This is a genomic window from Paenibacillus sp. XP01, assembly GCF_057364885.1.
Genome location: NZ_CP139481.1, coordinates 5,233,782 through 5,464,467 on the forward strand (window position 1 = coordinate 5,233,782; position 230,686 = coordinate 5,464,467).

Below are 230,686 nucleotides of genomic sequence, written 5' to 3' on the forward strand. Positions count from 1 at the left end.
CGCGGACTGGCCTGGATTCAGCTTCTGGCCGCGTTGTCCGGCAACATTTTCATCGCTGCGTCCGCATTCCATCTGATCCGGAAGCAGAAGAGCATCGAATATACGTTTGCGGTGTATATGCTGCTCACCCAACTATTCGTGATCGGCGTATCCGCATTGAACGTGTTCAAACCGTACGTGTCCGATACATTCCTGCCTTCGATGGGAGCACTGCTGGGGCTGCTTGCAGCCGAGTTGGGCGTGCTCATTTGCATATCCCGTTATCCTGTTCAACGCCATCTTCCGCGTTGGATGACATGGCTGGGTATTCTGCTGATCCTGATCACCGTCACGGGCAATCTGTTCGCGCTGCTGCTCGGCATTTCGATCATCGGCCGCATCCGTCGGCAGGGAAAACAGAAATCGAACTTCTGGAACGACCTGTGGACCAGGCTCGCTTCCAATATCACGGCAATGTCCGGCCTGTTCTTCATCGTCTTCCTGTTCGCGATGTCGATCTGCAGCCTGTATACCTTTGACTATGGCATGGCCGTGGAAAATGACTACTCGGCGCTCTTGCAGCCGCCTTCCCTGGCTTATCCGCTCGGGACCGACGATTTCGGGCGCGACCTGTTCTCCCGCATCGTATTCGGAGCCAGAATCTCGCTCATCGTGGGCTGCTTGTCAACGCTTATTCCCGTCGTGATCGGCGGCGTATTGGGCGCTGTCTCGGGATTCTACGGCAGGCATACGGATAACATCATCATGCGGCTGCTCGACATTCTTTATGCCATTCCGGGCATTCTGCTGGCGATCGCCATCATTGCCGCCTTCGGCGCCAATACAGTGAACCTGATTCTCGCGCTCAGTCTAGGGGCCATACCAACGTATGCCCGTACGATGAGAGCCAGCGTACTGTACGTCTCCACGTTTGAATTCGTGGAAGCCGCTCGTGCGCTCGGTTATAACAACCGTACCCTTATTTTCAAACACATCATTCCGAACTCGCTCGCCCCGATGATCGTCAAATCGACCCTGACCATCGGCGGCGCCGTCATCGCAACCAGCAGCTTGAGTTATCTCGGACTCGGCGTGGAGCCGCACATTCCGGAATGGGGCAACATTCTCAAATTGGGCAGCACGTATCTGGAAACCCATTCGTACCTGGCGATCTATCCGGGGCTCGCCATCATTCTGCTGGTGCTCTCATTCAATTTCCTGGGTGACGGATTGCGCGATGCCCTGGATCCAAAGCTGGAAAAGGCGTAAAACCAAACGACCCGCTTAGCCAAAAATGAGCAATATCCTTTGTTTCGATATTTGCGGAATCAAGCATAGGCATGAATCATCTTTCTTTTATCTGACATTATCGTGGAGGTTATGACATGAAATTAAACAAACGTACGCTATTCTCGCTGCTGCTCGTGCTGGTCATCGTGATTTCCGGCTGCAGCGTCAAAACCAAATCGGATGCCCAAACAACGGAGACGCCTTCCAATACGGCGGAAACGACGGATCAAACGCCGGTTGACATCGAATTGCTGGCCCAAAGCTCAAGCGAAAACGACGTAAACATCATTCGCGATCAGCTGACCAAAAATGGTTTCAACGTCAAGTTGAACCTGCAGCCCGACTATGGCAGCTACAAGTCCCAGCAGGACGCCGGAAACTATGACATCGCCTTGTCCAGCTGGACGACGGTAACCGGCAACCCGGATTACGCGGTTCGTTCCCTTTTCAAAACCGGCGGGGATTACAGCATTCTGGCCGACGAGGAAGTTGACAAACTGATCGACCAAGCCGCTACCCAAACGCCGGATCAATACAAAGAAACGTATAAACAATTGGAGCAGCGTCTGGTGACGGACCAAGCCTATATCGTACCGCTGTACAATTCGTTGAAAAGCCAAGCCTTGAATCAAGAGGTCCTGAACGCGGATACGGTACGTTTATCCAAATCCCGGGCCATGGCCTGGGAACCGATTGAGTTCAAAGACAGCTCTTTGAACGCCAAACAGCCTTTGATTCTGACGCAAAGCGCGTCCGTCCTGACTTCCCTTGACCCGATCAAAGGCAACGACGGTTCCATCAACCAGTTGAACACCAACATGTATGTGCGTCTGGTGAACTTGACGGACGATGACCAAATCACGCCGGAAGCCTCCCTTTCCCATAATTACAGCATTGCGGACGGCAATTCCGAATACTATTTCATCCTGCGCGACGACATCAACTTCGCGAAGATCGAAAACAAAAAAGCGGTGGACACCGGCGAACGCGTAGGCGCGGACGATGTCATCTTCTCCCTGGATCGCGCCAAAAATAAAGATTCCGTGCCGGATCACCGGACATACAGCCTGCATGAGCATATCAAAACGGTAGAACTGGTCACCGATCTGGCCGCGCTCGAATCGACGCAGCAATCCGGCGGCGGCGGCTCCGTCAAAGACGCACTGGAGAAAGGATTGGACAGCAAAATCTCCGAACTGGTATCCGACAAAACCAAGGCCGACAACAAAGCCGGAAAATATCAAGTGGTCAAATTAACAACCACCGAACCTTTCCCGCAAGTATTGAACTACCTGGCTCACCAATCGGCAGGCATCGTGTCCAAGAAACAGGTCGAAAGCATCAATACGTATGATGTGGCATCGTTTGACGTGAACAAGGACATTCCTTACGGAGACCAAAATACGGTAACCGAAGGCGCGGCTTACAACAATACGCTGTACACGAGCGGTCCTTACATCCTGTCTTACAAAAACGACTACGAAGGCGTGTTCCTGAAAAATCCCGGCTATCGCCCAGGCTCTGAATATGCGCCTAAAATTTCTCAAGTCAACGTTCGCTTCATCGCCGATGCGGACAGCGCCCTTTCCGCCCTGCGCAGCGGCGAGATCCACGTTTACTACGGCGTCCCTGAAACGAAGTACGACATTATCGAAGGCGACAGCAAATTGAAGCTGCAAAGCATGCAAAGCAATGCCGTGAGCTACCTGTTGTTCAACACGGCCAACCGCGACGTAGCCAAAAGCAGCGATCTGAGAAAAGCGGTCCTGTATTCCATCAACCAGGATGACATTCTGCAATTTTACAAAAACAACAAAATCAAAGCTTACTCCACCGTTAGCCCGCTCGTTCAAACCGGAAACGAATTGAAGGCCGACCCGGCAAAAGTGAAAGAGTTCCTGGCCGCATACAAAGCTTCAAAGTAAGCCTCATGCAGGGCGGTTTGATCAAAGCCGATCTCTGGCGCTGCCGAACCCGGACTAATCCCCGTCTGATCCTTTGGACATCAAACAGCCTCTCCCGCACGCCATGTCGGCTCGCAGGAGAGGCTGTTTTTCACATTTACATCGTTTGATCCAATCGGTCTTCATTACATATCGGCACTTCCCGGAAATATTGTGTCATAAACACCCCACTCTTCCTGTGCTCTATTTCACGAAAACTTCCCCGGGCAGAAAGATTACCATGGAAAAACTTGATAACGGAACATATGTTCGCTATAATATAAATACTATCCTGTACATACGCGAGGCATAACATGGACGAAAATTTTATCAAGGAACTGCGGGAAACGAGCCGCGAGGACAGAAGAAGGTCCGAACTGATTATTTTGGGCATGAAAGAAACGTTAAAGGTCAGGAAGGAACAAGGGCGTTTAAAGCGATGGCTTGGATTCAAGAGAGCGGAGAAGAGAATACTGCGACGATTCAACGACTCCCATTTTACCGATTCCAAATAATCGAAAAGGCAAGCACATTAGCGCGAACGATATGTAAGGCATTCCATGCCAAAGAACGTTTCGACATTGGTTCAATAAGAAAAACAACGATTCGCAATTTTTCTTTTGCGGTCATAGCCTTGTTCAACTTTAACTTTGCCAAAAACGGGTACCATTCCATAGGTTAAATTCAAAACAGGAGGCCGGGGCGGCCTCCTGTTCTTCATTCCGTGTTAATGTAATGGAGTTATGGCAAGATTGCGAAGGAGCGAACCGGGAAGCCGGATGCCTTTTCGGCCTTGGGCACGATATTAAAGATGACGGCTCCCTTGGCAGGCACTTGGTCCAAATTCTTCAGCAGCTCCACCTGGTATGTATCTTGAGCAAGCACGTAATACTCTGCCAGCAGCGATCCGTTTTTCTGATAATCGACCGCCGCATCCGTATCAAACGTTTCGTGGCCGATCGCCTGAATGCGGCGCTCCTGGAACAAAAACTCCAATGCCCCGACAGACCAGCCCGGTGCATGGCTGTTGCCTTCGGCATCCTTGTTGTCGAACTGCTCATGGCTTGGCCAGCGTTTGCTCCAATCGGTGCGCAGCGCCACGAAACTGCCCGGCTCGATCGTCCCGTGCTCCTCCTCGAATGCGAGAATGTGCTCCACATTCAGCGTAAAATCGGGGTTCGACGCAACCGCTTCGGATTGGTCAATAACAACGAGCGGCAGCACAAGCTCCTTCAAATCCAGCTCTTCCAGATATCGAGTATCCCGAACGAAATGGATTGGCGCGTCCAGATGTGTGCCGTATTGCCCAGGAAATGTGAAGCTTTGCGCGAAAAAGCCCTGGTCATGATTGAACAACGTATCAAATCGCGCAGCATCAAAGGCGGAGAAATGCGGTGATTCCGGACCGAAGGTATGGGTCAGGTCAACCCATTTTTTCTGTTTCAATAGCTGCAAGGCTTGCAAAAGTTCGTTCGACATTTGAAATCACCTCATGCGTATATTGGAATAAATTTCTCCTATTATATCCCATCCCCTCGGATTTGTGGAGTATCCCCATGTGGAATATATGAAATAAAAAATTCCAATAATGTTCGGTCATAATGTCCCCACAAGCGAAAAAGCCGTGCCTAGGGCACGACTTTCCCAACAATATGATGTCTTTCCGTTGTCTTTGGGGTCTGTACACATCTTCCCCGTATCCAAGCAAGACTCAGGGTATTTCATCTGCCACCTTATTTCTAATACGCTTCTTTATTTTGTTTCTTTACTGAGATTTCTCACTGAGCTTCCTCACTTTGCTTCTTGCTGCCCCTTTTCCGAAAACGCTCGTATTGCTTGTAAACCCATGGCGACTCCTTCGTCAGAATTGGGCCAAGCACGGCCAGAATCAACACGTACAGCACGGCAAACGACTGAATGGAGGCCATTAGGCCTCCCGCTTTGCCGATGTTGGCCATGATGATCGAGAACTCTCCCCGCGACACCAGCGTAAATCCTACGTTCAGCGAAGCTTTGGGCGACATGCCGGACAGCCTGCCCGCAATCATGCCGGCACCGTAGTTGCATACGATGGTCAGCACAACGGCGAGCACCGTCATGCCCACCGCTCCCCCAAGCGAGGCAGGTTCGATCGTCAAGCCAAACCCGAAGAAAAAAATCGCGCCGAAAAAATCTTTGAACGGCATCACCTGATGCTCGATCCGGGAAGCATGCCTGGACTCACCCAGCACAAGCCCCATCATCAGCGCACCGATGGCTTCGGCAACATGCAGCGTTTCGGAGAATCCAGCCACGAGAAACAGCAAGGTCATGACCGTTAACAGAAACAGCTCCGATGATTTGATGTTCAGCGCTTTGTCGATGTACTTGATGCATTTCCGTCCAACGACGAGGAACACCACGATAAACAGCAGTGCCGACAAACACACCAGCAGCACGCTTAAGAACGAAGTCGCTCCGCTAAGCACAAGACCTGTCAAAATGGAAATATGAATGGCAATGAACAGATCATCGAACATGATCATGCCCATGATGATTTCCGTTTCCGGATTTGCGGTGCGCTTCAGATCGACCAGTACCTTGGCCACGATGGCGGTAGAGGAACTGGTCATGATGCCGCATACCACCAGCGTTTCTTTCAGCGGCAGATCCGCCAGCCAGCCCAGGAGCAGACCTGAAGCAAAATTCAAGCCCACATAGAACATGCCCCCGGTCAGAATGGCTTTGCCCGACTTCATGAGCCGGGACACCGAAAATTCCAGTCCAAGATAAAACAGCAAAAACAGTATGCCCAACCTGCCCATGAATTCGATAAAGGTTGAGCTTTCAATAAAACGCAAATCCACGATGCCCCACTGGGGGGCATGCGGACCGACAGCCATGCCGATCAGAATATAGAACGGAATGACCGAAAAACGCAATCGTGCGGATATAAGCCCCGTAAGTGTAATCAGCGCAACGGCAATTCCCACTTCGAATATGAGCTTATCCATGGGCTACAGCCCTCCGGTGGCGAGCAATTGCTTCAGTTGCCTGATCTGATCCCGCTCTCCTGCAACAACGACGGTTGCTCCGGCCGCAAATACATACTCGGGTCCCGGATTAAATTGTTTGGTGCGGCTTCGCTCTACTACGGCGAGCACGACGGCACCCGTCTCCTGCCGGATATTCAGTTCTCCGATCGTTCTGCCTATGCTTGCCGAGTGCGGCTCGATTCGCAGCCATTCGATGAGCAGGCCCTCCAGCATGACTTCACGTTCATTCTGGAACTGAGGTTTGTAGGTCATGCCGCCAATAATGGCCGCGACGGCGCGTGCTTCATCATCATCCAACGTTACGAGCGAAAGCATGTCGCCCAGCTCCTCCGGATGGTCCCCTGCTTCCATATGAAAGAGATCCCGCCGCTCGTCGTTATGCACGACGATGACCAAATGTTCGCCGCTGCGGGTATGAAGCCAATATTTCCTGCCGATGCCCGGCAGGTCCGTTTCCTTAAAGTGCATGGTCGACACCTCCAGCCGCCGGTGTATCCGGCACTGGGTCAGACATGCTGATCTGCGTGATCCGTATGCGCATGGAGCCCGATGGCGTGCTGACGGCCCTCACTTCTCCTTTCCGCCCCAGCAGCAATTGGTGGCCTACCGGGGACAAGAAGGAGATGCGCCCTTGGTCCGGATCGGCTTCATCCGGCATCGTAATCATGAAAGAGTCCGAAGTGTGAAAATCGATGTACTCAAAGCCCACGCTGCTGCCGATGAGAACCATCGAATCCAGCTCGCCATCCGGCTCCTGCAACAATTTCTCAACGCACTGCGTATACGCCTTCAACAGCCGCTCCATGTGGGCACGTTCCGGTTCGCGCACGTCAAAATAGGCGTCAAGAAACGCTCGTTTCTCTTCCCCCAGCGTAATCAGCTGCGCAACCAGCTTCTCTCTGCAATTTTGCACTTGAGACCTACGGTTCATAATAGATCTCACCTCCAATCCACGCCTTTCTCTCCACGTTGCTGCCCGAATGTTGATTTTTCATGCTGCTTTTCCTCCCTTTTTAGCATTAATGACCCCGGAATCCGTGGTCGTAATACCATCTTACCAAATTGAATTTTTTAATCCAGCCTATTTCATTTAACTTCGCGTTATCAACACAAAGTCACTTGCAATCATGAGGTACATCACATGTATCCTTGACATCGCATGACAGTTTCATAGAAGTTTTTAATTGCGTCATAAAAAACATTTTATGGGTTTTCATCTCGTATTTTTATGATCTTTACTGTATATTTAACTACAAACTTTTATGCGATTTATGCAAAGAGGGATTCGTATACTTTAACACCACAAAGGAGTGCTTCGAAAAAGTGTCTACGATTACTACTGCTTCAAACCAGTCCACTGCCGCCCAGTATGTTCAATCCGTATATGAATCGGTCATTGCCCGTAACCCGAATGAACCGGAATTCCATCAGGCCGTCAAGGAGATTCTGGACTCCCTTATTCCTGTCATTGAAGCTCATCCAAAATATATGAACCAGGCGCTGCTCGAGCAGCTCGTTGAGCCGGAACGCGTCATCACTTTCCGCGTACCTTGGGTCGATGACCAAGGCAAGGTACAGGTTAACCGCGGTTTCCGCGTGCAATTCAACAGCGCTATCGGACCTTACAAAGGCGGCCTTCGCTTCCATCCGTCGGTATATGCCGGCATCGTGAAGTTCCTCGGCTTTGAGCAAATTTTCAAAAATGCACTGACCGGCCTGCCGATCGGCGGCGGTAAAGGCGGCTCCGACTTCGATCCAAAAGGAAAATCGGATCAGGAAGTCATGCGCTTCACCCAAAGCTTCATGACCGAGCTGTACAAATACATCGGCTCCGATGCCGACGTTCCTGCAGGCGATATCGGCGTAGGCGCGAGAGAAATCGGATACATGTTCGGACAATACAAACGTATCCGCAGCGCTCATGAAGCCGGCGTTCTGACAGGCAAAGGCCTGTTGTACGGCGGAAGCCTTGCACGCAAAGAAGCAACGGGATACGGATGCGTATACTTCGTCAACGAAATGCTGCAATCCAAAGGCCTTAGCTTCAAAGACAGCACCGTGGTCGTTTCCGGTTCCGGTAACGTATCGATCTATGCGATCGAAAAAGCGCAAGAGCTGGGCGCCAAAGTTGTGGCATGCAGCGACTCGGGCGGTTACATCTATGATCCGGAAGGCATTAACCTCGATACGGTTAAACAGCTCAAAGAAGTGGATCGCCTGCGGATCAGCGAATACGTCAAAGCTCATCCACATGCAACGTATACGCCAGGATGCGAAGGCATCTGGTCCATTGCTTGCGACATCGCACTGCCTTGCGCAACGCAAAACGAGATTGATGAGCAAGCGGCAGAACAGCTCGTCAAAGGTGGCGTAAAAGCGATCGGCGAGGGCGCAAACATGCCTTCCACGCTGGCAGCCATCGACGTATTCCTGAAAGAAGGCGTTCTGTTCGGACCTGCAAAAGCAGCCAACGCAGGCGGCGTTGCCGTATCCGCGCTGGAAATGTCGCAGAACAGCATGCGTCTCTCCTGGTCCTTTGAAGAAGTGGATGCAAAGCTGCATGACATCATGCGCAACATCTATGCAAGCTGCGTAGACGCTGCGGATCGTTACGGCTGTCCAGGCAATCTTGTAGCCGGTGCCAACATCGCAGGCTTCCTCAAAGTCGCTGACGCCATGATCGCTCAAGGTATCGTGTAATCCGGACCGGACAACGGGGTGTACCGGGTTCATTTACAGCATAAGCCGTCTTTGCGGCCTGGGTCCATTAAGTGGCGGCCCTTAACCGACCGGCTCTGGTAACTCCCTCTGATCATACAAGAGGAGTATCCCTTATTGTCATGAAAATGGCATGGGATACTCCTTTTTGTGTGCTTAACCGCACGTGCGATGACTCGAGTGACACGGAGGAAGAACAATCTGCCGAAGACATCCACTGCACCGAATACTTCTCGTTCTTTCGCGACCCTCTGGCACATGTATGTAATGCCCCGTGCATACTTATAAAGTCTGTAACGAACCTGAGAGAGCCTTATTTCCCCCTATCTACGCTTGACCAAATTCTAACGAATCTCACGCACGTTATTTCAATGATTTCGGGGCATCATTCCTCTTTTCACGTTTCTAAGGGTTTCTAATGTTCGTTAGCATTCCTAAGCCTCCAAAATCACCCTAATAAGGTGTTTAAGATTCGTTAGCGCTCGAGCGGGTGAAGCTCAGGATTATCGTTGGCACTGCGGCATGAACATCGAGCACCTGCAACATTGAGCTCTGGTATGAGCATCCGGCATCATCAGCATTCGTATAGAACACCGAAGTGAGATTTGAGCACCAATATGAGCATCAAGCAACCGGCATTGGCAGCAGCAGCATTTCTCACCATCGCATAACAAAAGAGCGAATCATCCGGCAATTCTCGTCCGGTATCATTCGCTCTGATTTCATTCGCTCAATTCATCGCTGGATATTCTATTATAATGTAGAAACTCAATGACTTGGCTAGAGCACCTCAGTGCCCTTTTCAACTCAAAGTTACTTCACCGTCATCAATGCATCGCCAGGTTTAATGTCGCCCTGAGATTGAGCCTGAATATCGGTGAACATCGCCGTATTGGAGACGATGACGGAAGTGGTGGTATCCAATCCGGCTGCGGCGATGGCATCCAGATCGAATTCGACCAGTTTGTCGCCCCGGCGCACCGTGTCGCCGTCTTTCACGAACGAGGTGAAATGTTGACCTTTCAGGCTGACGGTGTTAATGCCCACGTGAATCAGAATCTCCACGCCGTCTTCGGACAGAATGCCGATGGCATGTTTTGTTTTGAACATGGTCACGATGACGCCGTCGAACGGAGCGTATGCGACACCTTTGGCAGGCACAATTGCAGCACCTAGTCCCATGGCTCCGCTGGAGAAGGCCTCGTCCCCGACTTCAGTCAAAGGAATGAGTTTGCCTTCGAGCGGGCTGTATACGATTTTAACTTCGTTGGTACCTGTCGTCGTTTTTACTGCAGAAGCCGTGTTGCTAGGCGCAACGGTCGTGGATTCCGATTTGCCGTCGGAGCCTTCAGCCGATGCACTCGATGCAGATGCGGATGCCGTTGCTGGAGCATTTTTGTAACCAAAGAGGTAAGTCAGAATGAAAGCGGCCACAAATGCTACGACCAGCGACAGCAGGAAGCCGACAAAACCGCTATCCACGCCTTTTGGATTGATAAACAACGGAATACCGAACACTCCGCCGCTCGCAAATCCATAAGCCGTCGAGCCCAAGACACCCGCAACGGCTCCCGCGATTGCACTGGCGATGGAAGCCATGATGAAAGGTTTTTTGGTCGGGAGGGTAACCCCATAGATCGCCGGTTCGGTAACCCCCATCAGTCCGGCAATCGTGGAAGACATCGCGATCGGTTTCAAGCGTTTGTCACGGGTTTTGAGCGCAACCGCAAATGCCGCCCCCGTTTGTGCAAATGTCGTACAGAACAGCATGCCGTTAATCGGGTCAAATCCATTGGTCACGATGTTGTTGATCAGAATCGGAATGAATGCCCAGTGCAAGCCAAAAATGATGACCGTTTGCCAGATCCCCGCAAGAACCAGACCTGCAACAACCGGGCTCACTTCGTAAACCCACATGGCCCCTTTGGCCAAGAAATCACTAATCAAGGTAGCTACAGGTCCTACGGCCAGGAATACCACCGGCGTAACAATCGCCAGCGTGGCCAGCGGGACAAAGAACATTTTAATGGAAGAGGGCGCAATTTTCGTCACCCATTTCTCGAAAACAGCTGCAATATATGCGGCGATAATAATCGGAATGACGGATGACGTATAGTTGATCAGAACAACCGGGATCGTCAGGAACGTCATGGCCGTTCCGTCCGTAAACGCAGCGGTCATCGTTGGATAAACGATAGCCGCACCGATCGTTGCCGAAATGAACGGATTACCTCCGAATTTTTTACCTGCAGAGAAGCCGAGCAAAATCGGGAAGAAGTAGAACAACGCGTCCGCCGTCGCAAACAGGATTTTGTACGTGCTCATCTCTTCGGTCAACCAACCGAGCGTAACGAACAGAGCCAGCAATCCTTTGAGAATACCTGCAGCGGACAACACCCCAACGACAGGCATAAACACGCCGGAGATGACGTCCACGAAACGGCTGAATAACCCTTTTTTCTCACCCGCTGCTTCCGAATCGGCATTTGCAGCCATCGAATTGGTGCCACCCATTTGCTGTACGAGTGCTTCATACACTTTCGGCACTTCATTGCCGATGACTACCTGGAACTGACCGCCGCTCTCCACCACCGTAAGTACGCCGTCGATGTTTTTGATCTCTTCCTTGTTCGGGCTTTTCATATCTTTCAGGTTAAACCGGAGCCGGGTCACGCAGTGAACGACGTTATTGATGTTATCATTGCCTCCGACGGCGTCCAGAATTTCCTTGGCCGTTTTGCCATGGTTCATGGTAAATCCTCCTTTTGCGCAGGTGCCTTCATATAATGTGTTAATTCATATCAATTCAACCAAATAACGGGTGTGTATTTTACGTTGTTACCTGATTTTTACTCCCATTTTTTGATTCGCTTTCATGGAAAACGATGCAGCCATCGCGGCGCTGATGCCTCCGGCCAGCTTGCCAACGATCATGGCGGTGACCATCTCTTTGTTCATCCCCGCCACAAATCCAAGGTGTCCCCCCAGAACGAATGAGCCGCTGACCGCAAAAGCGATGCTGACGACTTTGCCGCGCGGGCTCATGTCCTTGACCAGGCGGAACGTCGGGATGTTATGCGCAAGCGCGGCGACAAGCCCGGCCGTCGTTGAAGCATCCAGATTAAACCATTTGCCTGCCCGCTCCAATGGACCTTTACAGGTCCGGTTGATGACCTCCACCATCGGAAATGCGCCTGCGAGCACGATCGCGATCGTGCCTACGGTCATAATGCCTTCGGAAAAAGGCGCCATGTCGGGAACCAGCTCCCAACCGGTCAGCGTTTTGACGGCGATCGCCACCAGCCCGATCAGGGACAACAAGGTGATACCGCTTCCAAATATTTTAAACAACCTTACCGTCTGATTGGTGAAAAAGCGCAGACCCAGCATAATGAATATGGACAACATCACCGGAATGATCAGGTTTTTCAAAATGATCATGATGTCGATGCCGGCCGTCAATCCGCCGGCCAAACAGCCGATGGGAATGGTGCTGATGCCAATCAGAATGCCTTTGGCAAAGTACGGATGGTCCTTTTTCTCCACAATGCCCAGCGCAACCGGAATCGTAAATACCAGTGTCGGGCCAAACATCGTACCCAGCAGCACCCACGAAAACAGGGCCGCCTGCTCACTCTGGGCCATCTGTCCTGCCAGCGCATAACCGCCCATATCGACGGCCAAAATCGTATTGGCAAAGGAGGCAGGGTCGGCACCGATGGCTTCATACAGAGGAGAAATCAACGGAACCAGCAGGCTGGCCAGGAAGGGAGCCAATGAAACGATCCCTACCATAACCAGTGCCAACGTGCCCATCGCCATGATGCCTTCCGTGAACGCGTTTCCGAGTCCCCATCGGTTCCCGAACGCTTTGTCCGCAGCTCCCAGTACCAGAAAAAAGGCAATGACAATCATGACTAGATCATTGATGGACATGCTTAAGCCTCTTCATACAGCTTCACCTGATGGGTGGCTGCACTGTCATACGTATCGAACACCAGCTGCAGGGTCCGGAGATTATCCACCCCGCTGGTCTGGAATTCCTCGCCCGTGTTCAGGCAATCAATGAAATGGGACTGCAGCTTGCGATGGCTGTCCTCATAGTTCAATTCCGTATGCTCGGCGACCACCGTTTCCACGCCGGCATTGTCGATCAAGGTCAATCGACCGGTATGGTACAATTTGATCGTTGCTTTGTCGCCTTCGATGATCAGCTGCTCTTTATGATCCGGCAGGACCCGATCCGGCAGAGGTTCGCTCAGCTCGCGGCGCGTCGCCCAGCTCATATCCATCAAGCCGACATAATCGGAATATCCAAGCATCACCATGCCGCTGTCCTCGCCGACCGTGTGACTGCTGACCTTTCTCGTTTCGGCATACAAGCGCTCCGGCTCGCCGAACAGGAACCGCCAAGTATCGAACCAGTGAACGCCCATCTCGTAGAACAGCAGACGAGGCATATCCCTGAAGAATGGCTGAGGCAGTTCGTTCTCGGGCGCAAAGCGCGGCGAGTAATAATCGGTATGAATATAGCGGATCGTATTCAACTGCCCTGCCGCTCCATCCACCAGCAATTGTTTGATCAGCTGGAATGGTTGCAGCCAGCGCCAGTTCTCGGTAACCATCAGGCGCACGCCAGCTTCCTCCGCAATACGTACCATCTCCTGCGCTTCCTCGATCGAACGGGCAAACGGCTTCTGGCACATGATATGTTTGCCTGCCGCCGCAGCCAGCTTCACCAGCTCCAGATGTGTTTCCGGCGGCGTAATAATATCAAGCACGTCGATGTCGGCCCGCTCCAGCATCGCTTCCACATCCGTATAACGGATGTTTGCAGAGAGATCGAAACGATCCGCCTTGTCACTCAAGGTCGCTTCATTTCTGTCGCAAATTCCCGCAATTTCGGCATCGGCAATGAACTGCCAAGCCTTAATGTGTTTTTCCGACCAGTATCCCGTACCTACGATACCGATTTTCCACATACGTTCCACCTCTTTTACAAAATCAATCCCTGTCAGGGCTTAAGTCCTTCGATTCGGACTCTCATCTTACTTCCGTGTACCCACAATGACGACGTCATGCTCGAAAGCATGCATCGGCAATACGCCGTATCCGTTCTCGCGCACGGCATCCGTTTGGGCGAAACGACGGTTCACCAAATCGATCGTCGTGAAGTCGTACTCTTCCACCGGGAAGTCGAGCTTTACTTTCGTGTTCACCGGCACGTACAGCACCACGGTATTTTCGTTGCCAGCAGCGCGAATTTCGCGCGTCTTGTTCTGCACGATGTCCAGCGGTTGCAAACCTACCAGGCCATAGTTTTCGAACAGGTACTTAATGAAGGAATAGTCCCATGCTCCCTCAAAACGCAGAGCCGTTCTCCAATCGTAAGGGCTGTCGAAACCTTCTCCCTCCACGATGCCGAACGATTTTCCTTTTTTGTGCCAGCTCCAGATGCCATGCGCGCCGTACGTCACTCCGGCTCCGCCGCCAGCCAGCAAGCTTTGCCATGCAGCTTTGCGGGCATCCGCGGCAGAATAACGTCCGTACACGTTGCGGCTGTAACTGATCTGCTCGTAGCACGGCTCGCCGTTAATGACAGGACGAACAGGCGTTTTATTATAGAAATGCTCCGCAATTTCGTGGGCCATGTACTGGAACTCCGAGTTATGACCCGATTGGTACATATAAAAGTCAAGTCCCTCATGCTCCGTGAACACTTCGGGAATCTCCCGCAGCCTTCCCTGAATGTGGAGCGTCGTCACGCTTGCCGGGCTAATGCGTTTCACGATTTCCAATGCGGCCAGATAATACGCGTTCGCCTCATCGGAAGGAAAATCCGTGTCGCCGCTCACCAGATAGATCGGGTCATACTTCGAGAAACGCTGCACGACATGGGTGACATACGGTTCAACCGCTGCGATCGGCATCTTGGCATTTTTCTGCAACGGCGTAGCCCATGTATCCGGCACATAGTTGCACCACAACAGGACAAGCGCAGGCGTGAATCCTCTCTCCGCGGCCATGCGCACCATTTGTTCGGCACGGGCGAAATACGCCTCGTTCAGTGCCGCATAGTCGTAAGATCCATCTTCTTGTAAATGAAAGGGTTCCCAATTGAGATCCGATCCGCTGGCGTCCCATTGACGAAGCACGTTCATCTGCAGCACGTTGAATCCCTGCATTTTGCGATAATCCAGGTATTCCTCCCACTCTTCCAGCGTAGCGTTCGTAAACGCGCTCCAGACCGTATCCGCCAGGTAAAACATCGGTTTGCCATGCTTCTCCAGCGTTCTTCCGTTTGCAGCAACCGTTACCGTCATTTCTTCTGCTCCTTTCGATTGAAGATCAGCTAAATGAATATGGATCAGAACTAAACAAACAAAAAAACATTAGATTAACAAACTAAACTATTAATTGTAATTTAACTTAAATTAATATAATTTCAGTTCTGAATGCAAAAATGAATACGTTTTACAATTGCATATTAGCACTCAATTCATAAACAGTCAATGTTTTTTTCAGTTTTGTTTTTATGTATTTTAGTTAAGTTTAGTTTAGTTGAAGGACTGAAAGTTTAGATGAAATCGTGGTATACTGAACATATGCATTTCATGGTAGGAGGTTGTACGTTGAAAATCGATGATATCGCGAGGCTTGCTGGCGTTTCCAAAGCAGCTGTGTCTCTTGCCTTTAACAATAAACCGGGTGTAAGCGAACAGACCCGCGAACATATACTGGACATTGCCCAGGCCCATGGCTACAAACCAAGAACGATCAAGACTGGCAGGGAGTCCCATAAATCGCATGCCAATGCTATTATTCGTTTCGTTGCCTGCAAAAATACAGATATCGTCACCGAGCATTACGATACGCTTCCGTTTTTTAACGAATTGATCCACCACATTACGGATCAGGTCAAACAGCATGGCAGCACGCTCGTCATCTCTTCGATTGACGTAAACGACCTGGAACAGGAGCTGCCTAATCTGGAAAAGGATCAGCCTACCGCCGGCCTGTTGGTGCTGGGAACCAACTTGACGCCGCCCATGATTGAACGGATTCAAGACATCCACCGAAATGTCGTCATTCTGGATACGTGTTTCGATCATTTGGATGCCAACTTTGTCTCCATCAACAACTCGCTTGGGGGATACCAGGCGGGCAAACATCTGATTGGATTGGGCCATCGCCGCATCGGTTATGTGAAATCCCGAGCTCGCATTTCCAATTTCACGAAACGGGAGGAAGGCTTCATGGCCGCGCTTGCCGAGCAGCAATTGAAGGTCGACGACGCGTTGACTTTCGAATTCGAACCGATGATGGTCATGCCGCAGGACCGGTTCCAGCAGTCCATCCGGGAGCTGAAGGAGCTGCCGAGCGCGATTTTCTGCGAAAACGACTACATGGCGATCAGCGTCGTCAAATCGCTGCAAAACGTGGGGCTTCGCGTCCCTGAGGACATTTCGGTCATGGGCTTCGACAACATCTTCGAGGCCAAAGTGATCAGCCCCGAACTGACGACCGTGCATGTCAAGAAAGACGCTTTGGCGCAAACCGCAGTAAGGCTGATGATGGACCCTCTGAATCAGACGGCCAATGTCGCGAGCAGAGCCCATATTTGCGTGAATACCGAAGTGGTCGAGCGCCGCTCGTGTGCCCGAGTAAGCCGTTAACTTAGCCACACCATTGATATTGATACGAACTAAAGGAAGTGTTCCCATTGTTGAATATCCGTTCCGCTACGAGCGGCAATCCGCATTTGGCGTCCGATTGCGAGCAATGTTTCGGCTTGTGCTGCGTGGCGCTGCCCTATGGCAAATCCTCCGATTTCGCCTTTGACAAACCGGGCGGCACGCCCTGCACCAATCTGGGACAGGATTATCGCTGCGGCATCCATGACCGGCTTCGGCAGAAAGGCTTCAAAGGATGTACGGTCTATGATTGCTTTGGCGCCGGGCAGAAGTTATCCCAAGAGACATACGCAGGCAAGGACTGGAGACAACATCCGGAACTGGCTGCGGAGATGTTCGACTGCCTGCCGGTCCTGAAACAGATTCACGAGATGCTCAGTTACGTGCGGGAAATGCTTCAGCTTCAGGACACCCGTTCTATTCATGCCGAGCTGCAGCACGCTTATGAAGAAACAGAGAAGCTGGCCAACCTGGAGCCTGCCGCAATGCTGCGGCTGGACCTGCCTGCCCATCGCTCTGTCGTGAACGACCTGCTGCTGCAAGCCAGCGAAATGGTCCGTGCCAAAGCCTATTCCGATGCAGGCGCAGGTGGTCATCGCTCGGGCTCCAGGAAAACCAAACGCAAAAAGCTCTCCGGTTGGGATTTCCTCGGTGCCAAGCTGAAGGGCGCCGACCTTCGCGGGACCAGCTTCCGCGGTGCACTTATGATCGCGGCGGATCTGCGAAATGCCGACATGCGAAGAACGGACCTGATCGGCGCGGATTTGCGCGATGCCGACCTGAGTCATGCCGATTTGCGGGAGAGCATTTTCCTTACCCAATCCCAGATCAATTCGGCCAAAGGCAGCCGGGAAACCAAGCTGCCGACACATCTGAAACACCCTGAACACTGGCTGAAGAGCAGCTAGGAGTCGGCTGTAGGCCGATCCTGATGTATCTTGCCGCTGGCGAAAAGATGGGACATCGGACCACGGAGATAGCCTCGCTTGGTACGGCTCGTCAGATGTGCCTCACACGAGTCCGAAGGACGCGTGCTGACGTTGCACAACATACGAGAGACACTCGCAAGTGGCAACATCTCCGTGGATGTTGGCACCCGTACGGGTCATGTTCACGTCATGGAAATTTTAACGAACCTGAGGCACCTTATTTAACCCTTTTTCGACCTCAAAAAAATCTAACGAACCCTAGACACGCTAATTCGCCGATATCTTGCCCACAATAACCCAAACATCCTAATTAAGATGTCTCAGGTTCGTAAGACGATCGACCATCGCCCAAACAACCTAATAAGGTGCACGAAGTTCGTCAGAGCGGGAACGTACCACGCGTGCGAGTTATATTCGAGTGCGCCGAGGTACCTTTGAGCTCGATCCGAGGAAATTGAGCGACTACGCTAAATCCCTATAACACAAAAGGAGCAAACCTCACCCGGATATGCTTGTCCGGCAAGGTTCGCTCCTTTTTGATAGAGAGAAATGCTTTTAGCAACTCATCCCTATACTTGTATGAATATTGACGATTACAGCAAGTCGCGACGAAGCTCGTCCGCGGATTTCGGGGACAGGTGGCCCAGCGGAATGTCAAATACCGTTTTGGCTCCCTTGTGTCCTTCGCCGCTCAAACGATGTGCCGCTCTCGCATATGCAACCAGAACGCTGGCCGTGAATTCGGGATTGCTGTCCAGCTTCAGGCCAAACTCGATGATTTGCTTCGAGCCTGCGCCTGTAACTCCGCTGCGAATAACGAAACCGCCGTGCGGCATGCCTGCATGCTCGGATTTCAATTCTTCTTCGGAAATGAACGTTACCGTTGTATCGTAATCGGCAAAATAGTTCGGCATCGAAACGATCGTTTCACGAATCTCGTCTTGGTTCGCGCCTTCTTCGGCTACGACGAAACATTGTCTCAAATGTTTCTCGCGCGTAGCAAGCTCAGGCGTTTCGCCTGCGCGAATGCGGTCGATGACTTCTTCTACCGGAACGGTGTATTGCACGCCGGCTTTGACGCCAGGTACGCGTCGGATCGCATCGGAGTGTCCTTGGCTTACGCCTTTGCCCCAGAACGTATACTCTTTGCCTTCAGGCAAAATGGATTGTGCCAACAGGCGGTTCATGGAGAACAAGCCCGGGTCCCAACCCGTAGAAATCACGCTGACATGTCCGCCTTGCTCTGCTGCCGCGTTTACAGCGTCATAGAACTCAGGGATTTTGGCATGCGTATCAAAGCTGTCCACCGTATTGAACAGACGCGCAATGACAGGTGTTTGCTCCGGAAGATCGGTAGCGGAACCGCCGCACAGAATCATGACATCGATTTTTCCGATATATTGCTCGGCTGCGGAGATATGTTCGAAGTGAACAGCCGGACCCTCGGCAACCATTTGTTCCGGGTTACGGCGTGTAAATACTGCGATAAGCTCCATGTCCGGGTTTTGCGCGATGGCTTTCTCGACGCCTTTACCCAGGTTTCCATAACCTACAATCCCTACTCTTACCATTTGCGATCCTCTCCCTGTCTTCATCTATAGTTGCTTTGCTATGTAAATGGAACAAGTCCGATTACCGTTCAGTCCAAGGTTCGATTTACATACTATAAATATATAACATACCATGTGACTTGTCAGGTTTCCAGTTTAAATCGCCATTTTACAGAAAAAAATTTTCCGCGTTACCGGAGGAAAGGGTTAAGGCGGCATCGAGCATTCTTTTTCGCTGACAGGTGATATTTTGTTGGCCCAAGGTCGATCTGGCAAATAAAGGACCCTCATTCGTTATCAATGAAAAAGCCCTGAAACCCAAAACAGCCTCGATGCTGCCATGGACGCAGGACATGTTTCAACGTCAATCTTGTTCACCGCTTGTTCTTGCTTGTCATTAATGGAATACACTCCTTGCTCGCTTCATCACGGTAGCTTGCGCGCAGCTCCAGCTTCCCTTTATATGCTGCTGTCGCCGCGTATATTCAGCATTCGCAAAATTTCGTTTACAACCACATCCGGATGGCTGTTGTGCAAGCCATGATCTGCATTCGGGACAAAGACTTGCTTGCCCTTTCCGGACCAACCGGCAAAATCGGCTTGATCCTTTCTCCAGGCCATACTCTGATCGTCCGCATCTTCGGGATCTGCCGTCAGAATCGTCAGCGGAAACGAAAACTCCGTTCGCTCGGCCAGCACGCGCCTTGCATTGTTCTGGGCATTCCACATTTCTTCCATCATGTTTTCGTTATAAGCAAGCTTCAAGGTGGAGATGGTCGCCGCCTTTCGCATCGGCTCCGTTACCGAACCGGGATCGATGACCCACTGGCTCGTCATCTCGTCGGAATGAAGCAATGCACGGACCACGCCCGTTTTGATCAACGCGCGGGCCGAATCGAAATACCACTCGGGCATCTCCATCTCCTCGGTGCAGTAATAATTCGGACTGCCTCCGTCGATCATGACGATGCCGGCAACTTCATCCGGATACATCTCCGCATACCGAATCACCTCCAGCGACCCTAGGGAGTGCCCCACCATGATAAACGGCGGACGATGTCCTGCCGACTTCAGCAATTGGTGAATCTCCCGAGTCATCGTATCGATGTCGCGCGGCGCATCCGTATAATCGCTGTAGCCATACCCGAACCGGTCATATACTGCAAGCTTTGCATACGGTCTCAGCCTTTCGTATAGCGGACTGAAATCGGCATAAGGATTCGGCGTTCCCCAGCCTGAAGCAAAAACAACCGTGGTTTTGCCCGTTCCTGTCGTGTACAGATGCATATTGCGTCCGTCAACTTCGTAAAGCTTTCCCGGGGGAATGTAATCCCTCAAATCTTGCCTCGACTGATGCACTTCATAAATCATGCCGATCACGAGCAGAACGCCCATGGTCAAAATGAATCCGCCGAATAACTGCAAACCCCTTCCCAGCCATTTCCCCATGCTTTCCCTTCCCTTTACCCCATATTCGATGGTTTCTCTGTTGTCTCATCTTACCTAAAACAGGTCCGCTTCCGAAACATTCCAGGGTCCAGTTCGTTCCCCAACCAAAGTCCAGTTTCGATCTCATACCTTCACCCAACATACTAGCTCAACAAGTCATATGGTTCCAAGTCAAAACAAAAACCCGCAAATCTCCGGCGAACGGAAATCTGCGGGTTAAACGCATGAAATGCAGTTATGATGACATTATAGTCGAAGATTCAAACCTACCGGGCAATGATCGCTGCCCATAACGTGGCAGTCGATCCGGGCATCTTCAACCAACGGCAGCAGTTTGTCCGATACCAGGAAATAATCGATGCGCCATCCCACGTTGCGCTCACGCACCTTCGGCATGTACGACCACCAGCTGTACACATCCGTACGATCCGGATATAAATGGCGGAAACTGTCCACGTATCCCGCTGCCAGCAAATCGGTCATCTTGCCGCGCTCCTCCAGCGTAAAACCGGAGTTGCCTTGGTTAGACTTCGGATTTTTCAGATCGATCTCCTGATGGGCCACATTCAAATCGCCGCACACGATGACAGGTTTGCGCTGTTCCAATTCCAGAATGTACGCCCGAAAACGATCCTCCCACTCCAATCGATAAGGCAGGCGGCTCAGATCGCGCTTGGCATTGGGCGTATACACGTTGATCAGGTAAAATGCCTCGAATTCCAGCGTAAGCATCCGTCCTTCCGGCTCGCTGTCTTCTTCCATGCCGTAACGGACGGAGAGCGGTTCAATCCGGGTGAACACGGCCGTGCCGGAATATCCTTTTTTGATGGCATAGTTCCAATACTGATGGACACCCTCACCCAGGTCCAGCTCGATCTGACCTTCTTGCAGCTTCGTCTCCTGGACGCAAAAAATGTCCGCTTGAACCTCGTTGTAATAATCCACGAATCCTTTATTGACGCAAGCCCGCAGGCCATTGACGTTCCATGATACCAATTTCATCGTTTTTTCCACTCCTCACGTCCCCCAATATAGCATGGGAGATACGTAAGGACAAGGCCGAACATGACGATGATTCCGGACTCGTTATTCCAATGTATGATAAGCTTTTCGTTCTTCAAATCTCCTTTAAATGAATATATAACACTTCCTTCTTCCGCCACATTAGACTCTCCTTCATTTTGAGGATATAGCGCTACTTTTTTGGTAATTCCCCTTTTCGAGGAGTTGAAGAAGCAAAGGACCCATTATATAGAAACTGCTGAATCTAAAGAGGACGGTTACCATGTCACTTTTCGTGTCCGTCAACCGGAAGAATGGCTGAGTTGGATTCTTGGGTGGGGGCATATGTGGTAGCCACTGAACCTGAATCATTCAAAAAACGAGTAAGAGAACAAATCGAGAAAATGAAAGTACGCTACTGACATACTGTTGGCAATAGGAGGCTTGTATAATCAAGATATACAAAATGAAAGCGAGGTTATTTACATGACTTTGAAGATTGCAAATGCTTATTTTGAAGCGATGGCGCATCGAGATGTTTAAATGGTTATTTTTCTCTCAGCTAATGACGTCAATTGTACTTCCCCTGCTGATGAGCTAAAGGGTACGGCATTTTTTTCCTGGATTCCATGAAAGATTTTCACAAATGCTTAACAACCTCACGTTAGTTGATGCTTTCGGCAATGACGAAAAAGCAGTAATCATCTACGGTGTTTGTCAGCATTACGAGTTATACGAATAACATAAACAAGCCCATATAAAAAGGAGGACATTTCTTTATGTCAGCAATTGGACCCGACTTCATTTCACTTCAAGTGAGTAATCTTGAAGGCTCTGCGGAATTCTATCAAAACTATCTCGGACTGGTCCGCTCACAGGCGGGACCACCTCATGCTGTGGTTTTTGAAACAAAGCCTATTGCATTTGCTCTTCGTGATCTAATACCAGGAATTGAACTCGGCTCAAGTACTCAGCCTGGACTTGGTGTCGCTCTTTGGCTTCATGCCCCTGATACGCAAGAAATCCATGATAAACTTGTTGCAGCAGGTGTAAAGATTACATCTGCACCAATAGATGGACCATTCGGGCGAACCTTTACATTTGCCGACCCAGACGGTTATCTAGTTACTCTTCACAGTAAAGCCTGATACGCAAATCTATTGATATGCTCCCCATACGGTAGACAGGTGAAATAATAAACCCTGTTACTGTGAGGGGAGTTTTTTCATCCAAAAAACCTTGACCGACTGGATCGTATTCCGGGAATCGCGGGCAAACGCAAGTCCTCCAAACACGTAAAGGCAACAAATATCTTCGATCCGCACTCATCGAAGCTTCTCACTCCATACGATGATCTGATCATGATCTCGGTGCCCAGTACAGGCGAATGCAGCTCTCAAAGAAAGGCAGCGTGCAGCTTTAACCTTCTCAAAAACCAAGAGGCGCAGCTTTTTTTAAAAATCTTGTAAGCTGCGTCTAGCTTCGTATTCTTTTTTAGAGTTACGCTATGAATTAATTTTCAGGGCAGTTTAATAAGATAGATGGACAATATCGTCCGGGTCTGAACCAGCTGATCCCCATACTTCCCCATCAACACGATAACCACCGCCACTCCATTGAAGTAAGTAGTCTCCGGTACGCATTCCTTGTTCGAAACCTTCAAAAAGATTTATCCAATCCAAAGATTCCTCGGGAGCCATCGTTTTAACGAAATACAGTTTATTCGTATCTACGTGCGTTAAACTAACATTGACTTCATGGCCGCTGTTGTTCTTTATTAGAAGCTTTATATGTCCAACTCCCGGCTTTACGGAAAAAGGTTGCTGTACAACTGCGCCCCGAGAAGCAATATAGTGTGAGGGTTTATTCTCTTCTTCACTTAAAGAATTAGTAAGGGTTGTAATAGCGGACTTGCTTGATAATAAACCAGACTTTGGATTAGACGTATTCTCTTCACTTGGGTTTGTTGAATCACAGGCAGTTACGGTCGACGTTATTATAGATAAAAATAAAATGGCAAAGAAAAGTCCCTTTTTATTCACCTTGATCCCTCATATTCTCTTTTAGTAATTATTGTAAAACCTTTAAGACGTTTCTCGTTATTAATAACGCTATCCGTCAACGAAAGTTATATCTTAAATTTATAAATGGGACTGAAATAACTTGCCCGCTTGTTGAACAAAAGCAGCCGATCACTTTGATCGGCTGCTTTCTTGGCTTTATTAAGCTCCAGTTTCCCCGTATTTTAATGATGTACATTCATCAAAGTGCTTTGCATCATGCTGTTAAACCATTGGGCACATCACAATTCGAACTTAAATCAGCAATCGGTATTCGCTTTCCTAAAGTGTATGTAAGTTTCTTAACTTAGCGTGAAAAAACCTTTTTTATCACACTCACTAATCCAGGAACAAGAAAAAAGATGCCAAAAAAGACAGTGAGTAAATTATATTGGGGCGTTTCGTAGAAATTAAACCATTCAGTGAAAATAGGAGTGTCAAGAATCCTTCCAAATATCGTTCCATTCGCATCTCTGTAGTTAAGTTTCCAACCTGTTGCTTCAGATGTGAGAAAGAATATTTGTGACAACAAAAACACACCAATAGAAGATACCCAATATCGTTTCAGAAATGGTACAGCATTTTGTTTCCTAGCCAAAGTAACCCCATCCTTATTTAGTACTATTTTCTTCACATTATAAAGTTTAATACGGATATTCAGGGATTAAGTTCCAAAATTGATGTATTAAATTGTTGAAAAATTAAGTTTAAATTGTAATTCAACAGATCCTTCTATTCCTTCTAACCTGTCCGTTAGTGAATAAAAGCAGCCGATCACTTTGATCAGCTGCTTTGTTGTTTTACTCAAACGTTTCCCGTTAGCTTAATACTTCCGCCTTTTTGCTTGTTCATACTCTAATCCGTAGTCCTATTTTATCAGATAGATTGTCCACGGTTCCGTTTCCGCGGACTTCTTACCAACTGGGATGTAAGGTCAATGATTCATATAATGGGCATATAGTTGCTCGAAGGTTGTAAAACGTTCGACTTCTCTGCCGACCTTATCATACTCGACTAGATATTCATCCATCACTTCAAGGAACTTCTCTTTCATAACTGGTAAATCACTTGCATCAAAGTACTGCATAAGATCAAATTTCTTGGTTCCTTTCTCCACAGCCATTTCATCAAGATATCCTTGGGCCCAAAGACCGAAAGAAAGACGTAGGAAGCATCGTTCGTTATAACGCTGTTCAACATTTTATTGCGGTAGTTGCACCATAATTCTTCGTATGTTCCCCTCAGATTATCAAAGGTCGGAACAGGTTTAACAATGAAGTTATCACACATCGTGCGATGTAACTTCGTAACGCTTTTCAACATGTTAAAAGACGCTATACGGATATCTTCAATGGTATGAGCTTCGATGATTGACATGTATAAGGATTCGAGATCATCCGGAACATAGCGCAACGAGCGGATCTCTTCCAAATATCGCTTGATTCCTCTTTTGATGCATGTGTTATTCATATTGACCAAGGCATTGACCAGATTGTACAGAACGCCAGCAGATGCCTGTCGCACTGAACCGATATCTTCACCGAGCATCGTATCGCTGTATGCTTGCTTAGCCAGGTCGATCCATTTATTTGCTCGATGAAGACACGCTTCTCCGATCGGGTTCGAAAGTGCATCTAGCGCTTTTTGCCTGAAGTCGTTCAATTTTTCCAGATCCTCAGGCTTTGCATAGTAGAGTATTTGGAGCTCGGTTAGGCTCGATACGTCGGGACGCTCCAAGGTGGATTGCTGTTGTATTCTTGAATCCCATGGCGTGCAATAGATGTCATATCCAACGTCATCCAAGATGAAGCAATCGGATATTTCCCATCCCCTTTCTGTATTATTAATGATAATCAAATCAAGATCGCTCTTCTCATGAAAGTCCCCGGTGCTAAATGAACCCGTAAGCCCAATAATTGCGATATCGTCTAGAAAATCTCTTTTTGCGCGTTCGATCACCATGTTAATGAGCAGTTCATTTTTGGCCAGCAGCTTCTTCTTTATGATTTCGTTCATTCGGTACACCCCTTCGTATGATCCGGCCGTCCTTCATCACAACAACCTTAACTTGAGTCTATTGATTTAGAGGTGCGGTTACTATGTATAAGTTGATTTAATTCATCTTTGCACAAAATCCGCTAAACCGTCGATACGACGATTCAGCGGATTTCATCAGTTCTTTTTATAGACAATTTTCTTTATGCTTTCGCAGGACAAGAAATACCGGCCCGCCAACTCCTCTATCCTAACTCCATTGCGGAATAAGGATTTAATCTCGGCGTTTCGAGCAGATACCCTATTTTTGCTGTGAGTTTTCTCGCCCCATTTTAGGTGTGCCTCTTTGGGTTTTGGGATATAAACCAATTCGCCTTGAACGTATTCTTGAATGGTACGTAGCAATTCTTCCGGAAAAATAGACTCGGCTTTTGAATATTTCATGGGCCTCACTCCTTATTTAATCAATCAATAAGGTGCAAAGCCAGTTCGTAGAATATTACGATTCGTCGTTGGCAATGTGATTGTTCCTAAGCTCTATGCAAAGCATTGCCATATCCTTCACTGGCTTTGCATAGAGCGATGCATGTAAGAATCCTACCCCGATGGTTTTCAATATAGCTTCACCTCCATAGAAAATAGATAGCTGCTATATGCTTATTATATCAGAGCTTGTTGTTCAAGATGTGTTTTTGAGGCTGACACGATTGTCGCTATAACTCTTTGGTTTCATCCTCTTGGTTGTGTTGGGTTAGACAAAACTACAATCAGCCGGACATCCCAGGTTCTCGAAAACGGTACGTGCAGCAGCATCTACCGGGATGAAAACTACAATTTGCGGATATAATCGGCTGCCAGCGGAAATCGAAACCTGTCTGTAACGTATGGGAACAAGCTCTCCGGAGCTTTCCATCCTGGCCAGTATGGTTTGTGTATGATCCATCTTTGGCTCTGCATCCGGCCCATTCAGAACTTCGTCCACGTTATATTTCTGGACTTTATCCAACAGCTTTTGATACCACGCATCATAACGCGAAAGCATGTGCTCCCTCTTAAAGGCGTGGATCCCGTTTATGGCATGCTCCTCCCACTGCTCAGTCGACGCTTTGTCAAAAGTGGAGCGGGGCCGGATCGGTAAACTGGAATTAAAATGAAAATCGATTCTATTCAATAAACCGTCATATGAACGGTCAAGAGGAATATCGAACAAATGACGAAACGGCTCATTTAACCCCTGGATGTCCTGTGTATGAGCTACGATCATGGCGGGAAAAGGAATGCTCCTCATCGTTTGCTGAGCCCACTCCAATGCACGCTCCAACGATCTCCCCTCCAATTCGGTCCGGATCGGAAGATAACCGGCCGCCAATAGCAAATCGTTCCGCTCGTCGGATGTACATTCAAGATATTCTGCAATATTGATAATCGTCTGACGAGCCGGGATACGGCGGGTACGTCCAACCAGCAAATTTTTATACGAAGGAAAAGCCTCGTCGTTCAACTCTTGTTGAGTAAATCGTTTCAAGGACGGGTGAGGCCGATCGGCAAGCTTTTGCTGGCGTTTGACCCGCAGCGCTTCAATTTCTCCCATTACGATTCGATGTCTGGAATTCTCCGCATCTATATCCATCCTCTCTTCCCTCCTCTTATGAAGTGTAGTTCTGCACTTGGGATGAAAATATATTTAAAGTATACTCCTCATTGAAATTGAAAGTCATTAAATGACACATAACGATACATGGAGGAGAAACGGATATGATTCGTACCATTGTAGTGGATCCGCTTGCCCCGTCACATTTGGCGTTCAAGGAAGTTGACGCCCCGGAGGCCAAGCCTTGGGAAGCACTTGTGCAAGTGAAGGCCTTCTCTCTCAATCGCGGTGAAGTGAGCGACGCCAAGCATCAGGAAACATCCAGCCGTCCCGGCTGGGATTTCGCCGGAATTGTCATCGAGCCGGCCAGGAGCGGCGCAGGTCCGCAAAAAGGGGCCAGGGTTGTCGGTTTGCTTCCGATGGGAGCCTGGAGCGAGCAAGTGGCTGCCCCCGTATCGATGCTGTCCGAAATTCCAGAGAAGCTCACTTTTACGGAGGCGGCTACCCTCCCCGTAGCAGGGCTTACGGCTCTTTATGCGCTCCGTAAAGGCGGCATGCTGCTCGGCAAACGCATTTTCATTACAGGCTCTACCGGCGGGGTCGGGCTATTCGCCCATCAGCTTGCAGCCCAATCCGGCGCATTTGTCGTAGGCACGGCAAGCACGGAGGAGAAAGCCAAGATTGTTCGGGAGGCCGGATCCGATGAAGTGATCATTGGATATTCCGCAATTTCTTCAGCCCATAAGTTCGGGCCGTACGATCTGATCATCGATTCAGTAGGCGGCAATACACTGGCGGCATTGCTGCCGCAGTTGGCGCCCCAAGGGGTTTGCGTTGCAGTAGGATTTTCCTCTTCGAATACCGCAACGCTCGACATGATGAATCTGGTGACCAGCGGAGGAAAAACCTTGTACAGCTTTTTTCTAGGTGAGGAACTCACTCTTCAATCCGTCGCGGACGATCTGAGTTTGCTGGCCCGGCTCGTCACAGACGAGCGGTTAGTCCCCCGGATCGAAGTCGAGGCGCCTTGGACCGAAATAGATACCGTTGCCCGTAATTTGCTGGAACGGAATTTCTCCGGCAAAGCGGTGCTTCATATAGGTTGATTAATACGTTTGCAACGATAATGCCAGAAATCTAAACATAATACATCCAAAAAAAACAGCAGCAGTATTCCCTGGCTCGCTTCGAGCAGAGAGTACCGCTGCTTTTGAATTTCATTGCTATACATGTCATTTTCTCTCCTGATCCTGCCCGTTGGCCAACCATGCCCCTCTCGGGGCAACACTGAATAATGAAAATTTCATGCCTACGTCTATAGTATTCTTACTGCTTGCGAGGGAGGTCGATAACGTGTACAGTCTGTTCGCTCACCCTTCGTTTTATTGTCCAAAGGCATTCTGAAGTACCTCTCAGGCTGCGCAAGAGAATCTCCCATGTTTTAAATACACAAACGTTTACCTGCAACCTTTGCAGATCCAAGATTACTTTTTTTCTTCTTGCAAAGTGGCTTCCCCGCCTACGAAACAGGGAATCTCAATATCATCGATGTCCACCATCTTATCCTGTTCTGCATCGTAATACTCCCCGATTGAACACTCCCACCACTTAGCCTTCGCTTGAAGTGGGGGATTCTTGGGTAATCGAACCTCTTGGTTCGAAGTGGACCAAGCGATCCCTGTGGTCCCCACAGTTCTCGGGCGATATGACGATCGATATGGCAACATCCTTAATGTTTCGGGCTGCATTGACATCCCGATCATGGAGGGTTTGGCAGGACGGACACACCCATTGCCGTACCGAAAGATCTTTCACCTCGCGGTGTAGCGCTCCGCATACATGGCAGGTTTGACTTGTCGGAGCAAACGTATTCGCAATCTTGAGGGTACGCCCGTACCATTCCGCTTTATACGTGAGCTGCCTTCTGAACTCACTCCAGGACGCATCGGCGATCGATTTGGCCAGCTTGTGATTCTTGAGCATGTTTGAAACCTTTAAGTCCTCGATGCTGATCGTTTGGTTTTCACGAATCAGCTTGGTGGACAGCTTGTGCAAAAAGTCATGGCGGATATTCACCATTCTCTCGTGGATCAGGGCGACCTTCCGTTTGGCTTTTTGCCAATTGGAACCGTCTTTCGTACGCCGGGCCAGCCTCCGCTGCCAGCTTGCCAACTTCTTTTCATATTGGCTCCAGGCTTTCGGATGAGTATCCCGCATCCCCTCGGAGGATACCGCAAACGTTTGAAGTCCCAGATCGATCCCTACCGACTTCTCGTTACCCGGTAAGGGCTCCATCTCCACTTCACAGACGAGCGAAACAAAATACTTCCCCGCGGCATTTCGCCGTACCGTCGCCGAGAGAATGCGTCCTTCACAGGGGCGGGAGTTTGCAAACCGCAGCCACCCCAGCTTGGGGAGCTTCAGCTTCCTCCCATTCACAGCGATATTTCCATTCGTATATCGAGTAGTGTAGCTTTGCACCGGATGTTTACGGTTTTTGAAACGCGGAGCCTGTGTCTGCTTCTTGAAAAAACGATCAAAGCTATCGGCTACATGCCGAACAGCCGATTGTAGAGCGATACTATCCGTTTTTTTCAACCAAGGATGTTCTTGCTTTAGATCCGGAAGCTGCGTGGCACAAGCATGGTACGACAAGCCCTTGCCCGTGGCGTCAAACGTATCCTTCCATTGTCCCAGAAAATAGTTGAACACAAAACGGCAACATCCAAACATCTGATGGATTAGCTGCTGCTGTGTACGATTGGGGTAGATCCGATACTTGTATGCTTTATGGAAGAGCATGCCATACACCTCCGTTCTTTGCAGTTATTATAGCACATACGTTCGGTTTAAAATAGAAAAAAATGGAGATTCATCCCCCGCCTAAAGCTGACGCTTTTGAGGAGGGAGCCTTCTCGCCTTTAACGATAAATACAACTTGTCCACAGAATATAAATAGAGCTTACTCTTCGATCCGAATAACACTCCAGTTCGTGAAACAGCGTATCTTGTTCCAAAGACTAATTTAACTCTGCTATTATACGATACAATATATTTTTGCTATCTTCATCCTTGGGCCGAGGTACTCTACCGATTTGTTCGTAAACCTCCTTTTCCTCTAAAAGTTGTCTCTGATGTAAGACATGAGCTGATATTCCGTTTAACATAAAGCTTTTTGATAACAACGAATCCTGTCGCCATACCCACTCTGGTAAGCCATTCATAATAATACTTCCATCATTAGTACTCGATATATAGCCAAATGTAATATCTACGCCATCTTTGCTAAAATCAGACTGTCTCCCGCGAAACTGCTCTCTCACAGAAATCTGTTCATAACCAGCTTCGACAAGAGCAAGCTCTAACTGCTCTCTGCACTTAACAACTTTAGTTGTGACTCTGTTTGATGACCAAACGTTGAATCTATCATGATTATCCCTTCTAACAAATGAAATCCTTACTTTTTCACTGTTACGTTAGCAGAATGAATCGTTACCCATTCTTCTCTTAAAATTCCCATTCGAATGGAATCATAATAACTTCCATTGTAGAAACGAACCTTTCGAATTCGCGCTTCATTTTGCATCCCTAGTTTTTCACCAACTCGAATCATTCTTTCATTACCTGACCATGTAGTAAAACCTACACGAACTAGCGGCATTGTATTAAATAAATGATCCATCCATAATTTTAATGCACGTGTTCCATTTCCTTTCCCCCATGAACTGCTCTCATGAAATACAATTCCCATTTCAAGCCATTTCGAAGGCTCATGTTCCCAATAATAAGAAACCATACCTCGTACAATTCGATCTACTTCGATTACCCAAAGGTTTGGTTGGTTGATCCAGCTTTCACCGATAGATAAAAATTCTTCATACGTTTTAGAGTGATGCGGATAATAAGGAGCATCCCATCTTTTCCACTCCGGTTTATCATCCTTATACACTAATTCCCAAATACGATAAAGATCAGTATGTTCAATTGGCCGAATTAACAAATTCTCATCATGGTACATATAAGTATGTTCCTCTTTTCAAATAATTTGGTTTATTGATTCCGATTGAAAAGAGTCAAAGGCAAACAAACTACTTTTCAATCACCTTTGTTACATATTTCATACGAATCATCTCCTTCGTTCTAAATTAGTAACATAATACTATAATACCAATGATATCATGTAATTCTTACCATTTATATTTATTGTGAAATTGGAATAAGAAAATTTCAGAACTTAATCATGAGTATTATTTATTGCCCTAACCTGCCCGTTCGTTGAACAAAAGCAGCCGATCATTTTGATCAGCTGCTTTGTTGTTTTATTGAGCTGATGAATTATCGAACTCTATAGTAAGGAGAGAACATATTAAGATATCAGTAAATAAAGAGCCCCGTTTAGAAGTTCAAATTTAATTTATCGAACCATTGCGGTTTAAATCGTTTTAACCATATTCCCATCAATAACATAATCCGCTCCGGTAATCATTGAAGCTCGCTCCGAAGCAAGGAAAACTGTAAGGTTCGCAATATCTCCGGCTTCTGCAAATTTCCCCAATGTTATACCAGCCATTTTAGGTAGCTCTTCAAAAACTTTTTCTGAATCCATCCCTGCAAATGAACCGATTGTTTTGGCCATTCCGTTGTCAGGGTCTTGCCACAAAGGTGTTACTACCGGTCCAGGTGAGATCGAATTAACTCTAATATTACGAGGTCCAAACTCACCAGCCAGCATTTTCGTCAAATTATTAAGTGCCGCTTTGGTGGTGCCATATATAGGCAATAGCAATTCGGGCATCCGTGCATTTACTGAAGAGATATTTACAATTGCACCCTCATTGTTATTTAGGATATGCGGTAATGCTGCTTGAGTAAAACGAACAACGCTAAACAGGTTTAAATCATAAAGTTGTTCCCATTCCTCATTTGGCGTAGCCAAAAAACCTTCTCCTCTCCTCTTGTCAACCGCCCCGATACTATTGATTAAAATGTCGACTCTGCCGAACACTTCACCGAGTTTTTTAGAAAGTTCAACTGTATTGCGTTCCATATTGACATCAATAGGTAGATGTTTGACTGATTTATGTTCAACAAGATCAGCCAATTCCTCCGTTAAAGTCCGACTTACCGCGACGACACTTGCCCCTTCCTCGATAAATTTTCGAACGATAGCGAGTCCAATTCCTTTACTTGCTCCGGTAACGACAGCTACTTTGTTGGCTAATTTAAGATCCATGTTTATCTCCTAAAGCTCACGCTTTTAAAATTTAAATTCCTTTATTTCCAAGCATTATTCCTTGATGAAAACAATGTTTCGAAGCGATACGCTGTGCGATCTGAATTTGCATCAATGAAGTGTTTGAGAGCTTAAAGATATGGATCATACCAGCATCCCTATTCCCAAACTTTACAATGGCCCCGTACTCAGCTAAATAATCAGCTTTACAACTAATTACATCGCCCAATTTAGGTAGATCCTTATTTTTACGCAATAGGCGTACCATTAGGCATTTCAGTATCCGGCTTTAAGAGAATAACATCTCCTTTTTCCGGGACTCCTCCCAAAACTAATACCTCCGATTTGAATCCCGCAATGCGCCGAGGAGGAAAATTGACGATTCCTATAATTTGCTTCCCTACAATTTCCTCAACCTTATAACGCTTAGTTATTTGTGCACTTGAAGATTTCGTCCCGATCTCCGGTCCAAAATCAATCTTAAGCTTTATCGCAGGGACCTTTGCTTCTTCAAAAAACTCCGCTTCCTTAATCGTTCCGACACGAATATCTAGTGCTGCAAAATCATCGATCGTTGCCAACGTTTTGCCTCCTCCACTAAAGTCTTTAAGCGCTCACGAAAATATCTCTCACGCTTTACGGACAGAACTTAATGAGTTCCGCTCGGTGTTGCATTTTATTGCGCTGGGCGGAACGGCTTCAGGAGTCGAATCCCTTCCTCAATAGATCCCTCCATCAGTTCTAAGAGCTGGGGCACCAGTTCCTGCATCCGCGGGGCGTTCAGGTGCCGATCGAGAGCATCCCGGTTTTCCCAGCGCTCGTAGATGATGAATGTACCGGGCTGGCCTTCTACCTCGTGAGCCTCGTAGTCAATGTTGCCCAGGTCGTTGCGCGACGGAGTGACAGCCGCAGTCATAAATGCCTTCATCTCGGCTTCTCTCCCTGCCTTAGCTCTCGCCTCCCAGAGTACAGTAACGTAACGGTTCTTTGTATCGTTCATGCTAATTCCTCCTCAATTTATAAATACTTCGTATTTTGGCTTTAGCGTCTTCTCATATGGGCAAATTCCCTGTTTATGCTTAAAATTCCAATGTATCTATGGCTTAGCTTAACGTTGTTATAGGCGTCCAAAAGTACGATTAAAGCCTTGGCCCGCAAGAACATCTCGACGAACTATATCTAAACGGCGTGTTTGGTATTCACTCAAAGCATTTATTATCGAATTCGGATACTTTTTAATGGCATCCATTATGGCAACCGTATCATCAAGTGAGTCATTAAAGCCTGCGCCCGTCATTGGTGACATGGTATGAGCTGCGTCGCCGATCATGGCTATTCTTCCTTTTGACAATACATTAGGGAGGTATTCATTTACAGGTGCCCCGATTAAACTGCGGTCATTAATCGCAATTTGTAAAATGGCATCCTCTTCTTTACTCCAGTTGGCTTGGCTGGTTTGTGATAGTTCTTTCAGCAGCGAATCCGGAACAGCTTCACCGTACAAAGAATGCTGGGCAATTCCGTCCTTTAACACTCCTAATTCAGACAGCAATGGATTATGCGAATGATCAAACCAGCAAAAACCTATCCATCGCTGGCCGGGATGGGTTCCCCCCTCTTTCCCTGGCATCACCGCAGTTGTCAATTTACCGGCGGCACTATCGCTGAAATAAGCGCTCGAAAGCTGCCGTTTTTTCCAGTCTGTTTTTGGCAGCAAATTTTCATCCACTTTCCCTACCCAAGCCAGATAGCCGGCATAATCTGCAAATGGTTTGTCAGGGCTTAAATAACGGCGGACAATACTGCGATATCCATCTGCACCAATCAAGAAGTCTCCTTTAAACGTATGCTCCTCTTCACTGATCGCCCAAGCGGATGATTCATTTTGCCCAACACTAACAATTCGTGTATGGTGCTGAAGGGTAATACCAGGTTCTTTAGCGACCGCGTTGCGCAAACGTTCTTGAATGGCTGACCAGGCTTCAACATTGTTGTTACCATTGGATGCCAGGTGTCTTAATTCTCGTTCAATTTCACTATTATGATAAGGCTTTGTGTGCAAGCGAATAAAAGCACCATTTCTTAATGATGAATCTGCACGTTCAAGAATAGTCACTGTATAACCAGAACGGGATAACGCAAGCCCCATCATTAGACCACCTAAAGATCCACCTACAATAATGGCATGTTCAACCTGTTGTTGTGACATGATTCATTCTCCTGTTTTGTAATGGGGCATTCGTAAAAATATCTATCCGTTACTGCAGCTTCATCTGGCTGCGGAGCATCCGATCGAGGAGTTTGTCCGGGAGAATACGGACCAGTCGGGTCAGCAGTGCCGAATCGCGGCCGACCGTATAGCGGGTGCGTGGCTTACTTACGTGGACGGCTCGTGAAACCACTGCTGCCACTTTCTCGGGGCGGATACCGTCCGTGGCCCACGTTTCAGCCTGAGCCTTCACGGCATCAAAAAGACGATCATGGCGCCGGTGCTGATCCGGCGTCATCAATTTCGCCAGTCGCTCCGCTGTCGTAATCCCTTGCTCCGACAGGCCCGTGCTGACGCCACCCGGAGTGATCATGATTACCTTGAGGCCAAACGAGAACATCTCCCTGCGGAGACTGTCATTGATCGCTTCCATAGCATACTTTGCAGCCGAATAAATTCCGAACCCGGGCATGGAAACCTTGCCCCCAAGCGAACCGATATTGACTACTCGCCCGCCGCTGTTCAGCAAGGCCGGGGTAAGTGCCTGAATAACCGCGACCTGTCCGATCACGCTGACTTCGATCTGGCGGCGAAATTCATCCAGCGGAACCATCTCGAGAGGGGCATTAACGGCGATGCCGGCATTGTTGACCACGGCCCGCAAAGGGCGACCAAGCGGATCTTGCTCCACCCGTTCGGCCAGCGCCTGTAGTGTGTTGATATTGGTAACATCGACGATCACCGGTTCGATATTTTTGCGTTTGATTTTGTCGGCGTCTTCCTGACGACGAACCCCCGCCAAAACATGAAATCCTTCAGCGGCGAGCTGCTCCGCAGTAGCCCTGCCGATACCGCTGGACGTACCTGTGACGACGACCAGCTCTTGAGTTTTAGATGGCATAGTAACCCTCCTGAGTTTGATAAGATGTGGACCACGGTATAGCACTGTTATACGTGTATTATAGCACCGCTATACAAAACTGTCTATAGCGGTGCTATATTTTTTTTCGAAGTATCGTTCTGTGGTCTGAACATTGCTTTGACGGGCGTTGGTAATGCATTCCGCGTACCACATTTCACCGTCACGCAACAGGAATCCAAGAGAACGAATGCTCGCATCCTCCAAACATAAAAAAGATCGCCATCCTCCTGGAGGTCCAGGTTGGATACGCGATCTTTTTTATGCGTCTCTAAATTAGGGCTTTGCCTGGGGTCGCCAGGCTCTGTCATCGAATTCCTCATTTTGAATCGGCTTCCGGCCTCTGGATCAAAATGATCTGCATTACGCTTTCCCGAATGAGATCAACGACGTCTGGCTGGGGTGGGGGTGTCTTACGAACCTGGGCCGTCACATACAGCCAAGAGGCCGTATTCGCAGAAGCCCAGACCAGATCTGCCGCAGCCTGAGCGGACACAGCCAGTTTGCCTTCGTCGGCGACTCTCTGAACATTTTGCACCAATGCTTGGTACGACTGATCTGCCGCCTCGATATGGGCTCCCTCGAGCAACCGCCCCATCATCGCCGCATAAATCCGAGGACGGGCTGCCGCGAAGCGGACATAGTCATCCCATCCTTGACGAAGAGCCATCTCTGGAATGGTCGACTCCACCGCGGCAATCTTGCTTTCAAATAACTGTTTGAACGCTTCCACTATAGCTGCACTCAGAAGTCCATCGGCATTGCCGAAATGGTGGTAGAGGGTAGGTGCTGTAACCTGCGCGATCGCAGTTACGGCTCGCGTCGAAAATTGGGCTCCGCCCTCCTCTTCGAGTACCTTAAGAGCAGCTGCCAATATTTTGTCATATGTGTTCATACTTCTATTATAGCAGTGCTATATACGAATGTCCATTAGGAAGGTTGTACACTTGTGATCATAATTCCTGTATTGGTGACCAGATATTCAAATCGAATCGGATTATGTTCTTGTCCTTTACGGCAATCGGTACAAGTTCTTGTCTTGGGTTCGGGACAAGAACTTGTACCGATAAAACAAAAAAAGCCGCTAAAATAGCGACTTCAAATGGGACTACGCTCTTGTCCCCCGACAGTTAATCCAGATACAAAATCTCAATCTCGCCCGGAGCGAAGGATTGCTCTGCGTAATTTCCCCCCCAATCACAAAGCGATCTCAAAATGGGTTCAAGTGATTGACCCAGTTCCGTCGTTGAATATTCGACCTTAGGCGGTACCTGATTGTACATCTTTCTGCGAATTAATCCGTCTGTTTCCAGTTCCCGAAGAGTTTGAATCAGCATCTTTTGCGATATATTATGAACGAGTCGCTTAAGCTCTCCCGTCCGTTTAGGTCCTTTTATTAAATAGTACAGAACAAGCCCCTTCCACTTTCCTCCGATAACCTCTAGTGTAACTTCCAGTTCACAGAAAAATGTTTTCATATCAATGCACCATCTCCCTACCTAAGAATATCCCCTTCATGTATCGCTTGATCCTTCAAGGATCACTGAAGGAAAAATTGAACGTTACATGGAGGGGATAATACAATCGCATTTAAGTTGATTTAAAAATCTTTGTCGTTTGAAAATGATTATGTCCTGGTTAAACTTGAGCTACTCCGCCATCTACGAATAATTCAACGCCGTTCATATAGCTGCTTTCATTAGAGGCCAGGAACATGACAGCATTGGAGATCTCTTCAACCTGCCCCACTCTGCCGAGCGGAATATCATTTTTTGCCTGTTCCAGGATATGATCCAGTTCAGAGCCAAATAACTCATCGTACGCCGGCGTTACGATGGTTCCCGGACTAAGGATGTTTATACGAATTTCGGTCCCTCTCATATCAAGAATCCAGCTGCGGACGAGCTGTCTGATCGCTGCCTTGGATGCACCATAGATACTAAACGCTGGCATCCCCGTCGAGCCAGCAGTGGATCCCGTTAGAATAATCGAACCTCTTTTATTTGGAAACAAAGCTAATGCTTTTTGTACTGTAAAGATGGTTCCTTTCACGTTGACATCGAAAGTCTTGTAGTATTGTGCTTCTGTAATTTCTCCTAATGGAAGGAATGACCCTAGTCCGGCATTTGCAAAGAGAATGTCCAAGTGTCCCTTTTCTCGCTTAACTGTTTCGAATAATATATCTAGATCTTCCGATTTAGATATGTCACCTCGGACACCTGTAACATTCTTTCCGATCTGCTTTACTGCTTCATCCAGTTCACGTTGTCTGCGTCCCGTGATAAAAACGTAAGCCCCTTCTTTTACGAACTGTTGTGCCGACGCGAGACCGATGCCGCTTGTACCTCCGGTTACAACTGCTACCTTCCCGTCAAATTTCCCCATTCTATTACACTCCTTTTATAATGATTTATATGGTGTAGGATGCTCTGTCTGCCTCATGAACCTCCTATGAACGATAGTATGGGGGAAAAGTTACAAGAAAAACAGTACCCACTTTTTAGTGATATAGTCACCAAAAAGTGATAATTGAGGCGGCACAAGCGTTTGTTTTTACAGCCTAACAGATGGAAGTGAACTCCATTAATTACTCACCACATGATACCACGTATTTGAACTATCCTGCCCGTTAGCTTGTTAGCTTAATGAATTAACTGGCGATTACCCGTTAGACATATGCCTAATCGGTACAAGGTCTTGTCCTTGGCTCGGGACACAAACTTGGAATGAGAATATATAAAAAAGCCGCTAAAATAGCGACTTTCAATGTTCTCATCTTCGATATTACAAGAAAATGCTTACCGCAATTAGTCATTCTGCCCCGGCTCTATCCAAATGTACCGATTCCTCCACCTGCACCCATGGATAACGCGATGGCGCATCGAACAACAAGCGTACCCGTTCCGGCGAAGCGCCTTCCTCATCGAACAGCAGCAGCTCGTTCTCCTCCTTCAACCAGGCCATCGGAATTTTGTAGTCCTCCTGCGGCCCGATCTGCCAGTAGCGGCCCAGATCATGGCCATTCAGGACCACTGTGCCTTTGCTCATGCCGGTCAGTCGGACCATCAGGTTGGCATGGTACGGCTCCGGTACATCTGGTTTTTGGAAGCTGAAACGGTACCAAACAGGCCGACCATAGGCAGCTTTGGCCAAAGGATGGCCAGTCAAAGCAGACGAACGTTCTTTCTGCATGGAACGGTCCCGCCCGTCCGCAGATGTACCCTCTGCTGCATACGGCTGCCATGAGCGCGGCAGCAGCTGATCGCTGCCGGCCATCTTCCACCCGGACAACTCGTCGGTGCTGCGGTAAAGGATGAGCTCCAGCCGGGCAAGCGGCGATGCCCGATACGGCATTTCCAGCGTATTCGTTTCTTGTTTCACGTATGGCGACAGATCCAACGTGGTGAAAGCAAACCAGTCATGGTATCCATCCATCGGTACTTCCACGCCATTCATGCGAATCCCTTTGCTCACTGCACCGACCAGGATGGCCCGATCCATGCCCTCTTCCAGCACAAAACTGCGACGGATGACCGAAGATTCCGCATCGGGATTGACTTCATCCAAATGGATCGTGCCCTGCTCCGTCTGCCAATCGCGGCGGATATCCTGCACGGCACCTCCCGCAGCCACCGGCCCGAACAACCCTTTGGATTCGCCCAGATACGGAGAAAAATTAAGCCGGCCCATCTGCTGCACGAGAACTTGCAGCTTGTTATGACCACTGACCGTGCGAATCGGCACGGCAGCCGCGCCGACCTGACGCACCAGCGCCTGCTCCACGCCGTTCACGTAAATTCTGGCGCTATCCTGCACGCCCGTCATGATCAGATGAACGGCATCATCAGCCGTTTCACGTTGAAATTTGCACTCGTAGAGCAGATATCCAAAATCCTGCCCATAATCCGAAAACGCCTCCGGTTGCCCGGTGCGGGAAGCATATTCCGCCGACAGTTCGACCAACGATACCTCTGGAGCCGACAGCTTAGGCGGCACAGGTAAAGCCCCGGCTCGCTGCGCCGACGACGTGTTGCAAAGCTCATGTCCGTTCAGAGAACGCTCGCCGTTCTCCCAGCCTCCGAGCAGCAGAATGGTGCGATCCGCATCGGCCAGCATGCCTTGAACCTGCCCGGAAGGCAGAACCCGTACATCGTCGAATCCAATCGCGTACCGTACGGCATCCCCTGAAGCCTCACCCTCCAATCGCCAAGTACGGTTCATCGTCTCCATATCCAGCACGATCAACCGGAGGCACGTATTTCCGCACTGCAGCCGGATCACGCCCGGTTCGCGGAAATGGGCCAGATCGAAGCGGTAGGCTCCCTTTGCCGCATCATGCGTGTACAACGCAGCCATAGTGCTGTCCAGCACGCGAAGCGAAGGTGCCTCAAGCTCCACGATGGACCGCTGGCCTGTGTCAGCAGCAATGAACAGCGTCAGCTCACCGCCCACTTGCTCGTTGCCCGCAATGAATGTGCCACCGGTCAGATGCACATCATCGGTAATGTGCACGCGGTCGAGCAGCGGCATGATCTGCCCCGGATGCAGCGACATCGGCAACGTGCGGCCATCCTCCAGCGTGACCTGCACCGTCTCCCGCTCCTCCTTGTGACTCTCGACAAACAAAATACGTTGGTCGCCCGCTGCCCTACCGCGTACGGAAATGCCGGAACCGTGACGGACCTGCAGCTGTTCCTCCGGAATTTCTTCGACTTGCAGCAGCACGCTGTCGAAGGCATTCACGAAATACGACCATCTTTTGGTGACATCATACTTGGCCGTCCCGCGTCCGTATTCGTTCAGCGGCGCATCGTAATCGTAGGACGTAATCATGAAAATGTCGCTGCTGCCTACCGTCCGGCCGCCATAACCGCCAAAGTTGGTTCCGCCGTAAAACATGTAATAGCTGATCCCTGTATATCCAGCGCGCAAAATCTCCATGATGCGTTTTTCAAGCAAAGGCGCCGTCTTCTGAATCGCAGAAGCTCCGCCCCAATGTTCGAACCACCCCGTCCAAAATTCCGTCACCATTTTCGGCGTATCCGGCTGTTTGGCCCGCAGTTTGGCATAATGCCCATCGGCTCCCGACCAGAAATTGGCCCCTTCGATGGTGCCTTCCGCCCCACCCACGCAGGTAATCAACGGGACATCGATGCCGCGCTGCAGCAGCGCGTCGCGAAGACGGTTCATATGAGCGCTTGCCGCATCGTCGTCCTTCAGGTAACCATACTCGTTCTCCACTTGAACCAGAATGACGGGGCCGCCGGCGGACAGCTGGCGGTCGCGGATGATCGGTATGATCCGGTCAAAATATGCATCCACATAGTGCAGGTAGACATCGTTGTTCTCCCGGAAGGCGATATCCGGTTTCGTTCCCAGCCAGTACGGAAATCCGCCGAAATCCCATTCCGCACAGATGAACGGCCCCGGACGCGCAATCACCCACATGCCGAGCTCTGCGCAAAGGTCCAGAAAAGCGCCGCAATCGCGGTCGCCTTCGAAGTCCCATTGCCCTTCCTCCGGTTCGTGCACGTTCCAGGCAAAATATGTGTCAATGCAGTTCATGCCCGCCAGTTTGGCTTTCAGCAGCACATCGCGCCATTCTTCTTTCGGCATGCGAAAATAATGAATCGTCGCGCTGTTCAGAAAGATCCTCTCTCCATTCAGCCAAAAACTTTGCCGGTCATAGGTCAGTTCCAAGGCATGTTGGTTCAGTTCGGTCTGTTGCCCTTGCAAAAGCGTTGGATGTTGCACCATGAATCGCACCCTCTCTCTATTCAACATCATTTCATATGTCATAACGTCAAAGCACTGAATCTAGTTATAGCACTCTGCAAATTCAGTCCAGCCATTCTCATTCTACTGCGATTTCAAGTCGACGCCTTCCAGCACAACGGTTGTGATCGAATTGTCGCCAATCTCCACCTTCAGCCCATTGGCATACACCGGTATGTCCTGCAGCTGCTCCATGTTGTGCTCCGGCGAGGTTTGATACACTTGAGCGGTATCAGCCTCTGTAAGCTCAAACGGTTCGAGCGAAAATTCCTTCGTTCCGGCCGACATTTCGTTGCGGATGACCAGCACCAGCCGATGGGCGTCTTGATCATACGCGGCAAGCGTCCGCCCTTCATCCGTCGGAATGATGATAGCTCCTGGACGGATGAACTTGGTGAATTGCACCATGCCGTAATACTGTTTCGTCATTTCGTAATGTTCTTCCCCATTGAAATTGGCATGAATGAAACCCCAATTATTGTTTGCGCCTTCGTCCTCCACGGCCTGCCAATACACCCATGCGGACGGCTGCATGATTTTCAGGTCAAACATGATCCGCTCGGCCAGTTCCTGCACCGAAACCATATCTTCATGGCTGTGCGGCTCGCTGCCGCCTGTGCCGTACTCGGACATCCACAGTTTTTTCCCGTGTTTCTCCGCCAGCGCGCGCAGCTCTTCCATTTTGCTTCCATTATAGGAATGGGTGTTGATCTGCGCCACCGCATCCAGCGTGTCTTGGTCGTAGACGCTGAAGTTGGCCACCGTTTCGTCGATGCTGTTGTCGTCCGCCGCGCTCACGACCGTGCCGTCCAAGCCTTTGCTTTTTAACGAAGCTGCGACCTTTTTGATGATTACCATCTGTTTGTCGACGCTGAAATGGCTGCCTTCCTGCATATTGCCCTTCTTCCACCAATCGGAGGAAGGCTCGTTGAGCGGATCAAGCGTGCGGAACGTGATGCCCCATTCGTCGCGGAAATGCTTCACGACCTCTGTCAAATAATCGGCAAAGGCATCGTATTGGTCTTCCTTCAGGTTGTTGCTCCCGTCCTCGGCTCCCGTAACCGATCCGCTGATGGTCATCCAGTACGGCGGAGAATTGGAAAAGGCCTCGGTGATGTTGACGCCGCGTTCGATCGAGCCCTGCAAAACTTTCCGCTGTCCGGCATCCGCCTCCCAGTCCCATACGCCCGGTTCGGGCTGGTACCCTGGAACGTCGCCGCCGGGACGAAGCGCTTTCATGTCCGGATTTTCCTCGCCGCCGATGTTGTACCGCACAATGTTCAGCCCCAGCCCTTTGGCCGGATCAAACACAAGGTCCATCACTTCATTCAGCTTCGCCTGATCCTTCCATTCGCCCAGATCGTTGGCCCACCAGGCCAGGGACGTGCCCCAGCCTTCAAAATGGTCATAGGACTGCTCCATGTTCAGGCGAACCGGCTGACCCTCGAAAGTCAGCGTTCGGGATGCATTCATTTGGCTCATCAGTATTCCTCCTCCTGCAAGTAACGCGATCAGGGCAATGCCTGCCGCAATATAACCGGATTTTCGTTTGCCGCTGCGTTGCTTGTCGTTCCCCATCGTTCACACAGCCCTTCCCATTTACGTTTATTCCATACCCCTGTCCGGGCATGCATGTGATTCACGTTGGGTTCTTTGCTGTCGTATTTTCTGCACCCCTGCGTTACTTGATGCCGCTGCTGCCTCCGCTGATGTTCGCTTCATAGACATACCGCTGGCCGAGCAAATACACCAGCACCATCGGAATCGTCAGGAACAGGGAAGCAACCATGACCAGGTTCCACGGCGGCATTTGCCCTCCGCCTACGGTCGTCAGGAGCTGAACGCCGAGGGCCAGAGGCATTTTTTCGGGATCGTTGATATAAATGAGCGGCCCCATGAAGTTCCCCCAGTTCCACGAAAACGAGAAAATCGCAATCGCCGCCAGGATCGGGTACGTCAGCGGCATGATGATTTTCCAATAGATGCCCGGATGCCCCATGCCGTCGATCATCGCCGCTTCGTCCAGCGACTTCGGAATGCTCATGACGAATTGGCGGATCAGGAATACGTTGAACGCTCCGGCAAAAAAGCTCGGCACGATCAGCGGATAGAACGTATTGATCCATTCCAGATGACGGAAGATGATGAACTGCGGCACCATCGTAACCTCGCCCGGAATCATCATCGTGCTCAGCAGCACAACGAACAGGAAGCGGCTTCCTTTCGCCTTGATCCTTGCAAAGCCGTAAGACACAACCGATGCGGACAATACCGATCCGATAATGGTGAAGACGGTGATGATGATCGAATTTTTCAGATACGTGCCCAAATTGTTATTCGTGAAGATCGTATAAAAGTTGGACCACTCAAACTCCGTCGGAACGAAGGTAAACGCCGATTTGACCGTCGTCGACTCGCTGGCCAGCGAGATGGAGATCATGTACACGAAGGGCGAAGCGAGCAGCACGCCGACCAGAATCAGAAAAACGTAGGAGATGACCTTCTCCGCCTTGGATGGATTACTCATTGGCTTTTCCCTCCTCGTAGTGCACCCAGAGCGCCGATGAACGGAACACAACTAGGGTCAAGGCCAGAATGACGATGAACAGCACCCAGGCAATGGCCGAAGCATATCCCATCTTGTAGAACTGGAAGGCGTTCTGGAACAAATACGGCACAACCATCTGGCTGGCGTTATCCGGTCCTCCCGAGGTCACGATGAACACCTGCGCAAAGGTTTGAAGCGCACCGATGATGCCTGTCACCAGATTGAAAAAGATGACGGGCGTGAGCATCGGAAACGTAATGTGGAAAAAGGACTGCGTGTTTTTCGCCCCGTCGATGGCCGCCGCCTCGTACAGCTCCTGCGGTATGCCTTTCATCCCGGCCAGCAGCAGGACGACTCCGCCGCCAACGCCCCAGAGCGACATCAGGATCAGCGCCGGTTTGACCCAATTCGGGTCGAGTAGCCAGGAAGGGCCCTGAATGCCGAACACGGCCAGCGCTTTGTTGATGAGCCCTTCCGTCGGTGCCAGGAGATGAATGAACAGCAGCGAACTCGCGACGACCGGCACGACCGATGGCAGATAGAACAAGATGCGGAAAAAGGTGATGCCCTTGATCTTTTTGTTCAGGTAATACGCGATCCACAGCGAGATGGACATGCCCAGCGGAATGGAGATCAGAGCGTAGAAAAACGTGTTGCCCAGCGACTTCCAGAACAGCGGGTCATCGGTCAGCAGCGTTTGGTAATTATCGAAACCGATGAACTCCGGGGACTGGAACAAGTCCCAGTTGGTGAAGCTCATATAGATGGAAAACAGGATCGGTCCCAGCGTCAGCCCAAGGAATCCGATCAGCCAAGGCGAGATAAAGAGATAAAACCATTTCCCGTCCTTTTTTCTCACGTTAAGCCCTCCCATGACGTCGGGAGCGGATGGAGAGCGCCGATCGTCTGCGCCCCGTTTCCATCCGTTCCCCTGCCCATACTATTTATAGAGTCTTTCCAGTCCGCTCTGGATTTCGGTAACCGTCTCATCCAGGGAAGCTTTATCGTTAAAGTACACGCCGAGTTTGTCGTTGATCAGTTTCATCATTTCGTTCCACTGCGGGTTGAACGGTTCGGCATAGATCGTGGATTCCTTGAACGCCGCCATATTGATCTTTTTGCCGCCGTACTCGGCATTCAGGAATTCGTCGCTTTCCAGCCCGGCCTTCGTTGCCGGCGCATCCTGTCCCGCCTTGATCATCGGCATCTGTGCCTCCGGCGTCGTCAACGCTGCGATGATTTTGAACGCTTCTTCCTTATGCTTGGAAGCGTTCGTGATCGTGAAGCCGTTAAAGAATGCATTCGTTTCGCCCCAGATCGGGGAAATGTCCCAGTTGATGCCCTCGACCTTGGCCAAGGAGCCGATGTTCCAGAAACCTGTCGTTTCCATCGCAATCTTGCCTTGCGCGAACAGCGGATCGGCACCGATATTGCCCATGTCGGCGATTTCGGTCGGTGTCGGGGACGCGCCGTATTTGAAAGTCAGGTCATTCAAAAATTGCAGCGCTTTGCGGACAGGCTCGGTGTTGAACGTCGGTTTGCCGCTCTCGTCGAACAGCGAACCGCCGTTCTGGTAGATCAGCTGCATCCACTGCGGCCACCAGCTGCCTGGATAGTAGCCCCATTGCACCGTTTTGCCGTTCTCCTTCACGGTCAGCTTCTGGGCTGCCGCAAGCAGGTCTTCCTGGGTCCAGTCTTTGGTCGGGTACTCCACGCCCGCCTTGTCGAACAAATCCTTGTTATAGAAAAGCACCATGGCGCCCGCACGGTCAGGCAGGCCATATTGTTTGCCGTCGTATTTCATCAGGTTGGCAATGTCGTCGGAATAACGTTCCGAGATGCTGACATTGTTCGCTTGCAGCATTTCGTCGAGCGGTATGATCTGATTTTTGGAAGCATAGGCCTGGTAGTTCTCCGCAATCATCATGATGTCCGGTGCGGTACCGCCCGCGATCATCGTTTGCACTTTCTGGTCATAGTCTCCGGCAACCACGTTCAGTTTCACATTAATGTCGGGATACGTCTGTTTCACAATATCGAGCCGTTCCTGATAGATCTTTTTCTCATCTTCCGAACCCCAAATCGTCATGCTGAGATCCACCTTGCCGCCGGAACCGCCGGATGCACCGCTGTCGCCTTTGCTGCAAGCCGTTAGTGCGAATACCATTGTGAGCATTAATAACGAAATGATCTTCAAGCTTCTTTTCATACCGTGCGCCCCCTAGAAAGTTGAATGTTTTGGTGAAACCCATTTCATGAAATGGGTTTCATAAAGCCGGAAATTAAAACCCGATCCATTTTTATGAAAGGGGTTTCATTTACGAACCCATTATATTTCACCCTTCGCAGAAATGTCAACGCTTTCTTTTCCAAAAAAAACATGTTCCCCTCTTAACGAGGGGCAGGTCCCGTGCTCTGGCGAACAATCAGCTCCGGCTGCAGCACGGTCTGTTTTTTGGGCTTTCCCTGATTGATCAGCTCATGCAGCACGTCTACGCCGAGCTTGCCGAGCTGGTACGTATTTTGCGAAACGGTCGTCAGCTCGGGGATAACCGCACCCGCCAGCGGCGTGTTGTCGAAACCCACAATCGAAATATCGCCAGGGATGGATAGTCCGTGTTCGATCGTGGCTTTGATCGCTCCGATGGCCGTGTTGTCGTTGACGCAAATGACCGCCGTCGGCGGATTGTCGCGTTCCAGCAGCTCGTTCATCAACCGTTTGCCGTCATCGATGGAGAAGCTGCCCAGCAGTTGGCGGTCCTTCGGGAGTTCGAGCCCGTGTTCGCGCAGTTTTTTTTGCACCGCCTTCACTTTGACCATCGTGGTCGACGTCTCGGGCGATCCGCCTACAAACGCGATTTCCCGGTGGCCCAGCTCCAGCAAATGCTCCACGGCCAGCACCGCGCCTGCCCCCTCATCCGTATATACCCGGCGAAAGCCGCCCTTGGCAATATTTCCGTTCACCAGCACGATGGGCATGCGTTTGCCCATATCGATCATTTCCTGCGCCATGTTCTCCGGGCAGTTCTGGAGGTTGATCCGCCCGCCGAGAAACATGATGCCATCGACCCGTTTCTCGCGCAAAATAGACAAGTATTCGGATTCCCGTCCATAGTCCCCTGCCGTATTGCATAGAAAAAACGTATAACCCAGGCCTCTCGCTTCATTCTCTGCCCCCCAGAACACTTCGGGGAAAAACGGGTTGGTGATGTCCGGCAAAATGATCGCGATCGTGCCCGTTTCCTTCTTGATCAGGCTTCTTGCCTGTGCATTCGGCTGAAACTGGTGTTTCTCGATGATCGACATGATCCGCTCCCTGGTGCTGGCGCGCACGGGCGCCGTGTCGTTCAGAACGCGGGAGACGGTGGATACGGATACGTTCGCTTCCTTGGCGATGTCGTAAATGGTAATTGGCGTCATGGCAAACCTCTCTCTTTCTCTCGTTTTCCTGCTAATCATACCAGATAAGGATTGCCAATGAAATGGGTTTCATAACCTTGCATTCGGGCGAAATACCACGACCTTATCTTCCTGCATTATCGGCTTCTTCCCTCGTTAAAATAAAGAGCCGACCATCGGCGTTTAAAATTTGCGTGCCGTTATCCAGCTGGACGAGCGGCTGTTCCCAGTGGGTATGCCCGCAAAAAACGACCGTCTCCGGCCCGGCCTCCAGCGCCTGCCGGATCAGCGGTTCGCCCATACACCCGAGTTCGGGAATGCCCGGGCTCTGGTGCAGCAATAGGCAATCCGGCTGCTGCTTCAGCAGCTTGGTCAGGGATTGCAGGTACTGCTTCTCCGGCAGCCGGTTCGGCTTGTCCGGCCGGCCGATGATGCCGCCGAGGCCAGCGATGCGCAGCGGTCGCTGCTGGCCTGCGGCGCGGGATGCGGGCCTGCCCGGAACGGGGCCCGCGCTGACCACGCCCGGGGCATCCAGGTAATGGATGCCCTCGGCGCGGTGCAACCGATGAGCGGATGCCTCATCGGTGAGATCGTGGTTGCCGTCGACGCCGGCAACCCAGCTGAACGCTTCCCGGAAGGCCAGCCATACGGGAAGCGGATTGCCGCTGGCGCCGCGCTTGCCGCGCCGGGCATAGAGGTCGCCGCACAGCAATACGCCCGTGCGGCGCGGATCGAGCTGCGGCCAGTACACTTCCAGCAGCAGCTTCGCGTGTTCCGGCAGCAGCTCGCCGAGCAGCCGGTCGGCGGTTTGATCCCGTGCACCGTCTTCTCCCATATTAAAGGCATACAAATTTGCAGCGTTTGGATCACGACCGCTGACGCAACTCCCGGTTCCACCCTTTATACCACTGTTGCCGCCAATTTGTTCATTGGCGTATTTGTTGGTGTTTTCGTTAGTGTATTCGTCGTCCCGCTCCATATTGTGTACGCAAGGGCTCCCCCCTTTGTCGCTCAACCCCCGACCGGTGACCTGTCTTTCATTTCCACTGCACACTTTCACAGGCACGATGCCCTGCAAATCCGATGCCACCAACAAAGCATCAAGATGCTCCGGCAGCCCGGAAACGGTCGCATGATAGATCGGCAGCCTGGCCGCCGCGACCTCTCCGCCCGGAACGGCATTCAGGTAATCGAACCCATCCATCGGCTCCGCATTCAGTTTGACGATTTTCACGTCACTCACCTCCTCGATTTGACGCTGCCAGGTTAGACTGCGGGCCTTGACCGACGTTGTATAATCATGCGTAAATTGGTTACAGCCCGCACTTGTTTGCAATCCAACTCGCTCGTCGAATCAACAGTTATGTTTATAATCACACAGAGAGTGCAGTCCGCCCAACATCATCTGCTGCTCTCATCCTGCATATATATAGTCCTTCTCCTCTAATCACGCTTCTCCATAAATCACTAGACAATTTTGCCACACCATCTGCGATTTCTCCATCCACTCCGGATGCGCTCCCGTATTTGGCCTTGATTATCCACCCCAACATCAGAGCGAAGTTGGGCCCCGGACATCATCGGCGGGCAACGAACCTGAGACGTCTTATTTGGCCACATTTCGGCGGGGTTGAGCGCTAACGAACTTGAGCGTCGTTATTGGGGCTAAATCGCGTGTTTGTGACTCGTTTTATGCATATTAACGTGTCTCAGATTCGTTACATTTTCAAAGTGGCAAAAGCTCGTCGGATAAGGTGTACAATGTTCGTTAGAATTTCTCGGTGCGTATGTAAGTACTCCAAAAGGGGCGCAAACACAGATCAATAGCCAATATCGTCATCACAGTGGCATCGACCATCTTTTTTACAAGCCAAATATCTCATATGCAACGCCTGCATCTCACCATTCGCTTGTATATTCGCATTCGCATGCATATTCACTTACGCCATTTCCCACAGCCTTATGCTTCCGTGCCAATCCGCCAATCTGCCCAAAAATGAAGCAGCGTGAGGCACCCGAGGCTAATCCAGCACATCATTAACAATGTCACCCTCATTGTAAACGGATCTTTCCACTGATTCCAACATAAGCTCAGCGCCACCCTCACCTAAATGGCGGTACTCCAAGGCATTCCGCATCCCCGTAGCCCAAACAACCTGCTCATATTTTGCATCAAGCTCCCTATGACTTTCTCATTCTAAGCGGCGGCACACGCCCATATACTGGATTGTAAGCGAATTCATAAGAGGATTAGAGGAGTGTGATCGACGTTATGATCATTCAGGTCAGCCCATTGGCGGAATCCAGGCTGCGTGCGAAGCTGGAGGACCGGCCAGGAACATTCAAGCTGTTCTATGACACGGATGGATGCGGTTGTGACGGGATTGCGGTGCTCCTGATCGTGAACGAGCCGGACGAGGATGATATTCACATTGAAGCCGGAAAGCTGCCATTTATCATCAACAAACAGCAAAAGATCTATTTCGAGTCTTGCCTTCGCCTGCAATCAGAAGACAGTTTCCCTTCCTTCCGATTGAGCAGTGACTCCATGATTTACGGCAATCATGTCAAGGTCCATGATCTTCGGGACATCGCAGACACTTCGCCGCAGCCGCTCAGTTGGTTCGTACGCTAAAGTACTCGTCGTGGAACTGCTTATATGTTAAAAAGCTAGCACCCTAAGTGAAGTGCAACCTAAGAATAGACATTCGTAAAACCCCTTAGTTATTCCGTTGAATTCTAGGGGGTTATTTTACTAAGAGAAAAAAGTTTAAGCGATATTCCGAAAACCTCAAGCCAGAAGTCATTCTACTTCATGTTAAAAAAGCAAGACGCCCTGGTTTATCATCTCTGTCAGAGGATCTGGATACATGTTACGTTCCTATATTTCTGAAAAAGCATAAAGAAAGCCTTTATACTTCGCATAATCCCATGAATTAGCGTAATAAAGGCTTCACAATATAATTTAATAGACTGACACCGTGTCTGATGGAAGTGAAATGGTAGAAACCGCATCCCATGTACTGACTTCCTCGATTTCCTTGATCGTCAACTTGGCAAAAAAACTGTATCCTCCGAATCCTTCCTGGTCGGTTATAGCGTCCTTAAACGCAGAGAACTTCGTTTTCAAAAAGTGTTTTTTGGATATGTTGAGATCATATTTAAGCATAATATTCACTTCAATCTTTTCTTCTATTTCATTGAGTCTATATTCGTCCATCAGGGTTTGCAGTGGTTTGAGAATCACTTCGCCAGCCACGGCTCCATCCCCCTCTGCCTTTTGTTTCACTCCTTAGCCCTTGATTGGAGGGTATATTTTTTTGCATTCACTGTTTTGACCGCAGGTGCCTTCAATTGTGCTTCCTTAGCTGAAACCACAGAAGGAATGAATAAGAGACATGCGACTAAAGAAACGATCACTTTTCTTCCTATCTGCATCCAATTCCCACCTTCTCCATTTAAATTTACAATCCTTTCCTAATGGACGTCAATTGAACAGTAAATGTTTCGCTGCCTGATTATTTTCCATCTGCTGCTGGTCTCCGTTAAGAAAAAAGATAAAACCTCCTTTCACTGAATAATTGAAGTGGCGAAAGGAGGTTATAGCCTGTTGAATATCTCGGCGCGAAACCAATGAATTCGGAGAAAAAATCCATTTGCAAGCTTTAAGGCGTGAAGCGAAAAAAGCATCAAGGACAAGGTCCCTATCTATCTCAAGTTCCGCTTATTTAAGGCCGGTTGTTGCGATCCCACGAATGATTTGCTTTTGGAAAAAAAGAAACAACACGATCAACGGCAGCACGGAAAGCGTGGCACCCGTCATGATCTGTACCCAGTTGCTGCTGTCCTTCGCTTCGCTGGAGAAAAACGCCATGCCTACCGGGATAGTAAACATCTCCTCGCTCTGCGTGATGATCAGCGGCCAAATGAACGAATTCCAGCTGCCGAGGAACGTCAGGATCGACAGCGTCGCCAGCGCGGGTCTCACGAGCGGTACGGCGATCCGCAGCATAATGCCCCATTCACCCATGCCGTCGATGCGCGCCGCATCCAACAGCTCGGCAGGCAACGACTCCATGAACTGTTTCATCAGGAAAATGCCGAATCCCGTGATCAATCCCGGGAACAGAATGCCCCAATACGTATCCATCCCGTTCAGGCCGCTTGAGACAAGATACCAGGGGATGATGAGCATTTCGGTAGGCACCATCAGCGTGCTAAGGATCAGCACAAAGATCGCCTGCCTGCCCGGAAACGAAAATTTGGCCAATATGTATCCCGTGATTGTATCGAACACACATACGCTCGCCGTAGCAATCACCGCCACGTACAGGCTGTTCAGCATCCATCGGGGAAACGCCGTTTCACGAAACATGGCTGCATAATGCGCCCACGTGAATTCGGGCGGAATCAGGCTTAGGGAGTATATGTCGTCCAACGTTTTGAACGAAGTCGAGATCATCCACAGAAACGGAAATACCATCAATCCTAGCCCTAACGTAAGCAACACGTAACTGATCACAGCTCCGAAATGCTTTCGGCGTCCATTCGTGATCGCCCTGGGCCATGCGGCGGATCTGCTCATCCTTGAACATTCACCATCCTTTCCCTTACTCCTGACTGAAACGGTTGCCCATCACCTTCAACTGGATCAGCGTCAACCCGAAAATGATCACAAACAAAATGACGGTTGCTGCTGAGGCCAGCCCCATGTCGAAGCTTTTGAAAGCGAGATTATAGATATGCAGCACTACGGAAATCGTGGAATCGAGCGGACCGCCGCCCGTCATATTGAGCACCTGGGTAAAGGTTTGCAAAAAACCGATCGATGCCAGCACCGTGGACAGCAGTATGACCGGGTTCAGCAGCGGCAACGTAATATGTACGAAACGCTGCCAGGCGGTCGCGCCGTCGATGGAGGCCGCTTCATAGTACATTTGCGGAATGTTCTGGAGTCCTGCCAAAAAGATAAGCATCTGGAACCCGATATTTTGCCATACCATCGCCGCGATAATCCAAAAGATCGCCTGTGCGGGCGAGTACAGGAACGATTGCGGGCCAAGCCCGGCCTCGATAAACAAGGCATTCAAGATCCCGTTTTTCATCAGAATCCAGCGGAATACCCAGCTCACGGCCACGACGCTGGTCACATAAGGAATGAAATACGCGGTCCGGAACAGGCTGCGAAGCTTCACCACCTGCTGCAGCAGCAGCGCAACGACCAGCCCGGTCACCAGCTGTGCAGGCACGCCAACAATGACATAGATGCCCGTGTTCAGCAGCGATTGGAGGAATAGGGAATCGCCCAGCAATGCCGCATAGTTTGCCAGGCCGACGAACGGTTTGTCGGGCGAGAGCATGCCCCATTCCCGAAAGCTGACGTTGAAGGAATACAGGATCGGCAGAATGCGGATGACCACGAAATAAAGCAGCGGAATCGACAATCCGCCATAAATGAACAGCAGCCGTTTATGCCTGTAATGAAGCTTATGGACCCTGCGTTCGGAAAACAAACGTCGTTTCGGTCGAGAAGGAATGACGCCGGTTGTTCTCATCGCTGCGATGGCCTCCTTTGGTCAGGCTTTATTTTTTCTTGTCCTGTTTCGCCCAGTAATCATCGTACAGCTGTTGGGTTTTGGTCATCAGGCCGTTGAAAGCCTGCTCAACGGGAACCTGATTCAGCAGCACTTCATCCACCGCGTTCACGAAAAGGGTTCGTTCCTGGGTTTCGTCAATGAAGAAATGAGCATTGGCATCGTTCAGTTGCGAAATGAACGGACCCAGCAGCGGGTCGTTGACATACTTGTCCTGAAGCGCCACTTCCTTCTGCGCAGGCAGTTCGCCCACCTTTTCCACCCACTGCTCCTGCACGCCCTTGCTCGTCAAAAATTGCAGGAACGCCGTTGCGGCTTCCAGCTTCTCTCCGGTCACGTTGGCCGGAATGGCATTGGCCCAGAAGGAGGCTTGGGTCGATTTCCCTTTGTAAGACGGAAGGGGAGCAACCGCGAAATTCAGGTCCGGCGCGTCTTTTTGGATCGAACCCAGTCGGTAAGAACCGTCGACGTTCATTGCGGCATGCCCGGTTTTGAACGCATTCGCGTCATCCGTGTAAAAACCGTTGATCCCGACTTTATGCACGGTGGCGAATTCGACCAAGTACTTGAATGCTTCCAGCCCTGCGGGCGATTCGTTCCACAGAATCTTCCGGCGATCCTCGCTCGTATCCTTGCCTCCAGCCTGGTACAGCAACCCGTCGCGGAACCAGTGATGCAGCTGGGAACCCGGTTCCCAAGCAAATCCTTCCGTCACCAGCTGCCCGTTCTGGTCCGTTTCCGTCAGTGCCTTGGCATCCGTGACCAGCTCCTCCCACGTCGTCGGTGGTTTCTCCGGGTCCAGTCCGGCTTTGGCAAACAGGTCCTTGTTATAGAACAATCCGAGGGTTCTCACGCCGGTGGGCAGCGCATAATACTTTCCATCCAGTTTGGCCGTTTGCACGAAAGGGAAAAACGTGTTTTCGATATCCGGGAAACTGCTCTCCGGCAATGGCTGCAAATAACCGGACTGCACGTATTTCGGCAGCCATCCGTAGTACAGGTTGATGACGTCCGGCCCCTTGCCGGCAGGCACCAGCGTGGCTACTTTTTGATTGTACTGGTCGTAAGGGAAATTGGTTTGCTTGACTTTGATGTCGGGATGTTCGCTCTCGAATTCCTTGATTAACGCGTCGATCAGCTCCACCTTGGCCGGGAACTCGTACTGCCAGTATTCAATCGTCACTGTCTTTGCCTGCCCGGCGGCAGCGGCATTTGCTCCCGTGTCCGCTTCTTGGGAAGGCTTTGCCGAGCAGGCTGTGATGCTTAACACCAGCGCACCTACAATCCACAAACGCATCGCTTTCCCCTGACCGAATGAAAATAAACCGGATCGTGCCAAGTCGACCACTTCCCCTTTGCTATAGTTTGGTTTTCCTTGCCTGCCGCTTCATTTATGAACGGTCCTCATTGCCGGGCCTTGCCTTCATTCCTGTGCCCTGCCTCTTTCCCCCATGGGACGTGAAGCAAACGTCTCGCATTGTTGCCGAAGATCAGCTCGATCTCCGCCTCGCGGAAGCGCAGGTCACGGCATACCCTGACTTGATCCTGCAAATACCGGTATGGATACCCGCGCGGGAACCCGCTTGCATCCGTGCCGAAAATGATTCGCTCCGGCCCGAGCAATTCGTACGTTTTGCGGAACAGCGTTTCCAGCGTCAGCTCATACGGCACCCACCGCACCCATTGGTTGGAGCCTGACGTGTCGATATATACGTTGGGACAGCTCCAGCATAAATGCAGCAGCTCCTGAAAATATCCTGCTCCGAAATGAGGAATGATGAAGGGAATGTCCGGGTAAGCCCGAGCCGTATTGAAAATCGCCAGCGGGTTGATGTTGGGATGATGCACGATCCCCCCAGCATGGCCCAGCATCCCGAAATGGATCAGAACGGGCAGGCGGCGCTCCGCAAGGAATTTCCAGACGGGGTCCAATGAAGGTGAATCGAACGGGATCGGTGTGAGCGGGCCAAACAGTTTGTATCCTCGAAGCCCCAATTCGTCAACGGCGCGCTCCAGCTCGGAGGCAGCATCTTCACTTTCAATCGGATGGCATGCAAAGCCGGTGAACCGGTCGGGATATCCGGCGATTTGCTCGGCCAGCTTGTCGTTGTCGAGCGCAGTGAGAAAGTTGAGCCCGCCGATCTTGTATTTGTCCAGTTCATCCACCCAACGTTCGATCAGAGGTTTCGCCGCTTCCCCGGCGGTCTCCTCAGGAGCCGGAAAATCCCACGAAAGCCTCATGCGATCGCTTCGTTCCTTGCCGTAATTCGAAACCGATTCGTGCGGTTTGTGCGGGGACAGCAGCAGTTTATATGGCAGATGGCCGTGGATGTCGAACACTCGGAATTCAGGATTGGAAAACATCGCTTAGCTCCTCCCATGTTAGTTTTGTAAGAAAGATTTGATCGCATAAATGCCGACTAATCTTATCGGAATGTTTGTTTCAAAACTCTACCATGATTTCAATAACCATACAATGCCATGGCTTATCGAAAATTTGATGGTGGTATTGCCATTCTTTATAAGCGAATGTATTGACTTCCTCGCAGATCAGGACTAAATTAGGCTACTATATAAACCGCACTAACAATCTCACTTGACGACTACGAGTGCAGTACCATCTTCCGATTGCTGTTATCCCCGGATTTTTTCGAATTCCCTTTTTCAAAGGGAAAATCCGGGGATAAGCCGTGCTTCCGATGCAGCTTTCTTATAGAAAGCTTTTAGCGCACGTTTCACTTCTTCAGATCGGTTCCGCCTCTCCGTTAACGTGTGAATATTTTTTTGCGGTTTTCTCTGGAGTACCAAGATACGGGAGGGTTGGCCATGTCACATAACTATGACGTTATTATCGTGGGAGCAGGCTCGATGGGCATGAGCGCGGGTTATTATCTTTCACGGAGCGGGCTCAAAACATTGCTGATCGATGCGTTCGATCCCCCGCATGGCGAAGGCAGCCATCACGGTGAACCCCGTCTCATTCGCCACGTCTATAGCGGCGGACCCGATTATATCGCGATGGCGCTGCTTGCTCAGCAGCTCTGGGAAGAGCTTGAGGATGCCTCGGGCAGCAAATTGCTCGTTCCTTCCGGCGTGCTTAACATCGTGGATCCGGGCGTTTACTCCTTCCGCGACCGCTTGGCCCATGCGGATGAGGCAGGTGTGCGTTACGAACTGCTGCGAGCAAGCGAGATCATGAAACGCTGGCCCGGCATCGACGTGCCAGAGCATTACGAAGCAATGTATGAACCTGACGCGGGTTATCTGTTCAGCGAACGCTGCGTTCAGGCGTATCGACAACGGGCCGAAGCGCATGGAGCCACCCTGTTGACGAACACGCTCGTCCAGCAGGTCGAATGCGGCCCGCAGACCGTGAGTATTAAAACATCGGATGGCACGACCTACTCTGCGAATCGGCTCATATTGAGCGCAGGCGCCTGGTTCCGGACTTTGGAACCGTTCGTGAACCTGCCCATTCGGGCCGTACGCAAAACGGTGGGATGGTTCGAAGCATCGGAGGAACTGTTTGCGGAGGAGCACTTCCCCGGTTTCACCCTGGCCGGACCGGAGGGCGGGTACTACGGGTTTCCAAGCATCGGCGGGGCGGGGTTAAAGATCGGCCGCCACGATACGGGCCAACCGTGGACGCCAGGCTCTCCCCCGGCTCCCTTCGGCAGCGAAGAAACCGACGAAGGCGACCTGCGCAGGCTGCTTGAACGCCGGATGCCTCGCGCTGCGGGGAGATTGAAGCGTGGAGCGGTATGCAAATACGAACTTACGCCAGACGAGCATTTTATCATCGATCGGCATCCTGCCCATGATCATGTATGGATTGCCGGCGGATTTTCGGGTCATGGCTTCAAGTTCGCCAGCGCCGTGGGCAGCATCCTGTCCGATCTTGTGCAGACCGGGGTCACGGATCAGGACATTTCAAGGTTTGCCTTATCCCGTTTTGCGGAAGCGAACATCTCCGGCACTTCCCCATAGAAAAGGGGCCTTCTGAGAAGGCCCCTTGGACGATATTCTGCTTTTTTCTGCGCATGCATGCCTCAAAATTTTTCCAAGACGATTTTCCCCACGGTCCGGCCCGTCTCCAGCATCGCGTGTGCCTTGCGCAGGTTCGCAGCGTTGATTGGCGACAATGTTTCGTTCGTGGTCGTCCGAATCACGCCTTCGTCGACGAGGCGCGCGATCTCGTTTAACAGTGCGTGCTGCTCAATCATGTCCGGCGTCTGGTACGTTGAACGCGTAAACATGAACTCCCAGGCAAACGTGGCGCTTTTGTTCATGAGCAAGGTCAGGTTTAACGGTTCAGCCGTCTCGACCACCGAGCAAATCTTGCCTTGCGGCGCGATCGCTTCGGCCATGTTCGCCCAGTGTTTCCCTGTACTGTTTAAGCACAAAATGTAGTCGACCTGCTCCATGCCGATCGCTTTCAATTGCGGCACAAATGCTTCGAAATGGTTGATGACGTAATCCGCTCCCAGTTCCTTGATCCAATCGGCCGATTCCGGACGGGAAGCCGTCCCGACGACCGTCAATCCTGAATATTTCGCAAGCTGCGTTGCGATTGAACCGACTCCCCCGGCCGCTCCGATGATCAGAATGTTTTTTCCTTCATTGTGCTCCTTCGTCTGCGATATGCCCAAGCGGTCGTACAAGCTTTCCCATGCGGTAATGGATGTCAACGGGAGCGCCGCAGCCTCTGCAAACCCCACTCGGGAAGGCTTGGAGCCAACGATCCGTTCGTCCACCAGATGAAACTCGCTGTTGCCTCCGGGACGCATAATGCTGCCCGCGTAGAATACTTCATCGCCTGGCTGGAACAGCGTGACATCCGGCCCGACCTGTTCAACGACTCCCGACACGTCCCATCCCAGCACTTTGGGTACGCTCTCCTCGCGGTCTTTCGGCGAACGGACTTTGTAATCGACGGGATTCACCGAAACGGCGTTGACCTTGACCAGCAGATCCCTTCCTGTTGGCGTCGGTGTGTCCAACTCTATGTCGATCAGGCTTTGCGGATCTTCAATCGGTAAATAGTTGTACAAACCTACGGCTTTCATCGTTTTTTTCGTCATGTCTTTGTTCTCTCCTTCAAGTTGAATTCATCAATTTATATCATTATAAAAACTTGGGATACGTCATTGGATCGCGCCAAGCAGATCGTTGATCGTCTCGGCCATCGACGGATGGGTGAAAATGGTGTCGCGCAGCACCGTGAACGGCTGCTCCGATTGCATGAATACGGAAACGATGTTCACGACTTCGCTGGACTCCGCTCCGAACATCGTAAATCCGAGCAATCGATCGGAATCCGCATCCACGACCGCCTTCATCAGACCATCCGTCTGCTGCAACTGGCGAGCCCTCGTCGATGCCGTAAGAGGCAGCTTTGCCGTCTTGACGGCATGCCCCCGTTTCACCGCCTCCTGTTCCGTATATCCGACATGTGCCAACGGAGGGTCGATAAAAACGGAGTAAGGAACGAATCGGCGGTCGGTGGTCGTGCGTGTCTTGTCGCCAAACATCTGGTTTTTAACGATACGGGAGTCATCCAACGAGATATAGGTAAATTGCGGCCCGCCGTTTACGTCGCCCATAGCCCAGATATGCGGGACAGTGGTCCGAAGTGTTTCATCGACTCGGATAAACCCGCGTTCCGTCACCTCTACGCCTGCTGCTGCCAGATTCAATCCATCCGTATTGGCCCGTCTGCCCGCAGCGACCAGCACGGCATCTGCCAACCATTCTTCTTCGCCGTCAGGCCCGGACAAGAGCAGCCGTGCAGCTTCGCCCTGGCTTTCGATGCTCGTAACGTTCGTCTGCAGCCGGAAGCGAATTCCCTTCTGCTCCAGCACGTTTTTCACTTCTTCGGCAATCTCTCGATCTTCTCTCGGCAGAAACACCTTTCCGCTCTCAAGAACAGTCACCTGCGAGCCGAACCCGGCATAGATGGATGCAAACTCCAAACCGATATATCCGCCTCCGATAATCGTCAACCGGGAAGGGAGTTTAGCCAAATCCAGCATTTCGGTACTCGTATAGACACGGGGACCATGGATGCCCGGAAGATCGGGAATGTTCGGTTTGGCCCCTGTATTGATGAAGATCTGCTTGGCCTCCACCATAATGGTATCCGACTCGGTCTCCACCCGGACCTCATGCTGCGAATGAAACGAAGCCGTTCCGGTCAGCACGGTGATATTAGGGTGGTTGTTCAGTTGATTGAAGTTTTTGTCGCGGAGCAGAGAGACCAGCTCATTCTTTTCCTGCATGGCATGCGCGTACTTGGCCTGTCTCGTTTGCTGGTCGTTCCCTTCTTCCCGTGAAGCGAGATGCGCTTGATAGGCCAACGCTTTCGTGGGGATGCAGCCGATATTAATGCAGGTTCCGCCGTACATGAAAGGCGACTTTTCCACCACACCCACCTTCCAGCCTTGCTCGGCCAGAAATGGAGCCAACGTTTTCCCACCTTTGCCGAAACCAATGATTAACGCGTCAAATGTTTTTCTGGTCATTTTGGACCCACCTTTCTATACGAGAATGATCATTCTAAAATAGATAAAATCATCCCTCTTTGATGTGAACATTGCCTCTCCACTTGCGTGCCTTATCTTCAGCTGATGGCGCTTAACAAAGGAACCGGGTTGGACAACCACTGCACGGCTTCGTTCCAATCGGTGAAGTTCTCCTGGTGATAGGGTAACGCGCCAAGCCCCTCTACCGTCCGGTTTACGCTTAACTTGGCGATGACGCTGGTCGGCTGCAGCAAAGCGATGTATTTGAGCCCGCTCTCATACGCCCGTCGGATGAAAAATTCCCCGATCCATACCTTGTCATCTGCCTTAATCGCTGCTCCGTTGCGCGTATCCATCAGCACTTTGCTGCCGTTCATTTTTTGGAGCAACGCTGCGCCTTCCAAAAGGATCGTTTGAAATTCCTGCCCGTAAGCAAACCCTTTCCATTCGATAATTACGCTCTGCAGCTCCTCGTTCCATGATACGACGCCATTTTTGGATTGAAAATGAACCATGTGGGCCAACTCCTTCGACATTTGGATTGTTGTATTGAATTTGAGAATGATCATTCTAATTCAGGTTGAGACATCTTGTTTCTTCATCTGCATTGATCTTATCATATTGAGAATGATTGGTAAAGAATTATTTTTACCGATCATTCTCAATACATTACATTTCCGTCCATCAACGTAATAAAGACGTGCACGAGCCTGAATCCATGGAACTTGAATTCAGGCCGATACACGTCTTTGTTAATTACATTCGGAACGGACGATGGGGCAGCGCCAAGGTTCCGAATAGGCTATTTCGTTTTGAAGCGGGAAGCTTCCTCGGCAAGCTGTTTGGTCAAGTCGTCGATAGTGCGAACCATGTCGGCCAGCATTTCCGTCTTGGCGGTCTGCTCCTGCATCGTCGCCGAGACTTCTTCCACCGAAGCCGATACCTCTTCCCCGGAAGCGGACAGACTCTGTGCCGATCCAAGCACGTCGTCCTTGTCGCGTTCGATCGATGCGATTTGACCCGCGATATCCTGGATCTGGTTCAGGATGGTGTTCATTTTTTCAGTTGCGAAACGGAAAATCTCCTGCGTATCTGCCACGCTCTGCTTATGCTGCTCGGCAATGGCCTCGATCGCCTGTACGCTGCGATTATTCTGCTCCACATGTTCGATCGTCTGCATGACGATCTGGTGGATGACGTCCGACTGCGCGGTCGTCTGCTGCGCAAGGCTGCCGATCTCTGCGGCAACGACGGCAAATCCGCGTCCCTGATCGCCTGCACGCGAAGCCTCGATGGAAGCATTAAGCGCAAGCAATTTCGTTTGTTTGGCAATGCCGGCAATGGTCTCGGTAATCTGCTGGATACCGCTTGAGCTTTCGGCCAATTGGACCGTAATATCGGAAATGTTGCGCACCTCGGCCTCATTCCGATCATTGACGGCAATCAAAGCATCAATCGTCGCCTGATTGTTGCGGAATACGTCCTTGATTTCATCGGCCTGTTGTTTGACGGACTGGGAAACTTCGTTTACATGCTCAATTTTGTCGCCCACGTTCATGAACTTGTCCACGATCGCTTCCGTATCACTGGATTGGGATACCATGGCACGCGCAATTTCCTGTGCCGTTATCGTCGTGTCGGTGATCGAAACCGCGGTCTGCTTTGTCGATGAATCCAGCTCCGCGGTACTGGCGTGCAAAATGCCGATGGAATCGTTCATGCGCGATATCAGCTGTTTGTTCGCCTCGGCCATCATGTTGAAGCTGTCCGCCAGCCGCTTGAATTCTCCGCTGTATTTGCCTTCGGCCTTTACGGTAAGATCGCCTTCCGCCAGCTGTCCGAACAGCTTGGTCACGCGAGTAATCGGTTGGGTAACCAACCTTGAGATGAGAATCCCAGCCCCAATGGAGACCGCAATCGCACTGAAAAGCACGATATACATCTTGTATTTCATGGCTTCGAGTGGTTTGCTTACGTCACTCATGGAATCCTCGACGATCACCGTCCAATTCGATCTCGGGATTTTGGAGTAAAATGCGACTTTCTCCTCCGTACTGATTTCTCCCTGCTGCAGCTTTTCGCTGACTGGAAGATCAATCAGGAACTGGTACTCGTCCGATTCCATTTTCTGTCCAGCCATCTTCTCGTCCGCGGAGTTGAACATTACCGTACCTACCCGGTCGAGGATGATCACTTTGCCTTCTTCATTGATTTTTACGTTCTGCAATTGGTTAACAAAAAAAGAGGTTGAAGCCGTGGACACCAGAACTCCTTCCACCTGTTTGTTGTCATCCAGTAATGGCATCGCAAAGGCCGTACCCAGTGTGCCCAACTGTTTGGAGATGATCCCCTCGCTTATGACGTTGCGGCCCTGGATTGCCTCTTTGAAATATGTACGGTCGCTCCGTTCCCCGCCCACTGCCTCAGGATCATTGGCGGCAACCACGACGCCGTTGCGGTCCAGAAGGATGATGTTGCTGTTGCCCTCCATGCCCGCGAGACTGTCTGCCAATATGCCGTTGGACTTGTCCACCAGCTCCTTGTTTTCTGCGAAGAACGCATCGTTATCCTGATCGGATGTGTTTCGGAGACTCAGCAGTTCATGGAACGTTTGATGGGTCGTAATCAGAAACGTGGACTGTTCTTCCAAGCTTAACGAGGAAAACAGCGCTTCGCCGATCCGGTCCGAGGTGGCCCGTATTTCATCCTTGCTCTTGTCCAGCGTAATGCTCTCGGCTACCCTGTAGCACAGCATTGCTGTCACCACCAATACAATCGTGACCAGCAATCCGATCATCAGAGGCAGCTTCACCTTGAACGACATGCCCTGCATTCGCTCTTTTTCTTTGGGTTTCAACATGATTGCGTTCACCTTCCACTTTCATCATTGTACATGTCAGTTCATATGCCTTGATTTTATATCGGCAGATGACATCTATTTCGTCAGTGAAACAGTGGCAATTGTAAATTTGGAAATTTATAAAAAACCAAATTCCTTGCAAAGGAATGGTAATAAAAGGTAATCACTCATGTGGGCCATCAAGTTGTAACTGTAAAGTTGGAATGTCCCGATCGTTCAACGCAAAAAGCACCGCCATCCCTTGTTCAAAGGGATAAACGATGCCTGGTTTGCATGGGCCTGGCAGCAAGGCCAAGCGTAGAAATCTGTTCTTATAGAGAGGCTTGGTATATGGAGATGACGTCTTCGCGCTGCAATTGGTTGAAAAAGCCGAATGGTCCAAAACGCATGGCTTTATCGGCCATCGCATCAATCTGGCTGCCATCAATGTCGTAATCGGCCAAGCGGCTGGGAGCTCCGATCGAAGTCCAGAAGCTGCGCAGCGCTTCAATGCCTTCTTCGGCAACCTGTTTGTCCGATTTGCCTTCCGTGGATACGCCAAACACGTTTACGGCGAGTCGTTTGAATCGCTCTACATTGACATCGAGATTATGCTTCATCCAGTGCGGGAAAAGGATAGCCAGTCCGCCGCCATGGGGAATGTCATACACGGCCGACACCGCGTGTTCGATATTGTGCGTTGCCCAATCCCCGGCAAGACCCATGTTCAGCACATCGTTCAGTGCCATCGTTCCACAGTAGAGAATGGTTTCGCGAAGTTCATAGTTCTCCAGATCTTTAATGAGCAAAGGCGCCGTATCAATCACCGTCCGGAGAATCGTCTCGCAGAATCCGAGCTGAACCGGCGTGTTGGTGTCCGGATGGAAATAATGCTCGAAGACGTGCGACATCATATCTACCATGCCGTAGACGGTCTGATCCAAAGGAACGGTATACGTATGTACCGGATCGAGGATCGAAAACGCGGGATAGGAATATTCGCTGAACCAGGCCCATTTCTCCTGCGTATCCTGATTGGTGATGACCGAACCGTTGTTCATCTCGGATCCCGTTGCGGCCATCGTCAGCACCGTTCCGAGCGGAAGTCCGCCTTGCGGTGTGGCCTCGCGAACGACGACATCCCACATATCTCCCTCGTATTTGGCCCCTACCGCGATCGCTTTGCCGCAGTCGAGCACGCTGCCTCCGCCAACCGCGAGCACCAATTCGATCTGGTGCGTTCGGCATAACTCCACGCCTTTGTGGACCGTAGATAGGCGCGGATTCGGTTCGACGCCTGCCAGTTCGGTCACTTCTGCGCCGATTTCGTTCAATTGGGCGATCACCTGATCATACAGCCCGCTGCGTTTGATGCTCCCGCCGCCATATACAAGCAAAATACGTTTTCCGTATTTGGGTACTTCCGTTTGCAATGCCTGAAGCTGTCCTTGGCCGAAAATCAGCCGGGTCGGATTATAATACTGAAAAGATCTCATAACGTTTGTTTCCTCCAAAGAAGTCTGAATTTTTGTGGAACAACTATTATAGTTCTCTTTATATGTAAAAACAAATATAGGTTTATCAAGCCTGATCCGATTGCAACGCTTGGGAATACTCACAGCGATTCAGCGCCCTCCGTGCCGACGTCGATTTCATCATGACGCTGATCTTCTTTCACTCTTGAAAGCAAATTTTTGAGGTGTGCACGCAACTCTTCATTAGATTCAGAAGGTTTAGTTTTGGGACGCAGCAACAATTCATTATTTTCCGTAACGCGTATTTCAATCTCCGAACCTTCCTCCAGATTAAGACGTTTAAGCAGTTGATTGGGAATCCGAATGGCACTGCTATTCCCCCATTTGCTGAGTGTAGCTGTCGTCATGACCTTTTCACGCCTCTCTTTGGATTGTTGTCCCAATTATACTTCTCCTCACAATTGAAAATCCATATGATCTACATAGAGAATAATAAGATAGTTCGTTTTGCCCTTATTAATGGAAAGAATATCATCGGAGGCTCGTTTGTCCATCGTTATTTTGAAAAACAAAAACATCCCTGCACGTATTTCCACGACAGGGATGCTGTTTAACTTATAGCCAACTTCGATGCCGTGGCATCTGCTGAGTAAATAAATTTCCTAGATAAGTTCCTGCTTGCGCTTCAGATACATATACAACGCAACGCCGGATACCGCACAAATCGCCGCGCATAGTCCGATGAACCCGTATCCTGCCTGAAGTCCGCGCAGCAGGCCGGTTTCAGTTGTCTGACCGTAGAAACCCTTCACACCTTCGATGACCCAGCCGATCACGTAGTTTCCGATGACGCTGCCCACGCCCATCAGCGTGACCGTGAACGTAATCGCTGTGTCGCTGCCTTTGGGGTACCTTTTGGCAATGAAGGCCATGACAGTCGGATAGATCATCGCAATGCCTGCGCCGGATACGGCGAACAGGAACGCCAGACTTTCTCCGCCCCCAATCGCTGCGAACGTGCACACCGCCGAAAATGCGGAGAACAGGATGAGCGACAGCACAAACCCGATGCGGTCCGTCAGCGGCCCAAGCAGCAGCCTTCCAAGCGAGAACGTGAGGAAAAACGCTGACAACATGCCGGAGGCTTTGACCGTATCCCATGCGTACGCTTTCTCCAGGAAGTTGACCAGCCAACCTCCTACCGCAAGCTCGGATACAACGCCGAAGGACAGAATGGCGACCATCATCCAGAGTGCAGGATCACGCGTCAGCATTTTGAGGGAAATACGGTCCTCATGCGCCAGATCGTCGCCCGGAAACGTACTGCGCAGGGCAGCAATGATCGGCAGCAAACAGAGCGCCAACATGACGAGGTACATGCCGCGCCAGTCGAGCTGGTGTCCAAACACCGTGAGCGACATCACACCTGTGGCGAGCAGTGGCGCAATCGTCGAACTGGCCCCATAGAAGAAATGGGACAAGTTCATCATCATGCCCGTATTTTTTACGAAAATCCGTGCCCCCAGAATCGCAAGTGCAATCTCCAGCATGCCGTTTCCGATGTACATGAAGAAATAGGATGAAGCAAAAAGCGGATACGTATGAGACAAATAAATGAATACGCCCGACAAAATCATCGAGGCAAAAGAGATAATGCTAACGGCCTTGATGCCCCATTTGCGCACCAAAATCGCGGTGAACGAGCAGGCAATGAGATATCCAAGCGCGTTCAGGGACAACAACGTCCCAAGCTGTTTCTCATCCAGGTTAAAGTCGAATTGAATGCGCGGAATCGCGGGACCTTTAATATTCTCCGAGATGCCAAACACGATAAAACCTAGAAAGATCGTTGCCAGCTGCATGGCATATAACTTGTTGAATTTCTTTTTCGTCGTCGCTTGCTGATTCAAAATAAATCCTCCTGTAATCCGATCCAAAGATCAAAAGTGGTGCTGCGGACACCAAGCTTTACTTTTCCTAATATAAATTGTGTCTGGTCGTGCCAAAACGGGATGATAACGTTCCCGAATTCGTTTTCGGAATAATGCCCCGAGCGAGGGAAAGCGGTACTGCTGGAGATCACTCAGGTAAGCCGGAGCAAACGTTTCTTCCTTGGTACTGCTTTCTTCCAGCGCATATGCAGGACAAAATGACAGCTTTTGCATCCTTCGCTCGGGTTGGTTCAGCCTTTTTATCAGCAATCGTCATTCGTTTGAAAATTACTCGCCTGCTTATTTCTCGGGTCGTCTTTACTTGTTCACGGCTTCCCTTTACCAGCGTTTCTCGACCCGTTCGATTCGGTAAGTCAGGCTCTCCAGCGTCACCGCCACAAGGCCATTTACATATTCGCGCCGGGTATCCTGGTGGATGAGCAGCTTCGGCATATGCTCCTGCGGAATCGTATCGAGACAGCGTTCGATGATGGCATCGTGCATGCCCGGCTCGACGGCGTCTCCCGTAATAACGATGGCCGCGGGGTTGATAATCGCGATGATCGAGACCATTGAGTGCACGACCAATTGCAGCAGCCCTGCGGGCGTTTTCAGCATTTCAAGCTGTTTTTCCCGCGTCATGCCAAACGGCAGATACGAAATTTCACCCCCGAAATGGGTGTTGCCGGACAAAGAGTGCCCTTCGATCATAAAGCCCGCACCCGGAAAATAATTCGGGGAAAACGACAGCACGGCAAAGTTTTTTTCCTCGGCAAAATGCTGCTCGGTGTACAGCCCGTACACCGTCAGGTTCATGTCGTTGCCCACGACCACTTCCACGTCCTCGTACTGCTCCTTGAGCCGCGGACCAAGCGGCTGCTCCGCCAGCTCCGGTACGTCGCAGATGCCGATCACCCCATGATGCGCCACGCCGGGAATACCGATCCCGATCGCTTGCACGTTATGATACCGGTCAACAAGCTCCGCAACCAGTTTCTCCATCGTAACGAGAGTAATCTCATCGTACAGAAGCGTCTGCTCATCCAGTACCTCGCCATTCAGGTTGGCGTTAACCGCCACGATCGAGCGCTCCCCATTCACGATGCGAACGATAAGTGACAACACGCTTGCGTAATCCGCATTAAACTGATACCGGCTCGCGGGTCTGCCCCCGCTCGATTCGTCCGGTCCAAGGTCGATAATCTCCCCGGTCTGGAGCAACTCGTTCAGAATCGTGCCACACGTCGCGACACTGAGTTTCGTTAGATTCGCGATAGACGCCTTCGTGCCAACGCGGATGGTGCGCAGCGTATTTTTTACCAGCTCCACGTTGATTCGTTTGACCTGCTGCGTATTGTGTGCTGTCGGGTTCAAGGCGGTGTCAAGCCTCCTTTCGCGATGTTGGATTTCACGGTTGATTATTTTAAAAGAGTTTTAATAAGTGAAGTTTAGGTGGAGTCGAGCGGAAAGTCAATGCTTCAGTTGAAAATAAAACAGCTATGAAAGAGCGGAAAAAGACAGTGCAAGATCGTAAAACTCATGACCCCGCACTGCCCTCTGTCGGTTTCGTGTTATGTAGACTGACTGATGCGATACGCCAGCATGCTTTTCTCCAGCCGAATTTCGAATAATTTTCGGTTTAGTTCCTGCTCCATCGTGTGTAGGTGGTAAGCTGCTTGCTTCACGGTATCCATTTCCAAAACGCCAGCCTGCTTGGCAATGATGTCCATCGCGTCAAGAATAAGTTTGCGACACGTGGTTAGTTGTTCGACGTAATCGTCTTCCTGGAGAACGAGTTGTTCGTACTTCGAAGCGATCTCCACACTGTCGTTACTTACCATGTCATCACTCCTTTGTTAAGGAGAGAGTATCATAAATATAACCTGAAAGTGGTACGTGAATGCGTAGCATATGAAACTCTATACGACATGTTCACGACGGATTGTAATATGAAGTGCGACACCTACTGGAAATAAATAAAAACGGGCACATGGTCGGATTTGTGTAGAATGAAGTCACCACAACAACCATTCACACAAAGAGAATCCTCCATGAGCTACTCACATCTTAGCAACATTGAGCGCAGCAAGCTAGAAATCCTCCACCGGCAAGGAGCTCGGGAGACACCCTTCGACCATTTGCCGTGAATTAGAGCGCTCAGCTTCATCTGGGACGTACAACTCAGAACAAGAGCAGAATGCGTATCAGGAGCGGCGTAAAGCTTCGGTATCCACGGGCAAATGGTCCGCAACCTTGGCTGCTTCGTTGGAAGAAAAGCTGAAGGTCATCTGGTTTCCTGAACAGATCGGCGCGTTTTCGCATGGATGGCCTGCCTGTCGTATCCTTCAAAACCATCTATCGCTGGATCTACAAAGGAAGACTGGTCCGTGGTGTACTGCAAGTCCTTCGAAGCGTCAGGAGCCTGCTGAAACTCACGGTAGATTTATCATTGGAAGGTCCATTGCTCAGCGTCCCAAGGAGGTTCGTTCCCGCGAGACGTGTGGACACCGAGAGCTGGACACCATCGTATCAAGCCGTGGAAAAAGTAAAGGATCTATCGACACGTTCGAAGAACGGAAGACACGGCTGTATACCGTCATTCTCATGCCGGATCGGACGGCCTTGTCCATGGAAATCGCCCTCGGTGTCGCCATCTTGCAGTATCCTAAAGGGACATTTCTCACCGCCACGGCTGACCGTGGGAAGGAGTTTGCTTGCTATTCAAATGTGGAAACCAACCACGGGATAGATGTTTATTTTGCGGATCCCTATTCCTCTTGGCAACGGGGTTCCAATGAGAATGCGAACGGGCTGCTTCGAGAGTTTTTCCCGAAAGGTACGGATCTTGCTGAGGTGAAGGCTGAAGACCTTGCCCGCTCCTTGATTTAATCAATAACAGACCCCGTAATTGCTTGGGGTGTGAACCGTTCACGAATCCTTTTCAGAGAAACTGTCGCACTTGACTTGACATTTTCATGAATGTTATACGGGACTTCTTAAATATCCGCACGGATTAGATTATAGTCATTGTCAAAATACGCATGGATTCTGTGGCCGCCAAACAATTCTCCGTCGTCATACTCGCAGTAAATATGAGTATGCTTGATCACAATATCCAACAGTCGGATGCACGCCGCAAATCTTTCTTTGCTGACGTTATACTCCCCCGCGTCAACCCGATCCCAGTCCAGGTCCGGGTCATCCTCGTCGTACTCTGGCCAGAAATCATTTTTGAACGTCACTAACTCACCCGCAATCCTTGCCTTGGCCTGTTGATCAAATTCAGACAATCCCTCGTACAGCTTATCAGCCCGATGTATCATCTCTTGCATGTTTACCTTGTTGTCGGATGCATCCAATATCCAGTGCACTGCGCCTTCGCGAAGCGTGTATCCTTCACTTATTTCTTCGTAAACCAATGTGCCCATTTTCGCACTATGTATGGATTTCAACAACGTCCACAATCCTCCCTTACAACACCCCGTTCATTCCGCCGAACATCTGGCCTAACACATCCCATTGTACAAATATCCAACATAATATCATAGCTAAAGATAGACCAACCAACAGATTCCTTTTGTTCTTCGGGATGGCAGCCAGCAGGATTACGACCATTAATATGTATATCGCATAAAGCCATGGGATCAAATAATAATGCGTGTGAATCGGCAAGTATGCGTTTCGTAATTCATACCCTTCCGCCAGCAGCAAGGTGATGGGAAGCGATAGGATCGCAGCCGAGATGAACCCTTTTCCGCGCGCATACCACATCACATACGCACAGACTGGAGATATCAACGCACATATGCCCCAGAACAAGATGGCTTTTCCAGGGAAAAATTTCAGAAACAGCGTGGTATACACGTAATAAACGGCAAGCATGGAAACAAAAAACGCAAAAACGTTCGCTGACGCCCATTTGGGCGAGCAGCTAAACACCGACAAAAGCGTGGCCGTAAATATCCAGATCCCCAGGCGTCCGCCGATATTATCAAATATGGGGTTAATGCTTGCATTGTCTACTAACTTTGCGGCTACACCCATGATAATTCCCAGTACGATGGCATACACGATGGAACGAAGCTTGTGTTCTTTGGTCGTCCCAATCGGGGTTCGAATGGAATTCAAGGCTCGGTTGCTTACCATTTCACACATCCCCCAGACGAGCGATGGCATATTGCAGCAATTGTGCTTTTTTCGCTTGCGTAATCTCCAGTGGGGCGTCTTTTAATGCCAGTGGATTCACTTCGAATCTTTTTCCGGCAGCCTCCTGCTGCTGCGCAATTTCCATCATGGTGTTCACCGGGCTGGTGTAGTTTCTAAGCAACGAGCGGCATAGTCTTTCCGTGAGCTTTTCCGGTTCCTCGTTTACGAAGCAAAGCTTGCCGTGTACCAAAGAAACATGTTTCTCAAATTGGTCCTTCAGATCGACGACATGCCAGCCTGACCAAATCTCCCGGACCTCGCGAATCACTTCTCCCAGATCAGGGGCATACCACAAATGGATCGTTCGGGCTGGAATATCGAGATGAAATCCTTGATCCGGAATCTCCTCCGGCCATTCTTTCAAATCCAGTTCCGTGCGTCCGACATGTTGATCCAAGTGTTCGAGCAGTTCGGGACCTTGCAGCAAATAGTCCTCCATCTCCCACTGTGCCGGATATAATCGTAGTTCCCCGTTCGAAAAAACGATGCTCGCAATCGTTCGCACCCCGCCTTCCGCCGATTCCGGTACTAATGCAGCAGGTTCAACACGTTTGTTGGTTCGCTCCATCAATTCATCCGTAGGATGGCCGACATATTCGGCCAGATCCAGAATGCCCGCCGATGCCCATTCAATGGACCACCCTGGCCATAGCGGCTTCATCATTCGAATCAGGTGCCTGCGCAGCGGAATTTCGTAATTCACGTCCTCCCCGCCATACCAGAGCAGCACTTGACGATCCAAATCCATCAGCGCGCCCCCTTCCGCCCACGCCGTATCAAGCCATGCTGTCGTCGGCTCTTGACGTTTGATGAATTCCAATGCTGCTTCCGGGCCCCAAAACAAATTTTCCGGCATCGAGATGCCGCCCCAGTGACTGTAATACAGTGAATATGTATGATGTTCAACCAGTAAAAGATTTGCACGATGCCCCATTCATCTTCTCTCCCCCAGTATTTCATAATCGTTGTTACTATAGAAACCGCATTAATCAATCACACTAGGACACTGCGAGTGCAGTACCATCTTCCAATCGCTGTTATCCCCAGATTTTTTTGAATCCCCTTTTTCAAGGGGAAATCCGGTGATAAAGGCGAACGCTTCGCTTCTTCAGATTGGTCCTGCCTCTTCGTTAACGTGTTTATGTTTTTGCGGTTTATATCTATCAATAATATTATAAATCCTCCACTTTTCCCCAACTTTTTTAATTCCTTAAACGTAATATTAAAGTAAGAAAAAAGACAGTCCATTGATAGAAGCCTTTCGTATACTTAACGTATCCAGCGTACGAATCGTTTGAAAGAAAATGGACCATGAACAGAAAGGTGGAACTTTCATGCAAAAACAGAGGGTAAACGACCAGCGTTCCGTTAAAGGAATACCCTTGCCGACATTGCCCCTGAAGCGCGTTTCTCCCCTTGGGCCGGGGTGGACAGGTGCGATCACGGTATTAAGCTTAGTCACGTTATGTAATGGATTGGTGCAAGGATACTACTATTTGGGATCACGAAGTGTTGCGGACTATTTAATCGGGACCTCATTGTTTTTGACCGTAATCCTGGTTGTTACCGGAATCATTGCCGGGTTGCTGCATTGGGCAAAACAAATGCCTTCACGATATGTGTGGTTCATGCTTGCTTCGTTCTGTGTGTTGTCGATCAGCTTTTTTGGTCCCATCCCGTTAACGCTGCTGGTTGCTCTTGTAATGATTATTTGCTTTTCCCTGCTCGGTGCGGTGCTCTATCGATTTAAGGCTGGAGCTTATCGGGAAACTAAGAGCTGGAAAAAACGGACGGCAGGAGCAGCTGCCGCAGCGGCTCTCATTCTGATCTGTATGCTGGGGTACTGGCTCATGAGTGAAGGCAAAGCTGAGCTAACCGTGCCCTATCCGTTACAAACCGTCAAATCGGCGGAACAATACCGCACGACATTGTCTAATCCGGCGGAGCCTGGGAAATTTCGCGTGAAATCGATAACCTACCAAAGCGATCCAACATCTCGCAAAGATCTCGGAGAACAAGGCATGCTTATAACCGAAGCCGTCGACGGTTCAGCCTTTGTGGAACAATGGACGGCAAGGCGCACAAAAACGTTCGGTTTCGGACCGGAAGCGATGCCGTTAAACGGGACGGTCTGGTATCCCGAGGGCGACGGTCCGTTCCCGCTGGTATTGATCGTACACGGCAATCATCTTGCGACGGAGCCTTCCGATCCGGGTTATGCTTATTTGGGCGAGCTGCTGGCAAGCCGGGGATTCATCCTGGCTTCCATCGATCAAAACTACCTGAACACTTCTCCATTCAACGACCTGTTCATGTTCAGCGTTCTGAAAGGAGAGAATCGCGCCAGGGGATGGCTGATGCTGGAGCATCTCAAGACATGGGACAAATGGAACTCCACCGAAGGCAATCCGTTCTATGGCAAGGTGAATATGCAGCGCATCGGGCTGATCGGACATTCCCGGGGTGGCGAAGCCGTCACCACGGCGGCAGCTTACAATGAAATGACATCCTATCCCGAGGATGCCAACATCAAGTTCGACTATCATTTCAACATCCGTTCCATCGTTTCGATTGCCGGCACCGATGGGCAATATCAACCGGCCGGACAACCGATTGCCTTGAAAGACGTGAACTATCTGGCCCTGCACGGCTCCAACGATATGGACGTCTCTTCGTTTGCCGGAGCGAATCAGTATCACCGAACCCAATTTACGGGTAACAACGGATTTTTCAAATCCTATGTGTACATCTACGGAGCCAACCATGGACAATTCAACAACGAGTGGGGCAAACACGATGGTGTCGGCTTGGGAAACATGCTGTTCAATACGGCCGAGCTTCTTCCCGAGGAGCAGCAAACACTGGCGGCAAAGGTGCTGATTTCGTCTTTTTTGGAAGCCACGCTGAAGGATCAAGCCGGGTACCAAACCGTGTTTCAGGATCTTGGGCACGCCAGGGAATGGCTTCCCGAGACGATGTATATCAGCAATTATTGGGATGCAAATACAACAACGATCAGCAGTTATGACGAGGACAGCGATCCTGAGACGACCACGTTGTCGGGGGGCCGCTTGGAAGGAGAGTCGCTTGGGGGATGGAAGGAGCAGAAGATGGAGATGGCCCATACGGTCGAGCAGTATAGCGCCGTTTCCCTGGAGTGGGATCACGCGACAGCTTCTTCCGTCCCTGCCTACAGGGTCGTTTTGCCTGATCGGGGAATCGAAACGACCGAGCAGAGCTCCATCGTGTTCTCCCTGGCTAACGGGAATGCGGATCATGATGCAGAAGACGGAACCAACGCGCTGGTCGATCTAACCGTTTTGGTTGAAGATGACCAAGGAAATGCCGGCCGTTTGCCGCTAAGCAGCGTTTCCCCCCTGCTGCCGATGTTCGAAGGGTCGCTTGCAAAACGACCGTTTTCATTCTTTCAGACAACCAAGGAGCCAATCTTTCAGAATTATGCCTTCAGCCTGGCCGAGTTCGCCAAGACCAACTCTAATTTTAACCCGGAACGAATCCGCAAAATCAGCTTTGTGTTCGACCAGACGGCCAAAGGAAACCTATTCATCCGGGATATTGGCATCCGCAACACCAAGCCGTAGATGCTGCCTGATGCTTTGCAATAAACAGGAAGATTCTATCTAAAAGGACGTCGTCCTTTAACCGACTTGATGGTTATAAACCAAAGATCCCCTCCGAATTTCAGCGCTGCGATGCTCGGTTTCGGATGGGATTTTTTTTGCCGCTTCATCTCCCCTCTATTTCTCCAATCCGTTAAACTCCCTCAGCATCTGTGTAAAATCAGTCAAGCGCTGGTCATCCCAATGGGAAATTCGCCCGTAAAACGCATCTTCCTTTTCCTTCAGCGCCTCGATCGTCTGCTGCCGTCCCTGCTCCGTGAGCGAGAGCAGCACGCCGCGGCGGTCTTCCGGCGATACCTCGCGGCTGACGTAACCGGCTTGCTCCAGCTGTTTGATCAAACGGCTGACCGAGCTGCGGTCCATGGCCGTCGCTTCGGCCAACGCAGCCGCGCTCGCCTGGCCGTGGGAATACAGCCAGCGAATCAGGTGAAATGCCGCAGGTTGGAGGGCTGCGTCGAAGCGTGCCGCCGTTTGCACATGCAGTGCATGCGACGCGCTGATTAACGCTTGGATCTGCTCTCCGAGCGCGAGTTCCAACCGTTCCCGTTCAGTTAGATCCGCTTGAAAATCCTTCATCTCCAATATTCCTCCCACTCATTTAATTGACAAATATCAATTAATCATTATAGTTGATTTATATCAATCATATAACCCCTCGCAGCCTCTTGTCAAAATCAGAGGACGGATTTTATTTTATTCGCCAAAGGAGAATGATTCATGTCCAAGTCCAATCATCCGATCGTTGTCATTACCGGCGCCACCAGCGGGCTCGGTCAGCTCGCCGCCCTTGAACTGGCCAAACGCGGCATGCAGTTGGTGTTGACTGCCCGAAGCCGAGAGCGCGCCGCTGCCACCCATAAGCTCATTGTAGAAGCCGTGCCTTCCGCGCAGATTCAATTCTTCTACGGAGACTTGTCTTCCATGCAGGACGTGCAGCGCATCGGACAAGAAATCGGCACGGCTTTCCCGAAAATCGACGTACTCCTCAACAATGCCGGGCTGCATGCGTTCGAACCTCGCACAACGTCCGAAGGATTGCCCGAAATGATGGCCGTCAATTACCTGTCGCCATGGCTGCTCACGCATACGCTGCTGACTTCCCTGCGAAATGCCGGGAAGGCGCGGATCGTCAATGTCGCATCCGAAGCTTCGCGCCGTCACGGAACGCTGACCTTGCCGGATGATTTGACCGACACATCTCCCTTCACGGCGCGCGGATCCTCCCCGATCTATGGCAAAACCAAGCTGCTTAATATTATGTTCACCGCTGAATTGGCGCGCCGATGCGCAGGCAGCGGCATATCGACGAATGCCCTGAACCCCGGCTTCAACGTAACCGGACTTGGCCGTGAACTCCGGTTCGCATCCGTGCTCGAACGCATCCTGAACGCACTCCGCATCGGCGACCCGCGCCGGGGCACGGATATGATGGTGCGCTTGGTAAGGGAGCCCAAATATGGGCAGGTCACTGGAGGTTATTTTAATGTAGGAACAGGAAAAGAGATCCACGCTGTCGCCCCTGCCCGGGACGTGGCGTTACAGCAGCAGCTGTGGCGTGATACCGAAACCTTGCTTGCAGAACGCGGATATTTGAAATAAACAAGTACAGCAGTTGCCATGATTCATGAACTTCCGGACAACACAAAAAAGGGGCTTCATTGCCCCTCCTTCAGTCTATCCGAAGCCAGCTGCCAAAAGGCTGCGTCTAAGCTTCAACTGACTGCTCCCGCGTTATTCAGAACTCCGTACAGACATAAACACGTCCACCTCATCCTCGCTGTCCACCGCAAAACCGAAACGTTCGTACAACCGCCGTGCCGGACTGCCTTGCAGGACGTTCAGATGAACGATCCGCCCCTGCACCTCGGCTCTCGCAAGCAATGTCTTCAGCACGTGTGTACCGATGCGCCTGCCCTGATACGCAGGATCGATATAGAAATGCTCCAGCAAGTACGCATCGTTGCCCTTCGGCTTCAGCGCCACGCACCCGGCCTCATTCCCGTCCACCTCAATGATCCACGTATGCTCAGGATCGAATGTCTTTCGGAACCGCTCGCGCACGTTCACATCGTCATACCTGCCCAGGCGGTTTAAATCGTCATACAACACAACCGCCCGCAGTTCGGCGAGCCTGTCCTGATCTTCCTTTGCGGCCCATCGCATGTTCACCTGCATATCCATGGAATCCATTCTCCTTTTTCCACCATTCGCATTAAAACGAAAAAGCCCTTAGCCCACCAAAACGAAACTTCATGGCTCCTGGGCTTAAGTATAACCTATCTTAGTCAATATCAGAGTCTCTGAACGCCTAAAAGTTACGCCGTGCACATTCCACAGCCATCTGCATCCAGGACATCCCTTCCGAAACGAATTCGATCTATCCGTACGCATGCAGACAAGCTTACCAAATCCAGGAGGAACTATGCTATACTACTTAACAAGCAACGCCCGTCACAATGCCGTCATGCATCCAAACTCGATATAAAAAGAAAGGTGTATGCCATGGAAATGAGAATGATCAAAACCTTTCAGACCATCGTGAAGCTGGGCAGCTTCCAGCAGGCCGCAGAAGCGCTGCAGTATTCTCAGCCAGCGATTACGCTGCACATGCAGAAGCTTGAAGCCGATCTCGGCGCCAAACTGATTCATCGGGGCAAAAAGATCGAGCTGACGGAAGCGGGGAAAATATTCTATGCACGTGCCGAAATGCTGCTGAGGGAATACGATTTCCTGACACATACCATTGCGGATATTCAACAAGGCGAAGCAGGGTATGTACGGTTAGGCGTTTCGGAGCCTACGGCAAGCCATCGGTTGCCAGCCATCCTCTCCGCATTCAGGGCGCATCATCCCAAAGTCAAACTAAACGTTCGCATCGGGGACAGCAAGCTGCTGAACGAACTTTTGATTGACGAGCAGCTCGATTTCGCCGTTTGCCCTTCACCGGAAGCCAGCCTGGATACCGAGTTTCACCCGCTGCTGTTTGAGCCGATGGCACTGCTCGTATACGAGGACCACCCTTTTGCCGAAATGAATGAAGTCCGTCTTAAAGACCTGAAGGACCACCATCTGTTATTCACGCCTCCCAATTGCCCCATCCGGATCCGCATCGAACAACTGTTGAAAGAACACATCGGAAACGATTATCAGGCCATTGAAATCAGCAATATCCGATCGCACAAGTACTACGTGCAAGCGAAACTGGGGATCACGATCGCTCCGGTGGGAACGATTGCTCCCGAAATTCCGGGTACAACGATAAGAAAACTATCAGATTTAAACGTCGGACCGCTTGTCGGCATTCTGCGCAAACGCAACATGCCCATAGGCTCTGCGGGGACAAAACTGATGCAGGATATTCGCTCCGCGTTGCTGCAACGCCATTTGCATATTCCCGAATTTCAGCCCCCGGCGCCGATCGCGCGGGCAGAGTAAAAGCTGCGGCTCAGTGCCGCAGTTTTTTAGCGTTCGGGCTTGAAGGCAGTGCGGCCTAATTCAGCCTACTTTAGTCTCCCTGCCGTACGTCCGCCATCCACCGTTAACACAGCCCCTGTAATAAAGCTGGCCTGTTCCGATGTCAGATACAAAATGGCTTGCGGCGCGTCATCCGGCCCCGAAGTGCGACCAAGCGGCGTAATACGAATCATCATTTCCGTGTGCTCTTCCGTCATCACGCTTACCTCGCTGCCCGGAGCGTAACCGGGAACTACCGCGTTCACTCTAATATGGTACGGGGCCAGCTCCAGCGCAAACGTTTTGGTCAGCATTTCCAAACCAACCTTGGAGACCGAATAATTACCCATACCTACGCCAGCCGTGCTGGCAGCCCCTGAACTAATGTTGATAAACGAACCCGGCACTTCGTTCTCGATCATCCGTTTGGCAAAACGCTGGGTCAACAGGAACGGGGCGGCCAGATTCAGGTCCAGCGTCTCGTTCCATTGTTTCAGGTCCATCTCCATCAATGTCCGATATGGATAGATACCCGCATTATTGATAACGATATCGGGCGCCCCCCAATGCTGCTGTACCGCTGCGATCAACCCGTCCGCAGAGCTCTCGTCGGTAAGGTCGGCCGCATGCGTATGAACCTCCACCGCCTCCAACGAAGAAGCAGCATTTCGCAACGGCTCCTCGCGTAGATCCGTCAAAAACAGCCTTGCTCCTTCAGCGGCATAAGCACGTGCAATCCAGCGGCCGAACACGCCTGCCGCCCCGGTAATCACTACTTTTTTGCCAATGAATCGATGATCTGGCATGCATCCGTACTCCTTTTTATCATCTATGTTGTTTCATGCCCGCAACGGGCAACCCTTCATCCTTTTACAAAGCCCAGGCTTGCCGGATTGAAATCGACGAGTCGCGCCTCTTCGTCCTGTTCACCTCGACGATGATCACATTCCCGCATGTTCTTCACCCATTTTCCCGAATTCAATGGTTCCCGACATGTGCGGGAGCTTCCGCTTTCTCCAACTCGTCCATTCCGGCAGCAACCAAATGTTCCGCTCGTTTCAACTCATGGCCGAACCGGTTCATTTCACGCACCAACCCGGTTCGCAACCGATAATAAACATCGCTGCCTGGAGTGGATGCTGCCAGAAGCTCGGCATCCGCCAATGCCGGTACGAGCGGCTGGCTGATCGCCGGATCATGCCCATACACGCTGCCCCGGACATAATTGAGGGGCACCAATATGCGGCTGAGTCCCAGCACAACCCGGTTCGCAACCCGAAGGCCCGGTTCGGACAACCCCGGCGAGACCGAAGCAACCAACCGATAGAATGCGTCCACCGTCTGGTCAAGCTGCCGAAGCCGAAGCTCGATGCGTCCAAAGTCGAGGTGCTCTCCCGCCAGTTTGGCATAGGCATTCACCCTGTCCTGCAGGGCATGAACGGCTTCACGCTGGTCGATGGGCACGATCGGCGCGGATGCGGCATGGTAGATGGCAGCGGCATATACTTTGCAATCGCGTACCAGATGCGCCGGGTCCAGCTTGTCGAGCGTATCCTCGGTGGTATGCCACCACCAGCCGAACCAACCGTCGGGCTGGTAGGACAAACCCATGAAGACCGATGGCAAGCCGACTCCCCAGAAAGATTGGTCACCAGCTCGGCCGAAAGGCGACCCGCGGAAGGGTTCATCCGTGACGACGCGGACAGCGTCTGCGCACAAGGAGCGCGTCTCCGCCATCGTGTTGGCTGCACCGAGGCTAACCGCGCCAACGGCACCCACCGAGTCGATGTTGACGTGCAGTACGCCATTCTCGTACAGCTCTTCCCAATGCAAATCGCTGTATAACGCAGAGCCTGCATACCTGCCGTGCGAATGGCCGGACCAGAAGGCCAGCCTGACGCTTCGCCGCAGACGTTCCCGGTACAACGAGAGCACGCGGGCCGTCTCCAGCATGACGGCATTGGCCGAACCGTTATCCATGGCGCCGTAATGCCAGGAATCCACATGGCCGCTGAACAGAATGAACTGCTCGGGCTCCGCCTGTCCGCGGATTTCCGCCGTCAACGTCGGAATAGGGAGCCAGCCGGTCGTTACTTCCGTCTGGATCACAGCGTGAACGATGCCATCGTTTCCGCTTTCCAGCTGGGCTTTGATTCGTTCACCATCCGTCCGGTTGACAGACAGAACCGGAATAACCGGGTATCTGTCTTCCAAAGACGCAGGGTTGCCCCATACCGCCGATACGATCATTTCATGGGTGTACGTCCCGTTGTTGATGAAAATCGCGGCGCTCGCTCCTTGCTGCTGAAGTCGGTCCAACACGGTCCAGTTCGCCAAGCCGTGCACAACGGCAGCGCCTCCGTTGAACTCATGATCGCCGATGGCCTGCGCGTCCACATATTGAAGCGGTACGTCCAACCGCGCGGTCGATGCCGACATGGCATGCGTAATGGCATCGTAAGCGACGCTGCCCACGATCAGTTCCGCGTGTCCTGGCAAGCTGATGAACGCGTCGTGGAATTCCAGCTTTGGCTCCAACCCGAAACCCTCCAGCGTATCACGGATGTACTCGAAGGCACGCAATTCCTCAGCCGAGCCTGAGAGACGTATTTCCTTAGCCACGTTTTCGTTATATACGGTCAAACAGCCAGCATCAATGCTGCCGAGGATGGTTTCCAGCGCTGTCTGGCGCACTCGTTCAGCCTGTTCCTTTTCCCTTTCTCGCTCCGTCCAATACCCCGTTCCTGCCTTCCCGATCGGTGGTTTCCGTTCAGTCACGGGCATCGCCCACCTTTCCGGCCACCCCGATGACGAGGTCGTCCTGCGAATTCCCTCCAAGGTAGCGTAGCGCCGTTTCCCCAAGGATCGCGATGCCCGTGACGATCGCGCGCTCGTCAAAGATGATCGAATCGCTGTGCAAAGGCAGCTGTGACCTGGCGTCTTCCGCCGATACGGTCCCCAAGCGGAACATCGCACCCGGCACATGCTCCAGATAAGCCCCGAAATCTTCGGCCCCCATGGAGGGTTCCAGCAGTTCAACGACAGCTTCCCGCCCCACGATGGCCTCTCCGGCCTGACGGATCACGTCCACGAACCGATCGTCGTTTACGACGGGCGAGCCTCCCCGATAATACGTCAATTCGGCTTGTCCCCCGAAGCCTTCGGCAACGCGCTGAACCAATTGCCGGATACGCTCCGGCAGCGCATCGCGCGTTTCGGTGCGGTGCGTGCGGACGGTGCCCGCCAACAGCACTTCATCGGCAATGATATTGTACGCCTTGCTGTTGCTTTGAAGCTTCGTAATCGACAATACGACGGAATCGAGCGGCGAAGCATTTCTGGACACGATCGTCTGCAAAGCGCTGATGACCTGGGCCGCGATCTCGACGGCATCCACGGTCTGATGGGGATAAGCAGCATGGCCACCTTTGCCCGTAATGCGTATATCGAACGCGTCCGCCGCAGCCAGCATCGGTCCTTTTCGGATACCAACCGTTCCCGCAGGCAAGTTCGGCCATACATGAAGGGCCGCAATGGCGTCCACCTTCGGGTTGTGCAGCACACCGTCTGCGATTAAGTCGGTTGCGCCTCCTCTCACTTCCTCGGCAGGCTGAAATATGAACTTCACCGTGCCATGCAAATGTTCGCGGTATTCGCTCAGCGCCGCGGCCGTGCCTAATAGAATAGCCGTGTGTACGTCATGTCCGCAGGCATGCATCACCCCCGGAATAAGGCTGGCGAAGGGCAAGCCTGTTTTTTCCTCCATCGGTAGTGCGTCCATGTCTGCCCGCAGTGCCAGCACCTTTCCCGGCCTGCTTCCATGAAGCAGCCCAACGACACCCGTGCCGCCGACGCCGGTCCGCACTTCCAGACCGGCTCCCTGCAGAAACTCCGCAACGGTTCGGGCCGTCTCGAATTCCTGATGTCCCAGTTCAGGATGCTGATGGAACTGGCGGCGCAGCCGGATCGCTTCATCCTTCCACTTTTCGGCAACGCATGCAAAGCTCATATCATACTCCTCCTTCTCTTTCTTCTATATAACATTCAGAACGGGTCAGTGTTGATAAAGGTGGCACTGTACCTCCCTGCCCGGGGCAACGGCAAGATTTTCCGGCACGACGGCTCTGCACACATCCATCGCATAGGGACAGCGGGTGTGAAACACGCATCCGGACGGCGGGTTCAGCGGAGAAGGAATTTCTCCGCTCAAGACGACCCGCTCTCTCTTCAGGCGCGGATTCGGCACGGGCACGGCCGACAGCAGTGATTTTGTATACGGATGCAGCGGATCGGCAAACAGTTCTTCCGTCGGTCCTTGTTCGACCATATGCCCCAAATACATCACTCCGATCCGATCGGCAATGTGTCGTACCACGCTCAGATCATGCGCAATAAACAGATACGCGATGCCGCTCTCCTGCTGCACTTCTTCCAGCAGATTAATGACTTGCGATTGGATGGAGACATCCAACGCCGATACCGGCTCGTCACAGATGATGAGCTTGGGATCGAGCGCCAGCGCTTTGGCAATGCCCAGACGCTGGCGCTGTCCGCCTGAGAACTCGTGCGGATAACGACTGTAATGCTCCTCGTTGAAACCTACTTTGTACAGCAGCTCCAACGCTTTCTCGGTCCGTTGCCGCTTGCTGCCTTTGCGGTGAATCAGCAATGGCTCCTCAATGGTGTAACCAACGCGCTTGCGCGGATCAAGCGAAGTGTACGGGTCCTGGAATACCATCTGCATATGCTGGCGGTAACTTCGAAGCTGGCTTCTGCCTAGGCCGAAAATGTCCGTACCGTCATAAACGGCGTTTCCGGACGTCGGCTCGATCAATCGAAGGATCGTTCGGCCGAGCGTGCTTTTGCCGCAGCCCGACTCGCCCACAAGTCCGAAGGTCTGCCCGGCATAGACGTCAAAAGATACACCGTTCACAGCCTTGACTTGGCCCGTCGTTCTGCCCAGAGACGATTTCACCGGAAAATGTTTGGTCAATCCGTCGATATGCAGCAGCGGCTGCTCCTCAGACAATGTGCTCATATTCCTCCCCCCTCTCCTGCGTCGCCGCTGCGATACCCGGATACCAGCAGCGCACTTTATGATTTTCCCCGATGCCCTTCAAGGGCGGGGTCTCCTTCAGGCAGCGTTCGCTGGCATGCGCGCATCTGGAGGCGAACCGGCAACCGGCCGGAACATGGTGGAGGGAGGGCACCGTACCTTCGATGACATGCAGCTTCTCGCTGCGATCCCCGTCAATCCGGGGGATGGAGCTCATCAGCCCCGACGTGTACGGATGCTGGGGGTTGAAGAACAGGTCATCCACATCCGCTTCCTCCACGACTTGCCCCAAATACATGACTGCCACTCTGGAGCATGTTTCGGCGACGACCCCCAGATCATGCGTGATCAGGATGACGCCCATGCGGTTTTCATTCTTTAAGCTGGAGATCAAATCCAGGATCTGCGCCTGAATCGTGACATCGAGCGCCGTAGTCGGCTCATCCGCAATGAGCAGCTTGGGATTGCAAGCCAAGGCCATCGCGATCATGACGCGCTGCCGCATGCCGCCCGATATTTCATGCGGGTGCTCGTCAACGCGATGTTCCGGGGACGGAATGCCCGTTTTGCGCAGCAATTCCACCGCCGCTTCTTTTGCCTTTTTGCCTCGTAACCCCCGATGGAGCCTCAAACTTTCGGCAATCTGCTTGCCGATGGTATGCACCGGACTCAAGGAAGACATCGGGTCCTGGAAAATCATCGAGATGTCGTTGCCTCGAATACGCTCCATCTCCCGCCCGGACAACGCAAGCAAGTTGGTTCCCTCATAGCGGACCTCTCCGCCGTACCGTACGGCCTTTTCGTCAAACAGTCGTAGGATCGATTCGGCGGTGACGCTTTTGCCGCAACCGGATTCACCTACAATGCCAAGCGTCTCTCCCGCATGAACGCGGAAGGTGATGCCATCCACCGCATGAATGGTTCCTCGTTCGGTAGCAATGGACACTTTCAAGTCCCGTACGTCAAGCAGCGGCTCTTTTTCCACGGCGCTTCCCTCCTTTCGCCTTGCGTGCATGCGGGTCCATCAGGTCCCTGAGCCCGTCGCCGAACAAATTCAGGCCGAGTACGACCAGCAGCAGGAAGCTGCCGGGAAACACGGTCATCCACCAAACGTTATAGATGACGTTTTTGCCGTCGAACAGCATGTTTCCGAGACTCGGCGCAGGCGATGGGATGCCCGCACCAAGGAAACTGAGCGACGCTTCCGTCAGAATGGATACCGCAAAAATGAACGTAGCCTGAATGATGAGCGGCGATAAGGTGTTGGGAGCCATATGGATCCAGATGATCCGCCAACGGCTTGCCCCTTGGGCATGCAACGCCTCGATGTAGGTCAGTTCCCTGACCACAAGCGCCTTGGCCCGAATGATTCGCGCCACGGATGGAATGAAAATGATGCTTAAGGCGATGACGACATTCACCGGACGCGGTCCGAGTGCAGCCATGATCGAAATGGCCAGCAAGATGGAAGGAAACGCGAACAACCCGTCGCAGATGCGCATCAGGATATGGTCCAACAGCATGTAACTGGCCGACAGCAATCCGATCAGCATGCCGATCAGCGACGAGATGGCCGTCACCGCCAATCCCACGATGACCGAAATGCGCAGTCCGTACACCGCGCGGGTGAATACGTCGCGACCGAAGTTGTCCGTGCCGAACGGATGAGCCAGACTGGGCCCTTTCAGGCGGTTGACCGGATCAATCTCCAACGGGCCGTATGGTGTCAGAAGCGGCCCGAAGCTAATGAGCAGCAAGAGCAGGAACAGAATGAACGCCCCCGTCACCAGTAGGCGGTTATGCGTGATGCGCTTGAAGGCCAAGCGCCGGTTCGTGGCGGAGCGGAGCCCGGCCGGGGCCAGGGCGGCTCCCGAATTCGCCGACATAGGCGTTCCTCCTTTTGTAGTCAAAATTAATGACGATGAAATTATTTTTTATTCAGACGAACGCGCGGATCAACCACGCCGTATAACAAATCGACGATCAAGTTCACGAATACGTATGCCACGGTCACGAGCAGCACCGAGCCCTGAATAACCGTGTAGTCACGGCGGCTGATGGAATTGACGATCAATTGCCCCACGCCCGGAATATTGAACAGCGTTTCGATGACGGCTGCACCTGTGACGAGACCGCCAAAGGATTCGCCGATGACGGTCAGGATGGGAATGAACGCAACCCGGAGCGCATGTGTGTAAATGATCCATTTTTCCTTTACACCCTTGGCTTTGGCCGTTTTGATGAAGTTCTCCGACAGCACGTCCAAAATGGACGCTCTCGTCATGCGTGCGATCAGGGCAGCTTGGATTACGCCCAGCACAATGCCGGGCAACAGCAAGTATTTCAGGTGTGACCACAAGCCTGACTCCAGAGGTTGATATCCTGCAACGGGAAGCCATTGCAGCTTGACCCCGAACAGGATGACCAGCAGGGAGCCGAGCAAAAAGCTTGGTATGGAGATGCCTAACATCGAGAACCCCATGACGAATTGGTCCACGATGCCGCCTCTGTGTCTAGCCGCAGTGATGCCTAGCGTCAATGCCAGCGCAATACCGATGATCTGGGCAAGGATGGCAAGAGACAACGTGGGTCCCAACCTTTCCACGAAAGCTTGCACAACCGGTTTGTCCAGAAAAACGGATTGTCCCAAATCGCCGGAGAGCAGGCCCAGCAGCCAAATGCCGAATTGCTCGTAAATCGGGCGATCCAGTCCCATCCGGCTTCGCATTTCGTCAATGTCGGCCTGGGTTGCCTCCTCACCCAGCAGAATCGCCGCCGGATCGCCGGGCGTCAGATGGATGATAGAGAACACGACCACCGCCACGACGAACAGCACAGGCACCAGCGAAAGCAATCGGCGAACCATGTATCCTCCCAATCAAATCCCCCCGCTTCGCATCAGCAAGCAGAATGGCAGCCCTTATGCGTGAATGCGCCGCAGCTTGGGCTGCCGATTTGCCGCCTTTTTTACTTGGTATTGGACGTATTCCAGAAAATCGGTCCAAGGATGTTTTGGAATCCCTGAACGTTTTTGGACAGCGCCGTAATTTGTTTCGAGTGCCCAATGATGGAGAAGGGCACCTCGTCCCATACAAATTGTTGCAGTCCATCGATCAACGGACGTGCTTCTTCCACCGATGAAGCAGTTCGAATGCCTTGAAGAAGCTCATCCAGCTTCTCGCTCTTCAGCAGCCCAGCCGCCCCTCCCCAGAACGAATACTGGTAGAACGTTGGCCGGAATGCATAACTCATCGGATAGATGTCCCATCCCTTTCCTGTCGCAAGCTTCTCCTGCAAGGTAGGCCAATCGTACACATCGAGCTTCACCTTCACCCCGATCGATTCAAGCTCTTGCTGGAGCACGACGGCCACATTGTATTGGTCCACGTAATCACGAGTGGTGAAGATGGTAATCTCCTCCCCGTTGTATCCCGCTTCTTGCAATAGCTGCTTGGCTTTCTCGGCATTCGCCTGGCTATAGGCTTCCTTGCCTTTCTCAGAGTACCAGTTCGGGAATTCCGGCAGGACCAGGGAGGATGTTTTGACATAAAATTGCTCGTCCCGGAACGTCGATGTCAGGATGTCGTCCGCATTCTGGATCGCGTTGACCGCCTGACGCAGCTTTACGTTCTGAAACAGGCCGTTCTGGCTGTTATAGAAGTAAGCGATCAGACCGCCCGGACTCAGATACGTCTGCAGATCCCGATTCGAAGCGACCTGCTGCTCATTGTCCACCGAAATGTTGAGTGCAATGTCGTACTCCCCGGAAGCAATCCCGGCCAACCGCGTGGACTCATCCGTCACGAAGCGGAAGTAGAGATCGCTGGCGATCGCTTCCTTCTTGCCTCCCGCACCGTCGGCCGGTTCGGTTCGCGCACTGTAATCATCGAACTTCTTCAGGTGAATGTACTGATCTTGCTTCCATTCATCCAATTGATAAGGCCCTGTGCCGATGAACTCTTTAATGCCCGTATCCTCGGCCGCTTCGACCACCTCTTTTGGATAAATGGCAGCAGCCGGAATGGGGTCGGCCAACAGCTGCAGCGTCAGCAAGAACGGCGTTTTCAACTGAAGCTCCACCGTATATTCGTCTTTGGCTTTGGCAACGGCACCGACAAAATTGGCTTTCCCATGGCTGGACAACCTGATCCAGCGATTCAACGAAGCCTCGACATCCTCGGCTTGGAGTTCCTTGCCATTGTGAAACTTCACGCCTTGGCGAAGATGGAACGTGTACGTCAATCGATCCTCGCTAACTTCGTAGGACTCGGCCAATAGCGGAATGACTTGGGCGTTTTGGTCCAGCGTAACCAATTGTTCGTAAATTTCGCGGGACACGTCCTTTACGGCCGTATTGGAGGAAATGTGGGCGTCCAGCGTCACGGGCTGAGTCGGATATCCGATATTCAGCACCTGGCCTTGCTTGGCCTCGCCTTCGGCCGATGCGGGTGCGTCATTCCCGGACGCAGCTGCTCCCTGCGTCGTTTGCCCCTGACCTCCCGAAGCGCAGCCGGCTAGCAGCAGCACGATCAGGATCAAGAGCAGCGAAGGTTTCCATTTGTTTTTCATAAGACAATCCCCTTTCTATTCTTCCCGATGGGTAAGGCCCGACAGGAACGATAATCACGACTTAACTTGTCGGATTAGTGAAATTTAATCTAAGGCTAAACGGAGGCCTGCGTTTTGTAAAATAAGCATTTATAAACTATGAATTCATTTTTTGTTAATCCACAAAGTGGGTCGATTTCGTTTACACCCACAAACGCCGGATGCTAAGATACTTGAAAATTTATCCTGATTATGGGAAAGGAGCTTGACCGATGCCAACGATCACGAACCTGCATCCGAAATTGCTTCAACATATCGAAAAAATCGAACATTACAAACAGGTGCTCACCCTGCTGAACTGGGATGCCCGAACAGGTGCGCCGCGCAAAGGCGCGATCCACGCCGCACGTGCCAAAGGTACACTTGCCGAAGAATTGTTCAAATTACAAAGGGACCCGGAATTCGGCAAGCTTTTGGAAGAAGCAGAGTCTGATGAACATGCGGATGATCTCACGAAGCGGATTGTACGAGAGCATCGCAGAGCTTTTACGCGCTGGAGCGCTATCCCTGTGGAGGAATATCGAGCATTCGTAGATCGGCAAGGACTCGCAAGCGTAGCCTGGCTCGAAGCCAGGGCAGCCAATGATTTTTCCCTGTTCGCCCCCCATCTGAAATCCATTTTCGATCTCAGCCTGAAATTTGCTTCCTACTGGGGATATGACGAGCATCCGTACGATGCGCTGGTGCAGCAATTCGATCCCGATTTGAATGCCCGAACCTTGAACCGTATCTTCGGAGAATTGAAATCGGCGTTGTTGCCCCTGATTGCACGCGTAACCTCCGCGCCAAGACAGCCGGACACATCCATCTTCACTCGGCCGTTTCCGTTGGATAAACAAGAACAGCTTGGAATACAGTTGTTAAATGCAATACGATACGACTTCGATGCCGGTAAATTCGGCGCAACGGTACATCCTTTTAGCTCAGCCATTACCCCCCATGACGCGCGGGTGGCGTCGAAATATGTAGAAAATGACGTGCGCATTTCATTATGGAGCGCGCTCCACGAAGGCGGCCACTCGCTCTATACCCAGCATATCGATCCCGAATTGATCCATACCGGTCTTGGCATCTTTACCTCCTACGGCATACATGAATCCCAATCCATCTTTTTCGAAAAATTTATCGGCAGGCACAAGGGCTTCTGGCAGAACCATTATCCAGGCCTGCAGCAATTGCAGCCGGACCCGTTCGCCAATGTTGAGCTGGACGAATTTTATTTAGCTCTGAACGCCGTACGGCCTTCGCTGAACCGTTTCGAGGCGGACGAGCTGACCTACAACCTGCACCTTATCATTCGATACGAACTGGAACTGGCTATCATTGCCGGGGAAGTCGATTACGATGCATTGCCTGAAGCCTGGAACGACAAGTACGAGGAATATCTCGGCGTGCGTCCGCCGTCCCATCTGGAGGGCATTCTGCAGGACGGGCATTGGTCTGCCGGGTTTGGACTGTTCCCTTCGTATACGCTCGGTTTCGTCTACGCTGCGCAGCTTCATGAAGCGATCCGCCGAGACCTTTCCGACTACGACCAACTGGTCGAAGAAGACCGACTTGAACCGATCCTCGAATGGCTGGCAACGCATGTCCAGCAATACGGCAAATCGCGTTCCGCTGACGAACTCATTCACGCTATTACGGGACAAGGCATTGATACCGCTCCATTGATTCGTTATTTGACCGAGAAATACGAACGGTTATATTCGTTGTGAGCGCAACAAACCCAATGCAGCAAAACACAACCGGAAATGATTTCTTTTCGGGAAAAAATTTATCATTTTACGGCTTCCCTTTTCCTCCGTCCGACTGTATAATAATGACATAATTTAAAGGCTATGTTGCCGAAAGGTACAACCTCGCGAACATTGGAGGTTGTGCCTTTTTTGCGTTTTCTGGCCTGATTTGCACCACCACTATTCCATCCAAGGAGTGAATGTGTAATGCAGCTTGAAGCTATTTATCATCGTGCACGCTTGAACTGGTCTTATGCTTATGATCGCAACACCCTGCATATCCGCCTGCGAACCGGACGTGACGATCTGGATCAGGTATCCGCCGTCATCGGGGACAAATACGCTTGGGAACGCACCGCCCATACCCTTCCAATGCGCAAATTCGCCAGCGACGAGCTGTTCGATTACTGGCAAATCGAAGTGCAGCCTCCATATCGGAGACTGCGCTACGGGTTCGAACTGGAGCAGGACGGCGAACGGATTTGGATGACCGAACGGGGATTCGAAACCGAGCTGCCCGAAAACCCGCTGGAATTTTACGACTTTCCTTTCCTGAATCCGGCGGACATTTTCCAGGCGCCTGCATGGGTGAAGGACGCTGTCTTTTATCAGATTTTTCCGGAGCGTTTCGCGAACGGCGACCCGTCCATCAGCCCCGAAGATGCGGAGCCGTGGGGCGGCGAACCGACGCCGACCAATTTCTTCGGCGGAGATTTGCAGGGAGTGATCGACCACCTCGACCATTTGAACCAGCTCGGCGTAAACGCCATTTACTTTACTCCGGTGTTCGAGGCCAGCACCAACCACAAATACAATACGGCCGATTATTTGAGGGTCGATCCTCATTTCGGCACCAATGCCAAGCTTAAGGAGCTCGTGGATGTATGTCATGCCCGCGGCATTCGGGTGGTGCTCGATGCGGTGTTCAACCATTCGGGAAGAGACTTCCCGCCTTTCGTCGATGTAATGAAAAACGGCCAGGCTTCGCCATACGCCGGATGGTTCCATGTGCGCGAATGGCCGCTGCGAATCGAGGACGGCATTCCGACGTACGATACGTTTGCCTTCGAACCGATCATGCCTAAGCTCAACACCGAGCACCCCGAAGTCAAAGCCTACCTTCTTGAGGTCGCCCGGTATTGGGTGCAGGAAATCGGCATCGACGGATGGAGGCTGGACGTGGCGAACGAAGTGGATCACCGCTTCTGGCGCGAGTTCCGGGATACGGTCAAAAGCATCAAGCCGGACGCGTATATCCTCGGCGAGATCTGGCACGATTCCATCATGTGGCTGCAAGGGGACCAGTTCGATGCGGTCATGAACTACCCTTTTACCAATTCGGTGCTGGATTATGCGGTCCATGGCAAATTAGACGGAGCTGCCTTCGCCGGAGAGATCGGAAATCTGCTCGCGGCTTATCCGCAATCCGTCACGGAGGCGGCCTTCAATCTGCTGGGCAGCCATGACACGCCGCGCCTCTTGACGGTCTGCGAGGGCGACGTTCGGCGCATGAAGCTTGCCGTCCTGCTGCTGTTGACCTACCCGGGAGTACCATGCATCTACTACGGCGACGAAGTCGGGTTGGAAGGCGGCTACGATCCGGGATGCCGGAAATGCATGGAATGGGACGAAACCCGGCAAAACCGCGATCTGCTCGACTTCTACACGCGGATCATCACGCTGCGCAAAACCCATTCGGCGCTGCGCGGCTCCCATTGGCGCATCGTGCACGCCGCCCAAAAAGATGCCGCAATCATAATCGAACGCACCGATGACGGGAGCCACGAACATTTCCGCTTGCTGATGAATGCCGCCGAGTCGCCTCGGGTGCTGCAATTGCCCATGCCGGAAGAAGCAAGCTGGCGCGATGCATTTAGCGGCGAAGTGCTGACCTCGGAAACGTCGACGCTGGATATAGCGTTGGAAGGGCTTGATTTCCGCCTGCTCAAACTTGAAGTCTAGTGTATTCGGCTCAACGTTAACCCAAACCAAACACCCGCAGGAACCGATGGTCGATGGGCCATCCCTGCGGGTGTTTTCACGTTTAATGTTTCAGCCTTATCTTCGGCTTATGTTTCGATTTGTTCTGGCGAGACGGCAAGGGGCTGCCTTACCTTTTTCATGCGCGGGCTCGTCAGGCCGTCCTTCGCCAAGATGATCTTTTGCGGAATTTTGTAATCCGACAGGCGTTCGCGGCAATAATCCCAGATCATCCGGCGCAGCTCGGCGAGGGGCATCTCCCGGCTTGTCTGCACGGTGGCCGTTACACGCTGGCCGGTGATGCCGCTGTGTTCGCCGCAAACGACCGCCACTTCAATGACCTCCATCTGCTCCAGCACGCCCTCCACCTCTGCCGGATAGACCTTGCGGCCGCCTACATTGATGATCTCGGAATCGCGGCCCAGAATGCGGAGATACTCCCCTTCCATCACGGCAGCATCTCCTGTGCGCAGCCAACCGTCTTCGGTAAACGGCGACGGCGCGTTTAAATATCCGAGCATGGCCGTTGCCGTGCGAATTTCCAGCAGCCCGTCCACCACGCGATACTGCACTTCTCCATCCCGTACGGCAAACAACAGGGAGCCCGACGCTTTGGAGCGCGTCGGCAAAATGCCGAGCTCGGACATCCCGTAAGCTTGAACCGTCCGAATGTGAGGAAACGCCCTGTTCCATGCTTCGAGCAGCGCCTGTGACATTACCTCAGACCCATACGACACCACTTCCAGACTGGACAGATCAAAGTCCCGGTACGCACCGCTGAGCAGGAGCAGGTTCATAAACGTCGGCGATACGGGCAAGGCCTGCACCCGATGCCGCTCGATCGTTCTGCACACCTCCTCCGGCGATCGCTCGCGGATCATGCACAGGCAGCCGCCGCTGGCCAGCGATTGCAGCAGCGTATTGAAACCGCCGATATGGTCAAAACGCATGAAAGGAATCGTCCGCAGCGGGCGGCCCTGCCTTTGAAACCGCTGCAGCAGCCGATCGGCGCGATGCACGGCAGCCTTGCTTCGTCCCGTCGAACCGGAAGAAAAAATGACCAGACCGCCGACCTGCTGCTGACGAAGTTCGGTTAATAGCGGCGGCAATCCGTCCGCCTCGAATCGCTTTACGCTTAAGGCCACCAGCCCGCCAGGCACGGCATCGCTTAACGTTGCCGTACACCGATCTTCGTCAGGCACGGAACGAAGCTTGTCCGCACTCCAAAGCAACCCCTCCGATAAAGTGTCACCTACATCATCAACGTCGGCCCCATACCCATCAGTATCGGAGTGTTTCTCCCGCCTGGCCACGATTCGCCATTCCGCTCCAGCCAAATCCATATACTCCTCCCGCTTGTTCCGAACTAGGTCCGGAGCCAGCGGAATAACGATGCAGCGCTGCTCCAGCAGAGCCAGCAAAGCGGCAGCGGCATGGGGAGAATAGTCTGTCTCCAGCGTAACGACGCTGCCCGCCATGCCGGCATTGCCGATCAGGCGGTTCATCCTGCGTACCTCTCCGCGCAGCCATCCGTAGCTGTAACCGTCATTCTGCCATACCATGGCCGGGGCGGAGCCCCATCCCTCGAATCGCCGCAGTAACGTTTCGATCATGGTTCCACTCCTTCCCGCTGCGCACGCAGTTTGCCCTCCAGGTAACCCACCAGCGAACCGACCGTGCGGTAAGGACTTTCAGGCATCGAAGCAGCCGCCATCTCCGTCAGTGCGACCGATATGCCGTATCGATCCTCGACCTCCTGTTCCACGACGGCTAATAACGACACCAAACCAAGCGAATCCAACCGGCCGTTCCTGCCATAGAGCGGAGCATGCAGTCCAAGCTCCACCGGGATGCCGCCGCGTCCATATGCATTCAGTTCATGACAGCTCTCCAGAACGATGCGGGCCAGCGTTTCTTCCCGCTTCGCCTCCGCCGAATTCGCCTTTTCATTCCCGGCAAATGCACGCTGAACAAAGCGGGATTCGCTGCCATGGATGGATTGCATCTTCTCGTACCAGGCCCATTCATCGTTCGCCAGTTGCCCGATGACCCCACTGAGCTCATCGTTCCAACCGGAATCACGCTTTGCGAGCCTGGCCATCAGCAGCTTGTGACTCCGTTCCCAACGCCGGATCAGGCCCTGCCAGGCCTCAAGATAGGCGTCGTACGGCGAGCCTAACGCGCGAGCCGCTTCCAGCAGTAAATCTCTGAAAAAATACCGGCTCCATCGCATATCGAACAATAGGCCCGGTAGCCGGGAAACACCAGCATTACTGGATTTCCAATCACCGGAAAGGTTAACCTCAGACATTGCAGCGGTCGCCCCCTGCTGCCCATTCCGGAAGACAGAATGGTGTGCACGCTCATTCCCGGATTCCCCTTGAACGCGGGAACGTGCCCCGCCTTCGTCTTCTTTCCCTTCCATATGGAGCGTGCGCAGCAACTCTACGGTGACGGCTTGTCCAAAGTAATAATTCCGTTCCCCTTGCCTCACCTGCCTGGCCGCCAGGAACTCGTGAATTTGCGTAGCCAGGGCTGCGCGCAGCACCTCTCGATACCCGTCATCATCCAGCTGGCCCGCGGACCGAACCTCCATTGTTCCGTAGGTTCTGAGCTCTTCCTTTCGCTTGGCTGACGCCAGCTCGGGCATCGCCTTGTGCCCTTTCCAGAAATCGCGAAAGGCCGAAAGCGAGACCGCCCCCTTATATTTGGAGGGGACCGGATCATACACGTCCACATGCCGTTCCCCGATATCGCACACGGCCAGCCAGTGGTCCACCAGATGCAGGCGGGAACCCTCCCTTAGATGTTTATGGATATACTCCGGATTCCGAAAGTTCTCGTCATACGGCAAATGGTAGCTCGAGCCCGTTGCGAGGAACAATTCACCTTCTCCCACGCGCTCACGAATGGCGGCAAGCCCTTCCTCGAAACTGCCCATTTCGCGCTGCTCCCCCATGCTCCAGACGGCATCCTCGTAATCCAGCTTGTGAAAATAAGGCTTGACCAGCCCCGTGTCCGAACACGAGGGAAGGGTAAACAATCGGCTGGCCGCCAGAAGGCCAAGGCTGCTCTGGCAGCCCTGGCGCCGCAAAACCTCATGAATCAGCGGAAAATGGCAGGGATAATAAAACGGAATATCCATCAGTGGCTGAACATGCCGTAAGGATGACATCGGTTTACCTCCTCGTTTCGTTTCTGGCCGGGCTGTCGCCCCAGGAACGGATCGTATAATGGAGAGACTGCGGATGCGTGGCCCGGAAGACGCGATTGGGCATCGGCCGACCATCCGGGTCGGTCTCAAATCGGCGGAAACCACGCGTAAACCGGAACCGGAAACCGCTGTCCCGCGGAACTTCGAAGCATCCTTCGTAATGTCCGTCTCCGACATGTTTCAGCTTCATGCCCATGCCGCCGTATATGGTGTCTTCCGCAGGTTCGCGAGACGGCGATTGTGCGCTCAGGCAGATGAGAACGTGACCGGAAAGCTCCTCCACGACGGTGTACGCCTTGGTTGCCGTCAATTCCCCGAACTGAAGCCGAACGACCGCCCTGCCGGTAGCGACGGGAATCAGCGTTCCATCCGGCAGTACCTTGAGCACGTCAGGTTGTTCGGAAATGTATGTCCCTTCCAGCAGACTGACCTTAACGCCGTTGTCATAGCGGAGCAGGGCATTAATTCGGCATTTCATATCTCCTTTCAACCCTAGAACACTTCTGCCCTTGAGTTCGAGGGAAGCCGGGTTGCCTTTTTTGCCAAACATGCACAGCAAAGGAAGATGTACGCGTTCGGCCCAATCGGCTTCCTGATGGCCGGCATCGGGTTGTTCCAGGTAAATGAGGTCCTTGCCAGCCACGTAACCACGGTCCAGAAGTTGGTCGACAACCTCTCTAATTTGGCTTGGAAGGAACAGACCTTCCATATCCCCGATATCCATCCACATCCGTACGTCTGGTTTTCCTGCGGGAAGCCGAATCATCGGCTCTTCTTTCAGCCGTCCCGGGGAACTCGCATCCAACTGCACGTCATAAAAAAACGGCGACAACATCATCAGCTTGCCAAAAACGTCCGGATGGCGCATGCCGATGTGGAACGTGCACAATGCGGCTGCGGATGAACCGATCATCCCCGTATGCTCCGGCTCCGTCAACGTCCGATATCGCCGGTCAATGAACGGCTTGAGCTCATGCACGATGAAATGTTCGTACAGCAGACCCGAGCATCCCACGTCTACAGCTTCGCGGACCGGCGCAGCATAATGGTAAAACTCATTGTGCGTAACCGGGCGAACATGGGAGATGCCCACAATAATCAGCTCCTCCATGAGCCCCAAACCGATCAGGCGGTCTGCCGCCACATCCATCTGCCACGTTTCCTGGCCCGGCTTGGAGAGGCCGAAAGCGCGCTGGCCTGCATGCATATAAACGACCGGATACCTTTTATCGGTATGCTCATGATATCCCGGAGGCAGATACACATGGATATTTCGGCTGTTGCCCAGCCGCGTTGCCTTGAATTCGCTCAAACATTCGATAACCGACCTTGTCTCCAATGAACTCATCACGGATCATCGCTCCCCTCAGCTCATCATGCCTTGCAATAATGAAACGCCTCTCTACGCTGCTGCCTGCAACGACAAACAACCCCGCCTCGAAGGAGACGGGGTTGTTTCGGATCGGATCATCGTTTCCGAAATGCATGGCCCTTGTATTGTGGATTCTGCGATTAGTGTAAATCCAATGATGCGGTTTGTAAATACGAAAACAAGAAAAATAAACCTAAAATAAAAGTTATTGACAAACCCATTGCCGTTTTTTATGATTACGGTGTGATGTACAACTCGAGGGCCATGCTTTTTAGACCTAAGGTCTAGGACAACCCCGGTAACTCCAGCAGGAGATGCCGGGGTTTTTGCATGCAGGAAGGAGGTAGACCCGTCCATGGTTGGCAAATGATTGGCCGTCCGCAATTGTAAGCGTTTTTACTTCCACGGATTACATAATATCATATTCTAATCGCGAAGGGTGGATTACCATGTTGAATGTGACCAAACGCATCATTCTCAGCACCACGTTAACCCTCGGCTTGCTGGCCGGGAGCGCACTCCCCTTCCTGCCGGCGGCTTCCGTGCTTGCAGACCCCGACACTGCCGTAACGAACAAGCAGAATTTCAGCACGGACGTCATCTATCAGGTATTCACCGACCGCTTTCTGGACGGCGATCCTTCCAACAACCCTTCCGGAGCAGCGTACGATGCCAGCTGTACCAACCTGAAATTGTATTGCGGCGGGGACTGGCAGGGATTGATCAACAAAATCAACGACAACTATTTCACGGACCTGGGCATCACGGCGCTCTGGATTTCGCAGCCGGTAGAAAACATCCATGCCGTCGTCAATTACTCCGGCGTCAACAACACTTCCTACCATGGATACTGGGCGCGGGATTTCAAGAAAACCAACCCGTACTTCGGTTCCATGACCGACTTCCAGAACCTTATTCAGACCGCTCATGCCAAAGGCATCAAAATCGTCATCGACTTTGCTCCAAACCATACGTCACCGGCCATGGAGACCGATACCTCGTTCGCCGAGAACGGCAAGCTGTATGACAACGGCACGCTCCTTGGCGGTTACACCAACGACACCAACGGTTACTTCCACCATAACGGCGGCTCGGACTTCTCTTCCCTCGAGAACGGAATCTACAAAAACCTTTATGATCTCGCCGACTTGAACCACAACAATGCGACCATTGATAAATACTTCAAAGACGCCATCAACCTCTGGCTTGACATGGGCGTCGACGGCATCCGCGTGGATGCGGTCAAACACATGCCGGAAGGCTGGCAAAAGAGCTGGATGTCGGGCATTTACAGCCATCAGCCTGTATTCACGTTCGGTGAGTGGTTCCTCGGCTCTTCCGCTGCGGATGCGGACAACACCAAATTCGCGAACACTTCAGGCATGAGCCTGCTTGATTTCCGCTTCAATGCCGAAGTGCGGAACGTGTTCCGCGACAACACGTCGAACATGCATGCACTGGATTCCATGATCAGCAGCACAGCAGCAGACTACACGCAAGTCAATGACCAGGTGACCTTTATCGATAACCATGACATGGACCGTTTCAAAACAAGCGCGGTCAACAACCGGCAGTTGGAACAGGCTTTGGCCTTCACGCTGACATCTCGCGGCGTGCCTGCCATCTATTACGGCACTGAACAATACCTGACCGGAAACGGCGATCCGAACAACCGCGCCAAAATGCCATCGTTCTCCAAAACAACTACGGCATTCAACGTGATCAGCAAGCTGGCTCCGCTGCGCAAATCCAATCCGGCCATCGCTTACGGCTCGACGCAGCAGCGCTGGATTAATAATGACGTGTACGTCTATGAACGCAAATTCGGCAAAAGCGTTGCCGTCGTGGCGATCAACCGCAACCAATCGTCCTCTGCCTCCATTAGCGGACTTGCAACGTCCCTGCCTTCGGGAACGTACACGGACGTCCTTGGCGGCGCGCTGAACGGCAACAGCATTACGTCCAACAACGGCAGCGTGCCTACATTCACGTTGGCCGCAGGCGGGACGGCAGTGTGGCAGTACACGGCTTCCGAAAGCACGCCGACGATCGGGCACGTCGGACCGATGATGGGCAAACCCGGCAACGTCGTCACGATCGACGGCCGCGGCTTCGGCGCAACCAAAGGCACCGTTTACTTCGGTACAACGGCCGTAACCGGATCTGCGATCCAATCGTGGGAAGATACCCAAATCAAAGTTACCGTTCCTGCCGTTGCAGCGGGCAATTACGCGGTGAAGGTAACCGCAGGCGGCGTAACCAGCAACAGCTATAACGGGTTTAATATTTTGACCGGCGAGCAGGTCACCGTTCGATTCGTTGTTAATAATGCATCGACATCCCTGGGCCAGAACGTGTACTTGACCGGCAACGTTGCCGAGCTCGGCAACTGGTCCACAGGAGCAAACGCCGTTGGGCCAACGTTCAACCAGGTCATTCACGCTTATCCGACATGGTATTACGACGTTAGCGTGCCTGCCGGAACGCCGCTCGAGTTCAAGTTCTTCAAGAAAAACGGCTCTACCATCACATGGGAAAACGGATCGAATCACACCTTCACCACGCCAGCCAGCGGCACCGCAACCGTAAACGTGAACTGGCAATAAAATAACTCGACAAAACCAAACACCCCGATGCAGCACGCATTTCGCGTATGCTCGGGGTGTCCGTATTTCCGTTTTGCTTTTCAAGCTGCATCGCTGATTAATGGATAAACAAGAATTCCCATCTGCTCTATAAGCAGGCGTAAACGATATTTCTCAAGCGAGGCTGGATGTACGGCTCCTGACTGTTCAACAGGTGCTGCGCATACATAACCGTAAGTTCCGAATCCGGATCGATGATGGCCATGCAGCCGGCAGCGCCGCTCCAGCCGAACTCGCCCAGCGGACTCAAGGAGCCGCTTCCGGCCTTGGAGACATGGGTCCGTACGCCTAACCCGTAGCCGTAGCCTTTCATTTGATCCCAGGAGTAGTCGCCTCGGGTCAAATCATTCAGATGGTCCGTACGCATCAGTTCGACCGAAGCCTGTGACAAGATGCGCACGCCGTCCGGGCTTGTGCCGCGCCCAGTCAACGCATTCAGGAACAGGGCGTAATCGCTGACGGTAGACAACAATCCTGCGCCCCCGCTTTCCAGCGCCGTGCCTACCCGGAAACCGTTGCCGTCCATGCGAACGGCTTTGCCAAGTTCGTCATTGTACGCATACTGCGGAATCAATCTGGCCTGCTGCTCGTCATTCAGGTCAAATGCCGTATCGTGCATGCCGAGCGGGTCGGTGATTTCCTCTTTTAAGTATGTGCCGAACCGTCTGCCATCCACGACTTCAATCAAAGCGCCAAGCACATCGTGGCACATGCTGTAATTCCACTGTGTCCCAGGCTCGAACAACAGCGGCTCTTTCGCCAGCGCCTTCGCAAATTCACGCGTCGACAACGTTCCGTTCGTGCTCTTCACAGCCTCCTGGATAGATGGTGCTCCAACGTCATAGGAAAATCCGGCCGTCATCGTAAACAGGTCGCGCACCGTAATGGCTTTTGTCGCTTTCTCCAGCCGTACTTCCCCGTTCGGCAAAGTTTTTCTGACCGTCATCTCGGCATATTCCGGCAGATAGTTCGAGATCGGGTCGCCAAGCAGCATTTGTCCTCTCTCCACAAGCTGAAGCGCTGCGACGCAGGTCATGATTTTGGTCATGGAGTACAAGTTGATGATCGCGCCTTCGCCGATGGGCGTTTGCTCTTCCAAATTAGCAAAGCCGTTGCGATAACGGAAAACCGTTTCGTTGCGATGCATGACAAGTACTTCCGCCCACGGAATACGCCAAGCGGTGATGCGGTCGATAAATGAAGCAAGCGGTTTAAAATCCATGTTCGCTCATCCCTTTATATGTAGAATTGATAATTATTGCGCCATACGGCCACGTTCTCCGCATGTAACCGCATACTATTAATATACGACCAATCGCATTCAAAGACCACCATCAGATCGCAAGATGAACGGGGGAACGGACGCCGACCGGACGAATTCCCAAGTGGAAACTAAACGATCGCACCAAGCAGGCGAAACCGCAGTACGTGTTTTCCTCAAGTCCCAAGCATGCCTTCTACTTATAAGCACGGATGGGCTTCATGGCCACTGCCATAACAAACGCGGTCAACAAAAGCAGAGCTCCCAGTCCTTCCAGCACCACCGGAGCTCCGTAGCGGTCCGCCCAAACGGACACGACCGATAGGCCAATGATCGGCGCCGTGCTTGTGAGCGTGCCCATGACTCCATAAACCCTCCCTTGAAGTTCATCGGGCACTTCAGCGCGAACCATGATCTGCGGCAGCATCGTGCAGCAGGCGAACATGGCTCCGCCGGCTACAATGAGCGGCAAAGCCCAATACGGCGAAGTGATGTAGGATAACGCCGCGTACAACGGTCCCAGCAGCAGGAGGCCAACAAATATCCACCTTCCCCGGTGCTTCATCCGGCCCGCCATGGCCATAAGCCCGGCAGAACCAAGCATGTACCCGAGCGGAATGCAGGTTTCGATCAATCCGAATTGCACCGGATTCGCTTGCCATACCTTTACCGCCATCACCTGCACGAGCATCATGGCAGACATGAAAAAGAGCAGCAGAATCGGCTGCAGCACAACAATGGCGCGCACAAGCGGCTGCGAGAAGAGATAAGCGAAGGAGCCTCTCCACTCCTGAACAAAGGTGGTTTTGGCGGTCGTTGTCCGTTCCACGGATGGAAAACGGCCGGCAGCCGCCACGCAGACCGCCGAGAGCAAAAACGTGCTTGCCGTAACGAGAATGGCATAGAAGCCGCCGATCAGCGCCACCGCCGCTCCTGCCGCAGCAAGTCCGCTGATCCGGGCAATGTTGTCGACCAAATGGATTGCGCCCGTAGCCTGCTGCAGATGTGGCTTGCCGACCAGGCGGCTAACCGAAGCGTAAAAGGCAGGTGCCTGAAACAAGCTGGAGAACATCGACAGGCCAAGCATGAGCAGCAGCAATGGAAAAGGGGCATGCAGCACAAACAGGCTTACGGCAATGGTCGCGGCCATAAAAGCCCGGAACAGATCCGAGGACAGCATCAATGTGCGACGGTCAAAGCGATCTGCCAGCGTGCCTGCAAGGGAACCGAAAACAAAGCTGACCGCCATGTTGCAAATTTGCACGGCGGCCATGCTCTTGGCGCTGCCCGTCGTCTGCAAGACCCACAAGCTGATGGCAATGCCGTTGAAACAATCGCCGAAGACAGAAATGCCGTAGCCGTAAAGCAGTCTTCGAAAAGCTTTGTTGTGCCGCAATGCCGGTTCGGACGCGGTATCGTTTGCAGGACAAGCCGTACCCATGCCTGGGTGCAAATCCGCAGAGCCGGAGCCCGAATCCACCGGACGAACAGTATCCATAATTTCGTTTCCCTCCCGATTGTATCGATCATTCCAGCCGTAAATAGGACATGCATGAAAAGCGCTCCGAAAGAAGGAGTCATTGTGCAATTCCTTCGATCAAAGCGCCTGAAGAGGTGATGAATGTATGTTTATCCTTTGGAGGCTCCTGTCGTAAGCCCCTGTACCAGGAAGCGCTGCAGGAACACGAAGAGCAGCGTGATCGGAATCGCAATCAGCACCGCACCGGCGGCGAACATCGTAAAGTTGCTGTCCTGATATCGGCTGACCAGATCCCACATGCCTACGGCCAGCGTCCAATTTTCTTTGGTGCGCAGCACCAGCCGGGCGAAAATAAAGTCCATCCATGCCCCCGTGAAGCTGGTGAGCGCCACGTAGGTCAACATCGGACGGGACAGCGGCAGAATGATGCTGACGAAGACGCGCAGATGGCTCGCTCCATCGATGCGTGCCGCTTCATCCAGGCTGCGCGGAATCGTATCGAAGAACCCTTTGACGATGAAACCGCCCAGCACGGCACCCGACGAATACACCAGAATCAGCGCGGCATGCGTATCCAGCAGCTGAATTTGCAGCAGGATGATGTAGATCGCGATCATGCTCATGAAGCTTGGGAACATGCCCAGAATCAGCATCGTGGACAGGATGGTCTTGCGCCCGCGGAAGCGGAAGCGAGACAATGCATACATTCCCAGCGTGACGAGCAGCGTCGAGAAAATCATCGTAAAGAACGCGATTTTGAGCGTATTCATGTACCATCTGCCGTACAGGAAAGAAGGGGTCGTGAACAGTTCACCATAATGCGCCAGCGTGAACGCTTCCGGCCACAGGCTTTCACTGAATAACGCGGCGCCCGGGCGCAAGGACGAGAGAACGATCCACAGCACGGGATAGATCGAAACGATGGCAATGATGACCAGCAGGACATAGCTGAGGACCACCCGCAGCGGATTGTTTCGTTTCTTCATTGGATCATGTCCTCCTCCTTGAATGATTTCGAACGGCGGAAGTTCCAAATGGAGAACGATGCAATAATAAGGAAAATGATGATACCTACCGCCGACGCCATGTTGAACTTGTTGTTATCGAGCGTCAGTTTGTACAGCCATGTCACGAGCAAATCGGTAGACCCGGCATACTGGTAATCGCCGCGAAGCGGGTTGCCGTTCGTGAGCAGGTAGATGACGTTGAAGTTGTTGAAATTGCCCGCGAACTGCATAATCAGCACAGGCGTTGTGGCAAACAGGATGAACGGCATCGTAATGATGCGGAATTTCTGAAAGCTGCTCGCCCCGTCCACTTCGGCGGCTTCGTACAAATCACGAGGAATGGCGGTAAGCACACCCAAAATGAGCACCATGCTGACGGGGATGCCGATCCACATGTTCACGACGATGACCGTCACTTTGGCCCAGAACGGATCGGTCAGCCAAGGCAGCCCTTCCAAACCGAACGCTCTCATGTACGTATTGATCGGACCGAACTGTCCGTTGAACAGGTTGCGCATCAAGAGCAAGGAAATAATCTGCGGGATGGCATAAGGAAGAATGAAGATTGTACGCCACAGCTTCTTAAAACGAATGCCGCGCTGCTCAATCAGCAGCGCAACCAACACGCCGCCAAAATACGTCGTGACGGTGGCCAGCACGGCCCAAACGACCGTCCAACCCAATACGCCCATAAACGTCTGGCTCCATGATTTCAACTGGACCAGGTCGCTGAACGTGCCGAACCCGACCCAATCAACGAGTTTGGCTGGAGGAATGTGATCCGGAGCCGAGTAGTTGGTGAAAGCCAGCGTGATGGTGAACAAGATCGGCATGATCGTGAAAAACAGGACACCCAAAGCGGGAATGGCAAGGAACAGATACGGGAACTGGGTATCCAGCGCGCTTCGAAGAGAATTCATGGCGGATCGCGGCTGCTTGCCTTCTTCCCTCCATTTTCCCGTTAAATATGCATCCCTTACGTTAAGCGTATATATAAGTAGAAATACGAACAGAACCAACAGTACGATCAAGCCATCCAGCAGCAAAAAGATCGAGTGATCCCCTTTCTGCAGAACGGTCGATCCATTGACCTTCACGAACCGCTGCGTATTCTCGCCCAAGGTCCAGATGCCCCAGACCGCATGGTTCAGGCGGGGAATGAGGTAGGCAAGCCCTACGGCTTCCAGCGCGATCAAAATCAGTCCTTTGATCCACTGGCCGTTGTACAACTGCCCCAGTCCCTGCAAAATAACGGACAGCACAGCCGCGGTCAGGCGGTGCTGCCTCGCTCCTTCCGGTTTTACGTTCACCGGAACATGCTGCTGCTTCATGGATATGCTCCTTCCGGCATTAGAGTGGCCTGCCCGCAGTGCGGACAGGCTGGTCTTTATCCGCCGGCCGTACCTTGCCACCATGAACTGCTGTCGTAGTCGAAGTCGAACGTTCAGCAATCCATCGTAACGAACACGGTCCGGACGCGATTATTTCGTGGTAGCAAGGCTTTCGTTAATCTGTTTGACGGCATTGTCGAGCGATGACTTCACGTCTTTGCCCCCGTCCCAAATGTCCGTAATGGCGGAAGAGATCGGTCCCCATACGCTATCCATGGCCGGAAGCGAAGGCATCGGCGTTGAATGGTTGAATTGCTCCAGAAACGCTTTGGTGATGTCGTCCCCTTGAACTTTGGGGTCTGCCGCCACGTTTTTATCTGCCGGAAGGGTTCCGTTCATCTCGAAATTAAGCATCTGCGATTCCTCGCTGGAGAGGAATGCCGCAAGCAGTTTCGATGCATTCGGGTATTGCGTGAATGCATTGACGTAATACGCCTTGACGCCGGAGAACGAGGTCATCGGTTGTCCCTCGATTTGCGGAAGGGGCGCAACGCCGAAATCGATGCCTGCATTGCGATAGTCGGCGATCGTCCATGGTCCATTGATATCCATCGCGAGCTTGCCGCTGCTGAACAATCCTTTTTTGATATCGTAATTCACGTCGCCGAGCTTGACAGGCAGGACCTCCGCTCTCAGCTTTTGCAGGAATTCGCCGCCCTTCTGCGCGCCTTCGTTGTTCAAACCGATATCCTCGCTGTTCATGCCGTCATCCCCGAAGATGTATCCGCCTTGGGATGCCAGGAACGCAAAGTCGTAGTAAAACTGCTGCAGCTCCCACATGAGTGCATATTTATTGTTTTTGGTATCGTTGAACGTTTTGGCAAAGTCGATGATTTCATCGAACGATTTCGGCGCTTCCGGATAGAGCGCTTTGTTATAGAACAAGGCATACGTTTCCACGCTGTACGGATATCCATACAGAATGTCCTTGAACGTTACTGCCTTCAAAGCGTTTTCGCTGGTCGATTCCGTCGTTCTCGATTCAAATACGTCGTTGGGCAAAATCAGGCCCGCTTCGGAGGCACTTCCGATTTTGTCGTGCGGGAAGACGACAACGTCCGCGGCCAATCCGGCCGGTCCGTCCGTCGTAAGCTTTGTCACCTGGTCCGTCGGCGGCAATTCTTCGAATTTGACCGGCACGCCGTATTTCTCCTCGAATTGTTTGATTCTGTCCGCAATGAAGCTGCTCTGGTTTTTGTCTTCCCAAATGACCAACGTGGCCCCTGGTTCCGGTTGCAGCGTGTCTGGAGTGACGGCCGGTCCTTCCGTATTTTCTTCGGCGACCGGCGTTGTTCCCGCCGTTCCGCCGCCTCCGCCTGCCGAACAAGCAACCAGCGATAACGACGTGAATGCCGCGAGTAGAATCCCCTGCCATTTCTTCATTCTCATTTCCCCTTCCCCCTGATTGGTAAAGCGTTATTGTTGCGCTCTTTCCCCCTCTGCCGTGCTCTTGTCGCCAAAGCTTCGAATCACAGCAAAGACTGCGTGTTACGTATGGACAAACGTTTGCCCAAAATTCAAATCAAGCGTCTTTGCTTATTCATCAAGAAGGAGGAAACAGACGTTAACACCCAATAATCGTCCATGTAAGCGCTGTAATAATAAACACATCATACACTAGGGTTCTCCCCTTGCACAAACGTTTGCACAAATGATTTTAGACGGAATTGCCCCAAAATTTGTTATCTGTCTTGAAAAAGTGACGTTTTGCTTGATCTGTCTTTATTTTCCTTCATTTTCCTCTCTGGAGTATTGTCCCGCATACTTGCCGATTGATTTCTTCCAAACCATGAATTAACATAGGAGCATGTTTTGATATGACGGTAGGGAAGGGATTTTTCACATGATTACAATCAAAGATATTGCCAAAATGGCGGGAGTATCCCCTTCTACAGTATCCCGGGTGATTTCGAATCATCCCCGGATCAGTCGCGAAACCTCGGTCAAGGTCCGGCAGATCATGAAAGAACACAACTATCATCCCAACATCATGGCAAAGAGCCTGGTGTCCAAAACAACGCAAACGTTAGGCATCATGCTGCCGCGGCCGGCGGAGGAGCTGTTTCAGAACTACTTCTTTGGGGAATTGCTGCGAGGCATCATGAGCCATGCCACCCGCATGAATTATGAAGTGCTGCTATCTACCGAGTCGACTTCGGGCAACGGCCTTGACGCCATCTCCCGCCTGGTCTATGGAAGAAGAGTCGATGGCATTATGCTGCTTTCGTCGCGACGGGAAGATCCGCATATTGCGTTTCTGGAAGAGGAGCGTTTTCCGTTTGTGCTGATCGGCCGCAGCGAAACCCATCCTGATGCACCCATGGTGGACAATGATAATGTGCAAACGGCTTATGACGCGACCAGCCATTTGATTGCGCAGGGACATGCCCGCATCGGGTTCGTCAGCGGACCGCCGGAGTTTACCCTTTCTCATGATCGCATGACGGGATATGCCAAAGCGATGGAAGATGCGCAGCTGCCGACCCATTCCGATTGGATTCTGGAAGGAGAATATTTGCAGGACAGCGGATTCCGGGCCATGTCGCTATTTATGTCACTGCCAAACCGACCGACGGCGATCGTGGTCATCGACGATCATGTGGCTTTTGGCGTATTGCGTGCATTGGATGAGTTGGGATATCGCGTACCCGAGGACATCAGCGTCGTCAGCTTCAACAATATCGCCCTGTCCGAATTGGCTTCACCGCCGCTGAGTTCCATCGATATCGGCACCTATCAGCTTGGCTATTCCGCCGTTCAATTGCTGTTGAAGATCATCCAAGGCGACGAAGGCGCAATCTCGCCGAACCCGATTATCATCCCCCATCGCTTGATGGTCCGGGAATCTTCACTTTATACCTTGCCAAGACAGATTTAAGCATGTCCGCGCAAACGTTTGTCCAAAATCCTGAAAACGGATTCTCCCCCCATCACCCCGGTTCCGGGGTGATGGGCTTATCCATGCTTGCCGCAGGATGAAACGAAAAAACCACGCCCTGGGAAGACGTGGTCTGACGTTCAGCTTTTTTGCCTGCTGATGCTGATCTATGATTCTACTTTACCGACTCCAATGCGTAACGGTTGGACGGAATTTCAAGGCCCAGATTGCCCCGCAGCGTCGTTTGCTCATACGCCGTGCGGAACAAACCGCGTTCTTGCAAAACGGGCACCACCAAATCTACGAAATCCGCCAGGCCGTTCGGCACGACTGTCCGGATGTTGAATCCATCCGCCGCTTCCGACTCGAACCATTCCTGTATCAGGTCCGCGATCTTCTCCGGCGTGCCGATAAAGGAAGTGCGCGGCGTGGATGCCAGCAATGCCACTTCCCTTAAGGTCAAGCCTTGCTCGCGGGCCTGCTGCTTGATTTTGTCCGTCGTGCTGCGGAAGCTGTTGCTGCCCAAATCGCCGATGTCCGGGAACGGCTCATCCAGCGCATATTGCGAAAAATCGAAATGCTCGAAGTAGCGCCCCAAGTAATTCAGCGCTTGGTCGATGGATACGAGAGCGGCGATTTCTTGATATTTGCGCTCGGCTTCTTCTTCGGTACGCCCCACGATCGGACCGATGCCTGGGAAAATGAGCAGTTCCTCCGGTTTGCGTCCATGGGCTGCCGCTCTCGCTTTTACGTCCCGGTAGAATTCTCTGGCTTCTTCCAAAGTTTCGTGAGCGGTATAGATCGCATCTGCCGACCGGGCTGCAAGATTTTTGCCCGATTCCGAGGAACCGGCTTGGAAGATGACCGGGTGTCCTTGGGAAGAACGGGCCACGTTGAGCGGACCCTGCACGGAAAAATGCTTTCCGCGATGATTCAGCGCATGCAGCTTGGACGGATCGAAGAAAATGCCGGCCTCCTTGTCGCCTATGAAGGCATCATCCTCCCACGAATCCCACAGTCCTCTGACGACTTGCAAATGTTCCTCGGCAATTTCGTAGCGCAGCGAATGATCGGGATGCTCGCCTTTGCCGAAATTCAGGGCCGAGCCTTCGAGCGGAGAAGTAACGACGTTCCAACCCGCCCGTCCGCCGCTAATCTGATCCAACGAAGCGAACTGCCTTGCAACGGTGAACGGTTCGCTATACGAGGTTGACAACGTAGCCACAAGACCGATGTGCGACGTCGCGCCAGCCAGCGTGGATAACAGCGTAATCGGCTCGAAACGGTTGAGGAAATGGGGGTTGGATTTTTCGTTGATATATAAACCGTCCGCGATAAACAACAGGTCGAATTTGCCTTCCTCCGCCTTGCGCGCCTGCTGTTTGTAGTATTCGATGCTGACGCTGGCATTGACCGGAATGTCCGGATGCCGCCAGAAAGAGATGCTATTGCCGACCCCGCTCAGATTGGCTCCCAGTTTCAATTGTCGTTTGCTCATCGTGTATTCCTCCCCGAATGGATGAATTAGTGGTTGCTGCTGTGCCCTGCCCCGGCGACAGTGCCTGAATTGTCCTGCTCCAGCTTCTGTGGGGTAACCGCGCTCTTTCGCACCATCCACGCCGCAGCCAACAGGGCGATGCCTGTCAACAGGAATACGACGGGAATGCCGGCCGAGCCGCCAATAAAACCTCCGACCAGCGGACCAAGCACAATGCCGAACTGGTTGGCGGATTGGCTCAAGCTTACCGCTCTACCCCGAAATTCAAGGGCTGCATGCCGCACAACCATCGCGTTCAGCGTTGGATAAACGGCAGCAAAGAAAAGGCCGTAAGCGAAGCGGACTCCCCCGAACACATACAGGTTGAATGCGAGTACCTGCAGCAAATTGCCAATCCCGCCGCCAACCAATCCGATCATCAACGTTTTATCGTATCCAAGCCTGCCGCCGAGCCTGCCCCAGCGAGGGCCCATAATGACCGTGGCCACGCCGACTGCGGAGAATACGATCCCTGCGCTAAGCGTCGCCGTATCCGGATTTCCTCCAATGGAGACGACATATAACGTAAGCAAGGGCTCCAGCACCATGACCGAGGTGGATACAAGCAGGATCAAGCCATAAATGCGCATCAAGCCCGGCGTGGCGGCAGCAGTCTTCAAATCGGCGATCCAGCCTGTGCGGACGCTCACCCGTTTCGCTTGGTTTTCGCGAACCCCCATGACGATCATTGCAGACACCAGCGTAAGGATGCCCGAAGCGACAAAACAGCCCCGCAGCCCGACCCATTGGCTGATCACGCCGCCGGCAAGGGGTCCCAGAATGCCCCCTGCCGCCGTGGAAGTCGATATCACGCCCATCGCGTAACCGACATGTTTTTCCGGCGTATTGGTGCCAACCAGCGTGACGGAAGCTGGATGGAAACCGGCCATCAACCCCTGAAATATGCGCACGGCCAGAAAGGAATACGGGTCGTGGACAAAGGCATTGGCCAAATGGGCCGCAGCCAAGCCTGCGCCGGAGCGAAGCAGCATCAGCTTGCTGCCGTGCCTGTCCGCCAGCGATCCCCAGAACGGCGCGCACAAGCCGCTGATCAGAAAGCTGATGGAAATCGATATCCCCGACCAGACTTCAAGTCCCGACTGAACGCCAAGCTCATTTTGCAGAAACAACGGAAAAAAGGGCACAGAGAGCGTATACGCCATATAGTTGAGAAACAGGCCCAGCCATAAGATGTACAGGTTTCGCTTCCAATGCGGCATGGCATGCTTCTCCATAGGTTTAAATTCCTATCAGGTAACTAGGTTATATATCATGTTAACGGAATACTTGCGGCATGTGTAATAGAAAAGTTCGATCGGCGTATTTAATAATTGAATAGCGGCATGTTTTTGCCGCATCCGCGAATCGGGCTTATGGGGTATGCCCAGCACACCTCCAGACATAAAAAAAGGAGAGCCGCGCTGTCATACGCTGCTCTCTCCTTCTTTTCACCCAATGTAATACCGTATTCTAAGGTGACGTCCCAGAAACTTGCTTTCTATACCTTGAATTTGCCGATCAGTTCTTGAAGCTCCTGCGCCATTTTGCTCAGACTGTCCGCAGACGCGGACACCTCGACCATCGATGCGCTCTGCTGTTCCGTCGATGCTGCGACGCTTTGCGTGTTCCCCGCCGACTGCTCGGCAATAACGGCCACGTTTTGGGCCATTTCAACCATGCTCTGCGCGCTGGCGTGCACCTGCTCCACGATCGCGGAAACCTCGATCGTTTCGGACGCCGCCTGATCGATGGAATCGGCAATGACGCCGAAGGCTTCTCCCGTGCGGGAAACCAATGAAATGCCCTCGCGGACCACTTCCGTCCCTTCATTCATCGAGGCTACCGCGTTTCCGGTTTCCTGACGCACTTCCTGCACCAGTTTGCGAATCTGCTCTGCGGAGCGCGTAGATTGCTCGGCCAGCTTTCTGACCTCGTCAGCAACGACCGCAAATCCCCGGCCATGCTCCCCTGCACGGGCGGCCTCGATGGCCGCATTGAGGGCGAGCAGATTCGTTTGGCTGGAAATCTGGGTGATCAAACCGATGATTTCGCCGATTTCATCCGTCTTCTGTCCAAGCTTGTGAACGACATCGGCCGTTTGATTCACTTTGTCGTGGATCGTGTTCATTTGGGCCACCGCATGATTCACGACTTCGGCGCCTTCCTGCGCCTTTTCGTTCGCGGACTGGGTCAGCTGCGTAACATACTGGATGGAACTCGATGCCTGGTTCATGCCTTTGGAAATGTCTTCGGTCGCCTGATTAAACGCGGCCGAGTTGTTCACCAACCGGTCCGAACCGTCGGCGATCTGCTGCACCGCTTCCGAGATATACTCGGCAGTTGTCCGCGTCTGCTCGGAGCTTGCGGACAATTCCTCGGAGGTTGCCGCCACCTGCTCGGCATTGAATCCGACCTGCGACACCAGACTTCTCAAATTGGCGGACATTTGATTCACGGCGCCGGACAACTCGCCGAGTTCATCCTTCGAAGTGATCTTCACCTCGTTGGTCAGGTCACCCGCGGCAATATTGTTCGTTGCCGCCATCAGCCGTTTCAACGGCGCGTCGATGGAGCGAATGATCCAGGCGGCCACCAGCGCTCCGCCCACGATGGAGACGGCAATGATCACCAACGTGGTATACAATATTCCGCGGCTTGCTGCCGAAATTTCTTCCACGTCGATGACACCCACGATTTTCCACCCGGTTGCCTCATTGGTCGCGTACACGGCAATTTTGTCCGTTCCGTCTGACGAATACTCGACATTCCCTGACGGTTCCACTTTCATTTGCTCTACATAGCTTTCGGTATCTTCGGAACCTATTTCAATCGTCGGATGGGTTATGTACTTGTTATCTTTGTCCAATACGGAGACATAACCTGTCTCGCCAACTTTGATTTTGTTGATTTGCTCGGCAAGATTGGTCAGGCTAAGCACGATGCTGACTACGCCGGAGTCGTCGGCGGTGGCCATGGAAGGCACAACGATCACTTTGCCGTCCTGGCTAATAATCGGATTGTTGACGAGCGTCTGCCCTTTATTCTCCATGGCCAGCGTATACCACGCCCGTTCCCTCGGATCGAAATCTTCCGCAAAGGTCTGCTGCGGCGAGTTGAGCAGCTTTCCTTCCGTTGTCGCAAATTGCACATGGTCGTACTCGGATTTCACCGCTTTGATTGGGTCCAAAATTTGACGAAGCAGCGGACTTTCGTCACCGTCGACCATGCCCTTGTTCACCGTTTGCGAGAGGTATTTCAGATCCTCCAGGCTAGTGTTGATCAGTGTTTCCACTTGCGTATTCACGGTTTCTACCGATTGACGCGTATTTTTGAGAAACTGTTCCGTGATGTCTTCCTTGGCGGTCAGATACGACAACCATCCCAAACCGGCTGTCGGAACGACGAGAATCACCAGAAAGGCCAAGGTGAGGCGTGCCCGGATCGTAAACTTCCTTCCGGTTTTGGGGACGCCAGGTTGAACGACAGGCTTGCTGCGTTTTGTCTTTTGCTTCTTCATGAATCCTATCCTTTCTTCGGCATCATAGTTCTACCCATAATCGTCATGCATAGAAAGTGGCAGTTTTATATATTTCGGCATGACAGGCCGATAACTTTAGGCTAAAAGTCCTTTGATTTAATGAAAATTATAAATTTCGACATTTTCCTTGTTGGGAATTAGAGCATATCAGCAAATTTTTATTCAAACTTGCTAGCATAGTAGTCTTTTAGTTGCGCAAAAGATACATTATCATCCAAAAATTTAGGATGAAATACCCAATAAATCAATTGACAGGATGTGTACTTGTGATATAGTAGTCGAGAAATATTTTAATATGCCTACATAGGAAGGGTAGTTGGAGATGACAAATAAACAAACAGGAAGAGCCGTACGGCGTTTGACCGCAGGCATGCTTGCATTGCAAATTGGCATCACCGCATTCGGAGTTCCCGCATTCGCTTCGAAAGTGACCATCGTCTCGCCTCATGGCGTGGAAACCTTATCGCCGGAAGGCGCCATTCAGTCCACGGGAACATGGGATGTAGGAACGCGCGCGGGAGACTATGTTTACGTGGCAGGCATGCGCGGCATTGACCCCACGACCAACAAACTGGTCGCTGACGAAGAAGGCCGCATTCGCCAGGCGTTTCTCAACATGAAGCTGATTGCCGAATCCGAGGGCGCCACGCTGCAGGACGCGACTCGCCTCGTAGTGTATGTGACGGATATGTACCGGTATCGGCCCATCGTGAATCAGATCCAGGAAGAACTTTGGGGCAAGGGTCCGTACCCCCCGCGTACGATCGTGGAAGTGGACCGCTTGAACCAGGATGACATCGTCGAGGTAGAGGGCACATTCTATGCGCCGGAGAAAACATCGAAAGCAGCTCAGAAGGGACCGTCCGCGAACGGCACGAACGTGTCGCCTAACGGCGTCAAAACCCTTGCTCCTCAAGGCGCGATCCAATCCACGGGGACGTGGAATCTCGGAACGCGGGCCGGCGACAACATTTACGTGGCAGGCATGCGCGGCATCGATCCGGCCACCAACAAGCTCGTGTCGGACGAGGAAGGGCGTATTCGCCAAGCGTTTCTCAACATGAAGCTGATTGCCGAATCCGAGGGCGCCACGCTGCAGGATGCAACCCGTCTCGTGGTGTACGTGACCGACATGTATCGATATCGCCCGATCGTGAACCGGATTCAGGAAGAACTGTGGGGCGACGGACCCTATCCTCCGCGCACGATCATCGAGGTAGACCGCTTGAACCAGGACGACATCGTTGAGGTGGAAGGCACGTTCTACGCGCCGGAGAAAACATCGAAGGCAGCTCAGAAGGGGCCGTCCGCGAACGGAACAAACGTGTCGCCTAATGGCGTCAAAACCCTTGCTCCTCAAGGCGCCATCCAGACTACAGGTACATGGGATCTTGGAACGCGTGCAGGGGATACCATTTATGTGGCAGGCATGCGCGGCATCGATCCGGCCGCCAACAATCTCGTGTCCGACGAAGAAGGCCGCATTCGCCAAGCGTTTCTCAACATGAAGCTGATCGCCGAATCCGAAGGCGCCACGCTGCGGGATGCTACCCGGATCGTCGTGTACGTCACAGACATGTACCGGTATCGTCCAATCGTCAATCAAATCCAGGAAGAACTGTGGGGCGACGGACCTTATCCTCCGCGGACCATTATCGAAGTGGATCGTCTGAACCAGGACGACATCGTCGAGGTGGAAGGCACGTTCTACGCGCCGAAAAAATAAATACGCACAACATGGCGGCTCCCTTGCGGGAGCTCCTTTTTGCTGCCACGAATCCGAGAGGTCCAGTCGAAGCCGCTCCATTCTATCAACTTTTGAAGGGTCAGCCCGTTCGCTGGACTTGCCTGGAATCCACGGAAACTGCGGCTTAGCCCCCACCACATGCCGCATGCTGTAACGAACCTCCCACACCTTATATGATGTTGTGGAGAGCGATTGGAATTCTAACGAAACTCAGACACGTTATTTGACCGGAAAATGGGCGATTATGCACCATTTCCAGGAAATAACGTGTTTCAGGTTCATTAGAGCGGCTTGAAGAACACCAAAAAGGGCTCCCGCATTCATCCTTGAACGCACGGAAACCCTTTTGACAGTACTGGAGGAGCCTTAACCGACCCAATGCGCCGACTTGGTCTTCAGCCGGGAAAGGTCGTTTTCGATATTTATCGGCTGGGAAAGCACCCACATATAGTATAACGATTTGGCCGCTTTCTCCCGGGTGACCCCTGCTTTGGGTTCCAGTTCCCGGCCGTTCCAGACTCTTCCCCGTTCAATGTCTTTCTCTGAGCGCAACAATCCCAGCATGTACGCCTTCCTCACCCGATCGTAGAGAGCCGGGTCGATCTCGGCCGTATCCTGCAGCTGTTCAAAGGACACAAGCGGATAATACATGATTCCTCGTTCGTCGGGCGCCAAATGAGCATCATAGTCCGAATGGTCCGGGGGAACTGCTTTCCCGTTATAGTCGGTCATGTAAGCCGGAAGCACCTTCGCACCGAATTTTGCCTCAAAGGCATCCAACAGCATGCAGCCCATGGTCTCTCTGGACAATGTCCCTTCCGCCTGCACGTCCCGACCTAATGCGTCTGGATCCAGATCCAATAACCGGGACAATGCATGTCGAAATTCGCCAAACTTCATCAACGCTTCCGGGTGAAAGCAGGATCGTTCATCCAGCTTCATAACGCCCAGCTGGACCAGCTTCTCAATCTGATTCCGGTAATACGCCCCGCGTCCTGTCATGGCATCGACAGCCATCTCGGGATATACGGCCGACCAATCCTGATTCCGAATCGCTGCCTGCACCTCCGGCTTCAGCCACGAAGCAACCCGGGCAGCATCAGGCTGCCCCTGCTCCGCAAGCCGCGCAAGACACATTGCCACGATGCGGGCAAACGACTTGGAGAGGCTTTCTTTGAAATGCGTGCCATCGATCTTGCGCGCCGGATGACCGTTCGCAAGACTGCCGTCATTGGTTTTGCCCGGCGTCTCCCCTGCTTCGATCGACATGAAGACGGCGGTTGTGCCTTCGACACCGATCTCGTTATAGTACCGCACGCTCTCCCGGTTCAAATCGATCAGCGGCACGTTCAACTGTTCGGCCAGTTCACGCATGATCTTCGGAAATTGCCGCTCGCGGAAAGAGTCCGCGTAGACATGCCCGGGCGCGGCATTCCCATCCACCCGGGACATTGGCGTGACCAGCATCGGGATCATCTGCCTGGACCGGATCGCCGGAATGTACACCTCGCGAATATACGTGCGGTACATTTCTTCCGTCGCGCCTCTGCCAAAGCGGTGGTTCTCGTCACGCGATTCGTCGTTGTGCCCGAACTGGATCAACACGACGTCCCCTGCATTTCCCGTCAGCAAAATATCGTTGAAGCGCCCTTCCGTATAAGCGCTTTTGAAGGACCGTCCGCCCATGGCATAGTTGATCACCCGCACCTGCCTCGGGTCGAACAAATCATCGAACACCTGCCCCCAGCCGCTCATCGGCGCTTCCATGAAAATATAGGATTTCACGGTGGAGTCCCCGAGCGTAAACAGTGCAGGCAGCTTGCTTTCAGGGCGCGGGTAGACCGGTATGGGCGTCAGCACCAGCTCGGCGATGCCTACAGGACAGCCCAACCGGCGAGGTTCGATTTCAACGTCGATAAACTCGCGTCCGTTCACATAGTCGTAACTCCATAACCGCTCGTCCTGAAAAACGCGTGTCCTATTGGGTACAAGCCGTGCCGCATCCCAATAATCCGCATTCAGCAAGCCATCCGCATGCATGCCCGAGATCGCGATCATCGTGTCGCCAAGCCCGGACGTGGTACGTACCTGTATCCGATATGCGCCAGGCTCGGCCTTGACCCGGAAACACATGCCGTAATGGTTGAAATCCTTCTCCGTGGATTCGTTTCGATCCGCAAATCGTTCCTCGAGGATGACGCACCCCTCTTGAACCGGCACGATCTGTTCAATATGAACCTCTCGTGGCGGCTGGGCGCAGGTTCTTTCCACGAAACCATATCCGGCGGCGTCGTCATAACGCGGGACGACGCCCTGCTCTTCCTGCACAACGGACCGATACCCCTTTTTTGGCAAAGCTGTGAAGTTGAACTGCATGCTTTTGACCATCACATCGATCCCCCCTATCCGTTCATGCCATGATGGATTGCATTGCCTGCTTTCCCTTATTCCATCGTCCAGCCATCCATTATTTCAGTCCGCACCGTGCTTATCCGGACACAGAGCCGGCGTTTGCGGAACCGTATCGTTCCACCTCCAACGATGCCAGCAGATAGGGAGCTACGCCCATCGGTGTATCGGCAACGACCTGTTCCGAAATGTAATAATCATAGGAGCCGTTGCGATCCTTGCTTAACCCGGCCCCATTGCAGATCGAATGCAAGTGCAGTCCTTGTTCGTCCTCTGACACCAGATGTGTTCCAATGCCTTCATAACCGCGCAGCATGCCTGCGGCAAAAGACTTCTCCAAATACCCCAGCCTGATGCCTTTGGCTAGTGCATAGACGAACATGCAGGAACCCGAGGCTTCCACATAGTTGCCAGGGCGCTTCGCTTCATCCAGCACCTGGTACCACAGCCCCGTGGCTTCGTCCTGGACGCGCAGCAAGGCATGGCACATGCGGTGGAAGATGCCTACCAGCGTGCCGCGCCGCGGATGAGTGACCGGGAAATGCTCCAGGCTGTCCACGAGCGCCATCGCATACCATCCCATGGCCCGGCTCCAGAAGTGCGACGACAGGCCGGTCAACGAATCGGCCCACTCCTGTTCCCGCGATTCGTCCCATCCATGGTAAAGCAGGCCGGTCCGGGGATCGCGGTTTTTGCGCTCGATCAGCTCAAGCTGGTGAGCAACCTCATCCATCAGCTCGGGACGGGCAAATACCTTCGCATATTCCGCCAGAAACGGGGATGCCATGTATAAGCCGTCCAGCCACATTTGAAAGGGATACACTTTTTTGTGCCAGAAGCCGCCTTCCGACGTCCGGGGCTGACTGATCAACTGATTTGCCAGCAAATGGGCAGCCTTCGCATAACGTTCGTCCCCCGTCTGCCGGAGGAGCGGAAACAGGTTTTTGCCCTGATTGATCTGATCGAGATTGTACTCTTCCAACGAATACGTGCGAATCGATCCATCCTCGTTTACAAAAGCGTCCATATGCCTTTTTACAAAGCGAACATATTCGGCCGCTCCAAGCTGCTCGCCTGCACGTCCCATGGCCATGAGCAGCATGCCGGGCACATAAGCCCATCGTTTCAATATATATTCATGTTCTCCCCGATCATTACACTGTCCCAGAATCATTTCTGCAATGGTTCGTGCGCGGCTTGCCTGTGCTGTTTTCACGTGATCCATTCCGTGTTCCTCCTGTCATTAGTTCTCCTTCCCCTGCGGGTCCAACGCGTGAGCATTGTTCGACCGGGTAATGCTCGCGGATTCTAATCCAGCCCCTCGTATTCGAACCAGCCGAAGTCAGCGAATGCATCATCCCTTCCAGCGCTCTCCAATGCCTCGTTTCCGGTCGAGTCTGTGCCCGGCTGCGTGCAAGCATACAGGCCGATGTACGTGCCCGTAAATCCCCCGGCCCGGTCCGTGCTGAGCAGCCTGCCGTCTGCGTGTTCGCACAAAGGCGTCCATTCCGCCGAGTCATGCTCGCGATAGTCGAAACGGTAATCCTGATGATGCGCTTCTACCTTCAGTTGGATGCGATCGGCTGCCCATGCTGCCGCAGCCAGCCGTCTCTCCCGTCCGCCTTGGCGCTCCATCAGGCGCAGTACACGCTCGCCCCGCTCCAAGGCGATCTCGCATCGAAAATGATGGTCCCCGTTATGAAACAGCGCTAGCCCCGCCGTTTCGCCTTCATGCCCGGGCTTAAACTCCAACTGCACGGCTGCCCTGAAGCTCAGATGCTGCTGGCGGCGTCCGACGAAGGCCGGATTGCCCTGTCCGGAAAGCGTTTCTGGCTTCAGCCTCAACCGCAGATAACCGGGACGTTCGGCAAGGCTCCAAAAGTCGCCGCGCGGCGTACGGAGGAAGTTCCAGACCGGGGAAAGACCGCTTCCATCGAACTCATCCCGGACGGGATCGGCGGGCCAGACCGTTTCCGGCAAATCCGGCGCCTGAACCTCCAGTTCCAGCCTGCCCGCACCCGGGCTGACGACAGGCCATTCCTGTTCCCACACTACCGGAGCCAGAAACGTTTCCCGGCCCAGATTGCGGTAATATCCACCCGCCGTTCGGGAAGCAAGACAGAACATCCACCAATCGCCATGCTGCGTCTGGACCAATTCGCCATGGCCCACGTTGACGATGGGATACTCCCGGCCGAGATGCCGATGGGTCAGGATCGGGTTAGCCTTGTGGCCTTCATATGGACCGCGCACGCTGCGGCTGCGGGCAATCGTTACCGCGTGCGTATGCCCTGTTCCGCCTTCAGCGATCAAGAGATAGTACCAATCCCCGATGCGGTACAAGTGCGGCCCTTCCTGAGCATGCGCGACTTTGAGCGCGCCTTGCCAGATGCTTTCTTTTTCGCCGATCAGCCGTCCTTGTTTCAGGTCAATTTCCTGCAGCCAAATATCCATATGTTTGGGATGGTCCTGCCCTTCCGGCGGGACGCGATTGCCCGTATAATATGCACGGCCGTCCTCATCGAAGAAGAGTGAGGGATCGATGCCCGGTGCGTCCTCCAGCCAAATGGGGTCCGACCAGTCGCCGGCCGGGTCCCTGGTTGTGACGTAAAAGTTATGTTCTTTTTTGTCGTTGTCGACATAAGTCGTGATCATGTAAAATACGCCATCATGATACCGGATCGTGGGAGCCCAGATGCCTCGCGAAGGCAGGATGCCGTCCAGATTGAGCTGGGAGGCGCGGTCGAGCACATGCCCAAGCTGCCGCCAGTGAACCAGATCCTTGCTGTGGAACAGCGGCACGCCCGGAAAATATTCGAAACTGGATGTCACCAGATAATAGTCATCGCCTACGCGAATGGCCGACGGGTCGGGATAAAATCCGGGCAGTACCGGGTTTTGAAACGTTCTCAACATAACTCTCCTCCAGTTCGTCGTATGGAAACACGCCCATTATAGTGGATTGAGAGGTCGTTTTTTTAATCGTTCCATGTGCATTTCGCCTTTTCTTCATCTTTTTTGCTCTTATGAGGGATGCCCCGGCCCACCCTGAATCCCAAAAAAAGAAACCATCCTGCATTTACGGATGATTTCTTATCGTTGCAAAAATGGATGCTAACGTGGTTCTCCATTATTGTCAGCTTACTTAAACTCTTCCGGACCGACATCCATCGCAAAGGTACCATCAGCATACAATAACGGACTGCGTTCAACGTTTTTGCGAGAGTATTGCTCCACGTGTGAGACGCGCATTTGCTTAGAATCGGTAAAATCGATGTGAGCAATCGCTACCCAATATGAAAGATGGCTTTTCTGGTGCAGCGGCGTGGTCACAACTTGCCCCTGATGATTGTCGACCACTGCTCGGACCTTCATGGATTTGAAACTTCCAATCCCGTTGCTGAGCGCGCTGTATGCCGCAAACAGAATGTATTTCAATGCCTCGGGGCGATGGATGACGATGGTTTCTTTGCCATGGGATAATGCATCCCCGTATAACTGTATGTAGGGTTGTTCAAGAGCGGATCCCAGGTTGCGATAATAAATTTTTCCGATCTCGTTGTCCTTCGTCACATAGAAGCAATAGAGATCCAGATCCTTGTCTTTTTTCCATTCTAACGTGGCGGTAACTTTTTCAGACTTCTTAATGTTGATGCTTTCTTGCTTTTTAAGGTCCAGCTTCAATGGCATGGGCGGTTCTTCTATTGCGGCAGCAGCTTCTTCGGCGGCATCCTCCAGCGCAAGGCCGTAATTGGTGACGAGTGCGGCAAGTCCGCCATGAAACCCGCTCCCGACGGCATTGAATTTCCAGTCCCCGTTATGAATGTACAGTTCGCCCACAACGATGGCCGTTTCCAGATTCAATCCGTCTCCGAAATGAAATGTAGCGATTTGTTCGCCATTGGAAGGATCATAAATCAGGCATGAGGCGTCCCGGACCATGGAAAAATTTTTTCCGTTGATTTCTCCTTCATGGATCGTCAGCGTGATTCCGATTTTATCGATGTCGGGCGGGATTTTGCCAAACGAAATATGAATGCATTCCATCTGCCCGTCTCCACCGAAACTATGCCTAACGGCTCCTTGCCTGCCCGATTGTTGGTTATAGAAAATCATATCATCGTCTCTCGTGCATCTCCCTTCATGATTAAGAAGAAACGCTGAAGCGTTGATATCGATGGATGGTCCCGACGTATGCCACGTAAGCCCAATCGCCAATTCAGGAAATATCCTGCCTTTAGTAAGTTCCACTTTTTGTCCTTTTTGCACAATCATAAACGCTCCTCCTCTTCCAGACACAACTCCAAAAATGCAAACAATCCGGATGCCTCCACCGCACGCCTGCCCCAATCATGCCAAAAGTAAAGCACCTGCCCCGCCTGCCCACGTTCTGACGGGTCCATGTCAAGACACAAGTAATCCCCGCCGCCGTTGCTGGCAATCGGAATCCACTTCGGATTCCAAGCCATCGGTTTGATTTCGGCATCGGCCTCCGGTTCCATTTCATCCGGTTCGAACTCCTCCTGCAGGAAACGCCAATTCTCCAGCACCTCCGCTAGCGGGGACAGGGTCAGGTTGCGGACGAAACACTCCGTCCCGATCTTCCGTACCTGTCCATTGTGCACGCGATAAAGGTCCTTCATTTCTTCAGGCAGGGAGAAGCCGAGTCCGGTCTCGACATCGCGAAACTCCTCTTCGCTTGCACCCTGCTGCAAACCCAACGCCTCCCTGAAATCCGGACGCTCGTTTGCTCCTTTCGCAAATATGCGCTGCCACAACGTTTCTGCTTTGCTGACCATTCGGCTTCAACCTCTCCCCATAAGATTCCCGGCATGCTGCCGGAGCAGATTACATTTCTTTTAAAACGCCTTTGACCAAACCGATAAACGTCGTTTTCACCTGCGCAGCCACTTCGATGACCTCATCGTGGCTCAGCGGCTGGTCCAAAATGCCGCACGCCATGTTGGTCAGGCAGGAAATGCCAAGCACTTTCATGCCACCATGGATCGCCACGATTGCTTCCGGAACGGTGGACATGCCGACGGCATCCGCGCCCAGCGTGCGAATCATGCGAATCTCGGCCGGCGTTTCGTAGGCTGGTCCTGTCCACCACGCATACACGCCTTGCTGCAGGCTGATATTTTGTTCCTCGGCGACCCGCAATGCCAGATGGCGCAGTTCACTGCTGTACACCTCGGACATGTCGGGGAATCGAACGCCAAGCTCATCATTGTTCGGGCCGATGAGCGGATTGTTGGCCACCAAATTGATATGGTCCGTAAGCAGCATCAGTTGACCTGGCGCAAAGCCGGTGTTCACCGCGCCGCAAGCGTTGGTAACGATCAGCTTTTCCACGCCCAGCGCCTTCATGATGCGAACCGGGAACGTCACTTCATCCAGCGTAAATCCTTCATAATAGTGAAGGCGCCCTTTCATCGCAACAACCGTTTTGCCCTGCAGCTCACCGATCACGAGTTCGTTCGCATGGCCAACGGCTTCGGATTGCGCAAAATGCGGAATGCTTGCATACGGAATCACCGTTGCATTTTCGATCTCGTCCGCCAGCGCCCCAAGGCCTGAGCCCAAAATCATGCCGACAACAGGTCGGCTTGCGCCGATTTTGCCCAATATGTAATCTCGCGCTTCATGAATATGTGATGTTTGATGCATGGATATGTCCTCCCGAATGTATGGAATTAGAGTAGGCGAAACAGCACTGCATGATCCAGTGTAAGCTACCGAACCATCCGATGCAAACGAAAGGCTGACCTAAAAGGCAAAGACAAAGGCCGCTCGGCCCCTTACGACTGGAGCAGCTCGAAATACGGGATGACAGTGCGTCGAAATCCGGAGCTTCGCCCACATTCTCGTGAAACTGCATGCCAATGGAGTAAGCCTCATCTTGTCCCCACTGTACACAAAAAAAAGACTCTCTGTCGAGAGTCGGCATTCATATATTCCGTACAAACGAATGTAAACGAAGCTGATCCGTCCTTCGGCTTTAATCCACCGTCATGATCGAAGCCCCGTAATCTTCAATATGAACCTTCGCGCTAAACGTAACGGGAATCGCAACAAACTCTCGGTCCCAGTCGTCCTTGAGCTGCTCCCACAGGGCGGGATGCTGAATCCGTACGGTTTTGCCGAAGCCGGCTGCTTCCGCCCGCAGCGATTTCATTTTGGCGACGGCCTGCTGTGCCAGCGCGATCACCCGCTCCTCCACGATATCGGCTTGTTTGGCGAGCAATGCATTGTTCCCCTTGTTCTCTTTGCGAACAAAACTTTCCGAGATTCGACCGGTCGACGTTAACGTGACATGAAACGAAAGCTCGTCTCCCCGAACGTTGGCTTTGATTTCGCTTTTGGCAGACTTGATTTCGTAGGTGAAATTTCGCTGTGAACCCGGCTCCGCGACTCTCACGATGCCTCCGGCCAGATCGCCGGTGATCCACTGCAGCCCCTCCACATCGATTTCGCTTAAATGACCGCCGTATTCCCGCGTTTTACCACGGATTATGCCCGCACCGGACAGCTTGACACCTTGTTTCGTGACGATGACATTGGGCAAGATGAAGCTTGAACCCGACTTCAAGGGACCGATGACTTTGGCGAGCGAAACCGGTTTGACCATACGGGCGCTGCGGGATCGGTTGTTGAACAGGTCCTTAAGCATGAAGGCCGGCGTCTGTCCGGAATGCGTTTCTTTAAACGCATCGCTGGCCATTCCCGTGCTCGTAAAAAGCAGCAAGCTCAATCGAATATCGTTATCCGCCAGATAGAAGTCCAAGAGCTCATTCATGGGTACCTGCTCCAGCAGTTTCGAACCGATGACAATCGTTTTCAGATGAAAGCCTGCCGGAGACTGGTTGCTGAGATAACTTTCCCTGGTCATTTCCATGTTGGAATTTCCCGTCTCCTGTTCGTTGTAGAACGTTTTTCCCGGCGAAGCGGCACCGGAATTATCCCCCTTCTCAGGCAAAACAAACTGCACGGTTCGCCGGATGTATTGTTTGGAGTCATTGCTCTCCTTCCCCACTGCTGACGATGCGCCGTTCTCGTCCGGGGAAATCCAGTCCAGCGCAATCCCGGCCTCGAGATTGCGCTCCTCAATCGGTGAACTGCTCCAGCACCCCGCAAGCAGGATGCATCCTGTGAGCGCGCTGATCAGCAGCATGCCGAGACGTGCTTTTTTCATGACAGTTTCGACCTCCAAACGGAAAGCAGGAGCAGGATGATCGGAAAACTCGAAAAGAGGATCAAATTGGCTTTTCCAATAAAAGCGCCCACAGCAAATACTTCATTCATGTTTTGAGGCAGTTTGGACAACACACAGATGAAGGGCACGATCACATACAGACTCCATTTGTACGGCATTTTCGTGATCTGGGACAGCCCCAGAGCCGCACAGTAGAACACAATCGTGAACGTGGCGAAAATCTGGATGATCCAGATGGACAACAGCAGGGATTCGAAGCGTTCCAGCAACAGGTTCTCCACCTCCACGCTGCGCGCGAGATCAAAAAAAGGCCAGGTCCGCGTCAGGACGCCATCAATCGAAAATGCGCCGATACAGATGATCACCGCCGTCGTATAAAATACGACAGCCAACCCGATGCCCCACCCGGCAATCAGCGTCGCTTTCTTTGGGTTTTGCATTCGGCACAATATGAACAACAGACATTCGCTCCCGCTGAAGGTCAGCGTGGTCGATCCCATGCCATGCAGGACAGGCATGAACCCTTTGGCGAGCACCGGTCGAAGATTGTCCACATCGAAAATATGAAAACCCAGCGAAAAAATCAGAATCAGGACAAAAGCGATGATCGGAAAGATCACTTGACACACTTTCCCGATCGTGGTTATTCCCTCCATACACAGGTACAGGGATGTCCATATAAACAAAGCCAAGATGGCCCAGCCTGGCGTTCCTTCCAGCAGAAAGAACGAAGTGACTTCTTCCATGGATCGCAGTTCGAAACTGGCCACATTGATGTAATACAGAATCAAGATCAATCCGATGCACTTGCCCACGAAAGAACCGGCAATTTCCTGCACGTATTCGTAAAAGGTCATTTCCGGAAAACGCTGGCTCAGCTTGATGATGATCCATGCGTTAACAAAGCTGTATGTTCCTCCGACAGCCACCGTCATCCAAGCATCGGGCGTGCCGACTGCCTCGGCCAACTCCCTCGGCAAGATCAGCAGCTCCGCGCCAATGATGAAACAAACAATCACACCCATGGCTTGTAACGTCGTTAGCTGGTTGGATTGAGGCAACCCGGCTGACATCGCTGCACCCCCTTCCTGAGTTAATCGCTGCGTTTCGGATCTTTCGTTTTCAATACGTTCGGCCGACTTTTCATGAATTGCAGCGGCGCGCGGATTAAATAATCCTTCCAGTCTTTAAGAGACTGGGGTACCGCCATCGTCACGTAGGGAATGCCAAAGCTTTTGAGCTTCAGCATATGGATCGTCAAAAACAGAAAAGACATAATAACGCCATAGAGCCCAAAGATCGCGGCGCTGAACATGATCGGAAACCGCAGCAAGCGCATGGAGATGCCTGCGCTGTACATCGGCGTGGCAAACGACGAAATGGCCGTCACCGCCACGACAATGACCAGAATGGGGCTGACGATGCCAGCATTGACCGCAGCTTGCCCGATAATCAAACCGCCGACGATCCCCATCGCCGGACCAATCGGTTTGGGCAATCGCAAGCCTGCTTCCCGCAGCATTTCGATCGCTACTTCCATGATCATCGCTTCAATCAATGTGGAGAAGGGAACGCCCTGCCTGGTGCCGATAATGGAAACGACCAGCTTCGTCGGAATAAGGCCGGGATGAAACGAAATGAAGGAAATGTAAACTGCAGGAGCGAACAACGAGATTAACGTGGCTACAAAGCGAAGGATTCGAATCAGGGAACTGGGCAGCCACCGCTCGTAATAGTCTTCGGGAGACTGCAGCATCATGCCGTAAGTTACGGGCATTAGCAATGCATATGGGGAGCCGTCGAGCAAAATGGCTACCCTGCCTTCCAACAAAGCCCCCATCACCCTGTCGGGACGCTCGGTACTTTGGATTTGCGCGAAGGGACTCAGAAAGTTGTCCTCGATCAGCTGCTCCACGTAACCTGCTTCCATCACTTCATCCACCTCGATGGTGCCGACGCGCCGCTTCACTTCTTCCACAAGCCCGGGGTTGGCAATATCCTTGAAATAGACGACCATCAGTTCTTTTTCAACCCGGGTCCCCACCTTGTAGGATATCATCGAGAGGCTGTCGCTCTCGCCATGCCTGCGAAGCATCGCCGTGTTGTCGCTCAGCACCTCCGTAAAACCGAGGCGTGGACCGCGAAGGACCGATTCGGAGACGGGTTCTTCAACCGAGCGGCTTTTTCCCCCGGAAATGCCAAGCACAATCCCGCCGGGAGCACCATCCACCAGCAGCATCACCGATCCGAACAAAACTTTGCGGAGCGCCTGCTTGACATCCGCAACCCATTCGATTTCTGCGATCGGCAGCAATTGCTGCATCAGAAAATCCTCCAGCGTCCGATCTGCTGCGAACCGTTCCGAATCCAATGGCGCGCTGCCCCAATCCAGCAGTGGTTTGATCACATTTTCGTCCAAACCGGACTTATCGGTCAGACCGTCAATGAAAAACAGAACCGCTTTCACGTTCAAATTTTGCAAATAGATTGTTTTTTCGTTGATGTCCTGCATGTCTCTGGCTGAAGCCCTGAACTTGCCCAGATTCAGCAGATGATCCATCGTAAAAGACAGCCCTTCTTCGCCAGCTTCCCCATCCCCCGTTTCGGTGTCCTGCCGGTCCGCATCGGGGTAAGCGGAAGGCTGTTTTTGTACCTCTTCCATCCTCTGTTTGCGCCTGCTGTGCCTTCCGTCCCAGGCCTGGATCTGTTGAAAGACCTGCCATATGAGCAAAGGAAACAATGTCAGCCATACTGCTTCCGCTATCATGTTCCATTTCGGCATATGATGCATGATCGTTTGCCACATGGTCCATCCCCCGTTTCCAAAACCTCCATATAGGTTGTAGAGTTTCCAAAAGATAATAAATCATGCAAAAAAAGAACAAAAGCGACGATTGGGTCTCATGCCCCAAATGACTTTTGTTCTTTCCGATTTAAAATATAACGATCCCGCCCGCTGCCGCAAGCAAAATGACGACGAACGGATGCAGCTTGTACTTGATGATCGCAAGCAGGCAGCCTGCACAGATGACGAGCATCCCCAGCGTCGTCCAGTCGAGCAGCGATCCGGTATTGCCGCCAATGCTGAAGTGAATGGCCGCGTAAATGATGAGTCCGGTCACGATCGGCCTAAGGCCATAAAAAGAGGAGCGGACCCACATATTGTTCTGCAAACGCATGAAAAATGCAGTGAAACAAATAACGATGGCAAGCGACGGCAAAATAATGCCGATCGTGGATACGATCGCTCCCGGGATCCCGCTCTCGGAATATCCGATCAGCGTGGCCGTATTGGTGGCAATCGAGCCTGGGGCCATGCCGGCCAAGGAAACGAGTTCTTGGAACCGTTCCGGTTCGATCCACCCCTTATCCATCACTTCCCGCTGAATAAGGGTAATTACCGCATATCCTCCGCCGAACGAGAGGGAGCCCACTTTTAAAAACAACCAAAATAATTCCCACAGCATGTAATCACCTTCAGATGTAATATTCGGGAAAATGAGGCTCCTGCTTGTTCTCGTTGTCCTCCTTCTCCGTTTGTGCCGCCATGCCGAGTGCACGTTTGACAAACACTACAAGCATGCCGATGATCGGACCACCGATAATCAGGTACAGCGAATGAACCTGGGTGAACAGCAGCACGGATACGCTTGCGGCGGTCAGCAGCAAAGTCGCGGCATCCATGATCGACCGTTTGCCCATCTTGAATGCAGCCACGATGATCAGCGCCACTATGGCTGCATGGATTCCTTTTAAAGCCGCCTGTACTTTGGGAACGTCCTGGAACATCATACCAAGCAGGCTGAGGACAAATACGATGATAAACGTAGGCAGCGTAATCGCCGCAACGGCACCTATGGCGCCAATCACTCCTGCCATTCTATAACCGACAAACGCGGCTGAATTGACGGCGACGCCGCCCGGTGCCGAACCGGCCACCGATATCATGTCTGCCATTTCGGAGCGATCCAACCATTTCTTTTTCTCGACGACCTCGCGCTCGATCGCAGCAATCATGGCATAACCGCCCCCAAAGGTAGAGGGACCCAGCTTCAGAAACACGGCACACAACTGGACAAGGAGGTTAAGGTTAATTTTGCGTTGTGTGTTCATATAACACCTTCCCGTTTCATGTTCAATAACTCTTATACTTCATTATAGCATGTTTATTCCATTTTGGAATAAAGTCATCAAAAAATATTAGCCTAAAAGTTATCCTCCCTTTCACAACCTAAAAAATACCACATAATTCCACCAACTTAATTCCATAATAGAATTAACTCAATTATTCCTATAACATTAGCTGGAAAACGTAACTTTCTTCCGTTATACTGAATTTATCTATCCCGACTCATTCACTTGGAAATGGAGCCGTATACTGATGCTTAAACGTTCCCATTCTTCAATTCATAAACAGATTTACGATCGGATCGCTTACCTTGGCACCGTCTCCAAAGCCGATCTGCTGGAATATTTCACGATTACGAGCAGCAGCATGACACGTATTTTGGAAGATATGCTGGGCCAAAAAAAGATCGTCGTTTCCGGATTGGGCAGCTCCACCGGAGGACGCAAGCCGATTCTGTTCCAAACCAACCCATCCTACGGCTATTTGCTTGGGCTGGATATATCGCGAATAAGCTCTTCGCTGGGGTTATATGACCTTCACCTCCAACCACTGGCCCTCTCTCGCTGGAAAATGGATCGTGATTTAACGCCGGAGCGCTTCGTGGAACTGGTAGTCCAAGAAACGCAAGCGATGCTGGAGAAACATCAGATTGCCGCAGAGCAGGTGCTCGGGCTCGGCATAGGTGCTGTCGGACCTCTGGATCCGAAGCAAGGCATTATCCTGCAGCCGGACTTTTTCCCGTCCGAAGCGTGGAACAACGTGCCGATCTGCCGTATGCTGGAGGAACAGCTTCATATTAAGGCACGGCTGGACAATGGGGCCAACACGGCTTTGCTTGCGGAGCATTGGGCGCTGCGAGACGATACCTGCGAACACATGTTATATGTGCACTCGGGGGTCAGTATCCGCTCGGCCATCATGTCCGGCGGCAAAATCCTGCGCGGTGCGGCGGATACCGAAGGGGCCATCGGACAGATGATTATTCAGACGGGCGGCAAAAGGCTGCGGGACAAAGGCAACTACGGCGCCCTGGAAGCCTACGTCTCCGTCCCGTCGCTGGAGGAGCGGGTAAGCGCTCAGCTCAAAATCGGCCGGGAAAGCGTCCTGTCCGGACTGCCGCCGGAGCAAATCCATTTCGCGGCATTGGCCGAAGCGCTTGAACAGAACGACGCTTTGGTCAAGGAGCTTTTTACGGAAACCGCCTCTTATCTGGGCATCGGGCTGGCCAACCTGATCAATACGGTTCATCCGGAATACGTCATTTTGGGTGGAGCTCTCATCAACGCGCATCCGCTGGTCTACGAGACGGCCATTCAGATTGCCCGCAAAAACATCTATCATTATCCCGAGTACGATCCGGTCTTCTCTCAAGGGGAGCTGCGGGACGAAGGCGTGGTCACCGGCGCGGCGCTGATGATTTTGCAGGAATGGGATGGATGACCTTCTGCAAATCGTGCCAAACACATGCCAAAAACAAACCTCTGAACGATCGCGAACCGCGAGAACAGAGGTTTGTTTTCGTATGCCACAGCCTGAAAACGACAATCGGCGTGACCAAAAAAGCACCCTATACGGGTGCTTGCATTAGCTTCCGGAAGCCTCAGCCGCGTTGTTCATCATCCGCGTCCGCAGCGCAGCGGAATCCGGTATTGCCTGAGGAGCTGTCAAGCGTATTTTGGTTGCGTGCCGCGACCCTGTACCGGTTGCAATAGGAGTCGTGGCATAGGTACGAGCCTCCACGCATGGATCGCGCATTTCCTCGGCTCACGCCGAGCGGATTGATGTTGGACGATTGGCGATGATAATACGGATCGAACTCGTCCGCACACCATTCCCACACATTGCCTGCCACATTATACAATCCAAATCCGTTTGGCTCAAACGCATCTACCGGCGCGGTTCCGACATATCCATCCTCGGCATCATTGCTGATCGGAAACTTTCCTTGCCAAATGTTGCACATATGTTTACCGTCCGGCGTCAACTCGTCTCCCCACGGATACCTCGCCTGATCCAAACCGCCGCGCGCAGCATATTCCCACTCCGCCTCTGTCGGCAGACGTTTTCCGGCCCATTTGCAATAAGCCAGCGCATCGTTCCATGATACATGAACGACGGGATGGTTCATGCGATCTTCCACATGGGAACCCTTTCCTTCGGGATGTTTCCAATCCGCACCATCCACGATGTGCCACCACGGCGTCTGCATGACCATCGTGGCTCTGTTCTGCCTTTGTTCCGGCGGTAGCAATAAATGAAACACAAAGGAGTTGCCGAACCGCTCGGCTTCCGTGACATAGTTGGTATCTTGGACAAAATCGGCAAACTGCGCATTCGTCACGGCATAACGATCGATGTAAAACGATGAGAGCGTGACTCCCCTGGCCGGTCCCTCTCCGTCCTGTTCGAAACCTTCCGTGCTGTCCGTTCCCATACGGAACGTTCCACCCTCCAACCGAATCATGCCTGGGCGCTCCGCTGCAGGTGCATTCTCTGTGTCGCTTTCCTGACAGCAAGCCTGTTTTAGGGTAATACGCTTCCCCGGCTTGATGTTGACCGCCGTTTTTCCGCGTCCCGGCGTGCAGCAAGAGGCCTGGTTACCGTCCCGTTCGTTGTGATCCATAAAACGTACCCCCTTCGATGGTTTTTGCTTTATTTAATTATATCATCTTAATTTCATTTTGGAAGAAAGTGTTGGGCTGCAACTATATAAACCCCACTAAGCAATCACACAAGGCACTGCGAGTGCAGTACCATCTTCCGATCACAACAAAGACATCTTCCGGTTCCACCCGAATGTAGGGGGCTACCAAAAGATGTCGCCTGAATCGTCATCTTCATTTCATTTTGGTTTGGGTACAGCAGCTTGGAAGCGGCTTGCCCCTGTTGAAACCTGCGTCCTTCTTTTATAACTTGTCTACCTGCAGCACGATAACCTGCTTCTCGGTGACGGCATGGCGAAGCCTTTCTTCAGTCAGCACGCCCAGCTTGATCAAGCTTTTGATCTTGTTTCCATCCGCCCTGGACGCGAGCCTCCACAGCTCAGGATCGGCAAAAGACGCATACAGCTTGTTGTCATCGTATTCCTTGCGGTGCTGCAGCACCGTTTTGATGGAAAATCCCCCAATGCACGTCTCGTACACGCCTTGCCCTTCGCAGTATGCGACGATTTCGTCGCGCAGTACGGCCAAGCGCTGCTCAATCTCCTTTTGCTGCCGTTTCAATTCGAAATACTCCGTAACCTTTTGTTCCATGGTCCCGCCTCCTTATAGCTTAATTCATATGCAAAGAGGCGAAGATTAGGACTTGCATCCTGAAGATTGTCCGCTGATGCCCTGGTGAGGATGCATGCCCGGATGCATGTGGTGCGCCGCTTCATGATTAAAGTAAGATGGTCAGCCACATGTCATGCAAAAAAACATTCTTGCCACGTATTCGTGACAAGAATGTTCTCTGCGAAAAGTACATCGGCAATAGGTTACTGTCGATGTCGTCCAAGCCGACAAAACTTCTCCACCCGCATTACTTCTCGGGATAAGGGTTAATCATGCGAATGGTGCCATCCGGATTGTACGCCAACTCGGCAAATTTCACGCAGCGCTTGTAGTCGACGCCGCCGGAAAGGGAGCAATCGTGATAGAACAGATACCACTTTTCCCGGAATTGTACAATGGAATGATGCGTTGTCCAGCCTATGACGGGCGGCAAAATGGTGCCTTGGAATGTAAACGGCCCCACCGGGCTGTCGCCGATGGCGTACACCAGTTTGTGCGTCGTTCCTGTAGAATAGGACAAATAATATTTCCCATTGTACTTGTGCATCCATGGTCCTTCAAAATATCGGCAATCCTCGTTGCCTGCGGTCAGCGGTTTGCCTTCCTGATCCACGATGACGATCTCCTGCGCCTCCGAAGCCAGCGATAGCATATCATCGCTCAGTTTGGCCACTCTTGGTCCGAGGGCGGGAGCATCCGGGGCAGGACCTTCCGCATGTTCCACGTAGCTTCCTGTCTGCCATTTCTCCAACTGTCCGCCCCATAGCCCGCCAAAGAACATGTAGGCCTGATCGTCCTCGTCGACGAACACAGCGGGGTCAATGCTGAAGCTGCCTTGAATGTACTGCTCCTCCGGCTTGAACGGGCCTGCCGGAGACGACGATGTAGCCACACCGATGCGGAAAATGCCATCATGATCCCGCGCAGGGAAAAACAAATAATAAGTGCCGTTTCTGAACGCGGCATCCGGTGCCCACATCTGGCTGGATGCCCAAGGGACATCCTTCACATGCAGCGCCTCGCCATGATCCGTCACGGGTGAATCCATGTCCGTCATGGACAGCACATGATAATCCTCCATCTTATACTGGTCCCCGTTGTCATTCACTGGACCATCATGGTCGAGATCATGGGAGGGATAGATATAGATGCGATCCTCGAACACATGCGCCGACGGATCGGCAGTAAAGATATGGGTTACTAAAGGTTGATGCGGTTTAGGCAATTCGGACATGCAAATGGCTCCTTCCAAAAGATATGCAACCGCGCCCAGCTTCTGGACGCGGCGACGGGTTCAACGATGAAGATGATCCTTCCCGTTCCCGTTTCACTTGGGCGCTGCGATTCGCGCAACACGCTGATAGGCTTCCTTCGGACGATGCGACTCGTCGAACAGGAAAGGCCAGTTTTTCCGCCCTCGGACAGGGAAATCGTCAAGCCAGGTGTAATCGTCGGCAGCCCCCCAGAATGTCACGGCGCTGATATGTTCCTTGTATTCGTAAAGCAGGCGGAAAATGGATTCGTATCGCTCGGCCTGCAACTCCAGCATCTCCTCCGTAGGATGAACCAGATCCGTGCGCCTGTCGTCAAAGCGGAATACCGAGACATCCAGTTCGGTAAGCTGAAGCTGCAGGCCAAGCTGCGCATATCGCTCAATCGCGGCGCGCATATCGTCCAGGCTCGGATCATACAGATTCCAATGCGCCTGCAGGCCGACGCCATGAATCGGCACGCCTTGATCCAGCAGCGAACGGACGAGCCGATAAATGCGCTCCCGCTTGTGCGGATTGGACTCGTTATAATCGTTATAGAACAAAAGCGCCTGCGGGTCTGCTTCATGGGCGAATTCGAACGCTTTGGCAATAAAGTCCTCTCCCGCGATATCCAACCATTTGGAAGGCCGCAGGAATGCATTTTCGTCGTTCGCATCATCCGAAATAACCTCGTTCACGACATCCCAACCATAGATAACGTCCTTATATCTGCCAACGACGGTTTGAATGTGTGCGCGCAATCGCTCCAGCAATACAGCACGTTCCACCAGCCCGCCAGCTTTGTTCTCGAACAGCCATTCGGGAGTCTGGTTATGCCAGACCAGCGTATGGCCGCGCAGCGCCATCCCATGCTCCCGGGCAAAGGCCGCGATGATATCCGCATCCTCGAATGTATACAGTTCCTCCTTTGGATGCACGCTGGAGAATTTCATTTCATTTTCCGCCGTCAGGCTGTTGAAGTGATATGCAAGCAGTGAACGCTGGCGTTCGATCGTGCCCGGATTCACTGCTGCTCCGATATGGAAAGCGTCCTTGTACAATTCCTTCAGTGGGGCCTCTGTTCGAAACGAAACCATCATTTCCCTCCTCGTTATTGCCCTGTTCCTCTTGGGCTGAAGCTTGCAGCCTGTATTGGCGGCAGGTCAGATCGAATACTCAAACCAGTCGAAACGGGCAGGAGTGCTGCTTGCCCGGCCGTTGCCCGTAGCGTATAGCCCGATCACCGCTCCGGTGAAGCACATTTTATGGACAAAATCCTCCGGAGAGATGGCACGCGCCGAACCCGACCCCAAATCCCTCCAGTTTTCCCCGTCCTCGGAACAAGCCAGCCTGTATTCCTTTTCTGACGATTCGATCCGGAGCCATAGCTGCTCCGCTTGCGTTTCACTTTCATGAACCGTGTGCGACTCTCCGCGCACCGTCAGACGGGCAAAGAGCACATTGCGGCCTTCCAACCGTCTTATGCCAAGCTCGTAGTGCGCGTCCTCATCCCGGCGGATGCACAACCCCGCTTCTTCACCGTCGGCGACCGGCACGAATGACATACATGCCGTAAAGCTGGCATGCAGATGCTGCTGCCTCCGGCCGACAAACGTGAGCTGGCCAACGTCGCCGAGACCCGCCGCCTGACCATACAACGTCAGGAAACCCGGTTTTTCTGCAAGCGAGCATGCTCCCTCTGTCGGATTGCGCACAAACATCCATTGCGGTCCAAGTTCTCCATCGAATTCGTCCCGGCCGACAACGATGGCTCCATTTTCCTCCAACAAAGAAGGGGCCGTCACGGGCTGGCGCTGAACCGTCATATCCAGGCTCACTATTCCTTCATTGTTGTCAATGTGCGGCCAACCGTCATTCCAAACGACCGGTGCGAGGAACGTTTCCCGTCCCAGCACGCTATATCCTTCCTCCGTCAACCGCACGCCGAGAAATACGGCCCACCAGTCGCCGTGGTGATCCTCCACCAGATCGGCATGGCCCAAATACTGGATTGGATGATCCAGATGGCGATGGGTCAGGATGGGCTCTGGATAGCGTTCGAACGGACCGTAAGGTTTATCGCTTCTGCCGATGATTTCGCGGTGCTCCTTGGCCGTTCCGCCCGAAGCGGACATCATATAATACATGCCGTTGATTTTGTACAAATGCGGCCCTTCGGTCCATGGACCGCCGTCTCCATGCCAAACGACTTGCGGTTCGGAGAGCGCCTCTCCCGTCGCAATGTCGATCTCATACTGAATGGCGTGAGAGTCGTAATCCGCGCCTTGCTGGGCCGTAACATACACTTTGCCGTCATCGTCAAAAAACAGCGATGGGTCAATTCCGCCATACGGAATGCGAATCGGATCGGACCACGGTCCGGCAGGGTTGGTTGCCGTCACGTAGAAGTTGCCGATGCCTCTCACATCTGTCGTAATCATATAGAACGTGCCTGCGTGGTAACGCAGCGCAGGAGCGTAAATGCCGTCCGAGCTTTTCTGCCCGGTCAAATCAAGCTGGCTGATCCGGTCCAGTACATTGCCGATCTGCTCCCAATGAATCAGATCCCGGCTCCGAAAAATCGGTACTCCGGGAAAATATTCGAACGAACTGCAAACAAGGTAAAAATAATCCTCCGCCTTCACGATGCTCGGATCCGGATAAAATCCGGGCAGGATCGGATTGGCATAACGGATCGTATGCGATTGAAGCTGTGGCATTATTCCTTCACACTCCCTACGTTAAGTCCAACGACAAAGTATTTTTGCATGAACGGATATACGAGCAGGATCGGTACCGAAGCAACAATGGTAATCGCGGCCCGGATTGAAATCGGCGTTACCTGTGTCGAATGCTCCACCCCAACGCCGTTGGCTACCGAAGGGTTGCTGTTGGCGTTCATGCTGGAGGATAACAGCTTCATCAATTCATATTGCAGCGTGCTCAGCTCTTGACGGGAGGACGTATACAGAAAAGCATCGAACCAGGAGTTCCATGCCCCTACCGCGACGAAGAGCGCAATCGTTGCCAAAACGGGTTTGCACAGCGGAAAGATGACTTTCCAGAAAATCCTGAAATCTCCGGCCCCGTCTATTTTGGCTGATTCGATCAGGCTTTCGGGGATGGTATAAATATAAGTACGGATAACGATCAAGTTAAACGCGCTGACCAGCGACGGGATGACATACACCCAGAACGAATTGATCAAATGCAGGTCCTTCATCAGGAAATACCCCGGAATGAGCCCTGCGTTGAAATACATCGTCAGTACAAACACGGTCGTGATCAGCTTGCGGAAAATATATTCCCGGCGGCTCAGCGTATAGGCCAGCATGGTGGTCAGGAATATATTGAGCACGGTGGAAAGCACCGTACGCGCCACGGAAACCATGAACGCATTATAAATCGTGCCTGATGCAAACACGGCTTTGTAGTTCTGCATCGTGAACTCGCGAGGCCATAAGTACAATCCACCCCGGATGGTGTCATTCCCTGCATTGAACGAAACGACAATCGTGTTCAGAAACGGGTACAACGTGACAATGACCAGCAAAATCATAAAGATGGTATTGAAGGTGTTGAACAGAATCGGTTCAATGCCCCTGCCACCCGGGCGGCGTACGGAAAGTGCCGTATTCCCTGAACCGGACAATGTAGTTTTTTTCATGATTATAACAGCCTCTCTTCCCCAAGCCGCTTGGCGGTCCAATTCGCGATGAGCAACATGGTAATGCTGACTACGGTTTTGAATATCCCGCCGGCAGTAGCTAGCGAATAGTTGCCCTGGGCAATCCCGTATTTGAGCACAAAGATATCAATCGTTTCCGACCAGTCAACAACAAGTCCGTTGCCCAGCAAATATTGAACCTCAAAGCCTGCTTCCAAAATATGTCCGATCGACATAATCAGCAGGATGACAATGGTTGGCTTGATTCCCGGCAGGGTGATGTTCCACATTTTTTGGTACCGATTGGCTCCATCAATGTCGGAGGCTTCATACAGCGCCGGATCAATAGAGGCCATAGCCGCCAAATAAATAATCGTGTTCCAGCCGACTTCCTTCCAGACATGGGAACCCGCAACGACTCCCCAGAAATACTTTCCTTCCGTCAGCCAGAGAATGGGTTCATTGATGAGGTGCAATTTCATTAAAATATCATTAACGATGCCGTCGGAAGCGAGCGAGGTCGCCACGATGCCGGTAACGATAATCCACGATAAAAAGTGGGGCAGATACGAAATCGTCTGCACCGTCCGCTTCCACATGACCTTTTTGATCTCATTGAGCAGCAGGGCCAGAATAATCGCGGTTACAAAGCCTAATATGAGGTTGATCACACTCATCGCCAGCGTATTGCGAAGCACTCGCAAAAAGTTGTCATCCGTGAATAAAAATTGAAAATGCTTGAATCCTACCCAGGTTTGCTGTGAGAAGCTTCTTGCAGGCTTATAATCCTGAAAAGCCATGGTCCAGCCCCAGACAGGGACGTAAGCAAAGGTAACGATATACGCAAGCAGAGGAACAGACATCCAGATCAGCTGTCTCTGCGCTTTGATGTTCTGCCAGGTCAGCCGTCGGATTTTCGGTTTTTTCTTCGGGCCGAGCGGCTTGTTGCCCACTACGATTTCCTCCATAATATCAAGCTCCCTATCCAGCTTTGTATTGAAAAGAAAACGTCAAGCGACGTTTTTCCAAGATGACAGACTGCGTCCAGCAGCACGCGTTTTTGCAAAAACAGGAAGGAAGGAAAGCTGCCTCCCTTCCTGATGACCGTTGTCTTATTTCACGGACCAGTTATCGATTCTCCACTGCAATACTTCATTGATCCGGCTTTCGTAAGCCTTGATATCCAGCTTTTGAATTTCGGAAACGTATTCGTTCCAGACACTGCCGAATTCCGATGGGTTGGCCAGAATCGCTTTCGGCAAATATTTGGTCGACAATTCGTTCAGCTTGGTATTGGCAATCTTGGCTGGAGAACCTTCAACCAGATCGACGGACCAGGCCGGGTAGTAGATTGGATTTTCCGGCGGATCGCTGAAGAAATCCACGTAGCTGTTGAATCCATATGCATCCAGAACTTCCTTATCAAACGGTTTCAGGCTGGATTGATATTCTTCGGGCTGATTGCTTGCCGAAGTGGCGTTGCCATCGCTGAAATAGCCTTCCAGCTTCGGTGCGGTGGCATAGTAGGCGTCCGCTTTGTTAGCCAGCTTCCATGCAGCGTCCGCAGCGTTGTCGCGTTGTTCCTGCGTTTTCATGAAGCGTCCTTCGTCGTTGACGTAGTAGTCCTCGCCCTCAATGCCCCAAGTGAGCGTTTTCTGCCATTCTTCTTCCATCAACTTGTCGAGCACTTTAATAATTTTCACAGGATCTTTAGCGCTTACGGTAATACCGAAACCGTTGTTCAAGTTGAGCGCTGCACGGTCGCGGTAGTAGTCCTTCGTGCTGCTATCGTACACGAGCGGGAAGCCGACATACGTGCGTTCGATTTTGCCTTGTGTTACCAAAGAATCTTCAGCGCTGCCGAAGTTCCAGTGCTGGTCGAACATGCCGAGTACTGTGCCGCTGGACAATTTAGCCATGTACTGATCGTAGTTTTGCGCAAACGCTTCCTTGTCGAGCAAGCCTTGTGCGTTAATTTCATTAAGCTTCTCATAGTACGTTTTGGCGTAATCCTTGTCCGCAAAAATCTCTGCCTTGCCATCGTTTACAACGACGCCGCCATCATTCGGATGACCGATCAAATGCTGTGGCGGGTTCAAAAGGCCCCAGTTTTTCCAGTCATAGTTCAATACCTCGAAGCCGATGGTCGGCTTGCCGTCGATGGTTGGATATTTCTCCTTGTATTTCGCGATCAACTCAAAGTATTCGTCCAGTGTTTTCGGCGTCGGGTAACCGAATTCTTTCAACACGGCTTTCTGAATCCAGAAGGCAGGTCCACTGTAATAAGTATCCGCTACCTCGCCGTTGTAAGCCCCGTAGTTGGGCAGGTAATAGATGTGCCCGTCGTTAGGGTCCTTCATCTGGTTCCAGTACTTTTCATAATGCTTCTTCAGATTAGGCGCATGCTCCTCGATCAGGTCTTCGAGCGGAATGACCGAACCGGCTGCAGTCAGCTTGGTATCCGCTGAGATCAGATCCGGATAATCTCCTCCGGCAATCATGACGCCGAGCTTTTGGTTTTTGTCGCCGGCCAAAAATTCGAATTTGAACGTAACGCCAAGCTCTTCCTTCATTTTCTTGTAGATTTTGTTGTCTGCGGTTGGCTGCTGTCCGGCCTCGTTCAGAAATACCGAGATTTCGATCGGATTGTCAGGTCCAACCTCGCTGCCGCTGCTTGCCTCGCCGCTGCCTGGTTCATTTGCACCGCCGCCTGAGCATCCGGCCAGTGCAACGCTAAGCGATAGCAGCAGTGTTGCCCCCATGCGGAAAAACTTTTTCTTGCTGTCCCCCATAAAGCACCTCCAAAATTTGATCTTGCTTTTGTGAAAGCCCTTTCATGTGAATGATTTCATTATAAATTTACAGCTGTCTGGAAACTATATTCGAATTATAGCTCTTTCCGAGAAAAGCTCAGGTTTTCTTGTATTCGTTGGGGGACATCTCAAGACGCTTTTCGAATTGTTTCAAAAAATGATTGTAGCTGGCGTATCCAACCCTTTCTGCCACCTCGCTGTTTTTGTACAGATTCGTCTGAAGCAGCCGGCAAGCTTCCTCAATGCGCAGATTATGGAGCAGCTCGTTGAAGCCGATTCCGTTTTTCCGTATCAATAGTTGCCCCAGATAAGCCGGGTGCAGAAAGAAACGTTCCGCCAGCAGCTTAATGGTCAATCCTTCGCGAAAATGCGTATGGATATAGTCATTGATATCCTGCACAATGCCCTGGGCCTCGGCCGCATTCTCCTTCAGCAGCAATTCAAAGCAGACTCGTCCGCATGAATGCAGCATGCCAATCAAGTCATCAAAGGTCAACAGGACTTCATCCAGATTAGGGATTTCGAACAGACGATTTGAAGGGCCTGAATCCTTTTCCATTTGTTCCCCCATATACGCGCGAATTTCATGAAGAAGGTAGATGACGAATTTTCGGGCCTCATCCGGATGAACCCGCGTCTGACGGAAGGATCGATTCATATGATCCACAACGGCCCGATAGGCCGCATGGTCAATGAGATGAAACGTTCCCAGCATGCGATCCAGCAGCTCCACCTGGTCGTAATGCCTTTGAAAAACATGCTCCTTGAGCGCGTCATATTCCAATACTTCGTTTCTCTCCGCTTCATAAAAGGCGTGCAGCAGCGCTTCCTCGGCCGTGATTCGCGAATGGCCGATGCGCGTCAGCGAGGATTCGGCTGCGCCAATCGCCATAAAGGCACGAAAGCCCGCCAGATGGCGAGCCAGTGCCTCCAATCGCTTCCTTACGCTTTCTCCCGATCCTTGGGAGGAGTGGGCAGCCTCTCCGAATACAATGGAAACCAGGTCGTTTCGCAAGCGGATCATATAGATGGCGTTCCACCCGTGCAGAAACTCTGCTGCAATGCTGTTCCATCGGCTATAATCCTCTCCGGACACCTGAACCAGGCATACATTCCAGACATCGGCGGACCGGGACAGGGATTCCATGAATCGAGCAGCTTCTGTGGATAGCGCTGTACCCGTCAGCGCCTCCTTAATCGCCAAAATCTCCTGCTCTCTCTGCGCGACCTGTCCGATATAAAGCTGCTCCTGCTCCTTGATCAGCTCTTGACCTATCGCGCGCACCTCGGACTCTGCCTGTTCCTCATCCAGCGGTTTGAGCAGATACCGGGAAACTCTGAATTTCAGCGCTTTTCGCGCATACCCGAAATCGCTGTATCCCGTCAAAATAATAAACTTGGTTGACCAGTTGCCTCTGCGCCGCCATTCCTCGATCATCTCCAACCCGTCCATGACCGGCATATGAATATCGACCATGACCAGATCCGGCTTCAGCTCTTCCATCCGTTCCAACCCTTCCGCCCCGTTTCCACACAAGGCACACACCTCAAACCCAAGGCTTTCCCAAGGGATCCACAGCTGCAAGCCCTCCAGCGCCCAAGGCTCATCATCGATCAGCAGTACTTTAAATGCCAATGTCCTTGCCTCCTTCTCCACCCTGATGCTCCAGCAGGTGCAACGGAATTTCAAAGGACACCTCAGTCCCCTCGCCCATTCTGCTCACCAGGCTGAAATTCACCTTATCGTCGTAATACAATTCAAGACGACGATAGACGTTGCGCAGGCCGATATTGCTGCCCCCGCTCTCCTCCTTGCTCCGCATGTGGTACAGAACCTCTTGCAGCCGCTCCTTGTTCATGCCCTTGCCATTATCGGATACAACGATGCGCAGGCGCTCGCTTGCGATTTCGGCTCGGATCTTCACATAGCCAAAACCCTCAATAGCCTGTATGCCATGCTTGCAAGCATTCTCTGCCAATTGCTGGATGCTCATTTTTGGTATTTTATAATGCCTCGCTTCATCGCTGATGTCAATGTAATATTCAAACTTGTCCCGGAAACGGAACTTTTCGATCCCCAGGTACATGACCGTAAAACTCATCTCCTCCTCCAGCGTTACCAGGTCATCCTTCCAGTTCAGCAGGCGGCGCAGCAGTTTGGAGAGGTCCTTGATGATATCCTTGACATCTACATAATTGTTTTTGGTGCTAACGACAAGCAGCGCATTCAGCGTATTAAATAAAAAGTGGGGATTCATCTGGCTTTGCAGCAAATTCAGCTCGGCACGAATGCGTTCGGCTTCCTGGCTTCGCTGCTGAATTTCAAGTTTGTACACATTGTTGATCAAGGAATGGATCTGAGCGGTCATCATATTGAAATTGCGGATCAGATGGCCGATCTCGTCTTTTCCGCCATCAATGTTGATCAGATCGAATTTCTCGTTGCCCACCTTTTGCATATGTCTGGACAGACGCTTCACCCGATAATTGTAGGACCGCAGCATGACATAGATGAAAACCGACGTAATCAGTGTAATGATGCCGGCGAGCATGCCGAAATAAAGCTGCATGGACAGCATCGCTTGTTTGACGCGTGTTTCCTGGGGCACGCCGATCAGCTTCCAGCCTTTCACATAGCTGGCGGTGCCAATCGTAACGATATGTAGGTCCTTGTCTGCCGTCTTGCTCATATCGAACAACGCGTAGTCGCTATCCACCTCGCCCTGATACTTGTCATCCGTCGACACGATGATTTGATTCTGTGCGTTGACCAGATACAGATCCAACGAGCTTTTTTCTCTGGCAATAACGTCGTAGAAACGATTAAGGTAAAAGTCAATGCGGACCAGCTTTTGATAAGAATTGTCCGCGTTGTAATAGTCCATTTTTTCAATTACGCTAAAATACGAAGCGATCGCCGCCCGATCATTCGCAGCCTGATCGCGGTAAGCGATCACTCTCAGCGATTCTCCTGCCGCTTTCCACTGCCTGAACCAAGTACTGGCGCGCATCGTATCGTCCAGATAGTAATAATCCCCGCCAGGCACGATCGTTGGATTGTCCGTGTAGATGCCAATTCGCTGAATTTGGTTGTTCACGGGAATATACGAGGTCACCCGGTGGCGGAGCTGCTCATCGAACGTGGTGTAGAAATCCAGCTGGCCGTTGTACTCCCGATCCATCGATTCGGACAACAGCTTGTCCGTAATCAAGGCGTGACTGACGGCGATGCCGCCGTCAATCATCGTATGAATGTCCTTTCTGGCCCGCTCCAGCGATATTTGCAAATTCTGTTCCTCGCGCTCCTTGATCAGACCGGTCATGCGATCCATGAACAAATAATTGCTCGCGATGATGGGAAGCAAAATCCCGATAATATAGATCAGCATAAACTTGTAGTTCAGAGGAATATCGTTCACGATGCCGCGCCATCGGAATTTTTTAAACATATTTGCTATCGCCATCCTTCATTCGTTACTTTCCGAGTCGGAACTATGGTTGCTTTCTGTATGCGGAAGGGGACATGCCCGTCATTCGCTTGAACTGACTTACAAAATAGTCGGCATTCGGATACCCTGAGTTTACCGCGACATCGGCAATGCTTAGACGGCTCTGGCGCAACAGCCGCTTTGCCTCTTCAATCCGTTTATCATTCAGATACTCCCGAAAGGACTTTCCGGTCTGCTGTTTGAAGGCTTGCCCCAAATAGTTGGCATTCATATGAAATTTCTGAGCAAGCTCCTGAAGCTGCAGTTTCTCCCGGAACTCCTGATTGACATACTGCACCACCCGAAAGGCCGTGCTGCATTCCTTTTCTTTCCGCTGCTCCTGCAGCGCCTTCGAGGCAATGCGGCTTAATTCGAGCGCATATTCCCGAAACGCGGGATAGGAATGTATGCCGGTAAGGCCGACCGGCATCTGTTGAACGTGCAGCATAAAGCTGTCCATATCCCCGTCCAGTTCCTTCAGCTGCTTGAGGACCCCCATTTCGAGGGCCAGCAGTTGAACCCGGACATATTCAATGTCCGACCCGTGGCTTCCTGCGTCCGAATTGGTCAACAGCGCATGCACCTCTCCCTCCAGCCTGTCTTGTTCGCCCGACAAAATCGTTGCAAGCAGGTTTGCCAGAGCTTTATGATTTACGCAGGCCACGTCCTCGTACTGCGGCAATTCCTGATCCTGCACGAAGCCGCCTCCATGCTGGTAACGCTTCCATTTCAGCGCGGATAACGCTCTGTCATACGCTGACCGCAGCGCGCCTACTCCGCCTGATTGATGACCGAATGAAACAATGATCGACGCATGGCCGGAGTATGTCTCAAACAGACTTCTCCCCAATGTTTCAAGCCGCTCCAGAGATCCTCCGCTTTCGGCAGCGAACACGCCGATCCTTCCTTCGGCATCCATAAAAGGCTCTGACCAATGTTCGTCGGCCAACAGGCGTACCCGTGCCTTCACGTCCTCTGTGCCGGCATCCGTTTCAATCAGAAGACAGGCCATGCTCTCACGACCTTCCATTTGCAGCATGCCCATCACCTCCGCTTGCAGTTCGCTGTCGTCCTCACCCTGCAGCAGACGGTTGAACAAACAATTCACATATAAAGCACGCTCGCGCTGATGCGCTTCCTTCGAAGCATGCTCCTCCTGGATTTTACGGCTCATCTGCTCCAATACGGTTTCAATCTCGGCCTCATCAATAGGTTTGAGCAAATAATCCTCCACGCGCTGCTCCAACGCCGTTTTGGCATATTCGAAGTTGTCGTATCCGCTTAATATGACGAATCGCGGTGGTTTGGCCAGCCCATGCATAGAACGGTCGATCAGTTCGAGACCACTTACGGAAGGCATGTGAATATCTGTAAACACCAGATCCGGCTGAAGCCCCTCAATCATCAACCAGGCGGCATTGCCGTTCTCGGCCTCTCCGCAGATTCGAAAACCGTATTTGTCCCAATTCACCATGGTTCGCAGGCCTTCCAGTACCCACGGCTCATCATCCACTAATAAAACATTCATCATTCATGTTTCCCCCTTTCATGAAATGAAGCTTGCAGGGTGTCGTGTTTCAAACGTTGCCGCCATTCGTACTGTCGCCCTTCAACTACCGGAGCAACAAATCCGTACTTACATATGGATTACGATGCAGGATGGCCGCCATACGCTGCAGCGTTTCGCCATGCAAAGGCACGCCTCCGGTCCGTTTCAGCAAAAGCCAGCGCAAGCAGGCAAGGGCTTCGAACCAAATCATATCCTCACTGGCATAATCGTTCCACTGGAGAAATTCCACAAGGTACGTTTTTCCGTATTTGTGGCCGGTATAGACGTCCATCAGGAAAACAGACCATGCGACGTCGTATCTGGGATCGCCCCATTGTCCGTTCGTCCAGTCAATGATGGTGCAGCACCCGTTCGCCTCCAGGACGTTCCACAAATTGTAGTCTCCATGAATCAGGCAGTCCCGCCTGAGTGATACGCGCTGAAGCGCATCGGATAAAATCCGTTCCAGATCCGGATGACTTGCAATGCCGGGAAAAAAGTAACCGGCGAAATCATAGGCTGGAATAAAATCATCATCCTGGGGGCTTTTCCTAAAGCGGTGTACCTCCATCAGCATTAACGCCAGGTCCTTGAGCTTCTCTGAAGTCAGCGTGTCTACAGGGATGCCGGCGTCGTTCATAAGCAAAACCTGATTCCGCTCTGCATCTTCGCCCCATCCATAAGGGATGGACACCTTCACACCTTGATGATGCAATTCGGAAAGCAGCCGATACTGATTGGCGATATTGGGCCTCGATTCCTTGTTCCAAATTTTGAGCACACAAGATCTGCCTTCGAACCCGTACCGATATACGTCTGCCTCCATCCCTGGCGACAAGGGGACGACATGGCATGGCTGGTTCATGAGTGCCCGAATGTCTTGATGGAGCTCGATCCAATGAATATCTTTCAATGCACAAACACCACTGCCATGCAATCCGGTTCCCCCTCCCCTACTCCCCCTCAAAAACATTTCTGCCAGATGCGGTTACAAGGCTCCTGGCGGAAATTCGAATCATGTCATGCTCCGCCGGTCCATATTTCTTCCTCGCCCGCCACTGTCGCGAACAATCTCAGCACATGATTATGATGTGAGATGATCTGGCCTGCCTGCAGCTGCGGGGAATGCCAGGTGCTGTGCGCATCGCTCACGAGCGTTACCCCATACCCGTGACTGAACGCGCTGCGGCAGGTCGTATCGACGCATACCTCTGTCTGCATGCCGCACAAGATTAGCTCTTTCACGCCCATCTCTTGCAGTAATGAATGTAATTGCGTTTCATAAAAGGAGTCCGGCGTCAATTTCTCGACGATAGCATCCCCTTGCAGGGGCGCAATGCTTGGATGAATTCCCCAGCCGTTCGCCCCCCGTTCCAGCGGGGTGCCCGCGCCTTCGGTATGCTGAATGTAGATCACGGGATGACCGTTTTGGCGTGCTTTGGCGATCAAACTTTTGATTCTCTGAAGCAGCGCCTCTCCCTGAACTACAGGGTCGGCTTCATCGAACATGGCTGCCTGGACGTCGATGACAAGAAGTGCTTTTGCATTGTACATTCCCATTCCTCCGCTTCCACTATTTTTTATGACGAGCATCGCTCATCCAACCGGAGGTTTGATCGTTTTGAATGAGGCATGCAGCCTTCGATCGATGCACACGAATAACAAGGCGGCCAAAATGCCATGCAAGCTCAGCGGCAGCCACTCGCCAAAAGAAGTTTGGAGCGCCCTTCCGGAAGTAATAACGATCAAATAGATGGTTCCTCCTGCAAAACCAGCGACTGCATACCCAATCGTCGTTAACGCCGTTCTCACACCAGCATTTGCCGTCCTAATCTTGCCCAACCCATAATCCAGGAGGATCGAAACGGGAATTCCAATCAACAGAAGCCCCGGCGTACCGTATATCGCATAAATCAAAACGTACATATGGAAATCGTACGCCCCCCTCATGCCTACCGATAGAAGACCTAGAATACATGCAAATGCGATGGACGCAAGCAATGCCGAAAGCAGTTTTCGCGGGATAGCAGCCATCATCCGTCACCCTTTCTTTTCGTTTTCGGGCCGCTGCTGTTTCATAGATCCGGGTCGCCCTTTTACCGGGTAGCCAATTTCCCGGATGTCCTCTTCAAATCTCTCGATGCCGGGAAGTATGCCAATGAAGTTTGAATCCGTCATCATTTCATCTCTCCTCTCCCCGACCCTTCTTCATTCATATCCATCATAACCCATATATCGGAAGATGTGACAGCAAAAAAAACCACGGTTTCCCGTGGTTTTCCGCTGTAGTGCGCCTCATTTCAGGCCCACCCTCCATTTCTCTTCCCTTCCCGTCACATCACGAGTCATTAAAACCGAAACCGCTCATGGCCGCCATCGGCCACGCCGTCTATGCGCTCCATGTCCAGCAATCTTCGCTTCAATTCAAGCCCGCCGCGAAATCCGGTCAGCTTCCGGTTGGCCCCGATAATTCGATGGCATGGCAGAAGGAGGGGAATGGGATTTGCTCCGTTCGCAGCGCCTACAGCCCGTACGGCGGAAGGTCTGCCGATGGCCACGGCAATATCCCCATACGTCCGGGTCTCCCCGTACGGCACACGTCCAAGTTCCTGCCATACCTGCTTCTGAAACGCCGTTCCGACCAAATCCAGCGGAATGTCCGGCGATACCGCCATCCGTTCTCCGTTGAAGTATGCCTTCAGCCAATCGACGATGCCCGTTCGTTCCAGCGCGGACGCGTCTTCCTGCAGTTCCGCTTCCGGCGAGATCCGCGCAGCCCATGCGCTCCAGTCCTGCAGCGTTTCGTTCGGCATCACGATGCGGCACAACCCTTTTTCGGTAGCCATCGGGATCCAGGGCTGCCCATCCAGCTCCAACGCGGTCCATTTTATGCTTTGTCTCATCGGTTGTCCTCCATTCCGTTCAACCCTTGCTGCTCCGTGCCGTATGCTGCACTTTGGCAGTCTTTCTTTTCATGCTGCGAATCAACGCTTTCGTCTCTGCATCCACGCGGAGCGATTCCGTAATCTTTTGAAGCGCCTTGTTGTAGGTGAAATCGTCCAGCGTATTGTTTTGCAGATAACGCATCGCAATGTCAGGCTGCTTCACATAAGCGATCGAAACGGCCCAAGCCACGGCCATTTTGACGTAATATGCCTCATGCTTGATCCGGTCCAACGCAGCCAGCGCCCTGTGGATATAATGCTCGTCCATATAATAATTCAAGAGCATGACCGCCCCGAAGCGAATCTCGTATTCCTGGTCAGAAATCAGGTATGGCTGCAAAAAAGCCCACACTTCGTCTTGATGCTGTTTCGCCCTTTTCAATCCGATGCAAAAGCTGTCGCAAACGGACCAGTTATCGATCTTGGGAACGAAGCGGGCAATCTGCCGCAGCCATTCCTCCAGATCGGTTTTGACATAACCAAGCACCATCGCCTGCAGCATGGCTTCTTCGAAATAATCGTTCTTCGCCGCCTCCAGGTAACCGCGCCAGTCTTCGGCCGCGATTCGTTTCGCCACCTTGCGCAACGCCGGCAACCTCACTCCGAGCAAATTCGTGATGTTGGGAATGAGCGCCGACGCAAATTTTTGATATTCCGGTTCGGCGAGGGACAACAATTCGGTACGCACATCAGTAATCACTCAGGTCCTCCTCTGATATATAAACTGCAATAATCAATCACACAAGGCCACTGCGAGCGCAGTACCATCTTCCGATCGCTGTTATCCCCAGATTTTTTGATTCCCCTTTTTTAAGGGGAAAATCCGGTGATAAATGCGAACGCTTCGCTTCTCCAGATTGGTTCTGCCTCTCCGTTAACGTGTGTATGTTTTTTGCGGTTTACATAGATATATGTATCTACAAGTATAACTTTTAAGCCTGTGATTGTAAGCCTTACAGGAATGTTTGAGCAAGATTGCAAAATCGGGGACAGGGTTCTGCAATAATGTACTATAACGAACATATGCCGCCAAGGTATGATTCAGGGGACTTCAATTCCAAGGAGGCACCATGAATCTTACGTCCTTTCTCGTCTACTGCGTCATCGTCACGTTTACCCCTGGACCCAGCAACCTGGTCATTCTGTCCTCCGTCCAACATGCGGGCGTGCGAAAAACGATGTCCTATGTATGGGGCGCTACGCTGGCCTTTGGCCTGCTGCTGGCCGCCTCGGCGTATCTCAATCATCTGCTGGCAGACATGCTGCCGGGCATTCTTCGAACCATGCAGATCATCGGCTGCGTCTACATGCTCTATCTGGCATTCCAAATCTATAAAATGGGTTCAACCGAATCGACGGGTGGGCATACGACCGGCTTTATAAACGGCCTGCTGATGCAATTTGTGAATCCCAAAGTCATCCTGTTTACGTTTACCGTCATTCCAAGCTATGTGCTGCCCTATTACAACAATCCACAAACGTCGTTCATCTTCGTGCTGCTGATTACGTTCATCGGTTTTCTCGCGTACTCCAGTTGGCTGGTTTTCGGGGCCGTCTTTCGCACCTGGCTGCAAAAACACCGAAAAATAGCAAATACACTCATGGCATTATTTTTGGTATACTCAGCTATCATGGTATCCGGGATCATATAGAGAGGGGCTGACAGGATGGATATGTTCAACTACAAAAAAACGACCGACGTGCTGTCCCTGACGGCCAGCTTCTCGGAATTCGCCTATAAAAAGCATTGCCACGAGGAATATGCGGTGGGGGTCACGCTGCGCGGCATTCAACAATACCATTTGGATGGGCATTACCAAGCTTCCCATAAAGGCGGAGTTATGCTGTTCAACCGGGAACAGTCCCATGACGGCAGCTCCTACGACAAAGACGGCATCGATTATGTCATGCTGTACATTCGGCCGGAGCTCGTACAGGATATTCTGGGAAAAAAGGAGCTGCGTTTCGACGCGCCGATCGTCTATGACCGCAGAATGGCCAGCAGCATCTTGAAGCTGAACGATGCCGTTCAGCGTCAGGACGAGCCGCTGTGCAGCGAACTTTTGCTGGACCTTGTTCATTTTCTGGCCCGATCCGAAACCCGGAGTCCGGCACTCAGGCCCCATCACGAGTTTGTCCGGAAAGCCAAAGAAATCATGTTTTGCAGTACGGACGACGTACTCCAACTTGAGGCATTGTGCAGCGAATTCGGCATGTCCAAGTACAAATTTATCCGCGAGTTCAAAGCACTCTCAGGCATATCGCCATACCAGTTCTTCCTGAATTGCAAAGTGGAGCGGGCAAGGCATGTCATTGAAAGGCAAATGGATATCTATGCCGCCGTGGCAGAATGCGGCTTTGCCGACCTGACACACCTGAACCGGCATTTTCGCAGAGTATTCGGCATTACGCCCCATGAATACATGCTGCAATTGAATGCGTAACAAGATGGTCGCTCCTGTCCCAAGCAGCTTCACGGCTTCGCCAGCCGAAGCATTTTTCAAGGAAAGATTTTCAGAACAGCGATGTCATTCCACAATGCCATCCTGAATGAGATGCAAATCGACATGGACCCGAATGTCCATAGAACCGTAATGTGCATAAAATTTCTCGCTGTTCCAATGCGGCGTGCAGCTTCGCACATATTCGCCATAAGCGACGGGGTCAACATTGGCTTGTTGAAATTTGCGCACCAGTTGATTGATTTTGGTTTCGAGATGTTTCTTCATTTCGGTTTCGCGGGCTTTCATGTCCCGGCCGGAAAGCAGAAACTCGTTGCGCGCCGCCTTGATGACAGAAGCATGGATTTGCACGGAGGTTTCTATCGCAGGTGCGGCCGAATGGCCGCCCAACAAACGATGCTTCACCGACGAAGACGTTATTTTCAGCAGCGCGTAATCATCCCCGGGCGGAGTGGTCTGCCGGTTCTTCGCCGAATCGCCGATCGGGGCCAGAAACTTGCCGTTTTTCGCGTTTTCCGTTAGCAGCTTCAGGCAGAGCCCTTCTTCTTCATTGATCTGCAACGCAGCTTTGTCCCCTTTGAAAACGACCACCCCGTCCACGGCGATGCGGTCCTCTCCGATCGGCCTGAGCCGAGGCAGGTATACGTCCTGTCCCTTGCTGAAATATTGGAACAATGCCTGGTGCAGGCTAAAATGGGGACTGTTTTGAGCATTGGAATTTTGCTCGATCAGCTTTAACAGGAACAGCGGATCGTTGAATTTCATCGACTTTTTGATCAGCTCCAGCGCTTCCCCCTCGGCCACGGCCATTTGCATTCTTCGGGACACCCGGGTGTTATGGGCCAGCACCTGCAGAATGTCCGCGATTCCCCGCTCGACATATGCTTCGCCCAGCACCATGACTCTCAGTTGACCGTATTCGATCGGCTCTTTCGCCTGTGCATTCATGCGCGGCATTACGTCGAAGCTGTTGGTCGAATCGATCTCCAGCAGGTCTACCCCGCTCTTGTCCTTGTCCGTATATTCGCCGATCAGCACGCCATTGTGGATCTGGTTGTCTTTCAGGTCGTACGCGGAGGTCAGCACCAGGCTGATCTCGTTAATGATGCTGGTATCCCTGCACGAACTGAGAAGCATCAGGGTGAAGGACAGCAGCAGTATTTTGCATGCACGAACCATACGTGTCACTCCTCGTCGAGTCGATTCGTTTGGCGGGATGTCCTCGGATTGTAGCGCCTCATGGACAAAGGCTTGAGATAACTCGGTCTGGTATCGGTCACCTCATAGGACGCGCGAATCAAACTGTCTGTGAGATCCTTGAAACGCAGCGGAAAGAAGGGGGCCATATACGGAGAACCCAGCGAGCGCAGCCTGGAAAGGTGCACCAGCAAAAAGCAAAGCCCGATCGCGATGCCGAGCGCACCCCAGATGGCTGCCAGCAAAATGATGGGAAAACGCAAAAAGCGGATGGCATTGGACATTTTATAGATCGGGGTCACGAAAGAAGCGAGTGCGGACAGCGAAACGATAATGATCAGCACGTTGCTGGTTAAGGCCGCCTCTACGGCCGCCTGGCCAAGAATGATGCCCCCCACCACGCCCAGCGTCTGTCCGATCCGGTTCGGCAATCTCGCTCCTGCCTCCCGCAGAAATTCAATCGTAATTTCAAGAAAAATGGCTTCGATAAAGGGAGGGAACGGCACGTTCTGCCGGGACGCAATCAGCTTGCCGAGCAGTTCCTTCGGCACCACTTCGTAATGATAGGTCATCAATGCCACGTAGAGAGCCGAAGCAAACAGGGAGAAAACGACGCCAAAGATGCGAATCAATCGAAAAAAGGAACCCAGCGCCCAAGGCAAATAATAATCCTCCGGCGAAACGAAAAAATCGAACAGCGTGGACGGTCCCGTCACGATGCTTGGCGAGCCTTCGCTGATGACGGCCACTTGGCCCTGCATGAGGGCATAGACGACGCGATCGCGGCGCTCCGTCGTCGTGAACAGCGGGAACGGGGTCAGCGAATTGTCCGTGATCAGCTGATCCAGTTGCGACGTGTCGAAGACTACGTCGAAGTCGATCCCCCTCAGTCTCTCCTCCATCCTGGATACGTTCTCGGGATGAGCGATGCCCTCGACGTACAGGATGGCCACGGTGGATCGGGATAAAGAGCCGAGCGTCATTTGTTTGATGATCAGATTCGGCGTCCGCAGCTGCATGCGAATCAAATGCAAATTCACCGGCAATGCTTCCACGAACCCCACCTTCGGGCCGATGACGCTGAATTCGTTCTCGGTGTCGTTGTCGCCCCGCACCCCGTCTTTACCGACCATCGGAACAATAATAACCTGCTCCGCCCGGGCATGTTCACGAATGATCAGATTTCCTTGAAGGAGCAGCGGTATCACCTGATCCGTCTGCTGCTCGACTTTCGTTTCCTCGATCGGGATGCAGCGCAACAGATCGTGCAGCTCCAATCCCGCACGGGGAGCAAGTTGGTCCTGCAATCCGTGAATGACCAATTCCAGCAGACGGCTGTCCACCAAGGTCTTGTAGTAACACAGCTGCAGCTCCAGACCATTTCCGTCCAATTCCATATTCTGAACGATAAAGTCGTCGGAACGGCGGCAGGAGGAGAGCAGGTCTTTGTCCTGATGCTCCGGATTCGGAGATGTCTCTTTTTGCTCCGTATTCATACGCCCTCCCCTTTCCCTGGATGAAGTGGCTCGCCCTGTCTCGGACGATCCCTGTCGCTTCGCCGGATCAATGAAACCAGAAATAACAGCGGAACGTACATCAGAATCAGCATTTCCCCTGTCAAGTCATACCAGGCCGTCAGTTTTTCGAGCATGACCGTATCCTTGACCACGAACAGCATCGTCACAAAGAGCAGTATCATCGCCTTCAATCCAAGGCTGGGCCGGATGGCGCTTTGCAGCTTCATGCAGCGGCAGGAGGCCCAAAGGCTTAAAGCGATGATCGACAACATTTTCAGCAACCAGAGGGACAGCGCCAAATATTCCATGCGCTGGATGAGCGGCAGTTCGATGATGCTGATGAGACTGAGCGTGGGCCACAAATGCTCTTTCATCTGTCCGGGGCTGAAAAACATGTAAGCAAGAACGAAAAAAACAAGGTAAACCGCCGTTGCGGTGAACAATGCCGAATACGCCCATTTCACCGAACGCTCCGGAGACTTCACGTATGGATAGATCACCAGCAGTATCCCGCAGCCGATGAATTCATGCAGCATCTGCCGCGTGGACACCCATAACGCTCCCGCATCGTGATCCAACACGGGAAGCAGATTGCGGGGATGCAGGTAGGAGGCAACCATAAAGGTCTGGGGAAAAACGAAAATCAGGATAAACAACGTGCCCCACAGACAGATGCCGGCAACCGAACGAATCCCGCCCGAGACGCAGTAATAGATCAGGATGAGAATAACCAGACCAAGCATCCACGCGTTTTGCGTTGGCAGAACCCAGAGCTGGATGATATGGACATAGGTTTGGAACGTCACGAGCGCCCCCATGATAAAGTACAGAATGAACATCCAGTTGATGAAGGCTCCCAGGTAGGAACCCCAGTATCGACGATTGATATGCACAAGAGAGGATCGGTCCGGAGATTGGCGGCCAAGCAGAACAAACATCATCTTGATGATCAGGCCGATGATGGCGGCTGCGGCCAAAATGCTGATCCAGCCGTCATTCGCCGCGCCGCGCAGCATATTGTGTTGAAAATTCATCAAACCTGCACCGACGAAGCTTACATAGAGCACGAAATATAGATGAAGCGGGGACATCGCGTAGCGATTTTCAGAAGTGTTCACAGAGATCTCCCTTTCTCAAGTGAATCGGATGGTAACGATTGCGTCATCATCATGCGTTTTTCCTTGAGATTAGGTTGGAAATAAATCGAAATTTTATGCAAAAAAGAAAGGACCGCCAGCGGCGATCCTTTTCAAACCAAACGGCCTCGCCGGATCGGAATGATCCGGCAAGGCCTGTCCAAATCACGGATTACAATTGTTCGCCGTTGGACGCGATGACGTCTTTGTACCAATAGAAGCTTTTCTTCGGCGTTCTGCTCAGATCGCCGTTGCCGTCGTTGTCTTTGTTGACGTGAATGAATCCGTAACGCTTTTTCATCTCGCCCGTCGATGCGCTGACCAGGTCGATGCACCCCCACATCGTGTATGCGATCAGATCCACCCCGTCAGCCACCGCTTCCTTCATTTGCGTGATATGGTCGCGCAAATACCGGATACGGTAATCGTCGTTGATGGAACCGTCCTCTTCCACAACGTCCACGGCTCCCAGACCGTTTTCCACAACCATGAGTGGAATTTGGTAGCGGTCATAGAGATGGTTCAGCGTATATCTCAATCCTTGCGGATCGATCTGCCAGCCCCAATCGGACGCTTCCAGATACGGGTTTTTGACGCCGCCGAGCAAGTTTCCTCCGACTTTTTCCACCGATGGATCAGCACTTTCCACGAGGGACATGTAATAACTGAAGGAATAGAAGTCTACGCAGCCTTCTTTCAGCGTTTGCTCGTCCTCCGGCTGCATCTCGATCTGGATGCCTTGTTCCGCGAAGAAACGTTTGGCAAAGCCGGGATACGCTCCGCGGACTTGCACGTCTCCGCAGATCATGTTGGAGATTTGGTCTTTTTTCTGTGCAAGCAAAATATCGTCCGGGTTGCACGTGTTCGGGTAGGTCGTCATAAACGCGACCATGCAGCCGATTTTGAAGTCAGGGTTGATCTCATGGCCCAGTTTCACCGCTTTGGCGCTCGCCACGAACTGATGGTGCAATGCCTGAAAACGAGTCTGCGGATCGTCGATGCCGTCCGTCAGCGTCGTTTTGCCGTCGAACAGGATGCCCGCGGCCATGTACGCGCCCATCGGCATCGTCAGGCAGTTGATTTCATTAAATGTCAGCCAGTATTTGACCTGGTCTTTGTACCGGTTGAAGATCGTGTCGCAATAGCGAAGATAGCAATCAATGACTTCACGGGAAGCCCAGCCGTTATATTTTTGAGTCAGCCCAAATGGCGTTTCGTAATGAGAGATCGTAACCAATGGTTCGATGTTGTATTTTTTCAGCTCGGCAAAAACGTTGTCGTAAAATTTCAGGCCCTCTTCATTAGGCTCCAGGTCGTAACCGTTCGGATAAATCCGGGACCAGTTGATGGACATGCGGAACATTTTGAAGCCCATCTCGGCCATCAGGGCGATATCTTCTTTGTAATGGCCGTAGAAATCAACGGCCTCGTGGCTCGGATAATACGTCCCTTCTTCCAGGACAGGCGTAATGCGACGCGGCGTCGTGTGCGTACCCCCGGTCATCATGTCGGACGTGCTTGGTCCTTTGCCGCCCTGATTCCATCCGCCTTCAAACTGGTTGGCCGCCGTAGCGCCGCCCCAAAAGAATCCGTCTTTCATCTTCATCTCTGCATCCTCCTTCATGTCTGGTCAAGCCTTCAACACAAGTGTACCACTCATACCCTGACAACGTTTGTCATGGTATAATCATGATATGGAACATAATCGATTATTCAAAATGTTGCTGCTTCTGCTGGAAAAAAAGAAAACGACCGCCCCGGAGCTTGCGCGCCTGTTCGAAATATCGGTGCGCACCGTCTACCGGGATATTGACCGTTTGAGCGCCGCTGGCATTCCGGTTTATACGACGACCGGCAAACATGGCGGCATTCATTTGATGGACCACTATGTCATGGACAAATCGCTGCTCAGCGAGGACGAGCAAAATGAAATTTTGCTCGGTTTATACAGCGTCAGTGCCATTCCCCACCTGAATGGCGCCCGGATGCTGCAAAGGCTGACGGCGCTGTTCGACCACAAGCTGGACTGGATCGAATTCGAGCATTCGCCGTGGGGCAGCATTCCTGATAAAGAAATGGAGCTGTTCAATCAGGTGAAGCAGGCGATATTTGCGCGCCAACCGATTTCATTCCATTACGTGGATTCCAATGGCGAGGCAAGCATGCAAACGGCTCAGCCCGTAAAACTCGTATTCAAAAACAACACCTGGTACTTCAAAGGATTGAAGCAGCTTGAAAGCGGCACGGCCGGCGTCGAAACCTTCAAAATCAAACGGATCAGCCAGCTGCGGTTTGTCCCCGGCCTGCCTGTCCTTGATCCATTCGCTTTACCGACGGATGAAGCCATGCAAACGCCGGAGGAACTGGTCCGGATCGAGTTGCTTTTTTCGGATACTGTGGCGTACAGAGTACATGATTTCTTTGATCCGGTGTCGATCCACCCTGAACAAGACGGTACGCTGCGGGTAGTCATGCACCTGGACGAGGGCGAACGGCTGTATTCCTTTCTGATGTCCTTCGGTGCCGAAGTCACGGTCGTAGAACCAGCGAGAGTCAGGGGAGAATTGTTGAGGCGGCATCGGCGGGCCGTTCAACATTTACTGGAAGAAAGTGGCGTGGAGGGTAAGGAGGAGTGATATAATGGAACCAGCGTTGTCTTTTTTCGAATCATACCTATCTCTTGCCAAGGAGGCTTGTCCATGATCCAACACATCCGACGCAACAATGTTGAACGCTTCAAAGGATTTGGCACGCTGTACGACCAAAATCGGCCTTCCGCCCCGACGGAAGTGGTCGAAATCCTGACCGCCTATCTGGGCGGGCAGCCGCGGCTTGTCGCTGACGTTGGCTGCGGCACCGGATTGTCCTCGTGGGTTTGGCTGGACCACGCCGAGCGCATCATCGGTATCGAGCCGAGCGACGACATGCGCGCCGTTGCGGAAGCCAAATGGGAAGCTGCGGGCAAGCCGGACAATCTGAGGTTTGTTTCCGGCATGTCCCACGAGCTCGGGCTTCCGGATGGAAGCGTGGACGTGCTGACATGTTCCCAGTCCTTCCACTGGATGGAGCCCGTGACCACCCTGCGGGAATTCGCGCGTGTGCTGCGCCCCGGGGGCATTTTCGCTGCCTATGACTGCGATTGGCCGCCCGTGCTGGACTGGTCGTTGGAAACGGCCTATCAACGTCTGATCGCACAGGCCGATGATTTGGCATTCACGCTATCGGAATCGGATCACCAGGCCCACAAATGGAGTAAAGAAGGGCATTTGGAGCAGATTCAAAAGTCGGGACTCTTCCGTTATGTTCGGGAAATCGTGTTCCATCATCACGAGACCTTCACGGCCGAACGTTTCGTTAATCTCGCGCTTAGCCAAGGCGGACTGCAAACCGCATTGAAACTAGGAGCGGAAGAGCTGAACGGTTTGGCAGATGCGTTCAGGCAGCAAGCCGAAGACGTGTTTGCGGGTCAGACCCGGACCGCTCTATTTTCCTATCGCATGCGTTTGGGAGTCGTTTGATCGTTGGCACGGAAGAATGATGTACGCACCAAAGGAGAGTGATCAGACTTGCACGTTAAGACGTATGAAGATTGGATAGGCCAATGGCTGGACGCCCATTTCGATACGCCACATCGGGAAATGGTCATGTCCTATCCCGCCAAAACGGATGCTGAAGACTACGGCGTGCCGCAAGCGATGCAAGATGGCAAGGTCGACGAAGAAGGTTGGGTGCGCTGGAAAATGGTCGCCTCCACGGTCACGGCAGAGCAAGTAAGGGAAATGGAGCGTACTTGCCGCCTCGCCGCTCCCGTTCCTCCGCTGTATCTGGCTTATCTCACTACACGTTTCGTATTGAACGTAAACCTTCGATACGATGACTTCATCGTTACTTTGCCGGACCTGCCCTCCGATCATGCTTTACGCGACGTACGGACGATGTGGATGAACTGGGAGCAGCTCATTCAGCATGGATATATTCCGATTGCCACGTATGAAGATGGTGCAGGTCCCGTTTGCTGCGATACGCAGAACCCCCTTCCGGATGGGGATTATGATATTGTCTGGTTTGATCACGAAGAATTCGTAACCGAAGATGCCGGAAGCCGCGCACGCTTGGAAGCAATGGCAAAGCCGCTGTTTCCGTCATTCCGGGACATGCTTCTCTCCGCCAAAGGAAGTCCCGCATCGCTGAAATGATGAATTACAAACAGCCGTTCCTTGGAGAGCGGCTGTTTCATTTTTCCCGTCAAGAAGAGAACAGGCGGCTTAATTGGTCTTCCTGTGCGTTTAGTGCAAACACTACCTTGGAAGGGTCCTGCGGCGAGTACATGACCTGAATGATGTGTCCCTGCTGCACCTGCGGCAGCGCGGAGGACAAGATTTCCTTTTGCGTCGTGACGGTAAACGTTTCTCCACTGCTCTTCGTTATGCTTAGCGTGATCTGGAGTTTGATCTTGCCGGATGTAATGCTACCCAGCGGAGTTACGTCCATAATTTTGGCCATTGCCTTCTCCCCGGTGCGCGCAATCTCCATCATTTCCGGCGATACGCCCTGCTGCACCATCTTCTCGTTTAACAGTTCCTGCAAATCGTCCTGCGACAGCCGTCCCTTCAGGTCCAACCCCACCTTCCGCTCATCCTTCTCGGAGACGATCAATGGCACGAAGCTTCCCGGCTGGAATTGGGCCAATGACGTGAGCGGAACGATCGTGCGCAGCTCGGCATCATACTTCTCCCGTCCTTTGCGGGAGACGGTAAGCCGGAGCCTGACCTCCGGCTGTTCATTCACGTAGGTGCCTGTCTGCTGAATGGCGTTAATGATCCCGACCGCAGGGAGCCCCGATTTGATGCGGCGCGTCCCTAAAAACATGCTCAGCAACGACGGAATGAAAATCAGGCCAAACCCCGCATAAATCGCTGGCTTATACCACCAAGCGTCCATAATCAGGAACGGATCATCCCATAGATGTTGAGCCAGAAAAGGGGAGAAACCTACGCCGAATACAAGCAAAATACCGATTAGTCTAAAAAACGATACCACGTTATCACCTCTTAAAATCAATTCAATTCGTTGTTATATGAATTTATTGATGAATCCACTGCCTTATGTTCATTCCCTCGGCCATCAGCCCGATATCCATCCCATATAGATCAGTTCTGCCGGGTTTGCGGGATTTTTTCCTAAACCTACCCGGTCGCCAGCTCTGGGAATCTGCATTTTGGACACCAGCGTCTCCAGCGTTCGCCGATACCTGCTGCCATCCGTCTCGGTCACGTCAAGAACCAGCACAACGATGGGATCGAAGTTGATCAGCTTGCCCGTATCGGTAACGCTCGCCACCGTCGCCGTTGCTGCGATGGGCAGCGAACCGCTTGCCGCCAATTGTGCCTGTCTGGCCGAATCGAGGCTCTGATTGATCGCGTTGCGATGCTGCTTCGGCACCATCCCTTTCATCAGCATGCCCGTCAATCCTTTGTTCATCAATGTATCGGCCTTTGCGATCGCATCTTCCTGTTTGTTTTTTCGTCCGAACCATCCCATCATGATCAACCCCTCGTTTGGTTTGTTCTATATAAACCACACTAATCAGTCACACAAGGCACTGCGAGTGCAGTACCATCTTCCGATCGCTGTTATCCCCAGATTTTTTGATTCCCTTATTTCAAGGGGAAAATCCGTTGATCAGTCTATGCTTCCGATGCAGCTTTCTTTCAGAAAGCTTCTAGGCGACCGCTTTGCTTCTCCAGATTGGTTCTGCCTCTACGTAAGGTATGAATGTTTTTTGCGGTTTATATAGGTTATAGTTTCATTATAAACACGTCAGCCCCTGATTGGATACGGGTTCGGAAGCATACAAAAAAACCGGAAAGATCGGCCGTTTAAATCTCCGATTTTCCGGTTTTGCATACCCTCAAGGGTCGTTTCTGCAAAAAAACGATAGCTTTACCACAATCTAATGACTGTTTTAGGGAAATGTTTTGCGGTATGGAGCTTATTTTTTTCGCAGCAAATATACGAGCTTGCGATAATACGTCGCCGCCTCCTTGTACCGCCGCAGCTCCTCGTTTACGACGGCCAACCCCTCATACAGCCGCTCGAGCCGCAGCGCATGCTGCACCGACTCAAAATACGGCAGGCAGGCCAGCGCTTTCGCAAGAAACGGCTCCCGTTCGCCGTGAGCAAGCGCCAGCTGGCTCTGATAAAACGTGGCAGCCATCTGTTGATCCTGCGTGATTGCGCATTTTTGCAGCCGGTCCACGCTATGGGCCAGCATGCCCCAGTTTTTGCGGGCCAGGGCTACCTCGCAGCGATATATCCAGAGCAGCGGCGCCATCGCCTGCCGGGTCTCCTCCGGTTCCCGTCCGAGCAGTGCTTCGAATCGGTCGATCTCGTCCTGGGCCTGATCCAGCTCGCCCGTCATCGTCAGCATGACGATCCGGTTGTTGGCGATCGCCGTCACGAGATCGCCCTGATTCGCCGCGTAGACGAGATTGGCTTCCGCCATCGACAGCGCCGAGAGCGCTTCTTGCGCGAGCCCCATTGCGAAACAATACCCGCTATATGCTACGTACAGTCCAGACAAGCGGTGAAACAGCCGCCGATCGTACACCTGCCGCATGGTCAGCTCAAACGTCTGTTTAGCCTCCTCATACTGCTTGACCTGAATATAAGCTTCCATTTTGATGTTCTGCACCGACAGCCAGAACTCGCTGCCAGGTGCCACAAGGTCGCCAAGGCGCGTAGCATGCGTCAATACGTCGGTAAAAGCATGCTTGGAGCGATAATACTGCACTTTGTAATATAAAAGCGCTTTGGACAGCGGGGCGGGAAGGTCCACGTCGTCGGGCCGTCCGTATTTCTCAAGGTAAAAGTTCAAATAGGATGTATGGATGTATTCATGGGCATCCGCATCGTTCAGTTGCTGATAATAGACCGCCTTCATCAGTGCGGTGGTCAGCTCCACGACTAGTGCATCGTCCCTGTCGTCCAGCGCATGCACCGTTTCCTCTGCAAGCATCGATGCCGGAACCGACAACTGTTCAAAGACGGCTTCGGCCCGGGCCAGCGTGCCTTCATCCTGTGCCCCGGCTTGCAGTACATAGGACGGCGGAACGCCAAGCCGCACTGCAATGGCTTCCGCCAAATCTTCGGGCAGCGGGTAGCGCTGCGCAAGAATATTCGCGAAATGGGCCTGCGTCACCAGCCCTTCCACCAGATCTTTGCGCGAAATGCCTTTTCGTTTGCTTAGAAATTCAATCCGTTCTTTTAGCATGACAGCATTCCTTTCCAACCAACTCGGGGGGCGTCCCTCTAGTTGTTATCATCCCAAATTCGCAAACCGAATGCCAGCATTCGGGCAAAATCATTCCAAACGGTTTCCGTTTCGGGCCTAATTGTTTTACAATGGAAAGGTATGTACACATGAGCTGAACATGAAAGGATGCTAATCATGATCATTAAACCAAGAACGCGTGGTTTTATTTGCACAACTTCCCATCCGGTCGGCAGCGCCGCCCAAGTACGGGAGCAGATCGAATACGTGAAGTCCCAGCCGAAGCTGAACGGGCCGCGCAACGTGCTTGTCATCGGTGCCTCCACCGGCTACGGACTGGCTTCGCGCATCGTCGCCGCATTTGGCGCGGGAGCGAACACGATCGGCATCTATCGCCCGAGCACGTCCACCGACAAACGCACCGCTTCCGCAGGCTGGTATAATTCCGCTGCATTCGAGCGCGCGGCCGAAGAAGCCGGACTGAAATCGTACAGCCTTACAGGCGATGCATTCGCCAACGAAACAAGAGAACGCGCCGTTGAATTGATCCGCAGCGAGCTGGGCCAAGTCGACCTCGTCGTATACAGCGTCGCTTCGGCACGCCGTACCGATCCGAATACCGGCGAAGTATTCAACTCCGTGCTGAAACCGATTGGTCCGTCCTATACCAACAAAACCGTCAACTTCCATACAGGGGAAGTCAGTGAGGTAACACTGGAATCCGCGACGGAAGAAGACATTCGCCAAACGGTAAAAGTCATGGGCGGCGAAGACTGGCAGCTGTGGATCGATGCCTTGCAGGAAGGCGGCGTGCTTGCCGACAACGCAACCACCATCGCGTTCTCTTATATCGGTCCGGAACTGACGCATGCTATTTACCGCGAAGGAACGATTGGCCAAGCGAAGGATCATCTCGAAGCGACGGCACGCCAATTGAACGAACGTCTTGGCGCAACCGGAGGCCGGGCGTACGTGACTGTGGCCAAAGCGCTTGTGACCCAATCCAGTTCCGCCATTCCGGTGGTGCCGCTTTACATTTCAGCGCTCTATAAAGTGATGAAAGAAAAAGGACTGCATGAAGGCTGTATCGAGCAGCTGCAGCGTCTGTTCGCAGACCGTTTGTATGCAGGCGGCGAAGTGCCAACCGATGCGGAAGGACGTATTCGCATCGACGATTGGGAGATGCGCGAGGACGTTCAGCAAGAGGTTGCCGACATCTGGAACCGCATCACGACCGACAACATCTATGAGCTGTCCGATCTGGAAGGGTACCGTAAAGAGTTTTTCCAACTGTTCGGCTTCGAAACCGAAGGCGTCGATTACGATGCAGACGTTGATCCAAACGTCGAAGTGCTGCATCAGCGCTAAGCCGACATCCTTAAATGACAAAGAGACAGTCCAGCACCAATGTATGGCGTGTGGACTGTCTTTTTGTCATTTTGCTCGGGCATAATCCTTATATACTCGGCCGCACTATGCGATTCATTTTAGCAGCCCATCTCACGTTTCAAAGCGTTTTGAGCTTGCGAAACAACCTGCTCAATCCCTTCGGGTCCGTCTTGCGGACCGTGATGGAACGTGCACCGTGCATGCCGGCGAACAGCGCCAGCCCTTCCTTGAAATCATCCAGCCACTCGTCTGCCGCGGGCGCGCCTGCTTCAATATGGAGCAGCTGAATCGCAAGCTCGCCCGTTTTCCGGTCCAATCGAGGGTCCATGCGCCCAATCAGCCGATCGCCATGAAGAATGGGCATGGCATAATATCCGTACGTCCGTTTCGACTCGGGCGTATAAATTTCCCATTTGTAATGAAAATCAAACAGATCGACGATGCGCTCTCTTCTCCACAACAAATTGTCCAGCGGCGGCAAAAAACGGACCGGACCGACCGGTTCATAGTGCGCTTCCTCCCGCTGCATCTCGCGCAGCAACGGTTCGTCCTCGGCTCGAATATAATACGGCGCGGCGACTTCCTCCATCTGCAGCGGGATCAATCTCCCGTCCCGCACCCTGGCAGCAAGTTCGGACCGACGCTCGGCCGCCGTTCGCGGAAACCAGCCGAGCCGAGGGTCTCGTCCATCGATGACGCGATAAGCATGCGCATACTTGTCCATCAGCGCCTGCTTTTGCTTTTCCGCATCCCATGTTTCGCCGAACTGCAATCCTTGCTGTTCCAGATGCGCCTCCGTAATCGCAAAATAACGTTCGGTTCCTTGTCTGGCTACAACGCGAATCGCGGCGGAATCCCGCAGCAGGTTAATCGCCAATGACGTATCTTTCGTTTTGAGCATATCAGGGCTGTCCCAATATCCGCTTACCCGCCGGGTCGCCTGAAAGGCCTTCGAAGGCAGCGGTCCTTCATCTCTCAATCGCTGCAGCACGTGGTCTGCCGCTTGGCGAACGTTTTCCAGCGAAGGAGCCAGCCGCTCCCGGTATCTGGCCCGAATCGGCTCATAGGTCGAATAGTCTTCCATCGGAATAACACAGGCGGCATTGGCAAAATATTCGAATACTTGATGTTCCTTCAACAGCCCATGCAAAATGCCAGGCGTATAACCTGCGTCACGCGCCCCCAGCACCAAATGCTGATTTCCGGCGACGGCTGCGACAGGGTCGATTTGCACGCAGCCGAGGGAACGGATCAGGTTCATAATTTCATCCGGTTGGGACTGTCGGGATGGGGTTGGCCATGGTCCCAACAAAGACTGGGTGTGGAGCAGAAGACGCCGAACCGCAGCTTTGCTTGTATGCAGCACAGTTGTCATGGGTAAAATTCGTCCTTTCCGTACTGAATATAATTCCGGCTTAGATCACTGCCGCTGTCTATCGACATTATCATACCATTCCGATCATTTGTATCCAATTCAAGGGAGATTTTCCGAAAAGCAGCGACGGGGATCAGGCAACGGATTCGGACATCTGAATATTTCTATGTAAAGGTAAGCCTCTTGGTATATAAAAAGAAGCGCCACCATCCTGGATGATCCGCTTCTTATGTTTGACTTTATTCCGTTTTTCCTGTTTGCTCGGCATCACTCTGACATGTTGGGACAAGGCTCCGTAATCCCCATTGACTCTCCGGCTTTGTTCCGGACACCAGGTTCCCGTCCGCTGTGCTTTGCGCAGTGCTTTTTGCGTTTGCGTACGCGCCATCGGTACAACACTCCCTTTGAATTGGTATGCACCAAATATACCATGTGCTGCCTTGCAAGTGAAGGTGTCATCGCCCTGCTGCTTCGAGGAAAACCCTGGACCGCAAATGAATGCCCACGGCAAGCATCACCGTTGACGAACCGTCCTTTTCCTGCGGGATTGCCACGTTTCGATCGGGACGTCGTCGTCGTCTTCAATAAGTTCCATGGCCTCATCGATCCGCCTTGATTTGAACAAAACAATCAATTCATCCAAATCCTCCCGATCCAGCAGCTTCACCCCGTTGACCGCAGCCAATGTGCGGCAAGCCTCGGTATAACGCGCTGACGTCAGCACGATCGACCGATCCGCCTCGTAATAGCGCATGGACGCATAGATTTCCTGCACGGCGCTAAGACCCACCGGATGGTTGGCACCGTACCGCTTGGCCTGGACCACGCTGCGACGGCCTTGCCTGTCCACAAATACCAGATCTGCGCCGAAATCCCGGCTGCTCGTCGTTTTATGCACTTCTCCGTAGCCCATCTGTTGGAACAGATGAAACAGGTACAGCTCGAATTCGGAACCATCCTCCATTTTATCGATATCGCGCATCGTGATCTTCCGCGGGTTGGCTTCCCGCCGTATGCGCCGTCCCCGTTGCATTCGCCGACGTATGACCCATGCCAGCAGAAGCAAAAAAACGATGCAGCCTACCAGCAGCATACTTGCCTGATCGTTCCCATTCATCAGATTTTCTCCTTGTCCGTTTCAGCCCGGCTGCAGTCCAACCACGCCTTCTCATCCGATTAATATATCAAACTTTCGTCCTGGCAGAAAGAAAATGAATGCCTTGTAACCACGAAAAACGACGATAATTCTCCAAACAACGACAATTTATTCCCGTTTCTCTACAAAAGGTTACAATCATCCCGTTGAACTCATGCAACTCGAAATGGTAGAATTCAACAGTTACATGTATTTCGATAACTGAAAGGTGGTCTATCTCTTGCATCATTCCCACAAAAGAAACACCAAAGCTTTGACGGCCTTGCTGCTCGGCAGCGCCCTGTTCTTCGGCATTACCGGAGCCGGTTCCGCTGAAGCGTTAACGAAGCCTTCGTGGACGTCCCCTTCCGTGGTGTTGTCCGAAGCCAACACGGAAGAACAGGTTTCGATCAAGGAGCTTCATGCCGTTCCCTCCAAAAATCTCGTTTATGTGCATACGTCTCAGCCCGTGACCAAAACGAGCAGCAATACAACCCTGGATTGGCAGCTGGACTCTCTTCAAGCCTATGATGCCACGAGCGGGCAGCTGAAATGGAGCACCATTTTTCATGAAAAAAGCGGGCCTTACACGATCTCGTCCAAATCCCTGTACAGCAGCACCGGCACGGCATACGTCTACATGGCATACTCCGATGGAACCAAGAAAGTGTATTCGTATAATACATCCGGCAAAACCAATTGGGTGAAGAACGTTCAGGCTCCTTCCGAGATCTACCTGCTTGACAACGACACGCTCCTGGTCAGCTCAAGCCAAGGCGTTCAAACGAACGGGACCGTTCGCTCCACCCTCTCCCTGTATGATCGAAAAGGGACGTTGACCGGCAGCAAAACGATCAACGGTGCAGTGCTGCAAGCAGGCAACCATCGCGTCGTCGTAGATGCCAGCAAACAAACCAAAGTCGGCGGTTATTGGCAGCGTGCAGCGAATCCGAAGGTCGAAATTTATGATCAAACACTGAATCGCCTGTCCTTCTACCAGTTCCCGAGCAATGCCAACACGATTGGAGACGGCGGAGGCGAATCCCTTGCCGTACTCGAGGACGGCTCTGTCATTATGCGTGCCAATTTCGCCAATACGGGCAACAAGCTGATGGGCTTCGGTACCGACGGCAAATTGGCATGGGGACGCAGCATTGCAGGCAACGCCTACATCCAAACGTCTGGCAAGGGGTATACCCTGCTAACCGGACAGAAGCTGGAGCTTTACACAATGAAAGGTAAAGTTACGGAACGTATTTTCAAAGATGAGCAGCCTGTTCTAATGCAGATGGTTCGCACACAGGATGGCATGTACCGACTTGATTTTGCCAAAACGGGATATATCCTCGATCCGGAAACGCTGAAAACCGTGCACACCTATACAAGCTCTACATCGCCGTTGTTCGAAAATGCAGCAACGTACATCGATAACGTGTTTTATGCGATCCGTCAGGATGCGCTGAACAAATACGTGATCCCGTCCGCTTCGTCGGGCAAATAAACTTTTGAGCGCTGTTTCCCTTCTTAATAAAAGGGGACGGTGCTCTTTCCATTTTAAACTTCCGTCTTTGGCAGTTCTTCGGAACATTTGTTATAATGGACAAGGTCGAATCGCTTGACTTATGCGTTAGACTGAGGCGTTGTATTGACGCCATCTTCATTGAAACTCACTTCCGCACAAGTAAGGAGCGCAGCGATCCCATGATTATTCAATTCATTCGATATCGATAACTAGGGGCATAACCTTGAACCTCGCTTTTTTTCTGAATGATTGCGAAGGTTTATTTGTTATGCCCTTTTCTTCAGTTATCAAATCTGAATGAATGGGGTGCTCGTCCATATGTCCATCCAACGAAGAGAACGCAGCGCAGCCTTGCTGCGTCCACATATCCACATGCTCCATTGTCCTTTATGCCATCATGAACTGGCTGCGGTTAATGCCGACTCCGTGCTATGCACCGCAAACCATACCTTTGACTACGCCAGACAAGGGTATATCAATGTCCTGACCCGCCCGTTCAACGGCCGGTATGACAAAAGACTCTTCGCCGCAAAAAGGGAAGTATGGTCCCGCACGGGTCTCTATGCTCCTTTGGTTGCCGTGCTTCGGGAGCAGCTTACGGAACACGCTCTCCGGCAGCGCGAGCCCATCCATGTTCTGGATGCCGGCGCAGGCGAAGGATCGCTTCTTCAACAGGTGACTCAACATCTGCCCGCCGTAGGCTGGGGTATGGATATCGCGAAAGAAGGCATCGCCATGGCCTCTTCGTCCTACGACGGCCAAATCTGGATGGTGGGGGACCTGGCCTGCAGTCCGTTTGCGGACCAACGGCTGGATGCTGTAATCAACATTCTGTCCCCTTCCAATTACGAGGAATTCATGCGAATCCTTCAACCGGGCGGCAGGCTCATCAAAGTTGTGCCGCGAAAGCTTTATCTAACGGAATTAAGGGAACGGCTGCATTCGGGCCGCATAGAGCGAAGCAATCCAGAACATCTGTCGCTTGAGCGCTTCAAAAAGCATTTTAAGCTCACAAGCCGAATTCCACTTACGTATACGCTTCAAGTAGACGAAGCCGTACGCGCTGCGCTCGTGCACATGACTCCGCTATCATGGCATAGCTCGGATGACCTGCTGCAGCAAGCAAGCCACGCCCTCTCGCAGGTCACCATTGATGTAGAGATCTGGACAGGAGCAAAATAAACAAAAGCCGGGAGCGCTCCAGCAGGAGCCTCCCGGCTTTGTTGCTTTGCAATCAAGAAGTCAGCCTCGGTCAGCCTCGGTCAGCCTCCTTACTTCCAGTTGCGTTCTATGAATTCATCCCGTCCGGACATGGCCCGATCTTCCTTGTAATGTTTCTCGTTTTTTTTGTGATAATCCTGATGGTAGTCCTCCGCCGGATAAAATACGGACGCGTCGCGAATCTCGGTCACGATCGGTTGGCTGAAGCGTCCGCTTGCCGCAAGCTCCCGCTTCGAGCGTTCTGCCGATTCGCGCTGTCGCTCGTTATGCACAAAAATGGCTGTGCGATACTGGGAACCCCGATCCTGGAATTGTCCGCCATCATCGGTCGGATCAATTTGCGGCCAGTACAATTCCAATAACCGCTCATACGGGAACACCTCCGGATCAAACGTAATTTCCACAACCTCCAAATGTCCGGTTTCTCCTGTTTTGACCTGCTCATATGTCGGATGATCGACGTGACCGCCGGTATAGCCTGATATGATGCCATGAATGCCCGGCTGTTCTTCAAACGGCGTCACCATGCACCAGAAGCACCCGCCGGCAAATGTCGCCTTTTCCATGCTGTTCATCTCCCCTATTTCCATAACACACTTGATTTTCGTAAATATAAGTTTCGCCATCCCGGGCAAAAAATACAGGATTGGCCTCAATCTAACGATAACAGACTTCTCCCCGGTCTGCCAGCGTCACACAACAAAAGAAGGTTAAACGCGGCCGCTTGAAGCGGCCTCGCTTAACCTTCTTCATTCCGAGTCAATCGTCATGCAAGTGCATGCTCTTCAAGCCCGGACTCAACATTCTAACGACAGATTATCCCCGACTGCGGCCCATGGAGCGGAAAATCAGGCTCACGATCGCCACCAGCACAATGGCCCCGATCAATGCCGGAACAATGTAAAATCCGCCCATCTCAGGACCCATGTCCCCGAGAATGACTCCACCGAGCCAGCCGCCGATAAACCCGGCTACAATGTTTCCGATGACGCCGCCAGGAATGTCACGGCCTACGATCAAACCTGCCAACCATCCAATGATACCACCTACGATTAATGACCATAACCAACCCATGTCATTCACCTCAATTACAAGTTATTGTTGTGTCTGTCTACTATTAACCGTTGAGCCGAATTTTAAACACCCCCACCCCAAAAGATGGTCAGCGTTCTGCCGGATTCATGTAAACAGCATTAGTATAACCTGGATAGGCAAATTTGTTGCATCATGGCCCGTTCCCGCTTTGAAACTTAGAAAAAGCCTACCCGACCCTGGCCCGGCTGCTCCATCCAGTTGTGCTTATGGCTCTTGTCCAGTTCGCCGCGCATACCCTGAATGAGCTTTCCGATGTCCACCTGTCCATGCTGATGCCATTCCAGCGCGGCGCTGACGTACAGTTCCCCGAGTTGGGCCAGCGAAAATGTTTCGGTACGTCTCGCCGCTTCCAGCGTGCCCTCCTCGTCCGCAAAGGCGTCGAATCCGCGCTGCCGCAAATATTGCAGCCGCAGCGCTTCGTCGGGCATTGGAATTTCGTAAGCCCTGTCGAACCGACCAGCACGGTTCATGAGGCCCGGATCTATTTTTTCAGGATAATTCGTCGTTCCGATCAGAAAGATGCCTTCCTTCGACGTGGCCCCGTCCAACGTGTTCAGGAAGAACGAGCGCACCTCGGCAGGCATCGAATCGATGTCTTCGATGATCAGTACCATCGGCGCGAGCCGCTTGGCGGCATCGAATACTTCGCGCACGGACTCGCTGGTCGTGTATTCCGTAATCTGCCAGTACGCTGCCGGGCCTGGAATGCTGGCCGCAATCGATTTGACCAGGGTTGTTTTCCCATTCCCGGGATGGCCATAGAGCAAGATGCCCCGTTTGTACGGAATGTCATATTTGCGGTAAAAGGTGCGGTCCGCCTCGAAGAACTGGTCCAGCGAGCGGAAAATTTCCTGTTTGATCTCCTCGGACAATACAACCTCCTCCCGCGTTACGGAACGCGTAATGGACTCGGTCTGCCGATGGATGCCGCTTCGGGCATCGGTGTACACGGTCACCTTCTTCATGTTTTGCTGGCGCTCGCGCTCACGTACGCTGCCTAGAAATTGCTTCAGATGTTCTTCGCCCGCCGCAAACACAAAGTCCTCATTGTAAATGCCGTTGCTGCGGAAAAAAGGGATTCGCACAAGCGCAACGCCCCATTTCGGATAAGCGAACACATTATTGCGAATGGAATACTGCACCCCATAAGACGGCTCGTCCCCATCATCATCGTCGTAATGGAGCGTCCGCAATTCCAAATCCTCGAAAATCCGGGCGACCAGCTCCACATCCGGGCTTTCGGAACGCAAATCTTCGTCAAGCAAGCTCCAATACTCGCTGTTCGGGTCATCGCTGGCATATAACTCGTAACGAATTCCGTATCGCTTGTACAATGCGGCAATGATGCCGCGGATCAGGCGAGCGTAAGTAGCATAACCTTCAATGCGGCCATCATGCTTTTCGTCAAAGGCATAGATGGATGAGATGGTGGTATTGTCTTCACTTGGCTTCAAGTTCTGTATCGTCATTTATTTGGCTCCCTTCACGGCCGCAAGCGGTTTGCACTTTGCCACGACCTGTGCCAGCCCTGCGCCGGTCACACTTTCAATAATTTCGTCCACATTTTTGTATGCTTGCGGGGATTCGTCGATGATGGATTCCAGCGAACGCTGGTTCACCACAATTTCATGCTCGGTCCCCACGCCCAGCGCCGACTCGAAATCCTGGACGGTCACGAGCCGCTTCGTTGCCGAACGCGACCGCACGCGGCCTGCCCCATGGCAAATGGAATAATAGTTGTCCGCACCCTGCGGCTGGCCCACCATAATATACGAGGCCGTCCCCATCGAACCCGGAATCAGTGCGGGGTGGCCTGTGGCCAGATAAGGTTTTGGATTATCGGGATGGCCTGCCGGCAATGCCCGCGTCGCTCCTTTGCGATGCACGAATACACTGCCCGCATCCTCATGTTTTTCTTCCCACGCATAGTTATGCATCAGATCGTACAACGTGCGAAACTCGCATTTTGGGCCAAACACTTCGCGAAACGCCTCCCGGATGGAGAACGCAATCAGATGGCGGTTCACCACCGCATAATTGAGCGCGGAATACATCATGTTCACGTAATGCTTGCCCTCTGCATGTTCGAGCGGCGCAAAGACCAGCTTGGGGTCAGACGTCCCGAGCCCGTTCCGGTGCATGACTTTGGCGATGGCCGATGAACTCGTCTGGCTCACATATCCGCCCCAAGCGCGGGATCCCGAATGGATCATTACTACAATTTGGCCGTCTTTCAACCCCCATGCTTCAGCAATGTCGCGGTTTTCTTCAGCAATCTCAATCGCCTGAATTTCGGCAAAATGATTTCCTCCGCCGAGCGTGCCAAGCTGACGATGCGACCGATGCCAGGTCATATCGGGCACAAGGTTCAATACCTCCTCGTCGAAAGCAAACTTGCTGCTTTCCACATGGGTCAGGGAGGTCGATTTTTTGGGCGTATAGCTGTCCGGAATGTATTTTTTCGGCAAACCGTGAAGCCCTTTGCGTACGATGTGTTCCAAACGAAGATCGGAGTAATGCCCGCGCTGGTTCGCTTCCATCGGCAATACCTTCTCAATGGCCTTGACCAACTTCCGGCGCAGTTTCACGTCTTTCAAGTCGTCCTTGTGCAAATTGGTCATATGCACCCGCATGCCGCAGCCAATGTCACTTCCCACGATGCTGGGAGAGACGTATCCGTCCTGCGCATCCCATACTGCTGTGGTGCCAATACACGTTCCTACGCCAACATGCACGTCAGGCGTGTAGCTCATGTACGAAATGCCGGGAATTTGCAAATTGTTGTTGGCCATCTCGAACACCTTATAGTCCAGCGATGAAAAAAGCTGTTGTGCCGCATATACCGTCAGATTGCCTGCAGGCAGGTTTACCTCATGCCGGTAAGCTTTCATCGTATGGTCCGAAGATAACATATTCATATTCGTTTTATTCGTATTATTCATAAACGTTGTACAAACCCTTTCCGTTGTTTCAACATGCAGCTTCATTGGATATCCGCAGTCATGTTAAAACCTTTTGATCATGATTTTCATGTAAATCGTTCATATCGCCCGTTAACGTCCATTGGATTAAAAACACAAAAAAACCATGGACAAATTGCCCATGGCTTCTTGAAGTACAACGATGAATGACAAGGACGGCATTTCGCATGCCGCAGTCAATGATTCATCATGATATAGGTTATGTGAGGCACACCGAAACGGCCGGGAAATAACGCTCCCTGATTCCAAACGATATGCCGCCATTCCTATGTCGCCCGTAAGAGGCCAAAGAGACAATGAGCAGGATATGAAATTGTAAACGTGCTGCGTTGTGCCTGGGTGAAATCATAACCCACCATCATGTCCTTCAGCCTCCCTTCATGAATTGTTATAAACCATATTAAGCTGGTGCCTTTCAGATTGTCAACCCTTTTCTTGGAAAAAGAAAAAACAGGAGTTCTTCCGAACTCCTGCCTCATGCCGATTGGAAATCGTGCATGTCATGCTGCGGCTAACATTTTGCGTCACAAGCCCGCTTGTTTTTCGACCTCGCCGACCGGGTTCTCGTCTTCCTTCTCCGGAACTTTGGAAGACATGAACCAACCGAACAAAGCGATGGCGATCAACACGACGTAAAACCCGAATTTCCAGATTTTATTTTCCGGAAAATGTTCATCCAACACGCCGAGAGACGGATGAGCCAACGTAATTACGGCCAGCTTGACCCCTACCCAGCCAACGATGACAAACGCGGCCACTTCCAGTCCAGGACGGGAATGAAGCAATTTGACAAAGAACGAAGCAGCAAAACGCATAATGACAAGACCGATAAACCCGCCAAGGAAGATCACGATGAACTGGCCTCCGTCCAAACCTCCGATATTGGGCAGCCCACTTGGTGGCAAGGCTACGGCCAGCGCGACAGCCGCCAGGATGGAATCAACGGCAAAAGCGATATCCGCGACCTCGACCTTAAACACGGTCATCCAGAAACCGGATTGTTTTTTGGGCTTTTTAGGAGCTTCTTCTGCCGCTTCATCGGTTTTATTGCGGCCGCTCATTATTTTTTTCACGATATGGTTAATAGAAATGTACAGCAGATACAATGCACCGATGGCCTGAACCTGCCACACGTCAACGAGGAACGAAATCAGGAACAATGATCCCAGACGGAAAATGAAGGCGCCGAGCAAACCGTAAAACAACGCTTTTTTGCGCTTTTCCTCAGGCAAATGCTTAACCATGATTGCCAGGACCAAGGCATTATCCGCTGCCAGAAGTCCTTCCAATACAACGAGTACAATTAATACCCAACCATACTCCAACAATAATGACAAATCCAAAATGACTCCTCCTTAGGTTCTATAGGATGTACAAAAAAAAGGACCTTTACCATCGCTGGCAAAGATCCTTTTTTTGACATATAAAAAGACCTTTACCCAGCATAACAACTTGGTAAAGGTCTCGCTAACAACAAACGCTGCCAATAAAGCCGGGGATGAAATCCCGAATTGACGACTTTATTGTAAAAGCTACTCCCCTTTAACGAAGGATATGTAGTTTTCAAAGTTGAATCATTTCAATGTTTCATATAACCTGCTTTAATCATATTCATTACGACATTTGAAGTCAAGCTTTATTTGGGCAGGCCCCACGTTTTTTTTGAGAGAACGTTGAACGCGTGGAATCGGCCTCTTATTTTATTACGTACTGCGGCGCCCTTGGTTGCATGGGGTCAAAACGTCTGAAGCCGGCATATCATAGGGAGAACCTTATATTGGGAATGCGGGACAAGGAGGGACCTGCGAATGAAAATAGCGATGGTTGCACCCGAAAAGCTGCCTCTGCCCGGAAACGGATCTGTTGAAATCTGCATTCTGGCCATTGCCCGCGAACTCGCTGAACGGCACGAAGTCACCATTATTAGCCGCACGGTGCCGGGATTTCCGCAGAAAGAACAACGGCAAGGCATCACCATTCGCCGCGTTCCTGCTCCAAGCCCGGACAGTTATACCAGGGCGGTGCTCCGTGTATTGAAAAATGAAGCCATCGACCTGATCCAGGTCGATAACCGGCCACGATCCATGGCTACCATCAAACGAAGCTTGCCCGACATTCCGGTTGTGCTTTACCTGCATTCCCTCACCTTTGCACAACCGGGGGCGTCCAGACTGGCGATGCTTCGCCAGGCGGACTTGATTGCCGTCAACAGCAGATCGCTTAAGGAGAGGCTTGGTCGCAGATTTCCTTCTTTGAAACAGCACATGCGCATCGTTCCGCTCGGAACCGATTTGAATCGATTTGCTCCTGCAAGCCGTGCCGAGAAAGAACAGCTGCGCAAACAACTAGGGGTCACCCAACCGTTTTGCGTTCTTTACGCAGGAAGACTCATCCCTCGCAAAGGTGTGAATGTTCTCATTCGAGCCGTCGCCATCCTTCAGCAGAAACACCCTGTACAGCTGTTGATTGCGGGTAAAGGGCCGCCAAGTTACGTACGCAAGCTGCGGCGTTTAGCTGACAGAAAACAGGTCCAGGCAACTTTTTGCGGACAGATCGCCCATGAAAGGATGGAACGATTATATCGTGCTGCCGATTGTATCGTCTGCCCATCGCAAAAACATGAAGCATTTGGCCTCGTCAACGTTGAAGCCATGGCATCCGGTTTGCCCGTCATTGCATCGGACAACGGAGGTATTCGCGAGATCATCCAGACTGGAAACGAAGGATATCTGGTGTATGCCTACGACAAACCGGAATCGTTTGCCCTGCGTCTGAATCAGCTCGCATCCAACCCTGAACTCGCCCAAAGCATGGGCCAAAAAGGAAGGATTTGCGCAGTTAGCCGATACAGTTGGTCACGTACGGCCATGCACCTGGAAGCAGCGTATACCCGGCTCATTCGCGGATAGCCGCGAATGAGCTCCTTTGAATTTTTTTCAGCATGACGTTATTGCCCTCCTGTTCTGCCTTCGTGCTTTGTGCCTTGTATCTTCCGGCCCTTGATAAACGAATCCATATGGGGAATGGGCACATGCATCATTTCAATCATCTCCAGAATGATCAGGTCCTTCATGCAGAATCGCACTCTGGCACAGGTCTGTTGGTGGAATACGTCATATACCCCGCTGCCTGTCCAGCATCCATGGGGCACTTCAAGCGAGTTGTTTACGATATAACCGACAGTGCCGATCGGCGGCATGACGACTTTAATGGCTTGACGGTCCGTGCGGTTATCCGGATCCTTGACCAAAAAGAGAGTATCTCCGACATTCAACGCTTCCGTGCCATGATACTTTTCCATTCCTTGCATGGCCACAAATAATTTGATCATCATATTGCTCCTTCTGTTGTTTATTTCTCCTGTCCGGACAGGGGATTGAACTAATGATCACCCTCATAGCTTTTCAACCATTCCATCAGTTGATTCCGGATCTCTCTGCGATATTCCCGGGGCTCGAGGACCTCTGCTTCAGGTCCGTATTGGTACAACCATTGCAGAAACTCTCGACTGCTGTTTAACGTTACCTCGAACAACAAGCTGCCATCGGGCAGATCTGTCATTCGCGGACGGACAAACATCTCTTCTTCTTTTATGTAGGGAGCTATTTTTTCGGTAAATCTCACCTTGAAATGAATATGTTCGTCGCCACGGTCGACAGACCACGTATTTTTCATATATTGAATGATATTGAAATCACTCTTGTCAAAATGCTTGTTGGTCTGCAAAACATCGAGAAAACGGCTGATTCTGAACAATCTTACCCTTTGCTGCATATGACAGTAACCGATGAGATAGAAACGCTGGTCGCGCGGAATCAAATAATAGGGATCAATATCCCTAACTGTAATTTCATTGTTCGTAAGCGTATGATACTGGGTTCGAATCGTTTGCTGATCAAGGATCGCTTCAATAATGGGGATGAGCAGATTGGGATCTTTGCCTTCTTCCCGATATGCGGGAGTACCCATGCGAATAATGCCTGCAATGTTTTCCACGATTTCACTATTTTTTGATTTTGATTTGGTGTGAGCCGAAATAACCTTGTCAAATGCCGAGTCAAATCCAGCCGGCAGCTGCGAAGTATCCACCACAGACGGAAGCATGGAAAATACCATCGCCTCCTGTTCGGTAAAGTTCAAGGGATATAAGGCAAACTCGCCTATAAAACGATAACCCTTTCCATAACCCTCATTGATAATGGGGGCCACCCTGTCCAAAATCCGCAGATCTCGATAGATCGTACGAACGGTGGTGTCGCATTTCAAAGCCAATTCCTTGGCTGAAATTCCGGGATTCGCTTGTATAGCTTGAAGTATGCGCAGCAGACGAATTAATTTCTCTGTCATGCAGTTTCTCCCCTTCGATATTTTATCGGCAAGGAAAACTAGTTCCTTTAGTACTGAAATAAATCTTTAGACCCAACATCGATTTCGCAAATTCACCCTCCAGGCATAGTCCGATTGCACTTATCCCGCTATCCCAATATACCTTCCCTTACTTGCTTGCGTAAATTTTTTGCGGAGATCTCGCGTTCCTACGCCTATTAGCCTATACGCAAAAGGGTTGAATCGACAAAAAAAGCCCCGTCTCTTGAATCAAGAAACAGGGCTTTTCGGATTTATGAATGACTAAGCTGCAGCAGCGGGGGGAGCACGTTGATCATATGGTCACACAGCTCTGTGATATCTTCCATCTGCTCTTCATTCACGGTGCGGACAAAATGAACATCTGCTGTAATGCGGTAACCATCGGATCCCCCGTATGTATAATGAACCTCTAGCTCGACGCGCTGTCCGGGCCAACCCTCGTCCAGGATGGAACGAATCGCCGGACAAGACGCTCCCGGATCCTGAACCAGCAGCTCATATCGTAATTGTAAACGGCATCCAGGCCGGCTGTCCGGCGTTTCCAATATTTCGGCCGCAAGATCGGAGATCGAACTCTTAAGGATCACTTCTGCCGTCACCTGCGGTCGCCCTCTCAGGCAGCATTGAAGAACAAGTTCCCTGGACATTGCAGCCATCTCGAAGATATCCTTTCTGCCTGTAACCTGGATGATTTCGTCCAAGTTGTCAAGATCATAAAGCGCGTTCTCGAACCCCACTTTCAAATTGTCGTAAATGGTTGGATCAAACATGCCATCAAACCTCTTTCTTCATTTACTCCGTGCCCTTAGCAGAAGCTCTTGTTAGATAAAGAAGGTAACCAATGAATGTCTCCATTCCAGGGCGACATATTTTATTTTACGCAAACGATCCCAATTCGTCTCCAAATTTTCCAACTCGCCGTAATATAAAAAAACATATGTCAAACCATTGTCACATTGACGAAGCCTTTTGTCATGATCAAGGCGGCAAAAAGGCCCGGTCAGAAGACCGGGCCACAGGTTTCAAGCACCTCGAAACCATCACACATTATGCTTCTTCTATATCTTTTCCGGAAGCTGCCGATTCTGCATCAGCCTCTTCAGAGGTTGTTTCTTCATCAATCGAAGCTTGCGGCGGCATGACTGAAGCAATGATGGAATCTGCAGGCGTCACCAGTTTAAGCCCTTTGGCAAGGGTAATGTCGGAAGCAGTCAGACGATCCCCGATTTCCAAGCCGCTAACATCCACTTCAATGGAGGACGGGAGATCGGCAGGCAAACCTTCAACCTCGAGCTGTACCTCCTGGGACTGAAATACGCCGCCCGCTTTGGAACCGGCAGCCGTCCCTTGGAAATCGAGCGGAATGCTGACCGAAACCGGTTTATTCTTCGATATTTGCAAAAAGTCCACATGCAGCAGGCGGCCGTTGCGCTCCTGCTGGTCCTTGATCAAAACAGGCACTTTTTTTCCGCCTTCCAGTTCAAGGTTGAACATTTCGGAACGACCGGTTCGGGCCACTTTGAGCATTTCTTTTTCATCGACATGGATGGCGGTTCCCTCGATTCCCGGTCCATACACTACCGCTGGAATCCGGCCGCCTTGTCTCAACAGGCGCAGCGCGGCGCCTTTTTTTTCGGTTCTGGGTGTAGCCGTCAGTTGAGCCATTTCTCCGTTGGATTTCATGATTGAACATCCTCCTTCATGGTCCATGCGCCAAGGTTTTCGTTTGACACACAGGTCTCTCTTTTGCACGACAATATGATCTTCGGCCATCATTCGGGCCATATCTATACTTACCCCAAAGCCACCGCATCTCAAACGTTAATCCGCTCATTTTTTCACATTAATCCATTTTTGCCAATCGGCTCCGATGTTCACGGCAAAGGCAGCCGGAGATCCTCCGGCTGCCTTTGCTCAAATACATACATGACTCTTTATGAAGCATTATGCACTGCTGAGATCGTTCATTCTCCCTGCATCGCGTATCACCTGCATATGGTCGGAACCACTCTGGACGACGATCAGCACATTCTCGTCCTCGGGCGTAATATCAACGTATCGGTCGCCGCACGTATCCTTGGCCTCCCATTCATTCAGGCGAATGATCAGCCCGAGATGCTGCAGACCGGAGGCCACCCGGAAACGCGCCTCCGCCGCATCGCCGTTCCTTTCCAGGCGCACGGCGCCATCCTGCATGCCCGTGCCCCAAACCCATACATCCCATCCGTCATACTGCCGATCCTGACGCTCGTACCGAAGCGTGACCAACCGCGACGTCTGCCTATGAACCGCAATGTCGATCGATCCCCGGACTCCTTCCGTCTCCGCTGTAATCCGGACATGACCAGGTGCCAAGCCGCGAACGATCCCGGCGGAACTGACCGCGGCCGTTTCCGGATGCGAAGAGTGCCAGCGAACGCGCATTCCCGATAGAGGCTGACCGAACTGATCCAGCACCAATGCCCTCAGCCGGCTAATTCGCGTCGTATACAACACGTTTTCTCCAACAATTTCGAGCCGTTCGGCATATCGCTCTTCGACCAGCAATAGACTGTAAGCAGCGATATCTCCGTATCGGGCCGTAATGACCGCATCTCCGGCTTGGATTGCCTTGATCGTTCCATCCTCTTCGATCCGGAGCACCTCGGGGGCAGAAGACGTCCACGTCGTCTTCGCATTCGGCACTACATTGCCCAAACTGTCAAGCACGACGGCGCGTATCCTTGCCTTCTCGCCAGGGCTATACGCCTGCCGCGGAGCATTGACTTCGATCACGGCGGGTTCGGTAACGCCTGCCTGCTCCATGTCATATAACACCATCAGCGACAAACGCTCAACCAGCACCGTCCCTTGCACGCTGTCAATCGCCTCCGTGCCGGCCCGCCGGTCATTGACGACCACATGCCAAGTCCCTTCAGGCAGGGTTAACGGCTGAGGCTGGGCAGAAGCATTGTAGATGACAACGATTCGGTTCCAGCTATCCTTGTTGGCTCCGTCCTTAAGCATAAAAACAACCATTTGCCCTTCGGCCCGGAGGAATTGCAGGTGCTTCCTGATCTGATCCGCATGAATCATGCGAAAGGCAGGGTGCGTCCGGCGCAGCTGAATCAGCCCGCGATAATAGTCGAATACGGCCCTGAACCTGGATTTATTTTTCCAAACGATCGAATTCACCACATCATCGCTGCGATAGCTGTTCTGGTCGCCAAACTTCGAGCGCAGCATCTCATCTCCGGCATGCAGAAACGGAATCCCCTGCGAGGTCAGCACAATGCCTGAAGACAACAACGAACGCCGAACCATATCACATTCCAGCACATCTTCTTCATCCACCAAACGATACGGGTCTGCTGCCCTTACTGCGGATTCCGCACTCCCGCCGCCAACCGGCTGTCCCCCTTGCCATTCGGGAAAACCAAGCTGGGGCCTCAAGTTCATCGTCGTGGCGATTTTATCCCATAGATTGAGATTGTCATGGGCCGTAACATAATTGATCGTTTCCGCTGGCGTGATCGTAAAGTCGTCGATGGCTCCCGCAACACCTGCGACGATGTCTTTCTCCTTGCCGCCGGCTCCGGTAGCGAATCCTTTGCCTGCACCGTCACTGTCCCCTTTAATGGCTCCACGAAAATGATCGTTGAACACGGCGAAGCCTTGACCGCGTTGGGCGCCTTTGAGCGTTTTTCGATTCAGCGGCGAATCCCCGCCCGTCCATGGCTCGCCATAAATCAGTATCGCCGGATCAATTCTCTCTTTCAATTCTCGCGTCAGTTCGTTCATCGTGTCCGTATCGATCAGCCCCATTAGGTCGAAACGAAATCCGTCTACATGATATTCTTCTGCCCAATGAAGCAGGGAATCCAAAATGTATTTCCGCACCATCGGCCGCTCCGTGGCCAGCTCATTGCCAACCCCTGATCCGTTACTAAGCGTCCCGTTCTCCCAATAACGGTAATAATACCCCGGTACAATCCGGTCGAAAGGTCCTTCATTCACGCTGAACGTGTGATTGTATACCACGTCAAGCACGACGCGAATCCCTTGCCTATGCAGGGATTGGACCATGGTCTTGAATTCGCGGATCCTTGTTGAAGGGTCCCGCGGGTCGGTCGAATACGATCCTTCCGGCACATTGTAATGCTGGGGATCGTAACCCCAATTGTAAGGCAGCCTTTCATGGGGACCCGCATCCGCCAGAAGCAGTTCATCCACGGTTTGGTAATCCGCGACAGGCATCAAATGCACATGGGTAATCCCCAATTCGGCGAGGTGGTCCACCCCGATGGCATTTCCGTCCCGATCCGTCAGCCCTGATGCGGCAAAGGCCAGATATTTTCCTTTAAACGGAATATCAGCTTGGGGATCGGAAGAGAAATCGCGAACGTGAAGTTCGTAAACGACGGCATCAATCGGATGCAAAAATGCGGGTCTGGCATCATTCTCCCAATCAGCAGGATTCGTTGCGTCCATATCGATAATGGCCGTGCGCTGCCCATTGGCTGTGACCGCGTGCGCATAAGGGTCCGGCGCAATGGCAATGCGCCCATCCTCGTGAACGAGTCGGTACATATAATAATGGCTGTTCCAATCCCCCTCCAAGCGCAGACTCCATATCCCTTCGGCACTTCGAGTCATGGTATGGGAAATTCCGCCCTCATGTTCGGTTACCCGTCCATCCTCACCATAAGTCCCTTGCTCATCAAAAATCAGCAGCGTAACCTGCCGAGCTGTGGGCGCCCACAGCTTAAACGTGCTTGCAGCACGGGTATAGGTTAAACCAAGATCATTGCCCTCATAACGAAATTCGGTCCATTCCAGCATCGTTCCCACCGCCTTTGTATCCATGAATTTCGGTTTCGTCCCGATGTTACGGACCGGGACGCCATTTGTCAACCTAGGACCATGCATCACATATCGGCTGAATCTCCGCTTGCCATAGCATCATCATTGGTTGAAGAGCAATCGCTTCCAGAATCAGCATATGTAAACAAGCGCCTCAGATTGACAACGTTTGTGACTTTCCTGATAAAAAAAAGAGAACGAATCTACGAAATGCACGCTCTTCTTTGTATACCCGTTCTGAGCCACGTCCATAAGCAGGGAACCAAAAACAGGCCATGCTTCACGTCTTGATGACATGAAACACGGCCTGTTTACAGTCACTTGTTTACGGGATCATTTCCCGTTCAATTCGGCATAGGAAGCTTCCAGTTCCTGAATCAACTGGTCGCCTCCCGATTTTCTCCAGTTCGCAACCTCCTGCTCCCAGCCGGCGTCGTCGATTTTGCCCATAATGTATTTGGTCTGGGCGTCCCAGATCATCTGATCCAGCTCTTGCCCGCGCTCGGTGTAGATATCCGATGACAATGTTAACGCAGGATTCGCAATGGCATATTGCTCGTTTTCGCGCGCCATTTTGGTTCCCTTCATGCCGATGGGCAGATCAACCAGCTCGGCGACGTTATAACCTTCGATGTTAAGCAGGTTATCGCGGTACGGCTTCACCTCGCGTTGATACCCATCAAAGTCCTTGAATTCGGTTTTGCCGTTCGCCGTTTTCGTATAATGCACTCCCTCAAGCCCGCGCAATTGCAACGTGCTTAACTCTTCGTCCAGAAGCTGGTCAAGGAATGTGAGCACCCGCTTCAACTGCTCCTCGTCCGGCACGGAAGCTTTTGGAATCACGAGCATGCCATAGTTGCCTGGCTCGCCGGCAATGCGTATGCCGTCCTTGCCCTGGAACGGAACCACGTCAATTTCTCCGTCCGCTACATTGGGGGTCAGACGCTGCTGGAAGGACTTCCCGTTCTGGGCCACGCCGTTCAGCTTCATGCCGACGAGGCCGGAGTCGATCTTTTTGTCCGCATCCGAAGGATCAAGGGCCGGAAAATCGCTGTTGATCAGCCCTTCGCTGAATAAGCGTTTGAACAGCTTCATCGTGTCCACATACTCCGGCGTCAGAAATTCGGGAGTGAGTTTGCCTGCCTCATCCACGCCCCACTTGTTTACGCCGCCAATACTTACGGCAATGCGCGTGAGCGGGGAGGACACGCCTTCATTATACTTTTTGTACAACAACGTGCCGTAAGTATCTTCCTTGCCGTTGCCGTCCGGATCGTTTTTGCGCATCGCCAGCATGATGTCGTACCAGTCGTCCAGCGTCTTCGGAACGTCCAGCTTCAGCTTGTCGAACCAATCCTTCCGGTATACGATCGCCGTACGGCCAATGTCCCGGAAATTGGGAATGCCGTAGATTTTGCCGTCAATCTTGATATTGTCGAAGTACGCCTTCGATTGGGCAGACAGGTTTTTGTAATCCTTCAGGTAAGGGCCCAGTTCCCAGAACAATCCAGATCGGGCTGCATTAAACGTGGTTGGCACATAATTCACCCGCATGATGGTGGGCATTTCGCCGGATGCCACCATGACGTTGACTTTGTCGTCAAAAGCCGACTGCGGTATCCACTGTACATTCAGATCGGTACCCGTATATTCCTCGATCTTTTTCTCGATCCCGTTTTCCTTGGCAGGCACGTCGCCCACCTGCATCAACGAAATGTTGATGGGAAACGGGCCTTCCCCCTCGGCAGGCGCCTTTTCGCCTCCGCATCCTGCCAACAATCCGGCGGACAAGGTCAAGACCATCATCCCCGCGCCTAATCGGGACATCCGTACTCGTGGGCTCATGAACCATCTCTCCTTTGGGTTACCATATTATGAATGCGCTATCATAATTGAGTTAAAGAAGGAACCGGCCTTACGCCAGTTCCAACTCTGTCCCTGCCAAAATGAACGGAGCGACCGATTTGGGATCATTGATCCGGATCGATTCGGTCACGTAATACTCGTATGAACCGTCACGATACGGAGTACCCCCAAGCCCAGCACCTCCATTGCACTGGGTCAAGGAGAGCATGCCTTCGCGGTCTGTTTTCAAGAGATGCTGTATCAGGCCTTGGTATCCTTTTTCCGCAACCGGCTTGAATGTATCGCTGAGATAGCCTTTTCGAACGCCTTTTGCCAGCGCGTACACAAACATGGAGCTGCCCGAAGCTTCCAAATAATTGCGTTCACGGCCCGGCTGATCCAGCAGGTGCGGCCACAGGCCGGTCTGCTGGTCCTGCACGTTCACCAACGCATTTGCGATCCGCTCAAAAATGCCTACGATCTGGCCTCGCTGTTCATGATCTACCGGCAGATGATCGAGCGTGTCGACGACCGCCATGACGTACCAGCCCATCGCCCGGCTCCAGACATGCGGAGAACAGCCGGTCTCGCCCGAGCTCCAGCGCTGTTCCCGGCTTTCATCCCATGCATGGTACAGCAACCCGCTGCGCCGATCCCGCGTTTGCCGCTCGACTAACAGCAGCTGCAAGGCCGCTTTGTCGAACCACTGCCCATCCCCTGTTGCCGCGCCGTATCGGGTCATGAAAGGCGTTGCCATGTACAGGCCGTCCAGCCACATCTGGAACGGATAGATTTTTTTGTGCCAGAACCCGCCCTCGCTTGTGCGCGGTTGCCCCTTTAACTGGACCATCAGCAGATCGGCGGCTTTGCGGTATTTGGCTTCCCCCGTTTCTTCCATGAGCAGAAACAACGATTTCCCCTGATTGATCTGGTCCAGATTATATTCCTCCACTTTGTATGTGCGGATCGTTCCGTCTTCCAGAATGAAGTGGTCCATCAACTCGCGGATGTAGTCGAAGTACCGTTGTTCCCCTGTGCGAAAATAAAGCTCTTCCAGCGCTCTCAACACGCATCCGTTCTCATAGTGCCATTTCGCATACAGCTCATGCTGGCGGTAACTTTCCATAAATTGCTCTGCCATGCGTACCGGCGTGAATTGCAACGTTTCCCTCATGGACATCCTCCGCTTCCGGCTGCTTATTGAGCTTGTTTTTTGTAATCTTCCGCGTATTCCTCACGAATCTTGTCTCCGCCCGCCTTCTTCCAGTTCTCGATCTCCTGGTTCCAGCCGTTCTCGTCGATCTTGCCCATGATGTATTTCGTCTGGGCATCCGCGATCATCTGGTCCAGATCCGCCCCGCGATCACCATAGGTCGGGGAATAGAGCGTCAGCGCGGGATTCGGCACGGCATGCTCTGCCAGTTCCTTGGCCAGCGTCGTTCCTTTCTCGCCCAGTTCGGTGTCTTTCAGCTTGGGCACGTTATAACCCTCGACGTAAGGCAGATTATCGCGATACGGCTTCACCTCGCGTTGGAACGCATCGAAATCGCTCATCTCCACTTCGTTTTCGCCAACCTTGACAAAATGTTTGTCCTCAATGCCGCGCATCAGAAGTGTGGCCATTTCAGGCTCCATCAGCTTGTCGAGGAAAGAAAGCAGGCTTCTCAACTCTTCTTCCGAACCCACGGTTGCTTTCGGGAAAGCCAAAATGCCGGAGTTGCCCGTCTGCCCCGCTACGCGGTCACCATTCACACCCAAGAGTCCCGCGATGTCCACGACGCCGTCCGGCACGTTTTTGGACAGGCGCTCCTGCTGGCTCTTGCCGTTCTGGGCCACGCCGATGCGCATGCCAACAAGGCCGGAATCATACTTTTTCTCCGCTTCCGTCGAATCGAATACGGCAAAGTCCTGGTTCAGCAATTTTTCGTCGTACAGGCGTTTCAGCAGATCCAGCACCTGCTTGTATTCCGGTGTCATGAACTCGGGAGTGAAGCTGCCGTCATCCTCGACCTTCCACTTGTTCGGCGCGCCGAAGCTGACTCCGAGACGGGTCGTGAAGGAATATTGGTCCTCATTGTACTTCTTGAACAGCATCAGCCCGAACGTATTGTCCTGGCCGTCACCGTCCGGATCGGAAGTAGCCAGCGTTTTGATCGTTTCGTACCATTCGTCCGGCGTGGTCGGCACGCTCAGGTTCAGCTTGTCGAACCAGTCCTTCCGGTAAATGACCGTCGCGCGGGCAATGTCGGAGAATACCGGCACACCGTAAATTTTGCCGTCCACCTTGACGTTTTCGAAGAAGCGCTCGTTCTGGGCGGACAGGTTTTTGTAATCCTTCAGCAGCGGGCCGATTTCCCAAAAGACGTCATTGCGCATCGCATTGGTCACGGTCGGCGTGTACTGGACCTTCACGATTTTGGGCAGGTCGCTGGAGGCGATCATGACGTTGATTTTGTCGTTGTACGCCGATGCGGGAATCCACTGAATGTCCAGCTTGGTGTTTGTGTATTCCTCGATTTTCTGCTGAACCTCATTGCCTTTGGCCGGCACGTCGCCGACTTGGGCGATGGCGATGGATATGTTCTGAACCCCGCCTTCCGCCGCCTGACCGGAGTCCGACCCGCCGCAGCCTGCCAGCAAACCGGTTACCAATGCCAGCGTGCTCAGTACAGCCACTGCTTTCTTTTTCGTTGCTTTCATAAGAAATGAATACCTCCCCTTTTTAATCGGTCCTGACGTTCGCATGCAAATTAAGGTCAACCTTTTACCGAACCCAGCATCACCCCTTTGGCAAAGTGCTTTTGCAGAAACGGATATACGATCATGATCGGCAACGTGGAAAAGACGATGACGGCCATCCGGATGGTCAGCGGCTGAATTTCCGTCTCTTCGATGCTGGTATCCCCGATCCGGCTCTGGGCCAAAATGACGATTTCGCGCAGCCACACCTGCACAGGCCACTTTTCGCTATCGTTGATGTAGATGATCGCGTTGAAGAAGCTATTCCAGTGGGCAACGGCGTAAAATAGCGAGAAGGTTGCCATCGCCGGCATCGACAAGGGAAGCACGACACGGAACAGCACGCCGACGTCGTTGCAGCCGTCGATCTTGGCCGCATCCTCCAGCTCGTCAGGAATGGCCTGGAAGAAGTTTTTGAGCACGATCAGATTGAATGCGCTGATAGCCGTAGGCAGCATGAGCGACCACAGCGTATCGGTCAGATGCAGCGATTTGACGACGAAATAGGTAGGGATCATGCCGCCGCTGAACAGCATCGTGAACAATACGCCGAGCAGGATCGCCTGGCGTCCGCGCAAATATTTGCGGGATAACGGGTAGGCCATGAGCGACGTGAACAGCAGGTTAATCAGCGTGCCGACCACGGTAATGTAGATGGATACGCCCAAACTGCGAATCAGGGTATCCGTGGAAAAAATGTACCGGTAAGCCGCCAAGGAGAACTCTTTCGGAAAGAGAATGAAACCGCCCTTGGCCACCTCATGCGGGCTCGTAAAGGATACCGCCAGAATGTAGATAAACGGGATGACGGTCACGATACCGATCAACAGCAGAAGGCCATGGTTGACGATATCGAAGATTCGGTTACCCCACGTTTTGTCCTGTTGCATGGTTAAGTTCACTCCTGTCTGGTAAAGAACGTCCAATGCTCTGCATCAGTAGACGCCTTCCTCCCCGAATTTTTTGGCGAGCCTGTTGGCACCGAGCACCAGCGCCAGTCCGACGACCGATTTAAAGAGACCTACCGCGGCGCTATAGCTGTATTGGGCTTGGGTGAGACCTTTCGTATACACGTAGGTATCGAAGACTTCGCCCACGTCCCGGTTGGTTGGCGTCAGCATCAGGAAGATCTGTTCAAAGCCCGTGTCCAGGAAATTGCCCAGACGGAGAATGAGCAAAATGATGATGGTGCTGCGGATGGCCGGCAGCGTAATGTGCCATGTCTGGCGCCAGCGGTTGGCTCCGTCGATGCGGGCAGCTTCATAGAGCTGCGTATCCACGCCGGACAGCGCCGCAAGGAATATGATCGTGCCCCAGCCGACCTCTTTCCATATGGATTGTCCCACGATCATCGAACGGAACCAGCCCGGTTCCAGCAGGAAGGCGATTTTCTGCCCCGTCAGGCTGTAAAGCATCTCGTTGATGGCCCCGCCTTCGGTCGTGAACAACATGTAGAATACGCCGACAACGACAACCCATGAGACGAAATGCGGCACGTATACCAGCGTCTGCACGAACCGTTTGAAGCGCTCCCGCCTAACTTCATTCAACATGAGCGCAAGCACGATCGGCAGCGGAAAGAAAAAGATCAGGTTATAAATCGCAAGCAAAAACGTATTGCGGAAAAGCATCCAGAATTGAGGTTCCCCGAAAAAACGCTGGAAGTGCTTGAACCCGACCCAGTCGCTGCCGAAGATGCCTTTGTATGGCGTATAATCCTGAAACGCCATCGTGATGCCATACATGGGTATGTATTTGAAAATAATGAAGTAAAGCACGCCGGGCAGCAGCATGATGTACAGCCACCGGTTTTTGATGATTTCCCTCCACAACAAGGTTTTGTCACTGCGGGCAGCGGGCTTTGTCCGGGCCGCCGTTTCGGCTTTCATAGTGTCTTCCTCCCCACTTTGGAAACGATTACATTTATCACTTCCTGAAATTCATGTTCTCATTGTCGGGGATAAACGGGTAACTGGCTATCATCTTGTTTTAGCTTCTTGTTTTTCCTTATGCAGCAAGGGTTTGCATCGTTTTCGGCAATGACGTTTCCAAGCGGGATGGACCGTTTTTAACCTGCATCCTCCGACCTTAACCGGCCGGGAATCATGCTGGGGAGCGGCTTGCTGCATGCTGTTATGGGGACGGAATCACCGAAAAAAGCCTGCCCGCCATGGCAGGCGTAGCAGGCTTTACATTCGTTGCAAGGACAAGCCCATTCAGGAGACAACCAGACAGGACTCCGGCAATTTCCGCGAAATCCCCAGCCGGCTTCCCGACGCAGGGTCATCTCTGCTGCTCGCGGTATTTCCCCGGCGTGGTTCCCGTAATTTTGCGGAACGTGCGGATAAACGCCGTCGGATTCGTATAATTCAACTTTTCCGCGATTTCCGAAATTTTCAGGTTGGTCGTCTGCAGCCACGTTTTGGCTTTTTCCATGCGGTATTCGGCAAGGTATTCGGTAAAATTCACGCCGGCTTCCTTCTTGAACACACGGCTCAAATATACCGGATGAAAATTCAGCTCCTCGGCGCATACCTCAAGCGACAACTCACGATCGTACCGTTCCTCGATCAACCGGATCATGCGATGGGCAATGTTCATGTATTGCGATTCTTCCCGTTCATGGCAAAAGCGGATCACAGGCTCGAACAGACGGCGGCGGAACCAACCCGTCATTTCGTCCAGCGTGGATAACTTCAATAACCGTGACATCGATGCTTTCTCGCCGAGCACCTCGGCCACGTCTCCTCCCTGCTCCTGAACGAGCTGATACACCCTGGACAGCAGCTGCACCATAATGACGGGATATTCGCTGAAATGCAGCTTTTTGTCTGCGAGCAAAGCCAAATATTGCGCAAAGTATTCGTCGGTCTTGTCCTGATCCCCTTGCTTCAATGCGGAAGCCAACTGATCTTCGATCATGCGCAGCTGGGTATAGAGCGCCGCTTCGGTCCGACCTCGCGGCTGAATATCCTCATAATGCAAAATAATGCGGCTGCCCAGGCTTACCCTTCCGCGCAGGGCCTCTCGACTCTCATGGTAAGCCTGCGGCGTATCCCCGATCGCGGTATAGGCACGGCTGATGCCGATGCTCACCGGCAATTGCAGATAGGTCACGACCCGCTCCCTTATGCCCTCTGCCTGCTGATGCATCCATGCTTTCAGCTGAGCCTCGTCCTCCAGCTTGGAGGCCAACACCGTCACCTGCGCATCATCGATCATGATCGGCGTAAATCGCATCTCGGGAGGCAGCAGCTCCTCAACCATGTTGGTCACGGCAAACAACAGCAAATCCCGATCCTGCTCTTCATACCTGGTCCCTTCCATCGTATCGATCTGCAGCGTCAACACGCCCAGCCTGGACCAATCTGTGGGAAAATCATACCGTTGCCCCTGATATCTGAAATCCTCCTCGGATATTTTGCCGGTTAACAGCTTCGTCATAAAAAATTCCTGCAAATGCACGTGCTGCCCCTTCATTTGCTCTCGCAACGTTTTCTCCGAGCTGAACAGGGTTTGCAGCTGTTCCTCAATGTACCCGAATTCATCCTGCCTGCGATTCGCCTGCGCCGAAGGGGAATCCAGGCCTTTGGTAAATTGCAGCAGCCTTGAAATGGGCGAGTACATCCGCCGACTGCCATACACGGCAACCAGGCCGGTAACACACAACATGACCAAGGTCGCCACGCCCGTAACGATCGCGATTTTTCGCGATTGGGCGGTAATTTGGTCGAGGGATACCACCGATACGTACAACCAGCCGTTTAACGGTGATTGTCTGTAACTGACAGCCATCGGCTTGCCTCCCACCTCTGCATTGAAAAAGCCCTCGGTCTCGCCGGCCAACCGAATCTTTTGATCGATTTCACGGTTCAGGAGCTCATATTTCTCTCCTTGCTCCACATCGTCCAGAAAGAAATGGCGCTCCTTGTCCAGCACGTACATATCGCCGGAGTTGGGATTGCGGCTCAAGAACGCACCCAGTTCCGCATCGGCGATGTCGATGACCAAGAACCCCTTGGGCTTGACATTGCCCGGCACCATCGGAATTTTGAATACCATGCTAACCACGTTATCCGAAGAGATCAGGCTTGGCGGGGAGACGTCTTGCCCGGTTTCGTTCATTCCTGCGGATACCGGCACGCTCTCCTTGGCCGAATGCACATTCCGCGTGACCCAAAAAAGACTGTTCGTATATGTCAAATAAGAATCGACGCGGTCGCGTATGCTGAAATCGTCCACTTTGCCAAAAGAACGCATGGAAACAACCCAGTCTTGTTCCAGATTGACCAAATAAGCCTGATCAATGCTTGTAACCGCTTGCAGGTTGTTGAACCCGGATGTGAGATCCCTGATTTCCTCAAATTCGCTGCTGTCGAGCGGCTGTTTCATCGCTTGAAGCACCAGCGGAGAATTCACGTATTGGATGGAGGACAACTGAAGGCTACTCAACACCTGCTCCATTCTCATCTGGGTCTGGTGCAAAATTTGCAGATTGCTCTCACGCACTTTCTGTTCAATGTCTTGGGAAGCAATGGAATAGGACACCGAACCGATCACGATCACCGGAAGAGCCCCAAGAATCATCGTAAAGCACAGCAATCGCAGCAAATATTTGGGCAAGTAGAGCAACCTCCTTTGTATAATATCGCTTTCATTGGATTAATTTACTATTGTTATTTTAAAACCCATCGTTATTCAAGTCCACTATTTCTTATTCATTGTTGACTTCAGAGCATTTTCCAGTTTATAGTGTAAGCATATCCTCAATCGTAAGGAGAGATTTTGATGTCGGTGAGCGTTCTTAACTAATTAGCTTCATATTCAGGATTATGGCCTTGCACCTGTGCATATGCCCAAATGGCGTATGTTTGTTTCTTGCTGCGCCAGAACCCTGTACTTAGTTAAGAACAGCGGATATCAACCATCATCTTCGGGATTGTTATGGGACCGGATCCAATGCCGCGCTGTTGTTCAGTGCGGTTTTTTTGTGTCAGAAAGGTGTGCAGCTTCCGTGCAGCTTCTTTCTGGCCGTTCAAGAAAAACTCCGCGAAACGCGGCCTCTCTTTTGTGTATGCATCTTCAGCATGCTTCACAATTGACGTTTTTCTTGTTTGGGTCCGGTTGCCCTTCTTTCCCGTACAGTATGCGGGCGGAGAATGACGTATGTTCATTCTTCGCCCTTTTTTGCGTTTCCGGGCCAAACCTTGCACCGTGATGCGAAAACGAGAGAGGATACCAAATCTATACTGAGGAGAGATTCCCTTATGAAAGAACAAACGCTGCAGCGTCTTGATTATCATCGAATTCAACAGCTCGTTTCCGGCTGTGCCCTGTCCTATCTCGGCAGAAAGCACGCCCAGGACATGAAACCGATCGCCGATGCCCGCATGATCCAAATACGACTTGGGGAGGCCGACGAAGCCGTTGCCTTGATCCGTTACGGAGCAAGTGTGCCCATCCCTTCCCTCGATGGCATGGAGACCATCATGAATCTGCTTGGTACCGGATATTTGTTCAACGAACAGGATTTCGGTCATCTGGCCCAGTTTCTGCGAAGCTGTGCCCAACTGATGAAATACATGGAGGGCAAAGCGGGGGTTGCGCCTACGGTCAGCCGTTATGCGGCCTCCATGATGCAAATGGAGCAGCTGCTGGGCGAGATTGAACGCTCCATCCACGCCGGGCGCATCCAGGACCATGCCAGCAAGGAACTGGCCCGCATCCGCAAAAAAATGGCTGTCAGCAGCGAACGCATGAAACGAAAGCTGGACGCGCTGGTAAGCAAACACCGCTCGATCATGCAGGAGCATGTCATCAGCCAACGGAACGGCAGGGCAGTGCTTCCGATCAAAAAGGAGTTCCGCAAACAGGTGAAGGGCAGCGTGCTGGATGAGTCCGGCAGCGGCCAAACCGTTTACATCGAACCTGCCGAGCTGGTCGGGCTGCAAATGGAGCTGTCTTCGCTTCAGGCGGAAGAATCGCGGGAAGAGATGAAAATATTGGGCGACCTGACCGCGCTGGCCGAATCCTACAGCCACGAGATCAAGCTTAACGTGGATACGGTAGGCATACTGGATTTTCTGTTTGCCAAAGCCAAATTTGCCGCAAGCGTGGACGGCGTAGTCGTGCGAGTCAATACTGAGGGGCGCACCCGTTTGCTGCAGGCAAGACATCCGTTAATGGGCACATCCATGGTTCCGCTGGATTTCTCCATCGGGGACAGTTACTCGTCGCTGATCATCACCGGTCCGAACACGGGCGGCAAAACGGTCGCGCTCAAAACGCTCGGCTTGCTTACACTCATGATGCAGTCGGGTCTGCTCGTCCCTGTTGCGGAAGGCAGCGAGATGGCCGTCTTTGAAGAGATGGCGGTAGATATTGGAGACGGACAAAGCATGGAACAGGCGCTCAGCACCTTCTCCGCCCACATTCGGAACATGATCGGCATTCTGGAGCAAGCCGGCCCATCCACGCTGGTATTGATCGATGAGATGGCTTCCGGTACGGATCCCGGCGAAGGCGTCGGGTTGTCCATTGCCATGCTTGAAGAGCTTCACCGCCGGGGAGCCACCGTTGTGGCAACGACCCACTTCGGCGAGATCAAACATTTCGCTGCGGCGACGCCAGGATTCGAAAATGCGCGCATGGAATTCGATACCGTCTCCCTTCAGCCCCTTTACCGGCTGCGGATTGGAGAAGCGGGCGAAAGTTACGCCTACGCCATCGCGCAAAAGCTTGGCATGCCGGAACGCATCATCGAACGTTCCAAAGCGGTTTCTTCTCATGGAATAACGGAGAAAAAGGAACGACGAGATGTTTCTGAACAAGAAATGGATTCCATTCGCCCCCGTTCAGGAAGCCAACCAGGCGATCAGCGTTCCGTTCAGGAAGCACAACGTTTTTCTCAGCAGGGCTTGGGGCATCCGGACCCTCACGCCTCCGGGCAGACGTCCGCCTTCGCTCCAATCCCGGCGCGGTCTCAGACTGGAGCAGGGCCGCAGCATGCCAAGCGACCTTCGAAATGGGATGCCGCCGTTCCCGAGCGGACCAATGCACAGCCAGCCTCGGACTCGGATGAATCTGAATCCACTCACCGGACCAAAGCATTCAGAAAAGGCGACCGTGTATTTGCGGCCTATTTGAACGAGACGGGCACAGTGTACGAAACGGAGGACAAACGCGGAAACATCGGTGTGTTGATGCGCGGAAACAAAATCAAAATCCACAAAAAACGGCTGACGCTGCACATCGCTGCGGAAGAGCTCTATCCCGATCTGGATCACTACGATCTCGACATCGTGCTGGATACCAAAGAGAACCGAAAAAAACGTAAACAGATGGCGAGAAAACACGTGGATGGATTGATCATCGAAACGCCTCCTGAACATTGAAGCCGAAGCTGTTATACTGGGGAAAGGAACGCTATATAGAAAGAGGGGCTGCCCATGAGTTTGGAATCGGGTTCCGTGCACGACAACCTGCGCATAGCCAATGCTTTGACCTGCCCGTTGTGCGGCGAAGCCAACGGATGCACGTACGCGGCAGGCCGGCCTCATGAGGAATGCTGGTGCAAGGCCGCCGAATTTCCGGAAGGCATTCTGGATCGCATTCCGCCCGCGCAGCGCAGGAAGTCCTGCATCTGTCAGCGGTGCGTCGAAGATTATACCAAGCGTGCCAACGCATGAACGAAGCATATGCCCTTAGTCTGAATGTTTACTCGACAAGGGGAATCTCTCGCCAAGAGTGGTCTCGAAGAATTCAAGCATGACAAAAGGAGCGAATCGCCCCGATCATCCGGGGTGGTTCGCTCCTTTTTGTTTGAACTGCTAGAAGCAGTCCTCTCTTGATTGAACATTACATTTCAGAGTGGTACTTCACGGCCTGTTGCAGCACCGGATGGGATTCGTCCAGGGATGTCACCTGGCTCAGCGCAGCAGCAACGCCTTTTTGGCGAATCAGGCCTTGAAGTTCGACGGCTTCCGGGTCCTCAGCCACGTCAAATTTGCAGGCCGCTGCCATACCCATGGCCAAATGCACGGTCTCCATTCCGTATTCGTAAGCCTGGGTAGCCGGGCGTACGAGCCGATCGTTCGGGGACAATTTGCGCAGCGGAGATCTTCCTACGCGCGAGACTTCGTCCGTAAGGTACGGATTGCGGAAACGATCCAATATTTTCGAAATATATTTCCCGTGTTCCTCGGCATCGAACCCAAACCGTTTCACAAGCACATTTCCCGTCTCCTGCAAAGCACCATGCACGATGGACCGGACCTTCTCGTCGGCAATGGCTTGCTGAATGGTGTCGTAACCGTAGACGTTGCCGATATAAGCCGCAACACAATGTCCCGTGTTTACGGTGAACAGCTTGCGCTCGATGTACGGTTCCAGATCCTCCACATACATGACACCTTCAATCGGGTTGAACGCAGGAGACATCTGTGAACGATTCACGACCCATTCATAGAAAGGCTCTACCTGAACATGCAGCGGATCCTCATGATGCTGAATCGGAACGATCCGGTCCACGGCGGAATCCGGGAAGTAAACATATTGGTCTGCCAAGCGCCGGGTAGACTCCTCCAGCAGCGAATAGACATGGTCTTTCAGCTGCGTGCTGGCACCGATCGCATTCTCGCAAGCGATGATGTGCAGCGGTTCGATCGCTCCGCCTTTGCCCAGCCGCTTTTCGAGTCCTTTGGCAATACCCGGTGCAATATGTTTCAAAATGTTAACGCCAACGGCAGTGGTGACAAGGTCCGCTTCCGCCACCGTTTCCGCAACGGTGTCCAAGTTGGTCCCGTCGATAGCATCAACATGGGTGACCGTTTCCGTGTCTTTGGATTCGTTCGCCAATTCCACCGTGTACTGTTTGCGCTGCTGCAGCGTGGACACCAGCCCTTGGTTCACGTCCGAAAAAACGACCTCATAGCCTGCACGGGAAAGGATCAGCCCGATAAAGCCCCGTCCAATGTTGCCTGCACCAAAATGTAATGCCTTCATAGTTCCATTTCGCTTTCAAGAAGAGTGATGATTTCTTCGGCCGTTTTGGCATGGCGCAGAATCTCCATATTTTCTTCTTCTGCACAAATGACCGCGATGCTGGTCAGTATTTCCATGTGGTCTCCGCCTTGCGCGGCGATGCCGATGACCATGTATGCTTTCTCGTCGCCAAAGTCAACACCTTGCGGGAATTGAATAACCGAGATGCCGGTGGACAAAATAAATCCTTTCGATTCCTTAGTGCCATGCGGAATGGCAAGCCCGTTACCGACGTACGTCGATACGATCTCTTCTCGCTCCAGCATTTTGTCGATGTACTCCGCCGTAATGTGGCCAGCATTTTTCAGCACTTGCCCGGCCATGCGAATCGCTTCATATTTATCTTGCGCCGTCGCGTTCAGGACGACTTTGTCTGTCGTTAAAATACTCATGGTTGTTGCCCTCCAATTTCGGTTTTGCTGCGATAAAATCCGACCAGTTCACGGGAAAGATAATGAATGAGATCATCCCTGTTCCCTTTTTCCAACAATTCGATCATTTCTTCCTGCAGAAGCAGGGCGCTGATTTCGCTAAGCACCTCCAGGCTTTCCTTCGACAGCTCCCAAGGGCCCAGCATCAGCAAGACGTGTCTGACGCCTTCCGGGTCGTCTTCGGACATCAGCAGCGGCTGCGTCAGTTGAAACAAGCTGATCGTTGCCCTGTAGATGCCTTCGCTGCGCGTGTGAAACAAGGCGAGCGAAGTGCCCGGAATTTTCTGGCTGCCTGCTTTTTCACGGGCCTCCAGCAATTTGGTTACTTTGTGCGGAGCTTGAAGCACGCCGCGCTCATGCTGTATTTTGCACATGGCATAGACTGTTTCATCCAATCCCAGGCCCTTATTGTCCAACGGAAATACCTGGAACTCGCCGATGATTCGCACGATCTCTACCAGCATGGCCTCAAGTCCTGACCACTGCGTTTCGCGAACGACAGGGGAATGCCCGCTTGAAGGCGGGCTGTGTTCCCGCTGCAGCGTCGTCGTTTTGATAAAATGCCGAAGCTGTTCGCTTTCCTCTCCGGTCAATAGCGGACTGACTTTGTAGTACTGGTGCTTTTCCATCGGCAAATCCACGGTCGACAATACGAGATCGTACTGCTCCTTAGGAATTCGGACCGCTTCGTACCAAGACACGCTGTCCACAATGCGAATTTCGGGAATTTCCTTGGCGAGCCTGCTTGAGAGCATGCGCGACGATCCGATGCCGCTGGTGCATACAATGACGGCTCTGACCTCGCGCTTCAACGTCCGCAGCCGTTCAATGGAAGCTCCAAAATGCATGACCAAAAAACCGATTTCTTCATCAGGTACTTCAATGCCATGCCAAGCTTGATTCGCCGCTCGTTTAACGTCCGCGAACAAGGCTTCGTAATCCTGACGGATTTGCTGCAATAAAGGGTTGCGGATCAGCTGCCGCCCTTCGATTCGTTCCAGGACAGGCTCCATATGGGCAATCAAACCTTCGCGCAGCAGCCGGTCTTCATGAAAATCGTAATGCGTGATCTTCTCCATGCTGTCGATCAGCGAAACGACCCGGTCAAGCACAAGCAGATCATCCACCGGCAGCAGCCGGGTGGTATGCATCAATTGCCTGGCTTCGATCAGCAGGCCGTGAACGTATTTCCGCTCCGCCAAATCGAGTTCGATGCCCAGTTCACTGGCAAGAATGGTGCAGAGACGCAAAGCCATATATTCCGGAACACTGTCTTCAGCGATCTGTACGTGCGGCATATCGTTCTCGATCGCACGGCCTTTGTTGACACGGGCCGCCATCACCGACAATTGCAGCAGCAATCTCATGTACTGGCGCTCAGGCATGTTCTCCAGCCATTCGATATCGGGCTGCCATAAGGCGTTTTCTACTTTCAATACATGACTATGCCCGATGATTTCGAGCAGCTTGTCGTTTGCCTTGGAGTTGGTATGCTCCGATCGGGCGCCGAACAGATCCGATTCGTCCAAATGCTCCATGGCAAGTTCCACCATTGCCCGACGGATATGAGATTCGCTCCCGGTAATCTCCACGCCGTATCCACGTCTTCTCACCAGAACGAGTCCCTGCTCCTCGATCCATGATTGCAATTCATCGAGATCGTGGCTGACCGTTACGACGGTGACTTTCAAATCGGATGCGATCGCGAGCAGCTTAATAGGCTCTTGATTATCGTCCAGAAGCAGGCTGAGCGCGTAAATTTTGCGCTCTTCGGGCGTCCATTCCATTGGCTCGACTTGAAACAGCTGTTGTCTTAGCCGTGAAAGACAGGAGGGATCTGCATCTAAATAGATGCCGATCCCGGATTTTTTTTTGATTTCGACCCCGTAAGAGACCAGTTTTTCTTCCAATGCGCTAAGTTCCCTCAATATCGTTCTGGTGCTCACATTGATCCGGGCCGCGATGTCCCCGGCGGTCACTTCTTTGGTCTGCTGCAGGAGAAATTCCAAAATCTCGCGTTGCCGCTTCGAAATATTCATTGTTGTGGTTCCGTTCAGGAATTGGATTTGAGGCGTTCAACCAGTGCCTCGTATTCCGGGCTCTTCAGGAAGTTTTCAATGGAGATGTGCTCCGCGTTCGGCGCGACCGTTTTGGCCCGGTCGGTCAGCGTTTTTTGCGTAATGACGATATCCGCATCCTGCGGAATTTCGCTGATCGCCGTATTGGTGACGTTCACGTCCACACCGGCCTGCTTCATTTTCTTCCGCAAAATCGAAGCACCCATCGCGCTTGATCCCATTCCCGCGTCGCACGAGAACACGATTTTGTTGACATCTTTCTTCACTGCGGAAGCCCCGATGTCTGCCGCACGGTCTGCTTCACGGTTGTCGTTGGCTACGGTTTCGTTCGCCGTCTTGCCTTGATTTTTCATTTCTTTCATCCGGTTGGATGCAGCTTCCAAATCCTCGTCTTTTTGTTTGCCCGTTTTGAGCAGAACGGCAGCAACCAGGAAGGAAACGACCGCTGCAATGATTACGCCTGCCAACATCGGAACGTACCCGCCCTTAGGTGTCAACAAGAAATAGGCGATGATACTTCCCGGAGATGGAGCGGATACGAGTCCCGCACCCGTCAACATGAACGTCAGCGTTCCAGCGACGCCACCCGCAATAGTGGCCAGGATCAGGATCGGTCTCATCAGGATGTAAGGGAAATAAATTTCGTGAATCCCGCCAAAGAAATGGATGATGGCAGCACCTGGAGCCGAAGATTTCGCAGAACCACGGCCAAAGAAGCAATATGCCAGCAAGATACCAAGTCCGGGACCCGGATTTGATTCCAGCATAAACAGTATGGATTGACCGAGATCTCTAGCCTGATCCGTTCCCAAAGGCGTCAAAATCCCATGGTTAATGGCATTGTTCAGGAAGAGCACTTTTCCCGGCTCGATGATCAGGTTGACGAGTGGCAGCAAGCCCAGATCCATCAATCCTTGAACACCCGCTGACAAAACTTTGCTCAACGCTTCGATCAGAGGACCGATCCCTTTCAGGGCGATCAAGGCCAGAATTCCGCCAATAATACCGGCAGAGAAGTTGTTGACCAACATTTCAAAACCGGATTTGATCTTACCTTCAACGGCTTTGTCAAACTGTTTGATGATCCAAGCCGCAAGCGGACCTGCGATCATTGCGCCAAGAAACATCGGAATGTCGCTGCCCACGATGACGCCTATGGTCATAATCGAACCCACGACGCCCCCGCGCGTGCCATGCACCATCGTGCCGCCCGTATAACCGATCAGCAATGGCAGCAAATATTTGATCATCGGATCAACGAGCTGCGCAAAATCGGCGTTAGGGAACCAACCCTTCGGTATGAATAAAGCCGTGATCAAGCCCCATGCGATAAATGCACCCATGTTCGGCATAACCATGCCGCTCAGGAAACGTCCGAACTTTTGCACGCCTACCCGCAGTCCTTCGGCTTTCCCGGACTTTGCGTCCACTGAACTCATATTGATAACCTCCTCAACATGTTAAACCTTGACTCGACTGAACATATCAACACGCAGTTCAGATGAATAAAGGTACAAATCCTGTATTCGTGATTTTCAAGTTCATACTAAATGAAAACGGTATCCCTTACAACGAAATGAAAATCAACTCCCGTCATGAACGTTGATGACAAGATTTAAATTGGATCTGTTTTGCGTTGTCGCAAGTTCAACAGCAACGTACCAATTCCTTCTATGTATCATGCCCAATCATAGCCCTGGCTTATTAAAACAAGAATGCATAATATAAAAAAACAGTGTTTTTTAAGAGGCACAAGAGGTACACCCTTTCAAACTTTCCCCTTAAACAACGCAAAAAAGCCAAGCGGCAGCTTGGCCGCATCGGCTTTTCAAACCCATGAAATATACACTTTTATTTTCAGTAATAATACGTAAATTAGTGCAAACGATTATTCTTCGGTATGCTTCCGGTAGGCATCCGCGTCCAGCAGCCCTGACAGCGCCACGCTCAAATCGCCGTCCACGCGAATTTCAACCATCCAGCCTTCTTCATAAGGAGAAGTGTTGACCAGCTCCGGCGCCTCTTGCAGCGCCTCGTTTACGGCCACAACGATTCCTCCCACGGGCGCAAACAGATCCGAAACCGTCTTTACGGATTCGATCGTTCCAATGCCTGCCTCCGCTTGCACATTCGAGTCAAGGTCAGGCAGTTCAACAAACACAATGTCACCCAGCTGATGCTGCGCGAATTCGGTTATGCCTATACGCACAGTATTTTCACCGACGGTTTGCACCCATTCGTGTTCTTCACTGTACAGGAAATCGTTTCTCAATTCGCTCATTTGGTTATCCGCCTCGCTTTTTCATTAGTGGAGTGCATGCGTTCCTTGACCTTCCCTTTTTCCCAAAACATAGCGTATGACATGTCGGCCATAAATGTCAATATACCTAACAATATATTCTTTTCACCCTCCAAAAAGTGACATCCTTTTTATAGGCATTCAATCATATACTGGATATGGAATCGCTACCTTGTCGGAAACACGAACATTAAAAGGGCGAAAAAAAATAAATATTCGCTTTTATTCTCTATTCTTATGATATAGTTCTTGACACAAATAGCTTTAACGCGTTTTAATTGAGGTGAGAAACAACTGACAGAAGCAATATTCGCGGATGAACGTAAAGGGAGAGATCACCCCGTCCCGCTTCGGGATCGTGTGGTGGCGCCGAAGGAGTAAACCCCCGACAAGCGGCGGGTGAATCTCTCAGGCAAAAGGACTTTTACGGGACGCAACTCTGGAGAGCATCCATTCGCCCAAGAAGGGCGTTTTGATCACCCAAGGGGAAACCTGACGCAATCTGCGACGGGGTAACTCTCAGGTACCAAGGACAGAGCCCAGGAATTCAGCATGCTGCCGCATGCCGGTTCTTTGGCCTGTCCTTTTCCTTTTTCCCCAAAAAACGAAAACAGTGCATAAGAATCCTGCATAAGGCAGCTTCCTCATGACGTATAGACCATCCCTTTTCCGCGGTTTCGTTTCACATTCGGCCCGTCTGGCGGCCTACAACGAGGTGATATGATGTCCGATTTGTTAAGAACTCCTCTCTTCCCGCATTATCAGCAATTCGAAGGCATGCGCTGCATCGATTTTGGCGGCTGGGAACTGCCCGTGCAGTTCAGCGGCATCCAGAAAGAGCATGAGGCCGTGCGCGAACGCGCAGGATTGTTTGATGTATCCCACATGGGTGAATTCATAGTCCAAGGCGAACAAGCCGAGGCCTTTTTGCAGCAAATGACGACCAATGACGTGACATTGCTGGTTCCCGGGCAAGCCCAGTACACATTGATGTGTTATCCGAGTGGCGGGGTCGTCGATGACCTGCTCATCTACAAACTGGAAGAACAGCGCTATATGCTGGTCGTCAACGCCTCCAATATCGAAAAGGATTGGGTATGGCTGCAAGAGCACATCATTGTCGGTGTTGAGATGAGCAACGTATCCGAAGAGACCGCGCTTTTGGCGCTGCAAGGCCCGCTGGCTGCCGATATTCTGGCCAAAGTCACAACGGGTACGAATCTCGGCGACATCGAGCCGTTCCGGTTTGTCCGCGATGCCGACGTATGCGGCGTTACGCTCCTGCTCTCGCGCACGGGTTACACGGGCGAAGATGGATTCGAGCTCTACGTCCCGGCCGATCAGGCCGCCCGGATCTGGGAAGGACTGCTGCAAGCCGGAGCAACGCACGGACTGATTCCTGCCGGACTTGGCGCAAGGGATACGCTGCGCTTTGAAGCAAGATTGCCGTTGTACGGACAAGAGCTGTCCGCGACCATTTCTCCGCTTGAAGCCGGGCTTGGCATGTTCGTGAAATGGAATGCCGGACCGTTTATCGGTCAGGAAGCGCTGCTGCAGCAAAAGAACGAAGGCCCTGCTCGCAAGCTGGTTGGCATTGAAGTGCTGGAGCGCGGAATTCCCCGGCCGCACTATCCGATCTATGCGGATGGCGTACAGATCGGCGAAGTGACGACCGGCACCCAATCCCCTACGCTGAAGCGCAATCTGGGGCTCGCCCTGATCGACAGCAGGCATGCTGCGCTGGGTACTCCGCTTGAGATCGGGATTCGCGGCAAAACATTGAAAGCCGAGGTCGTCAAAACCCCTTTTTACAAACGGACGCGCGCACCAAAGACACCTGATGCAAAAGAGACCATCCAAGGAGCTGATCTAACATGACCAAGCACCGTTACATCCCGATGACCGAGCAGGATCAGAACGCCATGCTGGCAACGGTTGGCGTGGATACGATCGACGACCTGTTCCGCGACATTCCCGAAGACATTCGTTTCCAGGGCGAACTGCCCATTTCTTCCCGGCTCGACGAACACGCGCTGAGTCGCCATATGGCCAAACAGGCCGGAGCTAACGCCCATTTCGATACACACGCCAGCTTTCTTGGCGCCGGCATTTACGATCATCACATTCCTTCCGTCATCAATCACGTCATCTCGCGATCCGAATTTTACACAGCTTACACACCATATCAACCGGAAATCAGCCAAGGGGAGCTGCAAGCGATCTTTGAATTCCAGTCATACATCTGTGAGTTGACCGGCATGGCCGTTGCCAATGCCAGCATGTATGACGGCGCTACAGCCTTTGCGGAAGCCGGGAATCTGGCTGCTGCGGCCACCCGCCGCAAGCAGCTGATCATGTCCAGCACAGTGCACCCCGAGTCCCGCCAAGTCCTGAAAGCATATGCTCACGGCCTGAATCTGGAGATCGTCGAAATTGGCCACAAAGACGGCGTGACCGACTGGGATGCCCTGCAAGCCGCCGTATCTGTGGACACCGCTGCCGTCATGATTCAAAGCCCCAACTTCTTCGGAGCTCTGGAACATGTAAAACAGGCCGCAGACCTCGTGCATGCGCACAAAGGCCTGCTCGTCGTTAGCGCGAACCCGCTGTCGCTTGGCCTGCTTGAAGCTCCCGGCAAGCTTGGCGCCGACATCGTCGTCGGCGACGCGCAGCCGCTTGGCATCGCCGCTTCGCTCGGCGGACCGACTTGCGGATATTTCGCCGTATCCCAGGCTCACATGCGCCGCATTCCCGGACGCATCGTCGGCCAGACGACCGACCGCAGCGGCAAACGCGGTTTTGTGCTGACGCTGCAAGCCCGCGAGCAGCACATTCGCCGCGAGAAGGCGACGTCCAACATCTGCTCGAATCAAGCGCTGCTTGCCCTGAGCGCCTCCGTCTACATGTCCACCATGGGCAGACAAGGAATGATCGACGTGGCCGACCTGAATGTTCAGAAGAGCCATTATGCCCGCCGGATTCTGCAAGCCATTCCGGGCGTGAGCATTGCATTTTCCACACCTACGTTTAATGAATTTGTCATTCGGCTGCCGGAAGGAACGAATATCGAAGCACTGCAGTTGAAATGGCTCAAGGAAGGTTTTATCGGCGGTTATGATCTGGGGCGCCATTATCCGGAACTGGCCGGACATCTGCTGATTGCCGTAACCGAACGCCGCAGCAAAGAAGAGATCGACGAATTCGCACGTGTACTGGAGGGATCGCTGTGACGCAGGAGACAACAACGCAAACCGGAACGAAATCCGCAGTTCAAGACATAAACGGAAATAACAGGGATGCCAACACAGAAACCGCGATGAACCCCGCCGCCAACGTCACTCCCGAGCAATCGCTTATTTTTGAGTTGAGCAGCCCCGGGCGCGTCGCCTATTCCCTGCCGGAATGCGATGTGCCAAGGCAAGAGATCGAATCCCTGATTCCCCGGGAAATGCTTCGCTCCGAAGCAGCCGCATTGCCTGAGGTTTACGAAGTGGATGTCATCCGGCATTACACCGCCCTTTCCCGTCGCAACTTCGGCGTGGATAACGGCTTCTACCCGTTAGGATCGTGCACGATGAAATACAATCCAAAAATCAACGAAGACGTCGCCCGATACAGCGGCTTTGCCAAAATTCACCCCTATCAGCACGAATCCAGCATCCAAGGGGCGCTTGAACTGCTGTACACGCTGCAAAACGACCTTGCCGGCCTGACCGGCATGGATGCCGTAACCCTTCAACCTGCCGCTGGCGCGCATGGCGAATGGACGGGGCTGATGATGATCCGGGCCTATCACGAAAGCCGGGGCGAAACGCGCACCAAAGTCATCGTGCCGGATTCCTCCCACGGCACCAACCCGGCCAGCGCTACCGTTGCCGGCTTCGAGACCGTAACCATCCCTTCCCGTTCGGATGGGCTCGTCGATCTGGACGCCTTGCGCACAGCCGTCGGCAGCGATACGGCGGCTCTGATGCTGACCAATCCGAATACGCTTGGCCTGTTCGAAAAGGACATTCAGGAAATTGCCTCGATCGTGCATGAGGCCGGCGGCTTGCTCTATTACGACGGCGCAAATTCCAATGCCATCATGGGCATCGCCCGGCCTGGCGACATGGGCTTCGACGTCGTGCATCTCAATTTGCATAAAACGATGAGCACTCCGCATGGCGGCGGCGGTCCTGGAGCCGGTCCGGTTGGCGTGAAAAGTCTGCTTGTTCCGTTCCTGCCAAAACCTGTCGTCATACGCGATGATGAAGGCCGATATACGCTTGATCATGCCGGGGACCAATCGATCGGTCGGGTCAAAGCATTTTACGGCAACTTCGGCATCTTGGTACGCGCATATGCTTACATCCGCACCTACGGGCCGGAAGGCTTGCGCCGCGTTTCCGAATGCGCCGTTCTCAACGCCAATTACATGATGGCCCGGCTCGCGCCTTATTACGAGATTCCGTATCCGGGGGTGTGCAAGCATGAATTCGTCATGTCGGGACGCGGCCTCAAGCAATACGGCGTACGCACGCTTGACGTCGCCAAACGTTTGCTCGATTTCGGTTACCATCCGCCAACGGTATACTTCCCATTGAATGTGGAAGAGTGCATCATGATCGAACCGACCGAGACGGAAAGCAAGGAAACGCTTGACGGTTTCATCGATACGATGATCCGCATCGCGAAGGAAGCTGAGGAAACGCCGGAGGTCGTGCTCAATGCACCCTACGGCACGCCTGTGACCCGTCTCGACGAAACAACCGCTGCACGCAAGCCTGTGTTGAACTGCGCCTGCAGTTGATCAGGCCATAACAAAAGCCGCACAAGGTTATCGACAACCGTGTGCGGCTTTCTTGTGCGGCATTTGCAATCGAGGAAAAAAAGCCGGCATCCGCTTTACGCAGATACCGGCATCCATATGCTGCATCGCTGCAGCCCCTTCAATCGGAAAAAGAAAAGACCCTTAAACATCGGGGAAACCCCGAACCCAGTGATGCTTAGATGCTTTTAACCAGTTCAACCACTTGCTCAGCGGTTTGCATATCCAGTGCTTTGGCAGCAAGTTCCTGCATCTCGGCACGGGACAATTTCGTGATCTGACTGCGAGCTGGCAGAATGGAGGTTGCGCTCATGCTGAACTCATCCAGTCCAAGACCAAGCAGCAACGGAATTGCCGTTTCGTCTCCAGCCATCTCTCCACACATGCCAGCCCATTTTCCTTCACGATGCGCCGCATCGATGACCATTTTGACCAAACGCAAAATAGCAGGATTGTATGGTTGGTATAGGTAAGAGACACGTTCGTTCATACGGTCAGCAGCCATGGTGTATTGAATCAGATCGTTCGTTCCGATACTGAAGAAATCAACCTCTTTGGCAAATTGATCCGCAAGAACTGCAGTCGAAGGGATTTCGACCATGATACCGAGTTGGATGCTGTCGGAAACAGCAATCCCTTCAGCTACCAGCTTGTCCTTCTCTTCGAGCAGGACAGCTTTTGCTTCACGGAACTCGCCGAGCGTGGCGATCATCGGGAACATGATGCGCAGGTTCCCGTGCACGCTGGCGCGCAGCAAAGCACGAAGCTGTGTACGGAAAATATCTTGACGGTCCAGACACAGACGAATCGCGCGGAAGCCTAAGAATGGATTCATTTCTTTCGGCAGGTCAAGGTAAGGAAGCTCCTTGTCTCCACCGATGTCGAGCGTGCGGACAACGACAGGTTTGCCTTCCATTTTTTCGAGCACCGTTTTGTACGCATTGTACTGAACGTCCTCGGAAGGAAGTTTGTCTCTGCCCATGTACAGGAACTCGGTACGGTACAAGCCTACGCCTTCGCCGCCGTTTTCCAATACGCCGGCAACATCGTTTGGCGTACCGATGTTTGCCGCCAATTCAACGTGCACGCCATCCACCGTCACGGTTGGTTCGTCACGCAATTTTCTCCACTCGGCGCGTTGTGCATCGTATTGTTCCTGTTTGGAACGATACTCGGCGACTACGTCCTCCGAAGGATTTACAAGCACATGTCCGTCCAGGCCGTCAACGATGATCAAATCACCGTGTTTGGCTTGGGTCAGGATGTCCTTGGTTCCCACAACCGCAGGAATTTCCAGGGAGCGTGCCATGATTGCCGAGTGGGACGTGCGTCCGCCGATGTTTGTGGCAAAGCCTTTAACATATTTGCGGTTCAACTGAGCCGTGTCGGAAGGCGTCAAATCCTCCGCAAGCACGATCACTTCCTCACTGATTTCGGCAGGGCTCATGAATTCGATGCCCAGCAGGTGGTTCAGCACACGCTTCGTTACGTCGCGCATGTCTGCTGCACGTTCCTGCAGGTAAGCACTTTTCATGTTTTCGAACATTTCGATAAATTGGGAAGCCGTTTCGTTCAATGCAAACTCTGCACTGACCATTTCCTCCGCAATTTTCGCTTTGACCGGATCAATCAGTTCCGGGTCGTTCAGAATGAGCAAATGCGAAGCGAAAATTTCCGCTTTTTTCTCGCCAAGCTCTTGCATCGTGCGCTCTTTGATCGCTTCGAGCTCAGCTTGGGATTTCCCCAAAGCCGAGTCGAGTTTAGCGATCTCTGCGTCAACATCGGTAATTTGACGTTTCTCTACAGAGTAATCGGGATGCTCCAAGATAAACGCCTTGGCGATGGCAATGCCCGCCGAAGCCGCGATCCCGGAAACATTAAGCATGGATTTCGCCCAGCCCTTCGTTAACCATAACGTCAGTCAGTGCTTTAAGAGCGTCAGCAGCCTCATCGCCTTCGGAGATGATCGTGATGGTGTCGCCTTGCTCCAGACCCAAGGAAAGAACGCCCAGGATGGATTTCAGGGTTACTTTTTTACCGTTAGCTTCTGCAAAGGATTCTGCGCCTTTGAATTGGTTTGCTTTATTAACCAGGGCTGTCGCCGGGCGTGCGTGGATACCGTCTTCGTCTGTAATTCTGAATGTTTGTTGCATTACAATCATCTCGCTTTCATGAATTTGATTTAGGCATTGCATTATATTTACACTTGCTTGCCATCGTTGGGACAGTTCTTATTTTATCTCAATGATCGGCTGATCGCCAACTTTGAGCACTCCACTCTTCTTGAGTGTTATCGTGGAGCCTTCTGGCAGGTTGGTGAAAATGACTGGAGAAATGATCGACGGAGCGTTTGCTTTTACATACTCCAGATCCACTTCCATAATCGGCTGACCAGCAGATACCAGGTCACCTTCCTGAACCAGTACGTTGAAACCTTGACCTTTCAGTTTCACCGTATTGACACCTATATGAACAAGCACTTCTTTGCCGCCGTCGGACATAATGCCTACAGCGTGTTTGCTTGGAAATACATTAAATACTTTACCATACACTGGGGAGGTAATCGTTCCATCATGCGGCAAAATAGCGAAACCGTCACCTGTCATTTTTTCAGAAAAGACCGGATCAGGCACGTTTGTAATATCAAGCAGCTCTCCGTTCACCGGCATGACGATATCCTCTGGTACAATGCGCTCACCTTGCTCTCCTTGCGCCTTCTCCTCTTCAGGAGTTGGTTTAATTTCTTCCGCCGGAGCTGGTGCAGGCGTGCGTCCTGCAATGATATCCTGCATCTGTGATTTAATCGTATCGGAACGCGTTCCGAAGATGGCTTGAACATTATTACCCACTTCAAGCACACCAGATGCACCCAGTTGTTTCAAACGGTCTTTTTGCACATTCGATTTCTCATTTACTTCAATCCGCAAGCGAGTAATACATGCATCCAGATGTTTAATGTTTTCCTTGCCGCCAAAGGCTTCAAGGATGTTATGCGGCAAATCGTCCGTGGAACCTGAAGAGCCACTGGATGAGGATTCAGGAGATGCTTCTTCACGTCCAGGCGTTTTGAGTTTGAACTTGCGAATGATGAATCGGAAACCGAAATAGTAGATCACAGCAAGAATCAAACCAACGATGATAACGTTCCACCATGGAGTGCGGTTTGGAATGATACCAAAGATCAGGAAGTCAATGAAACCGCCTGAGAAGGTCATCCCGATTTTGACATTAAGCAGCTGCATCGTCATGAACGATAAACCCGCAAAGATACAGTGTACAGCAAACAAAATCGGTGCAACGAACAGGAACGAGAACTCCAGCGGCTCTGTAATCCCCGTCAGGAATGATGTCAGTGCAGCTGAACCCATGATACCAGCAACATATTTTTTATGTTCAGGTCTTGCTTCATGGTACATCGCAAGTGCGGCTGCTGGCAAACCGAACATCATGAACGGGAATTTACCGACTTGGAACGTTCCGGCAGTCAGCGCAACGCCGTCACGCAGCTGGCTGAAGAAAATCTTTTGGTCTCCGCGAATGACTTCACCCGCTTTGTTCACATACTCTCCGAACTCAAACCAGAATGGGGAGTAGAAAATGTGATGCAGCCCGAACGGAATCAGTGACCGTTCTACTACACCGAAGATGAAGGCCGACAGGGTCGGGCTTGTATCAACCATGAAGTGAGAAACGGCATTTAATCCATTCTGAATTGGAGGCCAGATGACCACGAGCAGCAACCCGAGCAGCAGGGAAACTACCGAAGTGACAATTGGAACAAAACGTTTACCCGCGAAAAATCCAAGGTAAGACGGCAGTTCAATTTTAAAGAAACGATTGTAGCACAGTGCTGCGATGATACCGACAATGATACCTCCAAATACCCCTGTGCTTAAAGTTGGAATACCCAGGATACTCGCATAACCTGGCACATTGCCAATCATGGCAGGTGTAACACCTACGGCAGAGCCCAAAGTTACGTTCATGACCAGATAACCGATGATGGCTGCAAGTCCTGCAACGCCTTCACCTCCAGCCAGCCCGACGGCTACGCCGACCGCAAACAGCAATGCCAGATTATCAAATACGATCTGACCTGCGTTCATCATGATGGTTGCAATTGAGTTTACCCAAGGGGTATCGAGCGCAGTAACATATTGCAGGAAATCCGGATTTACCAGCATGTTACCAATTCCGAGCAGCAAACCTGCGGCTGGCAGAATCGCTACAGGCAGCATGAGAGCTTTACCTACTCTTTGCAATACACCAAAAAGCTTTTTAAACATCGCGTCGTATTCTTCCTTTCATGTGAGTATGTCGTGATGCAAGCAAGGGAACACAAAAAAGGCATGAACTAATAAAAGTGAACTGTGCCTACCTTGGGGTATAGCATACCCTTAAAAAGGTAGAACAATCACACTCTAATTAACTCATGCCTGATCGAGTCAGTAACACGTCGCTTATGTTTATTCAGTTGCTTGATTACGGTCACCATTGTAGCATCACTTTGGACGCATTGCAAGCCTTTACAGAAAAAACGTTATTCCGGTGTTATTTCAGAGCTTATTTTACTGATTTTCTTCTTTCCGCTGGTTCAGCCGCTGAAGATGTATCGTTAAGTAGCCAACTTCTGCCGGATAAACAGGCAGCTTTAGTCGTTGCTCCATCACTTTGGTCAGCTTCCATGCAAGCGAGTACATTTCGGGATACTCCAATTTGAGCAGGGAATCCAGCTTGTGAAGCTCCTCCACTTTATCTCCGCGACGTATACGCTCAAGGGCAAACCGTAGATGCGTTAACAGACGGGAATAATCCAATGATTGCGTTTCAAAAGAATAATCCAGCTGGTCTGCGACCAGATTCACCAGATCCGTAATTAACTGCGAATGCTGCCGCACCTGGGAGATGTTCTGGTTTGTCATCGCGCTATAAATATGCAGCGCAATAAATCCGATTTCATCCCTTCCCAAATCTACGCCCATTTTGTCCTTGATCAGCCTGACGGCATACTCGCCCATCCGAAACTCTTCAGGGTATATCTCCCGGGTTTCGTACAGGAACGGATTTTGAATGACGATGCCCTGTTCCTTGCGCTTCAATGCAAAAGAAATATGATCCGTGAGCGCGATATGAATATGCTCGTTCAACGGCGCGTCCGCTCGCTCTGAAATATACGTAACCAACTCGTTAATGATCTCGATCAACGCCTCGTCCACTTGCGGAAGAAGCTGCTTATATTGCTCCTGCTCTTGCTGGTTCTTCAAAATGAACATTTTCTCCACAGCCATCAGCGGAAGGATATCGCCTGTTTTTCGGTTAAAGCCTATGCCCTTGCCGATGACGACGACCTCACCATGTTCGGGATGCTGTGCAATGATTACATTATTGTTCAGGGCTTTGGCTACGTGTAGGCCGCTCAATGTTCGCACCTCTTTTTATCAAACCGTCTTGATTCTTCCGATAGTCGATTGCAACGTCTTTTCATACATGAAATAAAAAGAACGAAAAAACACCCGGCGCGGGCAAACCACGCCGGACGTCTCGCTTAAAAAGTAACAAAATTTCGCGTCAAGGTCAATAGAGCTGCCTTACGGCACAAGCATTCCCTACTCTTCCGTTCCCGCTTTATTCAAAATGGTGTCTGTTGGCGATGCTGCCACAGCAACCGGCGTCGCTGTTTTGGGCTTGGTTAACCCCTGAATCAGCTGCTCCACATCGATGCCGGACACGCTCTTAAGCATTTCCGGCGCAGTCGCCATCAATTCGGTGACATAATTGCTCACGCGAGCTGCACCTTCGCCTTTGCCTGTATCCACGACCGTCAACTTGTCAATGGAAGAGATCGGTTCCGCAATTTTGCCGGCAAGCTCAGGCAGCATTTTGACGATGATGTCCAATACCGCGGCTTCGCCAAACTTCTGGAACGCCTCGGCCAGCTTTTCTTTGGCTTCCGCTTCGGCAAGACCTCGCAGACGGATAACCTCGGCATCCGCCGAACCTTTTGCCAGTTCGGCATCAGCCACGGCCTGACCTTCAAGCCGCTTCTGCTCGGCCGTTGCCTTGGCCTGCGTCTCGATCGAATACTGCACCGCATCCGCTTCGCGCATTCGTTTTGCCTTGTCGGCTTCGGCAGCCTGCTCGACGGCGTAACGGTCCGCCTCGGCCTTTTTCTTCACTTCCGCGTCGTATTGCTTCTCACGAACCATGATTTCTTTCGCCTGCAGGTCGATTTCCCGTTCTTTCCGAACCAATTCAACCTTCATCTGCTCTTCAACCACCGTTTGTTTCGCCCGGGCTTCCTGAATGTGGTAGGCCTGGTCGGCTTCCGCTCTAGCTGTATCCTGATCTCGTTTAAACGCCGCCACTTTCAGCTCTTTATCCTTTTCGGCTTCCGCAATGTTCGTATCGCGCAGCAGTTCCGCCTTTTGTCCCTGCTCTTCCGCGTTGGCCTTCTGAATTCTGGCATCTCTGACGGCCTCAGCCTCGGCAATCTCGGCATCCCGTTTCACGGCAGCGATTCGCGGCTTACCGAGCGCATCCAGGTAACCCTGCTTGTCGCGGACGTCTTTAATGGTGAATGACACGATTTGCAGACCCATCTTCTTCAGATCTCTTGCTGCCACGCCCTGAACCTCCTGCGCAAAACGATCACGGTTCCGATAGACCTCTTCCACCGTCATTGTGCCCAGGATGGCACGCAGATGCCCTTCAAGCACTTCCTGTGCTTCCCCGCGCAGCGCTTCCACCGGTTTGCCGATAAACTGCTCGGCTGCCGTCGCCACGTCCTCGACCGAACTTCCTACCTTGATGATCGCGACGCCGTCCGCAATAACGGGCACCCCTTGCTCGGTATAAACTTCCGGCGTGGTTACGTCGAGCTTGTGGGACAGCAGCGAGATGAACTCGGACTGCTGAAAGACCGGCCAAATAAATGCACCGCCGCCGCGCACGATTTTGATTTTCCTGCCGGATTCGTCCTCGGATATATTTTTGTTGCCCAAAAATGAACCGGTTACAATCATCGCTTCATCAGGACCCACCGTTTTGTATCTGGCCCAGAACGCAAGACCCAAAATCAAAATCACGCCGACAACAATCGCGGGAACCAACAACACTTCCATATCCAGATTCATTCCACATCTCTCCCCTTCTCGTTGTAAATGGTAATCAATACTACATCATACGCGCTAAACCCCTGTGTTACTTAAGTACATCCTCTTCCCATTCGGACACACGCAGCACGCCATCCGATATGTCTACTACAACGACACGCGCCCCAGCCGCAATGGGGCGATGTTCGAAGCTCGATGCGGTATGGATCGTATTGCCCGAGGCAATGCGTATCATGACTTCCCCGAAACCCTTTTCCGGCACGGGAATCGTGATCTCGCCGATCTTTCCCGCCAGTTCCTGCATGGAGAAACCGATGGACACCTCACTGTTGCGGCTCGGCTTAATATAAGCAAAGAACACCAGCATGGCTGCAGCGACTCCGATCAACAGGGCCAGAATCAAGGCGGCCATCGTACTTACCGAGCTGTAACGCGTCAGCATAATTCCCGCCCCGCCAAAAGCAGTAATGGAACCAGCCAGTACAACCGGTTTGAAAATATCAACGCCCGGAAACTCGAAAGCACCATCCAGCAAACCATCAATCAGATCTCCCAGTATCAGGCTGACGACCGCAAATATCGCTCCCCCGATCAAACACCCCCAATAAATCGACTCCATCCCTTTACCTCCCCTCTTCTGCTGCAACTCCATTTCGATAGATGACTTTCCTCATGTAAATAAATACGTACCAAATCCGGATATGTTTCAAAATCTTCCCTCTTTTGTCTTGAGCGCCCGTTATTGGGCATAATCGCATTCAAAGCATGCAAAAAAGCCGTAAAGCTCCCCGCTGGGGAACCTTACGGCCCAAATCTGAAATGAAACGATCCATATAGGCTTACAGAGATGCCTTGTAGATGGATACAACATCCTCACGCTGCAGCTTTTTGAAGTTGCCGAAAGGACCAAACAGCATCGCTTTGTCAGCCATAACATCGATTTTGCTGTCATCGATATCATAATCGGCCAAACGGCTAGGCGCTCCGATGGAGGTCCAGAATTGACGAAGAGCTTCAATACCTTCCTCGGCAACCTGCTTGTCCGATTTCCCTTCCGGATTCACGCCGAATACGTTGACCGCCAAACGTTTGAAGCGATCCACTTTGACGTCGATATTATGCTTCATCCAGTGCGGGAACAGGATCGCCAGACCGCCGCCATGCGGAATATCATACACGGCCGACACGGCATGCTCGATATTGTGAGTCGCCCAATCGCCTGCAAGGCCCATGTTGAGCACGCCGTTGAGAGCCATCGTACCGCAGTACAGAATGGTCTCGCGCAGTTCATAGTTTTCGAGATCTTCGATGAGGCGAGGGGCCACATCCATCACAGTGCGCAGAATCGTTTCGCAGAAACCGAGCTGCACGGGCGTGTTTTCATCCAGATGGAAATAATGCTCGAGCACGTGGGACATCATGTCGACCATGCCGTAAACGGTTTGGTCACGAGGCACCGAATACGTATTCACCGGGTCGAGAATGGAGAACGTAGGGAAAGAAACCGGGCTGCCCCATCCCAATTTTTCTTGGGTATCCTGATTCGTGATGACGGAACCCGAGTTCATTTCCGATCCGGTAGCCGCCATGGTCAGAATCGTTCCGAGCGGGAGAGCGTCTTTCGCGACGGCTTTGCGTGCTGCAAAATCCCACATGTCCCCTTCGTATTTGGCGCCTACTGCGATCGCTTTGGCACAGTCGATGACACTGCCGCCGCCGACAGCAAGGATCAGTTCGATATCGTTCGTTTTGCACAGATCCACGCCTTTATGCACGGTTGCGAGACGAGGGTTCGGTTCAACGCCAGCCAGTTCGGTCACTTCTGCACCGATGTCGTTAAGCAGGCCGATCACTTGGTCGTACAACCCGTTGCGTTTGATACTGCCGCCGCCATAAACCAGCAGAACGCGTTTGCCATACTTCGGAACTTCGGTTTTCAGCGTTTCAACTTGGCCCTTGCCAAAAATCAGGCGGGTCGGGTTGTAAAATTGAAAAGTTTTCATATCTATGTCGCCTCCAGAGGAATTTGATGTTTTCAGCGCAACCCCCATTATAATACCCTATATCTATGAAAACAAATATATATATACCTATGCTCGATCGTAAATTTGCTTTATGGTCCTAAACGAATTTCAATGAAGACATGCTTCACAAACAGCTTTGTTAGTGTGACCTTTCACGGACTGGATTATGAAGGATTCCAATCAGAATACCTTAATCGCAATGACACTTTATCCCCTTTTCATTATACATTGCGGAATATCGCAATTCCATGTTTTGCCTATGAAGAAGAGCACCGGGTTTTGAAATTGGTTTCGCAGGCGATGCGGAAGCATATAAATAAGAATGGACCCTGCCTCCCGGGAGACTGGATCCATTCTTCAACCCTTCTTTAACGAACAAACTATTCGGTGTATCCCATGCTGGCAATGAACCGACGGAAGGCCGCACGGCCAGCCTCATCATGTTTGTATACCCCTGCGTGCTCCAAAATTTGCGAAAATTTCAGGCCGACTTCCTGCTGCACAAGCGCAACTGCCTGTTCCTTGTCCAGCTGGCCTCCGAACCGATTTTGCAGCTCTTCTGTCCAAAGCAGATGTTTGTTCAGCTCATGTTCTTCGGATTTTGCCGCTTCGGCCAGCTCGCTATTGCCGGCAAGGATTTCGGCGATGCCGTCCAATTCTTCTTTAAGGCGTCCCGGCAAAATCGCCAAGCCCATAACTTCGATCAGGCCGATGTTTTCCTTTTTCAAATGGTGCATCTCGCGGTGCGGGTGGAAAATGCCTTCCGGATGTTCCTCGTTCGTGCGGTTGTTCCGCAGGACAAGATCCATCTCGTAGCCGCCGTCCTCGCTGCGCCGTACAATCGGCGTCACGGTATTGTGCGGAACGCGCGCTCCATCCACTTCGCTGAATGCTTCCACCTCGGCGGAAGGATCGCTGTACCCTTTCCAAGCCTCGTAAACGGCATTTCCCGCCTCCAGCAGCTGTGCCGGATCATGGGAAGACAATCGAAGTACAGACATCGGCCATTTCACCAAACTAAGGGTAAGACCCGGTGTGTCCGGATGACGGAAAACCGCTTCCGCCTTGGCCTTCTGAATGGCAAACGTGTGCCGCCCTCCCTGGAAGTGGTCATGCGTCAGAATCGAGCCGCCCACGATCGGCAGATCCGCGTTCGAGCCGATGAAATAATGCGAATACTCGCCAACGAAAGCCAGCAATCTGCGCAAGGTATCCTTCGTCAGTTTCATCGGCACATGATCATGGTGGAAAATGATGCAATGCTCGTTATAGTACACGTACGGCGAGTACTGGAAGAACCATGGCTCACCGTTAAGCTCCAACGGAATGATGCGCAGGTTCTGGCGCGCCGGATGGTTGACCCGACCTGCATAGCCGACGTTTTCGCGGCACAGCTGACATTTCGGATACACCGGCGGCGGCAGCAATTTCGCCATGGCGATTTCCTTCGGACTTTTCTCCGGTTTGGACAAGTTGATCGTAATTTCCATCTCGCCGTATGGCGTCTCTTGCGTCCAGTAGACGTTTTTGGAAACTCGGTCCATACGGATATAGTTGGAGTTGATCGAAAGGTCGTAGAATTGGCTTGTCGCCGCCTCAATTCCTTCGCTCTCCGCCTTCTCGCGGAACGCCCGAACGACTTCCGAAGGTCTGGCCATCAAGTGGCCCATGATCTTGGCGTCGAGCAGGTCGCGATACGTATCGGTATTTTCCGGGATCAGCCCGATTTCGAACCCGTAGTCGATCAACGTGTCGATCAGAGGCTGCGGTCCGTCCAATACGGTTTCATCGAGCACGCCATCGTAAGGCTCGGAAAAACCGAATTGCTCCAACAGCAGGTTGCGGCCGTAATCGCGGTCTGCTTCCTCAATCAGTCGTTTCCGCAGGGCAAAGAGTACCAGACGCTCAATGGCATGCAGTGCTTCCTGCTGCTCCGGGGTCCGTTCTGTGGTGCCTGCTCCAGTGGTTGTCTGTGACATATCCTTTCGCCTCCTAGTTGTTTCCATAGCCTTGCGGGTGAGACTGATGCCAATCCCATGCGCTCTGAATGACGTCTTCCAGCTTCGAGCGTGTCGGGTTCCATCCCAATACCGATCTGGCTTTGGCGGACGAAGCAACCAGCACAGCCGGGTCACCCGCGCGACGCGGCTCCTGCACAACCGGAATGTCGAGTCCGGTTACTTTTTTCGCCGTTTCGATGACTTGTTTGACGGAGAAGCCTTGGCCATTCCCCAAGTTGAACACATTGCTGTTCTCGCCCTTGCGCAAATAATCCACCGCTCGCAGATGCGCGTCGGCCAGATCGCTGACGTGGATATAGTCGCGGATGCAAGTGCCGTCTTCCGTCGGATAATCGTCGCCGAAGACCGCGATATGCGAGCGCTGCTTCAGCGCCGTTTGCAGCACCAGCGGGATCAGATGGCTTTCCGGCTGGTGATCCTCGCCGATTTTGCCGCTTTCATGGGCCCCGGCTGCATTGAAGTAACGCAAGGACACGTATTTGATATTCTGCACCTTGTCAAACCAGGCCATCATGCGTTCCATCATGAGTTTGGTTTCGCCATATACGTTCGTTGGCTCGGTGCGGTCGCTTTCCTCGATCGGCACCTTCTCCGGCTCGCCATACGTAGCCGCCGTGGACGAGAAGACGATTTTGCGCACGTTCGCCGCGTTCATCGCTTCCAGCAGGCACAACGTACCGAATACGTTATTGTCGTAGTACTTGACCGGATTCTGCATGCTTTCGCCAACCAGGGAGTTTGCTGCAAAATGAATGACCGCATCGATCTCATTTTCGGCGAACAGCTTCGCCAACAGTTCTTTGTCGCGCAAATCGCCCTCGTACAATTTACCGCCCAGAAGCGCCTCCCGGTGCCCTGTCTGCAAGTTGTCAAGCACAACCACTTCTTCTCCACGCTCAAGCAAAGCCGCCACTGTATGAGACCCAATATATCCTGCTCCACCCGTTACCAAAATCGCCATCTTACTTCGCCTCCTTCAATTCTTTGACACCGTCGCCTACACCGCAAACGTAGAATTCGCCCTTTAGTCCGGTACGAGACTCGTACGCTGCTCCTACTTCCTTCACAAAACGTTCTGCATCATCTTCATGAACTAAAGATACTGTACATCCGCCAAATCCTGCGCCCGTCATGCGCGCACCAAGCGTGCCCGGAATACGTCTTGCCTCTTCCACCATAACGTCCAGCTCTTCGCAACTGACCTCGTACAGATCGCGCAGCGATTCATGCGATGCGTTCATCAGCTGGCCGAACGTCTCAAGGTCGTTATTGCTCAGCGCCTCTACGGATGCAAGCACGCGAGCGTTTTCTTCAACGACGTGCCGTGCACGCTGTCTTACCTTTTCGTCCGTGATGTGTCCTTCATGCTCTTCAAATTGTTCCGGCGTCAGCTGCGCCAGATAGCCGAGCTCCGGCCGCTGCTCCTTCAGAATCACGAGCGCTTGCTCGCACTGGGAACGGCGTTCGTTATACGCGGAGTCCACCAGACCGCGGCGCTTGTTGGTATTGCCGATGATCAGCTTGTATGCACCGGTACGGAAAGGCACCTTTTTGTATTCAAGCGTGTCACACATCAACAGAATCGCGTGATCCTCGGCTCCGTTCGCCACGGCGAACTGGTCCATGATGCCGCAGTTGACGCCAACAAATTCATTTTCCGCTTTTTGGGAAAGAAGGGCAAGCTGTACGGTGTCGATATTTTCGATCCCTTCCAGCGCCTGGATCGCGAATCCCGTCAACACTTCGAGGGAAGCCGAGGACGAGAGGCCCGCGCCATTCGGAATTTCGCCATGATAGAGAAAATCGTATCCTCTGGTGACGTTCACGCCTTTGGCCTGCAGTTCAACCATGACGCCGACCGGGTAATCCGTCCACTCTCCCGTTTTCGCCTTGCCAATCGCTGCAATCTCCAGCAGCCCTTCGTACTCCATATTCGTCGAAGCCAGCTGCAGCTTGTCGTCCTGACGTTCCCGGATGATCAATGTTGTTCCGAATTCCAGCGCTGCCGGGAGAACGTAGCCGCCATTGTAATCGATATGTTCCCCGATCAGATTCACGCGCCCCGGAGAGTGGAATACACGAATGGCATCTTTGCTCTCTCCATACCTTTCAATAAACTTTTGTTTCAATTGCTGGATGTCCATTGATGCGGCACCTCATCTCGATGTTGTTGTTTTTCTAAGCTCATTATATAAGAAAGCGATCTCCATCGAAATGAATGCATGTGTGATCTATATGGATAAATGTGACCTTTATATCTATAATGAGAAGAGTATGCCACGATCATCAAAGTGGAAAAAGACATGAAAAGGAGCATCAGGATGGCCAAACAACACCATGATCCGCCACCCGCACGGGAAGCAGCAGCTGACAAGAAACAGGAATTCTCGGTCAAAAGCGGTGCCCGTACCTACTCGGTCGCCTCCAATCCGAAGTACCATGAACAAGGGACATTGCATGTCCTGTTTGCCGGAGCGAGCGAAACCCTGCCCGGGCATGCGCTTGGCCCCAAGCTATACGACTACTTCCTGCTTCATTATGTAGAAAAAGGAACCGGAACCTTCCGGACCGAGCTTCATACTTACGAATTGTCCGCAGGCGACTGTTTTCTCATTCATCCCGGCCAGTTGGTCAGTTACCAGTCCGATGAGCGGGATCCTTGGCAGTACCGCTGGATGGCTTATACCGGCAAACAAGCAGCAAAACTTACGCATGATGCGGGATTCCGGCCAGAAAAATCCGTTTTCCATGCCGGAACAGCCTGCGGCGTCGCAGAACAGCTTGCCAGGATTCAGGCGGCATTCACCGAGCGGAAGGAGAGCTCTCATTTTACGTCACTCGGCATGCTGTACATGATTCTCGCCGAAGCCCAAAATCATCTGGCCCAGGACGAGACACCCATCTCGGGGGAATCCTCCATTCGGCGCACGGTCAAACAAATGATTCAATATATGTCCACGCAATATGCATATCCGGTATCCATCGAACAGATGTCGGCCAGCCTGGGGTACAATCGCGCTTATCTTTCCCGCATTTTCAAACAGGAAACCGGCTTGTCGCCCGTAACGTACCTGCTGAAGCTGCGCATCGACAAATCGCGCCAGCTGCTGCGGGAACGACCGGATCTGTCCATCGAACAGGTCTCGGCTTCGGTTGGATTGCCGGATGCGCTCTACTTTTCGAAACAATTCAAGCGATTTCACGGCGAAGCGCCGAGCCACTACCGGGAACGCATTCTTTCGAGGGACATGCCTTTACAAAAATAAAGGAATGCAAAAAAGGGCAATCCCGGTTCAGAATCAACCGAAATTGCACCTTTTTCTTGAAAATTCACATTAAGCGGTAGGGCGAGCCCTGTGCCGCCTTTATTTTTTCGAGCGGTCACCATGCTCCGGCCGCAGGATCGATTCGATCCGTTCCAGTTCCTCCTCGGAGAAATCGGGCTGGCTAAGCGCCGCGACATTCTCCTCGATCTGCGACGGCCGGCTGGCCCCGATCAATGCGGACGTCACTTTGCCGTTGCGGAGCACCCATGCCAGCGCGAACTGTGCCAGACTCTGTCCACGCGCCGCTGCAATCTGGTTCAGCGCGCGGACCTTGCGCAGCGTTTCCGGCGAAATGTTGTTTTCGTTCAGGAAAACCGAGGGCCCTTTGGCCCGGGAATCCTCCGGAATCCCGTTGAGGTATTTGTTGGTCAGCACCCCTTGCTCCAGCGGGCAAAATGCAATGCTGCCTGCGCCATACTCTTCCAGAACATCCTGCAGTCCATCCTCGATCCAGCGGTCCAGCATGGAATAACGCGGTTGATGAATCAATAGCGGGGTTCCGAGCCCTTTGAGAATTTCTGCCGCTTCCCTTGTTTTCTCCGCCGGGTAATTCGATATGCCGACATATAGCGCTTTGCCGGATCGAACGATATGGTCAAGCGCTCCCATCGTCTCCTCAAGCGGTGTGTCCGGGTCGAAGCGGTGAGAATAAAAAATATCCACATAATCCAGGCCCATGCGCCGCAAACTTTGGTCCAGGCTGGATACCAGATATTTGCGGGAGCCCCAATCGCCGTAAGGCCCTGGCCACATGTAATACCCCGCTTTGGTCGAAATGACCAGTTCATCCCGATAAGACTTCAGGTCCTGGGCCAGCACCTGTCCAAACATCTGCTCCGCCGAACCTGCGGGAGGGCCATAGTTGTTGGCCAAATCAAAATGGGTGATGCCCAGGTCAAACGCCCGGGTAATCATGTTGCGGCCGTTCTCCGCATTGTTGATTCCGCCGAAATTATGCCACAGCCCGAGCGAAATGGCCGGCAGCTTCAAACCCGAACGTCCAACACGGTTATATTTCATCGTTTCGTAGCGTGCATCGCTTGCCACATAGACCATAAATGAATCCCTTCTTTCCCCAGGTTCCGCTTCCTTGCCGGCTGTCTGCCGAGAAATGCGGTCATTCAACACATGTCACGGTCAGCCGAGAAGCCGATCAACAGTATTCATTACCTCACCAATCGGATCGGTAATCAACAGATCGGCCCGATGATCGTAGGCGGTAGGCGTTGCGTTCAGCAGCACCGTATGTTTTCCGCGAAAATAGGTAATGAGCTGCGCGGCGGGCTGGACGGTCAGCGACGTTCCGCCAACCAGCAGCAGATCCGCGGAAGAGATGGCATCGACTGCCCCAAACAACACCGATTGGTCGAGCTGCTCCTCGTAAAGCACGACGTCCGGCTTGACGATTCCGCCGCAAGCCGTGCAGCGAGGCACGATCGATGCAGAATCGATCATGTGATCCAATGTATGAAAACGTCTGCAGTCCATGCAATAGTTCCGGTGGACCGATCCGTGCAGTTCCAGCACGGTATGGCTGCCTGCTTTTTGATGCAGGCCGTCGATGTTTTGCGTAATGACGGCCTGCAGGCGTCCTTCTTGCTCCAAACGGGCAAGCAATCGGTGGCAACCGTTCGGCTCTGCGTTTGGATGAAGCATTTTGCTGCGGTAGAAATCAAAGAAGATATCGGCATGCCGATCAAAAAAGCTGCGGCTCAGCAGCTCCTCCGGCGGATATGGGGAGTGCTGTTCCGTCTGATATAGGCCTGCAGCGGAGCGAAAGTCGGGAATTCCGCTTTCCGTCGAAGTTCCTGCCCCTCCAAAAAAAACGATCTTCTCGCTTTCCCGAATCCAGGAAATGAGCTGCTCGGTTGCGTTCATCCTCTCTCCCCCTTATGTGATGATGCTCCGTCAGGCATCTTTGATGATGCTGAGTTCAGCGTAATCTCGAATCATGATATCGGCGTCTCGTAACCGGGCCACTTCGCCTCCTGGCGGACTTACGCCAATGAGCAAAGCAGCGCCTATGCTGCGCCCCATCTGCATGTCGCCATTGCTGTCGCCGACGATTACTGCAGACTCCGGACGAATGTTCAGCTCACGGCAAGCCAGCAAGGCCGACTCTCCGTCGGGTTTGCCCAGGGTCACCCGGTCGCAGCCCACGATCGATGCAAAAAAAGAACGCAGCCCCATCCATTCCAGATGTTCTTCCGCTGCCGCCGTGCTATCGGAGGTGACGACGGCGAGCGGCAGCGCTGCTTCCATGCAGCTCCGGACAAATGCGGGCAGCCCATGCAAAGGCTCGGCATGCCGCTTCTCCCGCACATGGCACATCGCTTCTGTGGACATGCTCCGGATTGCGGTCACCGCGTCGTTCCACGCCATTCCCGCCGCATAGAGCTGCCCGGCCAGCAAACCGGTGCTTTCGTCCACGGTGGCAATGGCCAGCGGGCCCTGCGGATCATAACCCACAATCCGTCCATGCGGATCGTGCACCGTACCGAAGACCTGTTCCTTCGGCAGCGTAAACGTGCCACCCATCTGCTCCAGCTTCCGTTCAAGCTGACTCAGCAAAGATTCGGCCCACGGCCCCCATAACTGCAAAAATTCCAGCAGCGTGCCATCCTTGTCGAACAGAATGCCGTCGCAGGCGATCTGTCTGCCTTGCACCTGAAGTATTGCCATGGATATTCCTCCCGGAAACAAGGATGTATTACTCGATGCCGTGAAGCCAGTCGGAGATTGTTTTTACGGTCTGGGACTGCTGTTCCTGCACATCGATGCCGGCTTCACCGTCTCCGCTCTGATGGCCGTAATCGCCGAATTGCGAGTGGTTGCCTCCCTCAATCGTGTAATATACGGTATCTTCAGGCAAATATGAACGGCCTTTTTGGTACTTTTCGGCATTGACGACCTCATCCTTCGTACCCAGAATGGACAAAGCAGGCATGCCTAACGATTTCACGCTTCCTTTTTCATCAGGATAGGAGGCGAGAAAAAATATGCCTTTCAACGCGTCCGGATGAGACGCAGCATATCTCGCAGCCATCGAGCCGCCCAACGAATGACCGCCCATAACGAATTGTTCTTCCGGGTATGCATTTCGAATGTCATCCGCCAAGTTCTGCTTCAGTACCGCCAGGTTAACAGGCATCTTGGCAATAATGGTGTGATGTCCCATCTCGGCAAGCCCGCGAGCCAGCGGGGCATAACTCTCCGGTTTGACCAAACCGCCAGGATAAAAGATGACGCTGACTCCTATGGATTTTGCAGGAGCGAAATCAATCCACTTTTCCTGTTCGCTGACGGTAACCTGCTCCGAGGTTTCCATAGCTTTGCCAGCCAGCTCCTGCGGCCCGTAAGGGGTCAACAGCTTCCAACCGACATATCCGCAACCAATGACGACAAGCGCCAAAAGCACCAGCAAAAATTTGCCGACGCCTCTTCTTTTGCGCCCTGTATTATAATTTTTTGCCAACGACAATCACCTTTCTCCGCTATCGCTGGTACCGGGTTCCGCGAGACAAGAGCCAAAGCTTCCGCATGGCCCTCGTCTTCGCATATTTCCGTTCTATTCGGCCTTGGCCTTGCGATAAGCGTCCATGTATTGTTCCGCCTTCCGCCGCACATGGCTCAAATCTCCCGTTTTGACCGCTTCGCTGGTCAGGTCGGACCCGATGCCCACGGCCACCGCTCCCCCTTTGATCCAGTCTCCCAGGTTGGAAAGCGAAACGCCGCCGGTTGGCATGAAATTCGCCTGCGGCATCGGGCCTTTCATCGTTTTGATGATAGATGGGTCGTACAGATTGCCTGGGAACAGCTTCACGATGTCCACGCCAAGCTCAAGCGCCCGCTGAACATCGGCAATCGTCATCACCCCCGGCAAGATAGGGATGCGATACAGGTTGCAGATCTGCACCGTTTCGGGGTTCAAGGACGGTCCAACGACAAACTCGGCCCCAGCCATGATGGCTGCACGCGCCGTCTGGGCTTCAAGGACAGTCCCGGCCCCGATGATGGCAAACTTTTCGGGATCCTGTGTATTCCAGTGATACATGCGGCTCAGTTTCTCAATGGCTTTCAGGGCGCTGGGCACCGTCATCGTAATCTCGATTACCTTGATGCCGCCCGCGATGGCCTGTTCGGCCATGGCAATGACCTGATCGGCGGAATCGCCGCGCAATACGGCGACAACGCCATTTTCCGTAATTTTCTGCAGCAGCTGAAGCTTCTTCATTTCGTTCTCTCCCTTGTCCATGTGGTTGTTCGGTACATCCCTTACATTTTCAAAAAAGAAGATGAGACATGCATGATTTCAGCAACAACTAACGCTCAACATGAGCCACGTTGTTCAATTTGGCCTCCACCTGATCCCAGGTCGGTAAAGCCTCCCAGTCACCCACGGCCTGAATGACCATGGAACCGGTCAGGTTACCCAGTCTTGTCGCTTCCTGGGGAGTATACCCTTTCAGGATGCCCGTCAAAAATCCGGCACAGAAACCGTCCCCCGCACCCACCGTATCGAGCACGTGATCTGCCTTGAAGTACGGAACTTCCGTTAGGGTACCATTGACCAATGCATAGGTCAAATCGGGTCCGCCCTTCACGATGCAGATTGCATTCATGGCGGACAGTCGTTCTAACACCTTGGCATCGCTATCTTCATCGTAAAGCAGTTTCATCTCGTCCAGCCCCGGCAAAAAGTAGTCGGCCTGCTCGGCGAGCCGAAGCATCACGGGACGGGCTTCCTCGGCCGACCATAGCTTCAGGCGCAGATTCGGGTCAAAGCTCACCTTCACGCCAGCCTGTTTGGCGATATGTATGGCTGCCTCCACCGTTTCCAGCCCCGACGCGCTGATGGCGGCCGTAATGCCGGTGACATGCAATATTTTGGCACCGGCGATATAATCCGCGTCAAGATCATCCGGCGTCATTGCGCTGGCGGCGGAAAGCTTCCTATAATAGTGGACGGAAGCTTTGCCGGAAGCGTTCTCACGAATCATCAAACCCGTCGGTTCCGCATCGCTCATGCGGGCTCTCGAAACGTCCACGCCTTCGCCGCGGATCGCCTTCAAAATCATATGGCCGATCGGATCCTTGCCAAGGCGGCCAAACCAGCCGCTTGTATGTCCAAGCCGGGATACGCCGATCGCCAGATTGCTCTCCGCACCGCCGAACGATTTATCCAGCGAAGCCGCATATTCCAGCCCTCTCGTATCCTTTGCCGTCAACAATCCCATACTCTCGCCGAAAGTAATGATTTCGGGACTTCCTGAAGCAATAACAGGCATGATCTCTTTCCTCCCTATATTTACAATCCTCATCTTCTTTTACCATTGTCATGTTCGATGTAACCGTTGTCAATCCCTGCCGTTCATTTTGTTGTCACAGTTCATGGAATGGATAGCGCTTTCCCTTGTGAATTATATCACAATCAATACACAACTTCCGTATTACCCTTAATACAGATGCAAAAGACTCGCTTATGACGAGTCAACTGGGGGGCGACAGCATGAATGGCGGAATTCGACTTCGCGATGATCAAGAATCCTTTTTCTATAACCTGCGCTTTCTGCTCATCGTATGCGTACTTGTGGGGAACGCGCTGGAACCGCTTGTCGCCCGCTTTGCAGAAGCCGAAGCACTCTTCTTTTGGATCTATACATTTCATATGCCTTTGTTCGTCTGGGTGACCGGATATTTTGCCAAACCTTCCTTGAGGGGAACTTCCGGGCGCAGCACGCTGGCGCACATCGCGTTGCAATATATCCTGTTTCAATCGTTGTATTCCTTGATGGATTATACGTTATTCCATACGCCGCACATGCGGCTTTCCTTCTTTGCTCCCTATTTGCTGTTATGGTTTTTGGCAAGCCATTTCTGCTGGAGGCTCCTGCTGCGGCTCACCCTGTCATGGAAACCCGTGCACCGCTTGACGGGGTCCATCCTGCTCGGCGTTCTTGCCGGGTACATGCCTGTGGACGGATTTTGGCTTAGCTTCAGCCGCACTTTTGTATTCCTGCCTTTCTTCATTATAGGATACGATTACGGCAGCAGCATCCGTTCCCGTCTGCGTTCAGGCTGGGGACGACGCTTCGCCGCCATATTTTCGGCCGGTATGCTGATATGGCTCTTACTTGGCGGACCACGGGTGGCGCATGGTTGGCTGATCGGCAACATGACTTATATGGAACTCGGACACCGCGAATGGTATGCAGGTTTTTACCGGCTTGGTATTTACGGGCTGCAGGTGGTATCGGCCGCCGTGTTTCTTGCGTGGGTACCGTTCATGACCTCCAGAATGACCGAGCTCGGCCGAAGAACGCTGTACGTATTTCTGCTGCACGGCTTTATCGTCCGCTTGGCCGTCTGGTCTGGCATCTTTGGACAGATTGAGAGCAGCTTGTATATTCCGGTCGTCATCGCGGTGGCTCTTCTGTTTGCGGTATCGCTCGCCCATCCGGCCGTTCGGCAAACGTTTCGTCCTTTGGTCGAACCGGATTTGACTCGTTTTTCATTGAAACGGCACCACATTTTCAAGCGTTCGGCCTGATGCAGCCTGCAAAAGATAACGCAAAGAAGGAAGCTGTTTAAAGCTTTTGCGCTCCACCCATCAATGTTTGAAACACTTCGCTTCATCCAGAGGAAGCCGGGCTCCAGTAAATTGGGCAGACGGCTTCTTTCTTATTGAATGTAGAAATATGACGACGATTGTGATAGACTCAATAGAAAAACCGGGCTTTTCATGAGTTTAAAGCAGCAAAGGAATGTTTAAACGATGGCAGCCTGATACCGGCCAAACCGGTCTATTTTTTAGAGTACAAGATGAAATTAAACGACAGATGCACTGCCTTTTTATTTCCATTCATGTTGCTCGATCACAATATATATTTGGGGGGAATACACCATGTCAGCCAAGAAGATGCGTTCCGATATGATCAAAAAAGGTTTTGACCGCGCACCTCACCGCAGTTTGCTCCGCGCGGCGGGCGTCAAAGAAGAGGATTTCGGCAAGCCGTTCATTGCTGTATGTAACTCTTACATCGATATCGTGCCAGGACACGTTCACCTGCAGGAATTCGGTAAAATCGTCAAGGAGGCCATCCGCGAAGCTGGCGGCGTTCCTTTTGAATTCAACACCATCGGCGTCGATGACGGCATTGCGATGGGACACATCGGCATGCGTTACTCGCTGCCAAGCCGCGATATCATTGCGGACTCCTTGGAGACCGTTGTATCGGCTCACTGGTTCGATGGCATGGTATGTATTCCGAACTGCGACAAAATCACGCCAGGCATGATGATGGGCGCACTGCGCGTCAACATCCCTACTGTGTTTGTCAGCGGCGGTCCGATGAAAGCCGGACGCGACAGCAACGGTAAAGCACTCTCCCTGACATCCGTATTCGAAGGCGTAGGTGCTTATCAAGCCGGCAAAATCGACGATAAAGGTTTGCTGGAACTCGAACAGTACGGTTGTCCTACCTGCGGCTCCTGTTCAGGTATGTTCACGGCCAACTCCATGAACTGCCTCGCCGAAGCGATGGGTCTGGCTATGCCGGGCAACGGTACCATCCTGGCGGTAGCTCCTGAACGCCGCGAGTTCGTTAAACAGTCTGCAAAACAATTGATGGAACTCATCAAAATGGACCTCAAGCCTCGCGATATCGTTACGCTGGAAGCGATCGACAACGCGTTTGCCCTGGATATGGCCATGGGCGGTTCCACGAATACGGTTCTGCATACGCTGGCGCTGGCGCACGAAGCGGGTCTTGAATACCCGATCGAACGCATCAATGAAGTAGCCAACCGCGTTCCGCATCTGGCCAAACTTGCGCCTGCATCCGATCTTCACATCGAAGACGTTCATAATGCGGGCGGCGTAAGCGCCGTGCTGAACGAGCTGCTCAAAAAACCGGGTGCGATCCACGCCGACTGCATCACCGTAACAGGCAAAACGATCCGCGAAAACGTGGAAAACTCGCCGATTCTGGATCACAACGTGATCCATTCGCTGGATAACCCCCATTCCGAAAAAGGCGGCTTGGCCGTATTGTTCGGCAACCTGGCCCCTCAAGGCGCCATCATCAAAGTTGGTGCGGTTGACAAGTCGGTTGGCGGCTACCACAAAGGCCCTGCAATCTGCTTCGACTCCCAGGATGATGCACTGTATGGCATCGCCAACGGCAAAGTCAAAGAGGGTCATGTCGTCGTTATCCGTTACGAAGGACCGAAAGGCGGCCCGGGCATGCCTGAGATGCTTGCTCCTACCTCCCAAATCGTTGGTATGGGGCTCGGCGCCAAAGTCGGCTTGATCACGGATGGACGCTTCTCCGGCGCATCCCGCGGCATCAGCATCGGTCATATCTCTCCGGAAGCGGCTGAAGGCGGTCCGATCGCCTTTGTTGAGGATGGGGACATCATCGAGCTTGACCTGAATAACCGCGTGATCCAATTGCACATCAGCGACGAAGAATTCGAAACTCGCCGCGCTGGCTGGAAAGGCTTTGAACCGAAAGTAAAAACCGGTTACCTGGCCCGTTACTCCAAACTCGTAACCAACGCCAGCAACGGCGGTGTATTGAAAATTTAATCGGGCGAAGCGGATCTTTAGGGGTCCGCTTCACAACACACCGAAACGAACAAAGGCTGCTCCTTCATCAGAATGAAGGGCAGCCTTTTTCGTCTGTTCAGCGCAGGGGCAGCGTGCATTAGCTCCGCTCTGCCAGTATATCGTTTTCAGGAGCAACAAACTCTTCTTCCGTTTCCTTCGCCTTCGCTGCAACAAATTCCGTCTGGCCGTAACGTTGCAGCAGGTCTTCTACGGGAATCACAATCAACTTGGGCACAAGCTTTTCCGATCGCTCGCGCAGCCGCTTTGTACCGGAAGGATGAATGACGCTTAGCAACAGCTTGAGGTAAACTTTGGAGGCGGAACTGAACGGCCCTGGCGGCAAATCGCGAATCGTAAAACCAAACTTCTCCGGTCCGCGATTGATCATGCTCACGCCATACAACGCTTTTGCGGATGAAAGTTCGGGATCGGTCGCGATCTGGCGCGCCAGATCCGGAAGCTGTTGTTCCATCGTACGGATCATGCGTATGGCTAAATGCATGCTGGAGCGAGAGGTGCTGCCCAATTCGAACAATTTTTTGTTGTCGAAATGCAGCTCGATCATCGGATCGCCATTGCGGAGCCTTTTTCCGCCTTCTAATTCGACCTGTGCCCCATGATACACCCGTGTTCGATAATGAAGCATGGGGTCCTTCGGCGATGCCGTCCGCAAATGGTAAACCCAGTGGAACAATTTCTCCCAACCTAACCAAGCAGCAACGATCACGCGTTTCCATAAGGTGAGTGGTTTGGCAGACTCCTGTTGTCCATTTCGGGATACCGCCACTTCTTTCCCCCCTCTCATCAACGTATCGATGCGCACGCTCCGCAGTCCCTGCTTTTGCGCCTTCTGCAATACGACCTCAAGCGCCTGCAGCATCTGTTCCGGAGCATTCGCGTCCGCTCCGAATGTCGTGCCGCGATCATGCAGCAGCATGACTTCACCGGCGCGCAGTTCCTTGAGCATGCGTTCTGTCAGCTTTTTGGCACCTACACGGCTTTTCCAATCCTCGAACATGGATGACCATAGAACGATCTGACGATCCTTCTTGCTGAAGAAATCAAACAAATTCATAATGCCCCACGGTGGACGGTAAAAACACGTTTTTTCCCCGGTAATCTCCTCAATGATCTGACCGGTACGCCGAATCTGTTCCTGAACTGTACGAGGCCGCATTAACCAATTGGTTTTATGGATATAGTTATGAATGCCGAGAAGATGTCCCTCCTCATAAATATCCCGGATCAGCTGCGGATGATTGGCAGCATGCTCCCCTACGACAAAAAACGTTGCCTTGGCGTCATATTGTTTCAGCAGCCGAAGCAGCCTTGGCGTATAAACGGGATCTGGCCCGTCATCGAAAGTCAAGGAAAAATCCGTATCGCTTTTGCCACGCCTGAATACCCGCAAACCGAAGATGCGACTGATCAGGCTCGGAATAAAGGCATAGAACGTTGAGATGTACAAAAGCCACAGCAAAATGCTCTGAAGTAAATTTGTCATGCTTGAATTCCCCGCTTCTAATGCTGAATTGCCTAAATGATGACTATGAAAAGTAAACCACCTTTAATTTTATCACAGTTCACGCTTTTCTTGAATGCCGATTTCCAAAAACAAGGCTATCGTGTACAATAAATGGATTAACGACATGACAAAGGAGTAAAGCCCATGCTTCCGTTGTACCGAAAATATGGACGAACCGTGTTTGACATCGCACTTCTGATATTGACAGTGTATTTTATCATGTACGGTTTTAGTCGATTATATCAGCTCGCCGCACCGGTATTCCTTTCCTTTCTTGTATATTGGATGATCGAACCCTTGGCGAGGTTCTTGCACCGGAAGGGATTGCCCAAGGCTGCCGGTTCTGCTATTTCGGTTTTGTTATTTTTGGCTCTGATTGTGGCTGCCTTTTTTGGGATCGGGTTGATTATTGTGTCGCAAATTGCCAATCTGCAAGGCAGCTTCCCTACGTACATCGCGATGCTTCAAAAAGAATTTACCAGCCTTGTCATCTGGACGCAGGATACGTCTGATGCGTTGCCCGACGGAATCATGGAAAAAATCAACGATTACTTTGCTACGCTGACAGGCCTTCTCTCGGGTTGGGTCACGAACGGTGCACAGTACATCATCGGATTTTTGACGTCATTTTCCACGTTTATCACCAATTTTGGAATTGCGATCATTTTGGCCTTTTTCCTTAGCATCGAGATTGAATCCTGGCGCAATTTTGCGCGAACCAAGACGCCAAAAACGTTAAAGAATGCCGCGGATTTCATGCGGAACCACGTCTTCAAAACGATTCGTGCTTACCTGAAGGCACAGGTCGTCATGATGCTGATCACCTTTGTGATTATTTACGTTGGACTGCTCATTCTGGGAACGAACAACGCATTCACCATTGCAGCTATATGCGCGGTCGTCGATCTTGTGCCTCTGCTCGGCGTGCCCGTTGTGTTCATTCCCTGGATTGCCTATCTTTTCGTAGTGGGGGACAGTTCGCTAGCCATAGGGTTAATCGTATTGCTGGCCGTGACGATGCTGACACGCCAACTGCTGGAGCCCAAAATATCCGGAAATTCCATCGGGGTATCTTCCGCGTATTTGATGCTTTCCTTCATGCTGATCTCGCTCTCGATTTTCGGCATAGCCGGGGTGGTCCTGTCTCCGGTGCTGTTGATCCTGCTCAAAGAGCTGCTGCAGCAGGGCTACCTTCAACGATGGATTCACCTGCCTAAAGACGAGTTCGATTCGTCCCCTCTGGTCATGGACACCCCTGTTCACGAGAGCGGAACCAGAGCCGGGACTGAGGGTGACCCAGCCGAGTTCTCCGCAGCGTCCCAAGCTCATGAAGAGGATTCGGACAAATAATCCATCACTTGACGGAACAAATCCGTCGCTTGATGGCGACCACCTGGCTTCACATGCTGAACCAATACGGCAACGGCATAACGCGGTTGCTCCACAGGCCCATAGCCGATAAACCATTGATGATTCAACTTCTCACCCTTCCGAACAACCTGAGCGGTGCCCGACTTCCCTGCAACATGCCATCTGGCGCGCTGCAGGGATTTTCCCGTTCCATCGCTGACCACCTTGCCCATCCATGTGAGCAGGCGATGCGCCGTCGACGGGGAGATGCGCCCGAAGCGGGACGGCGACGTTTGCAGGGGCATGTCCAGCATGGTTCCTCCATCGGCATAACGAATGCGCTGGACCAGTCGCGGGGCTCTCACTTCGCCTTCATGCAGCAATGTCACGACCAGGTTGGCCGCCTGGAGCGGGGTAACCCGGGTGTCTCGCTGCCCGATTGCCGTTTGTGCCCTAGCCCCCTCATCATCCGCGACAACCGTCGGCAGACTGACCCTGCCCGCATCTTCGTGGTCAAAATGGCGCAAGAGCGGCATGCCTGCCATTTGCTTGTGTTCCCATCCAACTGTTCGGGCCAAACCAAGCTCATCCGCAGTGCGTTCAAGCTGTTTCATCGTGAGTCGTTCGGACGTCTCGGCAAAAACGATGTTGCAGGACCGGGCAAACCCTTGCTCCAGATTGAGCGTACCATGCCCGTGTTCTTTCCAACAGGAAAGGCCGTATTTCCCCCAATCGCCTTCGCAATGGAATTTCTCTTTGCCCGATACGGCATGGGTTTCAAGCGCTGCCGCCGCCGTCACGATTTTGAAGATGGAACCGGGCGCAGCCTCCTTTACGGCACGATTGGCCCAGAAAGATTGCCCAGGATCGACGTGGGCAGCATTATAGAACGGCATGGACACCATGGCGCGTACATCGGCGTTCGCCGCATCCAATACAACAACAGCCCCCTCTTTCATGCCGGAGCGCTCGGCCATCTGCTCCAGTTTATGCTGCACTTCTACATCGATGGTCGTTTCGACTTTTAACGGATAATGGCCGTTATGGGGTGCAATCACGCGAGGAGCGAGTTCTGGAATGGCTTCCCCCGCTCCATTCACCATTCTGGTCAACAACGTGGGACCGACCCCCATCAACAACGGCTCCAACGTCCGTTCCAGTCCGGCTGCACCTCGTTTTAAAGCAAAAGGCTGCCTGACCTCATCCCGGTGATCTTGCAGCTTTCCAGCCTCGTTTGGCAGTTCAGCCAAATAGCCGAGCCACTGCATGCCTGAACGTTGTAATCCTTCGTAACGCGTCATCATCGGATAAACCTCGGCGTTGGCCGGTTTCAATTGGCGAATGCGCAATATTTGCCGCTCATTTAACGGGGCGGGAGCATTTTTGCCTGCCGTCCAGAAATGGGGAGCATATCCTTGCTCCCATTCGCTTAAGATTTGTTCAGGGGCGGTATGCAAAATATTCGCCAACTTCACTGCGGCGAGATGGTTTGCCGAAGCAGCAGCTTTCTTTTCCGACGGGTTGGGGGATGGAAAAAGCACAAGCCCCCAATGCATATTTCCCGTGATCGGCCTGCCCTGGAAATCCGTGAAATGCCCCCTTCCCGAATCGAGCATAACCCCGCGCTCCCGCTGCAATACGGACATTTCCCGCAGCGTATGTTGAAAGCCCGGTACGACCCGATTGGCCTGTATCGTTTGAATCCACCCGAGCCGGAGCACAAGCAATGCGATCAAACCCGTCAACATCATGCATCCGATCCAAATTCTCCGCTGCCGTTCCATAATCATCCCCTGCCTTCCGCTCATCATTTGGGATAGTATCCATCATCCAAACTGGGATTATTCGGAAAAGAAAAAAACCGTTCCGGATGATGCCGGAACGGCGTGAAATGAAATGGTTAACAGCTCACATTAGACTGTAAACCGGGACAATGTATCTTTAAGTTCGGCGGAGACGTTCTCCAGCTTCTCGGACAGTTTCACCAGTTGGTTGCTGATATTTTGCTGCTCGCTGCTCAGTGAAGCAACCTCTTCGGACGTTGCCGAAGATTGTTCTGCCACTGCGCTTACGTTGCTCATCGCTTCGGACAACGTCGTTTGAGCTTCATTCAAATCCTCGATGGAATCCGTCACGGAATCCAGACGTTCAACGAAAGCACCCATTTGCTGCTGAACCGAGTCAAAAATGACGTTGGTGTCTTTAACGGCATCCATTTGCTCTTTGAACAAAGGATACGCGGCAGACAGTGCTTCCACCGTTGCATTCATCTCGTTCATAATGTTGTCGGCAATCTCGCCAACCATGTCGATGGATTTTCTGGATTGCTCCGCAAGCTGGCGAACCTCGTCCGCCACAACCATGAATCCTCTGCCTGCCGCTCCGGCTCGGGCGGCCTCAATGGTCGCATTCAAGGACAAAATATTCGTTTGCTTCGTAATGTTTTGCAGCACTTCAAGCACTTTGAGCACGGACGACGTGCTATCTTTAAGGGAATCGACCTTTTTGACGAGTGCGCCAATCATTTCTTCGGTCTTCTGCGTTTTGGTCATGAGCTGATTCAAATGCCGCGTTCCCTGCTCGCTGGACTGTTCAACATGGCGAGCGGATTGCCCCATCTGTTCGTTAGCCGATATCACGCTGGCCATCTGGGTCGAAATGTTATCGGTCAATTCATTGCCACGCTCGGCTTCAGTAGCCAAGCTGCTCGCTCCGCCGGCAATCTCCTCCGTGGCGACAGCAATTTCCGAAGCGGAAATCGCCGTTTTCTTCGAAGCGCTGCTCAATT

189 protein-coding genes and 2 riboswitches (2 of these 191 only partly in view) are annotated in these 230,686 nt (G+C 52.2%); of the genes, 38 read left to right on the top strand and 151 right to left on the bottom strand.

Features of this window, described 5'->3' with window-relative positions; all coding sequences use genetic code 11:
• From SNR34_RS23645 to SNR34_RS23655, 3 genes are all read left to right on the top strand, one after another.
• On the top strand, nt 1-1,248 hold the 3' portion of the coding sequence (locus SNR34_RS23645) for an ABC transporter permease (RefSeq protein ID WP_486180312.1). The gene continues 267 nt to the left of window position 1, outside the view; 1,248 of the gene's 1,515 nt are visible here — the last part of the coding sequence; the start codon falls outside the window, past its left edge; it ends in the stop codon at nt 1,246-1,248.
• Between the two features lie 116 nt (nt 1,249-1,364).
• Nucleotides 1,365-3,194: an ABC transporter substrate-binding protein gene (locus SNR34_RS23650; RefSeq protein ID WP_486180313.1), complete on the top strand. Its 1,830-nt coding sequence runs from the start codon at nt 1,365-1,367 to the stop codon at nt 3,192-3,194.
• 332 nt (nt 3,195-3,526) lie between these two features.
• The gene (locus SNR34_RS23655; protein WP_236415735.1) at nt 3,527-3,727 is read left to right on the top strand and encodes a hypothetical protein; all 201 of its coding nucleotides are present in this window, start codon (nt 3,527-3,529) and stop codon (nt 3,725-3,727) included.
• Nucleotides 3,728-3,953: 226 nt separating this feature from the next.
• Here SNR34_RS23655 and SNR34_RS23660 read toward each other — a convergent pair whose 3' ends face one another.
• The 4 genes from SNR34_RS23660 to SNR34_RS23675 all read right to left on the bottom strand — a co-directional run bounded on the left by SNR34_RS23660 (nt 3,954) and on the right by SNR34_RS23675 (nt 7,178).
• Nucleotides 3,954-4,691: a cyclase family protein gene (locus tag SNR34_RS23660; protein ID WP_486180314.1), complete on the bottom strand. Its 738-nt coding sequence runs from the start codon at nt 4,689-4,691 to the stop codon at nt 3,954-3,956.
• A 299-nt stretch (nt 4,692-4,990) separates the two neighbouring features.
• On the bottom strand, nt 4,991-6,205 hold the full coding sequence (locus tag SNR34_RS23665) for a cation:proton antiporter (RefSeq protein WP_343261110.1): 1,215 nt from the start codon (nt 6,203-6,205) through the stop codon (nt 4,991-4,993).
• A gap of 3 nt (nt 6,206-6,208) precedes the next feature.
• Complete coding sequence (locus tag SNR34_RS23670) at nt 6,209-6,715, bottom strand: cation:proton antiporter regulatory subunit (RefSeq protein ID WP_486180315.1); 507 nt, start codon at nt 6,713-6,715, stop codon at nt 6,209-6,211.
• Nucleotides 6,705-7,178: a GreA/GreB family elongation factor gene (locus SNR34_RS23675; protein ID WP_486180316.1), complete on the bottom strand. Its 474-nt coding sequence runs from the start codon at nt 7,176-7,178 to the stop codon at nt 6,705-6,707. The genes SNR34_RS23670 and SNR34_RS23675 overlap by 11 nt, the downstream gene beginning before the upstream one ends.
• A gap of 392 nt (nt 7,179-7,570) precedes the next feature.
• Here SNR34_RS23675 and gdhA point away from each other — a divergent pair, with 392 nt between their 5' ends.
• Nucleotides 7,571-8,947: an NADP-specific glutamate dehydrogenase gene (gene gdhA, locus SNR34_RS23680; RefSeq protein WP_236415727.1), complete on the top strand. Its 1,377-nt coding sequence runs from the start codon at nt 7,571-7,573 to the stop codon at nt 8,945-8,947.
• A gap of 831 nt (nt 8,948-9,778) precedes the next feature.
• Here the strand turns inward: gdhA and SNR34_RS23685 are convergent.
• From SNR34_RS23685 to SNR34_RS23700, 4 genes are all read right to left on the bottom strand, one after another.
• On the bottom strand, nt 9,779-11,716 hold the full coding sequence (locus tag SNR34_RS23685; RefSeq protein ID WP_486180317.1) for a beta-glucoside-specific PTS transporter subunit IIABC: 1,938 nt from the start codon (nt 11,714-11,716) through the stop codon (nt 9,779-9,781).
• 87 nt (nt 11,717-11,803) lie between these two features.
• Complete coding sequence (eutH, locus tag SNR34_RS23690; RefSeq protein WP_486180318.1) at nt 11,804-12,901, bottom strand: ethanolamine utilization protein EutH; 1,098 nt, start codon at nt 12,899-12,901, stop codon at nt 11,804-11,806.
• 2 nt (nt 12,902-12,903) lie between these two features.
• A complete protein-coding gene (locus SNR34_RS23695) occupies nt 12,904-13,947 on the bottom strand; it encodes a Gfo/Idh/MocA family protein (protein ID WP_486180319.1) in 1,044 nt (347 codons plus the stop codon).
• 66 nt (nt 13,948-14,013) lie between these two features.
• Entirely contained in the window at nt 14,014-15,288 is a 1,275-nt protein-coding gene (locus tag SNR34_RS23700; RefSeq protein ID WP_486180320.1) for a glycoside hydrolase family 140 protein, read from the bottom strand.
• Between the two features lie 309 nt (nt 15,289-15,597).
• Between SNR34_RS23700 and SNR34_RS23705 the strand changes: the two genes are divergently transcribed.
• Together SNR34_RS23705 and SNR34_RS23710 are read left to right on the top strand one after the other, a co-directional pair.
• Nucleotides 15,598-16,641, top strand: a complete 1,044-nt coding sequence (locus tag SNR34_RS23705) for a LacI family DNA-binding transcriptional regulator (protein ID WP_236415717.1) — start codon at nt 15,598-15,600, stop codon at nt 16,639-16,641.
• Nucleotides 16,642-16,688: 47 nt separating this feature from the next.
• A complete protein-coding gene (locus SNR34_RS23710; protein ID WP_486180321.1) occupies nt 16,689-17,567 on the top strand; it encodes a pentapeptide repeat-containing protein in 879 nt (292 codons plus the stop codon).
• Between the two features lie 614 nt (nt 17,568-18,181).
• Here the strand turns inward: SNR34_RS23710 and SNR34_RS23715 are convergent.
• From SNR34_RS23715 to SNR34_RS23725, 3 genes are all read right to left on the bottom strand, one after another.
• Entirely contained in the window at nt 18,182-19,159 is a 978-nt protein-coding gene (locus SNR34_RS23715; RefSeq protein WP_343261115.1) for a diaminopimelate dehydrogenase, read from the bottom strand.
• Between the two features lie 438 nt (nt 19,160-19,597).
• Complete coding sequence (locus tag SNR34_RS23720; protein ID WP_486180322.1) at nt 19,598-20,587, bottom strand: alpha/beta fold hydrolase; 990 nt, start codon at nt 20,585-20,587, stop codon at nt 19,598-19,600.
• A 246-nt stretch (nt 20,588-20,833) separates the two neighbouring features.
• Nucleotides 20,834-21,589: an exodeoxyribonuclease III gene (locus SNR34_RS23725; protein WP_486180323.1), complete on the bottom strand. Its 756-nt coding sequence runs from the start codon at nt 21,587-21,589 to the stop codon at nt 20,834-20,836.
• A gap of 779 nt (nt 21,590-22,368) precedes the next feature.
• Between SNR34_RS23725 and SNR34_RS23730 the strand changes: the two genes are divergently transcribed.
• Complete coding sequence (locus tag SNR34_RS23730) at nt 22,369-22,737, top strand: VOC family protein (protein WP_486180324.1); 369 nt, start codon at nt 22,369-22,371, stop codon at nt 22,735-22,737.
• 381 nt (nt 22,738-23,118) lie between these two features.
• Here the strand turns inward: SNR34_RS23730 and SNR34_RS23735 are convergent, their stop codons facing one another.
• The 5 genes from SNR34_RS23735 to SNR34_RS23755 form a co-directional block, all read right to left on the bottom strand.
• Nucleotides 23,119-23,631: a hypothetical protein gene (locus SNR34_RS23735; protein WP_486180325.1), complete on the bottom strand. Its 513-nt coding sequence runs from the start codon at nt 23,629-23,631 to the stop codon at nt 23,119-23,121.
• Nucleotides 23,632-23,956: 325 nt separating this feature from the next.
• Nucleotides 23,957-24,247 carry a YfzA family protein gene (locus tag SNR34_RS23740; RefSeq protein ID WP_236415710.1) on the bottom strand — a complete coding sequence of 97 codons (291 nt, stop codon included), beginning with the start codon at nt 24,245-24,247 and terminating at the stop codon, nt 23,957-23,959.
• A gap of 452 nt (nt 24,248-24,699) precedes the next feature.
• Complete coding sequence (locus SNR34_RS23745; protein WP_486180326.1) at nt 24,700-25,665, bottom strand: nucleotidyltransferase domain-containing protein; 966 nt, start codon at nt 25,663-25,665, stop codon at nt 24,700-24,702.
• A 156-nt stretch (nt 25,666-25,821) separates the two neighbouring features.
• The gene (locus tag SNR34_RS23750) at nt 25,822-26,088 is read right to left on the bottom strand and encodes a CD3324 family protein (protein ID WP_486180327.1); all 267 of its coding nucleotides are present in this window, start codon (nt 26,086-26,088) and stop codon (nt 25,822-25,824) included.
• Between the two features lie 307 nt (nt 26,089-26,395).
• On the bottom strand, nt 26,396-27,274 hold the full coding sequence (locus SNR34_RS23755) for a hypothetical protein (RefSeq protein ID WP_486180328.1): 879 nt from the start codon (nt 27,272-27,274) through the stop codon (nt 26,396-26,398).
• Nucleotides 27,275-27,399: 125 nt separating this feature from the next.
• Here SNR34_RS23755 and SNR34_RS23760 point away from each other — a divergent pair, with 125 nt between their 5' ends.
• Nucleotides 27,400-28,341 (top strand): zinc-binding dehydrogenase, encoded by a 942-nt coding sequence (locus SNR34_RS23760; RefSeq protein WP_486180329.1) that lies wholly within the window; start codon nt 27,400-27,402, stop codon nt 28,339-28,341.
• Between the two features lie 502 nt (nt 28,342-28,843).
• Here SNR34_RS23760 and tnpB read toward each other — a convergent pair.
• The 17 genes from tnpB to SNR34_RS23845 all read right to left on the bottom strand — a co-directional run bounded on the left by tnpB (nt 28,844) and on the right by SNR34_RS23845 (nt 48,552).
• Nucleotides 28,844-30,037 (bottom strand): IS200/IS605 family element RNA-guided endonuclease TnpB, encoded by a 1,194-nt coding sequence (gene tnpB / locus SNR34_RS23765; RefSeq protein ID WP_486180330.1) that lies wholly within the window; start codon nt 30,035-30,037, stop codon nt 28,844-28,846.
• Between the two features lie 655 nt (nt 30,038-30,692).
• The gene (locus tag SNR34_RS23770) at nt 30,693-31,253 is read right to left on the bottom strand and encodes a GNAT family N-acetyltransferase (protein ID WP_486180331.1); all 561 of its coding nucleotides are present in this window, start codon (nt 31,251-31,253) and stop codon (nt 30,693-30,695) included.
• Nucleotides 31,254-31,667: 414 nt separating this feature from the next.
• Nucleotides 31,668-32,468, bottom strand: coding sequence for an SDR family NAD(P)-dependent oxidoreductase (locus SNR34_RS23775; protein WP_236415700.1), 801 nt, complete (start codon nt 32,466-32,468; stop codon nt 31,668-31,670).
• A gap of 248 nt (nt 32,469-32,716) precedes the next feature.
• Nucleotides 32,717-33,049, bottom strand: a complete 333-nt coding sequence (gene csaA, locus SNR34_RS23780) for a chaperone CsaA (RefSeq protein WP_236415698.1) — start codon at nt 33,047-33,049, stop codon at nt 32,717-32,719.
• A gap of 95 nt (nt 33,050-33,144) precedes the next feature.
• The gene (locus SNR34_RS23785) at nt 33,145-33,468 is read right to left on the bottom strand and encodes a putative quinol monooxygenase (RefSeq protein ID WP_486180332.1); all 324 of its coding nucleotides are present in this window, start codon (nt 33,466-33,468) and stop codon (nt 33,145-33,147) included.
• Nucleotides 33,469-33,585: 117 nt separating this feature from the next.
• Nucleotides 33,586-34,677, bottom strand: coding sequence for an FAD-dependent monooxygenase (locus tag SNR34_RS23790; RefSeq protein WP_486180333.1), 1,092 nt, complete (start codon nt 34,675-34,677; stop codon nt 33,586-33,588).
• A gap of 49 nt (nt 34,678-34,726) precedes the next feature.
• Nucleotides 34,727-35,578 carry an SDR family NAD(P)-dependent oxidoreductase gene (locus SNR34_RS23795; RefSeq protein WP_486180334.1) on the bottom strand — a complete coding sequence of 284 codons (852 nt, stop codon included), beginning with the start codon at nt 35,576-35,578 and terminating at the stop codon, nt 34,727-34,729.
• Nucleotides 35,579-35,915: 337 nt separating this feature from the next.
• On the bottom strand, nt 35,916-36,491 hold the full coding sequence (locus tag SNR34_RS23800; protein WP_236415692.1) for a TetR/AcrR family transcriptional regulator: 576 nt from the start codon (nt 36,489-36,491) through the stop codon (nt 35,916-35,918).
• Between the two features lie 235 nt (nt 36,492-36,726).
• Complete coding sequence (locus SNR34_RS23805) at nt 36,727-37,074, bottom strand: winged helix-turn-helix transcriptional regulator (protein ID WP_019685981.1); 348 nt, start codon at nt 37,072-37,074, stop codon at nt 36,727-36,729.
• A 160-nt stretch (nt 37,075-37,234) separates the two neighbouring features.
• Nucleotides 37,235-37,981, bottom strand: a complete 747-nt coding sequence (locus SNR34_RS23810) for an SDR family NAD(P)-dependent oxidoreductase (RefSeq protein WP_236415690.1) — start codon at nt 37,979-37,981, stop codon at nt 37,235-37,237.
• 426 nt (nt 37,982-38,407) lie between these two features.
• Nucleotides 38,408-41,353, bottom strand: coding sequence for a beta-galactosidase (locus SNR34_RS23815; RefSeq protein ID WP_486180335.1), 2,946 nt, complete (start codon nt 41,351-41,353; stop codon nt 38,408-38,410).
• Between the two features lie 102 nt (nt 41,354-41,455).
• The gene (locus SNR34_RS23820) at nt 41,456-42,949 is read right to left on the bottom strand and encodes a glycoside hydrolase family 30 protein (protein ID WP_486180336.1); all 1,494 of its coding nucleotides are present in this window, start codon (nt 42,947-42,949) and stop codon (nt 41,456-41,458) included.
• A 103-nt stretch (nt 42,950-43,052) separates the two neighbouring features.
• The gene (locus SNR34_RS23825) at nt 43,053-43,898 is read right to left on the bottom strand and encodes a carbohydrate ABC transporter permease (RefSeq protein WP_339274025.1); all 846 of its coding nucleotides are present in this window, start codon (nt 43,896-43,898) and stop codon (nt 43,053-43,055) included.
• On the bottom strand, nt 43,891-44,778 hold the full coding sequence (locus SNR34_RS23830; protein ID WP_486180337.1) for a carbohydrate ABC transporter permease: 888 nt from the start codon (nt 44,776-44,778) through the stop codon (nt 43,891-43,893). The genes SNR34_RS23825 and SNR34_RS23830 overlap by 8 nt, the downstream gene beginning before the upstream one ends.
• An 81-nt stretch (nt 44,779-44,859) precedes the next feature.
• Entirely contained in the window at nt 44,860-46,128 is a 1,269-nt protein-coding gene (locus SNR34_RS23835; protein WP_486180338.1) for an ABC transporter substrate-binding protein, read from the bottom strand.
• 182 nt (nt 46,129-46,310) lie between these two features.
• Nucleotides 46,311-47,339, bottom strand: coding sequence for a LacI family DNA-binding transcriptional regulator (locus tag SNR34_RS23840; RefSeq protein ID WP_236415678.1), 1,029 nt, complete (start codon nt 47,337-47,339; stop codon nt 46,311-46,313).
• Between the two features lie 103 nt (nt 47,340-47,442).
• Nucleotides 47,443-48,552 (bottom strand): metallophosphoesterase family protein, encoded by a 1,110-nt coding sequence (locus SNR34_RS23845; RefSeq protein ID WP_486180339.1) that lies wholly within the window; start codon nt 48,550-48,552, stop codon nt 47,443-47,445.
• A 1,026-nt stretch (nt 48,553-49,578) separates the two neighbouring features.
• Between SNR34_RS23845 and SNR34_RS23850 the strand changes: the two genes are divergently transcribed.
• Nucleotides 49,579-49,953 carry an iron-sulfur cluster biosynthesis family protein gene (locus SNR34_RS23850; protein WP_236415675.1) on the top strand — a complete coding sequence of 125 codons (375 nt, stop codon included), beginning with the start codon at nt 49,579-49,581 and terminating at the stop codon, nt 49,951-49,953.
• A 330-nt stretch (nt 49,954-50,283) separates the two neighbouring features.
• Here SNR34_RS23850 and SNR34_RS23855 read toward each other — a convergent pair whose 3' ends face one another.
• The 6 genes from SNR34_RS23855 to SNR34_RS23880 all read right to left on the bottom strand — a co-directional run bounded on the left by SNR34_RS23855 (nt 50,284) and on the right by SNR34_RS23880 (nt 55,276).
• Nucleotides 50,284-50,577 (bottom strand): hypothetical protein, encoded by a 294-nt coding sequence (locus tag SNR34_RS23855; RefSeq protein ID WP_486180340.1) that lies wholly within the window; start codon nt 50,575-50,577, stop codon nt 50,284-50,286.
• Nucleotides 50,578-50,603: 26 nt separating this feature from the next.
• Complete coding sequence (locus tag SNR34_RS23860; protein ID WP_486180341.1) at nt 50,604-50,756, bottom strand: hypothetical protein; 153 nt, start codon at nt 50,754-50,756, stop codon at nt 50,604-50,606.
• A 286-nt stretch (nt 50,757-51,042) separates the two neighbouring features.
• Nucleotides 51,043-51,903 carry a carbohydrate ABC transporter permease gene (locus tag SNR34_RS23865; protein ID WP_486180342.1) on the bottom strand — a complete coding sequence of 287 codons (861 nt, stop codon included), beginning with the start codon at nt 51,901-51,903 and terminating at the stop codon, nt 51,043-51,045.
• Between the two features lie 25 nt (nt 51,904-51,928).
• Nucleotides 51,929-52,873 carry a carbohydrate ABC transporter permease gene (locus SNR34_RS23870; RefSeq protein WP_486180343.1) on the bottom strand — a complete coding sequence of 315 codons (945 nt, stop codon included), beginning with the start codon at nt 52,871-52,873 and terminating at the stop codon, nt 51,929-51,931.
• A 28-nt stretch (nt 52,874-52,901) separates the two neighbouring features.
• Entirely contained in the window at nt 52,902-54,209 is a 1,308-nt protein-coding gene (locus tag SNR34_RS23875) for an extracellular solute-binding protein (RefSeq protein WP_486180344.1), read from the bottom strand.
• Between the two features lie 107 nt (nt 54,210-54,316).
• Nucleotides 54,317-55,276, bottom strand: coding sequence for an amidohydrolase family protein (locus SNR34_RS23880; protein WP_486180345.1), 960 nt, complete (start codon nt 55,274-55,276; stop codon nt 54,317-54,319).
• A 462-nt stretch (nt 55,277-55,738) separates the two neighbouring features.
• On the opposite strand from SNR34_RS23880, the gene solA reads away from it, so the two are divergent.
• Complete coding sequence (gene solA / locus SNR34_RS23885) at nt 55,739-56,899, top strand: N-methyl-L-tryptophan oxidase (protein ID WP_486180346.1); 1,161 nt, start codon at nt 55,739-55,741, stop codon at nt 56,897-56,899.
• A gap of 62 nt (nt 56,900-56,961) precedes the next feature.
• On the opposite strand, the gene SNR34_RS23890 is transcribed toward solA, so the two are convergent.
• From SNR34_RS23890 to SNR34_RS23930, 9 genes are all read right to left on the bottom strand, one after another.
• Nucleotides 56,962-57,993, bottom strand: a complete 1,032-nt coding sequence (locus tag SNR34_RS23890) for a zinc-binding alcohol dehydrogenase family protein (RefSeq protein WP_343261142.1) — start codon at nt 57,991-57,993, stop codon at nt 56,962-56,964.
• A gap of 63 nt (nt 57,994-58,056) precedes the next feature.
• Nucleotides 58,057-59,433 (bottom strand): FAD-dependent oxidoreductase, encoded by a 1,377-nt coding sequence (locus SNR34_RS23895; RefSeq protein ID WP_486180347.1) that lies wholly within the window; start codon nt 59,431-59,433, stop codon nt 58,057-58,059.
• 98 nt (nt 59,434-59,531) lie between these two features.
• Nucleotides 59,532-59,969, bottom strand: a complete 438-nt coding sequence (locus SNR34_RS23900) for a hypothetical protein (protein WP_486180348.1) — start codon at nt 59,967-59,969, stop codon at nt 59,532-59,534.
• 266 nt (nt 59,970-60,235) lie between these two features.
• A complete protein-coding gene (locus SNR34_RS23905) occupies nt 60,236-62,293 on the bottom strand; it encodes a methyl-accepting chemotaxis protein (protein WP_486180349.1) in 2,058 nt (685 codons plus the stop codon).
• 311 nt (nt 62,294-62,604) lie between these two features.
• Nucleotides 62,605-63,768 carry an iron-containing alcohol dehydrogenase gene (locus tag SNR34_RS23910; protein WP_486180350.1) on the bottom strand — a complete coding sequence of 388 codons (1,164 nt, stop codon included), beginning with the start codon at nt 63,766-63,768 and terminating at the stop codon, nt 62,605-62,607.
• Nucleotides 63,769-63,887: 119 nt separating this feature from the next.
• Complete coding sequence (locus SNR34_RS23915) at nt 63,888-64,190, bottom strand: AbrB/MazE/SpoVT family DNA-binding domain-containing protein (protein ID WP_486180351.1); 303 nt, start codon at nt 64,188-64,190, stop codon at nt 63,888-63,890.
• A 219-nt stretch (nt 64,191-64,409) separates the two neighbouring features.
• Nucleotides 64,410-65,609: an MFS transporter gene (locus SNR34_RS23920; RefSeq protein WP_486182508.1), complete on the bottom strand. Its 1,200-nt coding sequence runs from the start codon at nt 65,607-65,609 to the stop codon at nt 64,410-64,412.
• A gap of 408 nt (nt 65,610-66,017) precedes the next feature.
• A complete protein-coding gene (locus tag SNR34_RS23925) occupies nt 66,018-67,052 on the bottom strand; it encodes an ROK family protein (RefSeq protein ID WP_343261156.1) in 1,035 nt (344 codons plus the stop codon).
• Nucleotides 67,053-67,249: 197 nt separating this feature from the next.
• A complete protein-coding gene (locus SNR34_RS23930) occupies nt 67,250-67,519 on the bottom strand; it encodes a hypothetical protein (protein ID WP_343261157.1) in 270 nt (89 codons plus the stop codon).
• Between the two features lie 295 nt (nt 67,520-67,814).
• Between SNR34_RS23930 and SNR34_RS23935 the strand changes: the two genes are divergently transcribed.
• A complete protein-coding gene (locus SNR34_RS23935) occupies nt 67,815-68,567 on the top strand; it encodes an IS30 family transposase (protein ID WP_438286846.1) in 753 nt (250 codons plus the stop codon).
• 107 nt (nt 68,568-68,674) lie between these two features.
• On the opposite strand, the gene SNR34_RS23940 is transcribed toward SNR34_RS23935, so the two are convergent.
• The 3 genes from SNR34_RS23940 to SNR34_RS23950 are packed head-to-tail and all read right to left on the bottom strand — an operon-like array spanning nt 68,675 to nt 70,818.
• Nucleotides 68,675-69,133, bottom strand: coding sequence for a DUF2262 domain-containing protein (locus SNR34_RS23940; RefSeq protein ID WP_486180352.1), 459 nt, complete (start codon nt 69,131-69,133; stop codon nt 68,675-68,677).
• A 16-nt stretch (nt 69,134-69,149) separates the two neighbouring features.
• Nucleotides 69,150-69,824, bottom strand: coding sequence for a hypothetical protein (locus tag SNR34_RS23945; protein ID WP_486180353.1), 675 nt, complete (start codon nt 69,822-69,824; stop codon nt 69,150-69,152).
• Between the two features lies 1 nt (nt 69,825).
• Nucleotides 69,826-70,818 (bottom strand): hypothetical protein, encoded by a 993-nt coding sequence (locus SNR34_RS23950; RefSeq protein WP_486180354.1) that lies wholly within the window; start codon nt 70,816-70,818, stop codon nt 69,826-69,828.
• Nucleotides 70,819-71,218: 400 nt separating this feature from the next.
• Between SNR34_RS23950 and SNR34_RS23955 the strand changes: the two genes are divergently transcribed.
• Nucleotides 71,219-73,486, top strand: a complete 2,268-nt coding sequence (locus tag SNR34_RS23955) for an MFS transporter (protein WP_486180355.1) — start codon at nt 71,219-71,221, stop codon at nt 73,484-73,486.
• A 156-nt stretch (nt 73,487-73,642) separates the two neighbouring features.
• Here the strand turns inward: SNR34_RS23955 and SNR34_RS23960 are convergent, their stop codons facing one another.
• Complete coding sequence (locus SNR34_RS23960) at nt 73,643-74,101, bottom strand: MarR family winged helix-turn-helix transcriptional regulator (RefSeq protein WP_486180356.1); 459 nt, start codon at nt 74,099-74,101, stop codon at nt 73,643-73,645.
• A gap of 141 nt (nt 74,102-74,242) precedes the next feature.
• Here SNR34_RS23960 and SNR34_RS23965 point away from each other — a divergent pair, with 141 nt between their 5' ends.
• On the top strand, nt 74,243-75,124 hold the full coding sequence (locus SNR34_RS23965; protein WP_486180357.1) for an SDR family NAD(P)-dependent oxidoreductase: 882 nt from the start codon (nt 74,243-74,245) through the stop codon (nt 75,122-75,124).
• A gap of 132 nt (nt 75,125-75,256) precedes the next feature.
• Here SNR34_RS23965 and SNR34_RS23970 read toward each other — a convergent pair whose 3' ends face one another.
• Entirely contained in the window at nt 75,257-75,706 is a 450-nt protein-coding gene (locus tag SNR34_RS23970) for a GNAT family N-acetyltransferase (RefSeq protein ID WP_486180358.1), read from the bottom strand.
• A 321-nt stretch (nt 75,707-76,027) separates the two neighbouring features.
• Between SNR34_RS23970 and SNR34_RS23975 the strand changes: the two genes are divergently transcribed.
• Nucleotides 76,028-76,960, top strand: coding sequence for a LysR family transcriptional regulator (locus tag SNR34_RS23975; RefSeq protein WP_486180359.1), 933 nt, complete (start codon nt 76,028-76,030; stop codon nt 76,958-76,960).
• 65 nt (nt 76,961-77,025) lie between these two features.
• Here the strand turns inward: SNR34_RS23975 and SNR34_RS23980 are convergent, their stop codons facing one another.
• The 8 genes from SNR34_RS23980 to SNR34_RS24015 all read right to left on the bottom strand — a co-directional run bounded on the left by SNR34_RS23980 (nt 77,026) and on the right by SNR34_RS24015 (nt 86,603).
• Nucleotides 77,026-77,784 carry an SDR family NAD(P)-dependent oxidoreductase gene (locus SNR34_RS23980; RefSeq protein WP_236415640.1) on the bottom strand — a complete coding sequence of 253 codons (759 nt, stop codon included), beginning with the start codon at nt 77,782-77,784 and terminating at the stop codon, nt 77,026-77,028.
• Nucleotides 77,785-77,956: 172 nt separating this feature from the next.
• Nucleotides 77,957-79,756 carry a M28 family peptidase gene (locus SNR34_RS23985; protein ID WP_486180360.1) on the bottom strand — a complete coding sequence of 600 codons (1,800 nt, stop codon included), beginning with the start codon at nt 79,754-79,756 and terminating at the stop codon, nt 77,957-77,959.
• Nucleotides 79,749-80,987 carry a M20 metallopeptidase family protein gene (locus SNR34_RS23990; RefSeq protein WP_486180361.1) on the bottom strand — a complete coding sequence of 413 codons (1,239 nt, stop codon included), beginning with the start codon at nt 80,985-80,987 and terminating at the stop codon, nt 79,749-79,751. The genes SNR34_RS23985 and SNR34_RS23990 overlap by 8 nt, the downstream gene beginning before the upstream one ends.
• 45 nt (nt 80,988-81,032) lie before the next feature.
• Nucleotides 81,033-82,016, bottom strand: coding sequence for an ABC transporter ATP-binding protein (locus SNR34_RS23995; protein WP_486180362.1), 984 nt, complete (start codon nt 82,014-82,016; stop codon nt 81,033-81,035).
• Nucleotides 82,000-83,019 (bottom strand): ABC transporter ATP-binding protein, encoded by a 1,020-nt coding sequence (locus SNR34_RS24000; RefSeq protein WP_486180363.1) that lies wholly within the window; start codon nt 83,017-83,019, stop codon nt 82,000-82,002. The genes SNR34_RS23995 and SNR34_RS24000 overlap by 17 nt, the downstream gene beginning before the upstream one ends.
• On the bottom strand, nt 82,997-83,920 hold the full coding sequence (locus tag SNR34_RS24005) for an ABC transporter permease (protein WP_486180364.1): 924 nt from the start codon (nt 83,918-83,920) through the stop codon (nt 82,997-82,999). The genes SNR34_RS24000 and SNR34_RS24005 overlap by 23 nt, the downstream gene beginning before the upstream one ends.
• 41 nt (nt 83,921-83,961) lie before the next feature.
• The gene (locus SNR34_RS24010) at nt 83,962-84,912 is read right to left on the bottom strand and encodes an ABC transporter permease (protein WP_236415632.1); all 951 of its coding nucleotides are present in this window, start codon (nt 84,910-84,912) and stop codon (nt 83,962-83,964) included.
• 89 nt (nt 84,913-85,001) lie between these two features.
• A complete protein-coding gene (locus SNR34_RS24015; RefSeq protein WP_486180365.1) occupies nt 85,002-86,603 on the bottom strand; it encodes an ABC transporter substrate-binding protein in 1,602 nt (533 codons plus the stop codon).
• A 251-nt stretch (nt 86,604-86,854) separates the two neighbouring features.
• Between SNR34_RS24015 and SNR34_RS24020 the strand changes: the two genes are divergently transcribed.
• Together SNR34_RS24020 and SNR34_RS24025 are read left to right on the top strand one after the other, a co-directional pair.
• Nucleotides 86,855-88,357 (top strand): carboxypeptidase M32, encoded by a 1,503-nt coding sequence (locus SNR34_RS24020; RefSeq protein WP_486180366.1) that lies wholly within the window; start codon nt 86,855-86,857, stop codon nt 88,355-88,357.
• A gap of 228 nt (nt 88,358-88,585) precedes the next feature.
• Nucleotides 88,586-90,340 carry a glycoside hydrolase family 13 protein gene (locus SNR34_RS24025; RefSeq protein ID WP_486180367.1) on the top strand — a complete coding sequence of 585 codons (1,755 nt, stop codon included), beginning with the start codon at nt 88,586-88,588 and terminating at the stop codon, nt 90,338-90,340.
• 107 nt (nt 90,341-90,447) lie between these two features.
• Here SNR34_RS24025 and SNR34_RS24030 read toward each other — a convergent pair whose 3' ends face one another.
• From SNR34_RS24030 to SNR34_RS24040, 3 genes are read right to left on the bottom strand one after another with little or no spacing between them, the layout of a single operon-like run.
• Nucleotides 90,448-91,971: an ANL family adenylate-forming protein gene (locus tag SNR34_RS24030; protein ID WP_486180368.1), complete on the bottom strand. Its 1,524-nt coding sequence runs from the start codon at nt 91,969-91,971 to the stop codon at nt 90,448-90,450.
• Nucleotides 91,968-93,533, bottom strand: coding sequence for an acyl carrier protein (locus SNR34_RS24035; protein WP_486180369.1), 1,566 nt, complete (start codon nt 93,531-93,533; stop codon nt 91,968-91,970). The genes SNR34_RS24030 and SNR34_RS24035 overlap by 4 nt, the downstream gene beginning before the upstream one ends.
• A 4-nt stretch (nt 93,534-93,537) precedes the next feature.
• Nucleotides 93,538-94,920, bottom strand: coding sequence for an alpha/beta hydrolase (locus SNR34_RS24040; protein ID WP_486180370.1), 1,383 nt, complete (start codon nt 94,918-94,920; stop codon nt 93,538-93,540).
• 473 nt (nt 94,921-95,393) lie between these two features.
• Between SNR34_RS24040 and SNR34_RS24045 the strand changes: the two genes are divergently transcribed.
• Nucleotides 95,394-97,550: an alpha-amylase family glycosyl hydrolase gene (locus tag SNR34_RS24045; protein ID WP_486180371.1), complete on the top strand. Its 2,157-nt coding sequence runs from the start codon at nt 95,394-95,396 to the stop codon at nt 97,548-97,550.
• Nucleotides 97,551-97,677: 127 nt separating this feature from the next.
• Here SNR34_RS24045 and SNR34_RS24050 read toward each other — a convergent pair whose 3' ends face one another.
• The 5 genes from SNR34_RS24050 to SNR34_RS24070 form a co-directional block, all read right to left on the bottom strand.
• Nucleotides 97,678-98,811 carry a serine hydrolase domain-containing protein gene (locus tag SNR34_RS24050; protein ID WP_236415623.1) on the bottom strand — a complete coding sequence of 378 codons (1,134 nt, stop codon included), beginning with the start codon at nt 98,809-98,811 and terminating at the stop codon, nt 97,678-97,680.
• Nucleotides 98,812-99,046: 235 nt separating this feature from the next.
• The gene (locus SNR34_RS24055) at nt 99,047-100,348 is read right to left on the bottom strand and encodes an MFS transporter (protein WP_236415621.1); all 1,302 of its coding nucleotides are present in this window, start codon (nt 100,346-100,348) and stop codon (nt 99,047-99,049) included.
• Nucleotides 100,349-100,479: 131 nt separating this feature from the next.
• Nucleotides 100,480-101,316, bottom strand: a complete 837-nt coding sequence (locus SNR34_RS24060) for a sugar ABC transporter permease (RefSeq protein WP_486180372.1) — start codon at nt 101,314-101,316, stop codon at nt 100,480-100,482.
• Complete coding sequence (locus SNR34_RS24065; protein ID WP_486180373.1) at nt 101,313-102,668, bottom strand: carbohydrate ABC transporter permease; 1,356 nt, start codon at nt 102,666-102,668, stop codon at nt 101,313-101,315. The genes SNR34_RS24060 and SNR34_RS24065 overlap by 4 nt, the downstream gene beginning before the upstream one ends.
• A gap of 150 nt (nt 102,669-102,818) precedes the next feature.
• Entirely contained in the window at nt 102,819-104,111 is a 1,293-nt protein-coding gene (locus SNR34_RS24070; RefSeq protein ID WP_438286848.1) for a sugar ABC transporter substrate-binding protein, read from the bottom strand.
• A gap of 460 nt (nt 104,112-104,571) precedes the next feature.
• Between SNR34_RS24070 and SNR34_RS24075 the strand changes: the two genes are divergently transcribed.
• Nucleotides 104,572-105,606, top strand: coding sequence for a LacI family DNA-binding transcriptional regulator (locus SNR34_RS24075; protein WP_339274112.1), 1,035 nt, complete (start codon nt 104,572-104,574; stop codon nt 105,604-105,606).
• A 175-nt stretch (nt 105,607-105,781) separates the two neighbouring features.
• Here SNR34_RS24075 and SNR34_RS24080 read toward each other — a convergent pair whose 3' ends face one another.
• From SNR34_RS24080 to SNR34_RS24090, 3 genes are all read right to left on the bottom strand, one after another.
• Nucleotides 105,782-107,104, bottom strand: coding sequence for an LLM class flavin-dependent oxidoreductase (locus SNR34_RS24080; protein ID WP_343261183.1), 1,323 nt, complete (start codon nt 107,102-107,104; stop codon nt 105,782-105,784).
• Between the two features lie 26 nt (nt 107,105-107,130).
• Complete coding sequence (locus SNR34_RS24085; protein ID WP_486180374.1) at nt 107,131-108,363, bottom strand: MFS transporter; 1,233 nt, start codon at nt 108,361-108,363, stop codon at nt 107,131-107,133.
• A gap of 278 nt (nt 108,364-108,641) precedes the next feature.
• A complete protein-coding gene (locus SNR34_RS24090; RefSeq protein WP_236415611.1) occupies nt 108,642-110,660 on the bottom strand; it encodes a methyl-accepting chemotaxis protein in 2,019 nt (672 codons plus the stop codon).
• Between the two features lie 343 nt (nt 110,661-111,003).
• Between SNR34_RS24090 and SNR34_RS24095 the strand changes: the two genes are divergently transcribed.
• The gene (locus SNR34_RS24095; protein ID WP_339274118.1) at nt 111,004-112,407 is read left to right on the top strand and encodes a RidA family protein; all 1,404 of its coding nucleotides are present in this window, start codon (nt 111,004-111,006) and stop codon (nt 112,405-112,407) included.
• A 387-nt stretch (nt 112,408-112,794) separates the two neighbouring features.
• Here SNR34_RS24095 and SNR34_RS24100 read toward each other — a convergent pair whose 3' ends face one another.
• From SNR34_RS24100 to SNR34_RS24150, 11 genes are all read right to left on the bottom strand, one after another.
• Nucleotides 112,795-114,816 (bottom strand): GDSL-type esterase/lipase family protein, encoded by a 2,022-nt coding sequence (locus tag SNR34_RS24100; RefSeq protein ID WP_486182509.1) that lies wholly within the window; start codon nt 114,814-114,816, stop codon nt 112,795-112,797.
• Between the two features lie 100 nt (nt 114,817-114,916).
• On the bottom strand, nt 114,917-116,062 hold the full coding sequence (locus SNR34_RS24105; RefSeq protein ID WP_486180375.1) for a glycoside hydrolase family 88/105 protein: 1,146 nt from the start codon (nt 116,060-116,062) through the stop codon (nt 114,917-114,919).
• A gap of 83 nt (nt 116,063-116,145) precedes the next feature.
• Nucleotides 116,146-117,753: a glycoside hydrolase family 43 protein gene (locus SNR34_RS24110; protein WP_486180376.1), complete on the bottom strand. Its 1,608-nt coding sequence runs from the start codon at nt 117,751-117,753 to the stop codon at nt 116,146-116,148.
• Between the two features lie 225 nt (nt 117,754-117,978).
• The gene (locus SNR34_RS24115; protein WP_236415606.1) at nt 117,979-119,112 is read right to left on the bottom strand and encodes a TerD family protein; all 1,134 of its coding nucleotides are present in this window, start codon (nt 119,110-119,112) and stop codon (nt 117,979-117,981) included.
• Complete coding sequence (locus SNR34_RS24120) at nt 119,109-119,636, bottom strand: SMI1/KNR4 family protein (RefSeq protein ID WP_486180377.1); 528 nt, start codon at nt 119,634-119,636, stop codon at nt 119,109-119,111. Before SNR34_RS24120 ends, SNR34_RS24115 begins: the two co-directional genes overlap by 4 nt.
• A 49-nt stretch (nt 119,637-119,685) precedes the next feature.
• The gene (locus SNR34_RS24125) at nt 119,686-120,507 is read right to left on the bottom strand and encodes a purine-nucleoside phosphorylase (protein ID WP_236415604.1); all 822 of its coding nucleotides are present in this window, start codon (nt 120,505-120,507) and stop codon (nt 119,686-119,688) included.
• Between the two features lie 331 nt (nt 120,508-120,838).
• The gene (locus SNR34_RS24130) at nt 120,839-122,032 is read right to left on the bottom strand and encodes a Ger(x)C family spore germination protein (protein ID WP_486180378.1); all 1,194 of its coding nucleotides are present in this window, start codon (nt 122,030-122,032) and stop codon (nt 120,839-120,841) included.
• Complete coding sequence (locus tag SNR34_RS24135; RefSeq protein WP_486180379.1) at nt 122,029-123,126, bottom strand: GerAB/ArcD/ProY family transporter; 1,098 nt, start codon at nt 123,124-123,126, stop codon at nt 122,029-122,031. The genes SNR34_RS24130 and SNR34_RS24135 overlap by 4 nt, the downstream gene beginning before the upstream one ends.
• Before the next feature lie 20 nt (nt 123,127-123,146).
• Nucleotides 123,147-124,859 carry a spore germination protein gene (locus SNR34_RS24140; RefSeq protein ID WP_486180380.1) on the bottom strand — a complete coding sequence of 571 codons (1,713 nt, stop codon included), beginning with the start codon at nt 124,857-124,859 and terminating at the stop codon, nt 123,147-123,149.
• A 127-nt stretch (nt 124,860-124,986) separates the two neighbouring features.
• Nucleotides 124,987-125,520 (bottom strand): chromate transporter, encoded by a 534-nt coding sequence (locus tag SNR34_RS24145; protein WP_486180381.1) that lies wholly within the window; start codon nt 125,518-125,520, stop codon nt 124,987-124,989.
• 10 nt (nt 125,521-125,530) lie between these two features.
• Entirely contained in the window at nt 125,531-126,166 is a 636-nt protein-coding gene (locus SNR34_RS24150) for a chromate transporter (RefSeq protein WP_486180382.1), read from the bottom strand.
• Between the two features lie 268 nt (nt 126,167-126,434).
• On the opposite strand from SNR34_RS24150, the gene SNR34_RS24155 reads away from it, so the two are divergent.
• Nucleotides 126,435-127,622, top strand: a complete 1,188-nt coding sequence (locus SNR34_RS24155; protein ID WP_486180383.1) for an ROK family protein — start codon at nt 126,435-126,437, stop codon at nt 127,620-127,622.
• Nucleotides 127,623-127,782: 160 nt separating this feature from the next.
• Here SNR34_RS24155 and SNR34_RS24160 read toward each other — a convergent pair whose 3' ends face one another.
• From SNR34_RS24160 to SNR34_RS24240, 17 genes are all read right to left on the bottom strand, one after another.
• Entirely contained in the window at nt 127,783-128,805 is a 1,023-nt protein-coding gene (locus SNR34_RS24160) for a formylglycine-generating enzyme family protein (RefSeq protein ID WP_486180384.1), read from the bottom strand.
• Nucleotides 128,806-129,088: 283 nt separating this feature from the next.
• Nucleotides 129,089-129,436 (bottom strand): hypothetical protein, encoded by a 348-nt coding sequence (locus tag SNR34_RS24165; RefSeq protein WP_486180385.1) that lies wholly within the window; start codon nt 129,434-129,436, stop codon nt 129,089-129,091.
• Between the two features lie 268 nt (nt 129,437-129,704).
• Nucleotides 129,705-130,691, bottom strand: coding sequence for a glycoside hydrolase family 43 protein (locus SNR34_RS24170; RefSeq protein ID WP_236415586.1), 987 nt, complete (start codon nt 130,689-130,691; stop codon nt 129,705-129,707).
• 93 nt (nt 130,692-130,784) lie between these two features.
• Nucleotides 130,785-131,810: an endo-1,4-beta-xylanase gene (locus SNR34_RS24175; protein WP_486180386.1), complete on the bottom strand. Its 1,026-nt coding sequence runs from the start codon at nt 131,808-131,810 to the stop codon at nt 130,785-130,787.
• Nucleotides 131,811-131,873: 63 nt separating this feature from the next.
• Complete coding sequence (locus SNR34_RS24180; RefSeq protein WP_486180387.1) at nt 131,874-133,430, bottom strand: glycoside hydrolase family 43 protein; 1,557 nt, start codon at nt 133,428-133,430, stop codon at nt 131,874-131,876.
• The gene (locus SNR34_RS24185; RefSeq protein WP_236415831.1) at nt 133,430-134,269 is read right to left on the bottom strand and encodes a carbohydrate ABC transporter permease; all 840 of its coding nucleotides are present in this window, start codon (nt 134,267-134,269) and stop codon (nt 133,430-133,432) included. The genes SNR34_RS24180 and SNR34_RS24185 overlap by 1 nt, the downstream gene beginning before the upstream one ends.
• Nucleotides 134,270-134,379: 110 nt before the next feature.
• Entirely contained in the window at nt 134,380-135,345 is a 966-nt protein-coding gene (locus SNR34_RS24190) for an ABC transporter permease (protein WP_236415582.1), read from the bottom strand.
• Between the two features lie 144 nt (nt 135,346-135,489).
• Nucleotides 135,490-137,169, bottom strand: a complete 1,680-nt coding sequence (locus tag SNR34_RS24195; RefSeq protein WP_339274146.1) for an ABC transporter substrate-binding protein — start codon at nt 137,167-137,169, stop codon at nt 135,490-135,492.
• Between the two features lie 118 nt (nt 137,170-137,287).
• Nucleotides 137,288-138,826, bottom strand: a complete 1,539-nt coding sequence (locus SNR34_RS24200; protein ID WP_486180388.1) for a response regulator transcription factor — start codon at nt 138,824-138,826, stop codon at nt 137,288-137,290.
• Entirely contained in the window at nt 138,816-140,639 is a 1,824-nt protein-coding gene (locus SNR34_RS24205; protein ID WP_236415577.1) for a sensor histidine kinase, read from the bottom strand. The genes SNR34_RS24200 and SNR34_RS24205 overlap by 11 nt, the downstream gene beginning before the upstream one ends.
• A 43-nt stretch (nt 140,640-140,682) precedes the next feature.
• A complete protein-coding gene (locus SNR34_RS24210) occupies nt 140,683-142,209 on the bottom strand; it encodes a helix-turn-helix domain-containing protein (protein ID WP_486180389.1) in 1,527 nt (508 codons plus the stop codon).
• Nucleotides 142,210-142,291: 82 nt separating this feature from the next.
• Nucleotides 142,292-143,164 carry an aminoglycoside phosphotransferase family protein gene (locus SNR34_RS24215; protein ID WP_486180390.1) on the bottom strand — a complete coding sequence of 291 codons (873 nt, stop codon included), beginning with the start codon at nt 143,162-143,164 and terminating at the stop codon, nt 142,292-142,294.
• A gap of 83 nt (nt 143,165-143,247) precedes the next feature.
• Complete coding sequence (locus SNR34_RS24220; protein WP_486180391.1) at nt 143,248-143,781, bottom strand: cysteine hydrolase family protein; 534 nt, start codon at nt 143,779-143,781, stop codon at nt 143,248-143,250.
• Nucleotides 143,782-143,823: 42 nt separating this feature from the next.
• Entirely contained in the window at nt 143,824-144,261 is a 438-nt protein-coding gene (locus tag SNR34_RS24225; protein WP_486180392.1) for a hypothetical protein, read from the bottom strand.
• Nucleotides 144,262-144,267: 6 nt separating this feature from the next.
• Entirely contained in the window at nt 144,268-144,405 is a 138-nt protein-coding gene (locus tag SNR34_RS24230) for a hypothetical protein (protein WP_339274154.1), read from the bottom strand.
• Nucleotides 144,406-144,575: 170 nt separating this feature from the next.
• Complete coding sequence (locus tag SNR34_RS24235) at nt 144,576-145,130, bottom strand: methylated-DNA--[protein]-cysteine S-methyltransferase (protein WP_339274155.1); 555 nt, start codon at nt 145,128-145,130, stop codon at nt 144,576-144,578.
• Between the two features lie 19 nt (nt 145,131-145,149).
• Nucleotides 145,150-145,872 carry a DNA alkylation repair protein gene (locus SNR34_RS24240; protein ID WP_486180393.1) on the bottom strand — a complete coding sequence of 241 codons (723 nt, stop codon included), beginning with the start codon at nt 145,870-145,872 and terminating at the stop codon, nt 145,150-145,152.
• 370 nt (nt 145,873-146,242) lie between these two features.
• Here SNR34_RS24240 and SNR34_RS24245 point away from each other — a divergent pair, with 370 nt between their 5' ends.
• Together SNR34_RS24245 and SNR34_RS24250 are read left to right on the top strand one after the other, a co-directional pair.
• The gene (locus tag SNR34_RS24245; protein ID WP_339274159.1) at nt 146,243-146,824 is read left to right on the top strand and encodes a LysE family translocator; all 582 of its coding nucleotides are present in this window, start codon (nt 146,243-146,245) and stop codon (nt 146,822-146,824) included.
• A 15-nt stretch (nt 146,825-146,839) separates the two neighbouring features.
• Nucleotides 146,840-147,616: an AraC family transcriptional regulator gene (locus SNR34_RS24250; RefSeq protein ID WP_236415567.1), complete on the top strand. Its 777-nt coding sequence runs from the start codon at nt 146,840-146,842 to the stop codon at nt 147,614-147,616.
• An 84-nt stretch (nt 147,617-147,700) separates the two neighbouring features.
• Here the strand turns inward: SNR34_RS24250 and SNR34_RS24255 are convergent, their stop codons facing one another.
• The 4 genes from SNR34_RS24255 to SNR34_RS24270 form a co-directional block, all read right to left on the bottom strand.
• Nucleotides 147,701-148,813 carry a Ger(x)C family spore germination protein gene (locus tag SNR34_RS24255; protein ID WP_339274162.1) on the bottom strand — a complete coding sequence of 371 codons (1,113 nt, stop codon included), beginning with the start codon at nt 148,811-148,813 and terminating at the stop codon, nt 147,701-147,703.
• A 5-nt stretch (nt 148,814-148,818) separates the two neighbouring features.
• Nucleotides 148,819-150,327 (bottom strand): spore germination protein, encoded by a 1,509-nt coding sequence (locus tag SNR34_RS24260; protein WP_236415565.1) that lies wholly within the window; start codon nt 150,325-150,327, stop codon nt 148,819-148,821.
• The gene (locus SNR34_RS24265; protein WP_486180394.1) at nt 150,324-151,466 is read right to left on the bottom strand and encodes a GerAB/ArcD/ProY family transporter; all 1,143 of its coding nucleotides are present in this window, start codon (nt 151,464-151,466) and stop codon (nt 150,324-150,326) included. The genes SNR34_RS24260 and SNR34_RS24265 overlap by 4 nt, the downstream gene beginning before the upstream one ends.
• Before the next feature lie 190 nt (nt 151,467-151,656).
• Entirely contained in the window at nt 151,657-153,090 is a 1,434-nt protein-coding gene (locus tag SNR34_RS24270) for a glycoside hydrolase family 1 protein (RefSeq protein ID WP_486180395.1), read from the bottom strand.
• Nucleotides 153,091-153,178: 88 nt separating this feature from the next.
• Between SNR34_RS24270 and SNR34_RS24275 the strand changes: the two genes are divergently transcribed.
• The 3 genes from SNR34_RS24275 to SNR34_RS24285 all read left to right on the top strand — a co-directional run bounded on the left by SNR34_RS24275 (nt 153,179) and on the right by SNR34_RS24285 (nt 155,680).
• Complete coding sequence (locus SNR34_RS24275) at nt 153,179-154,120, top strand: helix-turn-helix transcriptional regulator (RefSeq protein WP_339274169.1); 942 nt, start codon at nt 153,179-153,181, stop codon at nt 154,118-154,120.
• A gap of 63 nt (nt 154,121-154,183) precedes the next feature.
• The gene (locus SNR34_RS24280; RefSeq protein WP_236415561.1) at nt 154,184-155,002 is read left to right on the top strand and encodes a class I SAM-dependent methyltransferase; all 819 of its coding nucleotides are present in this window, start codon (nt 154,184-154,186) and stop codon (nt 155,000-155,002) included.
• Nucleotides 155,003-155,050: 48 nt separating this feature from the next.
• Nucleotides 155,051-155,680: an SMI1/KNR4 family protein gene (locus SNR34_RS24285; RefSeq protein ID WP_486180396.1), complete on the top strand. Its 630-nt coding sequence runs from the start codon at nt 155,051-155,053 to the stop codon at nt 155,678-155,680.
• Nucleotides 155,681-155,729: 49 nt separating this feature from the next.
• Here the strand turns inward: SNR34_RS24285 and SNR34_RS24290 are convergent, their stop codons facing one another.
• From SNR34_RS24290 to SNR34_RS24300, 3 genes are all read right to left on the bottom strand, one after another.
• Nucleotides 155,730-156,524 carry a hypothetical protein gene (locus tag SNR34_RS24290; RefSeq protein WP_339274173.1) on the bottom strand — a complete coding sequence of 265 codons (795 nt, stop codon included), beginning with the start codon at nt 156,522-156,524 and terminating at the stop codon, nt 155,730-155,732.
• An 84-nt stretch (nt 156,525-156,608) separates the two neighbouring features.
• The gene (locus SNR34_RS24295) at nt 156,609-157,028 is read right to left on the bottom strand and encodes a hypothetical protein (RefSeq protein WP_486180397.1); all 420 of its coding nucleotides are present in this window, start codon (nt 157,026-157,028) and stop codon (nt 156,609-156,611) included.
• A 448-nt stretch (nt 157,029-157,476) separates the two neighbouring features.
• Nucleotides 157,477-158,757 (bottom strand): XRE family transcriptional regulator, encoded by a 1,281-nt coding sequence (locus SNR34_RS24300; RefSeq protein ID WP_486180398.1) that lies wholly within the window; start codon nt 158,755-158,757, stop codon nt 157,477-157,479.
• Between the two features lie 177 nt (nt 158,758-158,934).
• Between SNR34_RS24300 and fabV the strand changes: the two genes are divergently transcribed.
• A complete protein-coding gene (gene fabV, locus SNR34_RS24305) occupies nt 158,935-160,125 on the top strand; it encodes an enoyl-ACP reductase FabV (RefSeq protein WP_236415556.1) in 1,191 nt (396 codons plus the stop codon).
• A 139-nt stretch (nt 160,126-160,264) separates the two neighbouring features.
• On the opposite strand, the gene SNR34_RS24310 is transcribed toward fabV, so the two are convergent.
• The 3 genes from SNR34_RS24310 to SNR34_RS24320 form a co-directional block, all read right to left on the bottom strand.
• Nucleotides 160,265-161,521 carry a DNA glycosylase AlkZ-like family protein gene (locus SNR34_RS24310; RefSeq protein ID WP_486180399.1) on the bottom strand — a complete coding sequence of 419 codons (1,257 nt, stop codon included), beginning with the start codon at nt 161,519-161,521 and terminating at the stop codon, nt 160,265-160,267.
• 133 nt (nt 161,522-161,654) lie between these two features.
• Nucleotides 161,655-161,909, bottom strand: coding sequence for a hypothetical protein (locus tag SNR34_RS24315; protein ID WP_236415554.1), 255 nt, complete (start codon nt 161,907-161,909; stop codon nt 161,655-161,657).
• Between the two features lie 126 nt (nt 161,910-162,035).
• Nucleotides 162,036-162,638, bottom strand: coding sequence for a restriction endonuclease (locus SNR34_RS24320; RefSeq protein WP_236415553.1), 603 nt, complete (start codon nt 162,636-162,638; stop codon nt 162,036-162,038).
• Nucleotides 162,639-162,897: 259 nt separating this feature from the next.
• Here SNR34_RS24320 and SNR34_RS24325 point away from each other — a divergent pair, with 259 nt between their 5' ends.
• Together SNR34_RS24325 and SNR34_RS24330 are read left to right on the top strand one after the other, a co-directional pair.
• Nucleotides 162,898-164,157 (top strand): hypothetical protein, encoded by a 1,260-nt coding sequence (locus tag SNR34_RS24325; RefSeq protein WP_486180400.1) that lies wholly within the window; start codon nt 162,898-162,900, stop codon nt 164,155-164,157.
• Between the two features lie 339 nt (nt 164,158-164,496).
• Nucleotides 164,497-165,360, top strand: coding sequence for a putative RNA methyltransferase (locus tag SNR34_RS24330; protein ID WP_486180401.1), 864 nt, complete (start codon nt 164,497-164,499; stop codon nt 165,358-165,360).
• 89 nt (nt 165,361-165,449) lie between these two features.
• Here SNR34_RS24330 and msrA read toward each other — a convergent pair whose 3' ends face one another.
• The 5 genes from msrA to SNR34_RS24355 form a co-directional block, all read right to left on the bottom strand.
• A complete protein-coding gene (gene msrA, locus SNR34_RS24335; RefSeq protein ID WP_236415548.1) occupies nt 165,450-165,965 on the bottom strand; it encodes a peptide-methionine (S)-S-oxide reductase MsrA in 516 nt (171 codons plus the stop codon).
• 250 nt (nt 165,966-166,215) lie between these two features.
• A complete protein-coding gene (locus SNR34_RS24340) occupies nt 166,216-166,473 on the bottom strand; it encodes a GlsB/YeaQ/YmgE family stress response membrane protein (RefSeq protein ID WP_236415546.1) in 258 nt (85 codons plus the stop codon).
• 176 nt (nt 166,474-166,649) lie between these two features.
• Complete coding sequence (locus tag SNR34_RS24345; RefSeq protein ID WP_486180402.1) at nt 166,650-167,963, bottom strand: AAA family ATPase; 1,314 nt, start codon at nt 167,961-167,963, stop codon at nt 166,650-166,652.
• Nucleotides 167,964-169,412: an RtcB family protein gene (locus SNR34_RS24350; protein WP_445259812.1), complete on the bottom strand. Its 1,449-nt coding sequence runs from the start codon at nt 169,410-169,412 to the stop codon at nt 167,964-167,966.
• A 587-nt stretch (nt 169,413-169,999) separates the two neighbouring features.
• Nucleotides 170,000-170,818 (bottom strand): TerC family protein, encoded by an 819-nt coding sequence (locus tag SNR34_RS24355; protein ID WP_236415542.1) that lies wholly within the window; start codon nt 170,816-170,818, stop codon nt 170,000-170,002.
• Between the two features lie 465 nt (nt 170,819-171,283).
• On the opposite strand from SNR34_RS24355, the gene SNR34_RS24360 reads away from it, so the two are divergent.
• Entirely contained in the window at nt 171,284-172,384 is a 1,101-nt protein-coding gene (locus SNR34_RS24360) for a glycosyltransferase family 4 protein (RefSeq protein WP_486180403.1), read from the top strand.
• Between the two features lie 38 nt (nt 172,385-172,422).
• Here SNR34_RS24360 and SNR34_RS24365 read toward each other — a convergent pair whose 3' ends face one another.
• The 12 genes from SNR34_RS24365 to SNR34_RS24420 form a co-directional block, all read right to left on the bottom strand.
• Nucleotides 172,423-172,806, bottom strand: coding sequence for an HIRAN domain-containing protein (locus SNR34_RS24365; protein WP_339274187.1), 384 nt, complete (start codon nt 172,804-172,806; stop codon nt 172,423-172,425).
• A gap of 50 nt (nt 172,807-172,856) precedes the next feature.
• A complete protein-coding gene (locus SNR34_RS24370; RefSeq protein WP_236415536.1) occupies nt 172,857-173,822 on the bottom strand; it encodes a helix-turn-helix transcriptional regulator in 966 nt (321 codons plus the stop codon).
• Nucleotides 173,823-174,094: 272 nt separating this feature from the next.
• Nucleotides 174,095-174,613: a hypothetical protein gene (locus SNR34_RS24375; RefSeq protein ID WP_486180404.1), complete on the bottom strand. Its 519-nt coding sequence runs from the start codon at nt 174,611-174,613 to the stop codon at nt 174,095-174,097.
• Nucleotides 174,614-174,890: 277 nt separating this feature from the next.
• A complete protein-coding gene (locus SNR34_RS24380) occupies nt 174,891-175,526 on the bottom strand; it encodes a 50S ribosomal protein L25 (protein WP_343261217.1) in 636 nt (211 codons plus the stop codon).
• 261 nt (nt 175,527-175,787) lie between these two features.
• The gene (pulA, locus tag SNR34_RS24385) at nt 175,788-178,688 is read right to left on the bottom strand and encodes a type I pullulanase (protein WP_486180405.1); all 2,901 of its coding nucleotides are present in this window, start codon (nt 178,686-178,688) and stop codon (nt 175,788-175,790) included.
• A 330-nt stretch (nt 178,689-179,018) separates the two neighbouring features.
• Nucleotides 179,019-180,530, bottom strand: a complete 1,512-nt coding sequence (locus tag SNR34_RS24390) for an extracellular solute-binding protein (RefSeq protein WP_486180406.1) — start codon at nt 180,528-180,530, stop codon at nt 179,019-179,021.
• 70 nt (nt 180,531-180,600) lie between these two features.
• Nucleotides 180,601-181,704, bottom strand: coding sequence for a glycoside hydrolase family 88/105 protein (locus tag SNR34_RS24395; protein WP_486180407.1), 1,104 nt, complete (start codon nt 181,702-181,704; stop codon nt 180,601-180,603).
• A gap of 23 nt (nt 181,705-181,727) precedes the next feature.
• Nucleotides 181,728-183,230 (bottom strand): extracellular solute-binding protein, encoded by a 1,503-nt coding sequence (locus SNR34_RS24400; RefSeq protein WP_236415525.1) that lies wholly within the window; start codon nt 183,228-183,230, stop codon nt 181,728-181,730.
• A 56-nt stretch (nt 183,231-183,286) separates the two neighbouring features.
• On the bottom strand, nt 183,287-184,159 hold the full coding sequence (locus SNR34_RS24405; RefSeq protein WP_236415524.1) for a carbohydrate ABC transporter permease: 873 nt from the start codon (nt 184,157-184,159) through the stop codon (nt 183,287-183,289).
• Nucleotides 184,160-184,204: 45 nt separating this feature from the next.
• The gene (locus SNR34_RS24410; RefSeq protein ID WP_236415522.1) at nt 184,205-185,158 is read right to left on the bottom strand and encodes an ABC transporter permease; all 954 of its coding nucleotides are present in this window, start codon (nt 185,156-185,158) and stop codon (nt 184,205-184,207) included.
• A gap of 394 nt (nt 185,159-185,552) precedes the next feature.
• The gene (locus SNR34_RS24415) at nt 185,553-187,892 is read right to left on the bottom strand and encodes a helix-turn-helix domain-containing protein (RefSeq protein WP_236415520.1); all 2,340 of its coding nucleotides are present in this window, start codon (nt 187,890-187,892) and stop codon (nt 185,553-185,555) included.
• 281 nt (nt 187,893-188,173) lie between these two features.
• A complete protein-coding gene (locus tag SNR34_RS24420) occupies nt 188,174-188,572 on the bottom strand; it encodes a hypothetical protein (RefSeq protein WP_486180408.1) in 399 nt (132 codons plus the stop codon).
• On the opposite strand from SNR34_RS24420, the gene SNR34_RS24425 reads away from it, so the two are divergent.
• On the top strand, nt 188,537-190,663 hold the full coding sequence (locus SNR34_RS24425; protein ID WP_486180409.1) for an endonuclease MutS2: 2,127 nt from the start codon (nt 188,537-188,539) through the stop codon (nt 190,661-190,663). The two genes, SNR34_RS24420 and SNR34_RS24425, sit on opposite strands and share 36 nt — an antisense overlap.
• A 54-nt stretch (nt 190,664-190,717) precedes the next feature.
• Nucleotides 190,718-190,957 carry a cysteine-rich CWC family protein gene (locus tag SNR34_RS24430; protein WP_236415517.1) on the top strand — a complete coding sequence of 80 codons (240 nt, stop codon included), beginning with the start codon at nt 190,718-190,720 and terminating at the stop codon, nt 190,955-190,957.
• Between the two features lie 169 nt (nt 190,958-191,126).
• Here SNR34_RS24430 and SNR34_RS24435 read toward each other — a convergent pair whose 3' ends face one another.
• The 5 genes from SNR34_RS24435 to gcvH form a co-directional block, all read right to left on the bottom strand.
• Nucleotides 191,127-192,272: a mannitol-1-phosphate 5-dehydrogenase gene (locus tag SNR34_RS24435; RefSeq protein ID WP_339274201.1), complete on the bottom strand. Its 1,146-nt coding sequence runs from the start codon at nt 192,270-192,272 to the stop codon at nt 191,127-191,129.
• Nucleotides 192,269-192,703 (bottom strand): PTS mannitol transporter subunit IIA, encoded by a 435-nt coding sequence (locus SNR34_RS24440; RefSeq protein WP_236415513.1) that lies wholly within the window; start codon nt 192,701-192,703, stop codon nt 192,269-192,271. Before SNR34_RS24440 ends, SNR34_RS24435 begins: the two co-directional genes overlap by 4 nt.
• Entirely contained in the window at nt 192,700-194,781 is a 2,082-nt protein-coding gene (locus SNR34_RS24445) for a BglG family transcription antiterminator (protein ID WP_486180410.1), read from the bottom strand. Before SNR34_RS24445 ends, SNR34_RS24440 begins: the two co-directional genes overlap by 4 nt.
• Before the next feature lie 14 nt (nt 194,782-194,795).
• The gene (locus tag SNR34_RS24450) at nt 194,796-196,259 is read right to left on the bottom strand and encodes a PTS mannitol transporter subunit IIBC (RefSeq protein WP_236415509.1); all 1,464 of its coding nucleotides are present in this window, start codon (nt 196,257-196,259) and stop codon (nt 194,796-194,798) included.
• A 449-nt stretch (nt 196,260-196,708) separates the two neighbouring features.
• Entirely contained in the window at nt 196,709-197,101 is a 393-nt protein-coding gene (gene gcvH, locus SNR34_RS24455; RefSeq protein ID WP_486180411.1) for a glycine cleavage system protein GcvH, read from the bottom strand.
• A 334-nt stretch (nt 197,102-197,435) separates the two neighbouring features.
• Nucleotides 197,436-197,553: riboswitch (glycine riboswitch) on the top strand.
• Between the two features lie 3 nt (nt 197,554-197,556).
• Nucleotides 197,557-197,657, top strand: a riboswitch (glycine riboswitch).
• Between the two features lie 185 nt (nt 197,658-197,842).
• Here gcvH and gcvT point away from each other — a divergent pair.
• From gcvT to gcvPB, 3 genes are all read left to right on the top strand, one after another.
• Complete coding sequence (gene gcvT, locus SNR34_RS24460; protein WP_486180412.1) at nt 197,843-198,997, top strand: glycine cleavage system aminomethyltransferase GcvT; 1,155 nt, start codon at nt 197,843-197,845, stop codon at nt 198,995-198,997.
• A complete protein-coding gene (gene gcvPA, locus SNR34_RS24465; protein WP_486180413.1) occupies nt 198,994-200,349 on the top strand; it encodes an aminomethyl-transferring glycine dehydrogenase subunit GcvPA in 1,356 nt (451 codons plus the stop codon). Before gcvT ends, gcvPA begins: the two co-directional genes overlap by 4 nt.
• 86 nt (nt 200,350-200,435) lie before the next feature.
• Nucleotides 200,436-201,911, top strand: a complete 1,476-nt coding sequence (gcvPB, locus tag SNR34_RS24470) for an aminomethyl-transferring glycine dehydrogenase subunit GcvPB (protein ID WP_486182510.1) — start codon at nt 200,436-200,438, stop codon at nt 201,909-201,911.
• Between the two features lie 196 nt (nt 201,912-202,107).
• Here the strand turns inward: gcvPB and ptsP are convergent, their stop codons facing one another.
• The 10 genes from ptsP to SNR34_RS24520 form a co-directional block, all read right to left on the bottom strand.
• Nucleotides 202,108-203,814, bottom strand: a complete 1,707-nt coding sequence (ptsP, locus tag SNR34_RS24475) for a phosphoenolpyruvate--protein phosphotransferase (protein ID WP_236415505.1) — start codon at nt 203,812-203,814, stop codon at nt 202,108-202,110.
• Nucleotides 203,807-204,082, bottom strand: coding sequence for an HPr family phosphocarrier protein (locus SNR34_RS24480; protein WP_236415504.1), 276 nt, complete (start codon nt 204,080-204,082; stop codon nt 203,807-203,809). The genes ptsP and SNR34_RS24480 overlap by 8 nt, the downstream gene beginning before the upstream one ends.
• Nucleotides 204,083-204,160: 78 nt before the next feature.
• A complete protein-coding gene (gene ptsG, locus SNR34_RS24485) occupies nt 204,161-206,215 on the bottom strand; it encodes a glucose-specific PTS transporter subunit IIBC (RefSeq protein ID WP_236415503.1) in 2,055 nt (684 codons plus the stop codon).
• 282 nt (nt 206,216-206,497) lie between these two features.
• Nucleotides 206,498-207,349 (bottom strand): glucose PTS transporter transcription antiterminator GlcT, encoded by an 852-nt coding sequence (glcT, locus tag SNR34_RS24490; RefSeq protein WP_236415502.1) that lies wholly within the window; start codon nt 207,347-207,349, stop codon nt 206,498-206,500.
• A gap of 186 nt (nt 207,350-207,535) precedes the next feature.
• Entirely contained in the window at nt 207,536-209,062 is a 1,527-nt protein-coding gene (gene floT, locus SNR34_RS24495; protein ID WP_290371446.1) for a flotillin lipid rafts scaffold protein FloT, read from the bottom strand.
• A gap of 67 nt (nt 209,063-209,129) precedes the next feature.
• Nucleotides 209,130-209,660 (bottom strand): NfeD family protein, encoded by a 531-nt coding sequence (locus tag SNR34_RS24500; RefSeq protein WP_236415501.1) that lies wholly within the window; start codon nt 209,658-209,660, stop codon nt 209,130-209,132.
• A gap of 220 nt (nt 209,661-209,880) precedes the next feature.
• The gene (locus tag SNR34_RS24505; RefSeq protein WP_236415500.1) at nt 209,881-211,044 is read right to left on the bottom strand and encodes an iron-containing alcohol dehydrogenase; all 1,164 of its coding nucleotides are present in this window, start codon (nt 211,042-211,044) and stop codon (nt 209,881-209,883) included.
• Nucleotides 211,045-211,445: 401 nt separating this feature from the next.
• Complete coding sequence (locus SNR34_RS24510) at nt 211,446-213,044, bottom strand: UDP-glucose--hexose-1-phosphate uridylyltransferase (protein ID WP_486180414.1); 1,599 nt, start codon at nt 213,042-213,044, stop codon at nt 211,446-211,448.
• Nucleotides 213,045-213,057: 13 nt separating this feature from the next.
• Nucleotides 213,058-214,047 (bottom strand): UDP-glucose 4-epimerase GalE, encoded by a 990-nt coding sequence (galE, locus tag SNR34_RS24515; RefSeq protein ID WP_236415498.1) that lies wholly within the window; start codon nt 214,045-214,047, stop codon nt 213,058-213,060.
• Between the two features lies 1 nt (nt 214,048).
• Nucleotides 214,049-215,230, bottom strand: a complete 1,182-nt coding sequence (locus tag SNR34_RS24520) for a galactokinase (RefSeq protein WP_486180415.1) — start codon at nt 215,228-215,230, stop codon at nt 214,049-214,051.
• Nucleotides 215,231-215,407: 177 nt separating this feature from the next.
• Here SNR34_RS24520 and SNR34_RS24525 point away from each other — a divergent pair, with 177 nt between their 5' ends.
• The gene (locus SNR34_RS24525) at nt 215,408-216,352 is read left to right on the top strand and encodes an AraC family ligand binding domain-containing protein (RefSeq protein WP_343261227.1); all 945 of its coding nucleotides are present in this window, start codon (nt 215,408-215,410) and stop codon (nt 216,350-216,352) included.
• 99 nt (nt 216,353-216,451) lie between these two features.
• Here the strand turns inward: SNR34_RS24525 and mgrA are convergent, their stop codons facing one another.
• The 6 genes from mgrA to SNR34_RS24555 form a co-directional block, all read right to left on the bottom strand.
• On the bottom strand, nt 216,452-217,468 hold the full coding sequence (mgrA, locus tag SNR34_RS24530) for an L-glyceraldehyde 3-phosphate reductase (RefSeq protein WP_236415495.1): 1,017 nt from the start codon (nt 217,466-217,468) through the stop codon (nt 216,452-216,454).
• 81 nt (nt 217,469-217,549) lie between these two features.
• Entirely contained in the window at nt 217,550-218,290 is a 741-nt protein-coding gene (locus SNR34_RS24535; protein WP_236415494.1) for an NAD-dependent protein deacylase, read from the bottom strand.
• A 30-nt stretch (nt 218,291-218,320) separates the two neighbouring features.
• Nucleotides 218,321-219,094, bottom strand: coding sequence for an HAD family hydrolase (locus SNR34_RS24540; protein ID WP_486180416.1), 774 nt, complete (start codon nt 219,092-219,094; stop codon nt 218,321-218,323).
• A 28-nt stretch (nt 219,095-219,122) separates the two neighbouring features.
• Nucleotides 219,123-219,887, bottom strand: coding sequence for an alpha/beta fold hydrolase (locus SNR34_RS24545; RefSeq protein ID WP_339274223.1), 765 nt, complete (start codon nt 219,885-219,887; stop codon nt 219,123-219,125).
• A 93-nt stretch (nt 219,888-219,980) separates the two neighbouring features.
• The gene (locus SNR34_RS24550; RefSeq protein ID WP_236415491.1) at nt 219,981-220,646 is read right to left on the bottom strand and encodes a bifunctional 2-keto-4-hydroxyglutarate aldolase/2-keto-3-deoxy-6-phosphogluconate aldolase; all 666 of its coding nucleotides are present in this window, start codon (nt 220,644-220,646) and stop codon (nt 219,981-219,983) included.
• An 88-nt stretch (nt 220,647-220,734) separates the two neighbouring features.
• Complete coding sequence (locus SNR34_RS24555; RefSeq protein ID WP_486180417.1) at nt 220,735-221,700, bottom strand: sugar kinase; 966 nt, start codon at nt 221,698-221,700, stop codon at nt 220,735-220,737.
• Nucleotides 221,701-221,921: 221 nt separating this feature from the next.
• Between SNR34_RS24555 and SNR34_RS24560 the strand changes: the two genes are divergently transcribed.
• Both SNR34_RS24560 and ilvD read left to right on the top strand, forming a co-directional pair.
• Entirely contained in the window at nt 221,922-222,962 is a 1,041-nt protein-coding gene (locus SNR34_RS24560) for an acyltransferase family protein (protein WP_486180418.1), read from the top strand.
• A gap of 354 nt (nt 222,963-223,316) precedes the next feature.
• The gene (ilvD, locus tag SNR34_RS24565) at nt 223,317-225,002 is read left to right on the top strand and encodes a dihydroxy-acid dehydratase (protein ID WP_236415485.1); all 1,686 of its coding nucleotides are present in this window, start codon (nt 223,317-223,319) and stop codon (nt 225,000-225,002) included.
• Nucleotides 225,003-225,120: 118 nt separating this feature from the next.
• Here ilvD and SNR34_RS24570 read toward each other — a convergent pair whose 3' ends face one another.
• Nucleotides 225,121-226,527, bottom strand: a complete 1,407-nt coding sequence (locus tag SNR34_RS24570; RefSeq protein WP_486180419.1) for a polysaccharide deacetylase family protein — start codon at nt 226,525-226,527, stop codon at nt 225,121-225,123.
• Between the two features lie 165 nt (nt 226,528-226,692).
• Between SNR34_RS24570 and SNR34_RS24575 the strand changes: the two genes are divergently transcribed.
• Nucleotides 226,693-227,898, top strand: a complete 1,206-nt coding sequence (locus SNR34_RS24575; protein ID WP_343261231.1) for an AI-2E family transporter — start codon at nt 226,693-226,695, stop codon at nt 227,896-227,898.
• Here SNR34_RS24575 and SNR34_RS24580 read toward each other — a convergent pair.
• The gene (locus SNR34_RS24580) at nt 227,874-229,646 is read right to left on the bottom strand and encodes a peptidoglycan D,D-transpeptidase FtsI family protein (RefSeq protein ID WP_486180420.1); all 1,773 of its coding nucleotides are present in this window, start codon (nt 229,644-229,646) and stop codon (nt 227,874-227,876) included. The two genes, SNR34_RS24575 and SNR34_RS24580, sit on opposite strands and share 25 nt — an antisense overlap.
• A 165-nt stretch (nt 229,647-229,811) precedes the next feature.
• On the bottom strand, nt 229,812-230,686 hold the 3' portion of the coding sequence (locus tag SNR34_RS24585) for a methyl-accepting chemotaxis protein (RefSeq protein WP_236415481.1). 1,408 nt of this gene lie beyond the right edge of the window; 875 of the gene's 2,283 nt are visible here — the last part of the coding sequence; its start codon lies beyond the right edge, outside the window; the stop codon is at nt 229,812-229,814.

Excerpts from the sequence above, each read along its gene's own strand:
- SNR34_RS23650 (WP_486180313.1), top strand. The coding sequence starts at position 1,365 with ATGAAATTAAACAAACGTACGCTATTCTCGCTGCTGCTCGTGCTGGTC.
- SNR34_RS23655 (WP_236415735.1), top strand. The coding sequence starts at position 3,527 with ATGGACGAAAATTTTATCAAGGAACTGCGGGAAACGAGCCGCGAGGAC.
- SNR34_RS23660 (WP_486180314.1), bottom strand. The coding sequence starts at position 4,691 with ATGTCGAACGAACTTTTGCAAGCCTTGCAGCTATTGAAACAGAAAAAA.
- SNR34_RS23665 (WP_343261110.1), bottom strand. The coding sequence starts at position 6,205 with ATGGATAAGCTCATATTCGAAGTGGGAATTGCCGTTGCGCTGATTACA.
- SNR34_RS23670 (WP_486180315.1), bottom strand. The coding sequence starts at position 6,715 with ATGCACTTTAAGGAAACGGACCTGCCGGGCATCGGCAGGAAATATTGG.
- SNR34_RS23675 (WP_486180316.1), bottom strand. The coding sequence starts at position 7,178 with ATGAACCGTAGGTCTCAAGTGCAAAATTGCAGAGAGAAGCTGGTTGCG.
- SNR34_RS23685 (WP_486180317.1), bottom strand. The coding sequence starts at position 11,716 with ATGAACCATGGCAAAACGGCCAAGGAAATTCTGGACGCCGTCGGAGGC.
- eutH (WP_486180318.1), bottom strand. The coding sequence starts at position 12,901 with ATGTCCATCAATGATCTAGTCATGATTGTCATTGCCTTTTTTCTGGTA.
- SNR34_RS23695 (WP_486180319.1), bottom strand. The coding sequence starts at position 13,947 with ATGTGGAAAATCGGTATCGTAGGTACGGGATACTGGTCGGAAAAACAC.
- SNR34_RS23700 (WP_486180320.1), bottom strand. The coding sequence starts at position 15,288 with ATGACGGTAACGGTTGCTGCAAACGGAAGAACGCTGGAGAAGCATGGC.
- SNR34_RS23715 (WP_343261115.1), bottom strand. The coding sequence starts at position 19,159 with ATGGTAAGAGTAGGGATTGTAGGTTATGGAAACCTGGGTAAAGGCGTC.
- SNR34_RS23720 (WP_486180322.1), bottom strand. The coding sequence starts at position 20,587 with ATGGGGAAATGGCTGGGAAGGGGTTTGCAGTTATTCGGCGGATTCATT.
- SNR34_RS23725 (WP_486180323.1), bottom strand. The coding sequence starts at position 21,589 with ATGAAATTGGTATCATGGAACGTCAATGGCCTGCGGGCTTGCGTCAAT.
- SNR34_RS23730 (WP_486180324.1), top strand. The coding sequence starts at position 22,369 with ATGTCAGCAATTGGACCCGACTTCATTTCACTTCAAGTGAGTAATCTT.
- SNR34_RS23745 (WP_486180326.1), bottom strand. The coding sequence starts at position 25,665 with ATGAACGAAATCATAAAGAAGAAGCTGCTGGCCAAAAATGAACTGCTC.
- SNR34_RS23750 (WP_486180327.1), bottom strand. The coding sequence starts at position 26,088 with ATGAAATATTCAAAAGCCGAGTCTATTTTTCCGGAAGAATTGCTACGT.
- SNR34_RS23755 (WP_486180328.1), bottom strand. The coding sequence starts at position 27,274 with ATGGATATAGATGCGGAGAATTCCAGACATCGAATCGTAATGGGAGAA.
- SNR34_RS23760 (WP_486180329.1), top strand. The coding sequence starts at position 27,400 with ATGATTCGTACCATTGTAGTGGATCCGCTTGCCCCGTCACATTTGGCG.
- tnpB (WP_486180330.1), bottom strand. The coding sequence starts at position 30,037 with ATGCTCTTCCATAAAGCATACAAGTATCGGATCTACCCCAATCGTACA.
- SNR34_RS23770 (WP_486180331.1), bottom strand. The coding sequence starts at position 31,253 with ATGTACCATGATGAGAATTTGTTAATTCGGCCAATTGAACATACTGAT.
- SNR34_RS23775 (WP_236415700.1), bottom strand. The coding sequence starts at position 32,468 with ATGGATCTTAAATTAGCCAACAAAGTAGCTGTCGTTACCGGAGCAAGT.
- SNR34_RS23785 (WP_486180332.1), bottom strand. The coding sequence starts at position 33,468 with ATGAACGATACAAAGAACCGTTACGTTACTGTACTCTGGGAGGCGAGA.
- SNR34_RS23790 (WP_486180333.1), bottom strand. The coding sequence starts at position 34,677 with ATGTCACAACAACAGGTTGAACATGCCATTATTGTAGGTGGATCTTTA.
- SNR34_RS23795 (WP_486180334.1), bottom strand. The coding sequence starts at position 35,578 with ATGCCATCTAAAACTCAAGAGCTGGTCGTCGTCACAGGTACGTCCAGC.
- SNR34_RS23800 (WP_236415692.1), bottom strand. The coding sequence starts at position 36,491 with ATGAACACATATGACAAAATATTGGCAGCTGCTCTTAAGGTACTCGAA.
- SNR34_RS23805 (WP_019685981.1), bottom strand. The coding sequence starts at position 37,074 with ATGAAAACATTTTTCTGTGAACTGGAAGTTACACTAGAGGTTATCGGA.
- SNR34_RS23810 (WP_236415690.1), bottom strand. The coding sequence starts at position 37,981 with ATGGGGAAATTTGACGGGAAGGTAGCAGTTGTAACCGGAGGTACAAGC.
- SNR34_RS23815 (WP_486180335.1), bottom strand. The coding sequence starts at position 41,353 with ATGGTGCAACATCCAACGCTTTTGCAAGGGCAACAGACCGAACTGAAC.
- SNR34_RS23820 (WP_486180336.1), bottom strand. The coding sequence starts at position 42,949 with ATGGGGAACGACAAGCAACGCAGCGGCAAACGAAAATCCGGTTATATT.
- SNR34_RS23825 (WP_339274025.1), bottom strand. The coding sequence starts at position 43,898 with ATGAGTAATCCATCCAAGGCGGAGAAGGTCATCTCCTACGTTTTTCTG.
- SNR34_RS23835 (WP_486180338.1), bottom strand. The coding sequence starts at position 46,128 with ATGAAAAGAAGCTTGAAGATCATTTCGTTATTAATGCTCACAATGGTA.
- SNR34_RS23840 (WP_236415678.1), bottom strand. The coding sequence starts at position 47,339 with ATGACGCCAATTACCATTTACGACATCGCCAAGGAAGCGAACGTATCC.
- SNR34_RS23860 (WP_486180341.1), bottom strand. The coding sequence starts at position 50,756 with ATGCAGATAGGAAGAAAAGTGATCGTTTCTTTAGTCGCATGTCTCTTA.
- SNR34_RS23865 (WP_486180342.1), bottom strand. The coding sequence starts at position 51,903 with ATGAGCAGATCCGCCGCATGGCCCAGGGCGATCACGAATGGACGCCGA.
- SNR34_RS23870 (WP_486180343.1), bottom strand. The coding sequence starts at position 52,873 with ATGAGAACAACCGGCGTCATTCCTTCTCGACCGAAACGACGTTTGTTT.
- SNR34_RS23875 (WP_486180344.1), bottom strand. The coding sequence starts at position 54,209 with ATGCGTTTGTGGATTGTAGGTGCGCTGGTGTTAAGCATCACAGCCTGC.
- SNR34_RS23880 (WP_486180345.1), bottom strand. The coding sequence starts at position 55,276 with ATGTTTTCCAATCCTGAATTCCGAGTGTTCGACATCCACGGCCATCTG.
- solA (WP_486180346.1), top strand. The coding sequence starts at position 55,739 with ATGTCACATAACTATGACGTTATTATCGTGGGAGCAGGCTCGATGGGC.
- SNR34_RS23890 (WP_343261142.1), bottom strand. The coding sequence starts at position 57,993 with ATGACGAAAAAAACGATGAAAGCCGTAGGTTTGTACAACTATTTACCG.
- SNR34_RS23895 (WP_486180347.1), bottom strand. The coding sequence starts at position 59,433 with ATGACCAGAAAAACATTTGACGCGTTAATCATTGGTTTCGGCAAAGGT.
- SNR34_RS23900 (WP_486180348.1), bottom strand. The coding sequence starts at position 59,969 with ATGTCGAAGGAGTTGGCCCACATGGTTCATTTTCAATCCAAAAATGGC.
- SNR34_RS23905 (WP_486180349.1), bottom strand. The coding sequence starts at position 62,293 with ATGTTGAAACCCAAAGAAAAAGAGCGAATGCAGGGCATGTCGTTCAAG.
- SNR34_RS23910 (WP_486180350.1), bottom strand. The coding sequence starts at position 63,768 with ATGAGATCTTTTCAGTATTATAATCCGACCCGGCTGATTTTCGGCCAA.
- SNR34_RS23920 (WP_486182508.1), bottom strand. The coding sequence starts at position 65,609 with ATGCAGCTGGCAACGATCTTTCTAGGTTTTATCGTGTTTGGCATCTCG.
- SNR34_RS23930 (WP_343261157.1), bottom strand. The coding sequence starts at position 67,519 with ATGGTAAGTAACGACAGTGTGGAGATCGCTTCGAAGTACGAACAACTC.
- SNR34_RS23945 (WP_486180353.1), bottom strand. The coding sequence starts at position 69,824 with ATGGTAAGCAACCGAGCCTTGAATTCCATTCGAACCCCGATTGGGACG.
- SNR34_RS23950 (WP_486180354.1), bottom strand. The coding sequence starts at position 70,818 with ATGGGGCATCGTGCAAATCTTTTACTGGTTGAACATCATACATATTCA.
- SNR34_RS23955 (WP_486180355.1), top strand. The coding sequence starts at position 71,219 with ATGCAAAAACAGAGGGTAAACGACCAGCGTTCCGTTAAAGGAATACCC.
- SNR34_RS23960 (WP_486180356.1), bottom strand. The coding sequence starts at position 74,101 with ATGAAGGATTTTCAAGCGGATCTAACTGAACGGGAACGGTTGGAACTC.
- SNR34_RS23965 (WP_486180357.1), top strand. The coding sequence starts at position 74,243 with ATGTCCAAGTCCAATCATCCGATCGTTGTCATTACCGGCGCCACCAGC.
- SNR34_RS23970 (WP_486180358.1), bottom strand. The coding sequence starts at position 75,706 with ATGGATATGCAGGTGAACATGCGATGGGCCGCAAAGGAAGATCAGGAC.
- SNR34_RS23975 (WP_486180359.1), top strand. The coding sequence starts at position 76,028 with ATGGAAATGAGAATGATCAAAACCTTTCAGACCATCGTGAAGCTGGGC.
- SNR34_RS23980 (WP_236415640.1), bottom strand. The coding sequence starts at position 77,784 with ATGCCAGATCATCGATTCATTGGCAAAAAAGTAGTGATTACCGGGGCG.
- SNR34_RS23990 (WP_486180361.1), bottom strand. The coding sequence starts at position 80,987 with ATGAGCTTTGCATGCGTTGCCGAAAAGTGGAAGGATGAAGCGATCCGG.
- SNR34_RS23995 (WP_486180362.1), bottom strand. The coding sequence starts at position 82,016 with ATGAGCACATTGTCTGAGGAGCAGCCGCTGCTGCATATCGACGGATTG.
- SNR34_RS24005 (WP_486180364.1), bottom strand. The coding sequence starts at position 83,920 with ATGTCGGCGAATTCGGGAGCCGCCCTGGCCCCGGCCGGGCTCCGCTCC.
- SNR34_RS24015 (WP_486180365.1), bottom strand. The coding sequence starts at position 86,603 with ATGAAAAACAAATGGAAACCTTCGCTGCTCTTGATCCTGATCGTGCTG.
- SNR34_RS24020 (WP_486180366.1), top strand. The coding sequence starts at position 86,855 with ATGCCAACGATCACGAACCTGCATCCGAAATTGCTTCAACATATCGAA.
- SNR34_RS24025 (WP_486180367.1), top strand. The coding sequence starts at position 88,586 with ATGCAGCTTGAAGCTATTTATCATCGTGCACGCTTGAACTGGTCTTAT.
- SNR34_RS24030 (WP_486180368.1), bottom strand. The coding sequence starts at position 91,971 with ATGATCGAAACGTTACTGCGGCGATTCGAGGGATGGGGCTCCGCCCCG.
- SNR34_RS24035 (WP_486180369.1), bottom strand. The coding sequence starts at position 93,533 with ATGTCATCCTTACGGCATGTTCAGCCACTGATGGATATTCCGTTTTAT.
- SNR34_RS24040 (WP_486180370.1), bottom strand. The coding sequence starts at position 94,920 with ATGAGTTCATTGGAGACAAGGTCGGTTATCGAATGTTTGAGCGAATTC.
- SNR34_RS24045 (WP_486180371.1), top strand. The coding sequence starts at position 95,394 with ATGTTGAATGTGACCAAACGCATCATTCTCAGCACCACGTTAACCCTC.
- SNR34_RS24050 (WP_236415623.1), bottom strand. The coding sequence starts at position 98,811 with ATGGATTTTAAACCGCTTGCTTCATTTATCGACCGCATCACCGCTTGG.
- SNR34_RS24055 (WP_236415621.1), bottom strand. The coding sequence starts at position 100,348 with ATGGATACTGTTCGTCCGGTGGATTCGGGCTCCGGCTCTGCGGATTTG.
- SNR34_RS24060 (WP_486180372.1), bottom strand. The coding sequence starts at position 101,316 with ATGAAGAAACGAAACAATCCGCTGCGGGTGGTCCTCAGCTATGTCCTG.
- SNR34_RS24065 (WP_486180373.1), bottom strand. The coding sequence starts at position 102,668 with ATGAAGCAGCAGCATGTTCCGGTGAACGTAAAACCGGAAGGAGCGAGG.
- SNR34_RS24070 (WP_438286848.1), bottom strand. The coding sequence starts at position 104,111 with ATGAAGAAATGGCAGGGGATTCTACTCGCGGCATTCACGTCGTTATCG.
- SNR34_RS24075 (WP_339274112.1), top strand. The coding sequence starts at position 104,572 with ATGATTACAATCAAAGATATTGCCAAAATGGCGGGAGTATCCCCTTCT.
- SNR34_RS24080 (WP_343261183.1), bottom strand. The coding sequence starts at position 107,104 with ATGAGCAAACGACAATTGAAACTGGGAGCCAATCTGAGCGGGGTCGGC.
- SNR34_RS24085 (WP_486180374.1), bottom strand. The coding sequence starts at position 108,363 with ATGCCGCATTGGAAGCGAAACCTGTACATCTTATGGCTGGGCCTGTTT.
- SNR34_RS24090 (WP_236415611.1), bottom strand. The coding sequence starts at position 110,660 with ATGAAGAAGCAAAAGACAAAACGCAGCAAGCCTGTCGTTCAACCTGGC.
- SNR34_RS24095 (WP_339274118.1), top strand. The coding sequence starts at position 111,004 with ATGACAAATAAACAAACAGGAAGAGCCGTACGGCGTTTGACCGCAGGC.
- SNR34_RS24100 (WP_486182509.1), bottom strand. The coding sequence starts at position 114,816 with ATGGTCAAAAGCATGCAGTTCAACTTCACAGCTTTGCCAAAAAAGGGG.
- SNR34_RS24105 (WP_486180375.1), bottom strand. The coding sequence starts at position 116,062 with ATGGATCACGTGAAAACAGCACAGGCAAGCCGCGCACGAACCATTGCA.
- SNR34_RS24110 (WP_486180376.1), bottom strand. The coding sequence starts at position 117,753 with ATGTTGAGAACGTTTCAAAACCCGGTACTGCCCGGATTTTATCCCGAC.
- SNR34_RS24115 (WP_236415606.1), bottom strand. The coding sequence starts at position 119,112 with ATGATTGTGCAAAAAGGACAAAAAGTGGAACTTACTAAAGGCAGGATA.
- SNR34_RS24120 (WP_486180377.1), bottom strand. The coding sequence starts at position 119,636 with ATGGTCAGCAAAGCAGAAACGTTGTGGCAGCGCATATTTGCGAAAGGA.
- SNR34_RS24125 (WP_236415604.1), bottom strand. The coding sequence starts at position 120,507 with ATGCATCAAACATCACATATTCATGAAGCGCGAGATTACATATTGGGC.
- SNR34_RS24130 (WP_486180378.1), bottom strand. The coding sequence starts at position 122,032 with ATGAAAAAAGCACGTCTCGGCATGCTGCTGATCAGCGCGCTCACAGGA.
- SNR34_RS24135 (WP_486180379.1), bottom strand. The coding sequence starts at position 123,126 with ATGTCAGCCGGGTTGCCTCAATCCAACCAGCTAACGACGTTACAAGCC.
- SNR34_RS24140 (WP_486180380.1), bottom strand. The coding sequence starts at position 124,859 with ATGTGGCAAACGATCATGCATCATATGCCGAAATGGAACATGATAGCG.
- SNR34_RS24145 (WP_486180381.1), bottom strand. The coding sequence starts at position 125,520 with ATGCTGTGGGAATTATTTTGGTTGTTTTTAAAAGTGGGCTCCCTCTCG.
- SNR34_RS24150 (WP_486180382.1), bottom strand. The coding sequence starts at position 126,166 with ATGAACACACAACGCAAAATTAACCTTAACCTCCTTGTCCAGTTGTGT.
- SNR34_RS24155 (WP_486180383.1), top strand. The coding sequence starts at position 126,435 with ATGCTTAAACGTTCCCATTCTTCAATTCATAAACAGATTTACGATCGG.
- SNR34_RS24160 (WP_486180384.1), bottom strand. The coding sequence starts at position 128,805 with ATGGATCACAACGAACGGGACGGTAACCAGGCCTCTTGCTGCACGCCG.
- SNR34_RS24165 (WP_486180385.1), bottom strand. The coding sequence starts at position 129,436 with ATGGAACAAAAGGTTACGGAGTATTTCGAATTGAAACGGCAGCAAAAG.
- SNR34_RS24170 (WP_236415586.1), bottom strand. The coding sequence starts at position 130,691 with ATGTCCGAATTGCCTAAACCGCATCAACCTTTAGTAACCCATATCTTT.
- SNR34_RS24175 (WP_486180386.1), bottom strand. The coding sequence starts at position 131,810 with ATGATGGTTTCGTTTCGAACAGAGGCCCCACTGAAGGAATTGTACAAG.
- SNR34_RS24180 (WP_486180387.1), bottom strand. The coding sequence starts at position 133,430 with ATGCCACAGCTTCAATCGCATACGATCCGTTATGCCAATCCGATCCTG.
- SNR34_RS24185 (WP_236415831.1), bottom strand. The coding sequence starts at position 134,269 with ATGATTTTGCTGGTCATTGTCACGTTGTACCCGTTTCTGAACACGATT.
- SNR34_RS24190 (WP_236415582.1), bottom strand. The coding sequence starts at position 135,345 with ATGGAGGAAATCGTAGTGGGCAACAAGCCGCTCGGCCCGAAGAAAAAA.
- SNR34_RS24195 (WP_339274146.1), bottom strand. The coding sequence starts at position 137,169 with ATGGGGGACAGCAAGAAAAAGTTTTTCCGCATGGGGGCAACACTGCTG.
- SNR34_RS24205 (WP_236415577.1), bottom strand. The coding sequence starts at position 140,639 with ATGTTTAAAAAATTCCGATGGCGCGGCATCGTGAACGATATTCCTCTG.
- SNR34_RS24210 (WP_486180389.1), bottom strand. The coding sequence starts at position 142,209 with ATGATGAATGTTTTATTAGTGGATGATGAGCCGTGGGTACTGGAAGGC.
- SNR34_RS24220 (WP_486180391.1), bottom strand. The coding sequence starts at position 143,781 with ATGTACAATGCAAAAGCACTTCTTGTCATCGACGTCCAGGCAGCCATG.
- SNR34_RS24225 (WP_486180392.1), bottom strand. The coding sequence starts at position 144,261 with ATGGCTGCTATCCCGCGAAAACTGCTTTCGGCATTGCTTGCGTCCATC.
- SNR34_RS24230 (WP_339274154.1), bottom strand. The coding sequence starts at position 144,405 with ATGACGGATTCAAACTTCATTGGCATACTTCCCGGCATCGAGAGATTT.
- SNR34_RS24235 (WP_339274155.1), bottom strand. The coding sequence starts at position 145,130 with ATGAGACAAAGCATAAAATGGACCGCGTTGGAGCTGGATGGGCAGCCC.
- SNR34_RS24245 (WP_339274159.1), top strand. The coding sequence starts at position 146,243 with ATGAATCTTACGTCCTTTCTCGTCTACTGCGTCATCGTCACGTTTACC.
- SNR34_RS24250 (WP_236415567.1), top strand. The coding sequence starts at position 146,840 with ATGGATATGTTCAACTACAAAAAAACGACCGACGTGCTGTCCCTGACG.
- SNR34_RS24255 (WP_339274162.1), bottom strand. The coding sequence starts at position 148,813 with ATGGTTCGTGCATGCAAAATACTGCTGCTGTCCTTCACCCTGATGCTT.
- SNR34_RS24260 (WP_236415565.1), bottom strand. The coding sequence starts at position 150,327 with ATGAATACGGAGCAAAAAGAGACATCTCCGAATCCGGAGCATCAGGAC.
- SNR34_RS24270 (WP_486180395.1), bottom strand. The coding sequence starts at position 153,090 with ATGAAGATGAAAGACGGATTCTTTTGGGGCGGCGCTACGGCGGCCAAC.
- SNR34_RS24275 (WP_339274169.1), top strand. The coding sequence starts at position 153,179 with ATGGAACATAATCGATTATTCAAAATGTTGCTGCTTCTGCTGGAAAAA.
- SNR34_RS24280 (WP_236415561.1), top strand. The coding sequence starts at position 154,184 with ATGATCCAACACATCCGACGCAACAATGTTGAACGCTTCAAAGGATTT.
- SNR34_RS24295 (WP_486180397.1), bottom strand. The coding sequence starts at position 157,028 with ATGATGGGATGGTTCGGACGAAAAAACAAACAGGAAGATGCGATCGCA.
- SNR34_RS24300 (WP_486180398.1), bottom strand. The coding sequence starts at position 158,757 with ATGCTAAAAGAACGGATTGAATTTCTAAGCAAACGAAAAGGCATTTCG.
- fabV (WP_236415556.1), top strand. The coding sequence starts at position 158,935 with ATGATCATTAAACCAAGAACGCGTGGTTTTATTTGCACAACTTCCCAT.
- SNR34_RS24310 (WP_486180399.1), bottom strand. The coding sequence starts at position 161,521 with ATGACAACTGTGCTGCATACAAGCAAAGCTGCGGTTCGGCGTCTTCTG.
- SNR34_RS24315 (WP_236415554.1), bottom strand. The coding sequence starts at position 161,909 with ATGGCGCGTACGCAAACGCAAAAAGCACTGCGCAAAGCACAGCGGACG.
- SNR34_RS24320 (WP_236415553.1), bottom strand. The coding sequence starts at position 162,638 with ATGAATGGGAACGATCAGGCAAGTATGCTGCTGGTAGGCTGCATCGTT.
- SNR34_RS24330 (WP_486180401.1), top strand. The coding sequence starts at position 164,497 with ATGTCCATCCAACGAAGAGAACGCAGCGCAGCCTTGCTGCGTCCACAT.
- msrA (WP_236415548.1), bottom strand. The coding sequence starts at position 165,965 with ATGGAAAAGGCGACATTTGCCGGCGGGTGCTTCTGGTGCATGGTGACG.
- SNR34_RS24340 (WP_236415546.1), bottom strand. The coding sequence starts at position 166,473 with ATGGGTTGGTTATGGTCATTAATCGTAGGTGGTATCATTGGATGGTTG.
- SNR34_RS24345 (WP_486180402.1), bottom strand. The coding sequence starts at position 167,963 with ATGACGATACAGAACTTGAAGCCAAGTGAAGACAATACCACCATCTCA.
- SNR34_RS24350 (WP_445259812.1), bottom strand. The coding sequence starts at position 169,412 with ATGAATATGTTATCTTCGGACCATACGATGAAAGCTTACCGGCATGAG.
- SNR34_RS24360 (WP_486180403.1), top strand. The coding sequence starts at position 171,284 with ATGAAAATAGCGATGGTTGCACCCGAAAAGCTGCCTCTGCCCGGAAAC.
- SNR34_RS24365 (WP_339274187.1), bottom strand. The coding sequence starts at position 172,806 with ATGATCAAATTATTTGTGGCCATGCAAGGAATGGAAAAGTATCATGGC.
- SNR34_RS24370 (WP_236415536.1), bottom strand. The coding sequence starts at position 173,822 with ATGACAGAGAAATTAATTCGTCTGCTGCGCATACTTCAAGCTATACAA.
- SNR34_RS24375 (WP_486180404.1), bottom strand. The coding sequence starts at position 174,613 with ATGTTTGATCCAACCATTTACGACAATTTGAAAGTGGGGTTCGAGAAC.
- SNR34_RS24380 (WP_343261217.1), bottom strand. The coding sequence starts at position 175,526 with ATGAAATCCAACGGAGAAATGGCTCAACTGACGGCTACACCCAGAACC.
- pulA (WP_486180405.1), bottom strand. The coding sequence starts at position 178,688 with ATGGATACAAAGGCGGTGGGAACGATGCTGGAATGGACCGAATTTCGT.
- SNR34_RS24390 (WP_486180406.1), bottom strand. The coding sequence starts at position 180,530 with ATGAGCCCACGAGTACGGATGTCCCGATTAGGCGCGGGGATGATGGTC.
- SNR34_RS24395 (WP_486180407.1), bottom strand. The coding sequence starts at position 181,704 with ATGAGGGAAACGTTGCAATTCACGCCGGTACGCATGGCAGAGCAATTT.
- SNR34_RS24400 (WP_236415525.1), bottom strand. The coding sequence starts at position 183,230 with ATGAAAGCAACGAAAAAGAAAGCAGTGGCTGTACTGAGCACGCTGGCA.
- SNR34_RS24405 (WP_236415524.1), bottom strand. The coding sequence starts at position 184,159 with ATGCAACAGGACAAAACGTGGGGTAACCGAATCTTCGATATCGTCAAC.
- SNR34_RS24410 (WP_236415522.1), bottom strand. The coding sequence starts at position 185,158 with ATGAAAGCCGAAACGGCGGCCCGGACAAAGCCCGCTGCCCGCAGTGAC.
- SNR34_RS24425 (WP_486180409.1), top strand. The coding sequence starts at position 188,537 with ATGAAAGAACAAACGCTGCAGCGTCTTGATTATCATCGAATTCAACAG.
- SNR34_RS24420 (WP_486180408.1), bottom strand. The coding sequence starts at position 188,572 with ATGATAATCAAGACGCTGCAGCGTTTGTTCTTTCATAAGGGAATCTCT.
- SNR34_RS24430 (WP_236415517.1), top strand. The coding sequence starts at position 190,718 with ATGAGTTTGGAATCGGGTTCCGTGCACGACAACCTGCGCATAGCCAAT.
- SNR34_RS24435 (WP_339274201.1), bottom strand. The coding sequence starts at position 192,272 with ATGAAGGCATTACATTTTGGTGCAGGCAACATTGGACGGGGCTTTATC.
- SNR34_RS24440 (WP_236415513.1), bottom strand. The coding sequence starts at position 192,703 with ATGAGTATTTTAACGACAGACAAAGTCGTCCTGAACGCGACGGCGCAA.
- SNR34_RS24445 (WP_486180410.1), bottom strand. The coding sequence starts at position 194,781 with ATGAATATTTCGAAGCGGCAACGCGAGATTTTGGAATTTCTCCTGCAG.
- SNR34_RS24450 (WP_236415509.1), bottom strand. The coding sequence starts at position 196,259 with ATGAGTTCAGTGGACGCAAAGTCCGGGAAAGCCGAAGGACTGCGGGTA.
- gcvH (WP_486180411.1), bottom strand. The coding sequence starts at position 197,101 with ATGAGCGAATTGAGAAACGATTTCCTGTACAGTGAAGAACACGAATGG.
- gcvT (WP_486180412.1), top strand. The coding sequence starts at position 197,843 with ATGTCCGATTTGTTAAGAACTCCTCTCTTCCCGCATTATCAGCAATTC.
- gcvPA (WP_486180413.1), top strand. The coding sequence starts at position 198,994 with ATGACCAAGCACCGTTACATCCCGATGACCGAGCAGGATCAGAACGCC.
- gcvPB (WP_486182510.1), top strand. The coding sequence starts at position 200,436 with ATGAACCCCGCCGCCAACGTCACTCCCGAGCAATCGCTTATTTTTGAG.
- ptsP (WP_236415505.1), bottom strand. The coding sequence starts at position 203,814 with ATGCTTAATGTTTCCGGGATCGCGGCTTCGGCGGGCATTGCCATCGCC.
- SNR34_RS24480 (WP_236415504.1), bottom strand. The coding sequence starts at position 204,082 with ATGCAACAAACATTCAGAATTACAGACGAAGACGGTATCCACGCACGC.
- ptsG (WP_236415503.1), bottom strand. The coding sequence starts at position 206,215 with ATGTTTAAAAAGCTTTTTGGTGTATTGCAAAGAGTAGGTAAAGCTCTC.
- floT (WP_290371446.1), bottom strand. The coding sequence starts at position 209,062 with ATGAATCTGGATATGGAAGTGTTGTTGGTTCCCGCGATTGTTGTCGGC.
- SNR34_RS24500 (WP_236415501.1), bottom strand. The coding sequence starts at position 209,660 with ATGGAGTCGATTTATTGGGGGTGTTTGATCGGGGGAGCGATATTTGCG.
- SNR34_RS24505 (WP_236415500.1), bottom strand. The coding sequence starts at position 211,044 with ATGAAAACTTTTCAATTTTACAACCCGACCCGCCTGATTTTTGGCAAG.
- SNR34_RS24510 (WP_486180414.1), bottom strand. The coding sequence starts at position 213,044 with ATGTCACAGACAACCACTGGAGCAGGCACCACAGAACGGACCCCGGAG.
- galE (WP_236415498.1), bottom strand. The coding sequence starts at position 214,047 with ATGGCGATTTTGGTAACGGGTGGAGCAGGATATATTGGGTCTCATACA.
- SNR34_RS24520 (WP_486180415.1), bottom strand. The coding sequence starts at position 215,230 with ATGGACATCCAGCAATTGAAACAAAAGTTTATTGAAAGGTATGGAGAG.
- SNR34_RS24525 (WP_343261227.1), top strand. The coding sequence starts at position 215,408 with ATGGCCAAACAACACCATGATCCGCCACCCGCACGGGAAGCAGCAGCT.
- mgrA (WP_236415495.1), bottom strand. The coding sequence starts at position 217,468 with ATGGTCTATGTGGCAAGCGATGCACGCTACGAAACGATGAAATATAAC.
- SNR34_RS24535 (WP_236415494.1), bottom strand. The coding sequence starts at position 218,290 with ATGAACGCAACCGAGCAGCTCATTTCCTGGATTCGGGAAAGCGAGAAG.
- SNR34_RS24540 (WP_486180416.1), bottom strand. The coding sequence starts at position 219,094 with ATGGCAATACTTCAGGTGCAAGGCAGACAGATCGCCTGCGACGGCATT.
- SNR34_RS24550 (WP_236415491.1), bottom strand. The coding sequence starts at position 220,646 with ATGAAGAAGCTTCAGCTGCTGCAGAAAATTACGGAAAATGGCGTTGTC.
- SNR34_RS24555 (WP_486180417.1), bottom strand. The coding sequence starts at position 221,700 with ATGCCTGTTATTGCTTCAGGAAGTCCCGAAATCATTACTTTCGGCGAG.
- SNR34_RS24560 (WP_486180418.1), top strand. The coding sequence starts at position 221,922 with ATGAATGGCGGAATTCGACTTCGCGATGATCAAGAATCCTTTTTCTAT.
- ilvD (WP_236415485.1), top strand. The coding sequence starts at position 223,317 with ATGTCAGCCAAGAAGATGCGTTCCGATATGATCAAAAAAGGTTTTGAC.
- SNR34_RS24570 (WP_486180419.1), bottom strand. The coding sequence starts at position 226,527 with ATGACAAATTTACTTCAGAGCATTTTGCTGTGGCTTTTGTACATCTCA.
- SNR34_RS24575 (WP_343261231.1), top strand. The coding sequence starts at position 226,693 with ATGCTTCCGTTGTACCGAAAATATGGACGAACCGTGTTTGACATCGCA.
- SNR34_RS24580 (WP_486180420.1), bottom strand. The coding sequence starts at position 229,646 with ATGTTGACGGGTTTGATCGCATTGCTTGTGCTCCGGCTCGGGTGGATT.